The organism is Rhizobium sp. USDA 3886 (assembly GCF_056279785.1).
The window spans coordinates 451,731-677,031 of record NZ_JBWCDC010000003.1; the positions used below are offsets into that span (position 1 = coordinate 451,731).

The window sequence follows — 225,301 nt, forward strand, 5'->3', positions numbered from 1 at the left end:
TAGGGCTTGCCATCAGCCAACGCCTGTGCCGCGCGATGGATGGCCAGATCACTGTGGACAGCACTCCCGGCGCCGGTACTAAGTTCACGGTGTGGTTGCCCTCGGCAATCGACGTAGGCTTCACGCTGGAAGAGCAGCCGGCCCCTGGCACCGGCGTCGCCGCTGATGATCACCTTCGCCTCGTCTCGAACGTGGTCCTCGTCGTTGATGACGATAAGGCGGTGCGGGACCAGATGCGCCGGTTTCTTGCCCGCGAGGGTTGCGATGTAGTGACGGCCAGGGACGGTGCCGAAGGCCTTAATCTGGCCCGGCAGGTGAAGCCAGCGCTCATCACCCTTGATGTGCTCATGCCGGGTTGCGACGGCTGGAGCGTCCTGCAGGAACTGAAGGCGGATCCTGAGCTCGCGAATATCCCCGTGGTGATGCTCACGATGGCCGATAAGAGGAATCGGGGGTACGCGCTCGGTGCCGCCGATTACTTGATGAAGCCGATCGACCGCGACGCGCTCCGGAAACTGATCGCCAAATTCTGGTCGGGCGCGCCCAGTCCAGCGCTTCGCGTTCTGATCGTCGAAGATGATGAGAACACGCGCCAGCAATGGCGCCGCATATTGAGTACCGAGGGTTGCGATGTGGACGAGGCCGAGAATGGCCGGGTCGCGCTGGAACGGCTCATCCGCGCGCCTCCGGACCTGATCATTCTCGACCTCATCATGCCGGAAATGGACGGCTTCGAGTTCCTCATCGAACTGCGAAAGCAGCCTGCCTTCAAGGCGTTGCCGGTCGTGGTTGTGACGGCGGCGACCCTTGGCAAGGAAGACCACCGGCGTCTGAACGGTGGCGTCGAGCGCGTGCTCGCCAAAACCGCCTTCAGCCGCAACGAGCTTCTGGAGGAATTGCGCAAGATGGTTGCTCGGCACATTGTCAAACGAAGCTCACCTGACAAGGATCGCCGTGATGGTTAGGATCCTCTATGTCGAGGACAATGAGGACAACGTCTATATGCTGTCCGCGCGGCTAAGACGCAAAGGCTACGAGGTAGTCGTCGCCACCGATGGCGATCAGGGCGTGGCGCGTGCACGATCGGACGCCCCGGCGCTAATCCTGATGGACTTAAGCCTTCCCGTCCTCGACGGCTGGGAGGCGACAAGACGTCTCAAGGCATTCGTTGAGACGCGAAGTATTCCCGTGATCGCACTTTCGTCGCACGCGATGGCTGGCGATCGCGAAGCAGCACTGGCGGCCGGGTGCGATGACTTCGATACCAAGCCCGTCGACTTCGCGCGCCTGCTTGGAAAGATCAAGGCCCTGCTCCCAAAGGAGTCGATGCCATGAGTGAGGTTGGACCTGCCCTGCTTGTCGTCGATGATAACGAGGACAATCGCTTTACGCTGACCGAACGCTTGAAGCGAGAAGGCTACCGGAACGTGGGATGCGCCAGCAATGGACGGGAGGCGCTCGAAATGCTGGCAACGAGACTGTTCGACCTTGTGCTGCTCGACATTACGATGCCGGAAATGGACGGCTACCAGGTGCTCGAGCACCTGAAGGCCGACACAACGCTGCGCAACATTCCGGTTGTCATGATATCGGCGGTCGATGAGATCGACAATGTGGCGCGCTGCATCAGCCTCGGCGCCGAGGACTATCTGGCCAAACCGTTCAACGCGGTTCTGCTGCGTGCCCGCGTGGCCGCGTGCCTGGAAAAGAAGAGGCTGCGCGACCAAGAGGCGGTATATACGCAGCAAATCGAAAACGAAAAGCGCCGAGCCGACGACCTTCTGTACGCCATCCTACCGGCCGGCGCGGTGCGCGAGCTCAAAGCGACCAATGAGGTCCGGCCCCGCCGATACAATGAAGTCGCGGTGCTATTCTGTGATATCGTTGGCTTCACAGCCTATTGCGATGAGAATCCGCCAGAGAAAGTGGTGGAGGATCTTCAGGCGCTGATCGGCGAATTCGAACAAATCGTCCGTCAGCATGGGATGGAGAAAATCAAGACTATCGGCGACGCCTTTATGGCTACGGCCGGCCTGTTTGATCGCATGCCAGATCCGGTTTTTGCCAGCTTGCAATGTGGACTCGACATGGTGACGGCATCACGCCTCATCGAGCCCAAATGGGAAGTGCGAGTCGGAGTTCAATTCGGTCCAGTTGTGGCGGGAATCATCGGGCAGCGGCAATACGTGTTCGACCTGTGGGGCGACACGGTAAATATGGCCTCCCGGATCGCAGCCCATGCTAGCCCTGGGACCGTCGCGACCAGCGGGGCCACGTGGCATCGCATTCGCGAGCGGGGTCGCGGGCGCTCACTGGGCTTCGTAGAAATCAAGGGCAAGGGTCGGATTGAACTGATCGAATGCCAGGAACTTCGTTGAGGGGACCGGAACAACCCTAGCCACCCTTCGCCATGCAGTTCGTCTTGCCAGTCTGAGACGTTCCTGAGCAACGGATCGCGGCAGATGTGGCCGGCATGTGCCGGTGACATCGTGTCCGTGCATTTACCGGATCGGCACATCCCTCTGCCTTGCAGCGGCCAGAAGCCGCTCATGAACACCATTGATTGCAGGAGCGATCATGTAGCCGTTCTCCAGATCGCCAATCATAACCGACTGCTCGCGCGGTGCTGCCAGCCAATGCAATCCAATGAGAGCGCATATCATAGCATCGATCTTGTCCTGGTCAGCTTTCCTCGGCGCCGCGTTTGCTGAGATGACTGAACACCATGACTCTAGTTGCGCCAGGGCTCGGAGCTCTCCGAATTTCCGGACCGTTTCCGACACAGACCGCCAGTGCGCGAACTTAAACGTCTTCCGGTTGGCTGGATTGTATTTTGGAGCGCCGAGGCGGCGGCAATAGCTATCCTCGATTGCGAGTAATGCCAGGGCGGGAAAAACTTCGAGAAGAAATAATCCTTCACGCGCTGTTCGTGCAAGTTCGGGATCCTCGATTGCACCAAGTGCGCCCTTGAACCGCCAGATTGGCGCAGCAGCATCGAACATGCCAAGCTTCGATCGGTTCGCCGGTTGAACGCCGCCACCTACCCAGGAAATGAGCGATCCGGCAACCTTGTCGACGGGTCGCGAACCGCTCATATTTGGCACAATTGTCGGCTGATCAAGAGCGACTAGGCATTTGCCGACTTGCCCTCGCTCGCTATGGATGATCTCTACCGCCTCGTTGAAGGAGGCGAGCCGGGGCATGAAGTGCAATCGCGACCCCGCTTCGTCTTCGCGTAAGACGCAGATCCCTCCTGGCGCCCTGGGATTGTCTGTCCACGCAGAGTCGAACCCAATCACAGATGTGGTCGAGGTGCTCATTCCATCCTCTTCAGGCAGACTCACTCCCGCAGAACGTAGCTGGTGCTGCGTCCTCCAGCCGCTTCCCTTCTGAGGATACCGCGCCGCAGAAGGTCGTTTATATCCCTCAGCGCAGTGTCGGGCGAGCACTTTTCAATTGTGGCATATTTCGAGGACGTGAGCTTTCCATCGAATCCGTCGAGGAGGCGATTGGTCATGTCACGTTGGCGGTCATTGAATGTTTCGCCCTCGTGTTGCTTCCAGAATTCGGCCTTGAAAAGCACATCTGAGAGGGTTTCCTCCGCACCTCCTATGGCGCGGTCAAGGCATTGCAGGAACCAATCCAGCCACGGCGTGACGTCAAGGTCCGGGGCTTTCTGCGTCCTCTCCAGAATATCGTAGTAAGCTTTTCGGTCGAGACGAATTTGCGCCGACATGCTGTAAAAGCGCTGCGGGCTATCTTCGGACCGGGCCAGCATCATATCCGCTATTGCACGAGCAATGCGGCCATTGCCGTCATCGAAGGGATGGATGGTCACAAACCAGAGGTGCGCTAGGCCCGCCTTTAGGACAAGATCAATGTCCTCGCCGCCATTGAACCAGTCGAGAAATGCGGTCATTTCGGGGTCGAGCCGTTCTGCAGCTGGCGCCTTATAGTGGACGCGTTCCTTGCCGAGCGGACCCGAGACGACCTGCATCGGCCCCGACTTGTCGTCGCGCCAAGCTCCGACAACAATCCTCGTCATGCCGCTGCGACCAGTGGGAAAAAGCGCCGCATGCCAGCCGAATAGGCGTTCGTCGGTCAAGGATTCGTCGAATTTCTGCGTGGCATCAAGCATCATCTCGACGACGCGCTCAACATTGCGGTCGGCGGGCAGCACCGCGCCAGCCTCGATGCCAAGGCGACGGGCAATCGATGACCTGACCTGCTGGCGGTCGAGGATTTCGCCTTCGATCTCGCTGGATTTGATAACGTCTTCGGTCAGCGTCTTGAGAATGGCTTCCTGGCGTAATGGGAAGCCTAGCGCCTGCATATGGCCAAAGAGTCTGCCCTGCCGATGCCGGACTGTGGCGAGCTGCCGGGACAAATTTTCCAGATTCCATTCGAACTGGGGCCATTCCGGCAACTGATGAATGTACTTTGGCATAATCCCCGTATCTCCTGCGGAGATTATGCGTCTCATTCACCGCAAAATCAATCGTAATCGCCGCGAAGAACTCGGAGATTAGGAGCTGTTTTCGCCGCATGCCTGTCTTGCCCATGCAGGTTGCTCGTATTTTTCGCGAGCGCGTCCTGCCCACGCCCGGCGAAACAATCACTGTCGAGCCTGAGATAAGAGCAATTCATCTCTTCGCAGCTGACGACGGCGTGAGACTGAATTAGAACCTAGGGATACCGGAACGATCCCGAATTCTTCGAGGGCAACAGCCGGCTCGGCCGTTAAGGCTGGCTTCATAATCTTGCCCGTTCGGCTGAAGAGCAAAACCGACCGGAGGCCAGTAGTGATGCCGAGCGGACGATAGAGAAGCCGTCTTACGACAAGGGTCACTTAAGGATCGAGGCCTGATGCACCAGCCTTTTGATGCGCTTGCGCTCACATTCCGGCACCGTACTGTTATGACCTAGGTATTCACATTTTACAGGATGCAACATGACGGCCAACCGCCCGATGCCCGAAGAGACAGGTATCCTTGAATTTCTTTCCGTCTGTAGCAGCGTCTATCCGGACGATGCGGTATCGCAATCTACCGAAGCCCAGCGGGCCCGATATGACGCGCTGTGTGCCCGTTTCAGTCCGCCGATTCCTGCTGGCCTGACTTTCGCTGATGCTCCGATCCGGACTGTGCCGACAAGGCGCTACAGGCCACGGCATGTGACGAGCGAGACCTTGCTGCTCTATCTGCATGGCGGCGGTTTCGTCGTCGGCTCGCTTGAGAGCCACCACGCGATCTGTGCGGAAATCGCCGACTTTGCGGGTGCCGAACTGGTCGCCGTCGACTATCGGCTGGCACCAGAACATCGCTGGCCGGCGCAGACCGACGATGGCTTCGCTGTGCTTTCCGAGCTTGTCTCAAGCGGCAGCAGGATCGTCCTCATCGGCGATAGCGCCGGAGGCAATCTCGCAGCGGGGCTTGCCATGCGGGCAAAGCAGGCGGGGCTTTCCAGCATCGCCGGACAGGTTCTGATTTACCCGGCGCTGGGCGGTGATCTAACGGCCGGATCCTACGTCGAGATGAGCGAAGCGCCAGGACTAACGACGGCCGATGTGGCCTATTACCGGGAAATCCTGCAGGCACCGCAAGACGATCCGGTAGCAGCACCGCTCCAGTCTGCCTTTGTTGGTGGACTACCACCAGCCTTTATCACCGGCGCGGCCTTCGACCCCCTGCGGGACGACTCTCGACAGTATGCCGCGCGGCTGGCGCAGACCGGTGTCGAAGTTTGGTTCCGCGAGGAGCCCGCAGATGGTGCATGCCTGGTTGCGGGCCCGCCATATGAGCGACGGCGCGCGTGCTGGTTTCCTGGCTGTCTGCGAGGCGGTGCGCCGTTTTGCAGCGGCGTGACACTCACATTAGGTCGCGGGGGACGCGTTTCTCTGCGAAAACCTTCTCGAAAATCTGAACGTCGGCTTCATAGGCCGTTACCATGGCATTGATGATCCAGTCGGTCTTCGTGCATGCGATTTTCGCCGTCGCAACAGTTCGCACGAACCAGCCGGAGCGGCGCATGTCGCAGGTCCAGGTGGAGTTGCCTGTCATCGATAGCGGATCGGCGGGTGAAATCGACCAGACCTCCTCGCGGAGTTGCCGCGTCGAAAGGGCGGTTTCAGGATGCTCGTAGAGGCCGGTGTCCTCGTGGATGCGATATTCCGTGCGATTGGCCGAAAGATCACGCACGACCTGCCGCTTCGTCGCCGCCGGTGCGTGTTCGATGTATTTGGGCAAGGGATCGGGATTAGCCGGTTCGGGAATATCGACCCGGCGATGCTCTCCGAGCATCGGCAGCGCCAGGCCAAGCGAGGCGATATCGATCTCCACACCTTGATCGTCCGGCGGCGGCAGGATCATCGGCCAGTATGCGGTGGATAGCGACAGGCGGATGCGATGTCCCTTGCGGAAGCGGTAGCCACAGACATCAAGCACGAGCCGGATCGAGACTTTCTCGCCGGGTGGGAGCGGAGCGGGGTCTGCGTTGCCGTCGCGATGGGTGAGATTGATGACGCCGAAGGTGACGCGTGTCGCCGTACCGTCCGGATGGATATCGACGAGCCGGGCGCAGAGATTGCCGGTGAGGGCTTCGGAGCGCAGCGAGAGGCTGAGCACCGGGCGGCCGAGATAATCATGGTCTGCGGCAAGCGGCGTGGTATCGAAGGTGAGCGAACCGGCGTCGTCGGAGCGTTGGTCGATCGCCATCTCCGCATCGGGCTTCAGCGTAAAATATTCGCCGGATGCGGTGCCAGTATCTAGCGGCGAACGCAGATAAGCTATGTGTTCTGGCGCCTGCGGGATCGGCAGGCCCTCAGTCAGCTTGCCGAATTGCTCTACATAGAAGCACTGCATTTCCGGCGGCTTCCAATCATCCTTGGCAACCCAGAAGCCCGTATCGAACTCGCGCCGCGGAGCCGGGCGGATGGCGTCGAGAATATATGCGCGGGTCTGGGGCAGCATGTCGATGCCGTTGTCCTCGCCGCGCAGCCACTTGTTCCACCAGGCGATCGCCTCGCCATGAAAGTCTGTCCGCGGCTTCGGCCAGGCGAAGTGCGGATATTTGTGAACCCACGGGCCGATCAGGGCCTTCGCTTTCTCACCCAGCCCTTCGGCGGCCGCCAAAGGCGTATTGCGATAGCCGTCCGCCCAGCCTGCGATGACTAGCGCGGAAATCTCGACATTCGAAAAATCCTGTGAGATCGAGCCGTGGCGCCAGAACGCGTCGCGGCGCTGATGGGTCAGCCACTCTTCCATGAAGAAGGGCTCCTGTTCCAGCCGCTCCAGCCACATCTCTTTCCAACGTTCGCCGACCAGAGCCGGATCGGGCGAACGGGATTGATAGCCAAGCATGGTTGCTGCCCACGAGAGTTGCGCAGAAAGATGGCAGCCGTTTTTATAGTGGATATCGTCATTGTAGCGGTCGACGGTGGATGCGATTGAGATGACGGCCTTCAGCGCTGGAGGCCGGAGCGCTGCAACCTGCAGGCTGTTGAAGCCACCCCAGGAGATCCCCATCATGCCGACCGAACCGTTTGACCAGGGCTGAGCGGCAATCCACGCGATCAGTTCGCAGGCGTCGGCAAGTTCAAGTTCTGTGTACTCGCCATCGATCACGCCGTCGGATTCGCCGGAGCCGCGGATATCGACGCGGACGCCGGCAATGCCTGCGACTGCGAAGACCGGATAGGTCGATTCGTCGCGAAGGCTCGTTCCGTCCCGCTTTCGGTAAGGCAGAAATTCAAAGACGACGGGCACCGGATCGTTCTCCGCACCATCCGGCATCCAGATACGGGCCGCAAGCCGCGTGCCGTCCTTCAGCGTGATCCATTGATTTTCGATGGTGGTGAAACCGCGCGAGGTCATGTTATGTTCCATGATATAATTGTCGTGAAGCGAGGCTCCAGTAGCCGCCTCGCGGGATTCAGTTACCGGCGCTTTCCATCCGCCGTGTCGCGAAAACGCGTTCCAGCCAGCCGATTTCCATCTCTGGCACAGATTTGAGCAGCAGGTCGGTGTAGTCGTCGAAAGGCGCTGACAGCGCCTTTGACTTCGGCCCAAACCGTACGAGCCTGCCGCGATGCATGACGGCGACGCTATCGGCGATCGCTCTGACGGTTGCGATGTCGTGGGTGATGAAGATGTAGGAGAGCTGCTCTTTTTCCTGCAGCCGCAGGAGAAGTTTGAGAATACCCTCGGCGACCAGAGGGTCAAGCGCCGACGTCGGCTCGTCGCAAAGGATCAGTTCCGGCTCGGCGGCAAGGGCGCGGGCGATGGCGACCCGCTGTTTCTGGCCGCCGGACAGCTCGGCCGGATAGCGGCCGACGAAGCCGTTGCTCATCTCAATCTGTTCGAGCAGCTCCTTGACACGCGCAGTCTTTGCCGCGCCGCGCAGGCCGAAATAGAAAGTGAGGGGACGGCCGATGATATCGCGCACGGTCTGGCGCGGGTTCATTGCGGTATCCGCCATCTGGTAGATGAGCTGAATGCGCCGCAGCTCGTCGCGCGATCGCTCCTTCAGGGCTGGCGTCAGCTTCTTGCCGTTGAAAGAAATTCCGCCTTCGCTGGGCGGTAGGAGCCCGGTGATGACGCGGGCGAGCGTCGACTTGCCGGAGCCGGATTCGCCGACGATCGCCAGCGTCTGGCCCTTCGGCACATGCAGCGAGACATCGTGGAGAACCTTGTACCCGTTTGAATATTGCGCGCTGACACGTTCGACCTTCAGGAGCGCGCCGGACTGATCGGCGGCTTCCACGCGGGCGATCTGGCGAACGTTGACGAGGGCACGGGTATAATCCTCCCGTGGGGCCTCGATGATCTGCTGCACGGATCCATATTCGACTTGCCTGCCGTGACGAAGAACCATGATGTCGTCCGAGACCTGCGCAACGACGGCAAGGTCATGCGTGATGTAGAGTGCGGCAGTATGCGTTTCCTCAATGGCTTGCTTGATCGCCGCCAGGACGTCGATCTGCGTCGTCACATCGAGCGCGGTCGTCGGCTCATCGAAAACGATCAGCTTCGGATTGGAACAAAGCGCCATCGCCGTCATGGCACGCTGCAACTGGCCGCCCGAGACCTGGTGGGGGAAACGGTTACCGAACGTCTCGGGGTTTGGAAGGCCGAGAACGCGAAAGAGATAGAGCGCACGCTTGCCGGCCTCGTCCTTGGTCATCAAACCGTGCTTGACCGACGCTTCGATCACCTGCTCGCCCAGCCTGTGGGCCGGATTGAAGGCGGCAGCAGCCGATTGCGCGACATAGCAGACGCGGGCGCCGCGAATCCGGCGGATGCCCGATTTCCCCAGTGGCAGGATATCCACTCCGTCGAGCATGACCGCGCCGCCGGTGATTTCGGCGCCGCCGCGACCGTAGGCGAGCGCTGAAAGACCGATCGTGGATTTTCCGGCGCCGGATTCGCCGATCAGGCCCAGCACCTTGCCCTTCTGCAGGTTGAAGGAGACGCCGTCGACGATTGTGACGCGCTTCGGCGGCTCGCCCGGCGGGTAGCTGGTTGCTTCGATCTTAAGGTCGCGAACGGAAAGAAGCTCAGGCATCGCCACGCCCTCCCTTGAGGCTGGAGGTGCGCTTCAGGAGCCAGTCCACCACCAGATTGACACAGACTGCGAGCGCCGCAATCGCGGAGCCCGGAACGAGAGCGGCAGATATGCCGAAGATGATGCCGTCTTTGTTGTCCTTGACCATGCCGCCCCAATCCGCCGACGGCGGCTGGATGCCGAGTCCGAGGAAAGACAACGTCGACAGAAAAAGGATCGAGAAGGCGAAGCGCAGGCCGAATTCGGCGAGCAGAGGCGAGAGCGTGTTCGGAAGGATTTCACAGAAGATGATCCAGATCTTGCCTTCGCCGCGCAGCCTGGCCGCCTCCACGAATTCCATGACCGCCACATCCAGCGCGACGGCGCGGCCGAGACGATAGACGCGGGTGGAATCGAGGATCGCCATCACCAGGATGAGCACAATCAGGTTCTGCGGCAGCACCGCCAGCACGACAAGGGCGAAGATCAGGGTAGGGATCGACATCATCAAGTCGTTGAAGCGCGAGAAGATCGTGTCGATCAATCCGCGCGAAACGGCGGCGGTGAAGCTGAGGATGATCCCCAGCGAAAACGAGATGATCGTTGCTGCCAGCGCCACGAACAGTGTCGTTCGGGCGCCGTAGATCAGCCGCGAAAGAATATCGCGGCCGAGATTGTCGAGGCCGAAGAAATACTGCGCGTCACCCACTTGCCAGACATTGCCGACAACTTCGGTCTCGCCATATGGCGCGATCCATGGTGCGAAGATCGCACAGCTGAAGACCAGCAGAATGCCTATGATGCCGATCCAGGCGGTAATGGGGATGCCTCTCAATCTCATCGTGGATGCCTCAGACGCGGGTTGGCGACGATCGCCAGGGTATCGGCAACCATGTTGAGAAGGATGTAGACCGCGGCGAAGATCAGGCCGCAGGCTTGGACGACCGGCATATCGCGGACGGTAACGGCGTCGACCATGTACTGGCCTATGCCGGGATAGACGAAGACGACCTCGACCACGACGACGCCAACGACGAGATAGGCAAGGTTCAGCGCTACGACGTTGATGATCGGCGCCAAAGCATTGGGTGCGGCATGTTTGACGATAGAGCGGAAGGCGCTGAGGCCTTTCAGTTCTGCGGTTTCCATATAAGCCGACGACATCACAGACAGGATTGCGGCCCGCGTCATGCGCATCATATGAGCAAGGACAACGAGTACCAACGTTGCGGTCGGCAGGGCGATGGCCTTCAGCCGATCGACGAAAGCCATGCCGTCGTAGACGGTCGCAGGAAATGTCGCGACCCCGAATTTCACGCCGAAGAACAGGATGAGCAGATAACCGATGAAGAATTCCGGTAGTGAAATCGCCGCCAGAGAGATCACATTGATGATCTTGTCAGGCAAACGGTTTCGGAAATGCACCGCCAGCATGCCGAGCCCGACGGCAAGCGGCACCGAAATCAACGCCGCAAAGGCTGCAAGGAAGAGCGAATTGCCGAGCCGCTTGGCGATCTGCTCGCTCACCGAATTCTTGCTTGCCCAGGAGGTGCCGAAATCACCCTGCACGGCATTGCCGACCCACTCGAAATAACGCGTGGTCACAGGCCGGTCGAGACCGAGTTCGGTGCGGATATTGGCGACGGCCTGCGGCGTCGCCGACTGGCCGAGATAGGTTGTCGCGAAATCGCCCGGCAGCGCTTCAAGGCCGGCGAAGATCAGGATCGAGACAGCAAGAAGCAGCAAAAGACTGAGCACGAAGCGCTCGGCAATGAGGGACAGCAGCGGGAAACGCTGCTTGAACCTTAGTCCCGGTGAGACGGTGCTGGGTGGCGGATTGGACATGGCTGATGCCTCGCGCTGAAACCTCAGGAAGACCGCGGAGGTTTTCCGCGGTCCCGGTTCCGTTAGAGATGAGGGCGTCTCCGCCCTGCTTCGAGCATCAGGCGTCCAGCCAGACGCGGGTCGCGACGTAGCCGTTCGACATGTCGTTGCCGATATCGTGAACGTAGCCCTTCACCTGCTTGGTGGAGGCGTTCACGAAGTCGTTGAACATCGGCAGGATGACGCCGCCTTCATCGCGGACCATCATCGCCATGCTGCGATACATCTCCTTGCGCTTGGCTTCGTCGAGTTCCGAACGGGCTTCGAGCAGGATCTTGTCGAAGTCCGGGCGCAGGAAACGGGTGTCGTTCCAGTCGGCCGTCGAGATATAGGCCGTGGAGTACATCTGGTCCTGCGTCGGACGGCCGCCCCAATAGGACGTCGAGAAGGGCTGCACGTTCCAGACGTTTGTCCAGTAACCGTCGCCTGGCTCGCGCTTGACCTCGATATTGATCCCAGCCTTCTTGCAGCTTTCCTGATAGAGGACGGCGGCATCGACGGCACCCGGGAAGGCAACCTCGGAGGTACGCAGCAGGACTGAGCCGCTGTGACCTGATTTCTTGTAGTGGAAGGCCGCCTTGTCCGGATCATAGGCGCGCTGTTCGATGCCCTCGGGGAAAAGCGCATATGTGCTGTTGATCGGGAAGTCATTGCCAACCTTGCCGTAACCGCCAAGAATCTTCTTGACCATCGTCTCGCGGTCCATGGCGTATTTCAGCGCCATGAGCAGATCGTTGTTGTCGAAGGGCGCAGTGTTACAATGCATGATGAAGACGTAATGGCCGCGGCCGGACGTCGACAGGATTTCGACATTCGGCGCACGCTTCAACAGGTCCACGGTCTTCGGATCGACGCGGTTGATGTAGTGCACCTGACCCGACGAAAGCGCTGCAATACGTGCCGTCGCATCGTTCATGCCGATGATTTCGATCGAGTCGACATAACCACGATCGCTGCGCCAGTCGTCCTTGTTCTTTTCGAAGGTCGCACGTACGCCGGCTTCAAAACTCGCAAGCTTGTAGGGACCGGTGCCGATAGAGGCGAGCGGGTCGTCATTGCCGCCGTTCGGCTGAATGACGAGGTGGTAGTCGGTCAGGAGCAACGGCATGTCGGCGTTGCCTTCGGTCAGCGTCAGGACGAGGTCGCTGCCGTCGGCCTTGATCTCCTTGATCGACTTGACGACACCAAGAGCGCCTGACTCCGATTTGCTGTCGGTATGGCGCTTCAGCGTCGCAACGACATCGTCGATCGTCAGGTCCTTACCGTTGTGGAACTTGACACCCTTGCGGATTTTAAAGGTCCACGTGACGGCATCGTTAGACGCTTCCCAGGATTCGGCTAGCGCCGGAACGGCAGCGCCGGTCAGCGGGTCGGATTCGACCAGCATGTCGCCCCAGCAACGGCCGACGCAGAACATGAATTGTGACAGGAACTTTGCCGGGTCCTTGGAATCGGTGGCAGCGCCGCCCTCGAGACCGAGTTTCAGGTGACCGCCGCGCTTTGGTTCGGCTGCCGTTGCGCTTTCGGTGAAGAGCTGGTCTGCAAGCGCCAGCGTAATGCCGGCCGCCATTGCGCGTCCCATGAACTCGCGGCGGCTGAGACCGCCCGCACTCACGCGGCTTGCCAGATATTTCGTGTAGTCGTTCATTCCCCTGTTCCTTCTTCTTGATGTTGATAGAACTCCCGGGCAACGCTTCGGGATGCGGTTTCCTCTTCCGCCCCGAAACCTCACTGCCCGCAATCATGCGGAAAATGATGCGGTCGCTGCCGCCTCTTCACCTTCCTTTCCAGATTGGGCTTCGCTTCTCCCCGAAAGCCCGTGCGCCTTCCAACTGGTCTTCGCTCGAATAAAGGGCATCGACCGTTGCAAACTGCCTTTTGGTGATCTTGTTCATGGCAGTCTGAAATGTCATTCCTTCGGCTTCGCGCACGATCTCCTTGATGGCTGCATAGACGAGCGGCGGGCCGCTATCGAGAAGGCGGGCCAGTTCCCATGCCCGCTCCATCAGCCTGTCCGCAGCGACAATTTCATTGACGAAACCCCAGCGATGCGCCTCCGTAACGTCAAGCCATCGGCCAGTCAGAAGCATGTCCATCGCGATATGGTAGGGGATGCGCTTCGGCAGCTTGATCGAAGCAGCGTCTGCGATCGTTCCCGAGCGAATTTCCGGAAGCGCAAAGGTTGCGTGCTTGGCGGCGATGATCAGGTCGGCCGAAAGGGCAATCTCCAGACCACCACCGCAACAGATGCCGTTGACAGCGCAGATGACGGGCTTGTTGAGGTCACGCAGTTCCTGCAAGCCGCCGAACCCGCCGACGCCATAATCGCCATCGACCGCATCGCCGGCTGCCGCAGCCTTCAGATCCCATCCGGCCGAGAAGAATTTCTCGCCAGCACCCGACACGATGGCGACACGCAACTTAGGGTCGTCGCGGAAATTGCGGAAAATCAGGCCCATGTTGCGGCTGGTCGCAAGGTCGATGGCGTTCGCCTTCGGCCGGTCAATGATGACCTCGAGGATACCGCTGTCGCGTCTGGTGCGAATGGGGTCTTGCAACTTCTGCTACCTCCTTCGCCGGATGAGAGCGTCTGCGGCAACGACACCATGGTTTTCAGGGAGAACCATCAATGGATTAATGTCCAGTTCTTCCAGCCACGCGGCATTTTTTACGACATATTCTGCTGCTGATGCGACGGCTTTGACCACTATGTCGAGGTCGCTCTTCGCCGCGCCGCGATAGCCTTCGATGAGTTTCCTGATCCTCAGGCGCGAAATGGCTTCCAAGATCTCCGCTTCTGTTACCGGAAGCGTTAAAATGACGGAATCTTCAAGCAATTCCACCAAAATTCCGCCCGCACCGACGGTCAAAGTCAATCCAAGGACCGGATCGCGTACCGCGCCGATGATCAGCTCGGCCACGGGGCGCTCGATCATCCGTTCAACCAGGTATCCGGCGGCGACATGGGCCATTTCCTGCGCTGCGTATCGCACGGCCTCAGCATCCTTAAGGTTGAGCGCGACAGCACCGGCCTCGGTCTTGTGCTCGACGCAAAGCGCTTTCAGAGCGATGGGAAAACCGAGACGCTGCGCCTGTTCTGCTGCCTCGTCCGAACTCGGTGCGGTTGCACCAAGCGGAACGGAGAGACCGGCGGCAGACAGTTCCGCTTTGGCTTCCGCCTCGCTCAACGTCTCGATCTCGCCTACGGTCAACGGTACATTGAGCAGTGGCAATGGCTGTGGGTTTTGCCAGGCTTTGCCGATGTTAGCGGCAATTTCCGCGGCGGCGACGGTTTCGCTGATGCCGCAGAAAGGCACGATGCCATCCTCCATCAACAGCAAGGCAATCTCTTCCGGCATGTTCTCCGGCAATGTCGCCACGATACCGGCGCGCGCTTCGGTTCGTTTCGCGGCCGCCGCGACGGCACTGACCGTCGTCATCCAGTCCGCTGTGTTGCAACGATCGCTCCGCGGAAAATCAAGGACAACCAGATTGAGGGCATAAGCGCCCTCGAACATGGCTGTAAAGGCCTCCGACTGGCGGGTCAGATCGCCCCAAACGAAAGTGTGGTAGTCGAGAGGATTGGAAAGGGCGACCATTTCACCCAGGCTGCACCTGAGAGACGGAAGCTGCCGGGGTTTCAGAGAGCGGAATTCCACGCCCCGGCTGACAGCGGCGTCGGCCATTAGCGAGGCTTCGCCGCCGGAACAACTCATGGAAGAGATCGCATTGCTTTCAAGCGGGCCTGCTACGTGGAGAAGTTTCAGCGTTTCGATCATTTCCGGGAGGGTTGCCACGCGGCCAATGCCGAGGCGAGCGAGAATGGCATCGGCAACTGCATCGCTTCCGGCAAGGGATGCGGTATGCGAAATGGCGGCGCGCTGCGCCTGTTCGGATTTGCCGACTTTCAGCGCAACGATGGGCTTTTTCAATTCCCGGGAACGTAAGGCAAGCTTCTCAAGCGCCTGAATGTTGCCGAATCCCTCGACATGCAGGCCGATGGCCGTGACGCGCGGGTCCTCGATCACGGCGAGGGCTAAATCCGACAATCCGGTCTGTGCCTGGTTGCCGGCCGTCATCAAATAACTGATCGGCAGGCCGCGCTTTTGCATGGTGAGATTGATGGCGATGTTGGAGGATTGCGTGAGAATGGCAACACCTCTTTCGACGCGCACCATTCCGTGCTGGTCAGGCCAGAGCAGGGCGCCATCGAGGCCGTTGATCATGCCATAACAATTCGGTCCGAGGATCGGCATATTTCCGGCCGCTTCGACGAGATGATTTTGCAGTATCGCGCCATCGGCGAGTTCCGCGACCGCCTCGCTGAAGCCGGAAGCATAACAAACGGCGCCGCCGGCGCCTATGACGGCAAGCGAGCGTACGATATCGACGGTCAACAGCCGGTTGACGCCGACGAAGGCCGCGTCGGGTGCCGCGGGCAGCTCGCCCACTGATCGATAACAACGGCGCCCCACCACCTTCTCGAGCACCGGATGGACGGGCCAGATTTCGCCGACAAATCCCATGCGGTCGCACTGCTCGATGACCCGGCGCGCTTCGCGGCCGCCGAAGACGGCGATCGTTTGCGGTCTGATCAGTCGATCGAGCGGGCGTTGCGTCATCGGGTCACGCTCCGAACGGCCGCAGCAGATCGCGGCTGATGATGTGCCGCTGGATCTCCGAGGTTCCGTCCCAGATGCGTTCGACCCGCGCGTCACGCCAGAAGCGGGCAAGCGGCAGGTCGTCCATCAGCCCCATGCCGCCAAAGATCTGGATCGCTTCGTCGGTGACGCGGGCAAGCATTTCGGAGGCGTAGAGTTTCGCCGAGGCGATCTCTCGGTTGGCACCAAGGCTAGCATCAAGCCGCCAAGCGGCGGATAGCGTCAGCAGGTCGGCGGCATCGATCTCCGTGATCATGTCGGCAAGCTTGAACGACACACCTTGATTGGCGCCGATCGGCCGGCCGAACTGCTTGCGCTCCGCCGCATAGGGCAGCGCCATATCAAAAACGCGGCGTGCACGCCCGACGCAGGTTGCCGCGACCGTCAGACGTGTGCCGTAAAGCCATTCATTGGCGATGTCGAAGCCGCGATGGACTTCGCCGAGCACCTGGGATTTGGGCAGGTGGCAGTCGGTGAAGTTCAGGATGACGTTGTGGTAGCCGCGGTGGGATATCGATTGATAGCCCTTGAGGATATCGAAGCCCGGCGTGTCGCGATCGACAAGAAAAGCCGTGATCTTCTTCTTGATGCCCTTGGGCGTCTCCTCTTCTCCGGTTGCCGCAAAGACGATAACGAAATCGGCGACATCGGCATGGGAGATAAAATGCTTGGTACCATTGAGCACGAAATCGCCACCGTCCTGCCGCGCCATGCATTTCATTCCGCGCATGTCGGAGCCGGCATCGGGTTCGGTAATCGCCAGCGCGTCAACCTTTTCGCCCCGCACCGCCGGCAGAAGATATTTCTCACGCTGCTCGCCTTCGCAGGCCATCAAAATTCCGGAAGGGCGACCGAAGAACACTGTCAGTGCCATCGAACCGCGGCCAAGTTCGCGCTCGACAAGAGCAAAGGTAACGTGGTCGAGACCGGCGCCGCCGATCTCCTCAGGAAAATTGCAAGCATAGAAACCGAGATCGATGCATTTGCGCCTGATTTCCTCGCCGAGTTCTAATGGAACAATACCAGTGCGATCGACCTCGTTCTCATGCGGATAGATTTCCGTCTCGACGAAGTCGCGGACCGTCTGGACGATCATCTCCTGTTCTTCGTTGAGCCCGAAATTCATGACTGCTTCCTCCTAGCGTTTTTGCCCGACATGGCGTCCGACGCCATCCGGTATGGGCAGTTTTGCGTGGACCTCGCTGATCGGCTTTATCTTGCTCAGCACCTCCCCCGGTGCGAGAGCGGCTTTTCCGGCCTTGGCATCGACATGCAGCAGCATCTGTTCGGCGGTCGCAATCGCCTGGCCCGTCGCTGTGTCATGAATCGTGTTGAACAGATGCAGCCGCTTCTCGTCTGCTGACAGAAGCTGGCAGGTTGAATGAATCGCCTGACCGAGCTTGGCTTCGCCGAGGTGGCGGATATGGGTCTCGACGGTGTAATAGCTGTGACCTCGCTCGACATAGGCGAAATCGACGCCGATAAGGCGCAGCAGTGCATCCGATGTATCCCCAAACACCTGCAGATAGCGATGCTCGGTCATGTGCCCGTTGTAATCGACCCATGCGGGGCTGACATTGGCTTCGACAAGCCTCAATGGCCGCGCGACGTCCTCGGGATGCTTGCGGCTGCCGCCGGCCGTCCAGAGCGTATGCTCGAAATCCTTGAGCAGCTTGCCGGCACCCCAGCCCTTACCGCCATGGCCGCCCTTCAGCCCCTGCAGGATGCCGACGAGATTTTCGTCGCGGATGCGCTCGAGCTCGCGGATTGACAATCCGTCCGCTTGTTCATCCGACTGCTGGCCGATCTTCTCGACAAGCGCGTCGTCGAGGTCGACGACGTCCATTAGCTTGGTCCAGTTCCATTGCAGAGCCGGACCGAACTGGGCTAGGAAATGCCGCATGCCTGCCTCGCCACCGGCGATGCGGTAGGTCTGGAAGAGACCCATCTGCGCCCAGCGAAGACCGAAGGAATAACGGATGACGTCATCGAGCGTCTCAACTGTGCAGATATCGTCATGGATCAGCCACAGCGCCTCGCGCCAAAGAGCCTCCAGCAGACGGTCGCCGACAAAGGCCTCGATCTCCTTGGCGATGTGAACGCCCTTCATGCCGATCGGTGGCAGCTTCTCCATCGCCACCTTGATGGTGCCATGGCTGGTTTTTTCACCGCCGACGATCTCGACGAGCGGCAGGAGATAGACGGGGTTGTAGGGGTGCGCCACGAAGAGGCGTTCCGGAAACCGCATGTCGCGCTGCAGGTCGGTTGGCAGCAGGCCTGATGTGGAGGACCCGATCAGCGCATCGGGGCGGCAAGCCGCATCGATCTCCGTCAACACCTTACGTTTGAGGTCCAGTCTTTCCGGCACGCTTTCCTGGATCCAGTCGGCATCAACGACGGCTTCTTCAAGGGTCTCGCAATAAGTGAGCTTGCCGCGCGGCGGCTGAGGCGCCACGGTCAGCATGGCGTAAGCGCGCTCGGCATTGGCGATGACTTCGCCGACAATGCGGCTGGCCTCCGGATGCGGGTCGAAGACGTCGACATCAATGCCTGCAAGCAGAAAACGGGCGATCCATCCGCCACCGATGACGCCGCCGCCGACACATGCTGCTTTGTTGATCTTGCTCATGGGCGCCTCAGCGGTTCCTCAATTTCAGTTTCTTCCGGACGTCCTCAGGCCCGATGATGCGGGCGCCCATTCCTTCGACGACCTGCACCGCCTTCTCGACAAGCTGGGCATTCGTCGCGAGCACGCCCTTTCCAGCATAGAGGTTGTCTTCAAGCCCAACGCGGACGTTGCCACCGGCAAGCACCGCGGCAGCCGGATAGGCCATGGCGTTGCGGCCGATCGAGAAGGCGGAGAAGGTCCAGCTATTGGGAACGTTGTTCACCATCGCCATGAAAGTGTTGAGATCATCGGGCGCGCCCCATGGAATGCCCATGCAAAGCTGGATCAGCACCGGATCCTCGATCAGGCCCTCCTCGGCAAGTTGCTTGGCAAACCAGAGATGACCGGTATCGAAGGCCTCGATTTCCGGGCGTACGCCGAGATTTGTCATCTTCTTCGCCATCGCACGAAGCATCGCCGGCGTGTTCGTCATGACGTAGTCGCCGAGGCTGAAGTTCATCGTACCGCAGTCCAGCGTGCAGATTTCCGGCAGGCACTCGGCGATGTGGGAGACGCGCTCCGTTGCACCTGCGATGTCGGTGCCTTGCGGATTGAGAGGTAGAGGGCATTCGACATCACCGAAGATCAAATCACCGCCCATACCGGCCGTCAGGTTGAGCACGACGTCGATATCGGCCGAGCGAATGCGCTCAGTAACTTCCTTGTAGAGGTCGTTGCGGCGGCTCGCGGCACCCGTTTTCGGATCGCGGACGTGACAGTGGACAACTGCCGCCCCAGCCTTGGCGGCGTCGATCGCGGAATCCGCGATCTGCTTGGGAGTGATGGGAACGTGGCTGGATTTCGAAACCGTATCGCCGGCACCGGTTACGGCACAGGTGATGAAAACATCGCGGTTCATCGCAAGAGGCATTTTCTTCTCCCTCGTGTTGGGCCTATTACGGGGGAAGATGGCGCGTCATGCTTTGCATTAACGGAAGCATTTGATACATTTTCGGAAATGATGGAGGCCTAATGCTGACGCGATCCAACGATCGGCTGGATGTTGATCTTCTTGTCATGCCGGAGACGAACCTCATTCTGCTCGCTTCGGTGATCGAGCCCATGCGTGGTGCCAACCGGATTTCCGGCAGTGAGCTTTATCGATGGCGGCTTCTAGCGCCTGATGGTTCGCCTGTGCTGACGACGAGCGGCATTCCTGTACCCGCCGCCGATGGCTTTGGGACGGGGCGGGATGAGACACCGCTCTTCGTGCTTGCAAGCTACAATTGGCGCCGCAGCTCGACACCGGCATTGAAGATGCAGCTCTCTCAGGCGGCCCGTTACCGAAGCATGATCGCAGGCATCGAATCCGGAACATGGCTGCTTGCCGAAGCCAGCCTTCTCGATCGGCTGCCGGCGACCATACACTGGGAAGATTTCGATGACTTCTCGCTTGCCTATCCGCATGTGCGGGCGGTGAAGGAGCGTTTCGTCATCACAGGCAAGCGCATTACCACGGCAGGTTCGCTCCCGACCGTCGACCTGATGCTGGAGATCATACGGCAAAGGCAAGGATACTCGCTGGCGCTCGAGGTCAGCCGGCTCTTCAGCTACGAGCAGGACTCCGTCCACAGCGAGACCCAGCTTTCACCTTCGGGGACAGGTCTGCACATGCGCGATCCTCGGGTCGCCCAAGCTGTACGGCTGATGGAGGAGAATATCGAGCAGCCTATCGTGCTTGCGCGACTGGCTCGCAGAGTGGGCATCGGTGCGCGCCACCTGCAGGGGCTCTTTCAGCAGAGCACCGGCGCGCCCCCGCACGTCCATTATCTGGCACTGCGCCTGAACGCAGCGCGGCGGAAGGTGATCGAAACCAAGGCGCCTTTTGCCGATATCGCGGCCGCGACCGGCTTCAATTCGGCTTCAGCATTTACGAGAAGCTATCGCGCGAGCTTCTCGGAAAGCCCCTCGGACACGAGGCGTCGTCTCCGGCGGCCGGTTACAGCATCGGAGGAACAGCCATAGGCTGAAATGCGTCCCGTACCATATCGGCGAGCCCGCGTACGGCCTCGCTGGAATGATAGGGGTTTCGGCGCAGGACCACTCTGGAGGCATCGACCGGTGGGAACCCTTCCTCCGCAGTCAGCTCGCGGCAGCCCGGTGGTATGTTGCTGCGGGAGAGCGTGGTGACGGCAAGGCCCGCGGACGCGGCGTTCTTAAGCCCGGAGCTAGTATCGGCAACGAAGGCCACACGGTACTTTCGACCCTGCAATTCCAGCGATCTGAAAGCGAAATCCCGCGCCCAGGTGGAATTGCGGTAGATGGCGATCGGCAGCGGCTCGAGGTCGTGGAGCCGGTGGACCTGGGACGTGACCCACACGGTCGGATCGACACAGAGGATTTCGCCCGCCGCCTGATTGCTCCAGTCGAAGACGACGGCGAGATCCAGCTCGTCGCGCTCCAGGGCCGCGAGATTGCGCGCCGTATAATCGCAGGAAACTGTGACCTCCACGGCTGGATGGCGGACGGCGAAAGCGGCAAGTGCGGCAGGCAGCACAGTCTGGCTATATTCTTCGGGTATCCCAATACGCACCGGGCCATCGAGCGGTTTGGTCCGAATGGTCGCTGCCGCTTCGTCTAAAAGATCAATCACACGGCGTGCATAGGGCAGCAGTTGCAGGCCAAGGCGCGTTGGGATGACACCGCGCGCGCCCCGGTCGAAAAGGGTTTCCCCGATAGTTTCCTCGAGTTTCTTAATCTGCGCGCTCACGGCTGATTGCGTCCGACCGACGGCCTGAGCAGCGGCAGAGAAATTCGAGGTCTTGACGACCACGAGAAATGTGCGCAGCAGATCGCTTTCGATGGGTTGATGCATTTTAGCCATAAGAAAATCCGATGGCTGTCATCTCAACTATTCGTTTGCCTGATGTCAAGAACAAGCGCAATCAGAGGCATCAGACCTCTGGTTCGGGAAAACCGATGTCATCCCAAACAGGCGCCCGTCCGTTCGGCCTCAGCGAGCATGATAAGGGCGTGATTCTTGTCTTCGCCGCGACGCTCGCTTGGAGCGCAAGCGGCGTCTACTCGCGACTGCTGACGACCGATGCCTTGACAGCGATCGCGTGGCGGTCATTGTTCGGGGGACTGTTCCTTCTCATTCCGAGCTTCTTCCTCGAAGGAGGCATGTCCAAGCGGCAGTGGCGCTCGGTCTTGCGCCCGTCAGGTCTCGCGATGATCGCCTGCCAGACCTTCAGCCAGGCATGTTTCATCGGCGCACTTTATACGACGAGCGTGGCGAATGTCGCCGTCATCTACGCGACAGCCCCGTTCATCGCGGCCCTGCTAGGCTGGCTTTTGCTGAGGGAGCGCGTGGCGAGGCGCACGATGCCCGCAGGCGCCGTCTGTCTGCTCGGCGTAATGGTCATCGTCGGTTCATCAGTCGGGGGCGGCACGGGTGTCGGCGATTTGCTGGCATTGGGTATGACTGCCTCTTTTGCGATGATCATCGTCATTCCCCGGATCAACCCGGGCGTGCCGAGTCTGCCCTCCACCATCGTCAGCGCCTTTCTCACGCTGGCGCTCTTTGCGCCCTTCGGCTCGGTCGGCTCCCTCGATCTCCACAACTGGATCGTCCTCGCTGCCTTTGGCGCAACCAATTTCTCCATCGCTCTCGTACTCTTCCTCGCCGGCGCAAGACATATGCCTCCCGCTAAAGCTGCGCTTATCGGAACGTTGGAGATCGTCCTCACTCCGATGTGGGTATGGCTCTTCTTCGCGGAACGTCCGTCTGCCGCGACTTTCGCCGGTGGCGCACTGATCTTGGCCGCTGTGGTTTGGCATATCCTAGTGGAAGCCAGGCGTGGTGGGCGTTAGCAGCGAGCGCTGGTCACTGGATGATAATCGCTCTGTCGCCGAGTTCTGCGCGGTCGGCTTCGAGACTTGCCGCGCGGCTCCCGGTCAGGGCGACACGGGCGCCTTCGGCGAACTGGCGGACCGCGACCAACGCCTTGTGATAATCGTCCGAACGGACGTCGCCGGCCATCGCGATGGCGTCGCCCTTGATCCGGCAACGGGGCCGCTGGTTCTAGCCTTCGACAGGGCCGACATCGTCTTCGCCAGGCAAATCCAGGATACCTTCACGCAGGAAGCGATCAGGAGCAGCATCCGCCTCTATCAGACCAAGGGCGATGTGTTCTCCAATGCCAAGGTCGATGGCTCGACGCCCCTGCACACCGGTCTGCGGGACTTCGAAGGACAATCGCATTTCCGGGCCGGATCGACCGATGTCGGCGACGTCAGCTGGGTGACGCCGACCGCGCAATGCTGGGCGCCGGCTTGGGCGATAGGCACCAATCCCCATACCTGGCAGGTCGTTGCGCAGGGAAAAAGCCCGGCCGCGCACAAAGCCATGGCGCATGCGACCAAGGCGCTTGCCACGACAGGCCTCGCATTGATGGCGTCATCGGACCTCCCGGCAGCCGCGAAGGCCGAGTGGCGGGAAAAGCATGCCTGTTGTGAATCGGCGAGGCCCCAGTGCCGGTCCCCAGATTAAATAGTTGTTTTTGCTGACGCGACGGAGATCATTGCACGATGCCTGTTCACAATCTATTGCACCAAAGTGTCGCCCGGTACCATCGGATCGGTTTTCCCCTGTTTACGCGAGTGTCAAATCCTACGATGAGTGTTTTTTTGAGATTGAAGTTCGCGGAGCAGAGGAATGGACCGCATCGACGCAATGAAGGTGTTCGTCACGGCCGTCGAAGAGGGCAGCCTTGCAGGCGCCGCGCGCCGGCTTAAGCGGTCCCCGACCGCGATCAGCCGGGCCTTAGGCCTGCTGGAGCAGCACGTCGGCGTCGAGCTGCTCCACCGCACGACCAGAAGTCTGAAGCTGAGCGAAGCCGGCCAGCGATATGTAGAAGCATGCCGCAGGGTGCTTGTGGATCTCGAGGAAGCCGACATCATCGCCAGTGCACAACGCTCCTCTCCTAGGGGCGTCCTCACCATCTCCGCCCCGCCTATTCTCGGTGAGGAAGTTCTGCGGCCAATCCTCGACGGCTTTCTTCAGGAGCATCCGAGCGTCTCGGTTCGGCTTCTGATGCTGGATCGGTTCGTCAACCTGGTCGACGAAGGTGTCGATGTGGCCTTGCGAATCGGCAACCTGACCGACTCGACGCACATCTCGACACGTATCGGCGGAGACGTCAGACGCGTCGTGGTCGCCTCTCCACGGTATCTTGCGAGCAATCCGGGGATCAAAGAACCTTCCGACCTCCAGAGGCATCAGATCATCGCGTTTTCCAACTTTGGCCTCGAATCCTGGAGCTTCACCGCCGCGAACGGATCTTCGATTCCAAGGACGGTGCATTTCAGCCCTCGCTATGTCGTCAATAGCGTGAGGGCGGCCGCGGCGTCTGCCGCAGAGGGGATGGGCGTGACGAGGCTTTATTCCTACCACGTGGCGGATTTTGTTCGAGACGGTCGATTGCAGATAGTCCTTGCCGCCGATGAGCCTGCTGCGCTTCCCGTTCACCTCCTTGCACCGCAGGGACGGACCGCTGTTCCGAAGGTGCGCGCCTTCATCGACTTTGCGGTTCCACGCCTAAGGGCAGAACTCGGGCGTGTCGCGATGGAAGCCGGGTCTTTACCTTGATTATCCCGAATATCGGTTGAGTGTCGTGCCAAGCGCGACAATTCTCCCGATCATCGAAAGCATCTAAATCAAGACCACCGACGAAAAACGCGTCGGCACGGCCCGATAGCTGGCCGGTGCGCTTGAAAGGATGCAATATCATGAGCAGTCAAAAGAAGGTTGCCATCATAACAGGTGCCTCGCAGGGCATTGGAGAAGGACTCGTAAAGGCGTTCCGGGACCGCGATTACAATGTCGTCGCGACGTCGAGGTCGATCAAGGAAAGCTTCGACGACGGAGTGCATGCCGTGGCCGGTGACATCGCAAGGCCCGAAACCGCCGAGCGCGTTGTTCGAGAGGCGCTGGAGCGCTTTGGTCGTATCGACACCCTGGTGAACAATGCCGGTGTGTTCACTGCAAAGCCGTTCGTTGATATCACACAGGAAGATTTTGATCACAATTTCGGGGTCAACATCTCCGGATTTTTCCACATCACCCAGCGCGCTGCAAAAGCGATGCTGGCACAAGGTTCCGGCCACATCGTCAACATCACGACGAGCCTCGTAGACCAGCCGATCGCCGGAGTGCCTGCAGCCCTCGCATCGCTCACGAAGGGCGGCCTCAATTCCGTCACGAAGCAACTTGCGATCGAATTCGCAACGGCTGGCATTCGGGTGAACGCCGTCTCTCCGGGCATCATCAAGACCCCGATGCATTCGCCGGAGACGCACGAGGCCATGTCCACGCTCCATCCCGTCGGTCGCATGGGAGAGATCCGCGACATAGTCGACACCGTAATTTACCTTGAAGGCGCAAGCTTCGTCACGGGCGAGATCCTTCATGTCGACGGCGGTCAGAACGCCGGCCGTTGGTAGCCGGAAGAAAGCGCCGGCCCAAATCGGACCGGCGCTTACGCGCCAAGTTCCGGCGCGGGAGGCCGCCAGCGGCGCTAGCCTCAGCCCGCTCCATAACGAAACTGGAAGCCTTGAAAGGAAAGAGCATGCCAATCGTCACCGTACAGGTAACCCGCGAAGGGACGACGCCCGACCGCTCATCGGTAACGGCCGAGGAGAAGGCCGCCATCATAGCAGGGGTCAGCCAGGTCATGCTGGACGTCCTGAACAAGCCCCTGGAGTCCACCTATGTCGTGATCGAGGAAGTCGACCTCGACAACTGGGGATGGGGCGGACTTCCGACCGCGGAGTACCGCAAGGTATTGTCAGAAGCTTCGAGCGACCGAGGACGCGCTGGAAAGTGACCCGGTCAGGTCGGCAGCGCAGCCCCGGACTGCTAGGCAATCATATATGCCGCCTACCAGTCCGGCCACGCTTCATCGTGGTTGCCGCCGGTCCGCTTCTCATGTTCTCCGTGAGCGGCCGCGGCACGCCTAAGGGCGCTGGCGAGATTGCCTGCAGACGTGGACGCCGCACCTTTCGCATCGATCCGGCCAGGCAGCCTCGTCGTCACTTCCTGGAAGATCCAGCCGTTTCCATCTGGATCGCTGAAGGATGCGAAGGAGCCGTAGCTGGCACGCGAAGGATGAGGGCCTGGCAGCCTTCCTTCGGCATCCCGACAATCATCGCCGCGAACTCAACAGCATCCTCACGTGCAGGAAGGATCCCCCACCATCCGCGCCTTGTTCTCGTCCGACTGGAGGGCTCAGCTGGCGCCGCGATCGCACGGTTCAGCCGTCAATATCTCGAACGTCCGACCGGGCTTCATACTCTCGCTCATAGAAATCTCCGCGTGATTCATGCTAAAATGAGCGATCAACGGCCATAAACTACGTGGGATGACCTACGCGTTAACGTCTTAAGGACAGCCAGGCCGGCACGGCTGGGGTTGCAAGCACAGCTATGCCAGTCATCCGAGCGGTGGCGGATCGAGATAAATTGGTTTTTCGCCGGAGAGGCTTCGCTTAACCTCCCTGGTGAAATCATCAATAAGCACCTCTTCCTCGTCAGCCTCAAGGCCGATCAAGGCAGCTTCCGCAACCTGCTGTGGGCTGGTTTTCTTCATATCGAATCCATGGGTCATGTCTCGGGCGCAGCAGGCGGAAACGCATGCGACAGCTCCCCGTTTGTGCTGTCGTTCCCTGCCAGCGGCGCACCAAGGTGTGATGGCCCGCTTCGACAGCTGCGCGTCGGCATCAAGCGTTGCGCGATTCGATTTTTACTTTTCCTTTGCGGCGTTTCCGGGCAATGAATACGGCAAACCACGCCGCCCTGCGGAGAGCCCTCTCTTGAACCTGAAGCATCCGTTGCCGCCGCTCAACGCTCTTCGTGCCTTCGATGCACTCGCCCGCTGCGGCAGCCTGCGCGCCGCAGCTCAGGATCTTGGGGTGGTGCCGGGAGCGGTGAGGCAGCAGCTTCAAAGCCTTGAGGAGTATTTCGGAGCGGCTCTCTTTGTCCGCAAGGGTGGCAGGGTGACGCTCAATGCCGCCGGACTGCGTTTTGCCGATGCAGTTGGAATTGCATTCGCGATCGTCTCCCGTGCGGCAGAAGAGATTCAGCAACGAGATCGCAAGACGCGCCTTCGTCTCGGCGTACCCATGCCGATGGCCCTTTCCTGGCTAATGCCACGACTGCCGCGCATTCATGCGGATCTTCCCGACCTGGAAATCGATGTCGTTCCAGTTGCCATTACCCGCACGCTCGCAGACGCGCCCGACCTCGACGCCATGATCGCCGGCGGCGAATATCGCCCTTTGCCCGACATCGCAGCGACCGCCTTCATGGTCGATGCGTTCGGCCCGGTTTACAGCGCGGCCGGACCTGCTCCATCCGGCACCAATCTTGATGACTGGCTCGCAAATGCCACGGCACTGGTGGCCCGCGATGTTCCCTATCTCTGGGACGATTGGTTTCGTGAAAGCGGAACACGCCCGTCTCGTTTTCTGAAACGGGTTGAAATCGAGGACCTGACGCTGGCGATCGGTGCGGCGAAGGCCGGTCTGGGTGTTACGATAGCACCGCGGGCTTCCATCGAGATGGAGCTCGCCAGCGGTGTGCTGACAGCGCATTTTGGTTTCGCAATCCGACCGATCGGATTCAGGCTGTGCTGTCGCGCCGCAGATCGCAAGAGCCGGACGATCGGTCTCCTGGCGGATTGGCTGCGCCGGGAAGGTCAGGGGGCCGATCCGGCCTGAACAGGAAATCTGCCCATTGGCGCAGTATTATGTCCCTGTTGACCACCGGCTTCGCACGTTAGGGAACATCCGCAGAAAAACCGGCAGCGCGCCGACGATCAGCGGAGAGAAGACGATGGCACGACAACACCAACTTTCGCGGATCGAATGGGTGGCGGACAGTTGCCGGTTGCTAAAGGCTATCGCCGAAGAATTCTCCCGCACAAAGCCTTTCCAGGGTCTGACGATCGGCACCGCCATTCACCTGGAACCCAAGACTGTCGCTCTTCTCATGACATTGCGAAAGGGCGGCGCCAATCTCGTGGCAACAGGCAATCTCAACAGCACCCAGCCTGCGACGGTGGAATACCTCAAACGGCATGGAATCGCTGTCATCGGCGAGCAGAGCGCAGACGCGAGGGTGCATCGCGGCTTCATCGACACTCTGCTCGACCGCCAGCCAGATTTATTGCTCGACAACGGAGGCGATCTTTTCGCCCGCGTCCCCGAGCGACCCTACAAGAACTTGCTGGGCGGTACTGAGGAAACGACGTCCGGACGACGGCGTCTCGCGCCGATGCGCGAGGCGATCGCGCTGCCGATTCTCGTCATCAATGACAGTCCGATCAAGCAGTTTGCCGAAAACCGCCACGCGGTCGGCCAGTCGCTGTTCGAGAGCTATATGCGCTTCACCAACCGTTCGACCAATGGCAAGCGCGTGAGCGTTTTCGGTTATGGTGCCTGCGGCAAGGGTACCGCCGGATGTTTCCGCAGTGCTTTTAGCAATGTCAGCGTGGTCGATGTCGATCCCGTCACTGCTCTTGAAGCCCATCTCGACGGCTTTTCAACGCCGCCCAGAAGCGATGCCATCGCGTCCGCCGATGTGATCGTCACCGTCACAGGCTTTGCCAATATCATCACAGCCGCGGACCTGCCGATGTTCAAGGACGGTGTCATCCTGATCAATGGCGGACATTTTCCGACCGAAATCGATGTCGATGGCATCAAATCGGCAGCAGGGCCGAAAGCGGTCGACACCTATGCGGGTGACGGTATCGAAACCTTGCTTCTGGACGATGGCCGGAAGATCCATATTCTCGGCAGCGGGCATATGGCCAATCTCGCAGGCCCACGGCCGCTCGGAAATTCGATCGAATCGATGGATCTGGGTTTTGCCCTGCAGGCGCGCTGCCTTGAGCGGGTGGCGGGCGGAAAGCTCGATCATACCTCTTGTGTGGTTCCGGTACCAGCTGACATCGATGCGCAGGTCGCCTCCGGCTACCTCGATCTCAATCGCTAGGAATGCCAAATGTTACATTGGGGAATATTCGGAACCCCAGTTGCTATGGTCGCGAGGCATTCTAGTTAGTCACGATCCACACATTTGAGACGCAGGACATCTGACCGTCCTGCGCCTGGGTCGAAGCGTTATCGGTAGGAAGAGAATTTCTCCGCATGCTCTGGAGTGTCGGCGAAACGCCGCCGATGGTTCAGCTCCACCCCTCGATCATGACGACGCGGTGGAGGATTGTCCGGAAACAGCAAAGAGGCTCCGCTTTGAGTTTTCGTCCGCCCCGTTTTTTCGAACACCAAACCGACGCAGCCTTCAATGCGCTTGAATATGAACTGGCCTTGGAGCGTATGGTTTCTCTTTGTCGCCATGGGCGGAAGGCCGAGGCAGCTCTTGCCGACCTTGCGGCATGGGAAGCCGATAGCTCGCTCGGCATCGACCGGGAGACGCTGGTGAACAATGCTGCCGACGCCGTCTGGTCTCTCTTTGTCCAGCGGGAAATCTGCGGCCTGCATAGTAACCGGGACGTGGTCTTGCGATATGGGATACCAAACGAGGTGCTCGCGCGGCTCGGCGTCGTCCGCAGATGATGCGAGCTTCCAGCCTCGTCGCTTCAATATGCCGGTTTGACGGGAAACCAATCCGCGCGCTGCTTATCGAGGTATGCGCCGGCAATGCCGGAAACGCGATATCTCTCGAGGGATCCCTCATCAATGACAACACCGAGCCCTGCCTCCTCGGGCACCTCGAAGCGGCCGCCAGCCAGTACCGGCGGATTGGCACTGATATCGCCACCGAGATAGGCCCGTTCGGTGTCGATCGCGATGGACAGGTTGGGGATCGAGGCGGCAAGATGGATATAGGCGGACTGCGAGAGCGCCAGTTCCGCGCCGGAGTGTAATGTCACAGGAATGCCGACGGCCTCGCAGATCGCCGCCGCCTTGATCGTCTGCCAGAGGCCGCCTGCCTCGTGCGGGTCTAGCAGGACGACGTCGGCCGCCTGCGCGCGGACGATGTTGCCGACATCGGAAAGCGTGTAGGCGCTTTCGTCGAGCGCGATCGGCACGGGACTTCCCGCGACAAGTGCGGTATGGCCTGCGAGATCATCGAGTTCCAGCGGCTGCTCCACATAGGCGGGATCGAAGGATTTCAGCTTTTGAAGCTGACGCTTGGCGGTCGCAACGTTCCAGGCGCCGTTGACGTCCAGGCGCAGCGGCCGGCCGCCGATGACATTGCGCGCTGTCTCGGCGAGCAGGATGTCGCTTCGCTCGTCGAAGCCGATCTTCACCTTGAACGTCTCGTAGCCGGAATCGAGGAAACGCTGCAGCCTTGGTTTCAGTGCCTGCGGATCGTTGGTGAAGAGATAGGCTGCCGCTTCGACATCCGTGCGCCAGCGGCCTCCCCACAATGCGTAGAGCGGCAACTCCGCCTGTTTGCCGAGCGCATCCCACATCGCCATTTCCAAAGCAGCGATTGCCATCACCGCGGCACGCTTGTGGTGATAGAAGCCGGCGCCGAGCACGTGGCGGTGCAGCCGCTCGACGTCGGTGACCGGATAGCCGATGGCAAGCGGCGCGACGACATCCGCAAAGACGGCCGGCACGTTGGCGATCAGGGAGATGGTCTCGCCCCAGCCGGTGATTCCCGCGTCCGTCTCGATCCTGCAGACGAGCCGCGTTGTGCCGATCCGGCGTCCGGAGCCCCAGAGGATATCCTCCGTAAAGGGCACGCGTATCAACCAGTGGGACACTTTCGTGATGCGCATTCTCTCTCCTCCCCGACAGAGCGAACCGGCGCATCCGTCACATTTGGTGTTGACATGGAACTTAGTTCCAAGATATTCGATCGGTCAAGGGCGGAGATGATTTCGCCGCGGGAGACGTCATGAGCAAGGTGCAACTGAGCATCGACACGGCCGAGCGCGATACGGTTGGCGGGGAGGGACATGGCGTTCCCGGCGTTCAGGCGCTGACGCGCGGCATCCAGATCGTCGAGGCCGTCTCCGCCGAGCCGCGCGGCCTGCGTTTCACCCAACTGCTGGACGAGACACAGTTGCCGAAGGGCACGCTGCACCGCCTGCTGCAGGCTCTCGTCGACGAACGGCTGCTCGCCTTCGACAGCCGCGACCAGGTCTATCGCCTGGCGCCGCGTCTCTTCCAATGGGCGCACAAGGTCTGGGACAATTTCGACCTGCGCGGTGCCGCCGAGCCGGAGCTCGAGCGCCTGCGCGACATGACCGGCGAGGCGATCCGGCTCGGCGTGCTCGACGGCTCGATGGTGCTCTACATCGATCAGCGCGAGGTGCCGCAGCCGCTCCGCCTCAACAACGGCGTCGGCGGGCGTGCCGCGCCGCATGCGAGCGGCATCGGCAAGGCGATCCTGGCTCATCTTTCGCTCGAAAAGCGCCGGGCACTGCTTGCCGACATCGAGCTCGAGCGGCTGACGCCGAACACCATCATCGATGTCGAGGAGCTGCAGCGTCAGCTCGACCTCACCAAGGCGCGCGGCTATGCGGTCTCGGTCGACGAGCAGAATACCGGCATCTCCTCAGTGGCTGCGCCGGTCCTCAACCATCGCGGCGAGCCGATCGGCGCGATCGGCATCATCGGCCCGTCCTTCCGGCTTCCCGTCGATCGCCTGCACGCGTTCGGACGCGACGTGATCGAGGCCGCACGCCGGACATCCGGCAATTTCGGAGAATTCGCAATGTCGCTCGCCGTCAAGCCGCGCCCGCTCGGGCCGGATCGCTCCGATGTCCGCTGCGTGATCCCGGCGAGCACGTTTCTGGGCGAGGGGCCGCACTGGTCGGCGAAGGAAAACAAGCTCTATTTCGTCGATATTCTCGCACCTGCCGTCTATACGGGCGATACCGTCAAGGGCACCTATACGACGATGCAGGTGCCGGAGCTGATCGGCTTCGTCATTCCGCGTAAGCGCGGCGGCTTCGTCGCCGCCATGCATGGCGAGATCCGCGGCCTCGATCTTACCTCGGGCGAGATCACGACACTTTCGCGGCCCGAAGCGGACCGACCCGGCAATCGCTTCAACGACGGCAAGTGCGATCGGGCGGGCCGCCTTTGGGCGGGCACGCTGGCGATCGACACCTCTCCCGACCAGGGCCGCCTCTGGCGTCTCGATCCGGATGGCCGCACCCATGAGATGGATCGCGGCTTTCACGTCTCGAACGGCCTCGGCTGGAGCCCCGACGACAAGACCTTCTACTTCACCGACACGGCCAAGCAGACGATCTATGCCTATGATTTCGATCTCGAAACCGGCGCGATCGCCAACCGGCGCATCTTCGTTGCGGTGCCGGAGGCGGAGGGCAAGCCGGACGGGTTGACGGTCGATGCGCAAGGCTTCGTGTGGAGCGCCCACTGGGACGGCTGGTGCGTCACGCGCTACGACCCGGACGGCAAGGTGGAGCGGGTGATCAACCTGCCGGTGCCGCGTCCGACGAGCTGCGTCTTCGGCGGCCCGGATATGCAGACGCTTTTCGTTACTTCAGCGCGGATACGGCTCTCGGCAGCACAGCTTGCCGACGCGCCGCTTTCCGGCAGCGTCTTTGCCATCGATACCGGCATCAGGGGTCTGCCGGACCCGATGTTCGGCGGCTGACGTTGGTTGATATTGGGGAGGAGGAATGAATGGCCAAACTGGAACTCAGCGGGATCAGGAAGTCCTTTGGTGCCGTGGACGTGCTGAAGGGGATCGATCTCACTGTCGAAGATGGTGAATTCGTCGCCTTCGTTGGCCCTTCCGGCTGCGGAAAGTCGACGCTGCTGCGGCTCATCTGCGGACTCGACGAGATCACCGCCGGCCAGATGGCGATTGACGGGGAGATCGTCAACGACGTTCCGCCGGCCAAGCGCGGCATCGCCATGGTTTTCCAGTCCTATGCGCTCTATCCACATATGACGGTGGCCGGCAACATGGGCTATGCGTTGAGGCTCGCCGGAGTGCCGAAGGAGGAAATCCGCAGCCGCGTGGCAGCCGCCGCCAAGGTGCTGCGCATCGAGACCTATCTCGACCGCAAGCCACGGCAGCTTTCCGGCGGCCAACGCCAGCGCGTCGCAATCGGCCGCGCCATCGTGCGCGAGCCGCGCATCTTCCTCTTCGACGAACCGCTGTCGAACCTCGATGCGGCGCTGCGCGTGGAAATGCGCATCGAGATCGCCCGCATGAAGGAAGAGCTTGGCACGACCATGGTCTACGTCACGCACGACCAGATCGAGGCGATGACGCTTGCCGACAAGATCGTGGTGCTGAACGGCGGCACGGTCGAGCAGGTCGGCTCGCCGCTCGATCTTTACAACAAGCCGGTCAACCGCTTCGTGGCCGGCTTCATCGGCAGTCCGCGCATGAACTTCCTGACGCTCGGCGCCCGCAAGGCCGACAACGTTCATGCCGTATCCGGCGGCGAGATCCGCCTGGCGGCGAAGCTATCCGAAGCGCCGGCCGAGATCGGCATCCGACCCGAACACATCTCGCTGACGGCCCGCGGCGCGCCGGATTCGCTTGCCGGCAAGATAACGATGACCGAGCATCTCGGTTCCGACACTTACGCCTATGTCGCTCTCGACGGCTCGCAGGACATGCTCGTCGTGCGCCTTTCCGGCGAAAAGGCGATCAAGCGCAACGAGCCGATCGGCGTCCATGCCGATCCCGGCATGGCGCATGTCTTTTCCGCGGCCGGTCTGTCGCTTGCCTCCGCTCGTCCCGTCTCGCTGGAGGCTGCATGACCATCCATCCCGAACTCGTTGCGAAGGTTCAAGTCGAGGCCGCTCGCTATCCGAGCCTCACCGGCAAGGGCGTCATCATCACCGGCGGCGGCTCCGGCATCGGCGCTTCGCTGGTGGAGCATTTCGCCGCCCAGGGCTGCAAGGTCGGCTTCATCGAGCTCAATGGCGAACTGGCGGCAGAAAACGCCAAGGCCGTCGGCGACCGGACGGGCAACAAGCCGGCATTCCGTGTCGCTGACCTTCGCAACATCGAGGCGCTTCGTCGCGCTGTGGGAGAGCTTTCCGCCGAGATCGGCCCGGTCCGCATCCTTGTCAACAATGCCGGCAACGACGATCGTCTGCCGCTCGAAGAGGTAACGCCGGAATACTGGGACGACCGCTTCGCGACCAATCTGCGCCATCAGTTTTTCGCGGCGCAGGCTTTGATCGACGGCATGGCGCAAGCCGGCGGCGGGGCGATCATCAACATGGGGTCGATCTCCTGGATGCGTGGCGCGTCAGGGCTGATCTTCTACACGACCGCCAAGGCCGCCGTCATGGGCATGACCAAGTCGCTTGCCCGCGAGGTCGGCATCCGCAACATCCGGGTCAATTCCATCGCCCCCGGCTGGGTGCTGACCGAGCGCCAGGTGGAGCGGGCCAAGCGCATCTACCAGGGCAAGTTTTCCGAGTATCTCGAGGCGCAATGCCTCAAGGAGCATGTTCTGCCGCCCGATATCGCTCGCATGACGTTGTTCCTTGCGGCCGACGACTCGCGGCTCGTTACCGGCCAGACCTTCATCGTCGATGGCGGCGTCGTCTGAAACATTTGTCCGAATGAAAGTTGAAACACAGTTCCACAATGGGAGGAGGAACAATGAAAATGAGGAAACTGGTCACGGCGACGCTCGCCGTCAGCATGTTCGCGATGGGGGCCGCTCGCGCCGCCGATTTGAGCTGGATGGGCTACAGCTATGCCGAGGAATCGGCAAAGCCATCGGTTGAGAAGATCATCGCGGGCTTCACGGCCAAGACGGGTAAGACGGTGGAGCCGATCCCGTCCGCCTTCGGCGACTTGCAGAAGAACGTGCTCTTGCGGGCCCGCTCCAAGACGCTCCCGAGCGTCGTGCAGATTTCCGAGCGCTGGTTGCCCTCGCTCAGCAAGCTGCCCGGCCTCGTCGATTACAACACGGTCTTCGGCAAGGAAAATCTCGAAAAGATCTATGCGCCCGAGGCGCTCGCCATGGGTCAGATCGACGGCAAGCAGCTTGCCGTGCCGCTGATGTCCGGTTCGATCGGCATGGTCGCCAACCAGGCGGCACTGACCAAGGCCGGCATCACTGACCTGCCGACCACAGTCGAGGAATTCAGGGCCGACCTGGTCGCGATCCGCGACAAGGTGCCGAATTCGGTGCCCTATGCCATGGCGACCAAGAACAACAGCGACATTCTCGTCGATTTCCTGACCTGGGAATATGTCTTCGGTGCACATGTCATCGATCCTGAGGGCAAGGTGGTGGTCGACAGCGACGCCAGCCGCAAGGCGCTCGCCTTCCTCGTCGATCTCATGAAGGAGCGGCTCGTTGCGCCCGAGATCGGCCGGCCGGATGCCCGCCGTCTCGTGGGCCAAAGCGCTGCCGCCTTCTATCTCGATGCACCGCAGTCGCGCACCTTCCTGCGCAGCTTCTCCGGCCAGGGGCCGGCCTTCGACGCCAACATCAAGCCAATGCAGGTGCCGGTCGTAAGGGCGGGTGATACGCCGGTCTCGATCCAGTGGGCGCATCTGATCATCTCCTTCGCCCAGAACAGCCCGCCGACGAAGGAGGATGCGAACATGCAGTTCATTGCTTATCTCGGCGACGATGCGGTGGAGACGCAATTTCCGGTCGAGCAGAGCGCGCTGCCCGGCACCAAATCCGCCCGCGCCAACCCGGTCGTTGCAAGCGATGCCTATCTCAGCGCCTGGGCGAAAAACAACACCCATCCGCGGCGCAACGAAGTCGGCATCTGGAGCAATGGCGGCGAGTTGACCGACATCCTGGCCCAGGAGGTGCAGGCGGCCCTTCTCGGCCAGAAGAGCCCGGATGAGGCGATCAGCTCGATGAGCACGCGCATGAAGGCCTCGATGACCAAGGCCGGCCACGCGCAATAGGGCCCGACGCCATGGCGGCCGCGAGCCGACTTGCGGCTGCCCTTTCATGACAGGAGGAGAAGATGACCGACGTGATGCAGGCGCCTGGCCGCCTCGACTATCCCGTGTCGCCGCACGCCCGCAAAGGCGGGCTGCAGGCGGCGCAGCGCCGCATCGGCATGCTGATGCTGGCGCCGGCGGCGATCGCCTTTTCAATCATCATCCTCTATCCGTTCGTCCAGGCGCTCGGCCTGTCGTTCTTCGAAGATACGCTGCAGACGATCGAGCCGACCTTCATCGGACTTGCGAATTTTAAGGCCATCCTCACCGATCCGGAGACCTGGCAGTCCTTCGGCATCACCGTCATCTATGTCGGAGGTGCGACGATCGGCACGGTGGTGCTCGGCCTCGGCTGGGCGCTGATCCTCAACCAGCCGTTCAGGGGCCGCAGGGTAATCCGCGCACTGACGATCATGCCCTGGGTGGTGCCGAGCACAGTCAGCGCCTTCGTCTGGGCCTGGATCTTCAACAGCCGTTTCGGCGTCATCAACGGCGTACTCCTGGAGCTTGGGCTTATCGACGTGCCGCAGGCCTGGCTCTCGACGCCGGAGGGCGCGCTTGCCGCTGTCATCCTCACCCGCATCTGGCGATCGATCCCGCTGTTCATGGCCTTCTTCCTCGCCGGCCTGCAGAATGTCGACCAGGAGCAGATCGACGCAGCACGCGTCGACGGCGCCGGCAATTTCGCCATCCTGCGCGATCACCTGCTGCCGCATCTGAGGCCGGTGCTGATCGTCGTCGTGGTGCTCGGCGTCATCGGCGGCCTGCAGGATTTTGACACGATCTTCGCACTGACGGGCGGCGGACCGGTGCGGGCGACCTCGGTGCTCTCCATCTCCGTCTATCGCAAGGCATTCGAGCAATGGGACATCGGCATGGCCTCGGCCATGGGCGTGCTCTGGGTCGCGACGCTGCTGCCGCCCGCCTATTTCTATCTCCGCATGCTAGTGAAGGGGCGCTGAGATGTTCGATCTTTCCAGCCGCACGGCCAAGCTCGTCTTCGGCGGCACGATTCTGCTGATCGGCTTCTATCTGTTCTTTCCGATCTACTGGATGATCATCTCCTCGCTGAAGGCCAATGAGGAGCTCTACCAGGTCCTGCCGACCTTCTTTCCGAGGAACGTGACGCTTTCCCACTACTGGTCGCTGATGACCGAGAGCCAGCTCGGGCTCTATCTCTTGAACAGCCTGATCACCTCGGGCGCGAGCGCGACGATCAACACCATCCTGGCGATCTACGCTGGATACAGCTTCGCCAAGTACCGCTATGCCGGACGCCAGCCGATCATGCTCTTCATGCTCTCGGCGCAGATGTTCCCCTTCGGCCTGCTGCTCATCAGCATTTATCCGGTCATGACCGATTTTGGCCTGCTCGACACGCGGCCGGGGCTGATCCTGAGCTACATCGTCTTTGCCCTGCCGGTCGCCGTCTACATGCTCTACAGCTATTTCAGCCAGGTGCCGGACGAGCTGATCGATGCGGCGCGCGCCGATGGGGCCGGCGACTTCCGCATCTTCCACACGATCGTCATCCCGATCTCGATCCCGCCGATCGTCACCGTCTTCCTTTATTCCTTCATGTGGAGCTGGAACGATCTGCTCTATTCGATGACGCTGATCGTCTCGGAGGACAAGCGCACCATCGGTCCCGGTCTGCTGCTTACGTATCTCAACGAAACCAATGCCGACTGGGGCGGCGCCATGGCGGCATCCCTCGTCGTCTCGGCCCCGATCGTCGCGGCCTTCATGTTCCTCCAACGCTATTTCATTCAGGGCGTCACTGCCGGAGCTGTCAAATGACCACGAAACTTGCCGGGTCCTTCCCGGTGCTTCCCACCCCCTTTTGCAACGACGGCACGATCGACGAGCCGGATTTCTTTGCTGTCATCGATTTCGCCATCGAGAGCGGTTCCGACGGCGTCGTCTATCCGGGCGTGGCGAGCGAGGTGGATACGCTGACGCCGGAGGAGCGTCGGCGTCAGGTAGTCCTGCTCGGCGAGCGCATCGCCGGCCGGATCCCGATCGTCATCGGCGCGAGCGACCCTGACCCGAAAGCCGCCGCCCGCCATATCGCCCAGGCGGCCGCAATCGGTGCTGCGGCTGCGATGGTCATGGCGCCGCTCCATCTCGCTAACGACATTGCCGCCCAGATCGCCTATTTCAAGGAAGTCTCCGCCGGAGCCGGCGTGCCGATCATGCTGCAGAACCAGCCGAAGCCGATCGGCGCGGGACTGACGCCGGAGGAGGTGGCCGGGATCGCGAGCGCGGTGCGGGAAATCCGCTACATCAAGGAGGAGACACCTCCCTGCGGCCAGCATCTGACCCGCATCAAGGCGGCCGCCAACGGTTCGCTCGAGGCGATCTTCGGCGGTGCCGGCGGGCGCTATATCACCGACGAGCTCGCCAGGGGCGCGGCAGGCACGATGCCGGCCAGCGAGCTTGCCGACATCCATGCCGCCCTCGTGCATGCCTGGCAGCAGGGCGATGTGAAGACGGCGAGAAAGCTCTATTCTGCCTCGCTGCCGCTTTTGAATTTCCAGGCGATCTTCCGCATGCACATGACGAAGGAGGTGTTGCGCCGGCGCGGCGTCATCAGGAATGTCTTCGTGCGCGGCAAGGGCCCGAAATTCGACGACGGCGACCGCGCCGAGCTTGCGGCGCTGATCGCGGATGCCGATCTGCCCTATAAGCATCACATACCGAGCTGAGGTCGAAGACATGGGCAAGAACATCGTCGATGCGATCGTTTCAGTCGAAACCTTCATCATCTCCATTCCGCGCGAGGTGCCCTATCTCGGGCCGCTGAAGGAAGGCGAGGCGATCAACGGGCGCGGCTATCTCATCCGCAAGGGCAACCGCACTATCTATCCTTCCGCCGACATGACGCTGCTGGTGAAGGTGACCGGAGAGAGCGGTAGGGTCGGTTGGGGCGAGTGCTACGGCATCGTGGCACCGGAGGCGACCAAGGCGATCATTGACGACGTGCTCGGCCCCGTCATCATCGGCCGCGACCCGGCGGGCGCCGTCGTCATCCATGAGGACCTTTACGATCTGATGCGGGTGAGGGGGTTTTTTGGCGGCTACTATCTCGATGCGCTGGCGGGCGTCGACATCGCGCTCTGGGATCTTGCCGGCAAGGGCCTCGGCGTTCCCGTTTCGACGCTGCTTGGCGGGCGTCGCCACGATGCGATCCCCGCTTATGTCTCGGGCCTGCCGCGCGCGACGATCAAGGAGCGCTGCGACCTTGCCGTCGAGTGGACCGGCAGGGGCTACAAGGGCATCAAGTTTGCCGCGGCGGTGTCAGATGAAGGCATCGTCAAGGAGATGGCGGCGCTGCGGGAGGCGGTCGGTCCGGACGTCGACGTCATGGTCGACCTGCACTGGAAATTCGAGGCGGCGGAGGCGATCCGGCTCATCCGCAGGCTGGAGCCCTACAATCTTTACTTTGCCGAGGCGCCCTGCCAGCCCGAAAATCTTGAAGGACAGGCGCGCGTCGCGCAGGGCATCGGCGTGCCGCTGGCGCTCGGCGAGGAGCTGCGCACGGCTTACGAATACCGTCCGCGCTTCGAGGCGCGGGCGATGAGCATCGTCCAGCCGGAGGTCGGCCATTCCGGCATCTCGGAATTCATCCAGATCGGCCGCATGGCGCAGGCGTTCCACATGAATGTCATTCCCCATGCCTCGATCAGCATCGGCATCTTCATGGCTGCCAGCCTTCAGGCAGCGTCAGCACTTCAGAATGTTCCCTATCATGAATACCAGCACTCCGTTTTTGACCGAAACCTCGATTTCGTTACCGGAGACATGGCATGCCAGGAGGGCTATTACACGATACCGACAGGCAGCGGACTTGGCGTCGAGCCGCATGACCGTCTTTTCGAATATATCAAGTAGAAGCACCTCACGGGACAATATGGATGGGGCCGCACGCTGTGCGGAGACGAACGCCGGCATCGATCGGTTGCCCGGCGCCTTGCGTCATGGACGAATAGCGTCTGCGGAGAGCTCCGTCTTGTCGGCATAGTTCATTATTCGATGAAAGCTCATCGAGATATGGGCGCGGCGTATGTATCCGATTGCTTCCCAGTCGCCTATCTCGGCTGCAGAGAGAACCGCCTGCATTTCACTGCGAAAGGCGGCAAACTCTTCGGCCAAACCGAGCTTCGGCATCATCTTCAGTACGACCCGCACGACCTGATAATAAAGCCGCTCGCTGATTTCCCTGAGCGGCAGATTCCCCGTGAAGGCCCGGATCTCGGCGAAGAATGCCATGTTCAGCAGCAAAAAAGCCTTCTGTGTCGGGTTCTGCATCGCGGCATCGCATCGTGCGATGAGCGACCTGATCCGTTCCAGATCCTTCGCATCACGCGGCACGGGAGAAAGCTTGCCGATAAGAAGGGCGAGTTCCATCCGAAGATGGTAGATTTGCACCAGTTCGTTGATGTCGGGATCGGTAACGATCGTGCCCACCCCATGGACCGATTCCACGAGCCCTTCGGATTCCAGCCTCGCCAGAACACGCCTCACGGGCGTGCGGCTCGTGGAGAATTCTTTTGCCAGCTCTTCTTCGGACAAGCGGCTGCTCGGCGCGTATTCGAGCAGGCAGATACGGTCCCTAAGGGTGTAGTATATGCGATCGAACCTCTCGCGGGCCGACCCGGACGGAAGAGGTTCGATGCTGGCCGTGTCGCTGGGTGTTTCAGTTTGCAATGCTATCCCGCTTGCAAGACAGCGTTGAGAAACTGCCTCGTCCTTTCGTTCTTAGGGTTCCCGAAGATTTCCGCCGGAGGCCCCTGCTCGCAAATCTTACCCTGATAGAAGAAACACACCCTGTCGGAGAATTCCTTGGCGAACCCCATCTGATGGGTGACCATCAACATGGTCAGGTCATGTTCGGTGCCGACCTTCCTTATCACCTGAAGAACTTCCCCGACAAGTTCAGGGTCCAGCGCGGAGGTGACTTCGTCGAACAGCATGATCTTTGGCCGCATCGCGAGCGCGCGCGCGATTGCGACGCGCTGCTGCTGGCCCCCGGAAAGTTGCGCAGGGTAATGGTCCTTCTTTGTCGAAAGCCCCACCATGTCGAGCAGCTCGGCGGCTCGCTCTTCGGCCTCCCGGCGCTTCATTCCAAGCACCGTGATCGGAGCTTCGATGCAGTTGCCCATCGCGGTCATGTGCGGGAACAGATTGAAGGACTGGAACACCATGCCGATCTTTGCCCGGATCCGGCGTATGTGCTTGGCGGTTGCCGGCACGAGCCGTCCATCCTTTTTCATATGGGTCATTGGTTCCCCGTCGACCCAGAGCACGCCGTCGTTGATGGATTCCAGGGTCATCAGCATGCGAAGCACGGTGGTCTTGCCCGAACCGGAAGGACCGATGATCGATACTTTTTCGCCGTAGCCGATATCGAGATTGAGATTGTCGAGAACGCTGAACGTGCCGTACCGTTTTGAGACGTTTTCGAAACGAACCATTGGCATGTCGGTCATTATTAGTATCTCCACTTGAGCCATGATTCGAGCAGTCGCACCATGCTCGCCGAAACCAGGCTCATACCCAAAAAGAAGACGCCAACGAGTGTGACGGGCTCTGTGTAGCGGAAGGTCTCCGATCCGATGATCTTTGCGGTCTGCATGAGTTCAAGAACCGCGATCGCCGAGAGCAGGGGTGTTTCCTTGAAAAGCGCGATCAGGTAGTTGCCCAGTGCTGGAACCACGGGAGGCAGAGCCTGCGGCAGAATGATATCCCGAAACGTGCGCCAGGAAGAGAGGTTGAGGGCGATCGAGGCTTCCCACTGCCCTCTGGGCACATTCTCGAAGCCGGCCCGGTACACTTCCGAGCAATAGGCTGCATAGTGGATGCCGATCGCCAATACGCCCGCCGTAAACGCGTCGAGCACGATGCCGGCCTTCGGCAGCACGAAGAAGAGAAAGAAGATCTGGATGAGCAGCGGAGTCGATCGGATAAGTTCGATAAGGACAGTGACGGCCACGCCGGCGAGCGGGAAAGCGAGCCTTATCGAGGCGAGCAGAAGGCCGAGCGTTGCGGCAATGACAAAGCCGAGCATGGTCGCTTCGACGGTCACGATGGCGGCCGAGCCGAGCACCGGGAGAATCTCGAACGTAAATGTCCAGTCCCACATCAGGCGGCCTTTCCGCGTGTCAATCCTCGTGCAGCGCGTTGCTCGAGAATGCGCATGCCGATCGTGACGGTCAAAGAAATGGCGAGGTAGATCAACAGGACGAGCGTGAACACCTGCACGGTCTTCAGCGTCGTCTGGTTCATTTGCCGAGCCTTGAACGTGAGGTCCGTCAACGTGATCAACGAAACAAGCGAAGTCGACTTGACGAGTTCAATCAACAGGTTGCCCCAAGGCGGGATCATCGCCGCGAAGGCCTGCGGCAATATGATCCGGCGAAGCATCTGTCCCCTCGACATGTTCAGTGCGACGGAGGCTTCCCACTGTCCGCGAGCCACCGAAATAATGGCACCTCTGACGACCTCAGCGCCATAAGCGCCGATATTGAGGCCGAGCGCGAGAACGGCCACGACGAAGGCGTCGAGAAAGACCCCGAACTGTGGAAGCACGAAATAGAGCCAGAAGAGCTGCACAAGTGCCGACGTTCCGCGGAATATCTCGATGTATGCCGACGACAGCCATCGTATTGGGAGAGGAGCATAGAGTTTTGCGAGTGCCGCGACGAAGGCCATAAAAATCGCCACGATGGCTGCCAGCAACGTGATCTCGACAGTCAGGACTGCACCTTGGAGCAGACCTGGCAAGAAAAGCCAGTATTCATCGTTCAATGAAAGCAGCAAAATTAGAAGCAGCGTTGCAGCAAGCATTGTGGCGAGCATACGAATCCACATCTGCGTCCCTCGTCATAGGGGATTTGGAAAGGCGGCGCTGCCGCGCCGCCGGCCATACGGCATCATTCGCCTGCGCAGAGTTCCTTCGTCGTCTTGTTCGGAAGGTATCCTTTCCCGAAGCCGAGCGGCTCAACAAGTGCGATATGCTCAGGCGTCCCTAAAAAGGCGGTAAGTTCCTTGTTGAAGGCGTCCACGAGATCGGCGTCTTCCTTTCGGAATCCGAAGCCGCCATGTCCCTTTACCGATTTACCCGCAACTTCGCCGAAGGGTTCGGTCGGCTCCACACCGTCTGCCTTCTTGGCCATGTCGGCGATCGACAGCGCGGTCAAGGCGGCGGCGTCCGCTCGTCCGGCCTGGACGGCGGCGACAAGACTGGACTGATCGGGTAGGGAGACGACCTGTGCCGCTGCGAGCCCCGCGTCCTTGGCGTAGCCGCCTTCCACCGCGCCGGCCATGACGGCGAGTTTCAGATCCTTGTTCGATGCGAAGGTGGAATAGTCCTTGATTGCCTTGGGGTTGCCCTTGGCAACCAGCATGGCCTGCCCGATGCCATAGGAAGGCTCGGAAAACGCGATCTCGGCGCAGCGTTTGGGATTGATAAACATTCCTGCGGCGATGATGTCGAAACGGCCCGCCTTGAGGCCGGGGATAAGGGATCCGAATTCGGTGAGAACACCGTCAACTTCGGCGATGCCCATTTTCTTGAGTACGGCCTTGGCGACCTCCGGGGCCTCTCCGGAGAGCTTTCCGTCGGGCGTTGCGAAACCGAACGGTGACTCGTTGGCAAATCCGATGCGGATATAACCCGCAGCCTTCGCTTTTTCGAGTGTGGATTCCGCATGGGCATGGATGCCGAAAGATACGGTGGCGATCGTCAGCGCGGCGGCCCTGAGAGCGTTCCTGCGGGAGATGAGCGTTTTAAACATGGGTTCCCCTTTTCGTTTGTCGCCTGGATGGCAGATGCCCTTCAGGTAAAAGAAGTATACATCTGTCTTGTAATTTGGCAAGGAAAACCCAGAAAGTCGCCAATGCATCCGTATAAAGGTGAGTAATGTTGCATGTTGCAGAAAATGATGTACACATCTATGCAGGTGCCACGGTGAAAGGGAGATGTCGTGAACAGACGGTCTGTTTTTACCAAAGCGGAGTTTTCCCGACGGATTCGCGAAGTGAAGCAGCGGATGGAGCGGGCGAGCTTCGATCTCCTGGTCTGCCAGGATCCGGCCAACATGAGCTGGCTCACCGGTTACGACGGCTGGTCCTTTTACGTTCCGCAATGCGTGCTTGTGCACCTCGACGAGGAGCTGCCGATCTGGTTCGGCCGGGCGCAGGACGAGAAGAGCGCACGTCTGACCACTGGACTGCCTGCGCGCAACATTGTGCCCTTTTCCGAATATCTCGTGCAGAACCCGGATGGGCATCCTTTCGATGAACTCGCAGAACTCGTCCGTCTGAGAGGATGGGGCAGGGCGCGCATCGGAGTAGAAATGGATGCACATTATTATACGGCGCGCTGCCATGCCCATCTCGTCAAAGGCCTGCCGGGGGCGAGATTTTCCAACAACGGAGACCTCGTCAACTGGGCACGCCTGATCAAATCCGAACCGGAGCTGGCGTTGATGCGAGAGGCGGGGGCGATCTGCTCGCATGCGATGGACCGGGCGATCGGCAAGATGCATCCCGGCGTCCCGCAGAATGAGGTTATCGCCGAACTCTATCATGCCCAGATCATGGGCGTGGATGGTCTTGGCGGAGACTATGCGGCGATCTGTCCGCTGATGCCGGTCGGCGACGGGACGGCGACGCCGCATCTGACCTGGACCGAAGCTCCGTTGCCTCAATCGGGACTTGCGATCCTCGAGATCGCCGGCGTGAGGCGGCGCTACCATGCAGCCCTCACGCGCACGGTGCATTTCGGCAAACCGCCGCAGGTCTATCTCGACATCGCAAATGCGATCGTGGACGGCGTGGACGCCGGTCTCGAGAAGGCCCGCTCCGGCAGAACCGCCGAGGAGGTGGAGGCCGCGTGGCAGTCGGTCCTGCGCAGCCGGGGACTGAAAAAGGAAAGCCGGGTCGGCTATCCGATCGGTCTTGCCTACCCGCCGGATTGGGGCGAGCGGACGGTAAGCCTGCGGCCGGGCGACAGGACGGAACTGCAGCCTGGCATGTGCTTCCACATGATGGCGGGCGTTTGGCTTGATGATTTCGGCCTGGCGATTTCGGAATCCTTCGTCGTGACCGACAAGGGCGGCGAGAAGCTGTGTGCGTCGCCGCGTGAGCTGATCGTCGTCGAATAGACATTCCCGCAATCGGCCGGATTCGGCCGATTGCGGATAAAGAAAAGAGAGACTGATATGGACGGCAATCCCTTTACCGGTGGCGAAATTGCGCGCCGCCTCGACGCGGTACGCACGGGGCTCGCCGAGCAAGAACTTGACGCTGCGGTTTTTGCATCGCCGGAGAACGTTTTCTATCTCACGGGCCTCGACCACTGGGGCTATTTCGCGCCCCATCTTCTCGTCGTGCCGCTTGAAGGGGAGCCGACGCTCATCACCCGCGCAATGGAGCGGATCACGATCGAAAGCCATGTCCGTGCCGCCGGCTTCCGCGGTCACAGCGACAGCGAAACCGCCGCCGACCTTGCTTCGCGGGTCCTTGGTGAGAAAGGCTTCGCCGGCAAGCGGATCGGTCTTGAGTACTGGACGGCGGGATTGAGCCATGGCCTTGCTTTGCGGCTGAAATCTCTGGTGAGTGCCGACTGGCGCGATGTCTCCGGGCTGGTTGATCGCCTGCGGCTTGTAAAGAGCACCGAGGAGCAGGTCCTCATGCGGCGGGCTGCGGCAATTACCGATCTGGCAGCGGCTGCCGCCATCGAGATGATCACCGATGGTGCCGACGAGCGCGACGTTGCCGCCGCATGCATCGCTGCGATGACCCGGGCGGGCGGTCATGCGCCCGGCTTCGGCCCGTTCATCCGTCCGGCATCGAGGCTCGGCGAGGAGCATACGACCTGGGGAGGAGGGCAATACCGCAAGGGCGAGCCGGTCTTTGTCGAGCTTTCCGGGTGTATCTCCCGTTATCACGCGCCCCTCGGGCGCTTGATCCGGCTTGGCGGGATCAGCGATGCCGACGCGCGCATGGCGGACGTGACGGCAAGGGCGTTCAACGCCGTTCTCGGAGCGCTCAAGCCGGGCGCGCTTGCCCGCGATGTCTACGCGGCTTGGCAGGGTGCGGCCGACGACGCAGGGCTTTCCCACTACCGGCGGCATCACTGCGGTTACTGCGTCGGCGTCGGCCAGCCGCCGTCGTGGACGGGCGGAAACTCGGTGACGGGTCTCAGGCACGATTCCGATCTCGAGATCCGTACCGGCATGAGCTTCCACATTCTGTCCTGGCTGATGGGCACGGGCCAGGGCGACGACTTCGTTTCCAACACCGTGCTTTTGACGGAAGACGGTCCCGAGGTGCTCACCCGCACGCCGCTGGGTCCGATTGTTCGATAGGACTACCCCATGGGCCGCTATTCGATTTTCTCGCTGCTGCGCCATGCAGCCACAGGCAACAGAAGCTGGCAACGCGCCTGGCGTGCTGCCAGCCCGAAGCCGTCGTATGACGTCATCATCGTTGGAGGTGGCGGGCACGGCCTCGCCACCGCCTTCTATCTTGCGGAAAACCACGGTGTCCGCAACGTTGCCGTCCTGGAAAAGGGATATATCGGCGGCGGCAACGTCGGGCGCAACACCACGGTTATTCGATCGAACTACCTGCTCGACGGCAATACCCAGTTTTACGAATATTCCATGAAACTTTGGGAAGGCCTGTCGGCCACCCTGAACTTCAACGTCATGTTTTCACAGCGCGGCCAGTTGGTCACGGCGCATTCGGCCGACCAACACGACGCATTCGCTCATCGTGCCAACATCATGCGCTCGAACGGCATCGACGCCGACATTCTCGACCGGCAGCAGGTCCGCAAGCTCGTTCCTTACCTTGATTTTTCCGAAGCAGCACGGTTTCCGATCCATGGCGCGATCTTTCAAGGCCGTGCCGGAACGGCCCGTCACGACGCCGTCGCGTGGGGCTATGCGCGGGCAGCGAGCTGCCACGGCGTGGACATCATAGAGGGATGCGAAGTAACGGGCTTTCTTCGCGATGGTGAACGGATCGTCGGTGTCGAGACGACACGCGGCTGTATCGGGGCCGGGCGGGTCGGTCTCGCAGTGGCCGGCCACACGTCCGTCCTCGGTCAGAAGGCCGGTCTCGAGCTTCCGATCGAAAGCCACCTCCTCCAGGCATTCGTGACGGAGCCGGTCAAGCCTTTGGTCAACCATGTCATCGCCTATGGCGCTGACCATTTCTATCTCAGTCAGTCGGACAAGGGCGGCCTGGTCTTCGGCGGCAATCTTGATGGATACAATTCCTACTCACAGCGCGGCAACACGGGAGTGCTGCGCGAAGTCTGCGAGGCAGCGATCGCGCTGATGCCGAACATATCCCGGCTTCGTCTGCTTCGCCACTGGGGCGGGATCATGGATATGACGCCGGACGCAAGCCCTATCATCTCGCCCACGCCCGTCGAGGGTCTCTATCTGAACGGCGGCTGGTGCTACGGCGGATTCAAGGCGACCCCTGCGTCGGGCTGGTGCTTTGCGCACATGCTGGCAACCGGGAAGACACATCCCCTCATCGAAGGCTACGGGCTCGACCGCTTCCGTACCGGATATTTGCTTGACGAAGCGGGTGCAGGCCCCTTCGCCTGGCTTCAGTAGGAGAGCGAAATGCTTCGTATCGAATGCCCTTGTTGCGGCATCCGCGACCATGGCGAATTCCGCTACGGCGGTGACGCCGCTGTCGAGCGGCCAGCCCATGACAATTCCGACCCCGATGCCTGGTATCGATATGTGTATGTGAGGTCAAATCCGAAAGGTCTGCACCAGGAATTTTGGCAGCATGTTCTGGGGTGCCGTCAATGGCTCGTCGTGGAGCGGGACACGGTCACGCATTCCATCCGTTCGGTCAGTTTTTCCAGGAGGCAACGGGCATGACATTGATCGACAAGCGTCTTCCTTCGGGCGGATATCTGGACCGCTCGCAGACATTGAAGTTCACGTTCGACGGCCGCCAGCTCTTCGGTCTCAAGGGAGACACGCTGGCTTCCGCCATGCTTGCCAACGGCGCGACGCTGGTCGGCAGAAGCTTCAAGTATCATCGTCCACGCGGCATCCTGTCTGCAGGCGCGGAAGAACCGAATGCCCTGGTCACAGTCGGCACCGGGGGACGCCGGGAGCCGAACCTTCCGGCCACGACGATCGAGCTCATGGCGGGGCTGGATGCGGCCAGCCAGAACAATTGGCCGTCCCTGCGTTTCGATTTGCAAAGCGTAAACGGCCTGTTCGGCCCGCTTCTCGCGTCGGGATTCTACTACAAGACCTTCATGGGACCGACCCGCAGCGCGTGGAGGTTCTACGAACATTTCATCCGCAAGGCTGCGGGCCTCGGCAAGGCTTCGATGGAGCCCGATCCTGATTTTTATGACGCCCGCGACGATTTCACCGACGTGGCGGTGGTCGGCAGCGGTTCGGCTGGCCTTTGCGCCGCAAGGGCTGCCGCCGAGGCAGGAGCACGCGTGCTGCTGATAGAGCAGGATTTCGAAATCGGCGGCCGGCTGCTTTCCGATCCGGCAGCGGCGGCATGGCTGAACACGATACGGGCGGAACTGGCGACAATGTCGAACGTCCGCGTAATGACCCGTACCGCAGCTTTCGGCCAGTATGACGGGAATACGCTTGCCCTCATCGAGGATGCCAACCCCATTGTGGAGGGTGCGGCACGCGCGGCGCGGAAGACATTCACGTTGCTGCACGCCAAAAGCATCGTATTTGCCACTGGTGCTATCGAGAGGCCGCTGGTTTTCTCCAACAACGACAGGCCGGGCGTGATGCTGAGTTCGGCAATCCGGACCTATGTCAATCGCTACGCCGTTCTTCCGGGCAAGGAGGTCGTCATAGCGGCCGTAGATGACGACGCCTATCTGACCGCCTTCGACCTGGTTTCCAATGGCGCGCGCGTCACGATCGCCGACGCACGGCAATCGGCCACGCCGCAACTCGTCGCCAAGGCGCGGCGCTTGGGTGCCGACGTGCATGTTGAAACGGGCATCGCAGCGGCAAAAGGCAAGCTGGGCGTTCGGGCAGCTGTGCTCGAAGGAAAAAAGGGGCGCGTGGAGGTGGCCTGCGATCTCGTCGGCATGTCGGCCGGCTGGTCGCCGGTCCTGCATCTGACATCGCATCAGGGGGTAAAGCCTGTCTATAGGCCGGACATCGACGCCTTTGTCCCGGGGCAATTGTCCGAAAGCCAGTTTGTCGCCGGTGCGGTCGCCGGAAGCGCCACCATCCGTGCCGCCATTGCAGAGGGCTGCCGCGTCGGCCGCGCCGCCGCTGCCATCGCCGGATGGCATGGAAAGGTCTGCGACGCGCCCGCGCTGGAACTGGAGGAAATAGACGGCCCGGTCGCCGCTTACACGCCGGCCTTCGGCCTGCGCAAGGCATTTGTCGATTTCCAGATGGATGTGACCCTCGACGACATTCAACTGGCCCGGCGGGAGGGTTATCAATCGGTCGAACATCTCAAACGCTACACCACGCTCGGAATGGGGACAGACCAGGGAAAAACCAGCAATGTCAATGCACTGAAGGCAATGGCGAAGCTGCGCAGCTTGCCGGTCCAGGCAACGGGAACGACAACATTCCGTCCGCCTTATACGCCGGTTTCGATCGGTGCCGTCGCCGGAGGGGCGATCGGCCATCACTTCCGCCCCTTCCGTCTGACCCCCATGCATGACTGGCACGTCGCGAATGGCGCTGAAATGCTGGAGGTTGGGCTCTGGATGCGTCCGTGGTTCTTCAAGGCTTCCGGAACGGAGGTCAACGCGGCCTATGTGAACGAGATGCGGCACGTGCGATCGGCAGCCGGGCTGATGGACATTTCCACGCTTGGCAAGATCGAGATTCAGGGGCCTGACGGTGCCGTTTTCCTCGACAGGGTGTACGCGAATGGCTTTGCGAGTCTCAAAGTCGGCCGTGCACGTTACGGCGTTATGCTGCGCGACGACGGCATTGTCTTCGACGACGGAACAACCACGCGCCTCGACCAGGACCGTTTCTTCATGACGACCTCCACTGGCAAGGCGGCGGACGTGCTCTCCTGGCTCGAATTCCTGCTGGACACCGCATGGCCGGACTTGCGGGTTTCGGTTTCGTCAGTCACCGATGAATGGGCAGGCATGTCCGTCGCAGGTCCCGAAAGCGGCAAGATACTGGTAGCCGCGTTTCCCGATATCGATGTCTCGAACGAGGCTCTGCCCCACATGGGCCTTGCCGAGGGAGAGTTTTGCGGCAGCAGGTTGAGAATCATGCGCCTGAGCTATTCGGGTGAGTGCGCCTACGAGATTTATGTCGGAGCATCGAACGGGGAAGCCGCATGGCTGCATGTCCTGGAGGTCGGGGCGCGGTATCGGCTCAAACCGTATGGAGTCGAGGCTCTTGGTGCCTTGCGGATCGAAAAGGGTCATGTGGCAGGCCCCGAAATCGACGGCAGAACGACACTGGCCGATCTTGGCATGGCAAGGATGGTCGCGAAGCGGGCAACCTACGTCGGCGAGGTCCTGAGCCGCCGCGATGCGTTTCGGGCCGCCGACCGGCAACGATTGGTGGGCCTGAAATGCAGCGAATCCGAAAAAACGGCTTCGCGGTGGAGCCATTCTGTTTGCGCCCGGCGATTTGCTGGAAGGGCACGGCCGCGGCCGCGTGACATCCGTGACCTACAGTCCGGAACTCGATTGCTACATAGGTCTCGCCCTGCTTGCTGCGGATGTCATGGCCGACGAGGTCATCGCAGTCTATCCGATGAAAAGCGAAACAGTGCGAGCGAAGGTGGTTTCCCCCGTCTTCCTGGATCCTGCCGGAGAACGCATGCATGGTTGAGATTCATTCTTCGGAACCCATGGTCCTCAAGCAATCGCCCTGCCCGCTGATACAGTACGAGGCATGGGATCTCGAGCTTCGTTCTTTCGAGGCGGCATTGGCGCAGAAAATAGACGGCCCTGTGCCGGGGAGGGTGGGAGAGATCGCCGTCCGCGATGACCTGAAGGTCGTCCGTGCGGCGCCGCGCCGGTTCTGGCTCTTCCCTGCTGCGCGGGGCGCGGGCGCGTTCAGCATTCCGCCGGAACTGGGCTGCGGACTCGATCTCAGCGAAGGGCGCGTACGCATCCAGGTCATCACGCCGCATTTGCGGGACCTTCTTTCCACGTGCCTGCCGATCGATTGGGACACGACCGAGGGGGTGGCGACGTTCTCGTCATTTCACCACATCCCGGTCATGTTCACCCGATCCTCCAACTTCGAGGGCGAGTTCGTCGTGCCGCGAAGCTTTGCGAGAAGCATCTCGCATTGGCTATGCTCCAGGCCTGTCGGAACGGCCTAGTGGCGCGTTGCCGGTCGACGACACAGACCGGAGGCCGACCGGTTTAAGCAGGCAGCCCGGAAACGAAAAAGCCTGCCGCGGGAGGAGGTGCAGCAGGCTTTTCGAAAAGAACCGAACAGCGACGGAGGAGGGTGCCGCTGTTCCTACAGACGCCCCTGGGAGGAGGAGTGGGCCGTCTGAGACACGAAGCTTTGCGGGAGGAGGTGCATTGCTTCGTCAAGAAAGATCATAGACGATCGCGTGGTGTTGGATAGGCGTTATGTTGCACTGCAGCTATGCAAGAAACACAGGCCACCAGGCGCGCGACAAGGCACAATCCAATAGAGTGCGCAACCAAGACGGCCGACGCAAAAACGCCCGCGTGATGAGCGGGCGTCGAGCAGTCGTCAGCGAGTTGGGTTCCAGCGCTATTTAGCGAGTGATCCCCGGGCAATGCTGCGGATGTCGGCGCGGTCGATACCGAGGTCCTGCAGTTCACGGCTGGACATGCGGCCAAGTTCGTTAACGGTCTGACGGAACTTGCGCCAGTTATTGAAAGAGCGTGCGACGTTCATGATAATCCCCTTTCCTGAGGGCTGTCTGACGTCAGCAACCTTGCTTGGCTCCGGCGTCGTTTCGATGATTGGAATATAGGCGTTTCAATCGGTTTAAAACAGTGACAATCCCTCACTCCACCTATGCGCAACACGCATAGGCAGCTCCGTGCCAAGGCGCAAACCCTTCCGCATCCCGCCAACAGCGGATGCGCCGGGCAAGATCGCTGTTCGGCGGCAATTGCCCGGGCTACTTGGCCACGGTGGAGGAAACCTCCAAGCGACTTTGCCGTCAGGGCCTGCTAAGGCCGGTACATGGTTCTGAGAGTATTGTTGCCATAGTTGGCGGCGGAAGCAGAGGTGTGGATGAGACACCGCCAGATCGAGGTAGACGGAAACAACGTATTCTATCACCAGGACGGGCCCTGCCGACGCGCCGGTGCTGCTGCCGCACGGCTATCCCCGTTTCTCATAACAGTTTCGAAGACTGATGCCCGCGCTCGCCGATCGCTGGCAGACGATAGCGCCGGACGGCGCGATGTACCGAACCGCAGACGGTCTTTACCGTATGTTACAGGCGTTCAGCGCCGCATTTTCGTGCGGCGGTCCCGAGCAAGAAGGAAGGATTGCCGATATGTTTCGAATATCACGACGCTCCTTCACGATGATGGACAATCACTTCGGGAAGAGGAATGTCAGCGCGACGCGGAACCCAAGCCCATTCGGGCCATTCTCCGGCGCGTCGGCCCAATACCGGACGCCGGCCGTCAGGCTGATCGGCTGCTTGTCGATGGTAATCAGCTTGGCGACCGTGAAGTTGATCGGGACCGACCAGTCGTTCGTTTCCCAGTTATAGGTGGACTCCGTATTCAGCGAGAACGTCCACGCGTCCTTGGTCGTGTAGGAAATGAACGGCTGGAGGAACGTCGAACTCACATCCTCCCGGTCGCTTTGACCAGCGAACGACCAGATGTGGTTACCGAGCATCCCGAACGTCCACGGGCCTTGCTGCTTGAGGACAACCGCTGTCGGACCCGCACCCCACTTGCCGCTTCCGAGTAGTTCGTCCGTCGCCGTTGGAAGCAAGAACACGGGACCGACGCCCCAGACGGTGCCGCTCTCGGTCGGCTTCGAAGGCGAGAAGAAGAAGCTTTGCGTGGTGTCGCCGAGACCGAACTGCGTTCCCGATGGCCCGGCAATGTCGTTCTGCCATGTGACTGGCAGGATGGTGCGCGAGATGATGTTCCAGTCCTCGTTTAACTCGAAGGGAATGACAGGCTGGATGTTCAGAGTCGCCTTGTCGCCGTCGTTCGGACCATAGCCGTGGTCGTAGTTGAACTGGAACGGCACGCTGATAAGCGAGGCGATCGGATTTGAGAGCTTCTTCGCCAGGTCTTCATTCGACTGGGCGTATGCCAGCCCCGTACCGAGCCCAAGTGCCGTCAGGGTCATCACCGTCCGATAAGCCATGCTATTCATTGATGCCATTCCCATTGAAACACGATCGAATTTTCACGAGCCGCCGCCTAGAAGTGAAACGCGACGCCGATGATCGGACCCTGCTCGACGACATCGAATACAAAGCCATCGTTGTTATAGTTCACGCCCAACGCCCGGTAGCCGGCGACTGCAGAGATCGTGTCGGTGAACTTGTAGCCGAGCGCAAGGGAGACATCCCAGTCGATATTCGCGCCGCCGCCGCCGACAAGACCCCAGCCGGTGACGTAGATTTCAGGCGTGAAGAAGAAGTTCCCCCTGACACCAGCGAGGGCGTCGACCCAGGTCGCGCCATCGTCCGGTTTGCGGCCACCCAGGATGCCGCCGTTGAATCCGATCGTCGTATCGACCGACCAGACGCGGACGCCGCCGACGATGTCAAGATGACCCGACTGGTTCTCCAGCACGGAATATCCGGCCCCGAGCAGTCCGGCGAAGGTCTTCGAGGTCACGTCGACGCTGTCTGCGAGGATGCCGTTTCTCGTGTTCGCGCCCGCTCCGAGCTTGGTGTACATGATGTCGCCGAAGATACTGAAGCGGTCGTACCGGGCTTCGCCTGCCGCCATGAAGGCGAAGTCGAGGTTCTCCAATATGTCACCGAAGCTGGAGTCGATATGGACTTCGGGCAGGCCGAATTGCGCCATGTCTCCCGATAGCCCCGCGGCCCAGAAGTAGGGGGCCACGGTGTATGACCAGCCGCTTTCGCTTTCGACCACCTTGGCTTCCGGAATGCCCGGCGCGATGTCCGCGGTCCGTCCAGACGAAACGGCCGCAAGGCTCGCACAAAGAACCGCAGCGTGTACCTGAATTACCCTCATGAAAGTCCCCTCGTATTGCAGTCACGTTGGTATTGGCGAATCACAGTATGTCACTGACCGGTATCCGAGGCTGGAACCTCGAATACTAGCGTTTGCAGCTCGGCGTCGGTCGTCCTTCCTCACAGTGCTTGACCGTTGCTGCGGCCGGCTGCGCCCCACTCGTGCCCGCCACACTGCTGACGTGGCTGGCATAGTTGTCACGTGTGTGCTGATCGATCACGGCAACGGGCGCGGCTAGAACTAGACCCGCGACGTTGCCCGCCGCGGTCGCCGCCCCGGTGGTCGCCACCAAAATCTGGTCCCCAAGTCCGACGTGACTGTCGGTCAGCGTCTGCCCCTCCGAAATGCGCTGGCCTATGAGCTGGACGATCTGGGGAGATTCAGCAAATTTGCCGTGGTTCATGCTGTCGCCGGATTTGATCCTGGTGAGATCGACCACCATGATCTTATTGTCTTCCAGCTCCTTCTTGTACGGAGCCTGCTCCGGATCGATGGCGCCGAGCCGAGAAACGTCCCCCCAGACGCGGCGCGAAAACGCCAGCGCCTTGTCGTCACGGGACACGAACAGCGTGAACTGCGGATGCTGCTTGCCCATATCGGCGATCTGCTGGCTGAACACATCGACGTCGACATCGGGGGCGGCGAGCATGACATTCTTGAACTTCTTCGGCAGGCGGCCATTGCGGATGGCCATTTGGCGCAGCGATTCCAACGCAAGCCAGTTACCCATCGAATGCGCCAGGATCGAGACTTCCTTCACCTCGGGATCCTTTGCCAGATACTGGAAGAGCGTCTCCAGGGCATTGCGGGTATAGTTGGTGCTTTCACGGTCGTAGCCATAGGCCAGCAGGCTGCCGCGCGACGGCCATGTCACCAGCACGGGCGCACTACGGACGCCGGAGTCATGGACGATCTGCGCGAAGCGGTAGACCGCATCCTCGAATCGGTTGTTGAAACCATGAATGAAGACGAGGACGCTGCCGTCGGGGGTCTTCCTGACAGTAGCGCTCAGCCATCTCTTCGCTTCGTCGACGTCGAGGTCGTCGGCCTTCACGGTGGCGAAGTCCGTCGCAGGATTGGACGGCAGCCTCTTCGGCCAGGCGACCTGGCCTTCCTTGCGGACCTTGCTCGGAGGAATGGATATCGTCATGTCGGCGAAGGCGGGGGCCAGCGCGCGTTCTCCGTTGAACATTTCTCCCGGCACGGTCGACCGGGTGCGGGTCGTCGCGATCAGCATGTCGACTTTCGGCGAGCCTGGAGACGTATCGGCCACGGGGGTCAGCACATCCTTCGGATGGCCGCCACATCCGGGAAGCACTGCAAGCACGGCACACACAACAACCCAGCGAAGCCAGCACTTCTGAGCCGACGCCAACCCAACGCACCAATGACTGCTCACCGATCGCCCCTCATCCAACAAATGCTCACTGACACAGCGCCTCGACTGCCTCGTCCTAACAGTAGTAGACGCCCACCGCGCAGCGCCGGACGGTGCGCCGTGCCACTCCGGCGACGCTGACCGGCGTCAGCGGCCTGCCGATCCTGGCTTCGGCCGGGGTCACGATCCCGATCCCGTCTGTCATGGGGATCGAAAGCTGCTCAGCGACCTCAAGCCCGGAAATTCCGACGGCCGCGGCAATCAGGAGAACTCGCACGCGTTTGAACAGGGTCATTGCTTCGCTCCTTTTGCGAGGTGATCGGGAAGCTCGTCGGTGTCCTTGAGCTTCGACAGATCGACCTTTTTGGCGTCCGTGGTGTTTTTGAACGTGTAGTCTGCTGCCAGGACGTCGGTGCCCGCCTTCCAGTCGCTGATCTGGATGCTGTATTGCGGCCCCTGATCGACCTGCGTCGCGGTGATCACGTAGCGGCAGGGGTAAGGGTGGTCGCCCTGGGCGATCCAGATCTGCCAGTCCACCTCCTTGGTGCGAAAGGCCAGGTGGTCGCATTCGACACCGCCGATGACCCCGCTGCCGAGATCTTTCATGTCGGTCACGTCCTGCATCAAAGTGCCGTAGACATCCGGCATTAGGAGGTCGGCGCCGGGAACAGGCCGATGCAGCTTGTCCCGCATTTCGTCCACAAGGTGATCGATCGTGCCGGGCACCTCGGCTTGCGCATAGAGATTGGCGTCCTTGCCGAACAGGGTCGCCGTCTTGCCATCGAATGTCATCTCGACATTGGCAAACCCGCCATGCCGGGTGACGCGGAGCTTGTCGGGCCGGCCCATCTCCATCTTACCGGAGCTTGCAAGCAGGATCTTCTGATGGTCGGGGGTTACGACCTCAAGATTGGTGTCGTATTCAAATGAGATCGCTTTCTGCGAGGCGAGATAGTCCGACATCGCCTTCACCAGCTTCTTGGCGTCGGCTTCGTCGGCACGGGTTACCGACAAGGACCCGGAAACGATCAGGGCGAGGGACCCCGCCGCGAGCGCAGCCGAGAAACGATGCCGAAATTTTCGTGATTGTCTGGCCATCGATGCATGCCCTTCTGTATGGATCGTTGCAATCCGTCGAACTCTACAGTCGGACGACGGCAAAGGCCCGTAACATCTGGTAGCATCTGTGCCGAAACGGCTCGGTGCACTGCCCTCCCGCGGCGCTACCGTGGCACAAGTACAGCCGATCCTTGAGGCCGCCACAGCATCGACGCCTGCAACTCGTCGGACGCGGGAAGGCCAGCCTTTCTGATGTCAGCGATCAGTCTTGCCCTGTCGGCGGGTCGGAAGTTTCTCGCCTTGAGTTCGGCCACCACGTTGGGAATGAAATCCGGCTGCATCTCGTTGAAACTGAAAGCCTCGCGGCGGGCGTCGTCCATCATCCCCGCGTTCACGTAGATGACCGCGGCGACGGCATGGAAGAGCGGAAACTTCTGGAGATCCGCCTGCTTGATCTCGATGACCGCAGTCTTGTTGTCATGCAGCATGTAGGCGGCGAGCGCGCGGGTGCCATGGTAGTAGCCGGCGCCGCCTGGGTTGAGGGCAAAAGCGCGGTCGAGCAGTTCAGCACCACGTTGCCATTCTCCACTCATCGCGACACGCGTACCAAACTCCCCGAGCAGTTTTGTATCGTTTGGGTTGGTCGCCAATGCCTGTTCACCAACGTGGAGGGCTTCGGAAACCTCCTGATGGAAGAACAACGCCGTCATCAGCGCCTGATGAGCGCGCGTGTTGTCCGGATCCAGTTGCACGGCGCGACGGGCCGCCTGCAAGCTGCGATTAATCGGAGGCGACCCGTTAGTGTTCCGATTGAACCGGAACCGGTCCTCGTCGAGATAGATGATGGAGAGCATTGCCCATGCGGTTGCAAAGGATGGATAACGGGCGACGGCTCTTTCGAGGCACTCCCGCACGTCTAAGTGCCGCGTGGCACTCAATTCCGCACGGTATCCATAGAAGCTCAGCGTGCAGCCATAGGCGCCGAGATCGTCAGGGGGCCGATTGGAGACGTCGGCCTGAGCCATGATGCCGTAGGGCTGGGCCACTGCGGTCGCCACCTTGTTAGCGACGTCAGACTGAATGCTGAACAGATCACCACTCTTAATGTCGTCGTCGTAGGTCTGCGACCACAGGATTTCGTCATTGTCGGTATCAAGCAGGCGCGCCGTCACGCGAATGCGGTTACCCGAAACACGAACGCCGCCCGCAAGGAGGAAGCGAGCGCCCAGCTCGCCACCCATCTGGGACGCCTCGACCCCGGAGGGCAAGGATTTCGATGTCTCGCGACCGAAAACCCTGATTTCCTTGAAGCGAGGAAGGGCGGTCAAAAGCTCCTCGGTCAGGCCCGCGGTGTAAAGGGCTGCCTGCGGCCCGTCTCCGAGATTGGCGAACGGGGCGACGACGAGCGTCGGACCTTCCTTGATGGATCCCTGCGATGTAGAGCCCAACCTTGTGGGTAGCAAGTAGGCAGAAACGGCGAGCGCCACCATGACCACGCCGAGCATGATGCCAGCTCCAAGACCGAATGGCATCAATTTCTGTAATCGTTGACGCAGTGTGGCGGGTCGGTCGTCAGAAGACGCCGGAACCTCTTCGTTCCAGGCGAAAGATGGCGCGTAACCGCCTTTGGGGATGTCGATTCTGATCGGATCATTTTGTCCGGCGACCAAGTAGTAGCGCTCCAGCGTGCGCCGCAGCCGACCAGCCTCTATACGGACTACGGGATCGTCCTGCTTGAACCCTTCGCGCCGCTTGAACACTTCGATGGCAATCGAATAGCCCTTGATGCGCTCGGCGCGGCCCGCAAGCGCCTCCTCCGTGACATAGGTGAGAAGGGTGGCGCTTCGGCCCACCTTCGGAAATTCGCAACTGGAAAAGATGCGCTCGAGCTGAGCGCGAATATCGGCCTGGTTCGGTGGAGCGCGTGATAAACACGTCGCAACATCTTGCGCCGCTGGCAATTGGTTCTGCACGGCTTACTCCTCACCCGCTCTTGAGGGTCGCGTATGCAAGAAAAAGATTTTATTACCCCTGTGGAATGTAACCTACACTAGAAATCGATCGCCGTCCATGACGACAAGATTGCGTCGGCGCAGTTCGTGCACGGCGAATTCAGGCGGGTGCTCTATCTGGAGTACTGCCCCGATTAGCCGCACCATATGTCCGAAACGCGCGGCGCGATACTCGTATGTTACGGTTACATACTTGCGCTTTTACAGTGCCCGGTCACGATCGCGGTCGAAGGCAACCCCCGTGTCTCCTGATCTGGATAGGGCGGGAAGTGCTGCCGAAGGGGATTTCGATAACTCATCGAATAATAGAGGAGTACGGCAAATGTTGACGAAGCGAGATCTACTTCGCTCCGCCGCGGCGATCGCCGCCGGCGCCACGATTGCGAGCCCAAGCCTGCTGATGGCGCAAAGCTACCCCGGCATCATCGAGGCCAAGGACATTGCCGAGGAAGGCTTCATCTACGGCCTGCCGCTCGTGATGATTTATGCGGTCATGCAGGAATTCGCCGTCGACAAGAACTCGGGGCAGTTCAAGGCGCCGTTCAACGAAATCAACAACCAGCATCATGTCTCCACCCCGGAGGATACGGCAGTCATTACGCCGAACAGCGACACCCCTTACTCGATCCTCTGGCTGGATCTGCGCGCTGAGCCGATGGTTATCTCGGTACCGGCGATTGAAAAGGACCGCTACTACTCGGTCCAGCTCATCGACAACAACACTTACAATTATGGCTATATCGGCTCGCGGACCACGGGGACCGAGCCGGGCGACTATCTAGTGGTCGGCCCCGACTGGAAAAGTGAAACGCCCGCCGGGATCAAGAAGGTCTTCCAATCGACGACGCCGTTCACGCTCGCGCTTATCCGCACTCAGCTCTTCAACGCTGACGACATGCCGAACGTCGAGAAAATTCAGGCCGGCTACAAGCTGCGTCCGCAGTCCGCCTTCCTCAACCAGCCCGCTCCGCCCGCCGCGCCCGCGATCGAGTTCCTTCCTGCCACCACCGCCGGGATCAAGGATAACTTCTTCCAGTATCTCGACGCGGCCCTGCAATTCGTCCCCGAGACGCCAACGGACAAGGCCATTCGTGCGAAACTTGCGAAGATTGGCATCGGTCCCGGCAAGACGTTCGATTTCAAGGAACTGTCGCTCGAACATAAAGCCGAAATGCTGGTTGGTATGAAGCAGGGCGACGGCAAGGTCGACAAATGGCTGACCGGCGGAAACAAAAACATCAACGGCTGGAACGTCGGCTCGTTCTTTGGCGACGAGGCCTTCTACAACGGCGATTGGGTGATGCGAGCAGGCGCTGCCAAGGGCGGTCTTTTGGGCAACGATGCCGTAGAAGCCATGTACCCCTATACCCGGACGGACGCGACCGGTGCGCCGCTCGACGGCAGCAAGCACAATTACACCATCACCTTCGCACCCGGCCAGTTGCCGCAAGTGAATGCGTTTTGGTCGGTTACGATGTACGACGGCAAAAGCCAGCTCTTGGTCAAGAATCCAATCAATCGCTACCTCATCAACTCGCCCATGTTGCCGGGAATGAAGAAGAACCAGGATGGTTCGCTCACCCTCTATATCCAGAAAGACAGCCCTGGCGCGGACAAGGAGGCAAACTGGCTGCCTGCGCCCAATGACACGATCTATCTCGTGATGCGGCTCTACTGGCCGAAGACCGAAGCACCTTCCATCCTGCCGGCCGGCGAAGGCACTTGGCAGCCGCCCGGTATCAATGTGGCGCAATATTAAATCCAGACCATGAATTATCTCGACCAGGCTGACGCATGGCGTCGGATGCCGATGAGGAGAAAACAATGATACGCACGACGAGACTGCTTTGCGCCAGCGTTTCGGTAGTGCTAATGGGCCTAACTCCGGCTTCCGCCGATACGGCGCCGAAGATGAAGATGAGGACGCCGATACCGAATTCGATCGTCACGCCGGAGAGTGTGGACACCAGGCTTGGCAAGCTGAACTTTTTCGATGGCTTCCCGGATGACGCCACTTCGGAGAAGATCTACGACAATCTCGACTTCATGCGTGGTGTCGATGCTTTTCTCAACGCCATGCCCGGTGCATCCGTCGAAGCTATGCGTGTTGGCCTTGCCAGTCAGGGCGCCGACAACAATCAGACGATTCTGATTTTCGAAAACCTCATGGACTCGCATTCGCTGTTCCTCACAGGCAACACCGAAAGCATCTACAATCTCATGTGGCTGGATACCAAGGCCGGTCCGCTGGTCATCGAGACACCACCCAACATCCTGGGCATGATCGACAACCACTGGTTCGAATATGTCGGCGACGTCGGCAATGCCGGTCCGGACAAGGGCAAGGGTGGAAAATACCTGCTCTTGCCCCCAGGCTACGAGGGCGAGGTCCCCGAAGGTTATTTCGTGTTGCGGACGTCGACCTACGGAAACCTGTTCTTCTGGCGCGGCTTCCTCGAAAACGGTAGCACCGCAACCGCGATCGAAAACACCAGGAAGTTCGCCAAAGTCTATCCTCTTTCGGAAGCCGGCAACCCGCCGCCGATGAAGATCATCAATACCTCTGGCAAGGAGTACAACACCATCCATGCCAATGACTTTCATTTCTACGAGGAAGTGAACGACATCGTCCAATACGAGCCGAACGAGGCATACCACCCAGAAGTGCTCGGACAGCTCGCCGCCATCGGCATCGAAAAGGGTAAACCCTTCGCGCCCGACGAGCGGATGAAGAAGATCCTTATCGAAGCCGTGGCCGTCGGTAATTCGACAGCGCGCACCATCACCTTCAAGACCCGTATGAAGGACGCCTATTATTATCCGGGCAGCGCCTGGTTCACCGGCTTTGTCGGCGGCAGCTACGAGTTTCTTCTACAGCCCGGCGTTCGCTATCTCGATGCCCGTGTCCTGTTCCATTACTACGCGACGGGCATCACGCCGGCCATGGCGATAAAGCGGGTCGGCATCGGTTCGCAATACGCCGGTGCCACGACCGATAAGGACGGCAAGCCGTTCGATGGCAGCAAAACCTATAAGGTGCACCTGCCGCCAAACATTCCGGCAAAGGAATTCTGGTCTTTCGTCGTGTATGACAATCAGACGCGTTCGATGCTGCAGACGGACCAGCAATTCCCCAGCATTGGCAGCGACAAGAAAGACATTGTTATAAACGCGGACTCCTCAGTCGATGTCTGGTTCGGCCCGACAGCGCCGGAAGGCCATGAGGCCAACTGGGTCCAGACGGTTCCTGGCAAGGGCTGGAACGTTCTTCTTCGCCTCTACGGCCCGCTGGAATCGTGGTTCGACAAGACCTGGAAGCCGGGCGAGATAGAACTGGTGGAGTGATCACGACCTCGCCCGCTTGAGTAGTAGGAAGGTTGATTTTGTTCAGCACGCGATGAGACGGCAATTGAAGCAATCAGGGGCTAGCTCGTTGAATGTGACAGTGATCCTGACGTCCATCAGCTGCTCGTGAAGGAGTGGCGTCCGACCGCTTGGCTTTGGTCGTCATGCCGTCATGACGGCGACCTACGCGATCGGGGCGATGGCGACGTTCTGGTTCGTTGAGCGGGTGGCGACGTTCTAAGCAGGTGCGTCGGCCACGGGACCGTTGGTTACCGTAACATACGCTCCGAAAGGAGAGATTTGCATCATCATGTCCCAAGATCGCCTGCTGCCAGGCGACACATGCGAATGGATGAAACCGGATGGGGAACGGTGTTGGATTCGTAAAGAGCTGCTTCAAGCAGCGCGCCAAAGTCATCGAGGAACTCGCCGCACGCAACGAGGAGTTTCGCGACCTCTGCGACGACTTCGAAATTGCGAACAACGAGGAAGTGCAATGGGGACAGTCGACCGCTCCTGAGCGTGACGAGCGCGTCGCCGAGTATCAGGAACTCGTCGACAGCCTCCGGACCGAGATCGAGCAGTCTCTCGACAGAGCCGCGGTCGTCCCGTTCAAACCGCCACGATGATAACTGCCACCAAGCATTCGACGTAAATTGACCACTTCAGAACAATCGCTCCAGGAGGGACAATGATGATAGACAGAGTTGGCATCTTCGCAGGAACGGCGCTCGCCGCCTTCCTCGCCCTAACCGCAGTCGGTCGGGCCGACACGATCAGCTACGCCGATGCGGTAACGACGCTGGCCAAGGAGTGCGGCGCCGACATCAAGAAGTTCTGCAACGGAGAGAACCTCGGAAACGGTCGCATCCAGGCCTGCCTCGAGAAGAACGCGTCAAAGGTATCCCCGACCTGCACATCGACGCTTGGAAGCGTCATGGCATCGGTCGCCCAGCGCCAGGAAGCGCAGGCGTCGGTGTTCAAGGTCTGCCAGCATGACATCTCCCAATACTGCAACAGCGTGAAGGGCGACGGCAACATCCTCTCCTGCCTCGTTGAGACAAAGCGCGTGGACAACAAGGCTTGCAACCAGGCAATCACCGACGCTGGATGGCGGTAAGCCATGACCGGAAACAGAGGGAACAAGATGATCACTCATGGCCTTCGCATTTCACTGGCACTCGGCCTGCTACTGGCTCCGTGCATCGCTTCAGCCCAGCAGCTCGACAACACTCAGATCATGACCACTCTCGGACAGGTCAAGGCGGCAGCACCCGCCGTCGACGTCGCTCTGCTCGTGGAGGAAGCCAACGCCAATGTCGGAAAGGGTGTCGCCGCGCTCCCCAACTGGAGTAAGTTGTCAGAGCTCTCGCAGTTGATCGTCGAGATCGATTTCGAAAACAACTCGACTGCCATCGCGCCGAAATCCTACCGCACCGTCGGGCTCATCGCGGACGCGCTGCACCATCCGGACCTGTTCCGGTACAAGTTCCTGATCGTCGGACACTCGAGCGCGACGGGAACGGCCAAGCACAATCTCGAACTCAGCCAGAAACGCGCCGACGCGATCAACGAAGCGTTGTCGACCACCTTTGCGGTTTCGGCTGATCGCCTTTTTTCAGTCGGAGCCGGCGAGGAGTGGCCGATCGATCCAGGTCACCCGGAGTCGGCAGACAACCGACGTGTTCAGCTGATCAATCTGGGACTGTTGAAATAACACCACTCAGTGGAAAACCGGGAGAAAGCAGATGCTTAGAATCTCCGATATGTGCATGATCGCAATCGCAGCAGGCCTTCTATCTTCAACGCCGGTTCTCGCGCAGGACGCCATCTCGGCACCCGCGCAGAAGACCATCGGCGCAACTAAGTCAAATATGGTGCCGTCGCTGGCCGTCCTCAATTCCGGAGGCGCAAAGCTTGAGAACGGCAAGCTGACAATGAGCGGCATCTCGGCGGTTTCTATCGTGTTTGCCGACCGCCCAGTGCGCTCTGCAGGTCATGTGCTGACCTCCGAGTTCATCAAGCAGTGGGGCGAGGGGGCAGATAGCTTCGCCAAGGATCCTCCCAATGCGACGATATCGGTCTTGAGCGGCAAGGGAGATTCCGTCGCCGATGCGGTGGTCGTCTTGAAAACACCGAAGCTCGAGGGCGCAGACCTCACCTTCGACGTGGCTGTGCTCGAAGGTGATCTCGTCGGAGCGGATGGGCCGGCATCACTGTTCATTGACTGGTTTGCGGCACGTGGTCCTTACGGGGGCGTCGCCGTCGGGGGCGCTGGCTTTCGCGCCCCCGTCTGGCGTGGCGGATGGTATGCCCATCCTGGCGCATATTACGGAGCGGGCGTCGTTGCGGGGGCGGCAATCGGTGCCGCAGTCGCCGAGGATCGTCGCTATTATCCGCCTCCGGCTTGCGGATATTACCCGTATCCACCCTGCTACCAGCACTAGGGTATAGCAACATGCCCGTGCTGGTTTCGGCCCGCTGGAAGGCTTGTTACAGGCCTTCCAGCGGTGGTTGCAAGACCGAGGACGTAGCAATTGGACCATCTATCGAATCCTGATCCACTTCTGGAAATACTCGTCGGCACTGTGTTTCTGATTGTGGTCATCTTCGTGCACGGCGCTGGTATCCGGAGCATCAGCCTTCGGTTCAGCAAGTCATGGGCAGGCGTCACGAATGCCACGCCGCATTGGCGGTTGAACCTGATGCTAGCGGTGACGATCGCTGCGCTGGCGATCCTGCATTTCACAGAGACGCTGATCTGGGCGGTACCTCTCTATGTCAGGGCCATCATCCCGTCGATGCGCGACAGCTACTACTACGTCCTGGAAAGCTATACGACGCTAGGGGAGGGCAACGTCACTCTCCCGGACCACTGGCGTCTGCTCGGGCCAATCATTGGGATGTCGGGGTTGTTCACCTTCGGTTGGACGGGGAGCGTCCTGGTCAGCATCATGACCGAGTTCGGCAAGTTCGACAGACTGCAGGCGAAACGGGAGCAAAGGGAGGAGGAGAAGGCGGAGTCATGAGGATGGCCGCCTTCTCGAAGACGACGCCTGGAGATTCGATTGGCTGCAGCCGCCTCGTGAGACAGGGCCGATGAAGACGGCACCGTCGACAAGTGGCTGACCGATTTTAACAACATGTTCAAGGAGTTCGGCACGGTGAAGGACCCGCTGCCACCCGCCAGCTACTACGAATCGAAGCTTTTCGCTTCGGCTTGAAGCGTCCGTTCTGCATGTGGTCAAGGATCTGCCGCCAGTGAAAAACGCCAACCAAATGGGGCCTGCCGGCCTCCTTGCCGCCTTCATTGTCGAAGAGAGCGATGAAAACTGGCATGACACACGTAGCATTTTTAAAGTTTTTATGTGAAAACATCGAGTTAGCTTATATGCATTCGAAGGCGCGACTGGAATTCGTGACGGAAAAGTGGAACGCAAAGTCAATCTCAAAGATGTCGCGCGCGATGCGGATGTGTCCCTGAGCACGGCCTCGCACGCCCTGAACGGAACCGCGCCTCTGACGATCGAAGTGCGCGAGAGGGTTCTGAACTCGGCGAAGCGGCTAGGCTATCTTGAGCGCAGGAGGGAAAAGGCGACGATTGCGGCGTTGCGTGTTTTGCTTCTGGCGATTCCTGACGACGCCGCTCCGCAAAGCGACCTCAACCTGGTGAGCTGGACGATCCTCAACGGTCTTCGAAGAGAATGCGAGCGGCGCGGAATCAGGATCGTGCCCTTCGTCAGCACCGGCCGGAGAATTGATGGAACGCAGGTAAGACAGATTGCGCTTTCGGAGCGTGCCGACGGTATTGTGATCTTGAACGACGATCACGCGGAACTCATCCGAAGCGTCGCCTCTGCCGGCATGCCTGTCGTCGTTATAAACGGCGAGGATCCGGCCATGCTTGTCGATACGGTCACGCCCGAAAACCGCTTCGGCGCGCGGTTGGGCATCGAACATCTGCTCGCGCTCGGACATCGCCGCATCCTGCACCTCACCTGGAAAGGCCGAACGACGATCCAGCGCCGATATGACGGCTTTTCCGACGCGTTTCTTGCCGCGCAGCTTCCTGTTCTGGATGACATGATCGTGGAAGCTGAAGGATACGAGCCCAGGCATGGCGAGGCTGCCATCAATGCACTGGTTGATCGGGATCCTTTAATGCGAGGGGCGACCGCCATTTTCTGCGCCGCCGACAACCTGGCGCTTGGGTGCCTGAAGGCGTTGGCCGATCGCGACATTCGCGTGCCGGAGGCGATTTCGGTGCTGGGATTCGATGACATCGTGCGCGGCGAGTTCAGCCGTCCGCCGCTGTCGACGGTCAGCGTTCCGGCCGACAGACTCGGCGCTGCTGCCTTGTCCCTCATCGAACAGAGGCTGATTGCCAACGATCCGCAGCGGCCGGCACATCGCCTGGAACTCGGATGCCATCTCGTTTTGCGCGGCAGCGTTGCGCCGCCGCGCTGACCCAGATCACTTCATCCCTGTTCCGGCGATGCCTGTGGTGATGTATCTCTGCAGAAACACGAACACGATCGTGACAGGCAGCAGGCTGAGAAACGTCATCGCCAGGATGTAGTGCCACTGCACCGAGAACTCCCCCTGGAATGCATTCAGGCCGACCTGCAGTGTGAAGTTCTCGCGGCTGTTGAGGACGATAAGCGGCCAGAGGAAATCATTCCAGCGCCAAAGGACGGAGAAGATCGCCAGCACCGCCAAAGCAGGCGCCGTCAGCGGCAGAATGATGCGCCAGAAGATGCAAAATTCGCTTGCCGCATCAACGCGCGCAGCCTCGATGAGCTCATCCGGTATCGTCAGCATATATTGCCGCAACAGGAACACGGCTGTCGGGGAGGCGATCGTCGGCAGGATGACCCCCCAGAGGTTATCGGCAAGGCCAACTCCCACGATGACAAGATATGCCGGGACCATGACGACGGCGAGCGGGATCATCAGGGTTGAAATGATGATCACGAAAACCGTCGTGTCGCCGCGAAACCGGTATTTCGACAGCGCAAAAGCTGCCAGGGCATTTACCAGCAGCGTCAGAACCGTTGCAACGAACGTGACAAACACCGAGTTCTTGAGGAAGGTCAGGAAGTTGAAACGCGTCAACGGATCGGCGTAATTTTGCGTGGCCACGGTCAACCGCTGCACGGGCGTTATGCTCTTCACGTCGACGCCGACGGGCTTTCCCGGATTTGCAGGGTCAACCATCTGGGCTTTGAGGCCGATACGGCGAACCATGGCCATTTCGCGCTTCTCGCCGTCAATGGTGACTTGCCAGAGGCTGAGCGGCTTGTCGAAACCGGACACCGTCTGCTCGACGGCAGCGCGGGGTAGCAGCGTCGGCGGAAACCGGGTGATTTCGGCGGCCGGCTTTAGCGAGGAAAGGCCCGCCCAGACAACAGGAACGAGCACCGCAAGGGTGCCCGCAAACAACCAGACCCATGACAATATGTCGGTTATATCGACGCGTTCGGTCCGTCGCGTGCGCGTCAGAAATCGGATCGGATTCATAAGGCTGTTCATTTTATGACTCCATCCGCCGGCCAAGGCGCAGCTGTATTAGGGTCAGCACCAGGAGCACCGCTCCCATCAGAACGGAAGCTGCGGATGCAAGGCCGAAGAGGCGAAGATCGCTGCCGAAGGCCATCTGGTAGATGTATTGGACGATAAAGCTGTTGGCCGTGCCCGGGCCGCCGCCGTTCGTCAGAACCCAGGCTTCGTCGAAAATCTGGACGGACCTGATCATCAGAAGGATCAGAACGACCAGCAGGTTCGGCCCGAGGAGCGGCAGCGTGATCCTGAAAAGCGTGCGCCGAGGCGAGGCCGCGTCGATTGAGGCTGCTTCATAAAGCTCCTTCGGGATAGCCTGAAGGCCGGCCAGGAGGATGAGCGTATAAAAGCCCATGTGAAACCAGACGGAGACGACCACGACGAAGAAGCGCGACCAGCCGACATCCAGAAGAAAGATTTCCGGCGGAACGCCGAGCATCTGCAGGAAGGCGTTTAGCAGGCCGTTTCGATCGAGGAACCATTTCCAGATCAGGCCGATGACGACCGGAGACAGCAATACGGGATAGAAGAAGATTGCCCTGAAGAAGCCTCGCGCGGCAATCGCTCGATTGAGTATCAGTGCGGTGATGAGTGCCACGAGCAATGTGGCAACGACGTTGAATGCCACGAACCAAAGGGTATTCCACACAGCCGTCCAGAACAGCGATTCCCGGCACGTTCCGGGCCTCAGATAATCGTCGCAGGCAAGCAGGGTGCGGAAATTGTCGAATCCGACGAACGGCCGGTCCGATACGAAAAGATTCGTCCCGCCGGTAAAGGCGTAACCGACTGCAATCGCGATGGGAAGGAATGTGAATATGCCGAACAGAACCAGGTTCGGCGTCAGAAACAGCCATGGCATGCGTTTGCGGCCAAGCACGCGCTCCATCGCATTCACGGGGGCCTCGACCACCCTCATGAGTGTTTCGCCCGCCTGGTAAAGCAATGCGCCTCCCTTGAGCGTCGCCATGTCAGAGCCCCCCTTTTCCCTGCCGCCGGCCAAAAGCCAGACCGCTTTCGGGATCGAACAGATGAACGCGCTCAGGAGTGGAGTTGATCAGGATACGATCACCTGGGGATGGCGCGAAATGGCCTGCCTCATGAATGATGATCTGCGCGTCCTCACCCTCCAAGTGGCCATAGACGTAGGTTTCGGTTCCAAGACCCTCGTGATACTGGACGATGAACGGCAGGCCAGCCTGGCTGGAGCGTGCGAAGTGCGCGGGCCTGACGCCGGCCAGCACGGCCTGCCCGACGTTGAAGCCAGCAGGCTCCACGTCACTGGCGAGCTTGCCGCCGTTGCCGACGTCGATGGAGACGCCGTCTTCGCCGACATTGGCCACCTTGCCTTTCATGATGTTCATGCGCGGAGAGCCGAGAAAGCCGGCCACGAAGAGATTTCGCGGCCGATCGAACAGTTCCAGCGGGGCGCCGACCTGCTCCACCTGCCCGCTGCGCAAGACGACAATCTTGTCGGCCATCGTCATCGCCTCGACCTGGTCGTGCGTGACGTAAACCATCGTGGTTTTGATCTCGCGATGAAGCTTGGTGATTTCGGCTCGCGTCTGAACGCGCAGTGCGGCATCGAGGTTCGAAAGCGGCTCGTCGAAGAGAAAGATATCGGGTTCGCGCACGATCGCCCGGCCGATCGCCACCCGCTGGCGCTGCCCGCCTGAAAGTTGCTTCGGACGCCGGTCCAGATAGGGCTCGATTGCCAGCATTCTGGCCGCTTCGGCAATGCGCGCTTCGATCTCGCTACGCTTGAACTTGAGGTTCTCCAAGCCGAAAGCGAGGTTCTTGCGAACGCTCATATGCGGATAAAGCGCGTAGGACTGGAAGACCATTGCGATCTTGCGCTCGGCCGGCGAGAGCTGGCTTACATCCCGCCCGCCGATCGAGATTGCACCGGATGTTATGTCTTCGAGTCCCGCAATGATGCGCAGCAACGTCGACTTCCCGCATCCCGAGGGACCTACGAAAACGACGAACTCGCCATCCGTGATATCAAGGTCGACATCATGGAGGACTTTGACGGCGCCATACGATTTGTTGATAGTCGAAAGCTTCAGTTCTGCCATGCCCTGCTCCCATCAGGTGTCGCCGTTTCGAAGGCGACGTCTATCTTGTTCCAGCCCTGCGGCAACGGCGCCGGCCTCTTGATCAGCACCTCTTCCATAAAGATCCCGGTAATCCCGGCCAGGTATGCGGCTGGCATTCCTCCTGGATAGCGCTGCAGCCCGATCACCTGTCCGTCCGAACCGCGGGTCCAGGCATTGGCGCGGCCCCCTCCATCGGCCTTCGGCGCCAAATCCGCATTCGTCGGGCGCAGGTCGTAGGATTGCCCGGTGCCCAGCTGCCCCGGCTGCTGATCCAGCTTGATGCGCGCCAACCGGATATTTCGAATGCCGGCGGAAGACGTCGAAATCAACGTGATCGCTCCCTCCATTTCGCCGGTTATGTCCTCGACGATCACATTCTCGATGGCACCGGCAGTCCGCTCCGCGACACGGTCGACGGCATTGATCGTAAGCGCCTCTCCAGAGCCCCAGAAGCCGTCGAGCGTCTCGCGGCACTCTACTGCAATTCTCGAAAACCTTACGTTCGATATTCGTCCGCCGTCGCGCGAGAAGACGCCCAACGCACGGTTGGAGGCCGAGACGTTGCAATCCTCGAACGCGACATTGGTCACGTCGCCATGCGTTTCCGTGCCGATCTTGAGCGCGCAGCTCAGGCTTTGGACCGAGCAGCGGCGGACGAGGATGTTTTGGCACTGCCCTATGGCGGCACCTGCCGGACCAATACTCGTCTTCAGGCATATACCGTCGTCGGCGGTCGATATCAGGCAATCTTCGATGACGGCGCCGCGGCACGCATCGAGGACGATGCCATCCGTATTGGGGAGACGGCGGTCGTTCTCGATCGTCACACCCCTGACCGCAACATCCGTGCAGTCGATGAAATGCAGCGTCCACATCGGCGAGCGGGAGATATGGATGGAACTGATCTCAACCCCGTCACATGCCTCGAAGACGACAACGCGTGGCCGAAATTCGGCTGGGATGAAGGTCCCCACCGTTTTGTCGTCTCCCACGATGAAGCTGTCGCAACCGGCTTCGATGCGGCCCGAGCCCGTCAGGCTGATCCACCGCGCATTCTTGGCAACGATCATGCCGCGATTCGACTTCTCGGCAATGACCGAAACGGTCGTATGCGCATATGCGTCATAGTCCGGAACAGGACGCAGGATCGCGCCGGCGGCCAGGTGAAGATCGACGCCGGACTTGAGCTGGAGCCCCCGGCAGACATGGATACCGGCCTCGAGAACCACGCGTCCGCCGCCTGAAGTCGATACCTCGTTGATCGCCGCTTGCAATCGAGCTGTATCGTCGCTGCCGATCGCATCGATCGAGATAGGAGAGGTCGGGCTCATTGCTGGTGACCGCGCTCCAGGAGGACTTCCGTCAGGAGCAACATGGTGAGAGCCTGGCCGTAGGGCGTCGGCACATTCGGTATGCGCCTGTAGAAATCAAGATCATGACCCATCGGCGTACCATCCGAGACGCCGTGTACGACACCTTCCTCATCGATGCGCGTGAGCACCGCCGCAAGCGCACGCTCTGCGTAGGCCCTGTCGCTGCTGTCGAGAATGCCGGCATCCACGGCGCGGAGGATGCCGTAGGCAATTCCGGCGGTGGCCGAGGTCTCCAACGGAGACGACGGGTCGTCCAGCAGGGTCGTGAACATGCCGTCGGGCCTCTGGCACGCCTTCAGCGAGCGCACCTGACTGGCAAGAACGTTTGAAAGAAAACGCCGGTCTTTCTCCCCAAGGGTAGGAACGAGATCGAAGAGTTCCGGGATGGCCACCGTGATCCAGGCATTGCCGCGAGCCCAGAAGGCATTGGCGAAATTGTGCCGCCCATTGAACGTCCAGCCGTGATACCAGAGCCCGCTCACCGGATCGGACAGGTAGCGCGTGTGGATCACGAACTGATAGACAGCTTCATCGATCCATTCGCTGCGTTCGCAAAGCACGCCCGCCCGGGCCAGAAAGAGGCAGGCCATGAACAGCGTGTCGTCCCAAAGTTCGCCATCGTTGAGGCGCTCTTTGACAACGTGTTGAAAACCACCGTCTTCCGTTTTGGGCAGCTCCTTGACGAGCCATTCGGCCCAGTCCTCGACAAGCGCGCGAAAATCGGGACGATCGACATGCTGAACGAGGATCGCAAGCGGCAGCATCGGAGCCGTGCTGTTGATCTGGCGTGGCGGGAGGCCGCGCTCGGTCTGGCCGCTGTACCAGGCCACAAGCTCCTGAAGCGCTTTTTGATCGTTGGTGGAGACTGCGCGTCTCAAGAAGCCATACAGACCGACGCCGACCTCCCAATCCCATTCGTCGAACTGGATCCCTAAGGTAGGCCCGGCCGTCACCAGACCTTCCTTGATGCCCTTGAGACGGCTGAAAGCCGCCGCGACGCGATCGATCGTCGTCAGAAGGACGGCGTTGTCGGCAGATGTTGGGTTCATGCTGGCACCTATTTTCAAGAGTAGAACGGTCTGTCAGCGCCAGCGTCAGATGCGGCACTGTCGTAGGTGAGGATCGGGTGCGGTTGATCGTGAGTGAACGGCCGGGCCTGCCCATCGATTGAAAGTCCATCGGCGTACGACAGACTGAAGGCCGGACCACCCCTTGGCGTCAGCACAAGACGCCGAACCTTCCGATCAAACGAGACCGTTGTCTGGCGGATGCGCTCGACGAATGTCATGAACGCGTCGCCATCACCGCATCCGACAATTGCTGCCCAGCCGCAGATCGACCCGTAGGAGCGCACTTCCCGGCCGGCCGTCGGGCCATCCGTGACCAGTTCCAGGCCGTTTGATGCGTAGATCGCAGAAAATCCGTTGCCCGAGCGCGCAATGAGCCAATTGTCATCGATGATGACATCGTCCAGACCGTCGCGGCCGATATAGGCGTGCGTCCATGTATGCCGTGCGTCGCGGGTATCCTCAATCAGAAGCGCGACGTCACGATGCTGGGCGACGCGTGGCAGGACACCGTTACCCGCCCAGTAGGACGGTCTTTGATTACCCCACGGATCGTCCTCGCCGGGATGGTTGATCCAGAGCCTTGCCATGGGATGGCCGGCCAGACGCACATCGATGACATGCTGCTGGTGCCCCTTCTGCCCGGTCTTGTGATCGACGACGGTCGAAAGCTGCGCCGCTTCGTTCTTGAAGAGCACGAGCTTGCCGCTCTCCAGGCCCTGACTGTACCGGGCCTCCACGCTCCTGCCCGGTGCCAAGTTTGCAATCTCAGTGAGATCGGCAGGCGGTTGATAGCTGCCGGCACAGAACAGCGGTAACGATGCCACCCCACTGTTCAGCCAACCGGTCCCGAAAGCGACTTGGGCAAAGGGTGCGAGCTCGGTCAGGGGCCCGGCGCGCAGTTCCTTGTCATAGGCGCGGCCCTGCGATCCGGCCGGAACACCCGAAAGCGTATGCAGAGCGATCATCCGGAAAATGAGATCGAGCAGCGCACGGGCGCGCCTTGCAATAGACGCCTCGGCCCAGCGTTCCAGCGCCAACAGGCCGATGAAATCGACCGGATAATATGCCGCCGAATTCCACTCCGCGAGGCCATGCGCCCCCACGCTGTCGAACCAGCGTCCCAGGCGCTCGGCGGCAAGCTCTGCCTGCTGTTTTCCTGTCCTGCCCGAAGCTGAAAAGGTCTCCTCTGGCAAGAGAAGTCCTGCCAGCAACTGGCTCGTGTGGAAGCAGAGCACATGGTTCTCGCTCCAGAACCACATGGCATCGTTGCCCGGTTCATCGACCCAATAACGGTAAGAAAGAATGGAATACCGGATTCGCTCGACCACGCCGGCCGGCATCCGATCGGCATAGGCGCCGAGCAGCCACAATAGCGGCACCATGATAAAATCCGAGCAATCCTCACGCGAATCGATGGAGGTGAGTGTCGCCTCGATGATGCGGTCAAAGCTCTCTTGGTCATGATCGCCGGTTTCCATCATCGCAATGATGCGGGCCACGCGATCGGCGCCGAAGCGGGCACTGTATTCGAGTGCCTGCCGCTTCCGATCCACGAGTGTCACCTCGGATGGCGGTGGAGAAATGCTGCTCAGAAAGCCGGCATCGATGACACGTTTGACCGAGCCCGGCCCGCTGCCGATCGTCAGATGCACGCCGTGATAACCATCTGCGATGCCGAGCACATCCCCGGCCGTCAGGCGGCTTTGATGGGCACGCAGCGTCAAATGGGATTGCGCAAGAACAGGCCTCTCGTGGCCATGACCGACGACCTTAAGCTCGATCGGCAAGTCGCGCTCAGGCGCCGTATCGAATATCAGCTCCAATGGCTGGTTGACGAACACATCTCGTGAAGGGCGCATGCCGCGCGAAAGGCTCTCCAGTTCCCGTACTTCGTCCTGATCCAGTGCCACAGGCAGCAGCACGCGGAGCGGCTCTTTATCCAGCACTTCAAGTTCGAAGAACCAGGTAGTGTCGCGTTCGGCAAGGTCCTCGGTATGAACGAGAATCTGGTTGTCGCCGGCCTCCAGCGGCAGCGTGATGTCCGTTGAACTCTCGACGTTGCGCTTGAACGGCTCGAAGCGCACCGTCTCCTCTCCGTTGACCCATATGCGAACCCCGCCGCAGGTCTTGAGCCTGAGATGCAGCACGCGGGGCAACTCTGTCCGGAAAGTACCCTTCAGCCATCGCCGCAGATGGGTGGGCACGTGCCAAAAACCGGTGAATTCGACGCGGCGGTTAGAGCCCGGGAGGTAAAGGCTCGCGGTCGACCACGAAACGTCGGGCACGAGCTCTCGCCCGACCATTGTTGACCAAAAGGCCTTTCGGCAGGGAAGATCCCCGACATCTACAAAACCATTGATAAAGCGATAGTTGACGCGATCTTCCGCGGGCGCAGCGATACCGGGAAAATGGCTAGCGATGAGGTCGGAAACCGCCCATGCCGTCACGGTTTGGCCCTGCCCGACACTATATGCAGGCGCCTCAAGGCCCGGCCGTTCGTTCACAGATCGCCTCCTCCGCAGTGGAATGAAAACTTTTTCATTCCACAGTTTTATACGACTTCTCTCTGAGAATTGCTCAAAAACCTCGCAATTGCCGCAGAAAATAGCTTGACGGGAGGAATGTCAAGTATATGAAATTTGTCTATCGACGATTTATATCGCGATTGATGAAAAAATTTTCATGGGAGGATGGAAATGAAAAACGCTCTTTCGGTTGTATTCGCGCTCACACTGACAGCCGGTTCCTTCGCGTGGTCGAGCACGGCCAGGGCGGAGACCAAGACGATTACCTTCCTGTTCACCGACGACGACCAGGCTTACGTCGAGAGAATGGAAGCGCTCAGCAAGGAATTCGAGGCGGCGCATCCAGACGTCAAGGTCAACTTCGTGTCGTCCGGCTACGATGCCGTTGCCAAGCAGCTACCGGTGCAGCTGGCGGTCGGCGAGGGGCCTGATGTCGCCAAGATCGCCGATTGGCAGCTCGCGCCATATTACCTCGACATGCGACCCTACATGAAAGATCCCGAAGGCTTCGCCAAGCTGCACGGCGACAGCCTCAACGTTCTTCGTTTCCCTGGCGTCAACGATGCGCAGTCGATCAACGGCTACCTCGCGTCCCAGACGTTCAATCTGCCGTTTGTCAACAAGACACTTTTCGAACAGGCTGGCGAACCACTTCCTAAGCCTGGTGCCACATTGAAGGAAATCGTCGAAGCGTCCGCGCGCGTTGCGAAGGCCACAGGGGCCCAGGTTCCCTTCACTATGGATCGATCGGGCCATCGTTTTTCGGGCGCGGCATTCTCGTATGGTGCCACCTACGTGAAGGACGGCAAGTTCTCGTTTCCGGACGACGCCGCCAAGCGCTACATTTCGGATCTTTACAGCTGGACACAGGACGGGTCTTTTCCGAAGGAAATGTGGGGCGCGGCCGGCGGATCCCAGTACAAGAACATGGGCGACGAATTCGTCAACGGTAACGTCGTGACGTATCTTGCCGGCAACTGGATGGTGAACCCGTTCCAGCAGAAGATCGGCGATGCATTCGACTGGACTGCAATCAGCGCGCCATGCGGCGATGCCGGCTGCTACGCCATGCCGGGCGGTACAGCGATCGTCGGCTTCAAGCGCACCAAATACCCTGAGACCGTTGCCTCGTTCATCGAGTTTCTCGGCTCCGAGAAGGTCCAGCGCGAGGTCGCCGAGAACTACGTCATTCTGACGGGCGCCGACATAAAGGACCCACAGTACAAACTCGGCAGCCAGAATGCCAAGGACGCGATGGCCGTCTTCCTGGCGAGCCGTAAGAGCGTGCCGCAGGCAGCTCGCGACATGGAACGTCAGAAAGGATCCTCAGCCATCTACCAGCTGATTGTCCAGCGCATGAGCCAGTTGATCGTCGGCGAACTCTCGCTTGACGAAACCTTTGCGGCAATGCGCGCCGATGTCGACAAGACCAACCAGGCAATCGCTGCCAAATAGCCGGATCACGCTGATTTTCTGCAGTATGCGAATTCATCCACGGCCTCGACCGAAGGCCGTGGATAATAACACAAGCCGCTCGGTGAAGGGCTGCGCGAATAGCTAACGCGACTTCTGGTTAAACGAGACTTTCAAAAACCTGTATTGAATTCATGATCTTAAATTCTGGAGGATCAGCTTCGTGCTTTTAGACAAGACTCGACATTTCAGTCGGTTTGTGACGCGATGGCCGGGTTTCTAAAAGTTCGACCGCCTGAGTACGAAGCGATGGCCAGAGTCCTCGCTGGCGAAACGCGCTTTTCAAGGTGTCCTAAGCAAGTTGATATTGGAAGGTTCCGCTAGCCGACGGGTGTCAACTATCCGTCGAGCAATCAAAGCAGACTGGACTTCAGGGGAATGAGTTTCGCATGGCGCGCATTCACGTAAGCAGCGAGTACATCAGAACGCCGACAGAACCCCAGAAGACAACCATCACAAGTGCCATCGCAAAAACGAAGATCTTCGCCATAGCAAAAACTCCATAAGCTTTGCGCAGACAAAAACTACTGCAGCTGCCGGCAGATGGTATCGGCACAAAGTCTGGAAACGGGTCGGACTTTGGTCCGATACTCATTTCTTAACACCTGCCCAACTGGGCCTGGCGGTGTTTTGGCGTGGCATTTGACCGCACCACCATGCGACAGCCACAACACGAAAGGAAAGGGCCAGGCGACACCCGCACCGGCCCTTCCTGATCAAACGACGGCGGCTGCCAGTCCATCCGTGGTCAGCCGCCAGTGCGTTGATGAATTCATGATAGCGTCTTTGATGTGAATCGCTATTACCCGACAGTAATACCTTTGGCGGGCCTACCGGCAGAGCTCTGGAGTAGTCTACATCCAGGTTGAGGCTGCCATCTAATCCGCCGCGTCGGTGAAATTTCGGCGCGATCCGCTCCCCAGACCGTCGCGCGCCGGTACACATCAGTTAAATACTCATAGTATAATTTGCGTCCGCGCACCGGATCCGGACGTTGCTCGAGGCTTGAAAGCCTGAGGTCAGACAATTCGCAACAGTTCAGCCAGCCGCTGACGTCTTGCGGCGCGATGCCAGGATTTCTGCCAATTCGACCGGCCGCAGGCCATGGGCATCGACACCGACATCATATTGGTACGGAAGCGGTTTGAGCTTGCCATGCGAATGGCCATGAAGGTTGATTGATTTCCTGCCCATCTTGTTCCAGGTCCTGAAGGGATAATGGCAGAGGATCAACAACTGATCGCCGATCGTAAGTTCGACATAATGCTGCGTGCTTGCCCAGCCGGACGCTTTGATCACTTCCGCTGGATCGCTGTTGCCGATAATCAAATGTTTTTTTCCGTTGAGCACTGACAGCAACTGATCGGCATTCCCTGCGCGTGACGACATGAAATCGCCAAGGTGCCATACCTCGTCGTCTGGCCCGACCGTCGCGTTCCAGTAGCGGATCAAGGTGACGTCGTGGTCGGCCAGGTCAGGGAAAGGCCGCCTGTCGATGCGAAGGATACGCGGATCACCAAAGTGGGTATCGCTGGTAAAGTAGATCATAAGCTGCACCGAAAGATGTGCGGGGAATTCATCGGTTTGCGTATAAATTGCCGAGGATGAAGCCGGCTATGGCCGCAGCCATGACCGAGGATGTGTTTTCTTTCTGCGACATCGCAGGAATCTCCAGCAGCCTGGTCGCGTGCCTGTTGCCTTCGTGCGTTGCTTGTCATCGAACCTCCGCGGGTGATTTCGGCTATGGCATCCTCCAGGCCTAATTGATGCCACGGCGTAAAAGTTCCAGGTCCTGACCGCGGAAGAACCCAAGTTGGCAGGCTTTGTCTTACAGTTTGGCGAGCCTGCCATATATTCCGAAGGATGAATATCCGGTGGATGATACCTTGGTACTTAAGGGTTCGGCGGCGAATGCCGCCAATCATCACCTTACTGTTGATCCTGATTTCCGCTTCGGGCTTCGGTGGCCCTGCACTTGCAGCAGAGCGTGTGGCCATAGTACTGAAGTTAAACGGGGCCGTCGGGCCCGCGACAGCCGACTATGTGAAAAGTGGCCTTCAGCATGCCAGTGAACGGAATGCGAGCCTGATCGTCCTGCAGATGGACACGCCGGGCGGTCTCGACACCTCGATGCGGGACATCATACGCGCGATCATAGCCTCGCCCGTGCCCGTGGCTGGTTTCGTGGCGCCGAGCGGCGCACGCGCGGCCAGTGCCGGTACCTATATTCTTTACGCCAGCCACATTGCAGCGATGGCGCCAGGCACCAATCTCGGAGCAGCGACACCGATCGCACTTGGAGGTGGCACTTTCGATGAAGACAGGGAACCCGACAAGGACAATCCGGATGAACCGGGCGGAACGCAACGGCAGTCGCCCCGCAATGCCAGCGAGGCAAAAGCCGTCAATGATGCGGTGGCCTACATCCGCGGCCTTGCGGAATTGCGCAATCGCAATGCGGATTGGGCCGAAAAAGCCGTGCGCGAGGCCGCCAGTCTTTCATCGGCCGCCGCTGCACGCGAGCACGTCATCGATTTCACGGCAGTCACCATCGAGGATCTCCTGAGGCAGGTCCAAGGGCGTACGGTGCGGGTCGGCCAAACCGATGTCCGGCTCGATAGCTCCGGTCTTGTCGTTCAGGAATTCGAACCGGATTGGCGGACGCGTCTGCTTTCGGTGATTACCGATCCGAACATTGCACTCATTCTCCTGATGGTCGGCATATACGGGCTGATCTTCGAATTTCTCGCCCCAGGCACATTGGTTCCCGGCACGATCGGGGGTATCTGCCTGCTGCTCGGACTCTATGCCCTGGCATTGCTGCCCGTGAGTTATGCAGGCGTCGGACTGATCGCCCTTGGCGCGGGGCTGACAGTAGCCGAGGCGCATGCACCTTCTTTCGGCGCCCTCGGCATCAGCGGAGGGATCGCGCTGGTGCTTGGTGCAGCTCTTCTGTTCGATACTGACATCCCGGACCTTGAGGTTTCCTCGTCCATGCTGGCCGCCATCGCCATCGCCTGTCTCGCGCTCAGTCTCATCATTGCCCGGCTCGCTATCGTTTCGCACCGGCGTAAAGTCAGCACTGGCACCGAGCAGATGGTCGGCATTTCGGGCAAAGTCGAAAGTTGGACGGGCACTTCAGGCTATGTCATCGCACATGGCGAACGCTGGAAGGCAGTTTCGACCGAGCCGCTCGTCGTCGGTGATGGCGTTAAGGTAACCGGCCGAAACGGGTTGACGTTGGAAGTCGCCCGCTATGCGCAGGAGACTTAGCGGGTTTTCAGAAAGCAGGAGGAAACGTCATGGGCATGTTTGCAGAGTTCGCCTTCTATCTTGTGATCATCCTTATTTTGCTGCTCGTGATCGCATCCGCGATCAAAATCCTACGGGAATACGAGCGGGGTGTCGTTTTCACGCTTGGCCGCTTCACCGGCGTCAAGGGTCCTGGATTGATCCTGCTCATCCCCTATGTCCAGCAAATGGTACGCGTCGATCTGCGCACGCGGGTGCTCGATGTGCCGGGTCAGGACGTCATTTCGCATGACAACGTCTCTGTCCGCGTCAGCGCCGTCATCTATTTCAGGGTCATCGACCCAGAGAGATCGACGATACAGGTCGAGGACTTCATGATGGCGACGAGCCAGCTCGCTCAGACGACACTGCGCTCGGTTCTCGGCAAGCACGATCTTGACGAGATGCTGGCGGAACGCGACAAGCTCAACAGCGACATTCAGGAAATCCTGGACGCCCAGACCGATGCATGGGGCATCAAGGTTGCCAATGTCGAGATCAAGCATGTCGACATCAACGAATCCATGATCCGCGCGATCGCCCGGCAGGCGGAAGCCGAGCGCGAGCGGCGCGCCAAGGTAATCAATGCGGAAGGCGAGCAGCAGGCCGCAGCAAAGCTGCTTGAAGCAGCTGAAATACTCGCCAGGCAGCCGGAGGCGATGCAGCTTCGTTATTTGAGCACGTTGAACGTGATCGCCAACGAGAAGACATCGACAATCATATTTCCTTTTCCGATGGAAATCGGCAATCTGATGCCGTCCAAATCGGACCAATCTTCGCAACGCGGAAGGGGATGAGCAATGGGTTGGTCCTTCAAAATCGGGACGATCGCCGGTACGGCTCTACGCGTTCACGTTACCTTCGCGCTCTTGCTCGTCTGGATTTGGCTGATGCATTACCGGGTCGGCGGCACATCGGCGGCGTGGGAGGGCATTGCCTTCATCATGGCCGTGTTTGCCTGCGTCGTGCTGCACGAATTCGGCCATATTGCCGTTGCGCGCTATTTCGGGATCAAGACACCCGATATCACGTTACTGCCGATCGGTGGCGTCGCCCGTCTTGAACGCATGCCAGACGAGCCTCATCAGGAACTACTGATTGCCATTGCCGGTCCGCTGGTCAACGTGGCGATCGCGGTGCTGATCGTTCTCCTGCTCGGCACGTCGATGGGAATCGAGCAAATGGCCGAGGTCGAGGATCCCGAGGCCGGTTTTCTGGCGAGGCTTGCCGGCGTCAACATCTTCCTCGTGCTCTTCAACATGATCCCCGCCTTTCCGATGGACGGAGGCCGGGTGCTGCGTGCCGCTCTGGCCTCCCGCTTCACCTGGTCGCGTGCTACGCAGATCGCAGCGACGATCGGCCAGGGGCTTGCCTTCGTCTTCGGCTTCGTCGGCCTTTTTTACAATCCGCTGCTGATTTTCATCGCCATCTTCGTCTATCTCGCCGCAGCGGCGGAAGCGCAGAACGCGCAGATCCGCGAGGTCTCCGGCAGCGTTCTGATCAGCGACGTGATGATCACAAAATTCGCAAAGCTCGATCGCTCTGCGAGTATCGACGAGGCGATCGAAATGCTGCTTGCGACAACGCAACGCGAGTTCCCGGTGACCGATTCCGCCGGCCGTTTTGAGGGTCTGCTGACGCGCGACGACATGATCCGCGCCTTGAAGGACAAAGGTCCGGACACGCCGGTCGCAAGCGCGATGCGTACCGACATTCCAAGGATCCATCATCGGAAAAGCCTGGAAAACAGCCTACGATTGATGCAGCAGGGAAATGTGCCGGCCATCGCCGTCGTGGACGGTGCTGATCATCTTGTCGGTCTTTTGACGCATGAAACGATCGGGGAAATGATGATGGTTCGGGCAGCGGCGGCAGATAGCTTTCGCTTTGGCCGCCTTCGCAGATATCGATCCCCGCAAGTTTGAGTTCGTGCAAAGAAGATGAACCTCCTAACTGCTGTGCCGATTTCGGGTGCATCTGCCGGGACCTTGCCGGACTTCAATCCGCCAGTGCGATACGTTCGATAGCATACGGCCCTATTTTCAGAAAACTGCCGCTTAAGCCCTTCTGCAGCTGGAACGGGCTGAGATCGATCTGCTGTTCTTCCGCCGTTATGTTGACGAGATGGAGTATCTTTGCAGACGCCGGTTCGGCGATGAAAGCCAGCACCTCCGATGGCGCCGAAGAGGCGCACGCCTGCCATTTGCTTCCGGCAAGTGCCGCCAGTGACTTGACCGTATTGAAGACGGGGCGTTTGCCGCCGTCGGCGACCGGCTCGTCTCTACCGGCGATGAGGCCGAAGGACCCGGTGAGGGCCGACAACGTCAGGCATTCCAAATGAGCACCGAGCAGATGGATTGCGTAAGCCATGGCAAACGCTTCGCCGAACAACCCATTATGCCGCGGGTCCGTGTTGGCCATCGGAATGCGGCTGCCGGCCGGATTATCCATCGTGCGGCTGCCGTATGGATTCTGCCGCATCGGAATGGTGGATGGGCCGATACGGTAGGGCATGTCGCCGTAGATCGACCGAACGGAGCGGGTGATGAAGGGTAGCGCTTCCAGCGTTTGCATGACGCTCAGGTCGTCGGCCGCGTGGACGATGGGATTGGTGCAGTGGGTGATGAAACCCAGCGCAACTGCCGGAACACGCTTGCGGTTGAGTTCGGTGAAATAGCTCAGCATGCCGCCACCGAGCCGGATGCCGGGGAAGGCCGCGCAGGCGGCGGCATAAATATCCTCGAGCGGCGGGCATTCCGGCCATTTGCTGCCGGGCGGCGTCGATTGCCGGTCAACGGAAGGCGAGATTGCAATCGCATCCGGCCGGAACCCGGCCATCTTAATCTGCTGCGCTATGTCGGCCGCTTCGCTCGCGGGCGATTGCTTGCAGGGCAGGGCTATCTCGAGGGTCGACTTGCCGGCATGCAGCTTCGTGACAGCGGCAAAGCCCTGCAGCGCTTCAATGCCATGCCCGGCAATCGGGTCGAAATGAAAGAGCAGTTCTTGCGGTTTGATCTCCGCAAGGACTTCCCGTGCAGCAAGCGTCGAGGCGGTTTCTTCCGGCGTGACGATCAGACCGATCGAAGGCATGACACCCCGGTTCTGCCCTCTCTCGATCTTTATCGAGCGCCGGTCGTTTCGCGCCCATGAAGTCTCGCCGCCGCGCCTGTCGTCGATCGTCAGCACGATCCGTTGTCTGACTGGTTCACCGGCTGCAATCTCATAGGGCCAGGGAAGGGCAAGTGGGCGGACATAGGTCTTGTAGGAGGCATCCGACCAATTGCGCTGGTCTTCCATCTCGAATGTATCGCCTTCCATCCGGCATTCCGCCATGACCCTCGGCAGGACGGTATGGGTGATGGCCCGCATGTCCTTGAAGGGCTGCCACGGATCGATGAGATCGGGAAAGCGCGTCTCCTCGCGCTGTCCGTCGACATGTTCGACTGTGACCGGCGTTCCGGCCACGCCGACGATCGGATGAAGGATACAGAAACCGCATCGATTGGTCTCAAACCCTGTCTTTGAGATCGCCTCCGCCTCGAAGACGAGATCATGGCGCGACGCGTAAATGCGGACATCAACGGCGAGTTCCGTCGCCTCTGGCCCGTTGCAGCGGGCCCGATACGCAACAGCGAAGCTGCCGTCCTGCTGCTCGATCTTCAAGTCTTCGATCGTCGGATGGTAGGTGCCCCAGTCGCGGTCGCGCACCAGATAGGAAACAGCCCGAAGCACCTCCACGCCGTCATAGGCGACCGTGCGAAGATTGCCATGTGCAAGGTGGGCCGACAGCTTGCCCGCCGAAAGGTGAACCGGTGGCTCCTCCGCCTCGCGCGTGCCGTAGAGCAGGAAGGGCTCCGGTTTCATCGAAGCATCGCTCCGATATCGATGGTTTTGCCCGTCGCGGCACTGTCATAGGCGGCTTCCACCAGAGCGAAGGTCTTCAGATTATCGGCGCCCGAGGTCGAGGGCGCCTCGCCGGCAGCCAGCCGATCCGTCCAGTGCTGCTGAATGGCGAAGACACTTTCCTGGATGTTGTGCCAGGGGCGCGACGCCCAGGACAGCAGCCTGGGCGAGACATCGGTGACTTTCGTGCCCTGGGCGTCAGTCACCTCCAGCCGGTAGCCCTGCGAGAGGCGGATCGTTCCGTGCGACCCGTCCAGCTCGATCAATGTCTCGGGGAAAGGCTCGGTCGCAAGCCTGGTCGCGTAGCTGACGTCGACAACCGACGTTGCCCCGCTTTGGTGATCAAGGAGGATAGTTGCAACATCCTCGCCCCTGATGTTCGGATTGACGCGCCTGGTACGCGCGGTCAAAGCCGCGACGTCACCGAGAATGAAGCGAGCAATATCGAGCGTGTGGATTCCGAGGTCTTCGATAATGAAGCGCTCGCCGGCGGCAAGATAGGGCTGGCCGGAAAAGACGTCATAGGCCGAACGGAAGGAGAAGCGGCCCCAGAAGGGTTCGCCGATTGCGCCCGCATCGAGAGCCCTCCTGACGGCCTGGATCGGTGTCTGCCAGCGGAAATTCTCGTGCACCATGAGCGGCACGCCGGCATCCCGGCATGCCTTCACCATGGCCTTGGCATCCGCCAGCGTCGTGGCGAACGGCTTCTGGCAAATGACGGGAACCTTGTGGCGGGCCGCCATCTCGACCAGCGGGTGATGGCTCTGCACGGTCGTCGCGATGTCGACGAAATCGAAGCCGCCGTCGGCAAAGAGTTGCGAGGCATCGCAGTAGCGGCGCGTGATGCCGAACTGTTCGCCGACGATCTTCAGCCGTTCGGAATCCCGGTCGCAGATTGCTGCGATCCTCGCACCCTTTACATCGTTCCACGCATGCATCTGATTGACCGCGAAAAAGCCGCAGCCGATCAGGGCGCCCTTCAATTCCGTCATTCTCAACCTGCCTTTGCCATCTGCATGAGGCTCACGCGCTGCTGCAGGCGGCGCTGCGCCTGATCGACGACGACCGCGATGATGATAACGAGTCCCTTGATGACCATCTGCCAGAAGGAGCTTACGCCCATCATGACAAGGCCGTCGGAGAGAATGCCGATCACGAAGGCGCCGATGATCGTGCCGCCGATCGTGCCGCGGCCGCCTGACATCGAGGTGCCGCCGAGCACGGCTGCGGCAATCGCGTTGAGCTCGAGGTTCGTGCCGGTCGCCGGATGAGAGGCCATTAGCTCCGAGGAGATGACGAGGCCGACCAGTGCTGCGCAGAAGCCGGAGAACATATAGACGAACATCTTCACGCGGTTGACGCGGATGCCCGACATGCGGGCGGCGCGCTCATTTCCGCCGACGGCGAAGATATGCCGGCCGAGCGGCACGTAGCGGGCGAAATAGGCCGCCGCCAGCGCCACGACGATGAGCATCCAGACCGAAACCGGCAGGCCCAGAATGCTGCCTGAACCGAGATAGCTGAAGCCCTGATTGCCAAGTTCCTCCTTGCCGGCGAGATTCGGCAGCGTCTGGCCATCTGAATAAAGAAGCGCCATGCCGCGCGCCACATAGAGTGTGCCGAGGGTGGCAATAAACGGCGCAACGTTCAGCCGGGTAATCAGCAGACCGTTGATGGCGCCGATGACGATGCCGACAGTCATGACGATGATCATCACTTCGAGGATGTTGAAATAGACCGTGTAGCCGATCGGCAGTTCGATCCCGTAAAGGATCAGGCCGCCCGCCACCATGCCGCACAGGCCGACGATCGAGCCGACCGAAAGGTCGATGCCGCCGGTGATGATAACGAAAGTCATGCCGATCGCCAGAAACGCGTTCTGCGTCGCATGCTTCGACATCAGGATCATGTTCGCGGTCGACAGGAAGTTCGGCGCGAAGATCGAAAAGAAGATGATGACCGCAAAAAGCGCGATGAAGGTGCGCAGCTTCATCAATGTAAGCAGGAAGGATCCGCTGTTGGGGTCTTCGGCGGCGGCAATTTGGGTTGCTGTCGTCATCACGCATGGTTCCTTCTGATTTTATGCCCCTCGGCGGAAGCGGCGACAATGGCCTCCTCGGTCGCCTCCTTGCGGTCGAGGATGGTGACGAGACGTCCGTTGCTCATCACTGCGATGCGGTCTGAGAGCGCCATGACTTCTTCGAGATCGGAGGTCGAAAACAGGATTGCGAGCCCTTCGCCGGCGAGTCGCCGCATGGTGCGGAAGACATCGGCTTTGGCACCGACGTCAATGCCGCGCGACGGTTCGTCCATCAACAGGACTTTCGGGCCTGTCATCAGCGCCTTGCCGATGACGACCTTCTGCTGGTTGCCGCCGGACATGGAGGTGACTTCGAAATCGGGATTCCTGGCCTTGATCGAAAGATTGCGGATCGCATCTGCGATCGCTTTCTTCTCGCGGCCGACATCGATGTGGAAGCCGGCTTTGACGAACTGGCCGAGGCTCGCCATGGTCAGGTTGTCGGCGATCGACATGGACTGCACCAGGCCCTCGCGTTGCCGGTCCTCGGGGATCAGGGCCAGTCCAAGCTGGATGCGGCGGGTCGTATCCCGCGCCTTCAGCTCCTTGCCGTCGAGAAAGATCCTGCCGGTGTAGTGTTCGTGGCGGCCCATGATGCATTCGAAGAACTCGCTGCGGCCGGCCCCCATCAGGCCGTAGATGCCGAGGATCTCGCCTTTCCTAATTGAAAGCGATACGTGATCGACGGCAAAGCCGCCGTGCAGGCGCGGCAGGCAGATCTCCTCGGTGCGGAGCACTTCTTCGCCTACGGTGTGGCCGATCTGCTTGGCGAAATCCTTGGCATCCGAGCCGATCATCGAGTGTACGATCCAGCGCGTATCGATATCCTTCACCATGGCGTGCCCGGTGATCTGACCGTCCTTTAGCACCGTGATGTAGTCGCCGATGGTCATCAGCTCCTCAAGCCGGTGCGAAATGTAGACGATCGCTACGCCTTGCGCCTTGAGCTCCCGGATCACCCGGAACAGGATGTCGACTTCGGCGGCGCTCAAGGCCGAGGTCGGCTCGTCCATGATCAGGATACGGGTATTGAGCGAGACGGCGCGGGCGATCTCGACGAGTTGCTGCTGGCCGATCGGCAAGTCTTCCGCAAGCGTGCCGGCGGAGATGCCGGCTTCGACCCGGTTCAGGAATTCATTGGCTTTTGCGACCTGCGCCCGATGGTCGATACCGCGGATGCCGCGCGTCACTTCGCGGGTCGCAAAGATGTTCTCGGCGACTGACAGGTTGCCGAACAGGTTGAGCTCCTGGAAGACGATGCCGATGCCGTGGCGTACGGCATCTGCCGGGCCGTCGAGATGGATGCGCTCCCCGTCCATCCAAATTTCGCCGAGGGTTGGACGCTCGACACCGGCGATGATGCGCATCAGGGTCGATTTGCCGGCGCCGTTCTCGCCGACCAGCACGTTCACTGCACCGCGACGAAGCTTCAAATTCGCCTTCTTGACGGCGACAATGCCGGAATAGGCTTTGGTGATGTCGCGAAGCTCAAGAATGACATCGCCATCGTCGATTTCGGACATTGCTCAGCTCCCGATGGTGATTGTAGCAGGCACGAACTGCGGCAGTTGACCGCCGGTGGGCAGCGGATAGGCGCCGACGGCGGCGAGTTTTTTGCCCCTCAGGCCCTGGCGCGGCAGTTTATCGAGCAAGGTACTGTTGACATGCGTGTTGAATGATTTTCCGTATTGCGCCCATTCGATCTGGTTCTTGAACTCGTTGAAATTTACGAAATTCAGGCTGTCACGCAGCGCAGTGCCGCGGATCGCCGGACCGATCGACACCCGCACATCAGCCTTAGAATCGCCGTCGACATCGACGTCGACATAGGCAGCCCGCGATTTTGTCTCCTCGGCGACGATCATGCCGTCCACCTTGGCGGCAAAGGTCCAGGGGGCATTGCCCTGCTTTTCCTTATGGCCATATTTCGCTGCTGCCGCGTCGAGGTCACTCGCTGAAAGGGCCGTGACATCCTCGAAGCTGCCGGCGCGCTCGTTGAGATAGGGGATGACCTTTGAATCCCAGATTGCGGCCACCATGCTGTCCGGATCGAAGGCTTGCTTGGCGGCTTGCTGCTGCTCGTCAGCGGTTTTCACGAATTTGCAGCCGGACATCGCCAGCGCACAGGCAAGCAAAATTGTGGCGGCTCGCATCTGCAGCATTAAACGCACTCCATCAATGAATAGTGCTGCAGGGCAGGGATGGTGTCCCTGCCCTGCGCATTGAGCCCGGGAGAATTATTGGGTCAGGGCGAAGGTCTCGAGCTTGGGGGCGTTGTCGGACGTGATCAGCACGCAGTCCATCAATTGCTTTTCCTCAGCCGGCTTTTTGCCGGTCTTGATGTAGGCGTCGGCCTGGACGACGGCCATCTGGGCCTGGGCATAGGCCGGCTGCATGACAGTCGCCTTGATGCCGCCTGTCTTGATCGAGTCGCGCACGTCGTTCGAACCGTCGAAGCCGACCACGATCACATCCTTTCGACCGGCAGCCTGCAGAGCGGCGATCGCACCCATGGCCATCGTGTCGTTGCCGGCGATCACGCCCTGGATGTCAGGATTGGCCTGCAGGATGGTTTCCATCTTGGAGTAGCCCTCCGTCTGGCTCCAATTTGCGGACTGCTGGGCAAGCATCTTCATGTCGGGATATTCGTCGATGACGTCGTGATAGCCCTTCGAGCGGATACCGGCATTGAGGTCGGCTTCGCGCCCGAGAAGCTCGACGTAGTTACCCTTTTCGCCCATCAGGCGGACGAACTCTTCGGCGCCGAGCTGCGCGCCCTGATAATTGTTGGAGACGATCTGTGAGACGGCGATGCCGGTGGCGTTGATTTCGCGGTCGATCAGGAAAGAAGGAACGCCTGCATCCTTGGCTTTCTGGACCGCAGCGATCGATGCCTCCGAGCCGGCATTGTCGAGGATGATCGCCTTGGCCCCGCGGCCGATTGCGGTATCGACCAGCTGCGACTGCTTGTTGGCGTCGTCGTCATGGACGAGAACCAGCGCGTCGTAGCCGAGTTCCTTGGCCTTGGCTTCTGCGCCGACGGCTTCCGCTTTGAAAAACGGATTGTCGTGGGACGGGGTAATGATGGCGATCAAATCAGCGGAATAGGCCGGAATCGCCGCTCCCAAAGCAAGAACGCCGGCAAAGGCTGCAAGTGTCAGTCTGCGAGTAAATTTCATTTTATCCTCCCGATTATCGATGAAGCCCTATTTCCCATTAGGGCGGTGAGGGGACGGCTCGCCGTCCCGGGGTCGATCAAGTGATGCGTCGAATGCTCTCGGCGATCTCCTGAGGTTCGAAGACGTTCTTCCAGTCGTCGCGCATGAGCGCGGGGATGCCGAACTCGATGGCCTTGTTGCAGGCGTCCGAAAACACGCCATCGACTTCCTTGAAAATGACGGCGCCCAGCACGTTCATGTGGCCTAGCAGGAAGTCGCGTGCGGCTTCTGCCGGAACGCCACGGGCGATGCACTCGTCCATCGCCTGGCGCATGACGACGAGCAGAGAGGCGCAGACGGTTTCCGAAAGACCGGGCTCCAGCATTGCCATCTGCTCGACGGTCACGCGATGCGAGCGCATGACCGGCGCCCAGATGATCTTGGCTATCTCCTCGCCGAGCGCATAGGCGCTTTCCGGACCTTGCATGAGGGCGGAGACAATATGCTGCTTGGCGAAAAGACCGCCGAAATGGTCTTTCTTCGCCTTCATGTCGGTCTCGTCGTTGAAGATCGGCGGATGGCAGGGATGGGTGACGAAAAAGGTAAGGTCGTCCCGCTTCGGCAGGTGCCCAGCGAAAGGTGCGGCCGCATCGAGCGCAACGACCATCGTTCCCGGCTTCAGCTTGCCCGCGATACCGGCTGCGACCTTTCCGATCGCCGTATCCGGAACTGCAAGAATGACAACCTCTGCAACAGCGAGAGCTTCATCGGCTGAGACGCAATCGACACCGAGGTCGTTCTTCAGGCGTGCCTTGCCCGCGTCGCTAACCTCGACATGACGGACGCCAAAACGCGAATCTTTGAGATTCTTGGCGAGCCGGTATCCCATTTTTCCGCCGGCGCCAAAAAGGGCAATTACAGTCATGTTTTCTCACCTCATGCGATTTTCAGCATTGATATCGCAACTGGTATGATGAGTCAATCACCATGCCACTACAGCTGCGGCGAGGTGCCCGGCAAAGCTCAGGGCCTCGCTGAGCGTCTTGGTCATCTTGAAGCTGGTCCCGACCCAATAGGTCATCTCAGGCCCTCCTTCCGTCGCGGATCTGCGGGAAGTAGCCGTCACTTCCGACCTGGCCGCCCTTCAGCGCGATCTGCAGTCCATTGGTCGGCGAATAGCCGCCATGCGCGACGCAGAGCGGCGACCCGGGTGTCTGGGGAAGGGGCAGAAGGGTCGTCAGTGCTTCCACACGCAGCTCCTTGAGCGCGTGGCTGGACGTATCGCCGCCGGCGATGACGGCGCGGGTTAGCCCTTCACTTTCGATGAGGCGGCGCAGGATCGTACCCAGCGCCTGCCCGAGCCGGTGACGGGCACCGGGGACGCGATCTATATCAGTTCCGCGATCTGCGGACGGACCAAGCGCGGTGTGGAGAAGGACGCTCCGGCCCGCCTTCAATTTTTCGATGCCGGCTGCCACCGCCACTTCGATCGCGCGCTCGGCGCTTTCTCCGGCAAGGGAAAGGGGATCAAGGTCGATGCCCTCGAAGCCGTCGGAAAGGGCAGTCCGGATTTGCCGTTCGGTCGTGGGAGAGACGCTGCCGGAAACGACTGCGAGACGATCGACCTTGCCCGGCGATGCGAATTCCGTGTTTTCGCCGACCAGGCCTGTTGCCCGCCAGGCGCTCAGCAATGCGTATTCGACGCCGGATGAGCCGGCGACGAAAAAGCCGCCTTTGTTCTTGAGACGCCAGAGCTGCTCGCCGGCCGCCGCCTGGGATTCTGCGGAGTCGACATCGAGCAGCAGGATGCCGGCGTTTCCGCTCACCAGATCGTCGATCCGCGCGCTCGCATCCGGCGCGGTGATCATCGCAAGGTCCGCAAGCGCGACGGGCAGGCTGGTCTGCCTGCCGAGATGAAGGGCAAGATCGGACTCGCCCATCGGCGTGACGGGGTGCAGGCTCATCACGGGATGCCGGTCGATGCGGAAGACACGGCCCTGATAGGCTGCGAACAGATGGCCGAAGGCGGTATAACGTTTGAGCTGCGGTGCCCCGACAATGAGGGGCGCGAAAGGCTGGGCAAACACCGCCTTACCGATCTCGATCGCCTTGCCAATGCTGCCGGTGCGCGGACTGGAATCGAAAGTGGAGCAGACCTTATAATGGCAGATTGCCGCGTTGAGCCCCTTCAACCATTCGAAGGCCGGAGCAAGATGCTGCTGCATCCATTCCGGGCTTTCGCTGCGGCTCGTTCCGGCGATGCCGATCGCCAGGCAATCCGAAAAACGCTCGAGCATCTCCGGCCGCGGGATGCCGAGGAACAGCACCGTGGGAATGCCATTCGAGGCAAGGGCTTCCATCACGTCGGTGGAGCCCGTGAAATCATCGCCGTAGTAGCTGACGAGAAGGTCATTCATCGCCGTCACGCCGCCTTGCCGTTGCTGAACTTGGCGATCGAAGCGGCGAGCTCCGGATGATCCTTGGCATATTCGTCCAGAGGAATGCCGGCGACCGCGGCCTGCCAGGCCTGCTGGACGGCGCGCACGCCCGCCGCTGGCCCGCCCGGATGGCTGACGATGCCGCCGCCGCAGAGGTAGAGAAGGTCGGTCGTCTGTCCGGTCCGCCGATAGGTTTCCGGCGCCTGTCCGCCCCATTGACCTGACCCGGCGACGGGAAGCGGACGGTCGGATGGATCGAAAAGCGGCGCGCTGACTGCCTTGAAGGATTCGACGAAACTGTCATCCGGTTCCCAGTATTTCACCCGGATGCCGTTGATCTGGAACTGGTCAACGCCGAGCAGCCGCCAGAACTGCTGGTAGACCTTGAAATCCATTCCCGCGCCTGGATGGCGGGTGAGCATGTCCCAGCCGTTGCGATGGGCATGCAGCACGAGCCCCGACCGCTTGCGCAGGAAACTCATGCCGCCGAAACCGATCGAATTGATATTGACGACGGCGCAGTTTCCGCCGGCCCTCAGGACAAGATCGTGGTTGCGCATCATCTCGTCGGGATCGGCATGCGAGATGCCGAAGGCATACATCACCTTCTTGCCGGTCTTCTGTTCGCGATCGAGGATCAGCGGCATGATCGCCGCTATGCGGTCGTTGAGCGGCGAGTAGGCCGGGCTCATCAGCTTCTCGTCGTCCTTGATGAAATCGACGCCGGACCGGATAAGTTCACCGGCCAGCTCCGCCGTTTCGTGCGGCCGCAGGCCGAGGGCCGGCTTCACGATCGTGCCGATGATCGGGCGCCCCTCGACGCCAGTCAGGCGCCGGCTGCCGGCAATCCCGAATTGCGGGCCGGGATGCGCATCCTTGAACGCCTCCGGCAACTTCATGCCGACGACGCGGATGCCAGTCATGCCCTTGATCGAATAGACGCCGCCGATGGCAATCGTCATCAGCGCGGAAAGATCGGTGCCGATCGCATCGAGCGGGAAGGCAATATCGACATCGGCGCGCTTTAGCCGCGCTACGCCGGTTGCGACTTCCGGCCAAGTCGGGCGCTCAGCATCCTCCAGCGGCTGTATCGCCAGAACGCGTGCCGCGACGCGCGCCTTGAGTTCCTCCGTCTCACCCGCGGGACCGGAACGAATGTCCCGGTGGACTGGTCGCTGGCGATCTTGTTCGCCATTGCCTCAATGCTGCCCGGCGTCTCGATGCGGTAGGTGAGGGTGATCATGAATGCAGTCGCTCCTTTCCGCCAGCGAGATTATCATGGCGTCATCTCATTTGCTGGTATAATGAGTACTCCGCATTCTGCAACGGAAATCTTCCCGAGATGATTTTCACCGGCGTGCTTTGTTGTCGGAGTGTAAAGATGTTAAGGGAGGGGAGATTTGAGTCAGCGAGACGCCATGACCCCAGCAATCGAGCAAATTGTCCGTCGGAAACTCTCTGACGAGGTGTTTGATCGATTGGAGCGGATGATCACGTCGGGCGAGTTGAAGCCGGGCGACGAAATGCCGTCCGAACGCGTGCTCATGGAGCGCTTCGGCGTCGGGCGCCCTGCAATACGCGAAGCGATGCAATCACTTGCCAACAAGGGGCTCGTGAATATCTCCCACGGCGAACGAGCCAAGGTGCTGCAACTGACGGCGCAGTCGATCTTCCGTCAGGTCGATCTGACGGCGAAGATCATGCTGTCCCAGTCAGCCGATTCTCTGGAATACCTGAAGAGCGCCCGAATTTTCTTCGAGCGGGGCATGGCGCGGGAGGCCGCCCAGCGCGCAAGGCAAAATGACATCGACGATCTTCGCGCGATCATCGCCCGCCAGCGCCACTCGCTAGGACATGCAGAAGACTTCATCGCTGCGGATATGCAATTTCATACGCGCATTGCGCAGATTTCCGGCAATCCGATATTCGCCGCAGTCAGCGAGGCAATGCTCGCATGGCTGAAGGAATATCACACGGAAATGCTCATCTGGACCGGCAAGGAGAAGTTTACGCTGGTAGAGCACGAGGAGATCGTCGAACGGCTCGCAGCCAACGACGCCGATGGCGCTGAGGCGGCAGTCCTGAAGCATCTCGAACGCTCCAGGGCGCTTTACACGAAGTAAAGCACCACGCGCGGGAAGGGCTGATTGTGCTGACAAAATGATCTTTCGGCTTTCGCGAAACTTGTTCAATAGCAGGCTATCAATATTCTCGGGTTTCTGCGGTGGTCCAGGCGGGCTTATCCTCAAAGCCCGTATCAAAAGCCGGTTGCCACCTGTCTCATGCCGAATCGCAGGCTATCCGAAGAGGCGCTCGGCGTTCATGAGCCGTTAATCGTAAACGTGGCATTTGGGTATTCCGCAGGGGTTGGGCTCTAATCTCGACGGAGACAGAATGAAAAAGCTAGTCATGTCCACGCTCATCGTCGCTATGGCGGCAACCAGCGTCCTTGCGGTGACAGGCGCTGCGTCAGCACAAGAATGGCGCCGGCGGCCGCACTACGACTATCCGCCACCGCCACCGCCGCGCAGGCGCCACCATCATGACAATGGCGCAGCTATTGCGGGCGGTTTGGCTGCCGGAGTGATCGGCGGCCTCATTGGCGGAGCGATCGTCAACAACAGCGGGCCGCGTTACATCGATCCACCGGCGCCACCTCCCCCACGCTGCTGGTTCGAGGATCATCGAGTGCGCAACGCCTACGATGGCGGTTGGCACATGGAGAGCATCCGCGTCTGCCGATAGACAGCCTGCAAGTCACGGAAAAAGGCCGGACGAAACTCGCACCGACCTTCTCCGATTGTCTCCCGGAAGGCATCGTGACGGTGAGCCCGATGCCGTTTACCGAGACCAAGTATCGACACTGGACGCATAACGAAAGCTTCGGCAGGGTCATGTGTGCCTTGACGGGTGTCGTCAACGAGCTCCGGTTTAGTCATCGGCAACGACACTTCACGAACAGCCCCGGCCTCTCGCGCGCCTCGCCGCACAGGCCTCCCTCGGCCGCATGGTGGAGAACGTGGAGCGTGATCAGTCCGTAACGCCACTCCTGATGTTCCATTTCGCGCCTTAGAACCCGCTCTCGAAAATCGCTGTCGGGAACCGAGGGTAGAGATATCGAGTTAGACAGACCTGGAACGCGCTAACGCGATGCGATGGGTGTGAAATTCAACCACGGGAGAATTCCAATGATCAGTCAAACCGATCGTGACCCGCGCCACCACACGCAGAAGATGCGGCAACGCTTGCAGGAAATCATGGATCACCTGCGCGAGGACATCGAGAAGGTTGACGAGCCGCAGCTGAAAGCCATGTTCGAAACCGCCGCAGAGGTGCTTGGTGGCCTGAAGAAGGCATTCAGCGACTACGAACAGAAGAACGAGAAGGCGTGGCGCTGAAGACAGCACGAGCACGCCTTGCCGCCCGGCGTTCCAGCCGGCATGAACTTCTTAACGGCCCAAGTGTGACCGGCATCCAGATCTCTTTCCCCCTCATCGCGAGCCCTCGAGCAAAGCCCTGGCAAAACCCGATTGGGCGACCTCGATCGTTCCTTCCGGCAGCTTGAGCACGCGGTCGACGGCAATGCCGTAGAGCCTGAAGCGGTCATCGAGCATCCGGACAGCCTCCTCGACGTTGCCCTGTCTGCTCAAAAGCAGGGCATTGTGCATCACGTCGCCGAGCGAAAGGCGAAACTGCAGAAGCATTTCTGCAAAGGCTCTCGGATCCGGCGCGTCGAAGACGCCTTCCTCGGTTCCCTGCCGCAGGATATCGGCCAAAAGCGGCGCGACGATGCGGGTGACGGCCTGATCGATCCGGTGGAACAAGACGATATTTTCCGGACGGAAAATGACGTCGAAGATTGCGCGCAGTTGCGGTGCCAGTTCGACCTTTAGACGCCGCGACCCGGCAAAGAGCGTGTTCAGCCGGCCCGCGGCATCGAGCGCAGGATCGTCGAGGATCGGTTGAAGTTCCTCCAGACTTTCGCGTGCGAGCCGGGCGGCGAAGGCCTCAAGCAGCGCCTCCTTCGAGGAATAATAATGATAGAAGGCACCCTTCGACACGCCCGCTTCACGGATGATGTCGTTGACAGTCGTATTGTCGTAGCCATGTGCAAAGAAAAGCCGCTGAGCACAATCCAGCAGTTCGCCGGAGCGGATTTCTGGTTGTTTTTTGACCCGCATCACTGCATTCATTCTTTCCTTGGGACGATTGTGATTGGCAGAAGATCGATGCGACGCGCACCGACCGCGCTTTTATTATTCCTTTATAGACCGACGGTCGGTCTAATGCTATATCGGACTTCGAAATGAGATCGATGTCGAGGCAGAAAAGCGTGAAACGGCTGCGTATGGTTCCCGTTGTTGCGGTTCTGGCTGCGGTCGCAGGTCTTGCTGCTTGGTATGTCTGGCGGCCCGTTCCGGTATCCGTGGTCACTCCCTCACGCGGGAATGCGGCCGAAATCGTCTACGCAAGCGGGGTCGTTGAACCTGTCACCTGGGCAAAGGTTACGCCGCTGGTGCGTGAGCGGATCGTCGAGCAGTGCAATTGCGAGGGTTCTTCCGTTAAGAAGGGCGACATTCTCGCCCGCCTCGACGACAGCGAGGCGAGAGCGGCGCTTGCCGAGCTCGAGGCGCGGCTTTCCCTGGCGGAGCAGGAGTTGCGGCGCTACAATCTGATGTTGGAGAAGAACACCGCCGCGCAGCAGTCGGTCGACCGGGCGAACAGCGAGGTCGACCAGTTGAAAGCTCTGGCGGTTGGCCAAAGGGCGCGGCTCGACAGCTATATCATTCGCGCGCCCATCGATGGTTTCGTGCTTCGTCAGGACGGTGAGGTCGGAGAAGTCGCCGATCTCGGAACAGCCCTCTTCTGGGTGGGGGAGCAAAAGCCCCTGCTCGTTGTTGCGGACGTCAATGAGGAAGACATCCCAAGGCTCCGGTTGGGGCAGAAGGCCCTGCTCAAATCCGACGCCTTCAGGGACAGGACTCTCGATGCGACCGTCAGCAACATCACGCCGAAGGGCGATCCGGTGACGAAGACCTATCGCGTGAAGCTGCGGCTGCCGGACGATACGCCGCTCATGATCGGCATGTCGACGGATGTGAACGTCATCGTCCGCGTGTCGGAAAATACGCTGCTGCTCCCCTCCGTTGCCGCCGAGGCAAACAAGGTCTTTACGATCGAGGAGGACAGGGCGCGGCTTCGAGAGATCAGAACCGGTATCCGCGGCCCGAACGGCATCGAGATACTGTCCGGGCTCGATGAAAAGGCACATGTGGTCTCGCCTTTTCCGCAGGATATCAAGGATGGTGCCCGCGTTGCGATAACCGGTGCTGCGAAGTGAGGTCAGGATGCGGCTGATCCTCGAAATCGCTTTTACCCATATTGCCGGGCGTGGCCGGCAGACACTCGTCGCGGTATTCGGCGTCGCCGTCGGCGTCGGCTTTTCCATTGCCATGGCCGCACTCATGCAGGGTGGCCAAGATGATTTCGTGGAACAGCTCATCAACACCATGCCACACATTGAGATCACCGACGAGCAGCGAACGGCTCGTCAGCAACCAGCCGAATCCGCGTTCGACACAGCGGAGATCTTCGGGCTCAGGCCGCGCGAAGACCGTCGCGGTATCATCAATCCGACAGCGGCACTTTCCTGGCTGGAGGCATGGGTTCCTGGCCGGCTGGCGCCGGACCTGAAGCTGCAGGGCGTCATTCGTTACTCCAGCCGCGAAGTCGGGGCATCGGTGATCGGCATCGAGCCGGCTGCCGAACGCGGCGTTTCGCCGATCATCGGCGATTTCGTCGAGGGAAGCTTCGCGGCTCTTTCGGCAGGCGGCAACAATATCGTCATCGGCGATACGATGGCCAACCGTCTGGGTGCCGGACTGAGCGATACGATTACAGCCGTTTCCTCCGAAGGGCTCACCCGCAATTTCAAGATTGTCGGCCTCTTCCATACCGGCACGACAGCCCGTGATGAGGGCGAGGCCTACGTGTTGCTCAAGAATGCGCAGATCCTGAGCGCCCGCGCAAATGCGATCAACGAGATCCGCATCAAGCTCGCCAATCCCGACGTTGCGCCTGCAGCCGCACGACGGATCGAGGCGGAGCTCGGCTACAAGGCAGAGGCCTGGCAGGAGGCCAATGAATCGCTCCTCGAAGCACTCGTGATCCGCAATGTCATCATGTACACCGTGGTTGCGGCGATCATGCTGGTCGCGGGCTTCGGCATCTTCAACATCATCTCGACGATCACCCACGAAAAGGCGCGCGATATTGCCATCATGAAGTCTTTGGGCTTCGGAGAGGTCGATATGCGGCGCCTGTTCCTGCTCGAAGGTGTCGCGATCGGGGCTGCGGGGTCGGCGCTCGGTTGGCTGCTTGGCTTTACGCTTGTCTACGCCCTGTCGCTGGTACGCTTCGAGCTTGCCGCGACCGGGCAGGAAATGACGCATCTGCCGATTGCGTGGAGTATCCTACATTATCTGATAGCCTCGGGCTTCGCGCTAGGTTCGGCGGCATTTGCCGGCTATCTTCCCGCCCGGCGCGCGGCGCGTCTCAACCCCGTCGATATCATACGGGGTGCCACATGAGTGTGCTGATCGAGGCGACGAACCTGACGCGCATCCTCAGGGAGACCGTTCCCGTTACGCTGGTCCGGGATATTTCCCTGAGCGTCGGCGAGCAGGAATTCGTCGCGATCACCGGGCCGTCCGGTTCCGGCAAATCGTCATTGCTCTATTTGCTGGGGCTGCTCGACGAGCCCACGAGCGGCACGCTTTCGATCGGCGGCAGGGACACGGCGCCGATGGACGAGCAGGAGCGTGCCGAGACCCGCCTCTCCATGCTGGGTTTCGTCTTCCAGTTCCATTTCCTGCTGCCGGAATTCACGGCTCGCGAGAACGTCGAAATCCCGATGCGCAAGCTCGGACGGCTGAACCGGTCCGCCATGCGCAGGCGAGGCGAGGAACTCCTGACGTCGCTCGGCCTGGCCGATCATATGGACAAGAGACCGGATCAGCTCTCGGGCGGGCAGCGTCAGCGGGTTGCCGTCGCCCGCTCGCTTGCAAACGACCCGCCGATCGTGCTCGCCGACGAACCGACCGGAAGCCTCGACAGCCAGAATTCCGAGCAGGTCTTCTCGATCCTTGAGGCGCTCGTGCGCGAACGCGGCAAGACCGTCGTCGCCGTCACCCATGATCTCGACATGGCTGCTCGTATGGATCGGCGCGTCCATCTCATGGACGGCAAGATTGAGGATGGCGCACCGGCAAGCGCCGAATAGTTTGTCGAGCTATTTTCAGCGGATGCTTAACTGTTCTTTCCTGCAATCTTTGCTTGGGGCTGATTGAGGAGTATTATCTAAAGTTAAGATAAGACTGCGAGCGGGATGCGGGCGGAAAACTGCATCCCTTTCCTCATCCCGCTCCATTAAGGGCGAGAAAGCCCACGCTTTCGGGAGGAAGAGATGAAACGCGGAATCCGGGTGAGGGAACAAACGTCGCGTCGCAAATTCCTAAGCAGCGCTGCCATGGCCGGTGCGGCGATGATCGCGGCACCAAACGTCGTCAAGGCGCAGGGGCCGGTCAACATGCGCTGGCAGAGCACTTGGCCCTCCAAGGATATTTTTCACGAATTCGCTCTCGATTTCGCCAAGAAGGTCAACGACATGACCGGTGGGGACCTCAAGATCGAGGTGCTGCCCGCGGGCGCCGTGGTGCCGGCATTCGGTCTGCTCGATGCGGTCTCTCAAGGAACGCTCGACGGCGGTCACGGCGTGCTCGTCTACCATTATGGAAAGCAAACCGCGCTGGCGCTGTGGGGCTCCGGCCCCGGGTTCGCGATGGATGCCAACATGCTGCTCGCATGGCACAAATATGGTGGCGGCAAGGAACTGCTTGCCAAGCTTTACGAGTCGATCGGCGCAAATGTCGTTTCGTTTCCTTATGGGCCGATGCCGACGCAACCGCTCGGCTGGTTCAAGAAGCCGGTCGCCAAGGCCGAGGATATCCAGGGCCTGAAGTTCCGCACCGTCGGCATTTCCATCGACGTGTTCACCGGTCTCGGTGCAGCGGTCAATGCGCTGCCGGGTGGCGAGATCGTTGCGGCATTGGATCGTGGCCTGCTTGATGCTGCCGAGTTCAACAATGCCTCGTCCGATCGGGTGCTCGGCTTCCCGGACGTCTCGAAGATCTGCATGCTGCAGAGCTATCACCAGAATGCCGAGCAGTTCGAGATCCTGTTCAACAAGGCCAAGTATGATGGTCTGCCGGACCAGATGAAGGCGATCATCACCAATGCGGTCGAGGCGGCGTCCCAGGACATGGCCTGGAAGGCGATCGACCGCTATTCGAAAGACTACGTCGAGATGCAGACAACCGATCAGGTGAAGTTCTACAAGACGCCCGAGGCGATCCTCAAAAGGCAGCTTGAGGTTTACGACGAAGTCGTGAAGAAGAAGGCCGGTGAAAACCCGCTGTTCAAGGAAATCCTTGAATCCCAGCTCGCCTTTGCGGAGCGGGCAACGAGATGGGAGCAGGACACTGTCGTCGGCCGGCGCCTGGTCTTTGACCACTACTTCGGAAAGGATGGCGTAGCGAAGGAACTCTGACGCGTGAATTCGGGCATCGGCGGGCAGAAGACCCGGTGATGCTTGCGGCGAAGATAGGCGCTTCCGGAGGCACGCGTGAACGTTCAACATTTTCTGCTCAGGGTGGATGCAATCAGCGTGTGGGTTGGAAAGGCTTCGGCCTGGCTCATCATCGGCCTGATGACGCTCGTTTGCGTCGAGGTCTTCAAGCGCTACATCATGAACATGCCGACGGCGTGGATATTCGACGCCAGCAACATGTTCTACGGCACGCTCTTCATGCTCGCTGGAGCCTATGCGCTGGCGCAGAATGCCCATGTGCGCGGCGATTTTCTCTACAGCTCGCTAAAGCCGCGGACCCAGGCCGCGCTCGATCTCGTCCTTTACATCCTCTTCTTCCTGCCCGGCGTCGCCGCTCTCGTTTATGCGGGTTACGACTACGCCGCACTTTCCTGGCGGATCGGCGAGCATTCGACCGTGACGGCGGAAGGGCCGCCGATCTATTACTTCAAGACCGTCATTCCGGTGGCGGGTGCGCTCGTCATGCTGCAAGGTCTTGCCGAGATCGCGCGCTGCATCGTCTGCCTGAGGAGCGGAGAATGGCCGGCCCGGCTCAAGGATGTGGAGGAAATCGATGTTGTTGCCGAGCAGCTTGCGCAGAGTGAACACGTAGACGCGGAGACGCGCCAGGCTGCGATCGAGCGCGCCCAGGGCATTGACCGGGCGGCGCGGCAACGGGGGCTCGGGGGAGATATCGAGACATGAGCGATCCGTTCCTCGGGCTGATGATGCTGATGCTCATCGTGATCGTCATCATGATGGGGTTCCCGACGGCTTTCACGCTGATGGGCCTCGGAATGCTCTTCGGCTTCTATGCCTTCTATAATCCGGCCGAGCATTGGATCGACAATCGCGTCTTCGACCTGATGGTCCAGCGCACCTACGGCGCAATGACCAATGACGTGCTGATCTCCATCCCACTCTTCGTGCTCATGGGCTATGTGATGGAGCGCGGCGCGCTGGTCGACAAGATGTTCTACAGTATCCAGCTTTCGTTCCGGCGGGTGCCTGCGTCGCTTGCGGTGGCGACACTCATCGTCTGCACCTTCTGGGGGATTGCGAGCGGCCTCGTCGGCGCCGTTGTCGTGCTGATGGGGGTGATCGCCATGAACCCGATGCTGCGGGCCGGTTACGACGTGAAACTCGCGTCCGGCGTCATTACCGCCGGCGGCACACTGGGCATTCTGATCCCGCCCTCGGTGATGATCATCGTCTATGCGGCGGTCGCGGGGCAATCCGTGGTCAAGCTCTATGCAGCCGCGATGTTTCCCGGCTTCTTCCTCTCGTTCCTCTATCTGGCCTATATTCTGGGCTGGGCGACGATCAATCCGAAGATCGCGCCGTCCCTGCCCGAGGAGCAGACGCGGGTTCCGGTTGCAGGCTGGATGCGCAGTCTTCAGGCGGCCTACTCGCAAAACATGCTTGTTGGACTTCTGCGCGCATTGGCGTCGCCGTCGACGGCGATGACGATGGAGACGGACGAGGGACGGCTTACCTACTGGAAGCTCCTCAAGAACTTCGGCGCAGCGCTCGTGCCCTTTTCCTTGACGGCGTTCATGTTGCTGCTGGTGTGGTGGTACGTCGTCATCTATCCGCGGGCGTCCTCTGAGGCGGAAGCCCCGGAAGGGCTGGAGCAACTCGGCGCGCCTACTGCGGATGCGGGGCAGGCGGTGGCCAATGGCCCGACGACGAGCTTTTACGTGTCGTTCGCGCTCGTCGCCGCAATCGCTGCAGCGGTCCTTGTCCGCTACTATCGCAACATGGGTGCTGAGCGGCTTCAGGTCGTGAAACTTCTGGTTTCCTCCGTCATGCCGCTTGCGATTCTCACCGTCGTCGTGCTCGCCGTCATTCTGTTCGGGATCACGACTGCGACGGAGTCGGCCGCAGTCGGCGCGGCTGGCGCCTTCCTGCTGGCGTTCCAGGCGCGAACGCTCAACTGGAAGCGCACCAAGGAAGCGGTGTTCCTGACGGCGAAGACGACGGCGATGGTGTGCTGGCTCTTTGTCGGCTCGGCGCTCTTCTCCGCCGTTTTCGCCATTCTCGGCGGCCAGGCGCTGATCGAAGAATGGGTGCTGGCGCTTAGTCTGACGCCGGTGCAGTTCATGATCCTGTCTCAGGCAATCATCTTCATTCTCGGCTGGCCGCTTGAATGGACGGAGATCATCATCATCTTCGTGCCGATCTTTCTGCCGATGCTGCGGCATTTCGATATCGACCCGATCCTTTGGGGCGTCCTCGTCTTCGTCAATCTGCAGGCAGCGTTCCTGTCGCCACCGGTGGCGATGTCGGCTTATTATCTCAAGGGCGTCTCACCGCCGCACGTCACCCTCAACCAGATCTTTGCGGGCATGATGCCCTACATGCTGATCGTTATCCTCTGCATGGTCATCATGTATATTTGGCCGGGCATGATCCTCTGGCTTCCGAACTATCTGTACGGCTAAAAGAAATTGGCCCGCCGCTCGGCAGCAGCGGGCTTTTGCGATATCAGGCTCCGCGTCTGCGCTTAAGCGTGAGCTTGGGGATGGTGAACATCCCAGACTGCCCATAGCGATACGGCGGCGATGAGCACTCCCATAACGACGGCCGTCCACATCGCGCTCGCATTGGCCGCAAAACCGAGCAGCCAGGGAGACACGACCATCCAGAGGCCGAGCACCAGATTTGCCCATTCCTCCCATTCGGCGAATACCGAAAGCGCTGCGACCGCCAGCGCGCCGAGGATAACGGCGGCGATCCACGCGTTCCAGCTCGGCATGGTTTCAGCTGAAAAGCCGATGACCCACGGCGAGATGAACAAGCATACCGCCAGGACCAGATTGGCCCAATCCTGACTCTTCTTTCCTTCCATCCAAGTGATTGCCATGACAACCTCCACTATGAGGCTCCACCAGCCCCATCTCGCGTGAACCTCACGCTTAAGTATATAAGTAATTTCTCAAATACTTAGTTCAAGAGGTCGCGCGGAACGCTCCAGCCATGAGTCAGAATTACGGCCACATAAACAGATCGTTTCAAACGAACGGGATTTGCGTCGCCGGCAGGTTCTGCAGCGCAGGCGAGCTTGCATTTTCTTTCACGCATTTCAGATTCAAAAAGAGGCATTGACGGAGGTGGTCATGACGGATGATCGCAAGGCAACACTGGTGCACATATCGGGAAGGGTGCAGGGCGTCAGCTTCCGCATCTGGACGAAGGCCCAGGCACAGGGGCTCGGCTTGACCGGTTGGGTGCGCAACGAGTACGACGGCACTGTGACCGCTTTGATCTCCGGGCCGGATGCGGCGATCGGAGAGATGTTAAGGCAGTTTTGGAACGGCCCGATCGGCGCGTCGGTTTCCAGCGTCATGACAGAGCCGGCTTCTCCGGACGAGGCGCCATCGGACTTCCGGATTACACACTGACGCTGGGCTGGCTCCGGACGGGCACGTTGCCATCGCCGGATGTTGATGCCGGTTCACCCAGACTGCCGTTATCGCGTGGCGCACCTCCTGCGCCACGCCGATGGATAGCATACTGAGCCAGATGCCGGTGGGGAACCGGCTAGTGCGTTGCCGAATGCTGCTTGGCAATCGTGAGAATATAGTCATCAGCGATATCGGCGATCGCCATGGCGATCTCCGCTGGTGAAAACTCAACCAGCCTCTCGCTGAAAATGATCTGGTGAACGGCTTCTTCGATCTTCTGCCGGCAGGCAAAAAGACGATCGGCATGATTGACCTGTATAAAAGGTAACTCCATGGCACTCATAGCTCCGATCTTTTGGCGGCAGTCATTGCACGCCTTGTAGCTGGACATTAACGATACAGTGCTTGCTATGTGTCGACGCATCGGTTGGCGATGACGAAACCGTCAAAATAACTTCATCCAATTGCCTCGACTGAGCAGCAGGATAAGCTGATGCAACGGCTGGTCGCGCGTCGGCCCTTGGCCGCAACGCTCCAAAGATTGACGCTGGAAACATAGTTGCAAAAGCCGAGTTCGTGCGTGAAATCGGCGTGACACAATCTTAAATAGCATGCAGTGTTGTTGCGCGTAGAAATAAAGCCATCTTGAGACCTGCCGCGCGATTATCTCGGCAGCCCGATATCGGGACTGAAACAGGTAACACTTGCAGCAAAAAACATAACAAAGATCTGTGAAGGAAAAGCAAGAACATCGTTCAAAATAAATTCGCCTTTAGTTGCATTTTCCCCGAAATGCACCATGATGCACTTCACATGCGCCATGAGGGGCACCATGAAGGCCAAATCACCAAATGCCATTGATGTATATGTGGGTGGCCGCGTCCGGCTCCGGCGCAAGGTTCTTGGCTTGAGCCAAGGTAGTCTAGCGAAAGCCTTGGGTATTACGTTTCAGCAGATACAAAAATACGAGAAAGGCGCGAACCGTATAGGCGCCAGCAGACTCCAGCGGATAGCGGAGATTCTTCGAGTCCCCGTCGGTTTCTTTTTCGAGAACGATGCGGCCGCGTCGGCCGATGTCGACGCAAGGCGGGAGACGAATGAGGTCGCGCTGTTCATAACGTCGAAGGAAGGTCTGGCGCTCAGCAAGGCATTCCTTGCGATCGAGGACGCTAACATCCGTCAAAAATTGCTTGCCCTTACCAGAAGCCTTGGCGCTGCAAACGTGGTCGAGAACGATGGCGACGGTTCCAATCAGGTAGAAACCACGTGAGGATAGTCTGTGCTGTATCTGCAGACATTTGGTGATCTGCGACTGACTGACGCGGATGGCAATTCTATTCGATACCCGGCCAAGGGCCTGGTGATGGTCGCCTATTTGTTCAGTCGCAAGACCCGTGAGCTAAGCCGTCACGAGGTGGCGGAGTTTCTGTGGACCGAAGCAGAGACCGAGCTGTCGGGGCTTAACCTGCGTAAGCTGATTTCACGCATTCGCCAGATAGACGAGAGCACGAACGAGCCGCTACTTCATATCGCGGCCAGTTCGATCCGGCTCCGCACGGAGGCCGTTGCCGTCGATCTCCAGGCTCTCGATAGCGCCAAGCCTCCGTTGGAACAATTGAGGGCGATCAGCGGGCTGCTTCAGCGGGATTTTATGGGAAGCGTAAAGCCTGCAACCAGATCGATCGACAGCTGGATTACGGGAGAGCGCCGGAACCATCGATTGAAGCTACGGGAAGCGCTCTTCGGCGCCTTGCCGCATGCTCAAAGCAACGACGACTTCCGGGCGATATCCGGCGCCGGCCTTTATCTCCTTGAGAACGACCCGGACGATGAAGAAATCAGGGAAATGCTTCGCCGGCTACCTGGAGCCAGTTTGGCTGACGGGGACAGGAGTGAAAGGTTAAGCGGGCCAAAGATCCACGCTCTGCCATTGAGCGAGCAAGACAGGCTTGTTCGCTTGGAGCCTGGCAAATCTTCGCCTTCGGTCCTTCCTCGAGTTGTGCTGCTTCCGCCAATCCCGCAGGGGCATGTCGCCGGGCTCGCCATTGCCAACGCCTTGATCGAAGACGTCACCATCGAGCTTTGCGCGCTTCGCAACATTTCCATCGTCGCACCGCACACGGCCGAGCAGATTCGCCGCGATTCCGACAAAGCCCAGGTCGTTGCCCGGCATTCGATCTCCTATCTCCTTGAAACGCGGCTTTCGGTTGAAGGCCTTTATGCCCAGCTTATCTATTTTCCCACCGACGAGGTCATCTGGGCAACGCGCTTTACGATGACATCGGATGCCTTGCCGACGCAAAGGCGGCTCATCGCGCAGCGGCTGACCTTTTCGCTGGTGCAAGAGCTGGCGAAGAACGAGCAGGCCAGATTGAACATTGAGGCCGATCCGCAGGCATACCATTCCTATCTCGTCGGCGCGAGCTTGGTGGGCAAGCTGACGTTGCCTCATATCCGCAGGGCACGCACGGCGTTCAAGGAGGCCCTTCGGCACAATCCCAACTTCTCGCCCGCATTTGCTGCTCTTGCCCGCACTTATACGAGTGAGTGGCTCGTGACCGCGCAGGGGAACGAGGAACTGCTGCGTCTGGCGGAAACGAATGCGGTCAAGGCCATAGAGGGGGATTCGGAATTCGCCGGCGGACATCGAGAATTGGGCGTCGCCAAGCTTTATCTCGGTGACGTTGACCACAGCGTTTCCGCCCTCAGCTTGGCGGAGGAATTGAGCCCCCATTTTGCCGACGTCATATACAGCCACGCTGACACGCTCGTGCACGCGTCGCGCCCTGGTGAGGCATTGTCGAAAATAACGAGAGCGATCTCGCTCAATCCTATATCGCCCGATGCCTACTTTTGGTGCGCAGCGGGAGCGAGTTACTTCCTCGAGCAATATGAAGACGCAATCGGTTATGTGGAGCTGATGAAAGACAAAGCGCCGGCTCACCGGATTGCTGCGGCAAGCTGTGCGATGATGGGTGACCGAAAGCGAGCGCAGTTTTACCGACAGCGTGCAGCAATGCTGAATCCTGTGTTTGACGTGGAGAAATGGCTCTCTGTCGTTCCTTTCAAGGAACAGTGGCAGAAGGACCTTTATCGTGAAGGCCTTTTGAAAGCTGGATTTTAGAAATAAACCTAAGGAGAAAAATTCATGGAAATGACTGAAAAAGCTGTCGTTTTTGCTGTTACGGGAGAAGCGGATCTCTGGATTGCCGATCTCGACAACGGCACGGTAAAGCGGCTCGGCGCGCCGACCGGCGAATTGGCGCAAGTTGCCGATCTGCGGAAGAATGGCGGAACCTTCGTCAAAAAGGTGGATTTTGCCATCGCCGTTTCGTCGGCGGCGGCAGTCTTTTCCGGTCACGTCGACGGTTGAGATGCTACCCTGACAGCTTTTCAAGCCGTTTCATATTCCGATCGGGCCATCTCGCCGTCGGAGACGCTCACTCGCGTCGAGCCGTTTCTGGCTGATTTCGGCATTACCCGTGTCGCACGTCACACGGGTCTCGATCGCATCGGAATACCGGTCTGGTGTGCCTATACGCCCAATGCGCGCTCGATCGTCGTCGCTCAAGGCAAGGGCCTGAGCGACGACGATGCGAAGGTGTCGGCCGTCATGGAGGCCTTCGAACGGGCCGTTGCCGGCAATCCTTCCGTCGATACTGTCCAAACAAGCGCGCGTCGCCTTCGTGAATCCGGCTACAGATTCGAGAAGCTGAACTGCCTCATCGGTCTCCACCAGAACGATATCGGCGACGACGAAGAGATCGAGTGGGCGCTTGGCAGGGATCTCCTGTCAGGTAGGGGGACCTATGTCCCGTTCGAGGCCGCGGTCCTCGACCGGACACGCGATTGCCGCTTCTGGATGTCTTCCGATGGCTTGGCGTCCGGAAACACGCTCAAGGAGGCAATGCTACATGGCATTCTCGAGCGCATCGAACGGGACGCCTATGTCCTCTGGCAGATCGGCAATGACAAAGACCGCTATTTGCGCTGCATCGATCCACGCGGTTTCCAGGATCCTGCGCTGGATCAATTGATCGAAAAGATCGAAACGGCCGGGCTGGTACTTCGGCTTTTTGACATGACGAGCGATATCGCCATTCCATGCTTCACCGCAATTTTGGGGCCCCATGGTGTCCGTGACGACGCAAATGTGCGGTTTGTCGAAGTGACCGCCGGAAGCGGGGCTCACCCATCGCCCGTTCGGGCAGCCATACGGGCTCTAACAGAAGCGGCTCAATCCCGATTGACCTATATCAGCGGTGCACGGGACGACATATCGCCCGAGACGTTTCTTAAACCTCTCCCATTGCAGACGCGCCGTGCCTTCCAGGCCGTTCCGGCGACGCCGGCAACGATCGCGCCGACGCAGCCGCAATCTCTGTCTCAACATCTCGACCACACGCTGAATGCCTTGCGGGAAAGGCAGATAAATGAAGTCATTGTCCTGGCGCTCAGCGACCCTGCGCTTCCCTTCAGCGTCGCGAAAATCTTCATCCCCGCCCTTGAAAATCCGGACGGTGGCGGCCGCGCACGCCGCTTTGGAAACCGGGCAGTTTCAAAGGCAATCATGTCATGAAGATCGTCTTCGTCGGTCCGAGCCTTCCAGACGCCGCATCCTTCGCTGGAGATGGGGTCCTCATCTGCCCCCCGGCAGTTCAGGGCGATGTTCTTGCGGCCGTGCGTCGTGGTGCCGGCGTCATTGGAATAATTGATGGCGGCTTCGAGTATACGGCGCCGGTATGGCATAAGGAGATACTTTCTGCGCTTTCACAGAACGTGGCCGTGCTGGGTGCGGCCAGTATGGGAGCACTGCGCGCTGCGGAATGCCAAGTCTTTGGAATGATTGGCAGCGGCCGTATCTTCCATGAATACGAAAGCGGCGCGACTGTCGATGATGCCGATGTCGCTCTGCTGCACGGCCCCATGGAATACGGATACAAGCCTTTGACCGTGCCGCTCGTCAATGTCAGGGCAAGCCTCGATAAACTTGAAAACCAGAAGCAGCTTGCGCATGATCTGCGGGTGAGGCTCGAGGACAGCGCAGCTCGAATCTTCTTCAAGGAACGGACATGGCAATCGCTGGTCGCCCATTGTGATGCAGTCAGCCCGCAGGAGCGGCGGGATCTCATTTCACTGCTTGTCTCAAATGCTGTCGATCAAAAACGAATGGACGCTCTGGCTCTTCTCGAAGCCGTTCGCGCGACGAGCAACGCCGATATGCATCGAGAGAATTCCTGGCAGATGAACGAGACATTTGTTTCGCTAGTTTAAGAGGACACAGCATCAAATCAATTCAGGCACTAGTTGTGTCACGCGCTTTTCACGGGCTCTTTGCAGCTGTCCCCAATATGTTCGCCTTGGAATGGAGACCGAGATGAGCACCACCTCTGCAAGCAAACCTGCCGGCTTTAGCCACAGCGCAAGATCCGTTGATGAATTGGATGAGCTTATCGGGCTCGCCCGAATGATCACGTACGCAAAATCCGCGGCACAAGATATCGAGCTCGTCAGTGCGACGCATTGGCTCGAGCTTGCACTGAAGGCAATCGCTCACGAGATCGGGGATGCTGCGGACACAGGATTGCTCGATCTGACACTGTCCACGGACGCAATAAATCTGCGAAAGCACTAAAGCTGACCTCCTTACAGATCGGCAAGAATTCGCTTGCTGGATGACAAAGTCTTTCCGATCGGAAATGATTTCACGTGCTGGGCCGGCGGCCTGGCCGCTGCGACAATTTTCATCATCCGGCGTAACCGCCTGGGCGAGATAGGCTTCTCCTCTGCCGCTTCGTGCGGCGAAGATGGGGTTGCGATGGAAGAAGCGTCCGAAACGGGCGATGATGTCATGAAGCCGGCGGGAGTTCGCCGGACTTGGCGGGTCGAGCGAGGCATTGAAATGCCACCGACCGCATCTGGTCCTGAAGGTCCTCAGATACCACACTACATCTTTGGGAGTAGTTGTCTCAATTCAAACGATCCCCATATGCTCCTTCGACCTTATACGTTGGGGCATATGACCAGAAAACGGTAGGGTTAGGGCTCTCACCTTGTTGGCAGCCGGGGAGAGCTCTCACTTGCCTCAATTGCAACCAGGCGCCTAGGGCATGAGGCAGTCCCACCGGCCTTGACTAAGTGCTTCTTGGCCGTCTTATCGGCGGCCCCTGTTTTCTCTAGAGTCGATGCCTGAGTGCAGACGGTTCGGTCTGTCGCCGATCTTGTATTGTTCGAATGGCTTAGTGACTTCGACCCTTACCCTACTCATAGGTGTTCCTTTCCATAGCCTCGGTATTCGATAATACTCGCGCCGAGCAGATCGCCGGGGTAATGAATGGACGAGTTCGGGCCTGTTACCGTCAAAAACATCCCCTATTCGGATTTGGAGACGCTATCCAGGTCCGTGAAGAAGTACGGTGGCATTTTCATACTCAAGGCGCCAAGCGGCGGCCCGGGAACGCCTGCGGTGGATGCTCACTGCTGGTTCCCGTCACTGGAAGACAGCATCCAATTCAAGCTTCAATGGACAAATCCCGATGATGACTAATAATGCGCGGGGCTTGCATTGAGCAAATGCCGCCGAAGCGCCCTTCGGAACATGGTTATTCCGCACGACAAGCGCAATTTGCCATTGAGCTTTCGCAACCTGCAGCTCGAGCGCCAGCCTTCCTCGGTTTCAGACGGCCGATCTTCAGGTACTTCCTTGAACACCTCCGGGCTCGAACACCTAGCTGCCCCAGAGCACTTGCCCTGCTACCTGCCGGTTGCATCATCATTGCAGTTAGCCAGGCCGTTTGAGATAAACGCCAAGCCTCCTCGACGGCTCATATCCATTGCCCGTGTAGTAGTTCGCGATGCGGCCGCTCTGCTGGGACACGAGCCAGATCTGCAGATAACCCATATTCCTGGCTTCGATTTCGAGGCGGCTCAGCAGGCTCGACCCAATTCCTTTTCTCTGATGGTTGGGCAATACGGCTATCTCAGCAAGATGCAGGCCGCGGCCGATCACTGATGTGTGGGGAAGGGCAAAGGCAAAGCCGATAGGCTCCTCGGCCTCGAATGCTGCCAAGCCAAGGCAGCCGGGCGTTGTTGCGAGTTCATTCAGACGCGAGGCCGCGTTCTCGAGCGACCATTCTTCATGCCAAGGAGGCTCGGCGTAAGCCTGCACGATAATCACCGCACTGCGGGCTGCCTCGACAGGGGTTACTCTTCTGAATTCGATCGGCATTCACACCTGCTACTAAAATCTCTGCTTTGTTCGACCGGACGCTGCTCCAAACAACGTGGGCTCCAGCACAAGCTTACTTCCGCGGCGTCGCCCAAACCGGGACACCCGCATCGGCGGCCCTATTTTCGTAGGACTCGCTCCACGGCACCACGGAAGCAACTAAGCACGGGCTTGAGCAAAGATGTCGTGACTTTATCGTGACACCCGTTTTGCGTGAATCGGCGGCGTCCAGAAGCGTAAGGACATGCGAGAAGATCGGAACGCGGCTGTAGCATGGCGGCTGGATCAGACGAGGTGACCCTCAAGGAGTCGTTGAAGCAAAATCACAACCGGGAAATCCGCGGCGTCCATTGTGCGAGGCAATCGGCAAGCCGGTCCCTGCCAGGGGCGCCGATGCGCCCGCCGAATACCTGGCATTTAAGAGCCGCCGCCGCCGAAGAGATGCATATGGCATCCTCGACCTGCAATTGCTGTGCAACTGCAAGTGCAAACGCGCCATGGAAGACATCACCGGCTGCGAGCGTGTCGACTGTTTTGGTAGGCATTGCCGTCATATGCATGACGCAGCCACCGTGATCGTCGTGCCAATAGGCCCCGTTCTCGCCGGCCGTGACGCTGACAAACGCCGTTGGGAAGCGCTGCTTGAGCACCGCAACGGCAACAGCGCAATCTTCCGTCTTTGCCAGCCGGCTTGCTGCGGGCTCGGAAAAAATGATGTGGCTTGCTGCCGGTGCCAGGAACTCGATAATCCCGTCGGCAGCGACGTCGCCATCCAGGATCGCCGGCCTGCCGAGGCTTCGCGCCATCTCCAGCACCTTGAGAGCGAGTTCCGGCCACCGAACGTCGACGAGAACAGCGTCAAAGGCGGCGATGTCGGCTGACGAAACGTGTTTGACGGATCGATGCAGTTCGAGATCGTAAAAGGGGACAATAAGACGCTCACCATTGTCGTCGACAAGAATGGTCGAAACGGCAGATCTTGCGCCTTGCACTGTATGCATTCCGCTTGTGTCGATGCCGGCGGCAGAGAGATCGCCGATGATGCGCCTGCCCGTTTCGTCATCACCGACGGCACCCCAGAGGCTTGCTTTCCCACCAAGCCTGCTCACAGCGTAAGCCGCACTCGAGGCCATCCCTTCGGCGACCTGCAGCATCTCATATGGCAGGACCTTGCCTTGTCCCGTCGGCATTTCGCGAATGCGGAACAAAGTATCCAGCACGGCCGCCCCAACGCACAGCACGTGACGCTGTCGGTCGGTTGCCTTTAAAAATCTATCCGTCGTCAGAACCGCGTTGCCCACCACTCAGCTGCCCTTGACGGCGCCGGCCGTCAGGCCTGCAACGATCTGCTTTTGGGCAAACATCGTCAGCACGAGCACCGGCAGCGTAACGATCAATGCTGCTGCAGCAAGCGGTCCCCAACTGACCTGCTCGAAGGAGAGCATGTTGTAGACTGCCACCGGCAGTGTGCGGGTTTCACGGCTGGCAAGCACGATGCCGAATACGAAATTGTTCCACGAGAAGATGACGGACAGAATGAAGGCGACAACGATGCCGGGCCTGGCGATCGGCAGAGCGACCAGCCGGAACACCTGCCATGGCGTTGCTCCGTCGATGCTTGCCGCCTCTTCGAGCTCCATCGGCGTCGTTTCGAAATAGCCAATCATGATCCAGACGACGACTGGCACGGTCACCACTAGATGAATGATGATCTGCGGCCAGAGTGTGCCGAGCAGATTGAGCCATTGGAACAGCAAGAAGAGAGGGATCAGAAAGGAAAGCCCCGGTGTCATCCGCGCGATCATAATGACCATTGCTGAACGCTCTGCCTTGAGCCGGGCGATACCATAACCCGCCGGCACGCCAATCAAAAGCGCCAGCAATGTTGCCGCCCCGGTCACGAGGATGGAATTCCAGAAATACAGGAAGAAATTGTTTTCCTCGAAGACCTTGATGTAGTTCGACCAGGCAAAGCGCTCGGGAATGAAGATCGGTGGGTAAGCGCCATTGTCGATCTCGTATTTCAGGGATAGCGAGATCATCCATAGGAAAAAGAGGATGACGGGCGAAACCATCACCAGGGCGGCAAAGAGAAGACCGATGCGGTCGAGCGTCTTGCGCTTCATCAGCGTGCCTCCGTATCCGACCAGTTCGCTCGCGCGCGCACCATCATCAGAACGAAGGAGAGCGCGACGATGACGACAAAGAAGACGACGGCCATCGCCGATCCGTAGCCGATGTCGTAGTAGGAAAAGGCGGTATTGTAGAGATAGATATTGATGGTCTCCGACGCCGTTCCCGGTCCGCCCTGCGTCATCGCATAGATGATGTCGAAGCTTTTCACCGCATCGATGCTGCGGATGATGACGCCGATCATAAGGAAGGGCGCAATCATGGGCAAAGTGAGATAACGGAACTTCTGCCAGGCATTGGCTCCGTCGATTTCCGCACTTTCATAAGGCTCGCGCGGCAAGGCGGCGAGGCCGCCAAGCACGATCAGCATGATCAGCGGCGTCCACTGCCAGGTCTCCACCAGGACGAGCGACGGAATGACGCTTTTCTGGTTGTAGATCCATTCCTGAGGCCCAATTCCGATCAATGAGAGAAGATAGTTGAGGACGCCGAGCTGCGGATGAAACATCATCGTCCAGACGAGCGCGATGGCGACCGGGGTCGCCATCATCGGCATGACGAATATGCCACGCAGCAGCCCGCGCAGCGGGAAATGCGCGTCGAAGATAAGGGCGGCGAGCGTTCCCAGAAACAGGGGTCCGATCACCGCAAGTGCCGTATAGAGAACGGTATGCCAGAGAGATTCCCAGAAGCGCATGTCGACCGCCAGACGCAGATAGTTGTCCCAGCCTGAAAAGACCTGAGCCTGGCCGAGCGTCCAGCTGTTCACGCTCATCCACAGGGTGAAGACCCATGGGAAGACGATGACTGCCGCGATCACGATCAAGGCGGGAACGACGAAGGGCCAGTAGTTCGGAGCAAGCCGGCTAGGCTTGCTCCGTGCACTGGTTGGCTTCGCTTTCGCGGCTTCAATGCTTACCGAAGACATCATCCCTCGCTTCGAGCGAGTACGGGCTCGAACTGGGCCGTCGCCGACTTGAGTTCTGTGGCCGGATCTGCGCCGCCGATCATATTCGTCAGGCCGACACCATAGATGTCCCGGAACTCGGTGACCGGGATGATGACCGGCAGGGCGAGCTGCGAAATCTTGCCGGAGCCGACGACTGCGTCGACCCATGTGCTCGGCATGGTGACGCCTTCGCGGACCTTGGCATCTTCAAGGATGGACTGACGGAACGGAACGCCAGCACCGGCCTGAAGGAGCCGGGCGCCCATGCCATGGGAAATCACCCATTGGCAGAAGAGGTAGGCGGCCTCCTTGTTCTTGCTCGCAGCCGTTACGCCGATGCCGTCGCCAAACGTGGCGGCTGCCTGTGCCTTCGGGCCCTTCGGCATGATCCCGTAGCCGACCTTGCCGACGACGCGGGATTTATCCGGATTCTCGATTGGCGGTGCAAAGCCGACGCCATCGAGCCACATGCCGATCTTGCCCTGCAGGAATGCCGATTGCGCTTCGGCCCAGTTAAACCCGGAAACACCGACGGGGGCTGCTTTCGTCATCAGGCGCTGGTAGAGCGCTGCGGCCTCGACGGCTTCATCGGATGTGGTGCGCAGTTTGCCGTCCGGACCGAGGGGCGTCATGCCGTAACCGAGCATGAGGGCCGTCCAGACCGGGACGTTTGCGTTTTTCAGGCCGCGGGCAACGAAACCATAAGTGCTGCTCGACGCATCGGTCAGCGCCTCGGCGGCGTTTGCCATCTCGTCAAATGTCGTCGGGTAGGAAAGCCCTTTCTTCTCGAAGAGCTCTTTGTTCCAGTAGACAATCCAGTAGTCGACGGAGAAGGGCAGGGAGCGCAGGACCCCGTCGGAACCCTTGGCGAACTGCAGCCCGGCTTCGGCGAAATCGCCCTCGGCCAGAGACGGATCGGTCAGCGACGGATCCTTGAGAAAGCCGCTTATATCGGCAAGCCAACCGCCCTTTTCGAACTGCCGCTTCTGAACATGGTAGCTTAAATGAACGACGTCGAAACTCGGTTTACCTGAACTGAGTTCGATCGTTGTCTTCTGGCGCTGCTGCTGTTCCGGCGTCGCCTCAGCATTGACCTTTATACCGGTCAGTTCCTCGAACTCGGCGAGATATTTGATGATGATCTCGCTGCGCGGGCTCTTGACGAGATTGACTTCCAGCGTCGTGCCGGAAAAGCGCTTCCAATCGACCGCCGCCGATGCCGGCCGCATGCCGACAAGACCTGCGGCGCCGATGGCAGCAGAACCTGCCAGAAAGCGCCGGCGGGTTGGATTCCAAAATGCAGATGACATGCCACTCCTCCTTTTTTGCCGGAGATCTCCTCATCGCCGGCTTGCTTGCTTTACCTATAATCTGAGAGCGCGGTCCCTCGCGTGGTTGATGTGCGCGACGAGCGCGCTGACCGCGTCTTCCGGGGAACGCCGCTCGATGGCTTCGAGAACTTTCAGGTGCTCACCCATGACCGGTCCGACACGGCCATCGATGCGAAAACGCTCCTGGCTGATGAGGCGCATCTTGATCGAATTCACCCGGTAGACATTCGAAATGATAGTGTTGCCGAGCGCATCGATAAAGGCGTCGTGCATTCCCCAGTCCACGGCCTGGGCGTGGAGCTCCAGTTCATGCGAATTATTGCCGCTGTTGATCGCTTCGGCGATATCCCGATGCCGCTTGAGAAGGCTGGCGATCGTCTCGTCCGAGGCCGAGCGCGTGAAGAGTGCGACCGCTTCCTTTTCCAGGAAAACGCGAAGCTGAAAGGCTTCCCGGATCAGGTTGAGGTCGATATGGGCAATCTGCAGGCCACGCTGCGGCACGGTCTTGATCAGGCCCTCGGCTTCGAGCCTTGGAATGAGTTCACGGATTGCCCCGAGCGTCAGCCCCGTCAATTCAACGAGACGGCGCTGAGAGACAAACTGTCCGGGCCGGACGTCGCGGGCCAGAAGGTGCCGGGTAAAGCTCTCGTAGGCCTTTTCCCGCAACGTCGGCTGTTCGTCCAGTCCATCCATGCGTCCCCCCTCGTACATGGTCGCTAAGCTGCCTTTGTGCGAAACAGGGCGTCAAAGGCAAGCGCAAGCTGATTGCGTCCTTCGCCGGATATTGAAACGAGTGGTGGACGAACCGCAAGCCACATTTCATCGTCAGTCAGGCGCGCGACCATTGCCTTCACGGCGGGGGTTACGGGATATTTCAGGAGCTCGACCACAAAATCTTCCACGCGGGGATCATCTTGTCCCTCCTCGGCCATCCGCCTGATTTCAGGCGCAACAAAATTCGCCATGCCGGAGATCGCACCCTGGCCGCCCAGGCGCGTGCCTTTTGCCAGATGGCGCTCGTCACCGATCAGAATGATAAGATCACGATGTGCCGCGAGCAGCTTTTCGGTATAGGGCCAATCGCCGGACGAATCCTTGACGCCTGTCACAATACCGGGAAAGGCCTGACGCAGGCGGCTGATCAGCGCGACGCTAAGCGGCACCATCGTGACGGAGGGGATATTATAGACGATGATGTCGCGGGCCTGGTCTCCGAGAATGCTGAATACGGCCGAAAACCAACGGAAAATGCCTTCGTCGCTGACATTCTTGAAATAGCAGGGCGGAGCCAGGAGAATGTTGCGCGCGCCTTTGGACAAGGCATGAGAAGCTTGGGCCGCTGCGTCCTCGGCGGCAGCAACCAGGACGCCAACGACGATTTGAGAGGGCTGGATGCCTGCCTCAATCAAGGCCGCGAGCACGCTTTGGCGCTCGTCGCTGCCGATCGACGATCCTTCGCCCGTCGTCCCGAACAGCGTGACGCTGGAGCAGCCCGCAGCGAGGCTACGCTTCGCCTGCGCGATCATCGCATCCACTGCAATATTAGCCGCACCATCGAAAGGTGTCGCCAGGGCGACCGACAATCCAAAACGCCCCACGAAGCTCATCCTTAACCTGACCATTCAGTGACGTTTAACTAACATGTCAGTTGTGGCGCGGCAAGCGAATTCCTCAACACGGAACAGTTTTACCAAGCCTACTGTTACTTCGCGGTCAGCATAACGCATCACACGCACGCGCGGCGCTATTCCCAGAACCAGGATTTCGACGCTTCTGCCCGCGCCTCCTCCGGCGAGACGCCGATGTCGTTCAATTGCTCGGCTGTTAGATCCAGAAGGTCGCGCCGCGTTCTGCGTTTCTCGAAATAGCGGATTATGGTCGTCTGCCATGCGTAAAGGCAACGATGCGCGACCATCTTGGTCGCTGTGGGCGGGCTCCTACCGTCTGCCTGATTCCCCAGGCTGTTCTCGGCTCTCATGTGGTTGCTCCTGACAATGGCCGAGCTTTGCGCTGGAATTGCCGCTAAAGGAAGCTTATGGTCCTGATGCAATGCATAAGGAATTCTTTGTATGCCGCTCAATCTGGAGCATCTCGCATCCTTCATTGACGTTGTCGATCTCGGAAGTTTCACGGCTGCTGCAGAGAAGGCAGGTCTTACGCAGCCGGCGGTGAGCCTTCAGATCAAGCTCCTCGAGCAACGGTTGGGCGTGAAGCTGATCGAGCGCGTCGGACGGCGCGCACGGCCGACGGCGGCTGGAAGCGGTTTGATTGCCTATGCTCGCCGGATGATGGATGAGTCGCGGGCGGCTGAAGAAGCAATGATGCCGTACCGTGACGGCACCTCAGGCCGGATACGTATCGGGAGCGGAGGCACGGCATCCATCCATCTGCTGCCGAAGGCGATCACAGCTGTAAAGAAGCGGATGCCGGGTCTCGATATCACCGTTCGCATTGGCAACACCGACGACATTCTGCGCGACCTCGAAGCGAACCTGCTCGATCTTGCGGTTGTAACGCTTCCCGCTTCCGGTCGTGCTTTCGAGGTCGAGCCGTTTTATCGGGATGAACTGCTCGCCGTTGCTCCAAAGGGGAGCGAATTGCCTGATGGCGGTCCAGATGCCGCGTTCCTGCAGGAGAAGACGCTGCTTCTTTACGAAGGCGGCAACACGCGCCGCGCGACGGACGGCTGGATGGCAGCAGCAGGGCACAAGGCACGGCCGGCCATGGAATTCGGAAGCGTGGAAGCGATCAAGGAACTGGTCGCCGCCGGCCTTGGATGGTCGATCCTTCCAGGGCTCGCCTTGAAACGCGATCGCACGGATCGGATCATCACGTCACCTCTAAACCCCAGGCTCGAACGCGAGCTCGGAATGGTTCTGCGTCGGGACAAGCACCTGACGCGCGGCCTCCGGGAGATGATGAAGTGCCTCCTGGACTCCAAGGCATAGTTGAGCAAGCTATCGTAGCTGATACCATCGAGGCTGCGGACTGGGGCGCATCGTTCCGCGCGATATCTCGCGATCGGGCCGAAAGCTACAGGGCTGGTCATGCTCCATTCGAGGATGCGGCTTCCCGCGATTGAGTAAGCTTCAAATCATTTCATTGTCCAGGAGTTTCATGGTGCGGATTGGAGGGTATAGTCAAAATCCTCATGAGAGTTCAGAGCAAGTGAAACGCTCAAGCCGCTCGCCGGCCGCAGCAGATCCCATAAGATCTGACAACGCAGCAAATGAGTTTCGACGAAATGTAAGGTGGATTGGCCAGACAAATGTCCATTGTTCCTCATGAATACGGCCCGCTTATTGGTGCAGGCAAAGAGGCGGAAGTCTATGGGGCCGGAGACTTGGTTCTCAAATTGTACAGGCAGTCTGCTTCTAAAGCGTCTGCATTCCGTGAAGCAGCGGCATTGTCCATAATCGAGGGGTTGGACCTGCCAGCCCCAAAGGTCCAAGGGGTTTGTCAGTTTCACGGCCGTTGGGGTCTCCTGATGACCCGGGCAGAGGGCCAGACATTTGGTGAGACCATAATGTTGCGGCCAGAAGAGTTGGCCAATCGCCTTCACATGTTGGCAAAATTGCAGGCGCAAATCCATGTGCACAGCGGCAAGGGGCTCGCAGGCCTGAAAGCCCGTCTGCGATCAGACATCGAAGGCGGCATGAAACTACCAGGCACGGCAAAAAGATCTCTCTTGAACCGGCTTGAAAGGTTGCCGGATGGTGACCGGCTTTGCCATGGAGATTTCCATCCCTGGAACGTACTTGGATCAGTTGACGGAACCATGGTCATTGACTGGTTGGATGCCAGCCGCGGAGAACCCGCAGCCGACGTCTGCAGGACCTATGTCCTTTTGCATCACAAATTTCCCATGATCGCGGAGGCCTATCTGGAGGTGTACACCGAAGTCAGCGCGTTGGAGAAGCAGGCCGTTTTGGCATGGTTGCCCCTCGTTGCCGCCGCGCGCCTCGCCGAAGGTGTCCCGGACGAAGTGGAAAGCCTCCTGGAATTGGTTGAAGCCGCCGAAACAAACTAACTTTTTTCAGAACCAAGGAGCTTAATCATCGAAATGCGCCATCGCGCATCAGTGGACGCTGCTATCCACCATTGTTGGTCCGGAGTGCGCTTCGTGGCGTAATACCAAACCGTCTTTTGAACGCCGTCGAGAGGTTTGCCGGACTGTTGTAGCCGGCAAGCGCACTGGTTTCGGTGACGGCCGCAGCGGAGGCGCGTGCGTCGGATCTATCCATTGGCTATTGTTAGCTCCTCTGCTTGTCCGGCGGAAGTCCAAGGAAGGAGAGCCGGTCTCCGGGGATGCCGGCGATTGTCTAAGCTTCTCGAGACGCCACGCTGTCGCCTGGCCGGGCAGCCTTCTTCAACGGGTATCGCCGATCATGCGTCGGATTCCCTTGGAGGAGAGCCGAGGATTATCCCGGCGTGTCGATCCTCGACCTTGGATTTCAACCGCCATCAGGATAGCGTCGGCCCGAAACAGACAGCGAGGACTGATGGCAGCCAGGACGACCCTCAATGCGAAAAACCTGGAGGCACTTGGCGCACAGCGCCTTGCTGAGCTGCTCCTTGAGATCAGCACTGGCAGTGCAGCCCATAAGCGACGGCTCCGTATGGAACTGGCCGGCAATCACAGTAGCGCAGAGGTCGGACGCGAGGTGCGCAAACGGCTCGCCAGCATTGCCCGTGCCCGCACCTCTATCGACTGGCGCAAGGTCAAGGCGCTGAAGACGGATTTGGAGACGCAGAAGAAGACGATAGTCGACATCGTCGCCGCTGACGATCCAAATGAGGCCTTCGAACTCATCTGGCAATTCCTTTCCCTTGCCGATTCAATCTTTGAGAGATCCAACGACGGCAGCGGCTCGCTCATTCAGATTTTTCATCAGGCTTGCGCTGACGCCGGCATCATCGCCAAGTCGGCGGGTATGGACACAGGAGTCCTTGCCAGCAAGATCTGCGCAGCGGTGCAGGATAATGGCTACGGCCAGTATGACCGGCTGATCACGGCGATGGCGCCGGCGCTGGGCAGAGATGGGTTGGAACGACTGAAGACCTTGTTGATGCAGTGGTCGAGGGAGCCGCAGGAAAAGCCAGTCCAGCGCGATCGCCAGGTCATCGGCTGGAGCAGCAAAGGGCCGATCTACGAGGACGAGATCTTCGGCAATCACCGGCAACTGACGGTGCGCATCGCCCTCCAGGAAATCGCGGATGCCGTTGGTGACGTTGACGCCTATATCGCCCAGCAGCCGGAAAAGAGCCGTAAAGCGCCAATGGTCGCAGCCGACATTGCCAACCGTCTGCTTTCGGCAGGACGAGCCGAAGAGGCTCTCCAAGCGCTGGACAAGGTCGACACACTGGGCGGGTCCGACGTTCCGTTCGAGTGGCAGCTCGCCTACGTCGAAACGCTGGAGGCCCTGGAACGCGGCGACGAGGCACAAGCTTATCGATTGCAGAGCTTCGAAGCGTCGCTGAACGACGAGCACCTTCGCGCTTATCTGCGCCGTCTTCCGGACTTCGATGACATGGAGGCAGAAGAAAAGGCGTTCGCCTATGTCCATGCCTTTCCGGACGCTCACGAGGCTCTCGCGTTTTTCCTTCGCTGGCCGGCGCCCTCCGAGGCGGCAAAGCTGGTCATAAAGCGAAGGATGGAACTCGACGGCGACCTGTACGGGTTGATGACGTCGGCAGCAGGGGTCCTAGCGGAGAAGCATCCGCTCGCGGCCACCGTCGCGCTGCGCTCCATGATCGACTTCACCCTCGATAGCGCACGATCCAGTCGCTACAAGCACGCCGCGCGCCATCTTGCGGAATGTGCATCCCTGGCGCGTTATATTGATGATTTCGGCAGCGCCGGATCCCACGACGCCTATCTTGCAGACTTGAAACATCGACATGGAAAAAAGCATGGCTTCTGGAGCCCGTCGGCCTAAGTCCGTCCGACCTGCGAGAGATTGAGCAGGAACAGCATGACAGGACACCTTCCAGCACGCCGTTCCGCTTACCTGGGGAACAGGACCGTGCATCTTCGAGGTCTTTCTCGATCCGACCTGCCCATTCTCGGTGAGGGCCTTCAACATATCGTCTTCATGGCGCGCGTCTGCGGGGCCGACCGGATATAGCGCTTTCTTCAAGGGGGTGGTTATCTTCGTCCACGGATGTTTCTGGCATCGCCACTCAGGTTGCCACTGGTGCAGCACTCCGCATCAAATCCGGAGTTCTGGACTGTGAAGTTCGAGCGGAATGTGGCTCGGGCTAGCGTCGAACTATCCGGCAGTTAGAATGGCATGCCAAGCGTGTATTCTGGCATCGAGGCCTGCAATCTCGAAGGAGGGTTTCGTCAGCTGAATCGAGCACGCCCGGCCTTACTTGTGGAAAACGGAACAAAACGCGAATATGTTCTGGCAGGAACCCTAGCATTGCCGTATCAATCGGGCGCAATGGATGAGGTTCGGATTTGGCCTATCGCTTCCTGCATACTGCGGACATTCACCTCGACTCGCCGTTGAGGACGCTTGCTTTGCGGAATCCCGAACTGTCCGAGTTTATTGGGTTGGCAACCAGACGCGCCTTCGTCCGAGTAATAGATCTCTGCCTTGAAGAGCAGGTTGACGCTCTCGTACTTGCCGGCGACCTCTACGACCGGGATCAGACCTCGATGAAGACCGCCCGCTTCCTGGCCGAACAGCTCCAACGCCTGCATACGGCCGGAATCCGCACTTTCATCATTCGTGGCAATCACGACGCCCTGTCTAAAATAACAGCGGAGCTGATAATGCCGGACAGCGTCAAGGTTTTCGGCGCTGCCTCGGAAGTCGTTTCAATCGACCGCGCTCCAGGCGGCTTCCCGGTCGCAATCCATGGCCTCAGTTTCGCCAAGCCACACGCTCCCGAAAGTTTGCTGAAACACTATTCTCTTCCCGTTCCCGACGCGTTCAACATTGGCGTGATGCATACAAGCCTGGGTGGTTCTGAAAAGCATGACCGTTATGCGCCGTGCAGCGTCGCCGACCTTCAGCAGAGCGGTTTCAGCTATTGGGCGCTCGGCCACATTCACAAGCGGTCGATAATCGAGCACCCATCGTCCACCATAGTCATGCCTGGCATGCCCCAGGGACGTGACATCAACGAGGACGGCCGGAAATCCGTATCCCTTGTCACGGTTAGGGACGACCGCTCGATCGTGATCGAGGAACGGCAAACGAGCGTGGCTCAATTCGATAGGCTGGTCGTCGACGTCTCTAGGGCAGACGACTGGAAGGATCTGATCGGCGACATCGCCTTGAAACTCGAAGAGCTCCGGTCAAATACGGCTTCCGATCATCTTGTTGCCCGCATCCAGATAACCGGCAGGAGCAAACTGGCTTGGCGAATCCGTCGTGACCTGGACCTTCTTCGCACCGAAATGGAAACGCGTGGTTCGATCATCGGGAAGACGTGGATCGACAAGGTGCAGAGCACGTGCTCTGCACCAGAGCAAGCCGGCGTCCAATCTGGAGCACTGGAAGAGCTCGCGACCATCATGGACGGCGAGGTCAGTGGCTCGCCAGCCTATCGCAATGAGCTTCGCGACGTCGCCGACGAGCTGCGCGGCCAGCTTCCCGCCGAACTGCGGGACATTTTCGGTTCCGATGAGGAGGCGTTCGAGAGCATTCTGTCGAGCTTCACTCGGGAGGGATCCGCGAACGTGCTTGCGCGCCTCAGGTGCGGCGAGGGAGAATAGATGCGCCTGAACCGTCTCGACCTCAGCCGGTACGGCAAGTTCACCGACAGCGTGATCGACTTTGGCGGCATGCCCGCGACATCGCCGGATCTGCACATCATCTACGGCCCCAACGAGGCGGGGAAGTCGACGACCCTGGACGCGATCCTGGACCTGATATTCGGGATCGGCAACTCCAGCAGATATGGCTTCCTTCACCCCTATGCGACGATGAGGATAGGCGCCAACATCGAGGTCGCCGGTCAGGACCGTGAATTCGTCCGTATCAAGCGACAGCAGAACAGCCTCCTCGACGGTGAGGATCGGCCGTTGGCCGAGGGCTTGATCAAGGCCGATCTCGGCGGCATCGACCGGGACGCCTTCACGACGATGTTCTCGCTCGACGATGAGACGCTCGAAAACGGAGGCGAGGGCATCCTCGCGAGCAAAGGCGACCTTGGAGAGCTGCTGTTTTCGGCCAGCGCGGGACTTTCCGAGCTGAGCCGGCAACTGCTATCGATTAGAGCCGAAGCAGACGGGTTCTATAAGTATCGTGCGCGCAGCGGCCTTCTGGCCGACCTCAAGTCAAAGCTCGCTGCGCTCAAGGCGGAACGCGAGGCGCTCGACGTCCAGGCGAGCGACCATGAACGTCTGATTGGTGAGCGAGATCGCTTAAGCAGTCTCTACGACGAAGTAATCGCCGAACGGGCGGGAACGCAGCGGCGCATTGATGAGATCAGGCACATCCTTCATGCCATGCCTACGATGGCCAGACTTCTGAGTTCAAGGGAGCGGCTTGCAGCCTTGTTAGAAGTCCCGGAGCCGCCGGAAAACTGGAGGCAGGAGCTTCCGGGCCTCAGAAAGGCGGAGATCGAGCACCTCGTCAAGCGGAGGGACATCTCAAGATCGAAATCTTTGATCGAGGACGAGGCGACCGGCATAGCGCCGGATCCCGTAGCATTACGTTTGGCCTCGCGCATGGACGAGCTTGCGGAACTCAAGGCTCGCTACACGACGGCGCAGAAAGACATTCCGAAAATTACCGCAAGGGCCGCTGAGCTTTCTATCGAGAGTATTCTTCTGCGGCTCGGGAAATCGGGAGAGGCATCGCCGACCAGGTTGGTGCTGGACGCAGCGACGGTCGGGAAATTACGAGGGCTCATAGGGGCCAAATCGGGCGTCGATGCGCGGGCGACGGCCGCGGCCGATGAACTCGCCAAGATCGAACGGCTGCTCGCCGAGGAGCATTCAAGCGCGCCGCAGATCGAGACTGTAACCCCGGACAAGGTGAAAGCCTTCGAATACCTCGCGGCGACGATGAAATCTGTACCGCGGTCGGACGACGTCGTTGCGCTCCGATCGATCGCACGAAGGCGCGACGGGTCCTCCAGCGCTCTTTCCGAAGCGCTGGCGCGACTGCTCCCATGGCGGGACACTGCCGACCGACTTGCTGCGATGACATGTCCTTCCGCAGTCAAACTGGAAAACTGGAAGGTCCTGTTTAAGCGCGGCGAAGAGCTAGTATGGACCACCCGTGGTGAGCTGGAACGGCTCGAGGCCGAGTCCAAACGACTGGACGCCGAGATAGAAGTCATGCGCGGGCAGGTGGGAGAGATCGATGAAGCGAATGCCGTGACAGTCCGCGCCGACCGGGAGAGGGCTTGGGCGGCGCACCGGGAAAGAATGGACGCCGGCACCGCCGATTCCTTTGAAGCGGCGATGAGAGCGGACGATCATCTCGCTTCCCAGCGGCTCGCGCACTTCTCCGAGATTGGCAAGCTCAACCAGCTCCTTCAACGGCAAGCTTCGGTCCGCTCGGAGATCGAAACGGGCCGGGACCGTGAGCGGCGGGCGCTCGCGGACATAGAGGAAGTAAAGTCGGCGATATCGGAGCAGGCCCAGAAATTTGCGCCACGCGTCTCCTTCAGCCTTGATCCATTCGACCTTGCAGATTGGTTGCGCAGGCGCGAGGAGGCGCTCAAGTCGAGAGACGAATTGTTAAGTGTCGAACAAGAGCTCGGCGATGCGGAAGATCGGGTGAGCCGAGCAAAACGAACGCTGATGGAGGCGATGAGCCGGGTCGGGGTGCAATTTCATCAGGATGCAGAAATCTCCAGCCTCGTCGCAAAGGCTGAAGAGGCGCTCGATGCTTTCCATGCTGCGGTGAGCAGCGCCCAGCGAATACACCGGCTGCAAAAGGAATACGTCGAGCGTCAAGACGCCGCGGAGAGAGCTGGTCGCGCTTCGAGGAGCTGGAAAACCGAGTGGGAAGAGGTTTGCGGCGGATGCTGGCTTGGCGAGCTCGGGGCCATTCCCAACACCGGTTCCGTCACGGAAATCCTGTCGACGCTCGAGAATCTCGCCTCGGCGATCGACGCGAGAGAAGGCCTGATCGACCGGATCCAGAAGATGGAAAAGGACAAGGCCCATTTCGAAAAGGAAGTGCTCGAAATCTGCGGGTTGCTTTCGATTATTCCGGATCGCTCCGCGAACGAACTTGCGCAGGAAATAGCCGAACGGGTCAGGGACGCCGGCTTGAATGAAGAGCGTCGCGAAAAGCTTTACGGCGACCTGGATTCGCTTCGCGTGGATGAGCGGCAACTGCAGTTGTCTGAAGAGATGTTCGATGCACGGCTGAGGGTGATGCTCGACTATTTCGGCGTGACCACGCTTGCCGAGGTCGAATCCCATATGGAGCTTGCAAAGCAGCGACGTGAGCTGTCGAATACGATCCTCGACCTGGAGCATGAACTTCTTCAGACGACTGGTGCGCCTGCTATTTCCCTGGTCGAGGAGGTGGTGGCCGCGGCCGACAGGCAGGAACTGGAGAACGAGCTCGCACGACTGACGCCGGTTCTTGAGGATCAAGATGCCAGGTGCCGGGATGTGTTTCATGCTCGATCCAACGCCGAGGATGCGTTAGATGAGATCGGCGGTGATTCAAAGGTCGCCGAAATCGAGGAGCAACGTCGGACTCTGCTGCTCGAGATAGGAGAGAGCGCGAAGCGCTACATGGAGCTTCGGGCAGGCGTCGCCGCCGCGGAGCATGGCTTGAAGCTCTACAGGGACCGGCATCGCAGCGGTATGATGGCCCGGGCGTCGGCAGCCTTCAAGACGATAAGCCGCGGCGCCTATCAAGGGGTGGCCGCGCAGCCGGGCAAGGATGGCGAAGTGCTGATTGCGGTCTCGGCGGCCGGCGGCTCCAAGGCCGCCAACGAGCTGTCGAAAGGCGCTCGCTTCCAGTTGTACCTAGCGCTGCGCGTGGCCGGTTATCACGAGTTTGTCGGCAACCGAGGGCCTGTTCCCTTCATAGCCGATGACATCATGGAGACGTTCGACGATTTCCGGGCCGAGGAGGCTTTCAAATTGTTCGCGGAGATGGCGCAGCACGGCCAGGTGATCTACCTGACGCACCACCGGCACCTCACGGATATCGCACGTAAGGTCTGCCCCGCTGTTCGGTTGCACGATTTGGATGTGATCGGAGCTCAAAGACAGTTCGACGTTGTCGCTGCAGAATAGCTGGTCAGGGAAACATACGCTACTGAATATCGTGACCCAAGACCAAAGGCGCAAATAGGCGCAGCGCCTGGAGGTCTCAGCGATCTGAAGGGAGACGGCAGGTCGTCAGTCCTTCTGTGCGTTGGCAGTGAACGGGATCAAGACTTCCCAGCCGCGCGCTCGCTCCAGCCAACTTCGCCGCGCTTCTTGTCAGCCAGCACTCCGATGTCGGAAATCGGCCGCGCTCAGGGGAGCAATTCCGGTCCTTGTTTACGCGGCAACCCCGATAGCTGCCGCCCTTTGCACCTTCCAATTCCAAGGAGGGGTGATTTCATCGATCCTGCTGGACGTCTTCCTGATCGACGATGTCAGGGGTCAAGGCTCATGACCACATTCCCGCCCTCCCTATTAAATTCAAAGGGCCATGAGATATGTTCATGTGTGATCGACCATCCGTCACTCGACCGTTGGCAGCAAACGGTCGAACGTATCCACGCTTCTTTAAGCCCGGCCTTCGAAAAGTGAATGTTTCCTTTGTCCAAGTGAAGCATGTATGCAAACGCGACATCCTCGCTCATGGCAATATTCAGGTCGCGGGTTTCCAAGCCGATTGGCCCCTCGTATTCATCAAACCACCGCAGAAAATTTCGTCGGACTGCATCGGATCCGATGAAGCCTTGGAGAGGGGGTACACAATCGAAATAAACAATGTTGGGGGAATAGAGCGCCATAAGTCGATCAATGTCCTTTGCCCGGCATGCCTCCTCTCGCCTGTCTAAAAGTGCTCTAACCTCGGACTGTGTTGAAGCCATTGCCTCCTCCATTCAAGCAACCAGCGAGATGTCACCCGTCAGCGTGGTGGCCGCTCCCGAGCGGTATGAATCTCGCAGAGCAACACCATTGTCGCGATTTTGTTCCTTGCACTGTGGATGCTCTTGCGACCGTCCGTGCGTACGTTGCCTCCTTCGTTTCGCGTTGCAGAATCAGCCAAGCGGCCGCCTGACAAGACAAGCGATGTACTCGGCTCACGCTCTGGGTATTCGGCCATTGCGCGGTCGTCCACAGTCACCGTTGTCATGGCGTCCGTTCCAATGGTCACGCGCTATGCGGCCGACACCGCTGCGCGGCATGTTCGGAGCAAAGCGGAGTTTCACCCAAGGGACGCGCCGTTGAGCCAGGCGTTGGCGTAGCGCTCGTTATTAACTACTGATCTGTCTTCTGTGCGGATGGCGCGCTGGCCGCGGCGCTGCGGAAATAATGCTCTGCATGCTGGTAGTAGTTTTCGGCTTCGATCCGATCGCCAGACAGGGCTTTCTCGCGGGCAAGAGCGAGATAATGCTCATAACGCTGCTTTGCGTTTCGGACAGTATGGGAAGATCCTTGAGAGTCGATGTTTGCAGGTCTTCTTTTCAGACGGATGTTGGGGGATTGCGGTTTGTTCATGCGGTGTTTCAAGCCATCGATGTGGCTTGCTCCTTAGTTGTGGATATAGAGCGAGACAATGGGAAACCTGAGAGCGCCGCCGGTCGATTTGGCCGGCGACAATCCCGAACTTTTCGCGGCAAAGCCGACGATGACCGGTTCCCATGAGCCGTTGCCGGAGAGCCTTTATCCCGGCCTCGCGAGCCGAAGGGGCTTTGGTGCGACTGATGGTTTCAGCTCAAGGATGTACCCATGTAGCTCGTAAGCGACAGGCGGCACCTTGCTGCATTGGTTCCCGGATTTTGAAATGACGAGCGGCCCGGAGGATGGTGGTGAATAAAGGCCACACATCAAATAAGTGCCCCTTTGAAGCACCGAAGCCAAACTCTAACATTCAGATTAACAAATATATAAAACTGCACTGTGGCCATTTCAAGCCGCTGGCCGTCCTTGAAGGACGAAACGCGCGCTACGCGCTGGGGTAAGATGGCAAGCCCGGAAAACCGAAGGCCCAAAACGGCATCATGTTTTGAACTCGGCCAAGCGGCGATATACTTTCAACCGAAAGAATGCCGTCGGCAGCGTCATGCGGCACGGTCGACCGCCGCGATAAGTCGGGATTGCCGTTGGTCTGCTCGAGGGTGCTTGCGGCAGAAAGCGATTGCGACAGGAAGGACGCCGCCCCGGTTGAGAGATCCTTGCACCGATCTGCTTTGATCAAAACCGATGCGCCCATTCTCGCACGCGGTAGATATAATCTTCCATGGCTGGTCTTCGAGCTTGTTTCGGAGCTCGCACCCATGATCGACGATGGCGTCGTGGGATGTGAAGATACGGTTTGACAGCCAGTTGTCGCGCCAGCCGGGCCCGATCGACGATCAGAACTCCCGACGCAGTAGCTGACCGCCGAGTGGTCGAACGGCCGCCCAGCTGTTGGCGATTGGGCCGATGGCCCACGTTCATTCGTGGTTGACCCAATCACCTGACGCTGGCAGTCAACTCCATATGAGCTAAAAGGATGCTGCAAACGATGGACCGAACTCTCTTCAACAGCCTGTGCAAGGCCGGTAAATTCAAGGAGGCGCTTAGCCTCGCCGTCCATGGCCGTGAGCACGAAAAATATGCGCCAAGCCGGTTTTCGATGGACAAGAGGACCGGTCTGCCAATCTTCTACCGTGGCAACAAGCGTGTGGAGGCCGATGCGACAGGTGAGTGGCAATTGGCAAAAAATTCGAAACCATAGGGGTAGCTGGTAACGGTGGAGACACCGAGGATCCAGCAAAGGCGTCCATGATTGGTGACGACGACAGACGTCACAAGAGGTGCCTCAGTGTCTCGTATGCGCGAGACATAGAACTTCTCGGTACTCGCATAGATCATTGAGCAGCGTCTTTTCGACGGCAAGGATCTTAGCCTTCTCCGCCTCGCCGACGAGCTGGATGATGTAGCTCTGTTGATCAATGCCCTGCCTATCGATGAACGGGTTCAAGAGGCTTGCGGGATTGCCAAGGTCGGGCAGGGCGCCGATGTCTTCATTCGTGACGTTGGGGGCATAGAACATAAAATGCGGCATGGTCATGGTATGCACGTCCATGTCCGGCGGCCCAACTGTGCGCATGATCGGAGACACCATATAGGAGAGGCCTGGTCCCTCGGGAATGCCGTAGGTTTTGTCGGCATATCGCTTTTCGATTTCGGATTTCAGGGCCGTCGGAGACATCCCTTGAGCGCGGAGTTCGGCCACATCCAAGATGACCTTAAAGTGAGCATTTGTGCCGGCCGCATCGTAGCAAAGCGGAATATAGATATCGTTTCGAAAGTCAGCGAGTTCCCACGCCGTCCTCTCGACAAGACAGGCCAATCCGCTGCTTCCTTGTTTGGCCAGCGCGTATCCCTTGGCGGGATTGAGAACATAGACTGCAGCCTTGCCTCGTAAGGCCGGTGGAAGCGCGCTTAAAGCGTACCGGATTTCGAGGTCGGGTGTCATCTTGTCGAGGGTTGTGTCGTATGCTTGGCTCCTGCCGGGCAGAGCGATGCCGATGCCGAGCGCGATGGGAACGGCAAGCAGCGGCTTTGTGGCTCGCCTGACGATGCCGGCTGCCCGTTGAAGGGCCGCAGCAATTGCCCTGGGGGCATTCCTAGGTGTATTTGCTTGCCTGATTGAAGACATAGTTTTCCTCCTGCCGGGTTCTACGATGTTCGAGCATCGCTGGATCGGCCAAACCAAACGATAGTGAGACCGTTGAGCGGACGGAGCCGCGAGCCCGCCGGGGCAACCCGGCGGGCCTGGCCATTTTTCACAAGGCCGTCAGGCGATGGCTTCTTCGAAATTGTTCAGGATCGCGTTCCATCCGCCGATGTGGCCGAGACGCGCCTCCTCGCTTCGGAACTTGACCTGCCTCAAGGTGATCTCGGTCGTGTTCGCGTCAATGGCGGCGAGGTCTATCGTCACGACGCTGTCGTCAACGGAATAAGGAGATTCCCACGTAAAGGACAGGCGCGAATAGGGATCAATTTCCAGATAGGTGCCCGCGTGCGGTATCTCGCGATCGTTTGCCAGCATGACAATCGAGAACCGACCGCCCTTGACGGCATCCGCACTCACCCTCGACGGTTCATTGCCGCCTGTCGGCGTGCGCATAAATTTGGCAAGCGTTTCCGCCGAAAGCCATGCGGCGAAGACCTTCTCGCGCGGCGCGGCGATCTTGCGGTTGATAGTCAATTCAAGTTCACTCATGTCCTTCATCCTTTGCATTTAGCATGTCCTCGAGCGCTTGCAGGCGCAGTTCCCAGACGGACTTCAGTTCCGTGAACCAGGCCTCAGTCAACCGCAGGGGTTCAAGTTCCGCAGCGATGAGGTGCTCGCGGCCCAAAGTCCGGCGGGTGACCAGTCCCGCCTCCTCAAGAACTTTGATGTGCTTGGAAACGGAGTTCAGGGACATGTCAAAATGAGCAGCAAGCGTCGTCACCCTCAATGCGCCCTCCTGAACGAGGAGCGTGAGAATCTTGCGCCGCGTGGTGTCCCCTGCGGCCTTGAGAATATGTGACAGAGCGTCTTCGTTCATTTATTCACCCGTATGGTTGAATATAACCATCGGCGAACATTAGTCAACCATTTGGGTGAATGTTTTTTCAAATTCGTTTGGGCGCAGGAGATCTCAATTCTTTTTCGGTGAGGCTCTCAGGTCGTCGCATTCCGAACGATTCACAGTCGTTTACGTCGTGCCATTGCGGGCTGGGTGCCTGGCACTGCTGCCTGGGCGCCTCCTTTGTCGTCCACCGGCCTCTTCCGCACTCTCCGCCGAGGTTGCGAGACGTTGTGCGTTTTTCACCCGCACCCGACATTGAAGCAGCCCCACGCAAGAGCGGCCGCCATTTTCGCGAGGGATGAAGGCGGCCCTGCTACGTACGGAGAAGGCACGTCCAACGGGCTCCCACAGAAAATCTAAGCGAGATCGCCGCCGTCAATCCCGATAACGTGTCCGCTTATATAGGAACTGGCATCACTGGCGAGGAAAACGACCAGGGACGCAACCTCCTCCGGCGTGCCGACGCGCCGCATAGGGTAGGGGCTAACGAGCTGTTCGGTCGTCACTTTCCAGTCGCGCCGCACCCGTTCGAGCATCGGCGTCTCGATCGCTCCGGGCGCGATGGCGTTAATGCGTACGTGCCGCCCGTACTCCTGTGCGGCGGCGCGAGTCATGTGGATGACGGCGGCCTTTGAAGCTCCGTAGGCGACGATGTTCGGAAAGGAGTGCCGGCCGCCGATCGAGGCCATGTTGATCATCACACCTTCGGAACGGACAAGATGCGGCAGCTCGTATTTCATTGCAACGAAGACGCCGCGCAGGTTCGTCGCAATCTGATCATCGAAGCCGGCAATGTCGGTGTCGGCGATTGGCGCTGGCGGCAGGTCGATGCCAGCATTGTTGAAGGCAATGTCGAGGCGGCCAAAACGCTCCACTGCCTCAGCCACGAAACGCTCGACCTGATGGGCGTCGCGCACGTCCGATTTGATATAGACGACCTCGCCGCCAGTGGCCCGAAGCCGTCCTTCCACTTCGCGCCCGAGTGCCTCCCGCCGGCCGTTGAACGCAACCCTGGCTCCGGCCTTTGCAAGGACGCCGGCGGTTACCGCGCCGATGCCAGACGTTCCGCCGGTAACGATTGCGACCTTGCCCTCAAGGACACCAGGGGCTTGCGCCGATGCCGGTTTCGCGGCGAGCCCCGCGCCAACCGTTGCGCCAGCAACAAGCATGCCAGTGAGAATGTCCCGGCGCGGCAGTATCATTGTGTCGGATGTAATTGCCTCAGTCATGTTTTGTCTCCTCCACCATCTCGTCTATGGGCAGAGGTTACCCGAGGGAATTCCCTGGAAAAATCCCAATCTTCTTTCAGCATTTAAAAGCCTGGGTTAATAATCGGCGCATGAGCTTGCGACCGGATCCATTCTACGGCCTCTCAGCCTTCCTTGCGGCGGCGCAGGCGGGCAGCTTCACCGCTGCGGCTGCGCGACTGGGTGTGTCGCCAGCTGCCGTGAGCCAGGCGGTGAAGTCCCTCGAAGAAAAGCTCGGGACGCCTTTGTTCATCCGCACGACACGGCGCGTCGGCCTGACTGAGGCCGGCGCGGCTCTGCTGGCGCGCACCGCTCCTGCGGCCGCCGAGATCATCGCCGCTGTCGAGGACGTTGCGTCAGCGCACGAACCGTCGGGATTGTTGCGCCTCACAGTGCCACGCATGGCGGTGCCGCTGGTTATGGAGCCCATCATTCCCGCGCTGAGGCGCGCGTATCCGAGAGTCGCGGTCGAGGTGGCGGTCGAGGATGCGACAGTCGATCTGTCCATACGCAGTTTTGATGCCGGCATCCGCATCGGCGAGTATGTCGAGCGCGATATGATCGCGGTGCGTCTTACCCGCGACATTACCTGGGCGGTCGTGGCAAGTCCCGCTTATCTCGCCGCTCGCGGCCGACCGGATGCACCACAGGACTTGGCGCGCCATGAGGCAATTCGGTATCGCTTTCCGAATTCGGGCGCGCTCTACAGATGGGAATTCGAACGCGACGGCCGGAGCTTTTCCGTCGATCCGCCGGGTGACCTGATCGTAAATGACGGTGCGCTGCTCGTCACATGGGCGCGGGCCGGCCTTGGCCTCGCCTATGTCGCCGATATCGCCGTAGAAGCTGAGTTGCACGCTGGCCTACTTATCCGCGTGCTTGAGCAGTTCCTGCCGACGACGCCTGGTCTTTTCCTTTACTTTCCGCGGCGCGCTCAAGCCCAGCCGAAGCTGCGCGCCTTCATCGACCTGGCAAGGCAGGTTTTGCGGACAGCCCGTTGAACGCGCTTGCCACAGTTGGCCCAGAGACGTCATGCTGGCGTCGATATTAGCCACGCTCGATGTTGAGAAAAGACTGCCCGTATGGCATGCCCTGTCGAACTTTGGTTAGCGGGTGGAACCGGAACGCTTCTGCCGCCCTATGCTGTCAGAACGGCGGCCCTGGGTGACTGGCGCGATACTTCCCGACGGTTCCAATTTCCACCCACATGTCGGTCCTGGGCGGGTAGTCGGCTTCGGACTCCCATAATTCCAACAGGTTGACATTGGAGGAACCTTCGAGCCGACAGAGGCCCTTCCATACCCGGCGTCCAGGGCAGGGCAGGGGCTGCCGTGGCGCTGGAGTGAAAAGTGTAACGACGACTTTTCGTAGTTCCTGCCGGCCGTTGCGCCGGCGAGGTTCGTGCGGAACCCGGGTCTAGAGAAAGCGAAACGCCAAGGGGGCGAGCGACGGTCTGCTGTGGGGCATCCATCCGGAACAGCCTCACGATCCCGTCGCGCGTGCCATCGTGGGCCGGATCACGCCAGTTTTGCAAGCAGACCTGTGGCCAGGTAGCGGAAGGCCTCGACGGCTTTCGGGAAGACATCTTTAGGATCTTCGCTGGCCGCAATCCAGAGCGCAGCATTGAGCGCGGCGCCATTCAGAAGCCGGGCGGCCGCCTCTGCGTCCACTGGCTTCAAAATTCCCAGCGCGATCAACCGCTCCACCGTCTGCTTTGTCGCCTGCAGGCAACTGTTCTGACTAGGCCATTGCGATGGATCCCCAAGGACCGCTGGTCCGTCGAGCAGAACGACACGCTGCACTTCGGGATCGAGCGCCATTTCGATATAAGCCGTGCCCTCCGCCAGCAGCCCTTCCCAGTCGTCTTCAGCTCGGGCGCCGATCTCCTGCGCTCGCGACGCCATTTCAGCGTCGATCTGGTTGACCACGGCAGCCATAAGGCCGCGCTTGTCGCCGAAGTTGTGGTAAAGCGCCCCCCGCGTCAGGCCGACCTCCGCGGTCAACTCGTCCATTGAGGCGGCAGCGTAGCCCTTTTCGGCAAAGGCCTTTCGCGCGGCCGCAACCAGCTTTGCGCGGGTCTCCTCCATCATCTCGACGCGTCGCTTTGCCATCATCGTGACCCCTGCTTTCAGATACGCGGCGTATCTGTGTTGACATACGCAACGTATGTCTGATACTTGACATACGTAGCGTATATCAACGATGCGACGGCGTGTGAAGCTCCTCGAGCAGCGTTTCGCTCGTCGAGTGCCACCCAGCAACGATAAAGAGAGATCAAAAGATGACACAGCGCGATGCTATTTTTCCCGCCAATAGACATGCACTCTACGAAGCGCACGGCTATTCAGCCGCGATTCGCTCCGGCGACCTCCTCTTCGTCTCCGGGCAGGTGGGCAGCCGCTCCGATGGGACTCCAGAACCTGATTTCGGGCGTCAGGTCCAACTGGCCTTCGATAACCTTAGGGCAACACTGAAAGCGGCGGGCTGCACCTTCGACGATATTGTCGATGTGACCACGTTCCATACAGATCCCGAAAACCAGTTCGAGACCATCATGGCCGTCAAGAACCAGATCTTCAGCAGTCCGCCCTATCCCAACTGGACCGCAATCGGTGTGAACTGGCTTGCCGGTTTCGATTTCGAGATCAAGGTCATCGCGCGCGTTCCTGAAGCGGTGTGAGCATCTTCGTACCGGAGCGGTTGGCCCCGCTTCACAGGACGCGCGCCATGCCGGCCGGCGCTTTCGCTGGCGGCGGTATTCGGCCGTGTAGCCGAGCAGAAGCCGCCGGGGTCCCATCCAGCTGCACATGATGGAATCAGCCGCCATGTCGCCAACGGTGCGGATGTCTTCCCCTCGAGACACGCCTGCGACAACAGTTCGAGGCGGCGGCGGACCAAGCGAGTGTTCGCGCCGCCAGCCGGCGACCATCGGCGCAAAGGCTCGGCTGGGTGAGTGCCCGATGCCCAATGAGGGGCGCCAAGGAGTTCCCTCGCACACCGCGTCATATGCTACAACCGACGGTATTGGGCTGGAGGTTTGACGCCTTGGGGTACGGTGGGCGTCGGCTGAATGACGTTGGGCGACCGGTTCTGTGGCGTTGTCTTTTGTTGGGTTCTATTGAATCGGTCAGTGGCGGCGTATGCCTCGTCCTCAACAGATTTCCAGCTTCTCAAATACCGTATGGAAAAATTACGCGTTCCCCAGTCCCGAAACTGCTGAACATGCTTAAGCTCATGAACCCATAGCCCAGGATCATTTGCTGCAGCTTCGTCTCTAAAAATAACGGTGTCGATCAATGTAACCGCATCTGCGTCGCCATACCGAAAGGCCAGGTTTGCGAGATTCAGTGACTCGCCATCACCAATTTTGAAGGCCACCATGTCATAGATCTGTTGGTCATAAAAGTTTCCGAGCATTTGACGAAGAGCCGCCGGCATGGGCATCACCCCGCCCGAACGGGCGGAATTTCGCGATACGATAAGCCATTGCTCCAATGCCACTGCACCGATCAAGGCTTGGGCTTCCATCCGAATGCGGCCAAACTCCCTTCCAATATGCGCCATTTCCCAGCCGATGCGGCCAGAAGTGTGGGGCACATCGATAATTGCATTGTCCGCCCGTGGCTGGGCATTGCGCATAAATCGCTCGGGATGGCCGACGTCGCCGATCCGAGCCCACGCGACAGCAAACGACACAGTGAGTAGCAAAACCGTCATTGTCATCATGACGCGAGTTCCCGTGACTTTGTCCCCTCACAGCGGCCCGGCACAATATCACAATCATCTAATGTTATAACTTACGCACTAAAATCTCGTCGCTATGTCAATTTTCACTCAATCACTCGGCCGGTCGCGCCGATCCCGCTGGAGCTTCGTATCCAGATGGTCAGGGCTGCAGGGGCTATCGTTTCTCGCGATCGCTTTCTGCAGTAGGTTTTGGCGGCGCATCCTGTCGCCCGAACATTGACAGCATGGGCCGATGCCGTTGCCATGCACCTGTATTGGTCGAATTCTTTGAACAAGCAAGCGATGGGTGACCGATGCGAAGGCGAGTGTCCCAGCCGCCCCCCGTTAGCCGGAAAGGCGGCTGTCTTCTTGTCAGGCTAGGAAAATTCTTTGCAAATGTGTTTTAGCGGCAACGGGCCTCGTAGCGGCGACCATAGCGATCACGATAGATGCAATAGCCGCGGTGCTCCGTCGAGCGTCCGATCAACGCGCCGACCAGCCCGCCTGCCACAGCACCAACAGCGGCGCCGCCCCAACTATTAGTGACGACACCACCAATTATAGCGCCCGACCCGGCCCCGATCGCAGTTCCTTGTTCCGTCGCCGTGCAGGATGCCAAGGTGGCTACCAATGCACTGGCAAGAACGATTTTTTTCATCATATGGTTGTTTCCTAATTTCAATTTTTGCAACAAAGGGCAGATCGCCCAGCATCTATGCCCCAGCATCTAGGGAAGTCCAGAATTCGATTTAAGGCGAGCCAGGAGATGGCCAGCGTCCTCACGAATAGGGGCTTTCCCGGCGGCGGACCGGGAAAGCCCCTAACCTTTCGCGCGGCTTACCGAACCGTGCGCGTCAGGCCGGCCACAACATGGATCATGCTTACGGCAAAAAACATTGGACCGAAGCCTGAAGGTGGCTGGACTTTGGTCTTAGCCAATCGTTCAATTCCATCAAAAGTGAGCGTAGTTCGCGTTCCGCGCCCATGAGAATTGTCTCTCAGCCTTTTTTTGGGAAGGGTTGGCCGTGAGCGAAATCGGCTCTCCCTCATCGCCCTTTTGACCGGCATTATGATCTGTCTACAGATCATTACTATGACAAATGATATGTAAACAGATCATTCATGGTTGATCTTGCTCCCTACTCTGTCCCCTGTGAGCATTAATAATCCACGCGCGCGAGTCAAAGAGTACGCCCTCCATGGTCATATGCGCCTCCAGTAAATCGTGCAGCCGCTGCAATGCCTTGTCGGGTGCCTCATCGGTTTGCGCGAGGGCGTCCTTCACAAGATAGAGGTCGATGAGCGCGTCAAACGCCCTATCGACGTCTGGCCCATAGAAAACCGGTTCTCGCACGTCGGTAAAATCGATCGAAACAAAGCCGGCCGTGCTCAGAAGTTCTGTAGCGATGGTAGGATCGCCAAGTGAAAACGGTGTGAGAACATCTGCGGAAACCGCGGTTCTCGGGGCCAAGGTTCGCCGAATGGCACCAGACCACTCGTTACGCTCCTGGCTCTGCCACACCATCCATACAAGGCGCGCGCCCGGACGCATCGCGCGGGCGACATTGGCAAAGGCCGCCGCCGGATCAGCAAAGAACATGACGCCAAACTGGCTGATGCAGAGGTCGAAGCTGGCAGTGGGAAAGGCGTGGTGCTGGGCATCGCCCTGCTCAAACGCAACATTTCGCAACCCTTCTTCGTCGGAACGTCGCCGCGCAACCTCGAGCATCTCCAAGGACGTATCCACGCCGATCGCGTCGCCTTCCACTGCGACACGGGCGGCCTCACGAGTCGATTGTCCTGCCCCGCAACCGATATCGAGCACGCGGTCACTTACTCCAACGCTCGCGGCGGCGCGCAAATGCCCATTGTGCCGCTTTAATTCTGCGTCATAGAGTTAGCACGATCCAACATCTCCACCCTCGCTTGGTTTTGTCTCGGTCACGTGACGGAAGTTCACTTTTCGTCTCTTTCGCGACAGCGTCATAGGCTTGCGTCAGTTTTTGCAGCACTGAAAATTCGCTCTTGGGTGAAGCCCCAGGTGCAGGACGCGCAACTCGTCCATGAATTCTTCCCATAACTCGGGTCCGCCCTCTTCGAGCAATTGTGCCCGAATCCTGAGCTCCCCGGTCGCGGGCAGATGCCGGCGCCCCGATGCGCCTATCGTAGCCATGACATCCCCTTCTCATCGTCCACGGTACGGCAGACCCAATCTTCCCGGTCGAGCACCGCGAATTACTGGCAGAAACCGTCAAAGGCGCAGAACTTCTCCGTCTTGAGGGCGGCGGCCATGAAGTTCATCCCGAGGATTGGGATGAAATCATTTCGGCCATCGACCCTCACATCGGTGCATCGCATCCCTCGAAGCTGCCTTAGGCCAGGGGCGCGGATCTCTTCCGTTCCTATTTGTCGGATGAGGGAATAGCACTGCGAGAATTGCACAGCAGAAAAAAACTCGAAATGGCACGTTACCATCCCAGCACACGCCGGCAACGTCAAAGGCGAAGCTTCCGCCCTGACGTTTCCAACCATAGGTGCAGGAGCACTCCGGCATAAGCTACGGCACCATGCGCCAGAGAGGCCAGCGAATGCCATCTACCGCCGATCAGCGATTGCCAGCCGCCGCAATCTGAACGGCGGACCTAGCCTCCTCGGCGGAAAGTCGGCCTTCGTGAGCCGCATTGCAGGTGCGCCACGCGTGACGCCACTTTTCGCTGTTCTGATTGGGCTCGTGAATAAGCCAATTCATAGCCTCCTCAGCCGAACCGACAACTATCCGGATACGGCCGTCGCCCAAGATGAGGGGCTTCTTCCAACGTTGTACCAGCATGATTGAACTCCAAACTTAGGTCCATCGGTCGAGGATCGTTCCCTACGATCACAGATAGGTGCCGCCGCCGCTAGATGCCAGTCCGGACTGCGTCGCGCGGGGCAGCGAATGGACGTTCCATGGCGAGGCGGCGCTCTCGGCCAGGAACAGCCGCAAACCTACCTTACATCTCAAGGTGAAGGACACGCCGCACTGACACTTTCCTCCAGCAAAGGTGATTTCATTCTTGATAATCTCGCAGATGAGATCAAACCATGCCGCGCGGCACCGTACAAGTTTCTGAAACGCCAAAGCCACCAAAACCCGATCGATGCGTAAGTATCCACGACGAACGTTTGGAGGCGCCTGCACGGTGAATGTGCCGGTGAAAGCCGACAGGAGCCATTTCAATGGGCGGAATAACGCAGGTCTCGAAGATGCTTGCCGCGCTTCTTGAAGGCGGCAGACGTGCCTGACAGCGCATCGGCGAACTCCTCATGGATGATCGCAACGACGCGGGCAAGCTCGCGCTGCTTTTCTTCCGGCAGATGTTCCAGGGACGATCGCATGGGTCCATCGATAGGCCAAAGACGATTCGGCGTCTACTACTCGAAACTGTAGGAACCATGGCGGCTTGCAATCCGGCGCAACTTCCCAGGGCACCATGAGGCGGGGATTATCCGTGGCTTTTTCAGGGGCAAGCTGAAGCCAGGCGGCTAACCCGACGCTAGCGTGAGGCCACCCAGTCGTGCCAATCGTTTTCATCACCATGGAAGACGTTGAGGTCGATCCGGCCATCGACGCCATGCGAGAGGCCGGAGCCCGAATACTGCCAGAAAACCCACTTGCGCTTCGGGTAGACCTTGGAGGGATGAGCGGCCACCGAGCGCAGCCAGAAGGGATAGTCGGGAAACGCGCCCTTCAGGTTGTCGCGATAGAAGTCCGGAGCCGTGTAGATGATCGGCCGCTGGCCATAGTGCCGCTCCAGCTTGTCCATGAAGACCTGCATTTTTTCCAGCACCCGCTCGCGCGAAGGCCGCCGCTTGCAGCTCGATTCACCATTCCATTCGACGTCGATAACCGGCGGAAGAGCGCCCGCTTCCTTCGGAACGTTGCGGATGAACCAGTCGGCCTGTTCGCCGGCCGTCCGGCACCAGTAGAAGAAGTGATAGGCGCCGCGCTTCAAGCCGGCTTCCTTGGCCCTGCGCCAGTTCTTCCTGAACATCGGATCGAGATGGTCGCCGCCGTCCGTCGCCTTGATATAGGCGAAGTTTGCACCCTGCGTCCTGAGTCTTTCCCAGTCGATCTCGCCCTGCCAGCGTGAGATGTCGACGCCATGCACGGCAAGTTTTCTGGGCGAGATGGACCCGAAGTTAATCGGTTTGGCGTCGCGGAAGCCATAGCTGTAAATCTGCGAGCGCGTTTGCGGAGCCGCCCTCATCTCGGGCTTGGCCGGCGCCAGCATGGCAATCGGCCGTTCCGACGGAATGGGAGCGCCGACCGTTCTGGCGGCAGGTGCGAATGCTTGCGGCTGAGGGACCTGGCCTACCCAGGCCAATTCTTCCTGCGGCGCGCTGGCTACCGCTGCCGCTTCGCCGACATTTCCAGACGGTACGACATTGGATGGTGGGACGACCGAGCTTGTCGTTTCCTGCGACGGTTGTCCGGCCCGGACGTTTTCCGGGGGAGGGCCAGATGCACAGCCCGACACAGTCAGGCAGGCAAGAAAGATTGCTGTCACATCCGATAGACGCATAAGAACCCGTACGCAAAACAACTGCCGCCGACGGCAATCCATGCCGTGGGGACCCACTGGCATGAATGGCTAACGGAAAATTACCAAAAAAGACTGAATCCAATCTTTACCGGCAAGGTTAACGGCGCGACGAATTTCTACAGGGTACGACCGACCGATCTACGCCAGATACTTTTCTGTCAGCCGGGCCCACATGGCGGCCCCAACCGTCAGATTCTCGTCCGCAAAGTCGAATTTCGAGCTGTGCAGGATTTCCGAATTCAGCCCGTTGCCAAGACGCAGGAAGCAGCCCGGCTTGTGCTCGAGAAAATGGGAAAAATCCTCGCTCCCGGGGATCAATGGGCAGGTCAAAATCTTGTCCGGATCGACAAGCTCCTCCGCAACGGTGCGGGCAAACTCCGTCTCCTTCTCCGAATTGATGACGACGGGGTGGCCGCGCACATAATCGATTTCGAAGCCGGCGCCATAACCCTCGGCCACAGTCGCGGTGAGCTTGCGAATTCTCCCTTCCAGAATGTCTCTTATCGCCGGTTCGAAGGACCGGACGCTGAGCGAAAGCGTTGCGATGTCCGGAATGACGTTCGAGGCTTCGCCGGCATGGATGGAGCCGACGGTGACCACTGCCGTTTGCGTGGGATCAATGCTGCGCGAAACGACCGACTGCAGTGAAACGACGAGATTGCAGGCAATGACGACCGGGTCGACTGTCAGATGCGGCCTGGAGGCATGGCCGCCCTTTCCCTTGATGGTGATTTTTACCGTATCGGCAGCAGCCATCAATGGACCGGAACGCAGGAGCCAGGTGCCCTCCGGCGCGCCGGGGTGATTGTGCAGCCCGAAAATCGCGTCACACGGGAAGCGTTCGAACAATCCGTCGGCGATCATCGCCTGCGCCCCGCTTGCCGTACCGGCTTCCTCGGCGGGCTGGAAAATCAGGTTGACTGTTCCGTCAAAACGGCGCGTGCGCGCCAGATATTGCGCGGCCCCAAGCAGCATCGTCGTGTGGCCGTCGTGACCGCATGCATGCATCTTGCCGGCTGCCCTGCTCGCATAAGGCAGGCCTGTTTCCTCCTGGATGGGAAGGGCATCCATATCGGCGCGGATCGCAATACTGCGCGCGCTGTTGCCCACCTTGAGACGCGCGACGACCCCATGGCCGCCGACATTGCGCAACACGTCGTAGCCCCAGGACTCCAGTTTCTCGGCGACGAAGCGTGCGATTTCCGCCTCTTCGAACGACAGTTCCGGATTGGCGTGAAGATGTCGGCGCGTCGCTTCAAGCTCTGCCTTGAGCGGCTCGAAGTCGGAGATACGGGCAAAAGCATTGTCGCGTGTCATCAGTCGGTTCCAATAGATAGAATGAACGGAATTGTCGCGCCGTGTTTTAGTGGCGCGGGCAGGATCCTGAGCGCTCAGATTGCCGGCTAGATGAAGCGCGCCAGAAAGCTTCTCGTGCGTTGATGCTGCGGATTGCCGAGGACATCTTCGGGCTTGCCGTGTTCGACGACTTTGCCGCCATCCATGAAGATGACCCGATCGGCCGCCTCGCGTGCAAACCCGATCTCGTGTGTCACGACGATCATGGTCAACCCCTGGCTTGCCAGGTCGCGCATCGTAGAAAGGACCTCGCCGACGAGTTCGGGATCGAGTGCGGAGGTCGGCTCGTCGAACAGCATCAGCTTCGGCTTGATCGCCAGAGCCCGTGCGATCGCCACACGCTGCTGCTGGCCGCCGGAAAGCTGGCGCGGGTAACTGCCGGCTTTTTCCGAAAGCCCGACGCGCTCCAGAAGCATCAACGCATTTTCCGTCGCAGCCTTGCGGCTTTCGCCGTGGATGCCGACCGGCGCTTCGATGATGTTTTCGAGCGCGGTCATATGCGGATAGAGGTTGAACTGCTGGAAGACCATGCCGATCTTGCGCCGCTGTGCAGCGATCGCATTGTTGGAGAGTTTTTCAAGGCGGCCGTTTCGCAACCGGTAGCCGATCTGTTCTCCGTCGACCATGATCGAGCCTTGATTGATGGATTCCAGATGGTTGATGCAGCGCAGGAAGGTCGATTTGCCCGAGCCGGAAGGCCCGAGGATGACCACGACCTCGCCAGGGGAGACATCGAGATCGATCCCTTTCAGGACCTCTAGATTGTCGAAGGACTTGTGAACATTGCGCGCGTGGACGAGCGGTTCGACAGTTGCAACGGCATTCAACGGCTTGCCTCCTGTACGATGACGGGTGAGGGGGCGTCCGGTACGACCGACGTGCCCGCATGTCCGGCAGGCTTCGCTATGCTGCCGGAACGTCTGTCGCCTCTGCTATAGTAGCGCTCGATATAGCCCTGGCCGATGTTGAGGATCGAGGTGATCAGCAAGTACCAGACCACGGCAACGAGCAGCATCGGAATGATCTCGAACGTGCGGTTGTAGATCGATTGGACCGAATAGAGCAGGTCCGCCATGGCGATGACGCTGACGAGCGAGGTCGCTTTGATCATGCTGATGAGCTGGTTGCCCGTGGGCGGAACGATGGAGCGCATCGCCTGCGGGATTATGATCCTTCGCAGTGCGCGCGCACGCGTCATGCCGAAGGCTTCCGCGGTTTCCGCCTGGCCCCTGTCGACGGAAAGAAGGCCGCCGCGGATGATCTCGGCCATGTAAGCCGCCTCGTTGAGCGCCAGGCCGACGATTGCCGCCGTCATGGGCGTGATGACGGAATTGGTGTCCCAGCTGGCCAATGTCGGCCCGAAAGGCACGGTGATCGAAATCGAAGGAAAGAGAGTCGACAGGTTGTACCAGAATATCAGCTGCACCAGGAGCGGTGTGCCGCGGAAGAACCAGATGAAGAGACCGGCAAGGGAATGGGCGAGCCGGTCCGCCGACAACCGCGCAATGGCAAGCAATAGACCGAGCGCTATGCCGATCAACATGGCAACGACCGTCAACCCGAGCGAGACGTAAAGGCCGCTAATGACCGTCGTGTCAAAGAAATATTGCGCGACGACGGGCCAGCCGAAATTCTCGTTGTTTGCGACGATCCAGCCAAAATCGGCCGCAATCGCCAGGGTTAGCGTCCAAAGGATAAGGCGATCGATGCGAAACGGCTTATGCGCGTTGACGACGTCGCGGGGATCCGCATCGCCCGGAGGCGATGCGCTTTTGTGGTTGCTGGCACTCATTTTGGCAACGTCCCGCCGAGATTGATGCCCGGCTCGTTGATCATGTTGTTCTCAAGGCCCCATTTCTTCATGATTGCCGCATAGGTGCCGTTGCCCATGAGAATCTTCATGCCGTCGCGCAGCACGGGGCCAAGCGGCGATCCTTTCGGCACGACCGCGCCCTGGTAAAGATTGTCAAAACCGTTCTTCTGGCCGACGCCCGTAAGTTCGAGCTGGCCATTGGCCTGCGACACGAAATAGGTGAGGGGGGCTTGGGAGGAAAAGAATGCATCCGAGCGCTTGGACCTGACGGCAAGGATCGAGCTTGGCTGATCGGTGAAGGACTGAACCTCGACCGCGTCCTTGCCATCGGCCTTGCACTTTTCGGCCTGGACCTTGATGACCTTTTCGGCGGATCCGCCAGCCATCACGGCAATGCGCTGTCCGCAGGCGGTCTCCAGCGAGGTGATGCCGTTGGGGTTGCCCTTGTGCACGGCAAAGACGACGAATTCCTGCACCCAGTCGACGAAATCGTTAGCCTCCTCGCGGCTCTTGAAATCGCCGACAGGGCCGAAGGCGAACTGATAGCGGCCGGAATTGACGCCGGCGAGAAGTGCTGGAAGGCCACCGACGGTGGCGTGCTCGATTGTGACGCCGAGCACCTGGCCGAGCGCGTCCGTGAGGTCGGCGCTGGCGCCCTCCATCTTCGTTCCGGTCACGATCTCGTAGGGAGGAAAGGAGCCGTTGTTGACTGAGATCATCTTGCCGGCGGTCTTGATGTCCTCGGGAAGCTTTGCCCGCAGTTCCTCGTTGACGGTGAGCTTCGGAAGCGTTGCATCCTCGGCCAAGGCCATTCCAGAGAGCAGGGCGCTCGCAAGAGCGAAGGCGGTGATGGATTTCAAAGGCATTTTCTTATTCCCCTTTTTGGTTTGTATGGAAACGGATTTACGATCCGGCTGCGGCAAGCTGCGGGCGATCTGAGGACGCCTGCAGCGGAAAAAGCTCTGCCGGCGTGAGCGCTCGCGGCAGGATGCCCTGTTCGTGCAGTTCCCGTGCAAAATCGGAAATCATCGCGCGGTTCGCATCAAGGCCACTCTCGTCCCAGTCCGGTGGAAGATCTGCCGAAACCTTCAAAAGCTCATCGAAGATCCACGGCGTGGTGTCGGCATATTTGCGACGCCTGACCGTCCAGACGCGCTTGGATTCATCGATCAACGCGCTGAGTTCTTCGAGGAGCCACGGATATTGCGCCGCCACCGTCGCCTTGATGCCGATGAGATGCATGCCCGGCACGTAGCCGACGTCCTTGAAATACTGGCGTTCGGCACGGCGGAAATCTGCAAGCACTTGGCGGAAGGGCGAATCTCTATCGAAAAAGCCCTCAGGCATGAAGGGCGTGAAAACGGCATCCAGTGCCCCCTCCTTCAGAAGGTCGACCATCGGGCGCTCGCCTGGTGCTGCTTCGATGCGTCCCGTGCGGCCAAAGCCGTCGAGACGATCGGTGATGGGATGAGCTTCCGTCAATCGGCCGGCAAACCACATCGCTTCCTCGACGCTGACACCTTCACGGCGCAAGGCAGCGCGTGTCCAGGTGTTTCCGGAATCGCGCCATCCGGTAACGCCGATCCGCTTTCCGGCAAGCTGGCTCAGCTCCGTAATCGGGCTGTCCTTCGTCGTGATGATGCAGCGATGGCGAAAGCCGCGCATGATGAAGTTCGGAATGCCGATCACCGTATCGTCGCCGTCGGCGCGAAGCTGGGCGTACCGGCTGAAGGACATTTCCGCCGCGTCATGTGCCTCGTCCTTTCCGACATGGGAGATGAGCGTGGCAACCCTATCGACCTTCACGTCGAGGCGGGGAGAGGAAACGTCTCCCAACACCAGCGGGGTCATGTAGTCCCAGTCGCGCAGGGCCAGCCGTATCGTTACAGTCATGCATTTCGCTCGCAAAAGATGGTTGCTCTTGCTCGTAAATAAATGTTCAATTTGACTCGATCAAATGTTATTACGTTATTGAACATTTAATCTGGTGCAAAAATGAGCGAAACACGAAATGCCGATTGGTTTGCCGAAAAATTGAGCGACAAGACGATCCGCGGCATTGCATTGGAAACCAGCGCCTTGATCCGCGCAGGTGCGCTTCCGGTCGGAACGAAGCTGCCGGCGATCCGCGACCTTGCCTTCGCGCTTGGCGTCAGTCCTGCTACGATCTCCGAGGCCTGGAGCGAGTTGCGCCGCCAGAAGATCATCAGCGGGCGCGGACGCAACGGCACCTGGGTCAGCGGCGACCGGTTCGTTGCCAAGCCCGAGAGGCTTGCAAGTTCCGGCAACTACGGAGAAGGCGTACTCAACCTCACGGCGGCGGTCCCGGATGTAAGGCTGCTTCCGCCCCTGGCCGAGGCCCTGGCATACGGCGCGTCTGCGGAAAACCTCAACAGTTACGAACGCAGCCGCATCCTGCCAGAGCTCGAAGCGGCTGTGCGGCGCGACTGGCCTTACGAGCCGGAGGCCTTTCTCGCCACGAATGGTGGATACAACGCAGTCTATACGCTGCTGCATGCTTTGGTTATGCCGGGCGCTTCGGTCGCAATCGAGAATCCGACGGCCATGCGCCTTCTCGATATTCTTGAGGATCTGGGCGTGCGCATCCTGCCCGTTCAGTGCGACAAGGACGGTCCCCTGCCGTCGTCACTTGAGGCGGCCACGAAATATCGCCCCGTCGCATTTCTGTTTCAGCCGCGGCTTCATTCTGTGACAGGCCAAAGCGTCAGCAGGGCGCGTTTGGAAGCTCTGGGAAACATTCTGGCGGGGAGCGATACGCTGATCATCGAAGACGATGGCGTGGCCGACATCTCCGGCGCACCCAAGCATTCCTTGGGCGGACGTTTTCCCGACCGCGTCATACACATCCTGTCCTACTCAAAGACGCTGGGTCCGGACCTGCGTCTTGCCGTATTGTCGAGCTCCAGGGCGATCGTGGAGCAAATTCAATCCTACCGAAGCTTCAGCGCCGGATGGACCAGCCGGATTCTACAGGCCGCAGTCGCGTGGCTGCTCCGCGATCAAATGACGGATGAAATCCTTGCCCGCGCACGCAATATCTATCAGCAGCGGCGCGATGAGCTGACGAATGCGCTGCGCGAGCGCGGCGTAGAGGTGGATGATGGCGCCGGCCTTTGCGCCTGGGTTCCAGTCTCATCGGAGCCATTTGCGATGGTCACGTTGGCGGCGAGGGGGATCGCCGTTCACCCTGGCGCAAAGTTCTCGATCCTGCCCAGCAATCATATCAGGGTCGCAACGGGCAATCTTTCGGACCATAGCAGAGAGGTCGCAGACGGCATCGCGCTGGCCTGCACGACCGGCTGATCCTAGATTGCGCCTCCGACAATCTTCTCACCTATAAGCGCTGCCATGGAAGCCTCCGGTTTCAAGGTCGTGAGCTGAAAAGTTGATCGCAAACTCCGACCTTGCACCAAGCTGTTGCAACGAGGTTCTCATTCACTGGAACGGCGGGCGTCTCCATTGCAGCGGCAGCAGGTGGCTATGGCGGCGAAACACTCGCAATTTGATCCAAATTGGCGATCAACCGAGTAAGCAGGGTGACGAGCTGTTCCGTTTCCGCGCTTGTGAAGCCGTCCAATGCCTCACGATTGCCTTGAAACAACGCCGCCGTTGCCTCGGGCATGCGTGCTTGCGCGTACTCTGTCAGCACTACGTGGCTGCTTCGACCATCAACCGGATCAGGTGTTCGTTGGATCAAGCCATCCCGCTCCATGCGAGCGAGCATTTGCGCCATCGGTGGCTGCTCCACCTTGGCGAAGCGCGCAAGGTCGCGTTGCGTGCTCGCATTGCCATTTTTCAGCGCGACCAGTACCGGTAAATGTCCGACGCCGAAGCCAAGCGGTTTGAGGCGTGACTCGCTCAGGCGGGCGAACCCTCGCGCCGCGAGGCTGATTAGATGCCCCGGCGTGGAAAGCACATCCTCGTCCATTCTATTCGCTCCTTACCTGGCGTTGACTATGGAATATATATGTACGTATATATCTATGCTGGCAATGTTGGTTACGCGCCGTTCAACGGTCGTTCCAAACCAGATTGAGGAAACGCCATGTCGGAAATCGATACTCAAGTTATCAAGCTCATCTATGATCGCTTCAATGCGCGCGACATCGACGGGATACTTGCCGTGCTTACTGATGATGTTGCTTGGGCCAACGGCATGGAAGGTGGCCATGTTCACGGGCGTGAGGCAGTTCGTGACTATTGGACACGTCAATGGGCTATCGTGAGTCCACATGTAGAGCCGGTGGCATTTCAGCGCATGAAAGATGGTGCATTAGCCGTCGAGGTGGTCCAGAACGTATACGATCTCAATGGCCAGCCGCTGGAGGATCAAACCCACGGTCTCAAAGCCAAAACACTGCTTCACGTCTTCCATATGAAGGCTGACAGGATCGCACGCTTTGATATCCGGGATGCCAGTTAGGCCGGGGTCCGGCGTCGGCTTCTGTGAAGATGGGGGTGGACGCCATGCTCGGAGGTCTTCGTCCGCCCGTCACCTCTGATCGATCAAAGCTTCACCGATGCCATCAACGAGGCACACGTCTCAAAGCCTGCGCTTTCCCTCCCGCGGGAGCGGGTTCCTTCTCTGGCGCAAAGGCAGGTAGTCGTAGCTTTTGGATCTTGCGCTACATTAATTTGCATCGGCCAACTGCGAATTCGAACTTCCACCGAGTGGGTCCGAAAGACGGAAGGTGACCCCGGTTGCGGACGCAGTCTCGAAGCCTATCTCATCAGGGGCTGTATGGCCGTCCGAATCTCTGCGCATATGAGGTCCCGCAATGACGCACGACCCTGGAAAAAGACCATTATTCCGCAAGCTCGACAATCATCTCCTCCACGTGAGTGATCTCGATGCAGCTATAGCTTTTTATGGGGGTCGGCTCGGTCAAGCCCTGCTTTGGCGGGACGATGAAGCCGCCGGCTTTGCGCTCCCGGAAACCGACGCGGAACTGGTTGTCCATCTTCATATCGGTCCCGAGACCGACATCCTGGTCGATGACGTGGACGAGGCGTTTGAGGAGTTCTTGGCCGCCGGCGGAGAGGCTGTGCAACCGCCATTCGAAATCGCGGTCGGACGATGCGCCAGAATCCGCGATCCCTTCGGCAACACAGTTGTGATCTTGGACCAATCGAAAGGGACGTTGGTCACGGACGCGAAGCGGCGTGTCACCGGTGTCAAGCGGGCCAGTAACCACGCGTGAACGTCCACTCGCCGACGTAGTGCTACATCGGCCCCTGAGACGTCTGGTAACCTTTTTGTCAGACCCGGTGCTCCTTCCCCCGCGCAATGAACGTTCGCTCTGCTTTGCGATTGTTAATGCCGCTTTTCGAACGGAAGTGCGCATCAGCTAACCGGCAGCGAACGGCAATCACACCGCAGCCAAAGGAGCAGCATAGCGGATCGAGTCTCGTTCGATAGCATCCACAGAGTTCATCAAGTCGACAAAGTCACAGGCCTCGGCCCAAGACATGCCACTCACCTGCACGTCACCAAGCGTGGCGGGTTCCATCGTCAGCCCGTCCACAACAAGCCACTTGTCATCGATTTCATGTCGAAGATTGAAACGTCGCATCGCAAGGTCTCCAAGCAGTGACCGCGGTACCATATTTTAGAATGGATGAATATGAAAAAGTTAACAGTCGCTAACTATAACGGTTAGCTTGCGTGATTGCCGATCCTATATGATCAAACACGCGATCCACGGAGCTTCCTGGCACCCCATGTGGTGTTGCCGCTGCGGTTGATGAAGCCGCGGGTAGAAATTATTGAGAGAGAAATGTTCTGGTCAAGATGAAAAAATCGCAGCGATGCGCTCTAGATCGGTTCGGCTGATTTCCTCAGACACCGGTTCGCTTTTATTGGCGCGAAACCACTCAGCTGCCTCCCGAACGCGTTCGCCGGTCGGGCCATCGTACGCGCCAAGTCTGCCGATCCATTCTCTCACGGTCTCACGTTCCATTCGGCCCGCGCTGTAACGGGCGTGAACGGTTTTAGCAGAGGCCACTAGATCGGGAATACTATTCAAGGACGTGCTCCGCTGACTTCAGCCGCCAATGTACTATTTCTGAGGTGCCGGTGGCGCCGCCAGCGTTGAAAAACGTGTAGGTCGTCTCAATCCATCGGGCTAACCGTGCCGATGACGGGTATCATACCGCCGCAGTAAATAGTAGCGCGGCAAGTATTTGCCGTCATCTTTCGACCTTCCGAAATTGTCTCGCGCCCCAGAGGAAGGATGGGCTTCGTAGCCTGCCACGCCACCTATCGATGCGAATACATATCGTTCTTCGGGCACGGCCTGTGAATTCTTAAATAACATCAACAACTTAGATTGAAAAACTGGCCCCGCGCGCCGTGATTCGGACCTTAAAAGAGGCGCCTCCAGTTGGATATCGAAAAGTCGACTGCGTTCCGGACAGCGTGCTCTCCTCGCCGCCGCTTGCCGTGGGTTTAGCGCTCCACCGGCTGATCAGAGTTCGTGGTTCACTGGTTTATAGCGCGATCCGGAAAACTAAGCTGTCCTCCGCTTTCTAAACCAAAGCGGACATCTACCGTTTGACCGATTATTTGCTCAGCGCGTACGCTGTCCAGATAGCACGCGGGACAATCAGAGCGAGTTGGACGTATGGTTGATGAGCCAGAGATTCCCCTCGAAGGCGGTGCGGACTCGAGAGTCGTTCGAGTCGGTCAGACAGTTCGGCGCGACGCTCGCGCTTGGTCGCCCGCCGTCCTTGATCTGTTGCAACACGTTGAGCGTGAAGGATTTGCCGGGGCGCCACGTGTGCATGGCCTTGACGACCAAGGGCGAGAGGTTCTGACCTACATCGAGGGAGAGGTCGGCCAAGGTGCCGGGTTTATTCCCGGCGAAGGCGGCCGCTTCGATGTCCGTCTCCCGGACTATGTCTGGCGCGATGACGTGCTCGTTCATCTTGGCGCGCTCGTACGGGCCTATCACGATGCCGCGGCCAGCTTTCCGTGGGCTGGCCGCGAGTGGCGCTTAAAGGCTCGTCTGCCTGTCGAGACGGTTTGTCACAACGATCTCACGCCATGGAATACTGTCTTTCGAGTGGGCCTGCCGGTGGCTTTCATCGATTGGGACGCCGCGGCGCCAGGGCCTCGTGCGTGGGACCTCGGATTCATCGCCTGGCGTTGGGTGCCGTTCTGGCGCGACGCGAAGTGTCGAGCACATGGACTCCCGACCGGTGTCGCCGAAAAGGCCCGCCGCTTTCGCTTGCTGGTTCACGCGTACGGGCTCGAGCCTGAGATTGGCGTCGTGCACGCGGGAATCGAGCGGGTGCGGCACTTGCAGGAACACATGTGGAAGCTCGTCGCTGACGGTTCTAAGTGGGAGGTGGAACTCGCTCGTCGCGGTGTGCTCGACGAGGCGGCGCTTGAGATTGCCTGGATTGAGGAGCACGCTGCAGCGCTTGCGAGGTCGTGACCTACCGCGATGAAGGTCTTTCCGGCACATCCAAGACAGCCGCGGACGGCTGTCTTTCGAGCCGAAACGGACGTCACTCGGTCGCAGGTATGATTTGCGCAGGCAGTTTATCGCTACGACGCAATCGTATCCAGTTCCCGCGTCATGTCGACCATCGTCGGACGAAAGCCGATGGAAGCAAACAAGCACTGAGCGGCTTTGTTTTGGTAAGCCGTGGAGCGCACCACGCGTTCGGAGCCGCGGGTTTTTATCTCTGCCAAGACAGCATCAAGTAGCATTCGACCGACACCTTCGCGTCGACGGGCCGGATCAACGAACAGGTCGTGAATGACGCCCGCAGGGCCTCGTAAGGACGTGTAGCCGTATCCTTCAAGTGCCGCATACACATACCCTAAAATGGAGCCGTCTTCCTCGGCGACGAGCAGGATCGCGTCGGCCCGATGAAGCTCGTCTTCGAGGAAACGAGCGTATCCCGGCGGGGTGCTCGTCGTGGCTCCAATGAAGCGTCTAGGGTCGAATTCGTGGTAGCCTGGTCGATGACGAGGCGGATTCTTTCCGGCCGGCTGTCAAGGCCGACGGCCGGGCGCCCGTCCTTGAAGCCGAACTTCGTGGCGATCACGACCTGATCCCGGATCGGCGCCAACGCCTCGCCGACGATCTCCTCATTGGTGAACGGCCCATAGGCCTCGGCCGTATCGAAAAAACGTCACGCCGCGTTCGAAGGCCGCACGAAGAAGCGCGATCGCATCCCTCCTCTGCATGGCGGGGCCGCGATGATAATTGGGGCCTATGCAGCCGAGGCCGACAGCCGAAACATCGGAACCACGGTGTCCAAGTCGGCGTGTTTGCATTCTCTCCTCCTGTCGATGGTTTGTGCCGTCACAGCCCGAGCGGCCATTCACTTCGCGAACTAGCCGCTCAGCCAGCCTGTCACCTGTTCCAGGGTCCGCCGTTCCTGGTCCGCCTCCATCGAGAAGGCGGGCCGGACGTCGGCGCCGGGAGCAATCGACCTGACGATGTCGATGCTATCTCCGAGGCCGTATCCTCCGTGCGTTATGAAAGGGTGGATGATCTTTCCGGAAAGGTCATGTCCCCGTAGGAAGGAGCGGACGACAGGTGGGGCCGTCATTCCCCAGATCGGGAAGCCAAGATAGATGGTGTCGTATCGGCGGACGTCCGCCACGATGGTTTTCAGGCGCGGAAGGTATCCGGCCCCCGTCTCTTGGCTGGCCTGGGCGACCGTCTCGACATAGTCCTCGGGGTAGGGGTTGCCGGGATTGATTTCGAACAGCGTCGCACCCCTTGCCCCGCGGATCTGACGCGCAATGAGCTTCGTGTTTCCGGTCCGCGAGAAATAGGCGACCAAGGTTCCGCTGGAGCCGAACCGCGCCTGCGATGCGTTGTTCTCGGCAGGCGCCGCAAGGTCGGCCGCGGCAAGGGATAGAGCTTTCAGGAACTTGCGCCGTGGAATTTGGATCTGCATATGATTGCTCCTTGCGCACCACAGGCTCCGTCAGTCGATCTGGCGTCCCTTGCCGTAGTCTTCGTCGGATACCTTCTCCATCCAGGTGACGGCACTGCCGTTCAAGGATTCGGCGACGGCGAAATGGGTCATCGCCTCGTCTGCCGAGGCGCCGTGCCAGTGTTTGGCCAGAGGCGGAATCCAGACGACGTCGCCGCGGCCGACCTTCTCGATTGGTCCGCCCTCCTCCTGTACCCAGCCCTGGCCGGATATGATGAAGAGGGTCTGTCCCAGCGGATGCGTGTGCCAGGCCGTGCGCGCACCCGCCGAAAAGGAAACGGTCGCCCCACCGACCCGGGCCGGTGCGTCGCCCTGGTAGAAGCCCGAGGTCTCGACTTCTCCAGTAAAGTGCTGCTCCGAAGCCTTCGCGCTGCCTTGGTTGGCCCGCGTGATCTTCAGGTCGCCCGATGTCGCGGATTGCGCGGCGGACGTTTGCAGACCATTGCCGCGGCTGTCGAATACTCGCTGAAGGACGGGCACGGCCGACATCGCCCTTGGCCAACCGGCATAGAATGCGACATGCGTTACGACCTCGGATGCTTCGGCGCGGGTCAGGCCGTTGTCCATGGCGCGGTTGGTATGGAAAGGGAGCTGCTCGGGCTGACCGATCGCGATCAGGGCCGCCATCGTCACAAGGCTGCGGTCGCGGGCGCTGAGATCCGGCCGCCGCCACAGATCGCCGAACAGGACACGATTGGTGAGGTCCGCGAGCGTCGGAGCCGTAGGTGCCACGTTCGCGTTGACGGCAGCCGCACGTGCCGTCTCGGCAGCGGCTTCCAGTTCGATACGGGCAGCAGCGCTGTTTCCCACCGGAGCGATGTCGCGCTCATCGAACACCTTCTTCGTCTCGGTCACGGCCGATATCGCGTTCGGCCAGCCAGCGTAGAAGGCGAGCTGCGTGATCAGTTCGCCGATCTCGTCCGGCGCGACGTCGTTGTCGAGCGCCCGGCGGACGTGGCTGCCGATCTGCGCTGCCTTGCCGGTCGAGATCAGGGTGGCGACGGTGACAAGACTGCGGTCGCGCGGCGGAAGCTCGCCCCGTTCCCAAACCTCCCCGAAGAGAACGTCGTCGGTGAAATGGCCGAGGCCGGGAGCAACGTCGTACACGACCGGCGGAGCGACGCGTGCACGGGGTTCCTGTGCTTCGACGCCCGTCGCGGCGAGAGCGGAGATGGCGACGATCTTGTTCATAGGACACCTCATGTTGTCGTCCAAATTGGGCGGCTGGAGCCGTTCGGATCGAGGATTGCAGACAACGCGGGCCCGGCTTTCGGCCGGACCTTGTCTGTCAGACGCGAAGAAGCGTCTTGATTGCGCGGCGATCGTCCATCGCGTGGTATCCTTCCGTGACGTCGGCGAGCAGCCGTGCCGCAAGGCCCCTTCCACGATGAGACCGCCGATGCTCCCAGTCGCGCCAATGACGAGAACTGTAGGGGGTGGATGCTCTTATGAACCATTCCTGCCTGCGCCAACGATCCTCGGTCTGCGAAGGCAAAACTACCATCCGAGCATTGATTGGATTAGAGGGCGTGTTTGGCATGCGGTCATGAATCCAATTCATGACCGCATGCCGATTGGACGGCCTAATCTGTCCCCCCGACTTCGCCTATCTTTCGGGCATTCAAAAGAAAGGTGTAATCATGGAAAAGCGCATTCTCGGCCAGGGCCTTGAGGTGTCAGCCCTGGGTTTTGGCTGTATGGGCCTGAATTTCAGCTACGGCCATGCCCTCAGCAACGCCGACAGCGTCAAGCTCATCCGCGACGCCGTCGATCATGGCGTAACCTTCTTTGACACGGCCGAGGTCTACGGCCCTTTCACCAACGAAGAGATCGTCGGCGAGGCGCTGCGTCCGGTTCGCGACCAAGTCGTCATCGCCACGAAGTTCGGCTTCACGATCGAAGACGGCAAGCAGACGGGCCTGGACAGCCGCCCTGAACACATCAAGGAAGTCGCCGAGGCGTCCTTGAAGCGTCTTGGCATCGATGCCATCGACCTTCTCTATCAGCATCGCGTCGATCCCAAGGTTCCGATCGAGGATGTCGCAGGTGCCGTAAGAGACTTGATCGCTGAGGGCAAGGTCAAGTATTTCGGCCTTTCGGAACCCGGCGCGCAAACAGCCCGGCGCGCGCATGCCGTGCAGCCGGTAACGGCGCTGCAGAATGAATACTCACTTTGGACGCGCGGCCCCGAGACGAATGGCATCCTGGAGGCCTGCGAGGAGCTCGGGATCGGTCTCGTTGCCTACAGCCCTCTCGGGAAAGGATTCCTGACGGGGGCGATGGGCAAGGACAGCAAGATCGCCGAGAACGACTTCCGCAAGCTTCTGCCGCGCTTCACGCCCGAAGCCATGGAGAAGAATCAGGCGCTGATCGATCTTATCAAGCGCGTCGGCGACGCCAGGAACGTGACGCCGGCCCAGATCGCGCTTGCGTGGCTCCTCGCGCAGAAGCCGTGGATCGTGCCGATCCCCGGCACCACGAAGCTGCATCGCCTCGAGGAAAATCTCGCCGCCGCCGCCGTCAAGCTGTCGACTGCGGAACTTGCCGAACTCGATGACGCGGCCGCCAAGATACAGGTCGAGGGTGACCGCTATCCCGAGCGGCTGATGAAGATGACTGGTCTCTAAAGGCCGTATGCCGGAGGAGGTTTGACGGCGCCTCGGCCCAATCTCTTTTCAGAAAGACGACAACCATGTCACACGAACTCGCGAGCTCTGCCGATTGCATCGCGGCGCCCGTCGATACATCCTCCGTCAGCCCGCTTCCGCCCCGCAGGCGCGTCCTTGCCGTGCTCAGCGCCCTTATGGGATTCGCGTCGATCTCGACAGACCTCTACCTTCCGGCCATGCCGGCCATGGGCAGGGATTTCGGAGCGGATCCGGGTTCGATCGAGCTGACCGTGTCCGGATTCCTGATCGGCTTCAGTCTCGGCCAACTCTTCTGGGGGCCTGTCGGCGACAGGTATGGCCGCCGGCTTCCCGTGGGGGTCGGCCTTCTCCTATTCGTCATCGGGTCGGCCGGCTGCGCGATGTCGGGATCGGCCGCTGAGATGATCTTATGGCGCGTCGTGCAGGCGATCGGCGCCTGCTCCGGCGTCGTGCTCGCACGTGCGATGGTCCGCGACCTCTACGAGGGAAGCCGGGCCGCGCAGATGCTTTCGATCCTCATCACCATCATGGCCGTGGCTCCGCTTCTGGGGCCGATCGTCGGGGGCCAGATCCTCGCGATAGCCGGATGGCGCTCGATCTTCTGGGTTCTGGTCGCGGTGGGGCTGGCGACCCTGGCCGCTCTCTTTACGGTTCCGGAGACCCTGCCGGCAGAACGGCGGAACAAGAATTCGATCACGGACGCCGTGCTTGGCTACGGCAAGCTGCTCGCTAACCGGCGCCTTCTCGGATTTGCTGCGGCAGGCGGCTTCTTTTATGCCGGCATCTATGCCTACATCGCCGGAACGCCCTTCGCCTACATCGACTACTACCATGTCCCGGCCGGACTATATGGCGTCCTTTTCGCCTTGGGGATTGTCGGGATCATGGTGACGAACATGGTCAACTCGAGGCTTGTGACCAGGCTTGGCAGCACGACCCTTCTGCGGTTCGGCACCTTCGGCGCGATGGCGTCCGGCTTTGCGATCCTGGTCGCGGGCGCGACCGGTTGGGGAGGCCTGTGGGCGCTCACAACACTGCTCTTCGTCTTCGTGTCTTGGTCCGGCCTCATCGTGGCCAATTCCATTGGCGGCGCCCTCCAGGGCTTCCCCGAACAGGCCGGGGCGGTCTCCGCGCTCGTCGGAGCGATCCACTACGGCTCCGGCATCGCCGGCTCCGCGGCGGTGAGCGCCCTTGCCGACGGCACGCCCTGGGCATTGACGCTCGTAATAGGTGTCGCAGGCATCGGCAGCTTCGGGAGCCTTGTTGTTGTCGCTCCGCGACAGGCGCCTTGACCTTGCGTCATTATGAGATGAAGTTGCGGTAATAAAGCCGCAGCCATTAGGGAGGTTCATGAATGAAGCGCGGGGAGCTTGCCGATCTCAGCGCCTTCCTGACCGTCGCCGAGGAACAGAACTTCACGCGCGCGGCGGCGCGCCTGGGGGCGTCACAGTCTGCATTGAGCCATACAATCAGACGGCTCGAAGCCCGTCTCGGAGTCCGTCTTCTAACCCGGACGACGCGCAGCGTCGCACCGACCGAGGCCGGTGAAAGGCTGCTTGCGACATTGCGGCCGGCGTTGGACAGTATCGGCGCAGAGCTGGCGTCCTTGAGCGAACTTCGCGACAAGCCGGCGGGAACGATACGGATCACGACGTCCGAACACGCCGCGACCACGGTGCTGTGGCCGGCCATTCAAAGGCTCCTTCCTGAGTACCCCGATATCCACGTCGAACTCAGCATCGATTCCAGCTTCACCGATATCGTGGCCGAACGGTTCGACGCCGGTGTCCGCCTGGGCGAAGCCTTGGCAAAGGACATGATCGCGGCCCGCATAGGTCCCAACCTCCGGATGGCCATCGTCGGATCGCCGGAGTACCTCACCGACCATTCGAAACCGACGACGCCGCAGGATCTCGCGTCGCATCGCTGCATCAACCTACGCATGCTGAGCGGGGGCGGCCTATATGCCTGGGAGCTCGAAAAGGACGGGCGCGAGCTTCGCGTGCGTGTCGATGGCCAGCTCGCGTTCAACAACGTGAGCATGATCGTCCGAGCGGCCGAGGCTGGATTCGGGCTCGGCTTCGTCATGGAGGATCATGTCATTGACCAGCTCTCCGACGGCCGCCTTGTGAGGGTGCTGGAGGACTGGTGTCCTGCTTTCGCGGGCTATCACCTTTACTATCCTAGCAGACGGCAGCCGTCGGCGGCTTTTTCGGTCTTGGTCGATGCTCTTCGGTATCGTGGCTGACCAGTTCATCGGAACCGCGCGCGAAAACCCCGTCCTTCAGGGCGGGGAGGAAGCGCGCGACCTTTGGGTCTCGACATACTGCCGGATAATGTCCAACGGCGCGCCGGCGCATGACGCGGCGAAATATGACGGCGACCACAACACGCCGTCGAAGTAGCGCCCCGCCACTTCCGGCCTCGCTTGCCGCAGCAGTCGGCTCGACACGCCCTTGAGACTGTTGACGAGCTTCGACAGCTGGACGGTCGGAGGATAGTTCACCAGCAGATGGACGTGATCGTCTTCGCCGTCGCACGACACGAGTTCTGCATCGAAGTCGGAACATAGCTTCGCGAAGATGCGCGACAGCTCCGCCACGGCGCGTTCCGACAGCACATCCCGCCTGTACTTGGTGACGAAGACCAAATGAACGTGCAACGCAAAAACACGGTGTCTTCCAGTGCGATAATCCATATTGCGATGCCTCCGGCCAATTGATACAACCATAGCATGACGAACCGCGCGTACAAGTACAGGATTGACGCTGACCAGCAGACGGCGGAATTCTTCGCCCGCTGCTGCGGCGTCGTGCGCCTCGTCTACAACATCGCCCTTGAGCCGCGATCCTCCTTCTGGCGGCAGTTCAAGAAGGCCGAGGGAAGGACCATCTCCTACCCGTCCCAGGCGCGCGAGCTGACGGCGATCCGCTCCGAGGTGCCGTGGGTGGCGCAATGCCCGATCGACGCGCAGCAACAGGCACTGCGTGACCTCAACCAGGCGTTCCAGAATTTCTTTGCCGGACGGGCGGGGTACCCGAAGCCGAGGCGCAAGTTCGTCAACGACGCGTTCCGCTTCCCGTCGAGCCGCGTCGGCGAAATCGAGGTGCTGAACGCGAAGTGGGCGCGGCTGCGGCTCCCGAAAATCGGCGACGTAAAGTTCCGCTACACCCGCCCGATCAGGGGCGAGGTCGGCAACGTCACGGTCGTGCGCGAGGCCAACGGATGGCACATGGCCTTTTCCTGCGCGTTCGAACACGAGACGCCGGAAAACGACAATCCGGCCGTCGGCATCGACCGCGGCATCGTCAACACCGTCGCGCTCTCCACGGGCGAGAGGCACGCGATGCCGCCGACCAACCTCGACGACCGCCACAAGCAGTGGCAGCGTACAGCCTCACGGCGGAAGCGGCGTTCGAAGCGCCAGGCCAAGGCCAGACGCCACGCCGCGCGGATCGCAGCGAAGGCGGCGCGCAAACGGCTGCACTGGCAACACGTGACGACGACGCGCATCGCGCGGCGCTTCGCAACGGCCGTCCTCGAGGACCTGAAGATCAGGAACATGAGCGCCTCGCCGAAAGGGACCGTCGAAGAGCCGGGGAAGACCGTCGCCCAGAAGGCTGGCCTCAATCGCTCGATCCTCGCTTCGGCGTGGTACCGCTTCGAGCTGTTGCTGACTTACAAGCTTGCCTTCCTCGGCGGAAACGTCGTGAAGGTCGATCCGAGATACACGTCCGTGACCTGCTCAAAGTGTGGGTCGAGGGACAAGGGAAACCGCGAAAACCAAGCGAAGTTCCTCTGCCTCTCCTGCGGACACGCAGACCACGCCGACGTCAACGCGGCGGTCAACATACGACTGGCTGGAACACTGCCATCGGCGGCGGCGGAGACTTCCGGCGGGAGCCGAGGACTCGAAAGGGCGGGCCTAAAGCCGCCCCTGAAAATCCCCGTCCGGAGGCGGGGAAGATGTTAAGTGATGTCCGCTACTGAAAGGAAGCGGCCGATCTTCCGATGTCGGCCCAGAACCTCCGCGCGTGAGCTTGGAGGACGCGCTGAAATCGGCGGGCGAGGAAGCGGTCTACTACCGCACCCCTCTGACCGGCGCCTCCAACAGCCGTGCGAAGGCGCAAAGCGGTTTCGCGCCACCGCCGCTTCTGTGGAAGGGTGCTTGATGCGTTGCCTCCCATGGGGGTCGACCAATTCCGGGCCGCGCTTTGTTCCGTACGCTCAAGCGCGAGCCAAACCATGGCCACGCAACGGCTCTCCTGATCCATGGAAGGGCAGCTGTGACCGCACTGCCCCCGCGGTTGAATTTCACCTGCACCGGGTACCTTATCGGTGGCGGGCGCTCTCCAACAGTGGCACAAACTGATCTGTATTCACTCATTGGCAGGCTAGCAACCAGCACATCTCGCTTCCACTTTGATGGCAATCCCTGTCAGAACCTACGCAACAAGTGATCCATGGACATCAATCACGTTAGGTACTTCCTCAATTTGGCCGAAACCTTGAACTTCACCGAAGCCGCGCGCCGAAGTGGCGTCTCGCAGCCAAGTCTCACGCGAGCAATCCAGCGCCTCGAGGAAGAATTGGGCAGTCCGCTGATCTATCGCGATGGCAAGGACAGCCGACTTACGGCACTCGGCCGCGACGTCCAGGCCGAGTTCATGCGGATTGAACTCGCACTTAGAAACGTGCGCGAGCATTCCGAGAGCACGGTGCTCGGCCGGCGGCGTATTCTCGACATCGCGGTTGCCCCGACCATCGGCCCCGCCGCCTTTGCTGCATTCTTCGATGACGCGCTTGGAGAGCTTCCTTCCATAAAGGTCCACATGCATCAGCTATTGGCCGGAGAAGGTGCGGACGAAGTGCTTTCGGGCAAATACCACGCTTGCATCTTGCCGCGGGCGCCGCGTCCCAACCCCAAGCTCAACGTCGTGCCACTGTTTCGTGAGCGATTCCTCCTCGCCTGTGCGGAGAACCATCCGCTGGCGGGCAAAGACGTCGTCAGCACCGAGGCGATTGCAGCCTATCCCTATGTCGACCGGCTGGCCTGCGAGTTCCACACCGAGATCACCGAGCACCTGATGGACCATGACGCGGTCATGCAACCGCGCTTCAGTGCGGAGCGCGAGGACTGGGTCCAGCAAATGGTAGCCGAAGGCCGAGCGATCTGCATCATGCCCGAGCGGTCCGTCGTCGTGCAAGGCATAGCGACCCGCCCGGTCGAGGGGATATCATTGGAGCGCGAACTGGTATTTGTAACGGTCTCCGGTTCCGGCACACCGCTCGAGATCCGCAAGATCGCGCAGATGGCCGCTCGGCACGACTGGGCGTGAGCGGGGCAGAACGGTACTTGCCGTACGGCTATCGAATCTATGCACATCCGATATTGGTAATCCCCGGGGGCCTTCGCCATATTCAGGCAACAAATCCAAGAACGGAGATAGGGCAATGACCTATGCAAAGACCGACGAAGCGGTCAGCAAGCTCACACCCGAACAGTATCGGGTGACCCAGCAGAACGGCACCGAACGCCCCTTCACTGGGGAGTATCATGACAACAAGAGACCGGGGATCTATATCGACATCGTTTCCGGCGAACCGCTGTTTGCCTCGGCCGACAAGTTCGATTCCGGCTGCGGCTGGCCGAGCTTCACCAAGCCGATCGTGCCGGCAAACGTCAAGGAGCTGCGGGATGACTCTCATGGTATGACCCGCACGGAGGTGCGCTCCGCGCATGGCGGCAGCCACCTCGGCCACGTGTTTCCCGACGGTCCTCAAGACCAGGGCGGCCTGCGTTACTGCATCAATTCCGCCGCACTGCGCTTCATTCCGCGTGGGGAAATGGAGGCCGAGGGCTATAGTGCGTATCTCAACCAGGTGGAGGATATCTAAATGACCGAGAAAGCTGTTCTGGCTGGTGGTTGCTTCTGGGGAATGCAGGACTTGATCCGCAGGCTCCCCGGGGTCATTGGGACCCGCGTGGGCTATACCGGCGGCGATGTGGCGAACGCGACCTACCGCAATCACGGCACCCACGCCGAAGGCATCGAGATCATCTTCGATCCCCAGACGATCAGCTACCGGCGGATTCTGGAGTTCTTCTTCCAGATCCACGATCCGACGACAAGAAACCGACAGGGCAACGACGTCGGCGCCTCCTACCGCTCGGCGATCTACTACGTCGACGAGGAGCAGAAGCGAATAGCCGAAGACACCATCGCAGACGTCGACGCTTCGGGCCTATGGCCGGGCAAGGTGGTGACCGAGGTCGAGCCGGCGGGAGACTTCTGGAAGGCGGAACCGGAGCACCAAGATTACCTCGAGCGCTACCCTAACGGCTACACTTGCCACTTCCCGCGTCCCGACTGGGTGCTGCCTCGGCGGTCGGCGGCCGAATAGCCGGCCGCCTGTCTCTGGCCGGACAGGTTGTCGGCGCATTCGAACCAACGGCCGCGCAGCGGTCCTGGCAATCGCCAAGGACATTCCTGAATGTGCGCGCCGTCGCCACGGATCGGTGCGCCGGCCGATGTCGGCCACGTGTTGAAGAATTTCGGGACGAGCCTCAAGGAAATCGAGAAGAGCGGTGTGGCCGAAGTCAATCTCGCCGGGTGGCGAAGATAAAGACCGTCGTGAAATAGGAAGGTCAGCAAGCGCCTCCCGGGCGCGCTGATCAATTTTCGAGAAGCCGGAGCTGGCCGTCGGCGAGATCCGCGCGTTATTGCATTCAGCTTCCTACTGCCGGCCGACAAGCTGCCGGCGTCGACCACGGCAAGCAATACTCGCATTGCATCTAGTCGATCCATCGGACACTGCGACCAAGGTTCGCATCTAGTTAGAGCAATTTGCCTTCGGTGCCTAGACGCTAGGAGGGTACAGTGGTGTTATAGCGCTGAAAATCGCGTGGTTGCGTTGCGATCAGCAAGTCTCCCGCTACTGCCGCGAGAGCGGTCATCGGGACCGCGATCGTGCGAAGCGCCCTCGCCGACGTCCAATCTGAGGCGGAAATTATTCACAACCTATGAAGCCGGGAGCGTCCGGATTGAGCAAAAGCCTTTGCGCAACGTCCGCAGGCCTTATTATTGTATCTTCGTCTGGAGCCTGCCTATCGACTGCGACCAATGAAATGACACCATGAAGAGTTGTTGCCTCCCACCCGAAATATCGAAGAGATCAGACGCCGGTTCGCCGGCGCCAGTGCATCGAGCTCTTTCACCGTTATCTGTCGATGAGGCACAAATTCCAGGCGGGCTCGTGCTGGTCGGGACAGACAGGCCGTACCTGCCGGCGGACGGGGAGGGCCCGGTCCGCAAGTTGCGGCTCAAGCCGTTCCTGCTCGCCAGGGCAGCCGTCAGCAATTCGCAGTTCGCTGATTTCATTGCGGCCACGGACTACATCACTGAGGCTGAGCAGCTGGGCTGGTCCTATGTGTTTTACCAGCATGTCGATCCCAAGGTTGCGACGTCAGGCGTCGTCGGCGCTGAATGGTGGCGGCGTGTCGAGGGCGCCTGCTGGCATGCGCCGTTCGGACCTGGTTCCGATGTCGAGGCATTCAAAGATCATCCTGTCGTTCACATCTCATGGCAGGACGCGGTTCAATTTGCCGCTTGGGTGGGCGGACGGCTTCCAAGCGAACCCGAATGGGAACATGCAGCCAAGGGCGGACTCAGCGGCGCGATCTATCCCTGGGGCGACCGCCACCCGGATGATGACTTCACCCCCTGCAATATCTGGCAGGGGCGGTTTCCGGAGTTCGACAGTGGATTTGATGGTTACAAGGGGCTTGCACCCTCCGCCTCGTTCGAGCCGAACGGATTTGGACTGTACAATATGGCAGGAAACTGCTGGGAGTGGACTGCGGACGTGTTTCGCGTGAGGTCCTTGCGCAAAACCTCGCAATCCCTCAACGCCATGGCACGGCAGGAAAGCCGCCGCGTCCTCAAAGGCGGTTCATTCCTCTGCCATGCGTCCTACTGCCACCGGTACCGCATCGCTGCCCGCATGGGCAGCACCGGTGACTCGACCACCGGGCATATTGGCTTCCGCGTCGCTTTCGACATTTGATCTGGACTTCGATTGACTTGAAAGGCTGTATAAGTTAATCCATTAACTTGCCGGTTTCATCGGACCTTGAGGAGGGTTCCGGTGGGAGAATACGCCGGCTTGTCGGATGTCTCTGGGAGAAGACACATGAAACTTGCCAATCGATTGAGCCGTTGCATTGCAGTTGCGCTATGCCTGTATGGTGTTGGCGGCGCTGCGCGGGCCGAAACCCTTAAAGTCTATTGGAACGCCGGCCATGCGTATCAAGCATATGCCGACGTCATCAAGAAATTCGAGGCGGACCACCCCGGCTGGACGGTCGAATGGGGACGCTTCCAATGGCCGGATCTGCGCACCAAGCTGGTGGCCGATCTTTCGGTCGGAAATGCGCCGGACCTCGTCGCCGAGCCTGGCGGCTGGGTGCCGGAATTCGGCTTGCAGGGCATGATTACGCCGCTCAACGACTTTGTCGCAAAAGACGGCAAAGAGATGGGCTATCCACAGGACTGGCAGGATTTCTCCGTCGAGCGCAACACGATCGACGGCAAGTACTACGGCATCCAGTTGCACCTGACCTGTGCGGCATTGGTCTATAACGTGGACATGTTGAAGGAAGCCGGCTTCGACAAGCCGCCGGCCAATTGGCAAGAATTCCGCGAGGTCGCGATCGCGACCAGCAAGCGCGGCAGGTTCGGCTTTGCTCCCAACCAAGTGGCGACATACTACACGCCATGGATCTACCAGAATGGCGGCGCCTTATACGATGCCGCGGCCAAAAAGGTCGCTTTCGACAGCCCGCAGTCCGCACAGGCAATCCAGTTCGTGGCCGACCTTATTCATAAGGATAAAGCGGCACCCTTGCCGGTGGCCGGTGCCGACTACGAAGGCCCGCAGAAGCTGTTTACAGCCGGCCGGGCGGCGATGATCCTGACCGGCCCATGGGATGTTAGCCCAATCAAGACGGGCAATCCCAAGCTGAATTGGGACGTCGCACCGTCGCTGACGGAGAAGCAGCAGGCGACGATGGCAGGTGGTGTGAGTCTTTTCATTCCCAAGACGGCCAAGCATCCGGCCGAAGCGTGGGACCTGCTCAAGAGGTTCGTTGCGCTTGACACCGAACTTGCAGCCTCGTTGCCCAACGGTATGACCATGCCGCGCAAAACCTGGGCTGCCGATCCAAAGGTGAAGGCAGATCCCGTGCTCGGCAAATTCAGCCAATGCCTGCCTTACGCCGTCGATTCAGCCGCCAAACTTTCGCTCACGGGCAAGAATGCTGTCGTACAGGATCTCTTCAAGACGGCCGTCCAGGACATCCTCTACAACGACAGGCCTGCGCAGGAGGTTCTCTCCGATTATGCGGCACGAGCCAACGCGGCACTCGCCAACAAGTAACGAAGCAGCAGCGGCCGTGCGTTTGGCACCGTCGCTGCCGCCCCCAGATCAATGTTCTGACGGAGGTCGTCGGCATGAGGCTGCCTAACAGTCGCAAGGCCCGGGAGGCCGGATTCGCCTATATCGTCCTGCTGCCTGCCATCGCATATTTTCTGGTCTATTTCTTCTATCCGATCGTGGTGGAACTCTGGGCCAGTTTCTTTCGAGGTCAGCCGCTCATTGGCCAATCCGAATTTGCAGGCTTTGACAATTATCGTCAGGCCCTGATGGACCCCCGTGTGCGCGCCGCCTTCGGCCGCACCGTGGTGTTCGCGACACTCGGAACGGCTTTCACCCTGGTGCCAGCCCTTTTTCTGGCGGCCATTCTCAGCGGCCCGATCAAGGCCGCCACGACCATTCGCGCCATCATCTTCTTTCCCTATATTATCTCCTTCGTGATCGTTGCCCTGATGTGGAAGAGCCTGCTCGATCCCTATACCGGCATGCTAAACGCGCTGCTCTCCTATCTGGACCTTCCCACGCAGAATTGGCTGAGCACACCATCGACGGCCCTTCCGACAATCGTCGCGATCACCGTATGGAAGGACATCGGCTACGCGATGCTGATCTACATTGCCGCCATCCAGGGTATTCCCAAGGATCTCTACGAAGCCGCCGAGGTCGATGGCGCCTCCCCCGCGCAACGGTTCAGGCGAATAACAATTCCCTTGCTGATGCCGACGACACTCTTTCTTGCGGTCATCAGCACGATCGCTCACCTTCAAGATCTATCCGCGCCCTATCTGCTGACGGGCGGCGGTCCGGCCGAGGCGACCCGTCTTTACGCATTGCACGTCTACGAGGCGGCGTTCCTGGAGCTCAACATCGGCTACGCGTCGGCGCTCTCGTTCCTGATGTTCGTTGCGATCCTGGTGATAACGTTCCTTCAATTCCGTTTCCTGAACCGGGAGGTGGTCTATTGATGACGGCCCGCTCCTCCCACCGCACGCCCCTTGTCACCTTTGCCGCCTATGGCACGCTCAGCTTCTTCGTCATCCTTGCGCTCTTTCCATTCTTTTACATGATCTCGCTGTCTCTGCAGAGCGACGCCGACCTCTCCAGCGGCGTGCCTGTGCTGGTTCCCTCGGTGCTGCAGTTCTCCAACTACGTGGCGATCTGGGAAAAGGCACCGTTTGCCCGGTTCATTCTCAACAGTTTCATCATCGCCGGCGGCATAACTGCGCTCCACCTCTTCTTCGACCCGCTCGTCGGCTATGTATTTGCAAAGCTGGAGTTTTTGGGAAAGCGGGCTATGTTTGCCGCGCTGCTCTCCACGCTGATGCTGCCATTCTTCATCCGAATGATCCCGCTTTACATCCTGACCGCCAAAATGGGCTGGCTGAATACCTACCAGGGCCTCATCATGCCGTTCGCCATGAGCGCTTACGGAATTTTCCTGATGCGGCAGTTTATCCGGCCGATTCCGGATGACCTGCTTGATGCCGCGCGTCTCGACGGGGCGTCGGAATGGCGCATCTATCGATCCGTCGTCTTGCCGCAGCTTGGCCCGCCGATGGCAACGCTTGGCCTGCTGACCTTCGTGTTCCAGTTCAACGAATTCCTGTGGCCCCTCGTGGTCGTAAGCTCCGTCGAGATGCGGCCGATTACGACAGGGCTGACTTTGTTCAATTCGGAGTTCTTCACACAATGGAATTTGACGGCAACGGGCGGGGTGATCCTGTTTCTCCCGAGCTTGCTGCTGTTTGTCTTCATGCAACGCTATTTCGTGCAGTCGGTGATGACGTCCGGAATGAAATGAGCCATGGAAAGGTAGAGAATGAGTTCTTCTCCCAATGTCATCGTCTTTTTTACCGACCAGCAACGCTGGGATACGGTCGGGCTTCACGGTCACCCATTGAAGCTGACGCCGAATTTCGACCGCCTTGCCGAAGCCGGGATGTTCGTGCCGAATTCCTTCACCTGCCAGCCGGTGTGCGGACCCGCGCGCTCGGCGCTGCAGACCGGCCTTTATCCCACGACGACAGGATGCTACCGCAACAGTATCCCCTTGCCGAGCGGCCAAAAGACGCTCGCGCACTGGTTCCGGGAAGGAGGCTACGAGACCGGCTATATCGGCAAATGGCATCTTTCAGGCAGTGAGCCGGTTCCTGCATCTGAACGCGGCGGCTACGAGTATTGGCTGGCGTCCAACATTTTGGAATTCACGTCATATGCCTACGATACAGCGGTGTTCGATGGCGAGGGCGAGCGCGTCAAGCTTCCCGGCTACCGTGTCGACGCCCTGACCGACGCGGCGATCCGGTTTGTGGCGGCAGACCATGAAAAACCATACTTTCTTTTCCTGTCCTTCATCGAGCCGCACCACCAGAACGAATTCGACAACTATCCTGCGCCTGTCGGCTACGAGGATCGGATTCGAAAACAAATGGAATTGCCGCCTGATCTTGCGGCCCTTGGCGGATCCTCGGATGAGCACTACCCGGGCTATCTCGGAATGATCCAGCGTCTGGACGAGGCGCTTGGACGACTGACCGATGCACTGACAAGCCTCGGCCAGCTCGACAACACGATCATTCTCTTCACCTCGGACCACGGCTGCCATTTCAAGACGCGCAACAACGAATACAAGCGTTCTTGCCACGAGGCGTCGATACGCGTGCCGACCTTCTTTCACGGTCCTGGATTCATGGGACGTGGAAACCATCAGGGCCTGGTCAGCCTGATCGATCTACCGCCGACGCTTCTTGCTGCGGCCGGATTGAAGGTGCCTGCTGCGATGCAGGGAAGGTCGATCCTCGATCAACGGGCCGGTGGCGAAGAAGACGTGCTTGTGCAGGTCAGCGAACATCATGTGGGTAGGGCACTGCGGACGCGAAGATGGAAATATGAGGTCACCGCACCAGATCTCAGCGGTTGGGACGACATGGACAGCGCCAACTATGTCGAGACACATCTCTATGACCTTGAAAACGACCCTTACGAGTTGGAGAATCTCTGTGGCCGGGATGGCTATGAGGATATAAGAAGGCGGCTGCGCGAGCGGCTGTTGGAGCGGATAGTCGCCGCCGGCGAGAAATGCCCGAGGATTACGGCGACCTGAATGAGCAGCGAAGATATACATGACGGAGAGAGGCCGGCGACCAAAAGCGAGCGATCCGTAACCGTTGCCGACGTTGCTCGGCTTGCCGACGTGTCCACCGCCGCTGTCTCCTTCTATTTCAGCAACCGCCAGGAACATCTGAAGCGCGTTGGGACGGAAGCACGCGAGCGCATCCGTGCCGCAGTCGAGGAACTGGGCTACGTCCAGAACAAAACCGCTCGCCACTTGCGTCGCCAACAGAGCGAACGCATTTGCATCGTCCTGCCGAAGCTTGGCATACCCTATGCCGACAAGATGGTTCACGATCTCGGATCGGTGGCTGTGCAGAAGGGGTTGCTGCCGATTGTCTTAACTGGCTCCACGATCGGTGCAGTCCAGAAAATCCTGGGCGAGGTTGAAGCAGGTCTGGCCGATGGCGTGATCGCTGAAGTCGGTTTTCTCACCGAGGAGCAGGTCGGGCAGGTATTTGCGCCTTTCAACCGACCCTGTCTTGTCATCCATCCCACAGCACAACCTCGATCCTATTCTGTCCTTAACAACGGTCTGATCGACGCGCTTGAGTGTGCGTTTGATGATCTTCTGCACAAGGGACATCGCGATTTCGTCTACATTCAAAATGCCGAAATGCCGCATAATCCGCGAATTTCTGCGCTGAAGGCGCGTGCGGTGACTGCTGGTCTGTCTGTGCTGATCACCACAATGGTGGGAGCGGATGCTCGTGAGGCTACTGCTGGGTGCGCGCGACAGATCGCTGAAATAGCAAAGCGGCCGACAGCGATCCTGCTTGACTCCGACTATACGGCCGTGACGCTGATCGAGGAGTTTTCCCGCCTCGGCATTCGAGTGCCAAGCGACATTGCCGTCCTAGGCTGCGGCAACGCCGAGGAAGGCTTTTACTGCAATCCCCGCTTGACGACGATCGGTCCGGAATGGCTTTCGCTACTTGAAGCTGGCCAGCATCTCATCGAGAGTCTCGCCGCCCAGAAGCCCGTTGGGGCGAAGGCATTCTATACCCCCTGGAGGTTCATTCCGCGCGAGAGCGCGTGACGGCGGTGTTTTGGGGGATGCCGCGCCGCGAACTACGGATCGCCACTGCTTGATCCTACCGAATAATCGCCGCCCTCACGGAGAGCGGCGATAAGTATCCTCTTGGGCGTTAGGCCGGAAGCTGGAAGATCCAGTTTGCAATCAGCACAATCGCCAGACCGCCTGCAAGGGCGACATAGGGCAGAATGCCGGCCTTTTTCGTGCCAAGATCCTGGCCTGTCAGGCCCAGATCGTCCATCGCTCCTGCAGGGAATTTGCCGCCGTCCCGCACATAATGGCGATAGGCAAAGACCGGGAGGATGATGGCGGCAAAGGCGAAGCCGACCCAAAGTGCGTTGGCATAGCCCCAGACCTTGGCGCCGGCGCCCAGGAAGAGGGCGTTGACGAAGGCGAGAACCGTGTTGAGGCCGATCAGCCAGCTCGGCGCCTTCCAGGGGCGTTCGACATGGCCGGAATCCATGCGATGGATCCAACCGGAGTTCAGGTTGAGGAAGTTGAAGATGATGTAGCCGACATTCGAGACGGCGAGCACGAAGAAGTAGCCGCCGGCATCCGATGCGATCGACAGTAGGAAGAGGTTGAAGGCGAAGTCCGTCCACATGGCACGGGTCGGCGCGCCGTTCTCGTTCACATGGTCGAGGTATTTCGGCAGCCAGCCGTCTTTGGCGCCCTGATAGAGCGTACGTGAGGATCCCGCCATCGCTGTCATGATCGCCAGGAAGAGTGCCATGATCATTAGGACGACGAGAAGCTGGGTGATGATGCGGCCTGCGCCGATCAACCCGCCTAGGGCTTCCGCTACACCGGTACCGTCGACGATTCCAGGTGCCAGCATGCCGGCATGGCCGAGCACACCTTGGAAGGCGAAGGGTACGAGGAAGAAGAACAAGCAGCATACAAGCCCGGAATAGAAGATCGCCTTGAAAGTATCGGTCTTCGGATTCTTTAATTCCCGGGTATAGCAGACGGCGGTTTCGAAGCCGTAGGTAGACCAAGCGGCGATATAGAGGCCGCCAAGGAAGAGCGTCCAGCCGCCGTTGCTCCATGTACCGTCCGCGTCTGAATATGCAGCGGTCGGCGGAAGGAGGCCCGTGACGTTCGCAGCAACGATCTGGCCGCTGAGGATAGGGTAGATGCCGATCAAAAGCAGCGGCACGAGCACGATGATCGCCAGCCACTTCTGCACGCTTGCGGTTTCCGAGATGCCGCGATGCTGGATAGCGAAGATCATCAGCATCAGGATGCCGCCGATGAAGAAAGTGGCGTTGATGTTGGCGGTGGCGAGGAACGGAATGCTGAAGCTTGCGAGTGACCAACTGCGGATCGCTGGCGTCAGCGCCGCTACTGCATCCGTGCCCAGTAAGGCTTTGACGGCATCGTCCGGCGTCGTGCCGGCATGGGCGATTATGTATTCTGCGACGCGCGGGCTATCGGCCGTTATCGAAGCGGCATGCGCGGCAATCCAGTCGAGGGCTGCTTGCGAGTCAGCCGCCGGAATTGGAAAAAATGAATTGAGAATATAACCGGCGGCGATGGCGCAACCGAGCGAAAGCACCGGGGACCAGGCAAACCAGTTGCACCAGACCGAAAGCGGCGCAATGAACTTCGAATATCGCAACCAGGCGGTCGCGCCATAGACCGAGGCGCCGCCGGATTTGTTGCCGAACATGCCGGCAATCTCTGCGTAGGTAAAGGATTGCAGGAAGCCCATGATCATGGAAATGATCCAGACGACGAAGGCGAGCTTGCCTGTCGTGCCTGCAATGCCGCCGATGGAAAAAAGGACGAGCGGTGGCACGCCTGCAGCCACCCAGAATGCACCCTTCCAGTCGAGGGCACGTATAAGCTTACCTTCGGTGCCGGCCGAAATCCCGGCGTCCACTACGTCTGTCATTGCTGAAGTTCCCCATTCGATTGTTCCGGACGTCTCTTCGTGCGTCTCCTTGAACGTGCCTCTCCCGGGGCCCGCCCGGTTATTTGGCGATCCGCCTTGCCGCGCGGATTCTCGAGCTTTGACCCTTGATGCATAGTGAAGATATTTTCTTTTTAGTCAATATGGGTTTACTTTCGGGCGGCATTTTGTAACGTTGTCTGGTGGGCGAAAGCGTGCTTCCAATCCCATGAGGATCAAATGCGAGATCTCCATCCGGCGATGCTCGGGATACGGCCGGCTTCCCCGAGCATCGTCCGCTATCCTGGCATTCCCGCGCTACCGCAGGGCACGGAACGCTACCGCGTCAAGGGCGGCGGCTCGTTGGTCGTGCGCGTCGAGATCGGCGACCACGTAACCGTCACCGACATGGAAGGCGGTCAGCCTTGCGAGCTTTCCTTTGTCGATGAGGCTGGGCGTTTCCTATCGGCTGGTCTCGGCGCGACGTTCACCAATGCCGCCAAGGGGCTGAAAGCCATCCTTTCGACGGAGGATGGCGGTGCTGTCCGTGCCCGCGCAGCGCTTGCCCGTCGCGGCGCTGATCTTGCGGCGGCCGGCGCGGTCGGCCTCTTCGGATCGACAGCGACGCCGGGAAGCTCGGCGGAATTCACCATCGTCCTGAAAGGTCTCTTGATTATCGCTGCTCCCGCAGGCGCGATGTCGCCGGAGGCGCAGGATACGGCGACGCCGATCGAGATCAGGATCAGGCGGAGCCAGCTCATTCACGATTATTCCTCGGCCTTGCCCGAGCCGACAGCCGATCCGATCGAGGATATCCGCATCAAGGCGGCGACAGCCTCAGCCTATTTTGTCCGCGCCGGCGAATTCATTCAGATCATCGACGTCTATGGGCGGCAATGCACGGATTTTCAGGCTTTCGCCGCACGCAAGGTGGATAAAGGCCTCGATCTGGCCCTGGATTCGACGGTCACCCGCACCCTGCTCGGCCGCAGCTACCCGATGCCTGGCCTGCCGTCAAAGGCGTTCGATCGCGATTTCGAACCTCTCGTGGAGATTGTCCAGGACACGGTCGGTCGTCACGATGCCTTCGCGACCGCCTGCAATTCTCGCTATTATGACGATATGGGCTATCCCGGCCACGTCAATTGCACGGACAACTTCAACGCCGCGTTGGCGCCTTACGGGATTGCGCCTCGCAAGGGCTGGGAAGCGCTCAACTATTTCTACAATACAAACATCGATCACAATAACCAGCTGTACCTCGACGAGCCTTGGTCGCGCCCGGGCGATTATGTGATGATGCGGGCGCTGACCGATCTGGTCTGCGTCTCCTCCTCATGTCCAGACGATATCGATGCCGCGAACGGCTGGGATCCGACGGATATCCATGTCCGAACGTTTTCCGGAAAAGAGAAATTCTCACGAGCGGTAGCCTATCGCATGACACCTGACTCCGATGCTGAACTGACGCGCGAAACCGCCTTCCACCCACGCCTCTCGCCACTCACGAGGGACTACACGGAGTATCGCGGTTACTGGTTGCCGAACCGCTTTTCCTCCGCAGGCCCGATCGAAGAATATTGGGCCTGCCGGGAAAGGGCAGTCGTCATCGACCTCTCGCCGCTGCGAAAATTCGAAGTGACCGGTCCCGATGCCGAGGAACTGCTGCAATATTGCCTGACGCGCGACGTGCGTAAGCTGTCGTCCGGACAGGTCGTCTATTCGGCCATGTGCTACGAAAATGGTGGCATGATCGATGACGGTACGCTCTTCCGGCTTGGCGACAAAAACTTCCGCTGGATCGGTGGTGATGATGCAAGCGGCATCTGGCTGCGCGAGCAAGCGGAAAAGAAAGGCTTTAAGGCCTGGGTCCGCTCCTCAACCGACCAGATGCACAATATCGCTGTGCAGGGACCGAAGAGCCGCAGCATCCTGAAGGAAATTATCTGGACAGCACCGCGCCAGCCGGCGATCGGCGAGCTCGAGTGGTTCCGCTTCACGGTTGGGCGCATCGGGAGCTTCGAAGGTGCCCCTGTCGTCGTCTCGCGCACCGGCTATACGGGCGAGCTCGGTTACGAGATCTTCTGTCATCCGAAGGACGCGCTAACAGTGTTCGACGCGCTTTGGAAGGCTGGTGAGCCGCACGGCTTGAAGCCTATGGGTCTCGAAGCGTTGGACATGGTGCGCATCGAGGCGGGGCTGATCTTTGCCCATCACGAGTTTACCGACCAAACCGATCCATTCGAGGCCGGCATTGGCTTCACCGTGCCGCTGAAATCCAAGGCGGATGATTTCATCGGCCGCGAAGCGCTGATCCGGCGCAAGGAACATCCGCGTCATCTGCTGGTTGGGCTCGACGTGCAGGCCAATGAGGCGGTCGGCCATGGAGATTGTGTTCACATCGGCCGCGCGCAGGTGGGCGTGATCACCAGCGCTACCCGCTCGCCAATCCTTGGCAAGACCATTGCTCTCGCCCGTATTGACGTCACGCATGCGTCTGTTGGAATGGCGGTGGAAATCGGCAAGCTGGATGGCCACCAGAAACGCTTGCCGGCGGTCATAGTGCCGCTCTCGCATTACGATCCTCAGAAGACGCGGCCGCGCGCTTAAGCTTCAGCCCGAGTTGCGCTGGGCGTTCGAGATCGCGCGGGCAGCCTCCTCAGAGGCGTTGGCAAGCGCGCGCATTTCGGCTGCAAGCACGGCAAAGCCCGACCCTGCCGTACCCGCACGTGCCGCCTCGATTCCGGCATTGACGGCGAGCAGTTTCAAGTAGCGCAGTGATTGCAGGATCTCATTGGTTTTTGACGCCGTGACGCGCATACCCGCCGTTTGCTCGTCGATACGCTGGTAAAGGGACTTGATGTTAATGATGCTGCCTTCGAGGTAGAGCAATTCGCCATTCTCGTCCCAGACACCGCCGCCGGTTTCCGTCACCCAGATGAAATTCCCGTCCCGGTGGCGGATCCGGTACTCCATCGTCCAGTCGGTGCGCTGTTCGAGCGCCAGGCCGACGACCTGATCCATGATCGGCACGTCCTCCTCACACATGATGGAGGTGAAGGTCCGAGTCCGGTTGCCGATGATCTCGTCAGCGCGATAGCCGAAGATGCGCTCGATGCCGTTCGTCATCTCCAGCATAGTGTAGTTTTCGTCCGCACGGCAGCGGTAGAGAAATCCGCTCATGCGGCTCAGAATGCTCTTTTGAAAATCCATAAAGGCCACGTTCGAAGTGAGTTGCAGATGAAATTGCTTCGTCTCATTTCAAAAACACCACGAAAAGGTCGCGATGAACGACCTTTTCGCGGTTAAGCGAGGACGTTGAAGGCTTCAGTTGCGCAGATACTCTTCCATCGAATCGTCGAGAGCTTCGACCCAGGGCGTATGGTGCTTCGGCGACATATTGCCGGTCATCAGCGATCGATAGGCGTGATCACGAAAGCCCATGATATTTTCCGCCTTGTGGTGTTCCCATTCCATGAAGGCGTTATTCGTGCCTTCGATGTCGAAGCTCGGGTAGTCGGTCTCGGCGAGCAGCTCCTTCACGTAGTCTCCCTGATACCAGATCATCTGCTCGGCATCTTCGAGCGTCTCTTCGCGAGCACGCCACATGACGAAATTCGCCTTCAGTTCTTCTGCTGGCGGCAGCTTGATGCGGCCCATCATGACATCGCGCGCCCACCAGGCCTGTACGTCGAACATGTTGAAGGTGTAGAACTGGTCCTGCATGCCGATGTAGAAGAGCTGTGGGTTCTTGTCGAAAATAACGCCCTTGTAGAGGCCATCAGCCCAGAGCCGGTTGGCAGTCTTCAGTCGTAATTCGTCCGGCAGAAACGGAAAGTGGTGCTGGTAGCCGGTGCAGAGGATCAGCGCATCGACTTCCTTCATTGAGCCGTCGAGAAAATGCGCCGTCTTGTTTTCGAGCCGGGTCAAGAGCGGTCGCTCCTCGAAATTCTCCGGCCATTTGAAGCCCATAGGTTTTGACCGGTAGCTCGTCGTCACCGACCTGGCGCCGTATTTCCAGCATTGCGAACCAATATCCTCGGCCGAATAGCTACGGCCGACGATAAGGATGTCCTTGCCCTTGAATTCCAGAGCGTCACGGAAGTCGTGCGCATGCAGCACCCGGCCGTTAAAGGTCTTAACGCCCTCAAAATAGGGAACGTTCGGCGTTGAGAAATGACCGGTCGCAACAACGACATAATCGAATTCCTCGTCATACATGCGGTCCTCGATGCGGTTATGGGCCGTCACCGTGAATTTCTTCGTCTCCTCGTCGAAGCGGACCATGCGCACGGGCGTGCTGAAGCGAACCCAATCGCGAACATTCGCCTTTTCGACACGGCCCTTGATGTAATCCCAAAGGACCGCGCGCGGAGGATAGGAGGCGATTGGCTTGCCGAAATGCTCCTCGAAGGAATAATCGGCGAATTCCAGGCATTCCTTTGGACCGTTTGACCAGAGGTAACGATACATGCTGCCGTGGACCGGCTCGCCATATTCGTCAAGCCCGGTGCGCCAAGTGTAATTCCAAAGTCCACCCCAATCTGCCTGCTTTTCATAGCAGACGACCTCCGGGATTTCGGCGCCCTTCTGGGCGGCCGATTGGAAGGCGCGCAACTGTGCCAGCCCGGAGGGACCGGCGCCGATAACGGCAACTTTTGTCATGAAGCATTCCCCTCTTGATATACTGCATTGCTTCGGCGCATGGGCGCGTCAATCCGGGAAGACGCCGGGGCTGGTGGGCGCCCCGTCATCATATTTCGAAAGCCAGTCGATCGTGTCCTCGCGGTAGCGTGTGAGCCCCTTATAGTCGACGAGTTCCGGCGGCAGGGTTCTCAGCACGCGTGGCATGCGTCGCGCCCATTTCGGCACGGTCACCAGCTCGTCCATGTTCATTAGGTAGCAACGGATAACAAAGAGGATGGCGTTCGAACGCGGCAGGCGCCACAGGCTCTGCAGCTCGACGCGCAGATGTACCTTCTCGCCCACATTCTTTGGTGTCACGGTCGTGCGATCCGGCCCCCATTTGTGGTAGTTTTCTGGGCTGGTATCAAGCCGTGGATTGATCGTCATCGTCCAGTTGAAGCGGCGCGTCGGCTTGCCCTGCTGCAGGTTCAGGAGGAATTTTAATGCGCGGTCGAAGACGCCGATCTGGTGGGCGAGTGGCACGGGTCCGTGCCACTCCATGAAATTCATGCCGATGTCGAAATCGAGCGACCAGTCAGCCTGGGTCGTCACCATTCCGGCATCCATCCAAAGATTGCCGTCGCGCTGGTCCACTATGCAGAAATCACCCTGCGCCTGCCGCGTGATATATTCGAAGGGCTCGTAGGGCAGCGTCGAGACATCGCCAAAAGTGAAGGTGTCGTCGATGCCGAGCGGCCGGTTGATCCAGCGCCACTGGTCGCCATTCCTCGTGAGGGTGAAGTGTTCGGGATAGCCAGCTGCCTGCTCTTTCATCAGCAGCTCGAGCGTATCCCACTGCGCGCTCATCATATGGGGGAGGGCCTGATAGCGGAGCGGATCCTCCTTCAGCACCAGCGTCCGGTCATGCATCTCGGCGACATAGTGTTCATCGACGTCGATCAGATTTTCGAAGGCGGTACCCGGTCTGCCGCGCACGTGGGGCTCCATGTTGACGGAATACATGTACTCGTCGCGATCGAAGGGGAACGGGAACCGGCTGATGTTCTCCGGGCTGTTCCGGTAGCTGAAATCGTCGCGGAAGCTTTCCTGCTTGAAGGCGATTGCCATGTCCGTTCTCCTTGTTCCGCTTTCAGGGTCGCTAGAGGTCGAGATGCAGCGTTTTCCCCTCGAAGCGGGAGACGCAGATCATAACCTTGCGGCCGGCCAATTTTTCCTCATCGGTCAGATAGACGTCGTGATGCAGCAGCTTGCCATCGCAGGTGACGACCCCCGTCTCGCACTGACCGCAGGCACCACCTCGACAGAGGAAAGACGCATCGACGCCCGCCGCTTCGATGGCCTCCAGAATGCTTTCGTGATGGCCGACCCTCACGGTCTTGCCGGAGCGCACGAGCTCGACGGTGAAGGGCTTGCCCGGCAACGAGGAAAGGAAGCGTTCCGAATGCAGGTTCTGCTCCGGCCAGCCGGCCTCTATCCCGGCCCTTAAAACGCCGTCGATCATCCCGGATGGGCCGCAGACATAAAGATGCGTGCCGAGCGGCTGGCTGTCGAGCAGGCGGCCGAGCGGCATCGTCATGCCTTCGGCGTCGCAGTAGATCTTGATCCGTTGCGAGCCGTAGCGCTCGACCAGTTCTTTCCAATAGGCACCGCGATCGCGCGTGCGCACAGCATAATGCAGCTCGAAACTGGCCCCTTCGCGGGTAAACTGCTCCATCATGGCGATGAAGGGGGTTATGCCGATACCGCCGGCGATCAGCAGATGCTTGCGGCCGCGCCAATCCGGCTGGAAAAGGTTGACCGGATAGCTGACCTTCAGCTCGTCGCCTTCCTTGACCCTCTCATGCATGAAGGTGGAGCCGCCGCGCGAATCCTCGACATGCAGCACACTGATCTCATAAGCCGCGCAGTCGTGCGGTGGCGACATCAGCGAATAGGCGTTGCGGCGCACATGGCCGTCATCATTCATTGAGACAATGATATGCGCACCACCGGAGAAATATGGCATCGGCTTGCCGTCCAGCCGCTCGAAGCGGAAGCGCTTGATGCGCTCGGCCGCCGGCGTAACCTTCGTCACGCGGACGGGAACTTCAGTACCACCACTCAAAGGAACAACTCCTCTGGATCGGGCGCGCTGCCCGGATCTTCCGCATCGATGTTGACGCCCTGAAAGGCACCAAGCCGTCGCGAATAATGATCACGCACCAGAAGCGTCAGTGCGCAATGGCTGCAGGTGAAGGGGCTCGCCGTCACGTCGTCAGTGATCCCCTTGCAATGCACGCACTGGACGCGCCGCGCCAGCGAGCCGCGATGTTCGGTGATGATCGAGGCGTGATCCATGCCGTGTTCGAGGCCCACCATCATTGCCTGCCCGATGAAACCTTCCGTTCCCGCGATATAGAGGCGCACGCCCATGTGGGCGGTTGCCAGCAATCCCTTCAGCCGGAAAAGGAGCGTCGCAATCGTCGGCGCGGTCCAGAAGACATCTGTACCAAGGCTAAGTAGCGCCGTGTCATGGCCTTGGCCCTTCGACCCGCGCGCGACATAGAGGACTTCGCTCCGTGACCGGATCGTTTCGTCGAGGGCCGGTTTCTGGTCGACGAGCGCGGTCGCGCCTTCACCCTCGAGCGCGAAGATATGCCGCTTGGCATGCGGCTCGATGTTCAGACCTTTGTAGACCGGACGGCTCTTGATGCCTGCAACGAGCATGGCGCGCTCCCTAACCTAAGGCGGTCCGCTTCTTCTTTTCCGGATCGTCAAAGGGAAGCGTATGCGCGCTGGCCGTGGCCTTCACGCTCTTGCCGCGCACTTCGAGTTTCGTGCCGTCCACAGCCCTGTCGACGTCGAGTCGAGCGATCGCCATCGATTTCTTCGTCAGCGACGAATAGCTCGGGCAGGTGATGACGCCGACCTTTTGGCCGTCGGCCCAGACCTCATCGCCGAGATCGGCCGGGCCATTGGCATCGATCAGCATGCCGAAGATCTTGAAGCGCTCCTTGCCTTTGAGGCGCGCGTGCTCCTCGGCACCGCGGAAGCCGGTCTTGCCGGGACTAACGGTGAAATCGAGGCCAAGTTCCCAGAGGCTGTCGCCGGGCGGCTGATCGGCAAAGGGATACATCTGCGAATTGTCATAGGGGTAAAAGAGCAAATAGCTTTCGACCCGCAGCATGTCGAGCACGCTGAAGCAGCAGGGAATGATGCCCATATCCTTGCCCTCTTCGACGACCCGGTCCCAGACCATGACAGCATCCTGGCCGCGCACGAAGATCTCGTAGCCGCGCTCACCGGTATAGCCGGTGCGCGAGATCATCACCGGGGCGCCGAAGAGCGTCGTTTGCATATGGTGGAAATATTTGAGGTCGCGGATGCCGGGCACATATTTGGCGAGGTAGTCCACCGCCAAAGGTCCCTGGAGCGAGAGATCATGCAGATCGTCGTCGAAGAGCACCGCACAATTGCGGCCAGCCGCCTGCTTGACGACCTCCTCGTGACCGGATCCGGAGCCATGCACCAACATCCAGGAATTCGGGCCTGTGCGGTAGACGATGCAATCGTCGGTGAAATGACCGCTGTCATTTAGCATTGTGGCATAGACCGAGCGGCCGGGATAGATCTTCGTCATGTCGCGGGTGGTGACGTAGTCAAGTACAGCAATGGCATGGGGGCCAACCAGGTGCACCTTTTTTAGGCCGGAGACATCCATGATGCCGGCCTTGGTGCGGACGGCGACGTGCTCTTCCGACATGTCCTTCTCATAGGACCAGGCGGTTCCCATTCCGCTCCAGTCCTCAAGCTTCGATCCGAGAGCGCGATGCCGATCCGCCAAGGCGGAGAAACGCCAAGATAAAGCCATTCTCGTTCCCTCTTATTTCTTCTACGGAATATTTGTTTCCTGACTATATTCGTCTTTTGCGTCGTGGCAAGCCCGCTCCTACGGCATTCGGTTCAAAACTTTTTGGGGAACATGCGCCCGCGGGGCAACGGTGTGAGCGCCGTTGCCGCGTAGTAGTTAATGCCGGCAACACATTCACGCGCCGCGTTTCTTTGGGCGGAAGTCGAAGAGAGGGATGCCGAGCTTTCTCGCCTTATCGCATCTCGCTGACAATGCCACGGCAATGGGTTCGAGCGGCTGCGCCCGGCCAAGAAAGAGGATCCCTGCGCTCAACTGCGCGTGAATTCCAGCAGCGGACCGCCATCATGATTGTCCGCTGCGCGTAGCGCTGCAACGCAACGCGCGCGCAGTTTTCGCCGAGCGATCAGTCTATAGGCTGATAATATACAGCTTGAAGTGACTTCTCCCCACCCTGAAGGACGGGGCTTCCGGTCTTGATCACGCCGCATTCGCGCGGGGACTGCTACCGTCTTCTTCCTGCTTCCGACCCGCAACCGGGTTCGATTCACAGGCCATCTCCGGATGTCCTCCGGTTCGGGCCTTGCGGCCCAGGTAAAGGATGTTCAGCGCCGCATTGTGGTCGGCGCAGGCGGCGTGGCCGCAGGAGAGGCACTTGAAAGTGTCCCTGTCGGGACGGTTGGCCGCCTCGATGTGTCCGCACGCGTGACACCTCTGCGAGGTGTAGGCGGGGTTGACGTAGTAGACGCCGCCGCCGGACCGGCGCATCTTGTATTCGATCTGCCTGACGGTCTCGCCCGGCGAGACGTCAAGCATGGAGCGGTTCGATCCCGCCTTCCGGGCGACGTTGGTCCCCGGCTCCTCGACGGTACCCTTGGCCGAGGCTGTCAGGTTCTTCACCTTGAGGTCCTCGAGATAGATGACGTCGCAGCGGCAGACGACGGCGGTCGTCACCTTGTGCTTGGCGTCGCGGCGACGTCTTGCGATCCTCGCCCTGAAGTTCCGGAGGTCCCGCTGCGCCTTGGCGCGGTTCTTCGACCCTTTCTTGCGCCTCGAGACGACGCGCGCGAGGGTCTCCTCCCGGCGCTTTTCCTCGTCGGTCATGCGCGGCAGGTCGTAGACCGCGCCGTCCGACAGCGCCAGCGCGTTGACGACTCCGAGGTCGCCGCCGAGGTCGATCCCGTCGCGGACGGTCGGCTCGGCCACCTCCCGCTCCACCTGGATCGAGGCGTACCAGTGGTCGCCGCTGAGCGAGACTGTGACGTTCTTCACCGTCCCAACGACCTCGCGGTGAGCGACCATCCTCACCCATCGAGCCTTCGGAAGAAGGATTTCTCCCTCGCGAAAGGCGATTTGTTTGGCGTCCGGATATCGGAAGCTCTCGTTTTCGTACTTGCGCCGTGGCTTGGGATAGGCCGCGCGGCCCTCGAAGAAGTTGGCATAGGCGCGGTGCAGGTCGATGACCGCCTGCTGCAGGCAGTGGTGCGGAACCTCGCGGAGCCATGGCAGCTCCGCCTTGAGGTCTGCGAGCTGCTTGCTCTGGTCGATGGCGCTCAGCCGCCTCGGATCGGAACGGTGTCTTTCCAGGCGTTTCTGTTCGAGGCAGGTGTTGTAGACGAGGCGGCAGCACCCGATGGTGCGGCGGAACAGGCGGGCCTGCCCCCCGTCGGGGTAGATGCGGAATTTGTACGCCATGCGCTCTTTCATCGCAGACGACGCTACCGCGTTCACTTTATGTTCGCAAGCCGCCGACAGCGGAATGATTAACGGTTCCCGGATGTTGCCAGGAAGATGCCTTCCCGACCGCGCCTTACCCTCACCCGAAGGAAAGGTTTGCGGCGCGAGTGTGATCAGCCCACAGCCTGATGAATGCGCCTGTGACGGGGCCGGTGCAGGCGGGCCCAAGTAACACTCGTCTAATGCCTCTTAGACATTTAACGCCGGTTGGCGCGAAGCCGAGCTTGGACGCCTATCTGCGCTGCCTCATACTTCATATCGATGTCCTTTTCCAAAACGTTTTGGCTTGATCTCCAAAACGTTTTGGTTCATATTGGCGCGGTATCTGGGAGGATGCGCAGTGTCTAATCTGAAACAGCTGGCCCAGTCGCTCGGCCTGTCGATCACCACGGTATCGCGCGCACTCGACGGCTATCCGGACGTATCGCCGGCAACCCGCGAACGCGTGCGGGAAGCGGCAGCGCTTACCGGTTATCGTCCCAATGCCTCTGCACGACGCCTACGCAAACAGCGCGCTGAACTTGTCGCCGTCACACTCCCGAGTGATCCGGGCCACATCGGCCCGCCGCACTTTCTCGATATGCTCTCCGGCTGCGCCGAACATCTGGCCACAGCCGGCCTCAATCTTGTGATTGCCCCCGTGCCGCGCGGCGAGAGCGAGCTCGACATGTGCCGCCGTTTCGTCGACGGGCAAAGGGTTGACGCCATGCTGCTCGTGCGCACGAAGCGCAGGGACGAGCGCGTGGAATTCCTGCAGGCGCGGGGCATTCCGTTCGTCACCAACGGCCGGACCGAGTCTGTCGTGCCGCATCCCTATCTCGACGGCGACGGTTTTGCCGGATTTCAAGCGGCAAGCCTTCGTTTTCATGCCGAGGGTCATCGCCGGATCGCTCATATCGCCGGCCCGCAGGACTATTACTTTGCCCATGTCCGCCGCATGGGCTGGCAGGCAGCCATGGAAGAAAGCGGCCTTTCAACGGAACTTTGCGCCGAAGGCGCCCCGACCGAGCAGGGCGGATACCTGGCGGCGCTGGAATTGCTGCGCCATCCCCGCCGGCCAACCGCGATCGTCTGCGCGACAGATGAAATGGCGATCGGTGCTTTGCGGGCGCTTCGCGAAATTAAGGGCGGGGAGACGATCAGCATCGTCGGCCACGACGATCTGCCAACGGGCGCTTTTGCCAGCCCGCCGCTCTCCACTATGCGCATGGCAGGCGAGAACCTGGGCCGCAGCTTTGCCTCGCTGCTGCTTCGCGCCATTGCCGGCGAGCCTTCGGAAGAACTTCAGGAACTGCACCCGATCGAATTCGTCGACCGCGAGAGCCATCGGCGTGCGCCGCCAAATGCATAGAGAAGAACCAAAGAGGAGGAGAAAATGAAACATCTAGCGTCACTTGGAATTCTGGCATCGACCGTTCTTTTGGCCGCAACGCCGGTGCTTGCCGACACTGTATTCCTGTCCACGCAGCTTCGCCCGATCGCAGAAGCGACCGTGGTTCGCGAAGAATTGCTCAAGGGCGTTCAGAACCCGGTCGACTACGTGGTCGAGGAGCCGCCGCAATTTGCCGTCCGCATGGAGGCCGAGCGCCAGGCCGGAGCGCACACGATCAGCCTGGTCGGCGCTTTGCACGGCGAACTGTCGCCGCTTGCCGACAAGGACGGACTTGAGCCGCTCGACGATGTCGCCAAGGCGCTCGCCTCGAAAGGCATGCCGCAGCCTCTGCTCGATCTCGGCAAGCTCGGCAAGTCCAGCCAGCAATATATCCCCTGGATGCAGGCGACCTATGTCATGGCCGCCAGGAAGGATGCCCTGCAATACCTTCCCCAGGGCGCTGATGTGAACAAGCTCACCTATGATCAGCTGATCGAATGGGGCAAGAAGATGCAGGAAGCAACCGGCCAGCCGCAGATCGGCTTTCCAGCCGGGCCAAAGGGACTGATGTCCCGCTTCTTCCAGGGCTACTTCTATCCGTCGTTCACGGGCGGCGTGGTGCGGTCGTTCCAAAATGCTGATGCCGCAGCCGGCTGGGAAAAGCTGAAGGAGCTCTGGGCCGTCGTCACTCCGAACTCCACCAATTACGACTTCATGCAGGAGCCGCTGCTTGCCGGCGAAGTCATGGTCGCCTGGGATCACGTTGCCCGCCTCAAGGAGGCGATTTCCTCCGAGCCTGACCAGTATGTCGTCTTCCCGGCACCAGCTGGACCGAAAGGCCGTGGCTACATGCCCGTTGTCGCCGGTCTCGCCGTTCCGAAGGGCGCGCCCGACAAGGCTGGCGCGATCGCCGTCATCGAACACCTGACGACGCTCGACACCCAATTGCTCACCGCGCAGAAGGTCGGCTTCTTCCCGACGCTCGATGCCAAGCTGCCCTCCGACATCGATCCTGGCGTCGGCCTGCTGGCGGCTGCCGTCAACGCGACCCAGAGCTCGCCGGACGCGCTGATCTCGCTGCTTCCGGTCGGTCTTGGCGACAAGGGCGGCGAGTTCAACAAGGTCTATATGGACAGCTTTCAGCGCATCATCCTGCAGAACGAAGCCGTCGGCGACGTCCTGAAGGCGCAAGGAGCAACGCTTGCGAAGCTGATGAGCGACACGAAAGCCCCGTGCTGGGCGCCGGACGCCAAGAGCGACGGAGCCTGCCCTGTCGAATGAGCCTCTGGCCCGGACGCTTTGCGTCCGGGCCTCATCCTTGAAAGTCGCGAGGCGAAAGCCAATGCCGAACAACCGCCCCTGGATCCCCTATCTGCTGATCTTGCCCTCGGTGGCGTTCCTGGCGCTGCTCTTCGTCGTGCCGCTCGTGCAGACGATCTGGCTTGCCGTCTCCGACAATGGCATGCCGTCGCTTGCCAATGTCCAGCGTATGACGGGCGACCTCAATTTTACGCGCTCGGTTCAAAACACGTTTCTTCTGACCCTTGCCGTCGTGCCGGTGCAGATCGTCATTGCGCTCGCCATGGGGACGATGGTCGCGAAAGTGGCGGCCGGTCGGGAAACGATCCTATGGATCTGGACCATTCCGCTTGGCATTTCCGATCTTGCCGCCGGTCTCGTCTGGCTGTCGATCCTGCAAAACAGCGGCTATCTCAATTCCTTCCTCTACGGCCTCGGCATCATCGAACGGCAGGCGAGCTGGCTTTCCTACCAGACGCCATTCGCACTTTTTCTCGGCATAGCCGCCGCAGAGATATGGCGGGGAACGGCGATCGTGATGGTCATCATCGTTGCCGGCCTCAATCAGGTGCCGAAGGAATACCGGGAAGCGGCAGAGATCTTCGGCGCGGGTCCCTGGACGCGCTTTTACCGCATCACCCTGCCGCTCATTCGGCCCGCGCTGCAGTCAGCGCTCATCCTGCGCACCGTATTGGCCTTCGAGGTTTTCGCCGTCGTCTATGCCCTTGGCGGCCGCAATTTTCCGGTGCTGGTTGGCGAGGCCTACAACTGGCAGAACCAGAACCAGAACTATGGCGTTGCCGCAGCTTACGCGGTTCTCATCATGCTGATCTCGCTTGCGGCCACCATGTTCTATCTGAAGGCGATCAGGGTCGATCCGGAGCGTCTTCCATGAGTACGACCGGCACCGCAAGCTTCGTCTCGTCCCGCCGCATTCTGCTGTGGAGCGGGATCGCCGTCCTCTGTGCCTGGGTTCTGGTGCCGATCTATCTGATTGCGCTCGGCGCCTTCGGCGGACGCAGCGCCGTCTACCTCTGGCCGAAGACCGGCCTGCCGACAGGCCTTTCCTTCGAGCCCTTCCTGCTTTTCCTGAGGACGGAAGGAGTTCTCGGCTCCTTCCTGAACTCACTTGGAGCCGCGGCGATCACGGTTGCCCTTTCCCTGCTTCTCGGAGCGCCCGCAGGCTATGCGCTGGCACGCTATAATTTTCACGGCAAGGATTCCTTCCGGCTCATGGTTCTTTTGACCCGCGCCTTTCCTTTGGCAATCCTTGCGCTTCCGCTGACCGTTTCCTTCATCCGTCTCGGCCTCTACGACACGGTAACTGGCGTCGGTCTCGTCCATACCGTCCTTGCCCTGCCTTTCGCGGTTCTGGTGACACAAGGCATCTTTCTCGGCGTTCCGAGAGAACTCGAGGAAGCGGCATGGGTCTTCGGCTGCTCGCGTATCCAGGCATTCTTCAAGATCGTCGCTCCCCTTGCCCTTCCGGGTATCGCAGCGACCGCCGTCTTTGCCTTCGTCATTTCCTGGAACGAGGTCTTTGCCGCTTCCGTGCTCACCGTCCGGAACCGGACGCTGACGGCTTATCTGCTGACCGTGCTGGCCGAAAGCCCGATGCATTACCGCTTTGCAGGCGGCCTCATGCTCATCCTGCCATCCGTTGTCTTCATCTTCGCGGTCAGGCGCTACCTCTTCGCAATCTGGGGCATTTCATCCAAGTAACGGGAACACTTTCATGGCCAACATCGTAATCGACGGCATCCGGAAGAATTTCGGCGCCTTCCAGGCGCTGAAGGAGGTCTCGCTGACGGTCAACGACGGCGAGTTCGTTTCACTTCTCGGCCCCTCCGGCTGCGGAAAGACGACGCTCCTGCGCATCATTGCCGGTCTTGAATCCGAAAGTGCCGGCGACATTCGGATCGGCGACCGCTCGGTGGTCGGGCTTCAGCCGAGGGACCGCGGCCTTGCCATGGTTTTCCAGAACTATGCCGTCTTCCCGCATATGACCGTCTTTGAGAATGTCGCCTTCGGCCTCAGGATGCAGAAGGCCGAAGAGGGGCGTGTCAGGCAGCAGGTCGAAAAAGCGGCAGCTCTCCTCCATATCGAGCCATATCTCGACCGCTATCCAAACAAGCTGTCGGGCGGCCAGCGCCAGCGCGTGGCCGTTGCACGGGCGCTGGCCGTCGAGCCGAAGGTTCTGTTGATGGATGAGCCGCTTTCCAATCTCGATGCGCTGCTGCGCCTGGAAATGCGCACGGAACTGAAGACCGTTCTGCAATCTTCCGGCACCACGACGATCTATGTGACGCACGACCAGACCGAGGCGATGGGCCTTTCGGACCGGATCGCCGTCATGCACGACGGCGAGATCGAGCAAGTTGGCCATCCCGTCGACATCTACAATCATCCCACCACGCGGTTCGTCGGGGGCTTCATCGGCAATCCGCCGATGAATTTCATCCGCATGCCGGTGACGGACGGGCACGTGATCGCGGGCAGCGAGCGCTTCTCGGTGCCACCGGAATCCGGGCGCGAGATCGTCCTCGGGCTGCGCGGCGAAGCCGTCGTGCTTGCGCCGCCGTCAGAAGGATTTCAAATGCGCGTACGCGTCGCCGAGCCGATGGGTTCGCATCTACTTTTGACAGGATTGATCGAGAACCAGCCCGTTCGCGTCATCCTGCCGGCTGCCGAAAAGGTCGCGAGCGGCGACGTCATCGGCCTGAAACTCGATCCCGCGCGCATCTCTTGGCTCGCCCCCGATAGCGGCAAGGCCTATCTGGCGACCGCTGCCTGACGAATATCTGGAGTAAATGGCATGACGAAATACATCGATGAAGCCAAGGCGATTTTGGCGGCGAACGATCGTGGTGGCTACACCGTTCCGACCGACCGGCTTTATCCCTTTCAGTGGAACTGGGATTCGGCCTTCGTCGCCATGGGGTTTGCCACCTACGACATCGATCGCGCTTATCGTGAGCTCGAACGCCTGGCCGAGGGACAATGGGCCGACGGAATGATCCCGCACATCGTATTTCATCAGCCGAGCGACAGCTATTTCCCAGGGCCTGACGTCTGGCGCACGGACCATGTCATCCCAACCTCCGGTATCACGCAGCCGCCGGTCTTCGCGATGGCTCTTCGCCAGATTTACGAAACGGCGCTCACAACGGGCTCCGTCGCAGAGGAGAGAACCCTGGCGCTCTACGAAACTGCCCTGAAGTGGCACCGGTGGTGGTACCGTGCGCGTGATCCGGAAGGCACCGGTCTTGTCGCCCTATTGCATCCCTGGGAAAGCGGCAGCGACAACTCACCTGCCTGGGATATCGCGCTTGCCCGCGTGCCGACCGCCACAGAAACCGTAGTCGTTCGAAAGGACACAGGCCATGTGGACCCAGCGATGCGCCCCCGCGACGAGGACTATAACCGATTCATCCACCTTCTGGACACCTATGCGGACTGCGGATGGGATCCGGCTAGGCAATGGCAAAGAGCCGAGTTCAAGATCGCGGATGTCCAGACGGGCGCGATCCTCCTCAAGGCCGGCGAAGACCTGCAATATCTTGCGGGCGTGCTCGGGCGCGGAGACGAAGGCGACGAGATCGCAGCGCTGAACGAGCGCACGCGGCAGGCCCTAAAGGCGCAGTGGCGTCCTCATTTTTCGCGTTTCGTCTCGCGGGATCTACTTGCCAGCCAGGATGTCGCCGCAGCCACGCAGGCCGGCTTCATTCCTCTTCTTGCGCTCGACCTTGATGAGGCGACAGCCGAAGCTGCAGTGGCCGAAATGCGAAAATGGTGCAAGGGTATGCAAGTCGCCTTCCCGACGACCGAGCCTGGTTCCGCAAGTTTTGAGGCCAAGCGCTATTGGCGCGGCCCCGCCTGGGCGATCATCAACTGGCTCCTGATCAAGGGATTACATCGTAACGGCCAGGCAGGATTTGCAGAAGAATTGCGCCGCTCGACGATCAGCGCGATCGAGAAGGAAGGCTTTGCCGAGTATTTCGACCCGAAAACCGGCGAAGGATGCGGTGGGCTCGGATTCTCCTGGACGGCAGCGGCTTACATCGCGCTTGAAAGGGCGGACAGTTCCGCAATTGTATAGGAGCGGCCGGGAGTCTGCGACGCCTATTCGATGATGTGCTGTGGTACCGATGTCGCAGTTGGTTGTTCTTGCCAATTTTTGCCATTGCTGCTATGGTCCTCCGTATGAGCACGATGAACATTTCTCTGCCCGACCAATTGAAGAGCTTTGTCGATGAGCAGGTTGCGGGGCGGGGCTATGGGACGAGCAGCGAGTATATCCGTGAACTGATCCGTCGAGATCAGGATCGCCTTGTTTTGCGCAGGCTTTTGCTTGACGGAGCATCGTCCGTACAGACCGAACCGGTCGACGAGCATTATTTCAGCAGTCTGCGCGATCGAGCGCGTGGACGGCACAGCAAGTGAATAGCAAGGCGATTGTCCCGCGAGACCTGGCTCGCAGTGATGTCGAGGCAGCCGTCGATTACTATGCACGCGAAGCTGGAACCGACGTCGCTCTCGGCTTTGTCGACGCTCTTCAAGCTGCTTATGATCTGATCGCAAGCCATCCGGAGGCCGGAGCATTGCGGTATGCATACGAGTTGGGACTACCTGACCTGCGGAGCGTTTCGATGAAGCAATATCCCTATCTCATCCTTTATCATGACCGGCCAGATCATGTCGACGTGTGGCGTGTGCTTCATGCTAAACGAGACATTCCGCAGTGGATGCAGGAACCGGACAATCATTGAATTCGAACGTTTCAGCAGCTATGGGACCTTCAAAAAATTGGTGGAAGATCGGCCGTCGCCGTCTTTGTTTGATCATCGTTGGCTTAGGACCTGCCTTCTTCATCCCGACGGTAGTCGTGCCATCAAACAGCTCGAAGTCTGGTGTTGCAGTACATCAAAAGCCCAATACCGCTTATTCCAAAGAGCGCTCCGATAATTGAAGTCCCCGAATACGTCGTGATGAAACTGCCGATGGCGAAGACGAGCGCGCTCACGCCCGCGCTGAGAAAGATGTTGACGGATATCAAGGCGCTACCAAGGCCTGGTCGATCTGCAATGAGATCCTGGAGGTAGGTGATGGGGATGCTGATCAGCGCTGCCGCGCCAATGCCGCTGATGACCGTCAGGGCGTAAGCGTGCCAGCGCTCTGAAGCAAGGCCGAGCAGCAACAGGTAGGCGGCGTATATGATCGTGCCGGTTACCAGTGCTGTAACCTGACCCGTCTGCTTGAGAATCCGCGCCCATGCGATGATGAAGACGATCTCAAGGACAGCGACAACGCCGACGATAATGCCGACATCGGCCAATGTGCCGCGAGCGGCGTCGGTGACGATCAAGGGTAGGATCGCGTCGTTGATGTGGAGCGTGCTCGTGATGAGGGCCACGGCAATCACGCGCGCAAGGATTCTGGGCGAAATCACCTCGCCAAGCGCTGCGAGATGAGAAAGGTGATGTGTCGCCGCCTTGTCCGTACCCTTTTGGCGCGGCGGGAACCGACTGATCAGGCCGAAGCAGCAAATGCACGAGAGGCAGGCGAAAAGATAAGCCGGCAGCATGCTAGCAGATTCGGAAAGCAAGACGCCTGTGACGCCTGGCACGAGCACCCAGGAAAGGGAAATCATTGACCGGATGCCGGAGTTGACTGTCGCGATGTCCGTGCCGGACATGCCCCCTGGTCGCCGCCCGTGCGTTGGCAAACAAAAGCGAGTTCAAAGAACCGTAGACCGGCAGGAGCAGGAGGACGCTGAGAACGAAAATGCCCTGAGATGGAAAGATATAGATTGCCCCATATCCCGCAATTCCGAATGCGGCCGCGAGGAACATCATGGAACGATATTCGCCAAGCCGGTCGGCGAGATTGCCGAGCAGGATGCTGACGATGACGTTGACCGCAGCAGCGGCAAAAATGAGTGCCGAGTACAGGCCGTTGGAAAGGCCGAGCTCGCGGATAGCGACGACCGACCGGTAAGGTCCCGTTGCGGCGCTTGCAAACCCGAAAGTGAAGATCGAAATCATGCTGATGCGGATAGCGGGACTGCGGAAGACATCGGGAAAGAGACGGTGCATGGTGGTCCGGATAAAAAAAGAGAGGCAGGCGGCGGATGTTAGCCTTTGTCCGGGGCCTGAAATGAAAGACAATCAGTCCTGCCAACACGCCGAAAGACGCGCCTGCGGTTGGTAGTCGAATTTGCGGTCGAACGGGAAGACCGGCCGCGTTCGGCGATGGCTGGCAAGACGTTCGATGTCCTGGTTCACGACGCCCTCGGTCAGCGCCATGAGGTTCGGATTGGCAATCGGCGCAAGCTCGGGCGAAAGATAGCCCGATTTCACGACGAGCAGTCGAACCGATCGGGGATCGAGCCCCAGCAGCGTGAAATCCGCGATGTTGTGATACGGACGCCTGCGGGCGGCAAGAACCACCGTCACACCGCCGACCCTCACCACTGCCTGGCGTTCGGCCTCGGGGCCGGGATCGTCGAGCCGGATCACCTCGGCTTCGATGCGAACGGGAAAGCTCGCTGGATCGAGACTGCCGCCGATTGAGAGCGGCACGGTCGCTCCCTTGCCGGCGGCAAAGCAGGCCTCGACGGCCGGCCGGTCGGTGATGCCGGCAAAAAGCGTGTTTTCGAACTTGCGGGAAAGGACGGTGCTTAGGACATCGGCCCGGTCGCCCACGCCGCCGCCGGTCGGATTGTCAGCAGAATCGGCGAGAATGACCGGTGCGGTCTTCATATTTGCTGCGATGTCGAGCATGTCGTCGAGTGGACCGGTGACCGGTCCGAAGCGGAAGTCCTCGCGGGCATTCCAATAGGAAACGGCGATCTCCTCTGCGGCTTTTGCGGCAGCAGCTTTGTCCGATGCCGTCACCACGGCGCAGGCCGTCGCCCTGGGCTCGTCGGCCCAGACATAGCCGATCATAAGATTGGCATCGAGAACGCCGTCGCGGCCGTCGAACTCAGCAAGCGCCTGATAGAGGTCCTTTGCCGGCTCATCTTCTGTCGAAGTCCGCTCGCCTGGCCACAGTACGGGCACCGGCGCCCAGGCCACGCCCGGCCGGTTCCCGCTCTTCAGCGCGACGACGAGCATCGACCAGGCGCGTGCCATGGTCTCGCGCACATCGATATGCGGCGCCGTGCGGTAGGCTGCGAAAATATCGAGCTGGTCGACGATCTTCTGGCTGACATTCCCATGCAGATCGTAGCTCGCAGCGACGACGCAGTCCGGACCGACGACGGCGCGGGCCGCCGAAATCCAGTCGCCTTCGGCATCATCCAGTCCCTCGACATTCATCGCCCCGTGCATGGCGAGATAGAGACCGTCAAGCGGCATGGACGCTTGCAGCCGGTCGAGGAATTCCGTCTTGAACGCCTCGTAGGCGGCGCGCGACACCGGCCCGCCGGGAATGGCACGCGCATGGAGCAGCGGGAGGGGGTCGATCCCTTCCGCCTTCAGGAAGCTGAAATAGTCGGATACGAGAAGGTCTGCCCCGCGCAGGACGCGAAAATCCTCGATCGCCATCAGCACCGGCGAGTATGTGCTGCATTCCGTATGAATTCCGCCGACTGCAATCCGCATCGCTACCGTCCTGGAGTTTCGGGCCTAGAGTTTCGGGCTCAGCGGGACGATGGCCGCAAAGCGGTCCCAGTCCTTCCTGGCCTTTGGGGTCCATGCCGCCTCGGCGATCGCCGGAAGGCGCGGAAACACCAGCCGGTTGAAGTAGCCGCGCGACAGGAAGTGTTCGGACCAGATGCAGGCCTGCACGCCTTTCATCTTGTCCGTGAGCTCCTCGGGAAATGCGCCTTCTGCTTCATAGGCATAGGTGTGTGCCGGCGGTACCGTGCCTGCCCAGCTCGCCCCCGGCTCCTGAAAGGCTTCCGCCTGCACCATGTCCAGATAATAGGCCTGGCCGGGCGTCATGACGACGTCGTAGCCCTCTCTGGCGAGATCGATACCCACCTGCGGATTTTCCCAGGCCATCAGAAGCGTGTCTTTCGCTGCAACCCCGCCGCCGTGGGCCACCTCGTTCCAGCCGGCGAGCTTGCGCCCGCGCGCCGCCAACATGTCCTTGACGCGTTTCAGGAAATAGGACTGCAGGCCGAATGTGCCGGAAATGCCTTCCTCGGCCATCAGCTTCTTTGCCAACGGAGAGGCAAGCCATGACCCGTTTGCCACTTCGTCGCCGCCCACATGGATGTAGGAGGAAGGGAAGAGCTCGACCATCTCGTCGAAGACCCTTTCCAGGAATTCATAGGTGAGCGGCACGGCCGGGTTCAAGGCATTGTTCGGATAGCCCTGAACGGAATGATAGCTGTCCGGCGCCTCCTGGCCATCGGTCAGTTCGGGAAGAGCGGCCAGCGTTGCGGCATTGTGGCCGGGAATATCGATCTCCGGCACGACCTCGACGTTCAAGGTCTGAGCATGGGCAACGATGTCACGGATATCATCCTGCGAGTAGAAGCCGCCGACCGGCTCGGCGCCGTTGCCGAGCTGCGGCAACAACGGCTCGTCCGGGCCGCGCAGGACCCCGGTTGTGGTCAGCTGCGGATAAGCCTTGATCTCCAGCCGCCAGGCCTCGTCGTCGGTCAGGTGCCAATGAAAGATATTGAGCTTGAACCAGGCAAGGATATCGATCAGCCGTTTGACGTCGGCGACGGGATAGAACTGGCGCGATACGTCGAGATGGCAGCCGCGCCAGCCATAGCGCGGCTTGTCGGAGATGCTGCCGGAGATCGGGAAGCGGAACTTGCCCTTGGTCGTGCGCGCGCCGTTGAGCAATTGCGCAAGCGAGGTCAGGCCGTACTGGCGCCCGGCTGCATCGGAATAGGAAAGCGTGACCTTGTCGGAGGCAAAGGTCAGCCGGTAACTCTCCGCACCGAGCAAAGCCTGGCGATCGAGAACCAGCGCCCGGCCCTGCGGCGATGGCGTCAGGCTGAAGACGGAATGGTCGCTCTCAAAGAGGCGGCGCGAAAGGGAAATTACCGTCGAGATCGAAAGCAGCTCGTCGGAGCTTGCCCCTTCCGGATAAAGCACGACCGGAAAGCTGTCGCCCGGCTTGGCATCGATTTCTGCCGGCCAGGGCTGAAGCGCGAAGGGAACATCAACGCGGCCTTCCGGCAGCAGCACCGGCGGCGGCTCGCTCACGCGGCCTTCAAGAATCAGATCGGACACGGCGACGGCGGCATGCGTGCCGTCGGCCAAGGTCAGATAAGCGGACTTTGCCCCGTCCGTGCAATGCTGCGCCTTGCGGTGAAGGCCGGAGACCGTGAAGGTCCAGCTTTGCCCGGGTGCGATGCTGAGCCCCGCAGGCGGCGAAAATTCGTGGAAGTTCGCGTTCCGGCGCAGGAACCGGGCGTTTTCGCAGGCTTCGGGGTCGCTCACGCGCGTCAAGGACGTATAGACGAGCCTGAAGCCGGAAAGCGGGCTTTCGCAGAAGTTGAAGAGCGTAAAGGTGAAGCGGCCGTTCGGTGCGCCGTCCGGGGTCCAGCTGTTTTCTAAGCGATAGTAAACCGGCTTCATGTCCTGTTCCTCTCTTTGATTATGGCTTCAGTAATGGTCGGATTGCGAGAAGGTGCGGGCAAGCTCCGCCTGGCCCGCCGTCAGGCCGCAATCAACGGGCAGGCAAACCCCGCTGATGGCCGCCGCCTGCGGTCCGGCCAGAAAGGCGACGGCATTGGCCACATCCGTCGGGTCAACGACCCGCTGAAGCGGATACCATCGCCGTGCCTCCTCGAAAACGTTGGGATTGGCAGCCGCGCGCGCTTCCCAGGCCCGGGTTCTGACCGTGCCGGGGGCGACCGCATTGGAGCGGATGCCAAACTTGCCGTATTCGACGGCAACCAGCCGCGTGAAGTGGATAAGACCCGCTTTTGCCGCGCTATAGGCCGGATGCCCGAAGACGTTCATGCCGTTGACGGAGGCGATGTTGATGACCGAGCCTTTTGAGGCCTTCAGCATGTCTTCGACGGCGCGAAAGCATAAGAATGCGGCTTCGAGGTTGAGCGCATTGTCCATGCGCCAGATGGCAGGCGTGGTATCGTGAAGGCTGACGGCACGTGCCGCGCCGGCATTGTTGACGAGCGTTCGCAATTGTCCGAGCTCCGCACAGCGCCTTGCAAGATCAGAAACGCTCGTCTCGCTCGTGACGTCGCATCCGGCTGCAACGAAGCGGCTCTGCGCACCAAGCGTGGCCGCAACGGCCGCGGCCGCGTCAAGATCGATGTCGGCGAGGAGGACAATGTCATGGTCATCGGCGAGCCTAGCGGCGATCGCAGCGCCGATGTCTCCAGCAGCTCCCGTCACGATAGCGACCGATTGCGTCATGCTTCATGCTCCTTTTGTACGCCCTCAGTCTCCGAGGAGCTGACGGTCGTCGCCGTCGCGATGGGTAACGAGTTGCTGTTTGATGCGTCGCAGCGTCACCGCCGCCTTCGGCTGGATCGCATAGGCGACAAGGCTCGCGATGATGTCGACGGTTGCGATGTAGGCGATGCGGGTGGAGGTGGGGCGGAAGATGTTGTTTCCTTCCGGCAGATCGATCGGCACGACGATCTCGGCCGCCATTGCCACCGGGCTGCCGGTCTGCGTCAGTGCAATCGTCGTGACCTTTGCTTCGCGTGCCAGCCCGAAGGCGCGAACGAGTTCGGCATTGCGCCCCGAAAAGGACGAGCCGATCAGCACGTCGCCCGCTCGTGCTGCCGCCGCCATCATCAGTTGCATGCTGTGGTCCGAACTGGCTGTGATACGCAGCCCCAGACGGAAGAGGCGGTTCTGGAATTCGTCTGCGATCATCGAGGAGTTGCCGCCCGATCCGAAGGCGTAGATCATGTCCGCCTTGGCGATCTGCTCGGCGGCGTGCCCGATTGCGGCAATGTCGAGAGAGCGGTGCAGCAGGAACAGCGCGTTTTGCGCTTTGGTGATGATGTCCTGCGCAACGTCAGCGGGATCACTGCTTTTAGACTCAGGCTTCAGATAGCGGACGCCGATATGCGCCGTGCGGGCGAGCTGGACTTTGAAGTCGGAGAAGCTCTCGCAACCGAGACGGCGGCAGAAGCGCGTCACGGTCGGCGGCGAAACCTTGGCCTTTTCGGCAAGTTCGATGATGGAGGCGTTCACAGCAAATTCGAAATCGTTGACGATGATTTCGGCAATCCGGTTCTCCGATGGAGAAAGGCGGCCTTTGTCTTCCTGCAATGTGGAAAAGATATCCAACCGATCCTCCCGGTGATGGCGCCCTTACTGGTCTTTCTTCTTATAAGCGACGCAGTCGATTTCCACCTTGCAATCCATCATCATCGAAGACTGCACGCAGGCGCGCGCCGGAGGATGCTCGCCGAAATATTCCTGATAGATCTTGTTGAACGACCAGAAATCGCGGGGGTCGTCGAGCCAGACGCCGACGCGCACGATATCCTCGACGCGGTAGCCCGCCTCTTTGAGGATCGTAAGCACATTGGCGATGGTTTTATGGGTCTGGGCGATAATGTTGCCGTCGATGATCTCGCCGTTTTCCATTGCAACCTGACCGGAAACATAAAGCCAGCCATCGGCTTCGACGGCGCGCGCAAACGGCAGAGGTTTGCCGCCGGCGCCGGTTTGAACAGTGCCATAGCGCTTGATGGACATTCCGGATCCTTGCAAATTATTTTCTTGATAAGTTGACAAGTGACCACAGAAAGCGGAGTTTTGCCAGCGGAAAACACTCTTTATGAAAAGAATTTAAATCCGGGGCGGATATGCGCGATCCTTTCAAGAATCCCTTCCCATCGTCCGACGTAGCCAGGCATTCCATCTGGGAGATGCTCGTTCCACGTGATATCGACGCGTTTCTGGCTGCCGATTGGTCCATGGTCGAAAACGACTTCCTGGAAGACGGTTTCATCGGCATCGACAGCCGCAGGCAGGTGAGCCCGGACAAATGGCGCCTTGCCTTTCCGGCGCTTGCCGCCTATCGCGACGAATGGCTGCGGCAGGCCAAGGAGTTTGCGAACGAGAACTTCGCCGAAGATGCGCGCACAGCGATTTTCACAACAACGACGCTCGAGGACATCGAAATCGAAGGCGACATGGCGCTCGTGCACAAGAAGTTCGATGGCGGCATCGGCAAGGCCGACGGCAGCCGCGATGTCTTGCAGTGGCAGACGCTCTATTACTGCCGGCTTCACGAGGGGCGCTGGAAGATCTGCGGGTTCACCGGCTATCTGCCGAATCCGATGGGTTGATGCCTGCCGACAACATAAAGGCCAATCTCTTGCGCATTTTTACGGCGGCTCTGGCAACCGAGACCAACACCTTCTCACCGATTTGCGTCGACCGGCGGGCTTTCGAGGCCTCGCTTTACGCGCCGCCGGGACAGCATCCCGAAACGCCGACGCTTTGCACCGCGCCGATCACCGTTGGCAGGCGGGTCGCTGCCGCAAAGGGCTGGGAGCTGATTGAAGGAACGGCAACCTGGGCGGATCCGGCCGGGCTCGTAAACCGTTCTACCTATGAAGATTTGCGCGACGAGATACTCGCGCAGCTGCGCGCGGCAATGCCGGTTGATGCTGTAGTCCTCGGGCTTCACGGAGCCATGGTGGCGGCGGGCTACGAAGATACCGAAGGCGACATCCTTTCGCGCATCCGCGAGATCGTGGGACCCGACATTCTCGTCTGCGCCGAACTCGACCCGCACAGCCATCTAACCGCCAAGCGCGTGGCGGCCCTCGACTTTGCCGTCTACTTCAAGGAGTTCCCGCATACGGATTTCGTTGATCGCGCCGAAGATCTGTGGCGCATCGCCGTCGATACGCTTGAAGGCCGGGTCAAGCCCGCCGTTTCCGTCTTCGATTGCCGCATGATCGACGTCTTCCCCACGTCGCGCGAACCTATGCGCTCCTTCGTCGACAAGATCATTGAGATCGAAAAGAACGATCCGGACGTGTTGTCGATCTCGGTGATCCACGGTTTCATGGTCGGCGACGTTCCCGAAATGGGAACAAAGATGCTCGTGGTGACGGATGACAAGCCGAAAAAGGGGGCAGCGCTTGCCCGTGAACTGGGGCTTGAGCTGTTTGCCAAGCGCGGAACCTTCATGGCGCCACAGATCGATGAGAAGGAAGCGGTCGTGCGCGCTCTGGCCGCTATCGCCTGGCCCGTCGTCATCGCCGATGTCTGGGACAATCCGGGCGGCGGTACCGCAGGCGATGCAACAGTCATCCTCGAAGAATTGATGGCCCATGGGGCGCGGGACACGGCAATCGGCACGATCTGGGACCCGATGGCGGTGCAGATCTGTTTTGCGGCAGGCGAGGGAGCTGAGATTCCGCTCCGCTTCGGCGCAAAATCGGCGCCCGGCACCGGAAATCCGGTCGATGGTACCGTGAGGATCGTCAAGCTCGTGAAGAACGCCGAGATGCAGTTCGGTGAGAGCCTGGCACCCTTCGGCGATGCCGCCCACGTGATTCTCAACGGCATCGACATCATCTTGAACTCGACGCGCGCCCAGAGCTTCGATACCAGCCTTTTCACGGTCATGGGCATTGATCCGGCCAGGAAGAAGATCCTCGTCATCAAGTCCACGAACCACTTTTTTGCGTCCTTTTCGAAGATCGCCGCCGAGATCCTATATTGTTCCGCAGGGACACCTTATCCGAACAATCCGGCCAAGACGGCCTATCGCCGGGCGCCAAAGAACATCTGGCCGATGGTGGCCGATCCTCACGGACGAGAGCGTGGAGCCGCGTAGATGCAGGGAAACCGGTTCGCCTTTGTCGTCGAGGCAGGCGACAAGATCGCGGATCTTTCGACGCCGCGACCGATCATCGACGAAGACCGGCTGGCGGCAAGCATCAGCGCACGGCCTGCGTTTCCGTCCGCACATCAAGACGCACAAGATCCCGGCTCTTGCCGCAGCGCAGGTCGCCGCCGGTGCAAACGGCATCAATTGCCAGAAGATCTCCGAAGCCGAGGTTTTTGCGGGAGCGGGTTTCGAAGACATCCTCATCACCTTCAATATTCTCGGTCCGCAAAAGCTCGAACGGCTCTCGGCACTCAACGAGAATATCGCCGAGCTTGAAGGTCGTTGCCGACAGCGCGGTGACGGTTGACGGCCTGTCTACGCATTTTGCCGGCCGCAAGCGGTTGACGGTTCTCGTCGAGTGCGACACCGGTGGCGGACGCTGCGGGGTGCAGACACCAGAGGAAGCCTTTTTTCTTGCGAAGCGCATCATTGCGGCCGACGGTCTCGTTTTCGGGGGCTCGTCACCTATCCCAAGCCGCAGTCGGCTTCGGCCGTCGAAGGCTTTATCGTCCGGACACTGGCGCTTCTTCAGTCAGACGGAATTGCGTGCCCGATCGTCAGCAACGGCGGCACGATAGGTTGACTGAAGGTGCGAACGTCAGCCGCTCGACGATCGCCAACCTTGAGAAGGGCACGGGCGGCGCGCACCTGTGCCGCAAAGCCGGCAACACCGCAGGCCATTAGCGCCAGCACGTACCGACACGAAAAAGCCGCCGCCCTTTCGAGCGACGGCCGTGTTGAGGGGGAACCGTTCGGGATCGTCGATAGCGGCGCGATCGTTGCGACTTTCTGGCTATCCTGCGCGCACTACCGGCTAGAAATCAAAATAGATGCTCACTCCCGACCGTCGGTGGTAACGGTAATAGTCAGGATACTCGCCGTAGTACCCGGGACGGCCGTAGTAGCTATATCGGCGAGGGTAGCAGCTGCCGTAGTAACGGCAGGAAGCATACCGCCTGTCCCAGCGGCGACCCGCATTCCAATGACGATGGTGCCGGTTTTTGACCTGTACGACCGAGCCGGTTTCCACCTGCTCGGGGATCGGCACGAAGATCGGCGCGGCGTTTAGCGGTAAGGCGAAAGACGCAGCCAGAACTACGGCCGTAAGGGCGGATACGAGCTTGTTCATCGTGAACTCCTCCTCCTCGCTGGATATCACGATGAACCATCGGGCCTGAACCGCCGATGAACGCTGCGTGTGCCGCGACTGCTACGGCTGCGGTTGTGGTGGCAATATGCTGAATTGTAGCCGGCCGTTCTTAGCGTTTCGTTTTTCTACTTCGTCCGGCGCCCCACACCCGCCGCCGGCAAGTGTCGACCGTCTTGTCCAGGCTTATCGGCTGCGTGGGAAGCTTTGCTCCTGACGCAGCCCGTCCATATCCTGGCTCTGGCGAAGTTCGCGGTCGGCAGGATCCTGTCCCTCGGCGACCGTTCGCTGATGACCGGTCGGGAGGATATCGTCGCGCAGATGCTCGTCCAGTGGGACTTCCCCAGCGAGTTCATAGGCCGGACGCGCGAAGGCGACCCGCCGCTTCTCACGTAGCGACCCGTGCCCACAGCAGACCTGGCAGCGGCGTCGGCTTCGAAAACGTCGTCGCGAGAGCCGGAGGCCTGCTGGTCGCGGTCCGCGTTTCCGAGACGGTTTCGATCATATCTCGCCTCGATATATGGATCGTTCGGCGTCAGGACGTTCCATCCCTTTGGCAGGACAGGCTCCAGCGACCGGAACCTGGCAGCCATCTCCTGCTGCTGATCGCCATGCATGGATTCTCCCCGTTACGGATGTTCATTTCGAGAAAATGAGAAGAAGGTGTGGAAGTTCCGCGTTCATGGAGACCGCGCACGGTTCATGATGGAGCGGCTTCGCATCCATGCACCTGATCGCGCAGCAGCTCTTCGATCTGGCGGGAAACCTTTAGATACTGGCCGGCCGCGCATGGGCTTCGATCCGCCCAACGACGGCGACCATTCGAGGTCGATTGAAGCGACTGCCCCGAAGCGAACTATGAGGACGCGACGTTCCAATCGCCGCAATGAAAACTTTGGGTCAGCGATGATCGACCATCCGGCCGTTGAGGCTGCCGCTTGCGCCCCGGAGCGCTTTGCAGGTTATAATCGTGCGTTTGTGGCCGGCGGGTAGCGATCATCATAAGGCAGATCGAGGCGTGCAGGCAGCCTCAGACACCGTCCTTGACGCGCTCCCATGCGTTCTTCAGGTGCCGTCCGAGTGCCTCTGACAACGCAGGCTTATTGCGCTGTTCCAGCGCGACGATCATCTCTTCATGCTCGGCAACTGCGGCCGCCCATTTCTCCGGGCCTTCGTGACCGACGAAACGAATGCGCTTCAGCCTCGTCTGCAACGTCCCATGCATGTTCGAGAGCGTTGCGTTGTGCGCCATCTGAACGATTGCCGTATGGATCGCCTGGTTGAGCTTGTAGTAGTTCAGCCGGTCACCCGACCTGTATTTCTCCAGCATTTCGTCGTGAAGAGCGCGAACATGGGCGATTTCCTCGACTGAGCCGAGCTCGCAGGCGAGCCGTCCGGCCAGCTCCTCCATCGACTGCAACACCGTCAGCATGTCTTCGACATCCTTCGGGCTGAAGCGCTTCACGACCGCTCCGCGGCTGGGGACGAGCTCGACGAGCCCTTCGCTCGCCAGATATTTAATCGCCTCGCGCAACGGCGTCCTCGAAACGCCAAGCTGCTCGCCGAGCTGGCCTTCGTGGATACGGCTTCCCGGCGCGAGATTGCCCTCGATGATCATGTCGCGCAGGTGGTTCACAAGAGTGTCGTGCAAGGCTGTTCGCTGCAGCGGCGCAACGCCGCTGACATCACCCGCGCCCATGTTGATTGAGTTCGTCCGGACCACGCTGATTCTCCATTGAGGGCGCTCGCTGAGGTCACGTAATGAGACTCCGAAGCGATCAAGTCAACGGAATATTCTGCATACAGAATACAGTGCTCTTGATATTGAATGCCAAACTGTTGTATCTGCTGTTTCGAGGAGAAACATGTGGAGAGGCCCATGACCAAAGACGGCACAGCCGAAACGCGTCCAGTGATCGCCCTTGCAATGGGCGATCCGGCAGGCATCAGTCCCGAACTTACCGCCCGCATCATCGCCCTTCCGGAAGTTCGCGAAGCCGCGCACCTTGTCGTAATAGGCGACCGTCGTATTCTTCAGGGCGGAGCCAAGGAGGCGGGCGTCGAACTGAACCTTGCAAGCGCGTTGCTCGACAATTTTGAGGAGGCGGGTAAAGATCACCATGTCTTCATCGATCTCGGCCATCTCGATCCTGCCGACGTGGTACGGGGCGAGGCGACGCTTGCAGGCGGCACTTTTGCCACGGCAAACTTCCGCACTGCGCTGGAGCTTGCCCACGCCGGCCGAGCCCACGCCGTCTGCTTTACCCCCTTCAACAAGAAGGCGATGCGTTACGCTTATCCCGGCTACGACGACGAAATCCGCTTTGTTGCCGACGTCATCGGGTTCACCGGCAAGGCGCGCGAATTCAATGTTCTCGAGCGCGTCTGGAACGCACGCGTGACTTCGCACATACCTCTGGCAGACGTTGCATCCGCTCTATCGGTGGAAGGTATTCTCGCCGAACTGGAACTGACACAGGCGTGCCTGAAGAGCGCCGGTCGCGAAAATCCGAGGATCATCGTCGCAGGGCTTAATCCGCATGCCGGCGATGGCGGCAATTTCGGAACGGAGGAGATCGATATCATCGAACCGGCCGTAGCAGCCGCCCAAAAGGCCGGCTTCGACGTCGCAGGACCGTTCCCTGCCGATACCGTCTTTCTGCGGGCACTCAAGGAAGAGTTTCATGCCGTTCTGACCATGTATCACGATCAGGGCCAGATCGCGATGAAGCTGATCGGTTTCGACAAGGGCGTGACCATGATCGGTGGCCTGCCGTTCCCGCTCTGCACGCCGGCTCACGGCACGGCCTATGACATCGCTGGAAAGGGTATCGCCGATGTAGGCGCTACCCGCGAGGCGTTGCTTCTGGCGGCACGCATGGCCAGAAGGGCTACAGCGCTGTCTGCGGCGGCTTGACTTCAGAAATCTGCAGCATCGACCGGCATGGAGGAGGGTTCGTGCCGGATGAGTTCAAAGGAGGAGTAAAGATGAAGAAGCCTTTTTCTGTTGTATACACGATCCTGGCGGCGTTAACCGCGGCTAGCCAGGCATTCGCATTCGAACCGAACCGCCCGGTCGAGTTCGTCGTTGCCTCGGGCGCCGGCGGTGGTACCGACAACTTCGCCCGCACCATCCAGTCCATCATTACGAAGTACAAGCTGATGGATCAGTCGATGGTCGTCCTCAACAAGGGTGGCGGCAGCGGCGCGGAGGCGTTTCTCTACGCAAGGCAGAACAAGGGTGACGCGAACAAGCTCTATTTCGGAACAAACAACGCCTATTTGCTGCCCCATGTGGCCAAGATGGCCTATTCGACCAAGGATCTGACGCCCGTTGCCGCTCTCGCGTTTGACGAATTCCTGATCTGGGTAAAGTCCGACTCTTCCTATGCGAAGCCGACGGACCTCGTTGATGCCGCCAAGGCAAAGCCTGGAACGGTCGCCTTTGCCGGCAGCCAGTCCAAGGACACGGACGAGACACTCGTTGCCCTGATCGAACAGCAGACCGGTGCGAGCTTCAAGTACGTGCCGTTCAACGGTGGCGGTGAAGTCGGCGTGCAGCTGGCGGGGGGTCACGTGACTGCAAACGTCAACAACCCGAACGAGAACATCGGACAGTGGCAAGCTGGAGCCGTCAAACCTCTCTGTGTCTTCTCGTCCAAGAAAATGGCAAAAAGCGAGCCGATCCATGACGGCAAGGGCTGGCAAGACATTCCGACCTGCATCGAGGCCGGTATTCCGATTGAGTCCTACAAGATGCCGCGCACCGTCTGGACTGCGGCTGATATTCCGGACGATGCCCTTGCCTACTACACCGAGGTTCTTCGCAAGGTGAGCGAAACCCCGGAATGGAAAGAGTATGTGGGCAAGACTTCGCAGACCGGGGATTTCCTGACCGGTAAGGCGCTCGGCGAGTTCATCGCAACCAGCGAGACGAATGCCGTCAAGGTCTTCAAGGCCGAAGGCTGGCTCGTGCAGTGAGATGACCGGTCCGGCGAACGCCGCCGGACCGGCCCTTTCTCATAAGGGAGGATAGCAAATGCACATAAGACGCATCCACATGGAGCTGCTCGTCGCGACAGTGACCGCAGGCATCGGACTTCTTGCTGCGAGCGGATCGCTCGATCTTGGAGTGGGTTGGGAAAGCTCCGGCCCGCAACCTGGCTACTTTCCCTTTTATGTCGGACTGATCGTGCTCTTGGCGAGTGCCGCTTCCGCCGCGCAGACGCTTTTCGCACTCCGACAGGACGGAGAAAAGCGCCGGGAGATCTTCCTGGAGCGCGAACAGGTCAGGCGTCTGGCTTCTTTTTTCGTGCCGATGGCGGTTTTCGTGGTCGTTGCCATCCAGCTCGGTCTTTATGCCGGCAGCGCACTCTATCTCTTCTACGTTTCGTGGAGACAGGGAAGATATCATTTCCTTGCAGCCGTTTCCCTCGGTCTCGGATTTGCCTTGGCTCTTTATCTGATTTTCGAGATCGTCTTCCAGATCCCGCTGCACAAGGGTCCGCTCGAAAACATGTTCGGCGTTTACTGAAGGCCAGGGAGGCTTCGATGGGAGATTTTGGGCTGCTGCTGGACGGGTTCCAGATCGCTTTGACGCCCTACCACATCATGCTCATGGTGGTGGGCGTGATGCTTGGCTTGATCGTCGGCGTGCTGCCGGGCCTTGGCGCGCCGAATGGTGTGTCCTTGCTCATTCCGCTGACGTTTTCGATGGATCCGGTTTCGGCCATCATCCTGCTCGCGTCGATGTATTGGGGTGCCCTGTTCGGGGGATCGACCACCTCCATTCTGTTCAACATTCCAGGCGAGCCGAGTTCGGTCGCTACTACGTTTGACGGCTATCCGATGGCCCGCGCAGGCCAGCCCACGCGCGCGCTGACACTTGCCTTCATGTCGGCGGGCATCGGTGCTCTTACCGGGGTCATTGTCATTACGCTTTTGTCTTCGTGGGCAGCAGGCTTCGCCTTGCGCTTCGGCGCGCCGGAATATTTCGCCGTCTATTTCCTTGCCTTCTGCGCTTTTGTCGGGATGGGCAGCGCTGCCCCGTTGAAAACGGTGGTTTCGTTGGGACTTGGGCTTCTCTTCTCGACAGTTGGCATGGATACCGTCACCGGATCGCTCCGTTTGACATTCGGGCTTGACGTGCTCCTGGGCGGCATCAGCTTTCTTGTGGTCGTCATCGGACTTTTCGGGATCGGAGAGATCCTCGCGACGGTCCAGGACGGGCACAAATTTCGCGGTCTCTCGTCAAGGATCGATCTCCGCGACGTACTGCGCACCATCGCTGAACTGCCCAGATACTACACGACAGTCATCCGTTCTTGCGCGATCGGTATCTGGATGGGCATCACTCCGGGCGGACCGACTGCGGCGTCATTCATGAGCTACGGTATCGCACGGCAATGCTCCAAGCCAGGTCAGGCCTTTGGCAGTGGGCGCGCGGAAGGCATCGTTGCGCCGGAAACAGCCGATCATTCGGCCGGGACCTGCGCGATGCTTCCCATGCTGGCGCTCGGCTTGCCGAGTTCGGCGACTGCTGCGGTGATGATGGGAGGGCTGATGATCTGGGGCCTCACCCCCGGACCGATGCTCTTCACAACGAAGCCCGATTTCGTCTGGGGCCTGATTGCCAGCATGTATGTGTCGAACATCGTCGGCGTGATTCTGGTCCTTACCACGGTTCCGATGTTTGCAGCACTCCTGCGCGTTCCATTTTCGATCATCGGGCCAATCATCGTCGCGATCTGCTTCGTCGGCGCCTATACGGTCTCCAGCGAAACGTTCGACCTCTGGCTGGTGCTCATCTTCGGCGTCGTAGGGTTCGTCTTCAACAAGCTTGAATTCCCGATTGCGCCGCTGGTGCTTGCGATGGTGCTTGGCCACAAGGCCGAAAATGCCTTCCATCAATCGATGATCATCGCGGATGGCTCTCTTGGCGTCTTCTTCTCCAATCCGCTCGTCGGGACCATCACCACGCTGGCGCTCGCGCTCGTTGTCGTTCCCAAGGCCATCAAGCTGCTCTCCCGGTTGCGGCGCCGCGATGCGGCAAGCTCGGCCCGCTAAGGCCGTCTGCCGCTTTTTCTTATGAGGTCGGAGTCATCATGAACTACCACAGCTACTTCCCCAAAAGCTCCGCCCCCGTGGAATGCTGCATCGTCGGCACCGGCGCGTTCGGGCGCAGCTTCCTCGACCAGAGCCGCAGAACGCCGCTTATCAGCGCGCGTGTCGCGGTCGATCTTTCGGCGGAAACTGCAGTGGCGGCACTCCGTTCGATCGGAGTGCCCGCCGGTGAAATCGTCCTTTGCCGGACGGAAGAGGAGGCGGCGGCGGCCTGGGCCGAACACCGGTTTGTCGCAACGGACAACCTCGAGATTGTGCTCGCTCTTTCGTTCACCGTGGTCGTCGAGGCGACCGGCCATCCCGAAGCCGGCGCGCGGCATGCGCGCCTCGCCATCGATGCCGGAAAGCATGTGGCGCTCGTGTCAAAGGAGGTCGACAGCGTGGTAGGCCCTGGTCTTGCTGCGCGGGCTCGCCGCAACAATGTGCTTGTAACCCCGGTCGATGGCGATCAGCCAAGCCTTCTCATGGGGCTGATCAGCTGGGCCCAGGTTCTCGGTCTGGATATCATCGCTGCTGGCAAATCCAGCGAATACGACTTCGTCTTTGATCCGGCGAAAAACATACTGACCTCCAACGGCACGTCGATCTACGCTCCGGAGTTTGCCGCTTGGCTCGAGCTGGGTGCCCTGGCTGCCCCCGATGTCGCAGCAGGCAGGGCGCAGGCAGCAGCAGCGCTGCCCCAGAGGACAGTGCCTGATCTTTGCGAACTGACCCTTGTTGCCAATGCGACCGGCTTCACTGTGGATCGGCTGGATCTGCACGCCCCCATAGCGCGGATCGGCGAAGTGCCAGACTTTTTCGCTCCGGTGGAGGAGGGTGGCCTGCTTGCTCACAAAGCAATTCTTGACGTATTTCATTGCCTCCGGCTCCCTAGCGAAGTCAGCTTCGCTGGTGGGGTCTTCGTCACAGTCGAATGCAACGATGCGGCGACATGGGCCATGCTTGCCGAAAAGGGCCACGTGGTCAGCCGGTCGGGCCGGACTGCGATGCTTTATCTGCCGCGCCACCTTCTGGGTGTCGAGGCGGCGAGCAGCGTCCTGGAAGTCGGGCTCAAAGGTGTGTCAAGCGGTGCCGAGGAGCCAAAGCCGGTCATCGACCTCATCGCCCATGCTGATGCCGACCTGCCGGCGGGAACGCTGCTTGCGGCAAGCGGCCACCATCATTCGATCACCAACGTTTCCGGCAGGATGGTGCCGGCGCAGGCGATTTCGGGCGAAAGTCCGGTGCCTTTTTATCTTGCCGCCAACCGCAGGCTGGTTCGACCGGTATCGGCGGGAAGTCCAATCTTATGTGCTGACGTCGAAATCGACGGCAGTTCCGAGCTGTTGAGTTTGCGACAGGAGCAAGACCGGATATTTTCGACGACGTCGCGGTAGGTTGATTTCGCTTGTGGCAATGTCGCGCAAGAGCGCCCGTCCACGCGCCAACTGGACCGGTTGCATTATGTCGATGTCGACGAAGCGGCCGATCGCTGGGCGTCGAACGCTGTTTGTACCGGCGCCTTTGACGACATCTACGTCGATAACGCACCCTGATTGACCTCCTTCACGAAGTTGGCGAAGTATGCGTCTGCTGGTCTAAGGACGATGTCCTGGCTGGCGCCTTGCGGAATGACCTCGCCGTCTCGGGCGATATGGTCGCCTACGCGGAGGGCTTCATCCAGATCGTGAGTGAGCGCAGCCGGATGTGGCAAGCCGCCGGAGGGACGCCTGTTTTCGGGTAAGGCGGCTTGCGGCCATGCGCACGACGGCACGGCCATCGACCTGCGGTTCCGATCACCCCCGATGCATCTTTTTGGGGTCTGAAGCGTTTCCAAGGCACAGCATGGAGACGCACTATGGCCAGGCGGGCATCCACCGACACCGGCATGAACGGGCGGTATGTCCCAAGCGACGAAAGACGGCCGCTCCAAGGACGGCGTCGACCGCTGCTTGTGCGCCGACGGCCGCCGCAAGGCCAAGCGCGGCGCCAGGCCGAGGAGGGTGATGAGTGCGAAAAAGCACCGAGGTAAGTCGATGACGAATATCCGTTTCAAGGGTTTTGACAGTCCCTCCCAGCTTCGAGAACATCTTGCGGACGTGGAGGAAGACGCCTCCGCCGCCAATCTGGCCGAAGACATACCCGTCGACGACGATCTGCAATCGGCCCAACGCGAGGTCGCCTGGCTTCGAAAGGACGTTGCCGACCTGCGTGAGCAGCTGGCCCTGTTCCGCCGTCGGCCCAAAATCGTGGCGGTGAGCCGGATCGGCGCCTATTCGTGGCTGCGCATGGCAGCAGCGGTTCTTGCTGTGGTCGCGCTCGCAACACGGGTGCGTCATCTCCGCCATGGTAGGCTAGGCATCCGCGCGGCTCAGATGATCCCGGCTCGCGCCGATCGCAATCGTTGGTAGGTCCGCTGCCGTGGATTTCATCCGACCACGCCTCAGCACGATATTTTATCGGCAAGCACTATTCGGCGACTTGGCAAAGCTACTGGTTCCCCGCAATCGACGTTGAGGAGGCCGCCGACGCCCAGGTGGGCGGATATCTCGAACGCGGGCGACGCGACCGTTGTGTTGGCAACTTTCATCGCCGTCGACGGTAACGTCGCCACAGGTTCGGTCTCGTGTCAGATCCACCAGATGCCTTAGCGGGTTATCTCGGTGAGGCGGCGGGCGCGGCCAGTGGCCGAGCGAGTTCTATTGGCCGGCCGCGATGTCGCAAGGACTGCGTTCGACGACCGGTACCTTGCCTGCGCCAGCCTGTCGTTCCGACCGCCTTGGCTCTGCCCCACGGTTCTGTGGCGCTGAAGCTTGAGCGGATGGGCCGTCCGGGCAATCGGTGACGCCCGAGGGTGACCGTCAAGGCATAATTGGAGGAACGCCTTGTCGAACCGTGAGGCGTAAAGCAGTCTACCCGTTCACAAGGGCAAGTTCCTGCTCGCGGTAGCGGCTGCCGGTGACCTTTGCCGGAGCGAGCGCCTCGCCGATCTGTTTAAGCTCGTCGTCTAACAAGGTGATACCTGCTGCCGCAGCATTCTCTTCCAAATGCTTAAGCTTGCGCGCGCCGGGTATCGGCACGATGAAGTCCCCCTGATGCAGCACCCAGGCCAGTGCAAGTTGCGCCGCCGTCACGCCTTTTGCCTGCGCCAAGGCCTTCAATGTTGCGATAAGGGCGGCGTTCGCAGCCATGGCGTCAGCTTGAAAGCGTGGCAGGTTCTTGCGCCAATCATCGGAAGCAAGCTCATCGGGCTTATTGATTGCGCCGGTCAAGAGACCGCGACCGAGAGGACTGTAGGGGACGAAGCCGATGCCAAGTTCGCGGCAGACAGCCAAGACCTCCTCCTCGGGATCGCGGCTCCACAGCGAGTATTCGCTCTGCACCGCCGAAATCGGGTGCACATTATGCGCCCGCCTTATCGTGGCAGCGCTTGCTTCCGAAAGGCCGAGCGCTTTCACCTTGCCTTGCCTGACGAGGTCCGCCATGGCTCCAACAGTTTCCTCAATAGGCACGTTGGGATCGACGCGGTGTTGGTAGAAAAGGTCGATCTGCTCAATTCCGAGCCGCCGGAGAGATCCTTCCGCTACAGCCTTCACGTGTTCCGGACGACTGTCGACCCCGACCATCCGCGACATGCCTTCGCCCTTATCGGCGATCTTGAAGCCGAACTTGGTTGCGATCACGACGCGATCCCGGTGCGCCTTCAAGGCCTTTCCGACCAGAAGCTCATTATCGAAAGGACCGTAAACCTCTGCGGTATCGAAGAAAGTTATGCCGATCTCGACCGCGCGGTGCAGCGTGCGAATAGCGTCTGCCTCATCCTGACCGCCATAAGCGAAAGTCATGCCCATACATCCAAGGCCTACCGCCGAGACGTCCAGTGCGCTTCCGAGCTTCCGTTTTTTCATCACCTGATCTCCTTTTGTGATGAAGGGAGGATAGGACAAGGGAGGTCGTTCGTTAATTCGCCTGGAAATTCACACGCTGTTCTATAGAATAGAACAATGGACAGAAGTCGCCTACCTCAACTTGCAATCTTCGCGACCGTGGCTGCCTGCGGCGGATTTCGCGGCGCGGCCAAGGAGTTGGAGATAGCGCCTTCTGCTGTAAGCCACGCCATATCGAGCCTGGAGATTACTCTGGGAGTAAGGCTCTTTTCTCGAACGACCCGTAGCATCGCGCTAACGGAAGAGGGCGCACTGCTTCTCAAGCGGCTAAAGCCGGCGCTGGGCGAGATTGACCGGGCGCTCGATGCGGTAAAGGAAATGAGTAATCGTGTAGCCGGCAATCTTCGCCTCAGCGTGCCGCCTTTTGCGGCGCATTGGCTTCTGGCGCCACGTCTTGCGGATTTCAGCAGGGCTTACCCGGGCGTCATACTGGAAGTCCGGGTCGAGGAGCCATTCAACGACATTGTCGCTGCAGGCCTCGATGGCGGCATGCGGCTCGGCGAGAGCCTGGAGCCGGACATGATCGCCGTGAGAATGAGCGCTCCCATACGGGCAAGCATCGTTGCTTCACCCTCCTATTTTGCGCAAAGGACCGTGCCGGTCCATCCGCGTCAGCTAGTGGATCACGCGTGCATCCGACGGCGATTTGCCAGCGGACAGGTTTATAGATGGGAATTTGAAAAGGATGGCGAAGAGCTGGTCCTTGATGTCGACGGCCCGCTTATTCTAGGCGACGATCGGCTGGTGCTAGAGGCCGCGCTCGACGGCGCTGGTGTCGCGTTCCTGCTAGAAAACATGGCGAGGGCCGCCATTGAAGAAGGGCGGCTGTACCAGATCCTTGCCGATTGGTGCGCGCCGTTTCCCGGTGTCTACCTTTATTACCCAAGCCGGCGCCAGATGCGGCCCGCACTGCGTGCCTTCATCGAGTTCTTCAAGTATTCGGGCTGACAGGTCATGCATGTTGCAATCGTGCTTCGAGGGTCGTTCTGACTGCAAAAATGGAGGAGCCTTCAGCCCGGCGGGATATTATCAATTCTCGACAAGGACTGCTTCTGTCGATTGCAACTGAGACAACGGCATGAGTGAGTTTGCTTCGCGTTTTGAACTCAGCATATCCCCGACGATCCAGAAGCAAACCATGGGTAAGGGCTCGCGTGACTGTCTGCCCTGACCGGGATTGGCTTGGCGTTTCCATCAACGGCGCGTGCGAACAAAAAAGGCCCTGCGGGGCGGGGGGTGCGGACGGTTGCAGGGCCAGGTTGCCAGAATATATACTGGCTGAACGCGCCTCTTTGACCGATATGTTTTTTGAGACAGTATGCGCGAGCCAGAAGAGTAGCATATTTGCCGCGAAAAGAAGCTTGTCCCAAAGGCTTAAGTGGACTGGGGTAAGCGCTGATGGAAGCGACCGTCCGCTAGGAAACCTGATTGGCGCGCCAAACGGTCATTTGGGTGCATGATGTCTGAACGGGATTGTCGTTCGGTAGCGGCGGGATGCGGTGCGGAGCCATTCCGGCTGCACAGCACCGCATCACGTCGCGGATTGATGGTTCGAGCGAATTCGGCGGGTGTCATCCCGCCGTGCCCATTTGGCCTAATGGTGCCGGACGGGCATTCTGATTAACGGGTCGCAAGCAACTCCCGAAGCTGGTGGGGTTTATCGACGCCGAACTCGAACCACATCACCAATTCCCGCGCGGCCTCTTGGGCCTCTAAGTTTAAAATGTCGTAGTGGCGGCTTTCGCACCATTCCTTGAGCAAACCATCTAGCATACTCAGGTCATTTGAAGACAAAGCGCGTTTCTTCAAGGCCACTTTGTGTGACATTCTATTTCCTCCCAAAAATAGTACTTTTTCTAGCTGCTGACCCAGCGAGTATGACTTTAGTCGAATGTTTCTTTCTCGAAAATACTCTTGCGCAAACTTTAACGCATTGAGGATGTAACTGCCTGATTGGTCGCAGGAATTTTTATCGAGTCAGCACGACGGCTCGAGGGAACTGATGCCGCCAAGCCCGTCCGCGAAGGCGCCGCTCCGGCTTTACATTCCTTTACATTTACCCGGAACGCGCGACACGTTGCTCTGTTAGCTTTCCTAAATTGCAGCAGGCGCTGCGGAGTGAAAGGAGACTAACTATGGAAAACGAGGACAAGAACTTGGCGAGCCCGACGTCCGGCGAACCAGCCTCGAAAGGATGGGGGCGCCGCGCCGCGATCGGCAGCCTGGCAGCCGTCGCTATTGTCGGCGCGGCCGGGTTTGCGGCCGCGCGAAGCGACGGTTTCGGTTTCGGCATGGGCGGTTTCGGCATGGGCGGCCACATGATGCACGCACATATGGGAGGTAGCGGCTTTATGGAACACCGGATCGGCTCCGTGCTTGACGAAATCGATGCGACGTCCGAGCAGGAAGACAAGCTTTGGGAGATCATCGACAAGGCGCGCGATGAGATCGGGCCGACTTTCCGGGACGTCCGCGAGACGCGTGAGCAGGTTATTGAGCTCCTCGGCGCCCCGACCGTCGACCGCGCCGCTGCCGAAAAGCTCCGCAGTGAGCGCATCGCGGCCATCGACGAGGCCTCGCGCAAGATGACCACTGCGCTCCTCGACGCCGCCGCAGTTTTGACGCCGGAGCAGCGGGCCAAGCTCGTTGAGCATTTGAAGGAGCGCAGGGGCCACGGCCGATGGTAGGGCGAGGCGGCTCCTGCATGTACATGCAGCGTTCCAAAGTGCTACAGCGACCTCTGCGCGTCTGACGCGCGGCGCTGTAGGCGACTGAACGGAGCGCAGGAGATGGCGGAACGGGTCTTGATTGTTGACGACGATATGCGCCTGTCCGCCATGCTCGCCGACTATCTCTCAGGAAACGGCTACACCGTCTACACCGCGGCGACGGCCACCGCAGCCCTCACCGACCTTGGCCGCCGCGCCCCGGACGCCGTGATCCTCGACGTGATGCTGCCGGACCTCGACGGCTTCGAGACCTGCCGGCGCATGCGCGCGGTATCGGACGTGCCGATCCTCATGCTTACGGCCAAAGGCGAAGAGACAGATCGCATCGTCGGGCTGGAACTCGGAGCCGACGACTATCTGCCCAAGCCTTTCAATCCGCGCGAATTGCTGGCGCGGCTGAAGGCGGTCCTGCGCCGCCGCAACGGTAGCGCAGCGGTTTCGCGCGTCCTGCGCTTCGGGCGGCTGGAGATCGATCCGGGATCCCGCTTGGTCAGGATCGACGGCCGTGAATGTGCCTTGACCAGCTACCAGTTCGACCTGCTTGTGGCGCTTGCCGAAAACGCCGGCCGCACGCTGTCGCGCGAACGGTTGATGGACACGGTCAAGGGCGAGGAGTTGGATGCGTTCGACCGCTCCATCGACGTCCATATCTCGCGCATCAGGGCGGCCATCGAAGACGATCCCAAGCATCCGAGGCGCATCATCACCGTGCGCGGCGCCGGCTATGTCTTCGCCCGTTTCCAGGACGATGAGAGATAGAGCGATGCGCAGTCGGCTGTTCCTGAAAATCTACCTGACGCTGCTCGCGAGCCTTGCAGCGGTCGCCGTCGCCAGTGCGGCCTTCGTGTGGCTGGGACAGGGAGAGGAGGAGGCCGGTTGGCAGAGCCAACGTGCTCGGTTCGTCGCCGCGCTGATTCCGCCCGACATGGACAGGCGGTCGGTGGAGGCGGCGCTGGAGCGGTTTTCACGGGCCTTGGACGCCGACATAGCCGTCTACGATCCGCGCGGCAGCCTGATCGCGAGCGCCGGCCGGCCGCTCCCGCGCGACATTCTCGAAAGGCCCTGGCGCCACGGCGGAGGTAACTTTCACACCATGGTGACGAAGTTGCCCGACGGCCGCGCCGTGGCCGCTCGCATGGGGCGGTCCATCGGACCGTCGGGCCGCAATCCGCTCGCCTATCTGGCGTTGATTGCCGGCGTCATCGGGCTCGCCGCCTATCCGGTGGTGCGCCACCTGACCCGCCGGCTGGAGCGGTTACGCAGGGGCGTGGATGCGTGGGGAAGGGGCGATTTCGTGGCGCGTGTACCGGCCGACGGCAGCGATGAGGTCGCGGCGGTAGCGAAGAGCTTCAACAAGGCTGCCGATCACGTTGAGCGATTGATCAAGTCACACCGCGCTCTGCTCGCCAATGCCAGCCACGAATTGCGCTCGCCGCTTGCGCGCCTGCGCATGGCGATCGATCTCTATGAGCAGGCGCCGGACGAGAACCGCAAGGAGGAGATCGTACGCAACCTTGCCGAACTGGATATGCTCGTCGAGGAGATCCTGCTGGCGAGCAGGCTCGACCATATCGAGAAGCTCGATGCGCTCGAGTCCGTCGACCTCCTGGCCCTGGTCTCGGAAGAAGGCGCGCGCACCGGCGTCGAGGTCACCGGCACGCCTGCGACTGTCATAGGCGATGCGCGCCTGATCGGCAGGCTGGTTCGCAATCTCATGCAGAACGCGCTGCGCCACGGCGGCCCGCCTGTCGCAGCCACTCTTGCGCAGGCAGGCAATACAGCAGAACTGAGGGTCCGCGACCACGGCCCGGGCATACCGGACAGCGAGAAGGTCCGCGTTTTCGAGCCGTTCTACCGGCCCTCGGGACGAAGCGAGGCCACGGGCGGCTGGGGCCTGGGGCTGGCGCTGGTGCGCCAGATCGCCGAGCGTCACGGCGGCTCGGTCCGTTACGAATCCCCACCGGGCGGTGGCGCCTGCTTCATCGTAACGCTTCCTGTCCACCGGGTCGCTCGAAAGATCAACTGAAGTGTCAATGCCGCCCTTCATGGGACTGACGGTTTCGGATGCTGTCGGCATCACGTTGACCCGAACTGCAAATGAAGGCGTCCTGCCATTGGAGCTCGTCCGCAACAGCGACGTCTACACGCCTAACAAACCCGCGGTCAGCCGAATTCTGCGCTCATGCGAGCGAGATCGTCCCACAGGCTCTCGGCAAATCCTCGCAGCACGATGATCTCGAATGTCTCGGCGTCGATACAGGTGATGTGGGCCACGATATGGCCGATGAGCGTCGTTGCGGATTGTCCGACGGGGAAGAAGCCCGAAGCAAGATCGACGGCCGTGCCCTTGGAAAGGACCCGCGCCGCCATCTTGCCGCTGATCCGGATGCGGACGCGTCCGTGACTCTGGTCGACGCCGGTCGCGCGCGGTTCGAGCGCGTCGAACAGGGCCTTCATGTCCTGAAATGTCATCGGCTCTTCACCGATGATGAACCACTGACCGGGCGAAACAGGGCGTACGGTGAGGGCGGCCCCCCTGGCGAGGCCGTCGAGGACGGATGCTACATCCTGTTCGTTGGGCCGGGCGAGCACATGGATGACAGCGCCTTCGGGAAGCGATGAGAGCCTGACGGCAGCAGAAGAGATTGCCAGCTTGGCGCCAAGCACAGGGCGAAGGGTCGGGCGGAAATCAGACATGGAGCCTCTCGTTCTGCGGATCGAAGAACACCGGATTGCACAGGCGCGCCGCAGTAAATTCATTGCGCAGGCCGTTCCAAATCATCACCTCTTCACCGTGCCGCTCGGATCCGTGCTTGACAAGGGCAAGGCCGATGGTCGAGCCGACATGGGGCGAAAACGCACTTGAGGTGACATAGCCTTGGTCGTTTTCGAGCGTTGCGACCGCATCCTTGGAGAGGATGTGGGAACCCGTGCGGAAGGACTGCTTCGAATCGAGCGGCACGACGCCGACTAAGCGCGGTCGGTCTTCCGCCACAAGCCCCTCGCGCCCCACCATTGCCTTGCCGATGAAGTCGGCCTTCACCGCCGAGACCATTTTCGCAAAACCGAGATCGGCCGGAACGACGGTGCCGTTGATCTCGTTGTGGGTGACATGTCCCTTCTCGATGCGCATGACGCCGAGCGCCTCGACGCCATAGGGCATGATGCCATCGTCTTTTCCGGCGTCCATCAGGGCATCGGCGACGCTTTCGCCAAAGCCGGCCGGCACGGCAAGCTCGTAGGCGAGTTCGCCGGAGAAGGAAATCCGGAAGAGGCGGCCGTGAAGCTTGCCGTTGAAAAGCGAGACCTCTTTTGCGGCAAGGAACGGGAAGGCAACATTGGAGATGTCGTCGTCGACGATTTTCTGGAGGATGGAGCGGGCTTTCGGCCCGGCGATCGCCATTTGTGCCCACTGGTTGGTGACCGATGCGAGGCGCACGTCCAGATCCGGCCACAGCGCCTGCGCGCAGAACTCCAGATGGTTCATGACGCCTGCGGCATAGGCCGTCGTCGTCGTCATGAAGAAGCGATTTTCCTCAAGCCGGCTCGTCGTGCCGTCATCGTAGATCGTGCCGTCCTCGCGCAGCATCAGGCCGTAGCGGGCCTTGCCGACGGACAGTTTCAGGAAGGCATTGGAATAGACCCGGTTCAGGAATTCCGCCGCATCCTTGCCACAGATCTCGATCTTGCCGAGCATTGAGACGTCGCACAGCCCGGCATTCTCCCGCACGTTCAGCACTTCCCGGTCGACGCTTTCGCGCCATGTCTGTTCGCCCTTTCGCGGGAACCAGGAGGAGCGATACCAAAGGCCTGTCTCGACGAAGACGGCGCCGTTCTTTTCCGCCCAGCCGTGCAGCGGCGATCTGCGCACCGGCTGGAAATGATGTCCGTGATAGGCGCCTGCCAGCGCGCCGAAGGAGACCGACGTATAAAAGGGCCGGAAAGTCGTCGTGCCGACGTCTGCCGGCGAGACGCCGCGTGCTTCGGCCAGAAGACCGATGGCATTGACGTTGGAAAGCTTGCCCTGGTCCGTCGCCATGCCATTGGTGGTGTAGCGCTTGGCAAGCTCCACATGGCCATAGCCTTCGCGGACGGCAAGACCGAGGTCCTTGCGATGCACGTCGTTCTGGTAATCGACGAAGGCCTTGCCCTTGACGCCGGCTATGGACCACACAGCCTTTTCAGGTGGGGCGACGATATCGTTTTCTACCGCGCCGAATGCGGCGGGTGCTGCCTTGAAGCCGAGTGCCTCTGCCATGGCAATGCCCTGCCGCGCACCGTCCGCAAGGCAGGCCGCAAGGCCGTTGACTGCGGAAACGGAGCCGGCGAGCGCGAGCCCGTTCAGGTTGCCCGGTGCGAGGAAGGCTGCATTGTCATCCGACCAGACCGGCTTGCCGCCGCGGTGGCAGGCGAGGTGGATGATCGGGCTGAAGCCGCCGGCCATAGCCAGGGCATCAACGTTCAGCCTTTCCGTGCGGCCATTTAAGCGGATATCGATTGCGCTGAGGGCCTTGCCGCCCTTGGCATCCGATACCACGGCATCACGGATGATGCGCGCCGGTCCAAAGTAGCCGCTGCCGCCGTTTTCGCGGCTGTCGACGATCGCGGCGAGGTGGACGCCCTGCGCCTCGAGATCGCGGGCCAGCGCATAGCCGCTGTCGTTGGTGGTAAAGATCGCCGCCGTCTTGCCGGGCGCGACAGCATAGCGGTTGAGGTAGTGGCGCATGGCGCTCGCCATCATCACGCCTGGAATGTCGTTGCCGCCGAACATCAGCGGGCGCTCCTCGGCTCCCGTCGCCAGCACGGCGCGCTTAGCGGCAATGCGCCAGAGGCGTTCTACAGGTACGTTGGATTGCGGTTCGGACACGTGCTTTTGCACCCGCTCGACGGCGCCGAAGACATTGCCGTCATACCAGCCGAATGCGGTGGTGCGGGTCAGAAGGGTCACATTCGGCAAGGCTCCGAGTTCGCAGATGCAGTCAGCCGCGAAATCGACTGCCGCCTTGCCGCCGATCGATGCGGTCTCGCCCAGAAGCTGGCCGCCGGCAACTGAGTGTTCGTCGATGAGAATAATGCGGGCGCCGGCACGGCCAGCACTGATCGCCGCTGCCAGACCCGCCGGCCCCGCGCCGATGACGAGGAGGTCGCAATGCGCCCAGCACTTGTCATAGGCGTCTGGATCGGCCGCATATGTCGCCTTGCCCAGTCCGGCCGCCTTGCGGATGAAGGGCTCGTAGATCTTTTCCCAGAACGCGGCAGGCCACATGAAGGTCTTGTAGTAGAAACCGGCGCTGAGGAAGGGCGACAGAAGGCTGTTCAGCGCGCCGATATCGAGGTCGAGGGACGGCCAGCGGTTCTGGCTTTTCGCTTCGAGGCCGGCATAGAGTTCCTGCATGGTGGCGCGCGTGTTCGGCTCGGTGCGGCCGGCGCTGCCGATCGTCATCAGCGCGTTCGGCTCGGCGGCACCCGCCGTCAGGATGCCGCGTGGCCGATGATATTTGAAACTCCGGCCGACGAGCTGGCGGCCGTTGGCAAGCAGTGCAGAGGCGAGGCTGTCGCCCCCAAGGCCCCGCATCGCCTTGCCGTCGAAGGTGAAAGGCAGCGGCTTGGAGCGGTCGATCAGCCCGCCTTTCGGCAAACGGTAGGATGTCATGCGCGTCTGCCTTCTTTCTCGCCGGACGCAGCGTCGCGGCACGCGGCGATCTCATGGGTCACGGTATCGCGGGTGACGACCAGCCATCGGCGGCAACCGGAGGTGTGGTGCCAGTATTCCTCGTAGGCGCCGCGGGGATTGTCGCGCAGATAGACGTAGTCGAACCACTCGCCGGCACCGGCATCGGCCGCCGGCCGCGTAAGGGCAGCGCCCTTGATGGTGAATTCCTCTTTGGGTCGTCGCCCGCAATGCGGGCAGGGCACGAGACTTGCCATTTCGAATGTCCTTGGTCCGCGAATCAGTGAAGGTTGGGCTGGGCGCCCTGGCCCTTTTCGTCGATGAGGTAGCCACGCTGGAAGCGGTCGAGCCGGAAGGCCGTCGCCGTTTTGTGCGGTGCGTCGCGGGCGAGAAGATGGGCAAAGCAGAATCCCGACGCCGGGGTCGCTTTGAAGCCGCCATAGCACCAGCCGGCATTGAGATAGAGATTGTCGATGTGGGTACGGTCGATGATCGGCGAACCGTCCATCGACATGTCCATGATGCCGCCCCAGGAGCGCAGCACCCGAACGCGCGACAGCGCCGGGATCATCGCCTTTCCGGCTTCCGCGACATGTTCGACCGTCGCCAGGTTTCCGCGCTGGGCATAGGAATTATAGCCATCTATGTCGCCGCCGAAGACAAGGCCGCCTTTGTCGGATTGCGAGACGTAGAAGTGTCCGGCACCGAAGGTGACCACTCCGTCGATAAAGGGCTTCAGGCCCTCCGAGACGAAGGCCTGAAGCACATGGCTTTCGAGCGGAAGCTTCAGGCCGGCCATCTGGGCGACCTGTGAAGAATTGCCTGCGGCTGCGAGCGCCAGCTTACCGCAACCGATGAAGCCGCGGCTGGTTTCAACGCCGGTTACCTGTCCATTGTCGCGGCGGATGCCCGTCACCTCGCAGCCTTGGATGATATCGACGCCGCACTGATCGGCGCCGCGCGCATAGCCCCAGGCGACCGCGTCATGGCGAACGGTTCCGCCGCGTTTCTGCAGCAGGCCGCCCTGGACCGGGAAGCGGGCATTGTCGTAGTCGAGAAATGGCAGCATCTTCCGGACCGAGGCGCGGTCGAGAAGGTCGGCGTCGACGCCGTGCAGCCGCATGGCGTTGCCGCGGCGGGTATAGGAGTCGCGCTGCGCATCGGAGTGAAAGAGATTGAGCACGCCGCGCTGCGATACCATGGCGTTGAAGTTGAAATCCTGCTCGAGCCCCTCCCATAGCTTCATGGAAAGCTCGTAGAAGGGATTGTTGCCCGCCAGCAGGTAGTTGGAGCGGATGATCGTCGTGTTGCGGCCAACATTACCGGAACCGACATAATTCTTCTCCAGCACTGCGACATTGGTGATGCCGAATTGCTTGGCGAGATAGTAGGCCGTAGCGAGGCCGTGTCCGCCACCGCCGACGATGATCACGTCGTAATGGGGCTTGGGCTCGGGCTGCCGCCAGGCGGGCGTCCATTTCCTGTTCCCGAAAAGCCCGTTTAAGACGATGGACAGTGCCGAATAGCGCATCGATGCTTCTTTCCAAGAAGGACCAGTTGCCGGTGTAATAGCATGGGGAACTGCTCCGGCATTGCATCTATGGGACCATATGCCGTAATTTCGGGACATGAGTGCTGGCGACCAGAAGAACCTGCAGCGGATCGGCTTCCTTCTCGTGCCGAATTTTGCGCTGATGTCCTATGCTTCCGCGACCGAGCCGTTGCGGGCGGCGAACCTGATTGCCGGAAACGCTCTTTACGAAGCGATCCCTCTGTCGGCAGATGGTCTTCCGGTTCGTAGTTCGTCCGGCCTGACGATCGCTTGCAACAGCCTTTCCGAGGCTGGGGGCACGTGCCATACGATCTATGTCTGTGCCGGCGGCGACCCGCAAGACTGGCGCGCAAGCGCCTCGCTCCATGCGCCGCTGAGGAGGTTCGCGCGCAACGGTGTGCGGATCGGCGGCATATCGAGCGGCTCTTATGTGCTGGCATCGGCCGGCCTGCTCGACAACAGCGATTTTACGATCCATTGGGAACATGCGTCTCTCCTGAAAGAGGCATTTCCGCATCTGGCCCCGCGCCAGGCCCGGTTCGTCATCGATGGTGCACGCGTGACCTGTGGCGGAGGGGTAGCGCCGCTGGACATGATGCACGCCGTCATTTCCGAGCGGATGGGCGCCGATTTTGCCCGGCGGGTGAGCGACTGGTACCTGCATACCGCCGTCGCCGAGCCCACTGATCCCCAGCGGGCATCGGCCGCCAAGCGCTTCGGGACCAATCACCCAGCGCTGCTCACCGTGCTGGAGAAGATGGAGACCGCGATCGAAAATCCGCTCAGCCGTGCGGAGATGGCGAGGCTCGCCGGCATCAGCGCGCGCCATCTCGACCGGCTCTTTCTCAAGCACCGCGGCATGACCTTCCTCGACACCTACCGACAGATCCGCCTGCAGCACAGCCTCCGGCTGCTAGAGCAAAGCCCCCTGTCGATTTCGGAGATCGCTTTTGCCACCGGCTTTTCGAGCCCTGGCCATTTCTCCAGATCGTTCAAGGCCATGTTCGACAAAAACCCGAGAAATGCGCGGCGGTAAGGCAGCCGGGACTGATTCGTCGCTGACAGATGACGGTGAGTCCGGCTCCGAAATGGGCACGCGGTCAACTGCGTTTCCATCTGAATGCACTTAGACATACGCTTCTGCACGCGTATTCAGGATGGGGTGTGGCTTTTCCTTTGAATCTTGAAATATTTCCTGAGAAGATAACCTTTGCTTTCTGCCGGAGACATCATGACGTCCAAGACACAGATCGAAAATGCCGTGGCGCTGGATCAGAATCCGCACGCGGTTCGCGAACCGCGCGTCAACAATCTCGAATTGGCGATTGGACACGAGGTCCGAAATTTTCGCAAAAAGCTCGGCATCACCGTCACGGATCTGTCTGCGGCGACGGGCATTTCGCTTGGTATGCTGTCGAAGATCGAGAACGGTAATATTTCGCCGTCGCTGACGACACTGCAGACGCTCTCCAGGGCGCTCGGCGTTCCGATTACCGCCTTTTTTCGCCGCTTCGAAGAGCCACGGAACGCAACCTTCGTCAAGGCAGGTGAGGGGGTGAATATTGAGCGTCGCGGCACGCGCGCCGGGCATCAATACAGCCTGCTTGGCCATATCGACAACAATACCAGCGGTGTCACGGTCGAGCCCTATCTGATCACCTTGACTGCCGAATCCGACGTCTTTCCCACCTTCCAGCACGACGGAATGGAGTTTCTCTACCTTTTGGAGGGGGAGGTGGTCTACCGCCATTCCGACTCCCTTTACAGGATGCAACCGGGCGACAGCCTGTTCTTCGATGCGGATGCGCCACATGGGCCCGAGGAGCTCGTGAAGCTCCCCTGCCGCTATCTCTCGATCATTTCCTATCCACAGCAGAAGACGGTGAGTGGTTAGATTATTGCCTAAAAAGAAAAATTTATTCCTCATAGTTGATTGTTGCCGCACGGTCTGATAGCTCTCGTTCAGAGACGAACGGAGGATGCTGGGCCATGTGCGGAATTGTTGGACTATTTCTCAAAGACCGGAGGCTTGAGCCTGAGCTCGGTCGGCTCCTGTCGGAAATGCTGATCACCATGACGGACCGCGGTCCGGACTCGGCCGGCATTGCAATCTACGGCTCGATTGCCGAGGCAAAAGCGAAGGTGACGATCCAGTCGGCCAAGCCGCAGGCGGATTTCGCCGGTCTCGAAAGAGATTTGGCGGAAGCCGGCGTCCCGGCCAGCGTCAGCGTCAAGAGCACACATGCCGTCATCGAGATCGCTGCGGACATGCTTGCGGGGATCCGGCCGGTTCTGGCCGCGCTTCGCCCCGACGTGCGCGTCATGGGCTCTGGCGAGAGCGTCGAGATTTATAAGGAAACCGGGCTGCCGAAGGATGTCGTCGCCCGTTTCGGCGTCCGCTCCATGAGCGGCTCGCACGGCATTGGCCATACCCGCATGGCAACGGAATCGGCTGTCACGACGCTCGGTGCGCATCCCTTCTCGACCGGCTCCGATCAATGCCTGGTGCACAACGGTTCGCTGTCGAACCACAACAATTTGCGCCGCGAGCTGGTGCGGGAGGGCATGACCTTCGAAACCCAGAACGACTCGGAAGTCGCAGCCGCCTACCTCACCTCTGAAATGGCCAAGGGCAAGGACCTCGGGCAGGCCCTGACCGGCGCGCTCGACGACCTCGACGGCTTCTTCACCTTTGTCGTCGGCACCAGGTCCGGCTTCGGCGTTGTGCGCGATCCGATTGCCTGCAAGCCCGCTGTCATGGCCGAAACGGACCGATACGTCGCCTTCGGTTCCGAATACCGGGCGCTCGTCAACCTGCCTGGCATAGAAACCGCGCGCGTCTGGGAGCCGGAGCCTGCAACCGTCTATTTCTGGGATCACCAGAAAGCCGCCTGACCAGGGCGCCTGCCGCGCATTCTCCAAGGGTTATTGAAACATGCCTGTCATTGATCTTGCCACCACTCCCCTGCGTGAGCTCAACAGCGCTCTGCACCGCCTCCAGCAGGGTTCGAACGACCTTTCCTTCGAGGTTGTCAATCCGCGCGGCAGCCATTCCGTTGCCGTCGGCATCGACACGCCCGTCGCGGTCGATGTGAAGGGGTCTGTCGGCTATTACTGCGCCGGGATGAACGACGGCGGCACCGTCACCGTTTATGGCTCGGCAGGTCCGGGCGTCGCGGAAAACATGATGTCAGGCACCGTCGTCGTCGAAGGTGACGCCTCCCAATATGCGGGCGCCACTGGCCGCGGCGGGCTGCTGGTCATCAAGGGCAATGCGGCGTCGCGCTGCGGCATCTCGATGAAGGGCATCGACATTGTCGTTCACGGCAACATCGGCCACATGTCCGCCTTCATGGGCCAATCCGGCCACCTGGTCGTGCTCGGCGACGCCGGCGATGCGTTGGGAGATTCGCTCTATGAGGCAAAGCTTTTCGTGCGCGGCTCGGTCAAGAGCCTGGGTGCCGACTGCATCGAAAAGGAGCTGCGCCCGGAGCATCTGACGAAACTGGCCGAACTCCTCGAAAAGGCGGGCGTGACCGGCGTGCGGCCCGAGGAATTCAAGCGCTACGGCTCGGCCCGCAAGCTTTACAATTTCAATATCGACAACGCCGACGCGTATTAAGGCGAGGGACCATCATGAGCTATCACAACCCCTACACCCCGCCGCGCAAGTCCGCGACCTTCGACGATTACACGCTGGCGGAAATCCGCCGCGCTGCGGCAACCGGCATCTACGATATTCGTGGCGCTGGCACCAAACGCAAGGTTCCGCATTTCGATGACCTGTTGTTTCTCGGCGCGTCGATCTCGCGCTATCCGCTCGAAGGTTACCGCGAGAAGTGCGACACGTCGGTCGTCCTCGGCACGCGTTTCGCCAAGAAGCCCATTTTCCTGAAGACGCCGATCACCATTGCTGGCATGAGCTTCGGCGCCCTGTCCGGCAATGCCAAGGAAGCGCTCGGACGCGGCGCGACGATTGCCGGAACCTCCACCACCACCGGCGATGGCGGGATGACCGATGAAGAGCGCGGCCATTCGCAGACGTTGGTCTACCAGTATCTGCCGTCGCGGTACGGCATGAATCCGAAGGACCTGCGTCGCGCCGATGCCATCGAAGTGGTTGTCGGCCAAGGCGCAAAGCCCGGCGGCGGCGGCATGCTGCTCGGTCAGAAGATTTCCGATCGCGTGGCCGAGATGCGCAACCTGCCCAAGGGCATCGACCAGCGCTCGGCCTGCCGCCATCCTGACTGGACCGGCCCGGACGATCTCGAGATCAAGATCATGGAACTGCGCGAGATCACCGACTGGGAAAAGCCGATCTATGTGAAGGTCGGCGGCGCGCGTCCATACTACGATACGGCTTTAGCGGTGAAGGCTGGCGCGGATGTCGTCGTTCTCGACGGCATGCAGGGTGGCACCGCAGCCACGCAGGACGTTTTCATCGAGCATGTCGGCATGCCGATCCTCGCCTGTATCCGCCCGGCGGTTCAGGCGCTGCAGGATCTCGGAATGCATCGCAAGGTGCAACTGATCGTATCGGGCGGTATCCGCTCCGGTGCGGACGTCGCGAAGGCTCTGGCGCTGGGTGCCGATGCCGTTGCTATTGGAACGGCGGCGCTGGTTGCACTGGGCGACAACGACCCGAGGTGGGAAGACGAGTACCGGAAGCTCGGTACCACGGCTGGCGCGTACGACGACTGGCACGAAGGCAAGGACCCGGCCGGGATTACGACGCAGGATCCGGAACTGGCGGCTCGCCTAGATCCGATCGCCGCTGGCCGCCGCCTTGCCAACTATCTGAAGGTCATGACGCTCGAAGCCCAAACCATCGCTCGTGCCTGCGGCAAAAACCACCTGCACAATCTGGAGCCGGAAGATCTTTGTGCGCTAACCATGGAAGCGGCTGCCATGGCGCAGATCCCGCTCGCCGGGACCAGCTGGTACCCAGGCAAGGGCGGTTTCTGAAGCCGCATCGAAAATAGCGAGCCGCATTTGGGAGGATGCGGCTCGTTTCCGTTAAGTGTCTGAATACAAAAAGGGGAACGACGTGACACTGGATCTCTCGACATATGCCGCGGACAACGGCATCAAATATTTCATGATTAGCTTTACCGACCTGTTCGGCGGCCAGCGCGCCAAGCTGGTGCCGGCCGAAGCGATTGCTGACATGCAGAAAGACGGCGCGGGCTTTGCAGGCTTTGCCACCTGGCTCGATCTGACGCCTGCCCATCCCGACCTTTTCGCCATTCCGGATGCATCCTCGATCATCCAGCTTCCGTGGAAGAAAGATGTGGCCTGGGTCGCGGCCGACTGCGTCATGGAGGATCAGCCGGTCGAGCAGGCCCCCCGGGTCCTCCTCAAGAAGTTGATTGCCGAGGCTGCGAATTTGGGCCTGCGCGTCAAGACCGGTGTCGAGCCGGAATTTTTCCTGATCTCGCCGGATGGTTCGAAGATTTCCGACGCGTTCGATAATGCCGAAAAGCCCTGCTATGATCAGCAGGCTGTCATGCGCCGCTACGACGTCATCACCGAGATCTGCGACTGCATGCTGAAACTCGGCTGGAAGCCCTATCAGAACGATCATGAGGATGCCAACGGCCAGTTCGAGATGAATTGGGAATATGACGATGCGCTGCAGACCGCGGACAAGCATTCCTTCTTCAAATTCATGGTGAAGTCGATCGCCGAGAAACATGGTCTTCGCGCCACCTTCATGCCGAAGCCCTTCAAGGGCCTGACCGGCAACGGCTGCCACGCTCATATCTCCGTCTGGGACCTTGAGGGTAGGAATAATGCGTTTGCCGACAGGACGATGCCGTTTGGTCTTTCCGCCAAAGGCAAGACCTTCCTCGGCGGCATCATGAAACATGCCCCGGCGCTGGCTGCGGTGACCAATCCGACCGTCAATTCCTACAAGCGCATCAATGCGCCGCGGACGATCTCCGGTGCGACCTGGGCGCCGAATACGGTGACCTGGACCGGCAACAACCGCACCCATATGGTGCGCGTGCCAGGCCCCGGCCGCTTTGAGTTGCGGCTGCCCGACGGTGCGGTCAATCCCTATCTGCTGCAGGCGATCATCATCGCGGCGGGGCTTTCTGGCCTTCGCTGCAATGCCGATCCGGGGCCGCATCACGATATCGACATGTACCGCGACGGACATACCGTAACTGATGCGCCCAAACTTCCGCTCAACCTGTTGGATGCGCTTCGCGAGTATGAGAAAGACATCGAGCTGCAAGCCGCGCTCGGCACCGAGTTCTCCGCCGCCTATCTGAAGTTAAAACAGGGCGAGTGGAACACCTATTGCTCGCAGTTTACTGCCTGGGAACACGAAACGACCCTCGACGTCTGATATCTCTCCGCCGCCCATCGCGGCCTTTCCCCGGCTGCGCACGGGGTCTTTTTGACATCGCTGAAAAGAGCCTGCCATGACGCAATTCATCCTGACGGTCACCTGCAAGTCAACGCGCGGCATCGTGGCCGCCTTGTCCGGTTATCTCGCGGACGCTGGTTGCAACATCATCGACTCCTCGCAGTTTGACGATCTCGATACCGGCCTTTTTTTCATGCGTGTCAGCTTCCTGTCGGAAGAGGGCATCGGCCTTGCGGAGCTTACCGAAGGTCTAAAGCCGGTCGCCGGAAAGTTCGGGATGGAAGCCGAGATCCACGATGGCTCGCGCCGCATGAAGGTCATGCTGATGGTCTCGCGCTTCGGCCATTGTCTCAACGATCTTCTCTACCGCTGGAAGATTGGCGCGCTGCCAATCGATGTTGTCGGCGTCGTCTCCAACCATTTCGACTACCAGAAAGTGGTGGTCAATCATGATATTCCCTTCCACCACATTCCCGTGACCAAGCAGAACAAGCTGCAGGCCGAAGCCAGGATCATGGACCTGGTGGAAAGCACCGGCACCGAACTCATCGTTCTTGCACGCTACATGCAGATCCTGTCTGACCGCATGTGCACCGAGATGTCCGGCAAGATCATCAATATCCACCACTCCTTCCTGCCGAGCTTCAAGGGCGCCAATCCGTACAAACAGGCCTACGGTCGGGGTATAAAGCTGATCGGCGCGACGGCTCATTATGTCACCGCCGACCTGGATGAAGGCCCTATCATCGAACAGGACACGGTGCGCGTCACCCACGCACAGAGCCCTGAAGACTATGTCTCGCTCGGCCGCGACGTCGAAGCGCAGGTTCTGGCGCGGGCCATCCACGCCCATATCCATCGCCGCACCTTCATCAATGGCAACCGCACCATCGTGTTTCCGCCAAGCCCGGGCAGCTACGCATCCGAGCGTATGGGGTAAAATGCAGCGTGGCGAATAACTGCGCCACCAGTTGCAATCGTCCGACCCTGTCGATAAGTATCTGGTACGCCATAATATGGTGTGGCCGTGTTGCATCCTTGCGACACCGCGAGCATGGCATATCAAGACAGGGGCGGAGAATGACCGTAGGTTTGAAAGATTCGACGATCAAAGTGGAGCGGCCCGCGAAAACCTTGCGCGAACTGGCGCTGGACAAGGTTCGCGAGGCCATCGATAGCGGTCATTTCAAACCAGGTGATCGT

207 protein-coding genes and 18 pseudogenes (2 of these 225 only partly in view) are annotated in these 225,301 nt (G+C 60.0%); 119 read left to right on the forward strand and 106 right to left on the reverse strand.

The window, feature by feature from the left end:
* The 3 genes and pseudogenes from ACZ9BX_RS24945 to ACZ9BX_RS24955 form a co-directional block, all read left to right on the forward strand.
* A pseudogene (locus tag ACZ9BX_RS24945) lies at positions 1-965 on the forward strand (response regulator) (its annotated part extends 223 nt beyond the left edge of the window); the annotation flags it as partial.
* Complete coding sequence (locus ACZ9BX_RS24950; protein ID WP_476220752.1) at positions 958-1,335, forward strand: response regulator; 378 nt, start codon at positions 958-960, stop codon at positions 1,333-1,335. The pseudogene ACZ9BX_RS24945 and the gene ACZ9BX_RS24950, both read left to right, overlap by 8 nt.
* Positions 1,332-2,378 carry an adenylate/guanylate cyclase domain-containing protein gene (locus ACZ9BX_RS24955; protein WP_476220753.1) on the forward strand — a complete coding sequence of 349 codons (1,047 nt, stop codon included), beginning with the start codon at positions 1,332-1,334 and terminating at the stop codon, positions 2,376-2,378. The genes ACZ9BX_RS24950 and ACZ9BX_RS24955 overlap by 4 nt, the downstream gene beginning before the upstream one ends.
* Before the next feature lie 123 nt (positions 2,379-2,501).
* Here the strand turns inward: ACZ9BX_RS24955 and ACZ9BX_RS24960 are convergent, their stop codons facing one another.
* Both ACZ9BX_RS24960 and ACZ9BX_RS24965 read right to left on the reverse strand, forming a co-directional pair.
* Positions 2,502-3,320 carry a DUF429 domain-containing protein gene (locus ACZ9BX_RS24960; RefSeq protein ID WP_476220755.1) on the reverse strand — a complete coding sequence of 273 codons (819 nt, stop codon included), beginning with the start codon at positions 3,318-3,320 and terminating at the stop codon, positions 2,502-2,504.
* Between the two features lie 20 nt (positions 3,321-3,340).
* Positions 3,341-4,447, reverse strand: a complete 1,107-nt coding sequence (locus ACZ9BX_RS24965) for a Fic family protein (RefSeq protein WP_476220757.1) — start codon at positions 4,445-4,447, stop codon at positions 3,341-3,343.
* Positions 4,448-4,951: 504 nt separating this feature from the next.
* On the opposite strand from ACZ9BX_RS24965, the pseudogene ACZ9BX_RS24970 reads away from it, so the two are divergent.
* Positions 4,952-5,864, forward strand: a pseudogene (locus tag ACZ9BX_RS24970) (alpha/beta hydrolase).
* A 3-nt stretch (positions 5,865-5,867) separates the two neighbouring features.
* Here the strand turns inward: ACZ9BX_RS24970 and ACZ9BX_RS24975 are convergent.
* From ACZ9BX_RS24975 to bcoG, 10 genes are all read right to left on the reverse strand, one after another.
* Positions 5,868-7,871, reverse strand: a complete 2,004-nt coding sequence (locus ACZ9BX_RS24975; protein WP_476220758.1) for a CocE/NonD family hydrolase — start codon at positions 7,869-7,871, stop codon at positions 5,868-5,870.
* A gap of 58 nt (positions 7,872-7,929) precedes the next feature.
* Entirely contained in the window at positions 7,930-9,561 is a 1,632-nt protein-coding gene (locus ACZ9BX_RS24980) for an ABC transporter ATP-binding protein (protein ID WP_476220760.1), read from the reverse strand.
* Positions 9,554-10,381 carry an ABC transporter permease gene (locus ACZ9BX_RS24985; protein ID WP_476220761.1) on the reverse strand — a complete coding sequence of 276 codons (828 nt, stop codon included), beginning with the start codon at positions 10,379-10,381 and terminating at the stop codon, positions 9,554-9,556. The genes ACZ9BX_RS24980 and ACZ9BX_RS24985 overlap by 8 nt, the downstream gene beginning before the upstream one ends.
* Complete coding sequence (locus ACZ9BX_RS24990; RefSeq protein WP_476220763.1) at positions 10,378-11,385, reverse strand: ABC transporter permease; 1,008 nt, start codon at positions 11,383-11,385, stop codon at positions 10,378-10,380. The genes ACZ9BX_RS24985 and ACZ9BX_RS24990 overlap by 4 nt, the downstream gene beginning before the upstream one ends.
* 97 nt (positions 11,386-11,482) lie before the next feature.
* Positions 11,483-13,072, reverse strand: a complete 1,590-nt coding sequence (locus ACZ9BX_RS24995; protein ID WP_476220764.1) for an ABC transporter substrate-binding protein — start codon at positions 13,070-13,072, stop codon at positions 11,483-11,485.
* Between the two features lie 127 nt (positions 13,073-13,199).
* Complete coding sequence (locus ACZ9BX_RS25000; RefSeq protein ID WP_476220765.1) at positions 13,200-13,982, reverse strand: carnitinyl-CoA dehydratase; 783 nt, start codon at positions 13,980-13,982, stop codon at positions 13,200-13,202.
* Between the two features lie 6 nt (positions 13,983-13,988).
* Entirely contained in the window at positions 13,989-16,046 is a 2,058-nt protein-coding gene (locus ACZ9BX_RS25005; RefSeq protein ID WP_476220766.1) for an acetate--CoA ligase family protein, read from the reverse strand.
* 4 nt (positions 16,047-16,050) lie between these two features.
* Positions 16,051-17,211 (reverse strand): acyl-CoA dehydrogenase family protein, encoded by a 1,161-nt coding sequence (locus ACZ9BX_RS25010; protein WP_476220767.1) that lies wholly within the window; start codon positions 17,209-17,211, stop codon positions 16,051-16,053.
* A gap of 12 nt (positions 17,212-17,223) precedes the next feature.
* Complete coding sequence (locus ACZ9BX_RS25015) at positions 17,224-18,714, reverse strand: carnitine 3-dehydrogenase (protein WP_476220768.1); 1,491 nt, start codon at positions 18,712-18,714, stop codon at positions 17,224-17,226.
* Positions 18,715-18,721: 7 nt separating this feature from the next.
* Positions 18,722-19,624: a 3-dehydrocarnitine:acetyl-CoA trimethylamine transferase BcoG gene (gene bcoG / locus ACZ9BX_RS25020; RefSeq protein WP_476220770.1), complete on the reverse strand. Its 903-nt coding sequence runs from the start codon at positions 19,622-19,624 to the stop codon at positions 18,722-18,724.
* 101 nt (positions 19,625-19,725) lie between these two features.
* On the opposite strand from bcoG, the gene ACZ9BX_RS25025 reads away from it, so the two are divergent.
* The gene (locus ACZ9BX_RS25025; protein ID WP_476220771.1) at positions 19,726-20,718 is read left to right on the forward strand and encodes a GlxA family transcriptional regulator; all 993 of its coding nucleotides are present in this window, start codon (positions 19,726-19,728) and stop codon (positions 20,716-20,718) included.
* Here the strand turns inward: ACZ9BX_RS25025 and ACZ9BX_RS25030 are convergent.
* Positions 20,693-21,568 (reverse strand): LysR substrate-binding domain-containing protein, encoded by an 876-nt coding sequence (locus tag ACZ9BX_RS25030; protein ID WP_476223033.1) that lies wholly within the window; start codon positions 21,566-21,568, stop codon positions 20,693-20,695. The two genes, ACZ9BX_RS25025 and ACZ9BX_RS25030, sit on opposite strands and share 26 nt — an antisense overlap.
* A 104-nt stretch (positions 21,569-21,672) precedes the next feature.
* Between ACZ9BX_RS25030 and ACZ9BX_RS25035 the strand changes: the two genes are divergently transcribed.
* From ACZ9BX_RS25035 to ACZ9BX_RS25055, 5 genes and pseudogenes are all read left to right on the forward strand, one after another.
* Complete coding sequence (locus tag ACZ9BX_RS25035) at positions 21,673-22,566, forward strand: DMT family transporter (protein ID WP_476220772.1); 894 nt, start codon at positions 21,673-21,675, stop codon at positions 22,564-22,566.
* Between the two features lie 166 nt (positions 22,567-22,732).
* Positions 22,733-23,245, forward strand: a pseudogene (locus ACZ9BX_RS25040) (amidohydrolase); the annotation flags it as partial.
* Positions 23,246-23,410: 165 nt separating this feature from the next.
* Positions 23,411-24,343 (forward strand): LysR family transcriptional regulator, encoded by a 933-nt coding sequence (locus ACZ9BX_RS25045; RefSeq protein ID WP_476220773.1) that lies wholly within the window; start codon positions 23,411-23,413, stop codon positions 24,341-24,343.
* Positions 24,344-24,483: 140 nt separating this feature from the next.
* The gene (locus ACZ9BX_RS25050) at positions 24,484-25,197 is read left to right on the forward strand and encodes an SDR family NAD(P)-dependent oxidoreductase (RefSeq protein ID WP_476220774.1); all 714 of its coding nucleotides are present in this window, start codon (positions 24,484-24,486) and stop codon (positions 25,195-25,197) included.
* Positions 25,198-25,322: 125 nt separating this feature from the next.
* Positions 25,323-25,580, forward strand: coding sequence for a tautomerase family protein (locus tag ACZ9BX_RS25055; protein ID WP_476220775.1), 258 nt, complete (start codon positions 25,323-25,325; stop codon positions 25,578-25,580).
* Between the two features lie 53 nt (positions 25,581-25,633).
* Here ACZ9BX_RS25055 and ACZ9BX_RS25060 read toward each other — a convergent pair.
* Positions 25,634-25,894 (reverse strand): annotated as a pseudogene (locus ACZ9BX_RS25060) (VOC family protein); the annotation flags it as partial.
* A gap of 291 nt (positions 25,895-26,185) precedes the next feature.
* Entirely contained in the window at positions 26,186-26,341 is a 156-nt protein-coding gene (locus tag ACZ9BX_RS25065) for a hypothetical protein (RefSeq protein ID WP_476220777.1), read from the reverse strand.
* A gap of 223 nt (positions 26,342-26,564) precedes the next feature.
* Between ACZ9BX_RS25065 and ACZ9BX_RS25070 the strand changes: the two genes are divergently transcribed.
* The 3 genes from ACZ9BX_RS25070 to ACZ9BX_RS25080 all read left to right on the forward strand — a co-directional run bounded on the left by ACZ9BX_RS25070 (position 26,565) and on the right by ACZ9BX_RS25080 (position 29,330).
* The gene (locus tag ACZ9BX_RS25070) at positions 26,565-27,470 is read left to right on the forward strand and encodes a LysR family transcriptional regulator (protein ID WP_476220778.1); all 906 of its coding nucleotides are present in this window, start codon (positions 26,565-26,567) and stop codon (positions 27,468-27,470) included.
* Between the two features lie 115 nt (positions 27,471-27,585).
* Positions 27,586-28,749, forward strand: a complete 1,164-nt coding sequence (locus ACZ9BX_RS25075; protein ID WP_476220780.1) for an adenosylhomocysteinase — start codon at positions 27,586-27,588, stop codon at positions 28,747-28,749.
* A 257-nt stretch (positions 28,750-29,006) separates the two neighbouring features.
* Positions 29,007-29,330: a DUF6665 family protein gene (locus ACZ9BX_RS25080; RefSeq protein ID WP_476220781.1), complete on the forward strand. Its 324-nt coding sequence runs from the start codon at positions 29,007-29,009 to the stop codon at positions 29,328-29,330.
* Between the two features lie 23 nt (positions 29,331-29,353).
* Here the strand turns inward: ACZ9BX_RS25080 and ACZ9BX_RS25085 are convergent, their stop codons facing one another.
* Positions 29,354-30,505, reverse strand: a complete 1,152-nt coding sequence (locus ACZ9BX_RS25085) for a mandelate racemase/muconate lactonizing enzyme family protein (protein WP_476220782.1) — start codon at positions 30,503-30,505, stop codon at positions 29,354-29,356.
* 119 nt (positions 30,506-30,624) lie between these two features.
* Between ACZ9BX_RS25085 and ACZ9BX_RS25090 the strand changes: the two genes are divergently transcribed.
* From ACZ9BX_RS25090 to ACZ9BX_RS25125, 8 genes are all read left to right on the forward strand, one after another.
* Positions 30,625-32,358, forward strand: a complete 1,734-nt coding sequence (locus tag ACZ9BX_RS25090) for an SMP-30/gluconolactonase/LRE family protein (protein ID WP_476220783.1) — start codon at positions 30,625-30,627, stop codon at positions 32,356-32,358.
* 29 nt (positions 32,359-32,387) lie between these two features.
* Entirely contained in the window at positions 32,388-33,482 is a 1,095-nt protein-coding gene (locus ACZ9BX_RS25095) for an ABC transporter ATP-binding protein (protein WP_476220784.1), read from the forward strand.
* Complete coding sequence (locus ACZ9BX_RS25100; protein WP_476220786.1) at positions 33,479-34,285, forward strand: SDR family NAD(P)-dependent oxidoreductase; 807 nt, start codon at positions 33,479-33,481, stop codon at positions 34,283-34,285. Before ACZ9BX_RS25095 ends, ACZ9BX_RS25100 begins: the two co-directional genes overlap by 4 nt.
* Before the next feature lie 53 nt (positions 34,286-34,338).
* On the forward strand, positions 34,339-35,613 hold the full coding sequence (locus ACZ9BX_RS25105; protein WP_476220787.1) for an ABC transporter substrate-binding protein: 1,275 nt from the start codon (positions 34,339-34,341) through the stop codon (positions 35,611-35,613).
* 62 nt (positions 35,614-35,675) lie between these two features.
* Positions 35,676-36,614: a carbohydrate ABC transporter permease gene (locus ACZ9BX_RS25110; protein WP_132558354.1), complete on the forward strand. Its 939-nt coding sequence runs from the start codon at positions 35,676-35,678 to the stop codon at positions 36,612-36,614.
* A gap of 1 nt (position 36,615) precedes the next feature.
* Complete coding sequence (locus ACZ9BX_RS25115; protein WP_476220788.1) at positions 36,616-37,452, forward strand: carbohydrate ABC transporter permease; 837 nt, start codon at positions 36,616-36,618, stop codon at positions 37,450-37,452.
* Complete coding sequence (locus ACZ9BX_RS25120) at positions 37,449-38,360, forward strand: dihydrodipicolinate synthase family protein (protein WP_476220790.1); 912 nt, start codon at positions 37,449-37,451, stop codon at positions 38,358-38,360. The genes ACZ9BX_RS25115 and ACZ9BX_RS25120 overlap by 4 nt, the downstream gene beginning before the upstream one ends.
* 10 nt (positions 38,361-38,370) lie before the next feature.
* Positions 38,371-39,546, forward strand: coding sequence for a mandelate racemase/muconate lactonizing enzyme family protein (locus ACZ9BX_RS25125; protein ID WP_476220791.1), 1,176 nt, complete (start codon positions 38,371-38,373; stop codon positions 39,544-39,546).
* An 84-nt stretch (positions 39,547-39,630) separates the two neighbouring features.
* On the opposite strand, the gene ACZ9BX_RS25130 is transcribed toward ACZ9BX_RS25125, so the two are convergent.
* The 5 genes from ACZ9BX_RS25130 to ehuB form a co-directional block, all read right to left on the reverse strand.
* Entirely contained in the window at positions 39,631-40,362 is a 732-nt protein-coding gene (locus tag ACZ9BX_RS25130) for a GntR family transcriptional regulator (protein WP_476220792.1), read from the reverse strand.
* Positions 40,363-40,364: 2 nt separating this feature from the next.
* Positions 40,365-41,144: an ectoine/hydroxyectoine ABC transporter ATP-binding protein EhuA gene (gene ehuA / locus ACZ9BX_RS25135; protein WP_087000923.1), complete on the reverse strand. Its 780-nt coding sequence runs from the start codon at positions 41,142-41,144 to the stop codon at positions 40,365-40,367.
* Positions 41,145-41,146: 2 nt separating this feature from the next.
* Positions 41,147-41,800 (reverse strand): ectoine/hydroxyectoine ABC transporter permease subunit EhuD, encoded by a 654-nt coding sequence (ehuD, locus tag ACZ9BX_RS25140; protein ID WP_476223034.1) that lies wholly within the window; start codon positions 41,798-41,800, stop codon positions 41,147-41,149.
* The gene (gene ehuC / locus ACZ9BX_RS25145) at positions 41,797-42,525 is read right to left on the reverse strand and encodes an ectoine/hydroxyectoine ABC transporter permease subunit EhuC (RefSeq protein ID WP_476220794.1); all 729 of its coding nucleotides are present in this window, start codon (positions 42,523-42,525) and stop codon (positions 41,797-41,799) included. Before ehuC ends, ehuD begins: the two co-directional genes overlap by 4 nt.
* A gap of 62 nt (positions 42,526-42,587) precedes the next feature.
* A complete protein-coding gene (gene ehuB, locus ACZ9BX_RS25150; RefSeq protein ID WP_476220795.1) occupies positions 42,588-43,451 on the reverse strand; it encodes an ectoine/hydroxyectoine ABC transporter substrate-binding protein EhuB in 864 nt (287 codons plus the stop codon).
* Positions 43,452-43,640: 189 nt separating this feature from the next.
* On the opposite strand from ehuB, the gene ACZ9BX_RS25155 reads away from it, so the two are divergent.
* The 7 genes and pseudogenes from ACZ9BX_RS25155 to ACZ9BX_RS25185 all read left to right on the forward strand — a co-directional run bounded on the left by ACZ9BX_RS25155 (position 43,641) and on the right by ACZ9BX_RS25185 (position 51,006).
* Entirely contained in the window at positions 43,641-44,822 is a 1,182-nt protein-coding gene (locus ACZ9BX_RS25155; protein WP_476220796.1) for a M24 family metallopeptidase, read from the forward strand.
* Between the two features lie 57 nt (positions 44,823-44,879).
* Entirely contained in the window at positions 44,880-46,028 is a 1,149-nt protein-coding gene (locus tag ACZ9BX_RS25160; protein ID WP_476220797.1) for a M24 family metallopeptidase, read from the forward strand.
* 9 nt (positions 46,029-46,037) lie between these two features.
* Entirely contained in the window at positions 46,038-47,294 is a 1,257-nt protein-coding gene (locus ACZ9BX_RS25165) for a sarcosine oxidase subunit beta family protein (RefSeq protein ID WP_476220798.1), read from the forward strand.
* A gap of 9 nt (positions 47,295-47,303) precedes the next feature.
* Positions 47,304-47,570 carry a sarcosine oxidase subunit delta gene (locus ACZ9BX_RS25170; protein ID WP_132558334.1) on the forward strand — a complete coding sequence of 89 codons (267 nt, stop codon included), beginning with the start codon at positions 47,304-47,306 and terminating at the stop codon, positions 47,568-47,570.
* Positions 47,567-50,104: pseudogene (locus tag ACZ9BX_RS25175) on the forward strand (2Fe-2S iron-sulfur cluster-binding protein); the annotation flags it as partial. The gene ACZ9BX_RS25170 and the pseudogene ACZ9BX_RS25175, both read left to right, overlap by 4 nt.
* A 199-nt stretch (positions 50,105-50,303) precedes the next feature.
* Entirely contained in the window at positions 50,304-50,507 is a 204-nt protein-coding gene (locus ACZ9BX_RS25180) for a glycine cleavage T C-terminal barrel domain-containing protein (RefSeq protein ID WP_476223035.1), read from the forward strand.
* Entirely contained in the window at positions 50,500-51,006 is a 507-nt protein-coding gene (locus ACZ9BX_RS25185) for a sarcosine oxidase subunit gamma (protein WP_476220799.1), read from the forward strand. Before ACZ9BX_RS25180 ends, ACZ9BX_RS25185 begins: the two co-directional genes overlap by 8 nt.
* Positions 51,007-51,413: 407 nt before the next feature.
* Here ACZ9BX_RS25185 and ACZ9BX_RS25190 read toward each other — a convergent pair whose 3' ends face one another.
* The 7 genes from ACZ9BX_RS25190 to ACZ9BX_RS25220 all read right to left on the reverse strand — a co-directional run bounded on the left by ACZ9BX_RS25190 (position 51,414) and on the right by ACZ9BX_RS25220 (position 58,264).
* Positions 51,414-51,560, reverse strand: coding sequence for a DUF1127 domain-containing protein (locus ACZ9BX_RS25190; RefSeq protein ID WP_476220801.1), 147 nt, complete (start codon positions 51,558-51,560; stop codon positions 51,414-51,416).
* Between the two features lie 654 nt (positions 51,561-52,214).
* Complete coding sequence (locus tag ACZ9BX_RS25195) at positions 52,215-53,018, reverse strand: transporter (protein ID WP_476220803.1); 804 nt, start codon at positions 53,016-53,018, stop codon at positions 52,215-52,217.
* 47 nt (positions 53,019-53,065) lie between these two features.
* Positions 53,066-53,854, reverse strand: a complete 789-nt coding sequence (locus ACZ9BX_RS25200; protein ID WP_476220804.1) for a hypothetical protein — start codon at positions 53,852-53,854, stop codon at positions 53,066-53,068.
* An 85-nt stretch (positions 53,855-53,939) separates the two neighbouring features.
* A complete protein-coding gene (locus tag ACZ9BX_RS25205) occupies positions 53,940-55,181 on the reverse strand; it encodes an alpha/beta hydrolase (protein ID WP_476220805.1) in 1,242 nt (413 codons plus the stop codon).
* Between the two features lie 127 nt (positions 55,182-55,308).
* On the reverse strand, positions 55,309-55,527 hold the full coding sequence (locus ACZ9BX_RS25210) for a hypothetical protein (protein ID WP_476220806.1): 219 nt from the start codon (positions 55,525-55,527) through the stop codon (positions 55,309-55,311).
* A complete protein-coding gene (locus ACZ9BX_RS25215) occupies positions 55,524-56,330 on the reverse strand; it encodes a DUF2092 domain-containing protein (protein ID WP_476220807.1) in 807 nt (268 codons plus the stop codon). The genes ACZ9BX_RS25210 and ACZ9BX_RS25215 overlap by 4 nt, the downstream gene beginning before the upstream one ends.
* Before the next feature lie 125 nt (positions 56,331-56,455).
* The gene (locus ACZ9BX_RS25220) at positions 56,456-58,264 is read right to left on the reverse strand and encodes an adenylate cyclase (protein ID WP_476220808.1); all 1,809 of its coding nucleotides are present in this window, start codon (positions 58,262-58,264) and stop codon (positions 56,456-56,458) included.
* Between the two features lie 361 nt (positions 58,265-58,625).
* Between ACZ9BX_RS25220 and ACZ9BX_RS25225 the strand changes: the two genes are divergently transcribed.
* The 8 genes and pseudogenes from ACZ9BX_RS25225 (at position 58,626) to ACZ9BX_RS25260 (ending at position 66,115) form a co-directional block, all read left to right on the forward strand.
* Positions 58,626-60,062, forward strand: coding sequence for a DUF1254 domain-containing protein (locus ACZ9BX_RS25225; RefSeq protein ID WP_476220809.1), 1,437 nt, complete (start codon positions 58,626-58,628; stop codon positions 60,060-60,062).
* A gap of 65 nt (positions 60,063-60,127) precedes the next feature.
* Entirely contained in the window at positions 60,128-61,648 is a 1,521-nt protein-coding gene (locus ACZ9BX_RS25230) for a DUF1254 domain-containing protein (protein ID WP_476220811.1), read from the forward strand.
* 362 nt (positions 61,649-62,010) lie between these two features.
* Positions 62,011-62,277 carry a hypothetical protein gene (locus ACZ9BX_RS25235; protein ID WP_476220813.1) on the forward strand — a complete coding sequence of 89 codons (267 nt, stop codon included), beginning with the start codon at positions 62,011-62,013 and terminating at the stop codon, positions 62,275-62,277.
* A gap of 62 nt (positions 62,278-62,339) precedes the next feature.
* Positions 62,340-62,768, forward strand: coding sequence for a cysteine rich repeat-containing protein (locus tag ACZ9BX_RS25240; RefSeq protein WP_476220814.1), 429 nt, complete (start codon positions 62,340-62,342; stop codon positions 62,766-62,768).
* 27 nt (positions 62,769-62,795) lie between these two features.
* Positions 62,796-63,365, forward strand: coding sequence for an OmpA family protein (locus ACZ9BX_RS25245; protein ID WP_476223036.1), 570 nt, complete (start codon positions 62,796-62,798; stop codon positions 63,363-63,365).
* 31 nt (positions 63,366-63,396) lie between these two features.
* Complete coding sequence (locus tag ACZ9BX_RS25250; protein WP_476220815.1) at positions 63,397-64,095, forward strand: hypothetical protein; 699 nt, start codon at positions 63,397-63,399, stop codon at positions 64,093-64,095.
* A 90-nt stretch (positions 64,096-64,185) separates the two neighbouring features.
* Positions 64,186-64,777 (forward strand): annotated as a pseudogene (locus ACZ9BX_RS25255) (ion channel).
* A 300-nt stretch (positions 64,778-65,077) separates the two neighbouring features.
* Entirely contained in the window at positions 65,078-66,115 is a 1,038-nt protein-coding gene (locus tag ACZ9BX_RS25260; RefSeq protein WP_476220816.1) for a LacI family DNA-binding transcriptional regulator, read from the forward strand.
* 6 nt (positions 66,116-66,121) lie between these two features.
* Here ACZ9BX_RS25260 and ACZ9BX_RS25265 read toward each other — a convergent pair whose 3' ends face one another.
* The 6 genes from ACZ9BX_RS25265 to ACZ9BX_RS25290 are packed head-to-tail and all read right to left on the reverse strand — an operon-like array spanning position 66,122 to position 74,253.
* On the reverse strand, positions 66,122-67,168 hold the full coding sequence (locus ACZ9BX_RS25265; protein WP_425376369.1) for a carbohydrate ABC transporter permease: 1,047 nt from the start codon (positions 67,166-67,168) through the stop codon (positions 66,122-66,124).
* A gap of 13 nt (positions 67,169-67,181) precedes the next feature.
* Entirely contained in the window at positions 67,182-68,177 is a 996-nt protein-coding gene (locus ACZ9BX_RS25270; protein WP_476220817.1) for a carbohydrate ABC transporter permease, read from the reverse strand.
* Between the two features lies 1 nt (position 68,178).
* Positions 68,179-69,285, reverse strand: coding sequence for an ABC transporter ATP-binding protein (locus tag ACZ9BX_RS25275; RefSeq protein ID WP_476220819.1), 1,107 nt, complete (start codon positions 69,283-69,285; stop codon positions 68,179-68,181).
* A complete protein-coding gene (gene pglB, locus ACZ9BX_RS25280) occupies positions 69,273-70,637 on the reverse strand; it encodes a polygalacturonase PglB (protein WP_476220820.1) in 1,365 nt (454 codons plus the stop codon). The genes ACZ9BX_RS25275 and pglB overlap by 13 nt, the downstream gene beginning before the upstream one ends.
* A complete protein-coding gene (bglB, locus tag ACZ9BX_RS25285; RefSeq protein ID WP_476220822.1) occupies positions 70,634-71,728 on the reverse strand; it encodes a beta-galactosidase BglB in 1,095 nt (364 codons plus the stop codon). Before bglB ends, pglB begins: the two co-directional genes overlap by 4 nt.
* Positions 71,729-71,742: 14 nt before the next feature.
* On the reverse strand, positions 71,743-74,253 hold the full coding sequence (locus ACZ9BX_RS25290; protein ID WP_476220823.1) for a hypothetical protein: 2,511 nt from the start codon (positions 74,251-74,253) through the stop codon (positions 71,743-71,745).
* A gap of 186 nt (positions 74,254-74,439) precedes the next feature.
* Here ACZ9BX_RS25290 and ACZ9BX_RS25295 point away from each other — a divergent pair, with 186 nt between their 5' ends.
* Positions 74,440-75,729, forward strand: coding sequence for an ABC transporter substrate-binding protein (locus ACZ9BX_RS25295; RefSeq protein WP_476220824.1), 1,290 nt, complete (start codon positions 74,440-74,442; stop codon positions 75,727-75,729).
* Positions 75,730-76,785: 1,056 nt separating this feature from the next.
* On the opposite strand, the gene ACZ9BX_RS25300 is transcribed toward ACZ9BX_RS25295, so the two are convergent.
* Positions 76,786-77,295, reverse strand: coding sequence for a hydrolase (locus ACZ9BX_RS25300; RefSeq protein ID WP_476220825.1), 510 nt, complete (start codon positions 77,293-77,295; stop codon positions 76,786-76,788).
* Positions 77,296-77,658: 363 nt separating this feature from the next.
* Here ACZ9BX_RS25300 and ACZ9BX_RS25305 point away from each other — a divergent pair, with 363 nt between their 5' ends.
* The 3 genes from ACZ9BX_RS25305 to ACZ9BX_RS25315 are packed head-to-tail and all read left to right on the forward strand — an operon-like array spanning position 77,659 to position 80,963.
* Complete coding sequence (locus tag ACZ9BX_RS25305) at positions 77,659-79,020, forward strand: NfeD family protein (RefSeq protein WP_476220827.1); 1,362 nt, start codon at positions 77,659-77,661, stop codon at positions 79,018-79,020.
* Positions 79,021-79,049: 29 nt separating this feature from the next.
* Positions 79,050-79,835, forward strand: a complete 786-nt coding sequence (locus tag ACZ9BX_RS25310) for a slipin family protein (protein ID WP_476220828.1) — start codon at positions 79,050-79,052, stop codon at positions 79,833-79,835.
* Positions 79,836-79,838: 3 nt separating this feature from the next.
* Positions 79,839-80,963, forward strand: coding sequence for a site-2 protease family protein (locus ACZ9BX_RS25315; protein ID WP_476220829.1), 1,125 nt, complete (start codon positions 79,839-79,841; stop codon positions 80,961-80,963).
* 73 nt (positions 80,964-81,036) lie between these two features.
* On the opposite strand, the gene apnL is transcribed toward ACZ9BX_RS25315, so the two are convergent.
* The 9 genes and pseudogenes from apnL to oiaX all read right to left on the reverse strand — a co-directional run bounded on the left by apnL (position 81,037) and on the right by oiaX (position 91,860).
* Positions 81,037-82,902 carry a D-apionate lactonase gene (gene apnL / locus ACZ9BX_RS25320; RefSeq protein WP_476220831.1) on the reverse strand — a complete coding sequence of 622 codons (1,866 nt, stop codon included), beginning with the start codon at positions 82,900-82,902 and terminating at the stop codon, positions 81,037-81,039.
* A complete protein-coding gene (locus ACZ9BX_RS25325; RefSeq protein ID WP_086998586.1) occupies positions 82,899-83,933 on the reverse strand; it encodes a Gfo/Idh/MocA family protein in 1,035 nt (344 codons plus the stop codon). Before ACZ9BX_RS25325 ends, apnL begins: the two co-directional genes overlap by 4 nt.
* Positions 83,934-83,935: 2 nt before the next feature.
* Entirely contained in the window at positions 83,936-85,000 is a 1,065-nt protein-coding gene (locus ACZ9BX_RS25330) for an ABC transporter permease (RefSeq protein ID WP_086998590.1), read from the reverse strand.
* The gene (locus tag ACZ9BX_RS25335; protein ID WP_476220833.1) at positions 85,000-86,544 is read right to left on the reverse strand and encodes a sugar ABC transporter ATP-binding protein; all 1,545 of its coding nucleotides are present in this window, start codon (positions 86,542-86,544) and stop codon (positions 85,000-85,002) included. Before ACZ9BX_RS25335 ends, ACZ9BX_RS25330 begins: the two co-directional genes overlap by 1 nt.
* Before the next feature lie 3 nt (positions 86,545-86,547).
* Positions 86,548-87,183, reverse strand: a complete 636-nt coding sequence (locus tag ACZ9BX_RS25340; RefSeq protein WP_476220835.1) for a DUF2291 family protein — start codon at positions 87,181-87,183, stop codon at positions 86,548-86,550.
* Positions 87,184-87,258: 75 nt separating this feature from the next.
* Entirely contained in the window at positions 87,259-88,200 is a 942-nt protein-coding gene (locus ACZ9BX_RS25345) for a substrate-binding domain-containing protein (protein ID WP_476220837.1), read from the reverse strand.
* Positions 88,201-88,276: 76 nt separating this feature from the next.
* Positions 88,277-89,104, reverse strand: a complete 828-nt coding sequence (locus tag ACZ9BX_RS25350; protein ID WP_476220838.1) for a phosphogluconate dehydrogenase C-terminal domain-containing protein — start codon at positions 89,102-89,104, stop codon at positions 88,277-88,279.
* 157 nt (positions 89,105-89,261) lie between these two features.
* The gene (locus ACZ9BX_RS25355; RefSeq protein WP_476220840.1) at positions 89,262-90,596 is read right to left on the reverse strand and encodes a four-carbon acid sugar kinase family protein; all 1,335 of its coding nucleotides are present in this window, start codon (positions 90,594-90,596) and stop codon (positions 89,262-89,264) included.
* 5 nt (positions 90,597-90,601) lie between these two features.
* Positions 90,602-91,860: pseudogene (gene oiaX, locus ACZ9BX_RS25360) on the reverse strand (3-oxo-isoapionate-4-phosphate decarboxylase OiaX).
* A gap of 175 nt (positions 91,861-92,035) precedes the next feature.
* On the opposite strand from oiaX, the gene ACZ9BX_RS25365 reads away from it, so the two are divergent.
* The 3 genes from ACZ9BX_RS25365 (at position 92,036) to ACZ9BX_RS25375 (ending at position 94,015) form a co-directional block, all read left to right on the forward strand.
* A complete protein-coding gene (locus ACZ9BX_RS25365; RefSeq protein WP_476220842.1) occupies positions 92,036-92,740 on the forward strand; it encodes a transcriptional regulator NanR in 705 nt (234 codons plus the stop codon).
* Positions 92,741-93,011: 271 nt separating this feature from the next.
* On the forward strand, positions 93,012-93,362 hold the full coding sequence (locus tag ACZ9BX_RS25370) for a hypothetical protein (RefSeq protein ID WP_476220843.1): 351 nt from the start codon (positions 93,012-93,014) through the stop codon (positions 93,360-93,362).
* Between the two features lie 443 nt (positions 93,363-93,805).
* Positions 93,806-94,015: a hypothetical protein gene (locus ACZ9BX_RS25375; protein ID WP_476220845.1), complete on the forward strand. Its 210-nt coding sequence runs from the start codon at positions 93,806-93,808 to the stop codon at positions 94,013-94,015.
* 93 nt (positions 94,016-94,108) lie between these two features.
* Here ACZ9BX_RS25375 and ACZ9BX_RS25380 read toward each other — a convergent pair whose 3' ends face one another.
* Positions 94,109-94,810, reverse strand: a complete 702-nt coding sequence (locus ACZ9BX_RS25380; protein ID WP_476220847.1) for a TetR/AcrR family transcriptional regulator — start codon at positions 94,808-94,810, stop codon at positions 94,109-94,111.
* Positions 94,811-94,923: 113 nt separating this feature from the next.
* Here ACZ9BX_RS25380 and ACZ9BX_RS25385 point away from each other — a divergent pair, with 113 nt between their 5' ends.
* The 6 genes from ACZ9BX_RS25385 (at position 94,924) to ACZ9BX_RS25410 (ending at position 101,708) form a co-directional block, all read left to right on the forward strand.
* Entirely contained in the window at positions 94,924-95,958 is a 1,035-nt protein-coding gene (locus ACZ9BX_RS25385) for an efflux RND transporter periplasmic adaptor subunit (protein WP_476220848.1), read from the forward strand.
* A gap of 7 nt (positions 95,959-95,965) precedes the next feature.
* Positions 95,966-97,207 carry an ABC transporter permease gene (locus ACZ9BX_RS25390; protein WP_476220850.1) on the forward strand — a complete coding sequence of 414 codons (1,242 nt, stop codon included), beginning with the start codon at positions 95,966-95,968 and terminating at the stop codon, positions 97,205-97,207.
* Positions 97,204-97,899, forward strand: a complete 696-nt coding sequence (locus tag ACZ9BX_RS25395; RefSeq protein ID WP_476220851.1) for an ABC transporter ATP-binding protein — start codon at positions 97,204-97,206, stop codon at positions 97,897-97,899. Before ACZ9BX_RS25390 ends, ACZ9BX_RS25395 begins: the two co-directional genes overlap by 4 nt.
* Positions 97,900-98,082: 183 nt before the next feature.
* On the forward strand, positions 98,083-99,225 hold the full coding sequence (locus ACZ9BX_RS25400) for a TRAP transporter substrate-binding protein (protein ID WP_476220853.1): 1,143 nt from the start codon (positions 98,083-98,085) through the stop codon (positions 99,223-99,225).
* A 75-nt stretch (positions 99,226-99,300) separates the two neighbouring features.
* Positions 99,301-99,969: a TRAP transporter small permease subunit gene (locus tag ACZ9BX_RS25405; protein ID WP_476220854.1), complete on the forward strand. Its 669-nt coding sequence runs from the start codon at positions 99,301-99,303 to the stop codon at positions 99,967-99,969.
* Positions 99,966-101,708, forward strand: coding sequence for a TRAP transporter large permease (locus ACZ9BX_RS25410; protein WP_476220856.1), 1,743 nt, complete (start codon positions 99,966-99,968; stop codon positions 101,706-101,708). The genes ACZ9BX_RS25405 and ACZ9BX_RS25410 overlap by 4 nt, the downstream gene beginning before the upstream one ends.
* A gap of 62 nt (positions 101,709-101,770) precedes the next feature.
* Here ACZ9BX_RS25410 and ACZ9BX_RS25415 read toward each other — a convergent pair whose 3' ends face one another.
* Positions 101,771-102,130 (reverse strand): SPW repeat protein, encoded by a 360-nt coding sequence (locus tag ACZ9BX_RS25415; protein ID WP_476220857.1) that lies wholly within the window; start codon positions 102,128-102,130, stop codon positions 101,771-101,773.
* Between the two features lie 253 nt (positions 102,131-102,383).
* Between ACZ9BX_RS25415 and ACZ9BX_RS25420 the strand changes: the two genes are divergently transcribed.
* Positions 102,384-102,668: an acylphosphatase gene (locus tag ACZ9BX_RS25420; protein ID WP_027511393.1), complete on the forward strand. Its 285-nt coding sequence runs from the start codon at positions 102,384-102,386 to the stop codon at positions 102,666-102,668.
* Between the two features lie 139 nt (positions 102,669-102,807).
* Here ACZ9BX_RS25420 and ACZ9BX_RS25425 read toward each other — a convergent pair whose 3' ends face one another.
* Positions 102,808-103,062 carry a hypothetical protein gene (locus tag ACZ9BX_RS25425; RefSeq protein ID WP_476220859.1) on the reverse strand — a complete coding sequence of 85 codons (255 nt, stop codon included), beginning with the start codon at positions 103,060-103,062 and terminating at the stop codon, positions 102,808-102,810.
* A gap of 441 nt (positions 103,063-103,503) precedes the next feature.
* Here ACZ9BX_RS25425 and ACZ9BX_RS25430 point away from each other — a divergent pair, with 441 nt between their 5' ends.
* From ACZ9BX_RS25430 to ACZ9BX_RS25460, 7 genes are all read left to right on the forward strand, one after another.
* The gene (locus tag ACZ9BX_RS25430) at positions 103,504-103,941 is read left to right on the forward strand and encodes a helix-turn-helix domain-containing protein (RefSeq protein WP_476220861.1); all 438 of its coding nucleotides are present in this window, start codon (positions 103,504-103,506) and stop codon (positions 103,939-103,941) included.
* 9 nt (positions 103,942-103,950) lie between these two features.
* Positions 103,951-105,795 carry a peptide antibiotic resistance protein gene (locus ACZ9BX_RS25435; protein ID WP_476220862.1) on the forward strand — a complete coding sequence of 615 codons (1,845 nt, stop codon included), beginning with the start codon at positions 103,951-103,953 and terminating at the stop codon, positions 105,793-105,795.
* 24 nt (positions 105,796-105,819) lie between these two features.
* Positions 105,820-106,044, forward strand: coding sequence for a hypothetical protein (locus ACZ9BX_RS25440; RefSeq protein ID WP_425299007.1), 225 nt, complete (start codon positions 105,820-105,822; stop codon positions 106,042-106,044).
* 48 nt (positions 106,045-106,092) lie between these two features.
* Entirely contained in the window at positions 106,093-107,250 is a 1,158-nt protein-coding gene (locus ACZ9BX_RS25445) for a YcaO-like family protein (RefSeq protein WP_476223037.1), read from the forward strand.
* Entirely contained in the window at positions 107,247-107,945 is a 699-nt protein-coding gene (locus ACZ9BX_RS25450; protein WP_476220864.1) for a TfuA-like protein, read from the forward strand. The genes ACZ9BX_RS25445 and ACZ9BX_RS25450 overlap by 4 nt, the downstream gene beginning before the upstream one ends.
* 103 nt (positions 107,946-108,048) lie before the next feature.
* A complete protein-coding gene (locus tag ACZ9BX_RS25455; RefSeq protein WP_207917121.1) occupies positions 108,049-108,306 on the forward strand; it encodes a hypothetical protein in 258 nt (85 codons plus the stop codon).
* Between the two features lie 699 nt (positions 108,307-109,005).
* Positions 109,006-109,218, forward strand: a complete 213-nt coding sequence (locus ACZ9BX_RS25460; protein ID WP_132558247.1) for a hypothetical protein — start codon at positions 109,006-109,008, stop codon at positions 109,216-109,218.
* Positions 109,219-109,452: 234 nt separating this feature from the next.
* Here the strand turns inward: ACZ9BX_RS25460 and ACZ9BX_RS25465 are convergent, their stop codons facing one another.
* The 8 genes from ACZ9BX_RS25465 to ACZ9BX_RS25500 all read right to left on the reverse strand — a co-directional run bounded on the left by ACZ9BX_RS25465 (position 109,453) and on the right by ACZ9BX_RS25500 (position 116,290).
* Positions 109,453-109,899: a GNAT family N-acetyltransferase gene (locus ACZ9BX_RS25465; protein ID WP_476220866.1), complete on the reverse strand. Its 447-nt coding sequence runs from the start codon at positions 109,897-109,899 to the stop codon at positions 109,453-109,455.
* 323 nt (positions 109,900-110,222) lie between these two features.
* The gene (locus ACZ9BX_RS25470; RefSeq protein ID WP_476223038.1) at positions 110,223-111,185 is read right to left on the reverse strand and encodes a sugar kinase; all 963 of its coding nucleotides are present in this window, start codon (positions 111,183-111,185) and stop codon (positions 110,223-110,225) included.
* Between the two features lie 18 nt (positions 111,186-111,203).
* Positions 111,204-112,025, reverse strand: coding sequence for a carbohydrate ABC transporter permease (locus ACZ9BX_RS25475; protein ID WP_027511382.1), 822 nt, complete (start codon positions 112,023-112,025; stop codon positions 111,204-111,206).
* Positions 112,025-112,960 carry a carbohydrate ABC transporter permease gene (locus ACZ9BX_RS25480; protein ID WP_132558241.1) on the reverse strand — a complete coding sequence of 312 codons (936 nt, stop codon included), beginning with the start codon at positions 112,958-112,960 and terminating at the stop codon, positions 112,025-112,027. Before ACZ9BX_RS25480 ends, ACZ9BX_RS25475 begins: the two co-directional genes overlap by 1 nt.
* The gene (locus tag ACZ9BX_RS25485; protein WP_476220868.1) at positions 112,960-114,291 is read right to left on the reverse strand and encodes an ABC transporter substrate-binding protein; all 1,332 of its coding nucleotides are present in this window, start codon (positions 114,289-114,291) and stop codon (positions 112,960-112,962) included. Before ACZ9BX_RS25485 ends, ACZ9BX_RS25480 begins: the two co-directional genes overlap by 1 nt.
* A gap of 54 nt (positions 114,292-114,345) precedes the next feature.
* Complete coding sequence (locus tag ACZ9BX_RS25490) at positions 114,346-115,005, reverse strand: GntR family transcriptional regulator (protein WP_476220869.1); 660 nt, start codon at positions 115,003-115,005, stop codon at positions 114,346-114,348.
* A 23-nt stretch (positions 115,006-115,028) separates the two neighbouring features.
* Complete coding sequence (locus tag ACZ9BX_RS25495; RefSeq protein ID WP_476220870.1) at positions 115,029-115,919, reverse strand: dihydrodipicolinate synthase family protein; 891 nt, start codon at positions 115,917-115,919, stop codon at positions 115,029-115,031.
* Positions 115,920-116,056: 137 nt separating this feature from the next.
* Positions 116,057-116,290 (reverse strand): DUF1127 domain-containing protein, encoded by a 234-nt coding sequence (locus ACZ9BX_RS25500; RefSeq protein WP_476220872.1) that lies wholly within the window; start codon positions 116,288-116,290, stop codon positions 116,057-116,059.
* Between the two features lie 91 nt (positions 116,291-116,381).
* Between ACZ9BX_RS25500 and ACZ9BX_RS25505 the strand changes: the two genes are divergently transcribed.
* Positions 116,382-117,260, forward strand: coding sequence for a LysR family transcriptional regulator (locus tag ACZ9BX_RS25505; protein ID WP_476220873.1), 879 nt, complete (start codon positions 116,382-116,384; stop codon positions 117,258-117,260).
* A gap of 320 nt (positions 117,261-117,580) precedes the next feature.
* On the forward strand, positions 117,581-118,342 hold the full coding sequence (locus ACZ9BX_RS25510) for a phosphotransferase family protein (RefSeq protein WP_476220875.1): 762 nt from the start codon (positions 117,581-117,583) through the stop codon (positions 118,340-118,342).
* 61 nt (positions 118,343-118,403) lie between these two features.
* On the opposite strand, the gene ACZ9BX_RS25515 is transcribed toward ACZ9BX_RS25510, so the two are convergent.
* Complete coding sequence (locus ACZ9BX_RS25515; RefSeq protein WP_476220876.1) at positions 118,404-118,556, reverse strand: helix-turn-helix domain-containing protein; 153 nt, start codon at positions 118,554-118,556, stop codon at positions 118,404-118,406.
* 258 nt (positions 118,557-118,814) lie between these two features.
* On the opposite strand from ACZ9BX_RS25515, the gene ACZ9BX_RS25520 reads away from it, so the two are divergent.
* From ACZ9BX_RS25520 to ACZ9BX_RS25535, 4 genes and pseudogenes are all read left to right on the forward strand, one after another.
* A complete protein-coding gene (locus ACZ9BX_RS25520; RefSeq protein ID WP_476220877.1) occupies positions 118,815-120,251 on the forward strand; it encodes a DUF6880 family protein in 1,437 nt (478 codons plus the stop codon).
* A gap of 46 nt (positions 120,252-120,297) precedes the next feature.
* Positions 120,298-120,400 (forward strand): annotated as a pseudogene (locus tag ACZ9BX_RS25525) (thioredoxin); the annotation flags it as partial.
* 375 nt (positions 120,401-120,775) lie between these two features.
* Positions 120,776-122,041 carry a metallophosphoesterase family protein gene (locus ACZ9BX_RS25530; protein WP_476220879.1) on the forward strand — a complete coding sequence of 422 codons (1,266 nt, stop codon included), beginning with the start codon at positions 120,776-120,778 and terminating at the stop codon, positions 122,039-122,041.
* The gene (locus ACZ9BX_RS25535) at positions 122,042-125,542 is read left to right on the forward strand and encodes an AAA family ATPase (RefSeq protein ID WP_476220881.1); all 3,501 of its coding nucleotides are present in this window, start codon (positions 122,042-122,044) and stop codon (positions 125,540-125,542) included.
* Between the two features lie 347 nt (positions 125,543-125,889).
* Here the strand turns inward: ACZ9BX_RS25535 and ACZ9BX_RS25540 are convergent, their stop codons facing one another.
* Positions 125,890-126,333: a YybH family protein gene (locus tag ACZ9BX_RS25540; protein WP_476220883.1), complete on the reverse strand. Its 444-nt coding sequence runs from the start codon at positions 126,331-126,333 to the stop codon at positions 125,890-125,892.
* Positions 126,334-126,724: 391 nt separating this feature from the next.
* Positions 126,725-126,964 (reverse strand): DUF4167 domain-containing protein, encoded by a 240-nt coding sequence (locus ACZ9BX_RS25545; protein WP_476220884.1) that lies wholly within the window; start codon positions 126,962-126,964, stop codon positions 126,725-126,727.
* A 1,009-nt stretch (positions 126,965-127,973) separates the two neighbouring features.
* Between ACZ9BX_RS25545 and ACZ9BX_RS25550 the strand changes: the two genes are divergently transcribed.
* Entirely contained in the window at positions 127,974-128,186 is a 213-nt protein-coding gene (locus tag ACZ9BX_RS25550; RefSeq protein ID WP_132558215.1) for a hypothetical protein, read from the forward strand.
* 84 nt (positions 128,187-128,270) lie between these two features.
* Here ACZ9BX_RS25550 and ACZ9BX_RS25555 read toward each other — a convergent pair whose 3' ends face one another.
* From ACZ9BX_RS25555 to ACZ9BX_RS25570, 4 genes are all read right to left on the reverse strand, one after another.
* A complete protein-coding gene (locus tag ACZ9BX_RS25555; RefSeq protein ID WP_476220885.1) occupies positions 128,271-129,113 on the reverse strand; it encodes a hypothetical protein in 843 nt (280 codons plus the stop codon).
* Positions 129,114-129,251: 138 nt separating this feature from the next.
* On the reverse strand, positions 129,252-129,680 hold the full coding sequence (locus ACZ9BX_RS25560; protein WP_027511367.1) for an SRPBCC family protein: 429 nt from the start codon (positions 129,678-129,680) through the stop codon (positions 129,252-129,254).
* Positions 129,673-130,008: an ArsR/SmtB family transcription factor gene (locus ACZ9BX_RS25565; RefSeq protein WP_027511366.1), complete on the reverse strand. Its 336-nt coding sequence runs from the start codon at positions 130,006-130,008 to the stop codon at positions 129,673-129,675. The genes ACZ9BX_RS25560 and ACZ9BX_RS25565 overlap by 8 nt, the downstream gene beginning before the upstream one ends.
* A gap of 380 nt (positions 130,009-130,388) precedes the next feature.
* Positions 130,389-131,261 (reverse strand): SDR family NAD(P)-dependent oxidoreductase, encoded by an 873-nt coding sequence (locus tag ACZ9BX_RS25570; RefSeq protein ID WP_476220887.1) that lies wholly within the window; start codon positions 131,259-131,261, stop codon positions 130,389-130,391.
* A 110-nt stretch (positions 131,262-131,371) separates the two neighbouring features.
* Between ACZ9BX_RS25570 and ACZ9BX_RS25575 the strand changes: the two genes are divergently transcribed.
* On the forward strand, positions 131,372-132,280 hold the full coding sequence (locus ACZ9BX_RS25575; RefSeq protein WP_476220888.1) for a LysR family transcriptional regulator: 909 nt from the start codon (positions 131,372-131,374) through the stop codon (positions 132,278-132,280).
* A 516-nt stretch (positions 132,281-132,796) separates the two neighbouring features.
* Here ACZ9BX_RS25575 and ACZ9BX_RS25580 read toward each other — a convergent pair.
* Positions 132,797-133,390: a TetR/AcrR family transcriptional regulator gene (locus ACZ9BX_RS25580; RefSeq protein WP_476223039.1), complete on the reverse strand. Its 594-nt coding sequence runs from the start codon at positions 133,388-133,390 to the stop codon at positions 132,797-132,799.
* A gap of 170 nt (positions 133,391-133,560) precedes the next feature.
* On the opposite strand from ACZ9BX_RS25580, the gene ACZ9BX_RS25585 reads away from it, so the two are divergent.
* Positions 133,561-133,959: a RidA family protein gene (locus ACZ9BX_RS25585; protein WP_476220890.1), complete on the forward strand. Its 399-nt coding sequence runs from the start codon at positions 133,561-133,563 to the stop codon at positions 133,957-133,959.
* A 329-nt stretch (positions 133,960-134,288) separates the two neighbouring features.
* On the opposite strand, the gene ACZ9BX_RS25590 is transcribed toward ACZ9BX_RS25585, so the two are convergent.
* The 4 genes and pseudogenes from ACZ9BX_RS25590 to ACZ9BX_RS25605 all read right to left on the reverse strand — a co-directional run.
* On the reverse strand, positions 134,289-135,005 hold the full coding sequence (locus tag ACZ9BX_RS25590) for an eCIS core domain-containing protein (RefSeq protein ID WP_476220892.1): 717 nt from the start codon (positions 135,003-135,005) through the stop codon (positions 134,289-134,291).
* A gap of 403 nt (positions 135,006-135,408) precedes the next feature.
* Positions 135,409-135,666 (reverse strand): YMGG-like glycine zipper-containing protein, encoded by a 258-nt coding sequence (locus ACZ9BX_RS25595; RefSeq protein WP_132558989.1) that lies wholly within the window; start codon positions 135,664-135,666, stop codon positions 135,409-135,411.
* A 459-nt stretch (positions 135,667-136,125) separates the two neighbouring features.
* Positions 136,126-136,866 carry a class I SAM-dependent methyltransferase gene (locus ACZ9BX_RS25600; protein WP_476220894.1) on the reverse strand — a complete coding sequence of 247 codons (741 nt, stop codon included), beginning with the start codon at positions 136,864-136,866 and terminating at the stop codon, positions 136,126-136,128.
* A gap of 28 nt (positions 136,867-136,894) precedes the next feature.
* Positions 136,895-137,181, reverse strand: a pseudogene (locus ACZ9BX_RS25605) (hypothetical protein); the annotation flags it as partial.
* Positions 137,182-137,183: 2 nt separating this feature from the next.
* Between ACZ9BX_RS25605 and ACZ9BX_RS25610 the strand changes: the two are divergent.
* Positions 137,184-137,381 (forward strand): annotated as a pseudogene (locus tag ACZ9BX_RS25610) (alpha/beta fold hydrolase); the annotation flags it as partial.
* 229 nt (positions 137,382-137,610) lie between these two features.
* On the opposite strand, the gene ACZ9BX_RS25615 reads toward ACZ9BX_RS25610, so the two are convergent.
* Positions 137,611-137,835, reverse strand: coding sequence for a DUF982 domain-containing protein (locus ACZ9BX_RS25615; protein WP_476220895.1), 225 nt, complete (start codon positions 137,833-137,835; stop codon positions 137,611-137,613).
* Between the two features lie 108 nt (positions 137,836-137,943).
* Here ACZ9BX_RS25615 and ACZ9BX_RS25620 point away from each other — a divergent pair, with 108 nt between their 5' ends.
* On the forward strand, positions 137,944-138,153 hold the full coding sequence (locus ACZ9BX_RS25620; RefSeq protein WP_476220896.1) for a transglutaminase-like cysteine peptidase: 210 nt from the start codon (positions 137,944-137,946) through the stop codon (positions 138,151-138,153).
* 71 nt (positions 138,154-138,224) lie between these two features.
* Here ACZ9BX_RS25620 and ACZ9BX_RS25625 read toward each other — a convergent pair.
* The 7 genes and pseudogenes from ACZ9BX_RS25625 to ACZ9BX_RS25655 form a co-directional block, all read right to left on the reverse strand.
* Positions 138,225-138,383 (reverse strand): annotated as a pseudogene (locus tag ACZ9BX_RS25625) (nucleotidyltransferase); the annotation flags it as partial.
* 158 nt (positions 138,384-138,541) lie between these two features.
* Positions 138,542-139,570 carry a glycoside hydrolase family 25 protein gene (locus ACZ9BX_RS25630; RefSeq protein WP_476220897.1) on the reverse strand — a complete coding sequence of 343 codons (1,029 nt, stop codon included), beginning with the start codon at positions 139,568-139,570 and terminating at the stop codon, positions 138,542-138,544.
* A 159-nt stretch (positions 139,571-139,729) separates the two neighbouring features.
* Positions 139,730-140,911, reverse strand: coding sequence for a M20 aminoacylase family protein (locus ACZ9BX_RS25635; RefSeq protein WP_476223040.1), 1,182 nt, complete (start codon positions 140,909-140,911; stop codon positions 139,730-139,732).
* An 83-nt stretch (positions 140,912-140,994) separates the two neighbouring features.
* Complete coding sequence (locus ACZ9BX_RS25640) at positions 140,995-141,774, reverse strand: amino acid ABC transporter ATP-binding protein (protein WP_476220898.1); 780 nt, start codon at positions 141,772-141,774, stop codon at positions 140,995-140,997.
* Positions 141,771-142,739, reverse strand: coding sequence for an amino acid ABC transporter permease (locus ACZ9BX_RS25645; protein ID WP_476220900.1), 969 nt, complete (start codon positions 142,737-142,739; stop codon positions 141,771-141,773). The genes ACZ9BX_RS25640 and ACZ9BX_RS25645 overlap by 4 nt, the downstream gene beginning before the upstream one ends.
* Positions 142,736-143,626 (reverse strand): ABC transporter substrate-binding protein, encoded by an 891-nt coding sequence (locus ACZ9BX_RS25650; protein ID WP_476220901.1) that lies wholly within the window; start codon positions 143,624-143,626, stop codon positions 142,736-142,738. The genes ACZ9BX_RS25645 and ACZ9BX_RS25650 overlap by 4 nt, the downstream gene beginning before the upstream one ends.
* A 37-nt stretch (positions 143,627-143,663) precedes the next feature.
* Positions 143,664-144,653, reverse strand: a complete 990-nt coding sequence (locus ACZ9BX_RS25655; RefSeq protein WP_476220902.1) for a substrate-binding domain-containing protein — start codon at positions 144,651-144,653, stop codon at positions 143,664-143,666.
* 102 nt (positions 144,654-144,755) lie between these two features.
* Here ACZ9BX_RS25655 and ACZ9BX_RS25660 point away from each other — a divergent pair, with 102 nt between their 5' ends.
* Entirely contained in the window at positions 144,756-146,084 is a 1,329-nt protein-coding gene (locus ACZ9BX_RS25660; RefSeq protein ID WP_476220903.1) for an aminotransferase-like domain-containing protein, read from the forward strand.
* Positions 146,085-146,259: 175 nt separating this feature from the next.
* Here the strand turns inward: ACZ9BX_RS25660 and ACZ9BX_RS25665 are convergent, their stop codons facing one another.
* A complete protein-coding gene (locus ACZ9BX_RS25665) occupies positions 146,260-146,709 on the reverse strand; it encodes a MarR family winged helix-turn-helix transcriptional regulator (protein WP_476220905.1) in 450 nt (149 codons plus the stop codon).
* Positions 146,710-146,826: 117 nt separating this feature from the next.
* Here ACZ9BX_RS25665 and ACZ9BX_RS25670 point away from each other — a divergent pair, with 117 nt between their 5' ends.
* Together ACZ9BX_RS25670 and ACZ9BX_RS25675 are read left to right on the forward strand one after the other, a co-directional pair.
* Complete coding sequence (locus ACZ9BX_RS25670; protein ID WP_476220907.1) at positions 146,827-147,204, forward strand: nuclear transport factor 2 family protein; 378 nt, start codon at positions 146,827-146,829, stop codon at positions 147,202-147,204.
* Positions 147,205-147,559: 355 nt separating this feature from the next.
* Positions 147,560-147,982, forward strand: a complete 423-nt coding sequence (locus ACZ9BX_RS25675) for a VOC family protein (protein ID WP_476220908.1) — start codon at positions 147,560-147,562, stop codon at positions 147,980-147,982.
* Positions 147,983-148,150: 168 nt separating this feature from the next.
* On the opposite strand, the gene ACZ9BX_RS25680 is transcribed toward ACZ9BX_RS25675, so the two are convergent.
* Positions 148,151-148,354: a hypothetical protein gene (locus ACZ9BX_RS25680; protein WP_476220909.1), complete on the reverse strand. Its 204-nt coding sequence runs from the start codon at positions 148,352-148,354 to the stop codon at positions 148,151-148,153.
* Between the two features lie 213 nt (positions 148,355-148,567).
* Positions 148,568-148,807 (reverse strand): hypothetical protein, encoded by a 240-nt coding sequence (locus ACZ9BX_RS25685; RefSeq protein WP_132558169.1) that lies wholly within the window; start codon positions 148,805-148,807, stop codon positions 148,568-148,570.
* Between the two features lie 597 nt (positions 148,808-149,404).
* Between ACZ9BX_RS25685 and ACZ9BX_RS25690 the strand changes: the two genes are divergently transcribed.
* Complete coding sequence (locus tag ACZ9BX_RS25690) at positions 149,405-150,220, forward strand: aminoglycoside phosphotransferase family protein (protein WP_476220911.1); 816 nt, start codon at positions 149,405-149,407, stop codon at positions 150,218-150,220.
* Between the two features lie 113 nt (positions 150,221-150,333).
* Here the strand turns inward: ACZ9BX_RS25690 and ACZ9BX_RS25695 are convergent, their stop codons facing one another.
* From ACZ9BX_RS25695 to ACZ9BX_RS25710, 4 genes and pseudogenes are all read right to left on the reverse strand, one after another.
* Positions 150,334-150,720, reverse strand: coding sequence for an N-acetyltransferase family protein (locus ACZ9BX_RS25695; protein WP_476223041.1), 387 nt, complete (start codon positions 150,718-150,720; stop codon positions 150,334-150,336).
* A gap of 26 nt (positions 150,721-150,746) precedes the next feature.
* Positions 150,747-151,071: pseudogene (locus ACZ9BX_RS25700) on the reverse strand (aldo/keto reductase); the annotation flags it as partial.
* A 59-nt stretch (positions 151,072-151,130) separates the two neighbouring features.
* Positions 151,131-151,703, reverse strand: a complete 573-nt coding sequence (locus ACZ9BX_RS25705; protein WP_476220913.1) for a flavodoxin — start codon at positions 151,701-151,703, stop codon at positions 151,131-151,133.
* A gap of 30 nt (positions 151,704-151,733) precedes the next feature.
* Positions 151,734-152,933 (reverse strand): (R)-mandelonitrile lyase, encoded by a 1,200-nt coding sequence (locus ACZ9BX_RS25710; RefSeq protein WP_476220915.1) that lies wholly within the window; start codon positions 152,931-152,933, stop codon positions 151,734-151,736.
* Between the two features lie 449 nt (positions 152,934-153,382).
* Here ACZ9BX_RS25710 and ACZ9BX_RS25715 point away from each other — a divergent pair, with 449 nt between their 5' ends.
* The 3 genes from ACZ9BX_RS25715 (at position 153,383) to ACZ9BX_RS25725 (ending at position 156,638) form a co-directional block, all read left to right on the forward strand.
* Positions 153,383-154,369, forward strand: coding sequence for an aldo/keto reductase (locus ACZ9BX_RS25715; protein WP_476220917.1), 987 nt, complete (start codon positions 153,383-153,385; stop codon positions 154,367-154,369).
* Positions 154,370-154,434: 65 nt separating this feature from the next.
* Positions 154,435-155,682 carry a multidrug effflux MFS transporter gene (locus tag ACZ9BX_RS25720; protein WP_476220918.1) on the forward strand — a complete coding sequence of 416 codons (1,248 nt, stop codon included), beginning with the start codon at positions 154,435-154,437 and terminating at the stop codon, positions 155,680-155,682.
* Between the two features lie 62 nt (positions 155,683-155,744).
* Positions 155,745-156,638, forward strand: a complete 894-nt coding sequence (locus tag ACZ9BX_RS25725) for a LysR family transcriptional regulator (protein ID WP_476220919.1) — start codon at positions 155,745-155,747, stop codon at positions 156,636-156,638.
* Positions 156,639-156,674: 36 nt separating this feature from the next.
* On the opposite strand, the gene tnpA is transcribed toward ACZ9BX_RS25725, so the two are convergent.
* Positions 156,675-157,088, reverse strand: a complete 414-nt coding sequence (gene tnpA, locus ACZ9BX_RS25730; RefSeq protein ID WP_476220920.1) for an IS200/IS605 family transposase — start codon at positions 157,086-157,088, stop codon at positions 156,675-156,677.
* A gap of 36 nt (positions 157,089-157,124) precedes the next feature.
* On the opposite strand from tnpA, the gene ACZ9BX_RS25735 reads away from it, so the two are divergent.
* From ACZ9BX_RS25735 to ACZ9BX_RS25790, 12 genes and pseudogenes are all read left to right on the forward strand, one after another.
* Entirely contained in the window at positions 157,125-158,363 is a 1,239-nt protein-coding gene (locus tag ACZ9BX_RS25735) for an RNA-guided endonuclease InsQ/TnpB family protein (protein ID WP_476220921.1), read from the forward strand.
* A 46-nt stretch (positions 158,364-158,409) separates the two neighbouring features.
* Positions 158,410-158,562, forward strand: a pseudogene (locus tag ACZ9BX_RS25740) (NAD-dependent epimerase/dehydratase family protein); the annotation flags it as partial.
* A gap of 291 nt (positions 158,563-158,853) precedes the next feature.
* Positions 158,854-159,729 (forward strand): LysR family transcriptional regulator, encoded by an 876-nt coding sequence (locus ACZ9BX_RS25745; RefSeq protein ID WP_476220922.1) that lies wholly within the window; start codon positions 158,854-158,856, stop codon positions 159,727-159,729.
* Between the two features lie 115 nt (positions 159,730-159,844).
* Positions 159,845-160,288, forward strand: coding sequence for a peptide-methionine (R)-S-oxide reductase MsrB (gene msrB, locus ACZ9BX_RS25750; RefSeq protein ID WP_476220923.1), 444 nt, complete (start codon positions 159,845-159,847; stop codon positions 160,286-160,288).
* Positions 160,289-160,795 carry a peptide-methionine (S)-S-oxide reductase MsrA gene (msrA, locus tag ACZ9BX_RS25755; RefSeq protein WP_132558154.1) on the forward strand — a complete coding sequence of 169 codons (507 nt, stop codon included), beginning with the start codon at positions 160,289-160,291 and terminating at the stop codon, positions 160,793-160,795.
* A 49-nt stretch (positions 160,796-160,844) separates the two neighbouring features.
* A pseudogene (locus ACZ9BX_RS25760) lies at positions 160,845-161,005 on the forward strand (osmotically inducible protein C); the annotation flags it as partial.
* 522 nt (positions 161,006-161,527) lie between these two features.
* Positions 161,528-162,457 (forward strand): formylglycine-generating enzyme family protein, encoded by a 930-nt coding sequence (locus ACZ9BX_RS25765; RefSeq protein ID WP_476220924.1) that lies wholly within the window; start codon positions 161,528-161,530, stop codon positions 162,455-162,457.
* 126 nt (positions 162,458-162,583) lie between these two features.
* On the forward strand, positions 162,584-163,828 hold the full coding sequence (locus ACZ9BX_RS25770; protein ID WP_476220926.1) for an ABC transporter substrate-binding protein: 1,245 nt from the start codon (positions 162,584-162,586) through the stop codon (positions 163,826-163,828).
* 74 nt (positions 163,829-163,902) lie between these two features.
* Positions 163,903-164,790: a carbohydrate ABC transporter permease gene (locus tag ACZ9BX_RS25775; protein WP_476220927.1), complete on the forward strand. Its 888-nt coding sequence runs from the start codon at positions 163,903-163,905 to the stop codon at positions 164,788-164,790.
* Positions 164,790-165,626: a carbohydrate ABC transporter permease gene (locus ACZ9BX_RS25780; protein ID WP_476220929.1), complete on the forward strand. Its 837-nt coding sequence runs from the start codon at positions 164,790-164,792 to the stop codon at positions 165,624-165,626. The genes ACZ9BX_RS25775 and ACZ9BX_RS25780 overlap by 1 nt, the downstream gene beginning before the upstream one ends.
* 18 nt (positions 165,627-165,644) lie before the next feature.
* Positions 165,645-166,928, forward strand: a complete 1,284-nt coding sequence (locus tag ACZ9BX_RS25785) for a sulfatase family protein (protein ID WP_476220930.1) — start codon at positions 165,645-165,647, stop codon at positions 166,926-166,928.
* Positions 166,929-167,975 carry a LacI family DNA-binding transcriptional regulator gene (locus ACZ9BX_RS25790; protein WP_476220931.1) on the forward strand — a complete coding sequence of 349 codons (1,047 nt, stop codon included), beginning with the start codon at positions 166,929-166,931 and terminating at the stop codon, positions 167,973-167,975.
* Between the two features lie 109 nt (positions 167,976-168,084).
* Here ACZ9BX_RS25790 and ACZ9BX_RS25795 read toward each other — a convergent pair whose 3' ends face one another.
* Positions 168,085-169,869 (reverse strand): APC family permease, encoded by a 1,785-nt coding sequence (locus ACZ9BX_RS25795; protein WP_476220932.1) that lies wholly within the window; start codon positions 169,867-169,869, stop codon positions 168,085-168,087.
* A 237-nt stretch (positions 169,870-170,106) separates the two neighbouring features.
* On the opposite strand from ACZ9BX_RS25795, the gene ACZ9BX_RS25800 reads away from it, so the two are divergent.
* Positions 170,107-172,476 (forward strand): DUF1989 domain-containing protein, encoded by a 2,370-nt coding sequence (locus ACZ9BX_RS25800; protein ID WP_476220933.1) that lies wholly within the window; start codon positions 170,107-170,109, stop codon positions 172,474-172,476.
* A gap of 3 nt (positions 172,477-172,479) precedes the next feature.
* Here the strand turns inward: ACZ9BX_RS25800 and ACZ9BX_RS25805 are convergent, their stop codons facing one another.
* The 7 genes from ACZ9BX_RS25805 to ACZ9BX_RS25835 all read right to left on the reverse strand — a co-directional run bounded on the left by ACZ9BX_RS25805 (position 172,480) and on the right by ACZ9BX_RS25835 (position 180,055).
* Positions 172,480-173,079: a PAS domain-containing protein gene (locus ACZ9BX_RS25805; protein WP_476220934.1), complete on the reverse strand. Its 600-nt coding sequence runs from the start codon at positions 173,077-173,079 to the stop codon at positions 172,480-172,482.
* A gap of 114 nt (positions 173,080-173,193) precedes the next feature.
* Entirely contained in the window at positions 173,194-174,531 is a 1,338-nt protein-coding gene (locus tag ACZ9BX_RS25810; protein ID WP_476220936.1) for an NAD(P)-binding domain-containing protein, read from the reverse strand.
* Positions 174,532-174,579: 48 nt separating this feature from the next.
* Positions 174,580-175,620, reverse strand: a complete 1,041-nt coding sequence (locus ACZ9BX_RS25815; RefSeq protein ID WP_476220938.1) for a heme-dependent oxidative N-demethylase family protein — start codon at positions 175,618-175,620, stop codon at positions 174,580-174,582.
* A gap of 31 nt (positions 175,621-175,651) precedes the next feature.
* Positions 175,652-176,617, reverse strand: a complete 966-nt coding sequence (locus ACZ9BX_RS25820) for a PDR/VanB family oxidoreductase (protein WP_476220940.1) — start codon at positions 176,615-176,617, stop codon at positions 175,652-175,654.
* Positions 176,614-177,219, reverse strand: coding sequence for a dimethylamine monooxygenase subunit DmmA family protein (locus tag ACZ9BX_RS25825; protein WP_476220942.1), 606 nt, complete (start codon positions 177,217-177,219; stop codon positions 176,614-176,616). The genes ACZ9BX_RS25820 and ACZ9BX_RS25825 overlap by 4 nt, the downstream gene beginning before the upstream one ends.
* A gap of 10 nt (positions 177,220-177,229) precedes the next feature.
* Positions 177,230-178,363 carry an aminomethyl transferase family protein gene (locus ACZ9BX_RS25830; RefSeq protein ID WP_476220944.1) on the reverse strand — a complete coding sequence of 378 codons (1,134 nt, stop codon included), beginning with the start codon at positions 178,361-178,363 and terminating at the stop codon, positions 177,230-177,232.
* Positions 178,364-178,840: 477 nt separating this feature from the next.
* A complete protein-coding gene (locus ACZ9BX_RS25835; protein ID WP_476220946.1) occupies positions 178,841-180,055 on the reverse strand; it encodes an RNA-guided endonuclease InsQ/TnpB family protein in 1,215 nt (404 codons plus the stop codon).
* 382 nt (positions 180,056-180,437) lie between these two features.
* On the opposite strand from ACZ9BX_RS25835, the gene ACZ9BX_RS25840 reads away from it, so the two are divergent.
* The 8 genes from ACZ9BX_RS25840 to ACZ9BX_RS25875 all read left to right on the forward strand — a co-directional run bounded on the left by ACZ9BX_RS25840 (position 180,438) and on the right by ACZ9BX_RS25875 (position 187,537).
* Positions 180,438-181,448 carry a LacI family DNA-binding transcriptional regulator gene (locus ACZ9BX_RS25840; protein ID WP_087002414.1) on the forward strand — a complete coding sequence of 337 codons (1,011 nt, stop codon included), beginning with the start codon at positions 180,438-180,440 and terminating at the stop codon, positions 181,446-181,448.
* A gap of 24 nt (positions 181,449-181,472) precedes the next feature.
* Positions 181,473-182,750: an ABC transporter substrate-binding protein gene (locus ACZ9BX_RS25845; RefSeq protein WP_476220949.1), complete on the forward strand. Its 1,278-nt coding sequence runs from the start codon at positions 181,473-181,475 to the stop codon at positions 182,748-182,750.
* A gap of 61 nt (positions 182,751-182,811) precedes the next feature.
* Complete coding sequence (locus tag ACZ9BX_RS25850) at positions 182,812-183,663, forward strand: carbohydrate ABC transporter permease (RefSeq protein WP_476220951.1); 852 nt, start codon at positions 182,812-182,814, stop codon at positions 183,661-183,663.
* Positions 183,660-184,490, forward strand: a complete 831-nt coding sequence (locus ACZ9BX_RS25855) for a carbohydrate ABC transporter permease (RefSeq protein ID WP_476220952.1) — start codon at positions 183,660-183,662, stop codon at positions 184,488-184,490. Before ACZ9BX_RS25850 ends, ACZ9BX_RS25855 begins: the two co-directional genes overlap by 4 nt.
* Positions 184,491-184,503: 13 nt before the next feature.
* Positions 184,504-185,562, forward strand: coding sequence for an ABC transporter ATP-binding protein (locus ACZ9BX_RS25860; RefSeq protein WP_476220954.1), 1,059 nt, complete (start codon positions 184,504-184,506; stop codon positions 185,560-185,562).
* A gap of 21 nt (positions 185,563-185,583) precedes the next feature.
* Positions 185,584-186,867 (forward strand): MGH1-like glycoside hydrolase domain-containing protein, encoded by a 1,284-nt coding sequence (locus ACZ9BX_RS25865; protein WP_476220956.1) that lies wholly within the window; start codon positions 185,584-185,586, stop codon positions 186,865-186,867.
* 68 nt (positions 186,868-186,935) lie between these two features.
* A complete protein-coding gene (locus tag ACZ9BX_RS25870) occupies positions 186,936-187,211 on the forward strand; it encodes a type II toxin-antitoxin system ParD family antitoxin (RefSeq protein WP_476220958.1) in 276 nt (91 codons plus the stop codon).
* Entirely contained in the window at positions 187,208-187,537 is a 330-nt protein-coding gene (locus ACZ9BX_RS25875; protein WP_476220960.1) for a type II toxin-antitoxin system RelE/ParE family toxin, read from the forward strand. Before ACZ9BX_RS25870 ends, ACZ9BX_RS25875 begins: the two co-directional genes overlap by 4 nt.
* 122 nt (positions 187,538-187,659) lie before the next feature.
* Here the strand turns inward: ACZ9BX_RS25875 and ACZ9BX_RS25880 are convergent.
* The 6 genes and pseudogenes from ACZ9BX_RS25880 to ACZ9BX_RS25905 all read right to left on the reverse strand — a co-directional run bounded on the left by ACZ9BX_RS25880 (position 187,660) and on the right by ACZ9BX_RS25905 (position 194,419).
* A pseudogene (locus tag ACZ9BX_RS25880) lies at positions 187,660-188,863 on the reverse strand (MFS transporter).
* 72 nt (positions 188,864-188,935) lie between these two features.
* Positions 188,936-190,372 (reverse strand): M81 family metallopeptidase, encoded by a 1,437-nt coding sequence (locus tag ACZ9BX_RS25885; protein ID WP_476220962.1) that lies wholly within the window; start codon positions 190,370-190,372, stop codon positions 188,936-188,938.
* Between the two features lie 24 nt (positions 190,373-190,396).
* Positions 190,397-192,313 (reverse strand): beta-N-acetylhexosaminidase, encoded by a 1,917-nt coding sequence (locus ACZ9BX_RS25890; RefSeq protein ID WP_476220963.1) that lies wholly within the window; start codon positions 192,311-192,313, stop codon positions 190,397-190,399.
* 27 nt (positions 192,314-192,340) lie between these two features.
* Positions 192,341-193,117, reverse strand: a complete 777-nt coding sequence (locus ACZ9BX_RS25895; protein ID WP_476220964.1) for an SDR family oxidoreductase — start codon at positions 193,115-193,117, stop codon at positions 192,341-192,343.
* A gap of 24 nt (positions 193,118-193,141) precedes the next feature.
* Positions 193,142-194,005, reverse strand: a complete 864-nt coding sequence (locus tag ACZ9BX_RS25900) for a MurR/RpiR family transcriptional regulator (protein ID WP_027512914.1) — start codon at positions 194,003-194,005, stop codon at positions 193,142-193,144.
* A gap of 24 nt (positions 194,006-194,029) precedes the next feature.
* Positions 194,030-194,419, reverse strand: a complete 390-nt coding sequence (locus ACZ9BX_RS25905) for a RidA family protein (RefSeq protein ID WP_132558101.1) — start codon at positions 194,417-194,419, stop codon at positions 194,030-194,032.
* Positions 194,420-194,529: 110 nt separating this feature from the next.
* Between ACZ9BX_RS25905 and ACZ9BX_RS25910 the strand changes: the two genes are divergently transcribed.
* The 3 genes and pseudogenes from ACZ9BX_RS25910 to ACZ9BX_RS25920 all read left to right on the forward strand — a co-directional run.
* Complete coding sequence (locus tag ACZ9BX_RS25910; protein WP_476220966.1) at positions 194,530-195,015, forward strand: hypothetical protein; 486 nt, start codon at positions 194,530-194,532, stop codon at positions 195,013-195,015.
* A gap of 29 nt (positions 195,016-195,044) precedes the next feature.
* Entirely contained in the window at positions 195,045-196,520 is a 1,476-nt protein-coding gene (locus ACZ9BX_RS25915) for a M81 family metallopeptidase (RefSeq protein ID WP_476223042.1), read from the forward strand.
* Positions 196,521-197,148, forward strand: a pseudogene (locus ACZ9BX_RS25920) (alanine racemase); the annotation flags it as partial.
* A gap of 240 nt (positions 197,149-197,388) precedes the next feature.
* Here ACZ9BX_RS25920 and ACZ9BX_RS25925 read toward each other — a convergent pair.
* Positions 197,389-197,703, reverse strand: coding sequence for a hypothetical protein (locus ACZ9BX_RS25925; protein ID WP_476220967.1), 315 nt, complete (start codon positions 197,701-197,703; stop codon positions 197,389-197,391).
* A gap of 225 nt (positions 197,704-197,928) precedes the next feature.
* Between ACZ9BX_RS25925 and ACZ9BX_RS25930 the strand changes: the two genes are divergently transcribed.
* Complete coding sequence (locus tag ACZ9BX_RS25930; RefSeq protein ID WP_476220969.1) at positions 197,929-198,117, forward strand: hypothetical protein; 189 nt, start codon at positions 197,929-197,931, stop codon at positions 198,115-198,117.
* A gap of 634 nt (positions 198,118-198,751) precedes the next feature.
* Here ACZ9BX_RS25930 and ACZ9BX_RS25935 read toward each other — a convergent pair.
* Positions 198,752-199,420, reverse strand: a complete 669-nt coding sequence (locus ACZ9BX_RS25935; RefSeq protein ID WP_027512908.1) for a GntR family transcriptional regulator — start codon at positions 199,418-199,420, stop codon at positions 198,752-198,754.
* A gap of 180 nt (positions 199,421-199,600) precedes the next feature.
* On the opposite strand from ACZ9BX_RS25935, the gene ACZ9BX_RS25940 reads away from it, so the two are divergent.
* The 5 genes from ACZ9BX_RS25940 to ACZ9BX_RS25960 all read left to right on the forward strand — a co-directional run bounded on the left by ACZ9BX_RS25940 (position 199,601) and on the right by ACZ9BX_RS25960 (position 205,220).
* Complete coding sequence (locus tag ACZ9BX_RS25940; RefSeq protein WP_476220971.1) at positions 199,601-200,638, forward strand: 4-hydroxythreonine-4-phosphate dehydrogenase PdxA; 1,038 nt, start codon at positions 199,601-199,603, stop codon at positions 200,636-200,638.
* A gap of 71 nt (positions 200,639-200,709) precedes the next feature.
* Positions 200,710-201,702, forward strand: coding sequence for a Bug family tripartite tricarboxylate transporter substrate binding protein (locus ACZ9BX_RS25945; protein WP_476220972.1), 993 nt, complete (start codon positions 200,710-200,712; stop codon positions 201,700-201,702).
* 58 nt (positions 201,703-201,760) lie between these two features.
* Positions 201,761-202,255: a tripartite tricarboxylate transporter TctB family protein gene (locus ACZ9BX_RS25950; RefSeq protein ID WP_476220974.1), complete on the forward strand. Its 495-nt coding sequence runs from the start codon at positions 201,761-201,763 to the stop codon at positions 202,253-202,255.
* 17 nt (positions 202,256-202,272) lie between these two features.
* The gene (locus ACZ9BX_RS25955) at positions 202,273-203,787 is read left to right on the forward strand and encodes a tripartite tricarboxylate transporter permease (protein WP_476220975.1); all 1,515 of its coding nucleotides are present in this window, start codon (positions 202,273-202,275) and stop codon (positions 203,785-203,787) included.
* 38 nt (positions 203,788-203,825) lie between these two features.
* Entirely contained in the window at positions 203,826-205,220 is a 1,395-nt protein-coding gene (locus ACZ9BX_RS25960) for an NAD(P)H-dependent oxidoreductase (RefSeq protein WP_476220976.1), read from the forward strand.
* Between the two features lie 152 nt (positions 205,221-205,372).
* Here the strand turns inward: ACZ9BX_RS25960 and ACZ9BX_RS25965 are convergent.
* Positions 205,373-205,519: pseudogene (locus ACZ9BX_RS25965) on the reverse strand (proline/glycine betaine ABC transporter ATP-binding protein); the annotation flags it as partial.
* 205 nt (positions 205,520-205,724) lie between these two features.
* Between ACZ9BX_RS25965 and ACZ9BX_RS25970 the strand changes: the two are divergent.
* On the forward strand, positions 205,725-206,234 hold the full coding sequence (locus ACZ9BX_RS25970) for a hypothetical protein (protein ID WP_476220978.1): 510 nt from the start codon (positions 205,725-205,727) through the stop codon (positions 206,232-206,234).
* A gap of 501 nt (positions 206,235-206,735) precedes the next feature.
* Here ACZ9BX_RS25970 and ACZ9BX_RS25975 read toward each other — a convergent pair.
* Positions 206,736-207,731 carry an aldo/keto reductase gene (locus ACZ9BX_RS25975; protein ID WP_476220980.1) on the reverse strand — a complete coding sequence of 332 codons (996 nt, stop codon included), beginning with the start codon at positions 207,729-207,731 and terminating at the stop codon, positions 206,736-206,738.
* A gap of 96 nt (positions 207,732-207,827) precedes the next feature.
* Here ACZ9BX_RS25975 and ACZ9BX_RS25980 point away from each other — a divergent pair, with 96 nt between their 5' ends.
* Entirely contained in the window at positions 207,828-208,718 is an 891-nt protein-coding gene (locus ACZ9BX_RS25980; RefSeq protein WP_476220982.1) for a LysR family transcriptional regulator, read from the forward strand.
* 672 nt (positions 208,719-209,390) lie between these two features.
* On the opposite strand, the gene ACZ9BX_RS25985 is transcribed toward ACZ9BX_RS25980, so the two are convergent.
* The gene (locus tag ACZ9BX_RS25985) at positions 209,391-209,597 is read right to left on the reverse strand and encodes a hypothetical protein (RefSeq protein ID WP_087005025.1); all 207 of its coding nucleotides are present in this window, start codon (positions 209,595-209,597) and stop codon (positions 209,391-209,393) included.
* A 308-nt stretch (positions 209,598-209,905) separates the two neighbouring features.
* Here ACZ9BX_RS25985 and ACZ9BX_RS25990 point away from each other — a divergent pair, with 308 nt between their 5' ends.
* The 4 genes and pseudogenes from ACZ9BX_RS25990 to ACZ9BX_RS26005 all read left to right on the forward strand — a co-directional run.
* Complete coding sequence (locus ACZ9BX_RS25990) at positions 209,906-210,457, forward strand: Spy/CpxP family protein refolding chaperone (protein WP_476220983.1); 552 nt, start codon at positions 209,906-209,908, stop codon at positions 210,455-210,457.
* A 102-nt stretch (positions 210,458-210,559) separates the two neighbouring features.
* Positions 210,560-211,258, forward strand: a complete 699-nt coding sequence (locus tag ACZ9BX_RS25995; RefSeq protein WP_087005022.1) for a response regulator — start codon at positions 210,560-210,562, stop codon at positions 211,256-211,258.
* Positions 211,259-211,262: 4 nt separating this feature from the next.
* Positions 211,263-212,525: a sensor histidine kinase gene (locus ACZ9BX_RS26000; protein ID WP_476220985.1), complete on the forward strand. Its 1,263-nt coding sequence runs from the start codon at positions 211,263-211,265 to the stop codon at positions 212,523-212,525.
* Positions 212,494-212,643, forward strand: a pseudogene (locus ACZ9BX_RS26005) (type II toxin-antitoxin system RelB/DinJ family antitoxin); the annotation flags it as partial. The gene ACZ9BX_RS26000 and the pseudogene ACZ9BX_RS26005, both read left to right, overlap by 32 nt.
* Positions 212,644-212,662: 19 nt before the next feature.
* Here the strand turns inward: ACZ9BX_RS26005 and soxG are convergent.
* Genes soxG through ACZ9BX_RS26025 form a run of 4 tightly spaced genes read right to left on the reverse strand, consistent with a single transcriptional unit; the run spans position 212,663 to position 217,701 of the window.
* Positions 212,663-213,196: a sarcosine oxidase subunit gamma family protein gene (gene soxG, locus ACZ9BX_RS26010; protein ID WP_476220986.1), complete on the reverse strand. Its 534-nt coding sequence runs from the start codon at positions 213,194-213,196 to the stop codon at positions 212,663-212,665.
* A complete protein-coding gene (locus ACZ9BX_RS26015) occupies positions 213,189-216,152 on the reverse strand; it encodes a sarcosine oxidase subunit alpha (RefSeq protein WP_476220987.1) in 2,964 nt (987 codons plus the stop codon). Before ACZ9BX_RS26015 ends, soxG begins: the two co-directional genes overlap by 8 nt.
* Positions 216,149-216,427: a sarcosine oxidase subunit delta family protein gene (locus tag ACZ9BX_RS26020; protein ID WP_476220988.1), complete on the reverse strand. Its 279-nt coding sequence runs from the start codon at positions 216,425-216,427 to the stop codon at positions 216,149-216,151. The genes ACZ9BX_RS26015 and ACZ9BX_RS26020 overlap by 4 nt, the downstream gene beginning before the upstream one ends.
* Positions 216,428-216,450: 23 nt before the next feature.
* Positions 216,451-217,701, reverse strand: a complete 1,251-nt coding sequence (locus ACZ9BX_RS26025; RefSeq protein ID WP_476220989.1) for a sarcosine oxidase subunit beta family protein — start codon at positions 217,699-217,701, stop codon at positions 216,451-216,453.
* Positions 217,702-217,798: 97 nt separating this feature from the next.
* On the opposite strand from ACZ9BX_RS26025, the gene ACZ9BX_RS26030 reads away from it, so the two are divergent.
* The 8 genes from ACZ9BX_RS26030 to ACZ9BX_RS26065 form a co-directional block, all read left to right on the forward strand.
* The gene (locus tag ACZ9BX_RS26030; protein ID WP_476220990.1) at positions 217,799-218,758 is read left to right on the forward strand and encodes a GlxA family transcriptional regulator; all 960 of its coding nucleotides are present in this window, start codon (positions 217,799-217,801) and stop codon (positions 218,756-218,758) included.
* Positions 218,759-218,953: 195 nt separating this feature from the next.
* Positions 218,954-219,616 (forward strand): helix-turn-helix domain-containing protein, encoded by a 663-nt coding sequence (locus ACZ9BX_RS26035; protein ID WP_476220991.1) that lies wholly within the window; start codon positions 218,954-218,956, stop codon positions 219,614-219,616.
* Between the two features lie 95 nt (positions 219,617-219,711).
* A complete protein-coding gene (locus ACZ9BX_RS26040) occupies positions 219,712-220,617 on the forward strand; it encodes a class II glutamine amidotransferase (RefSeq protein WP_476220992.1) in 906 nt (301 codons plus the stop codon).
* A 40-nt stretch (positions 220,618-220,657) separates the two neighbouring features.
* On the forward strand, positions 220,658-221,344 hold the full coding sequence (locus tag ACZ9BX_RS26045; protein WP_476220993.1) for a protein GlxC: 687 nt from the start codon (positions 220,658-220,660) through the stop codon (positions 221,342-221,344).
* A gap of 14 nt (positions 221,345-221,358) precedes the next feature.
* Positions 221,359-222,687 (forward strand): FMN-binding glutamate synthase family protein, encoded by a 1,329-nt coding sequence (locus ACZ9BX_RS26050; RefSeq protein WP_476220994.1) that lies wholly within the window; start codon positions 221,359-221,361, stop codon positions 222,685-222,687.
* 82 nt (positions 222,688-222,769) lie between these two features.
* Complete coding sequence (gene glnT, locus ACZ9BX_RS26055; protein ID WP_476220995.1) at positions 222,770-224,077, forward strand: type III glutamate--ammonia ligase; 1,308 nt, start codon at positions 222,770-222,772, stop codon at positions 224,075-224,077.
* Between the two features lie 76 nt (positions 224,078-224,153).
* Complete coding sequence (gene purU, locus ACZ9BX_RS26060) at positions 224,154-225,038, forward strand: formyltetrahydrofolate deformylase (protein ID WP_476220996.1); 885 nt, start codon at positions 224,154-224,156, stop codon at positions 225,036-225,038.
* 140 nt (positions 225,039-225,178) lie between these two features.
* A protein-coding gene (locus ACZ9BX_RS26065; protein WP_476223043.1) for a GntR family transcriptional regulator crosses the window boundary here: on the forward strand, positions 225,179-225,301 show its 5' portion. The gene runs 573 nt beyond the window's last position; 123 of the gene's 696 nt are visible here — the first part of the coding sequence; it begins with the start codon at positions 225,179-225,181; its stop codon lies off the right edge, out of view.

Excerpts from the sequence above, each read along its gene's own strand:
- ACZ9BX_RS24950 (WP_476220752.1), top strand. The coding sequence starts at position 958 with ATGGTTAGGATCCTCTATGTCGAGGACAATGAGGACAACGTCTATATG.
- ACZ9BX_RS24955 (WP_476220753.1), top strand. The coding sequence starts at position 1,332 with ATGAGTGAGGTTGGACCTGCCCTGCTTGTCGTCGATGATAACGAGGAC.
- ACZ9BX_RS24960 (WP_476220755.1), bottom strand. The coding sequence starts at position 3,320 with ATGAGCACCTCGACCACATCTGTGATTGGGTTCGACTCTGCGTGGACA.
- ACZ9BX_RS24965 (WP_476220757.1), bottom strand. The coding sequence starts at position 4,447 with ATGCCAAAGTACATTCATCAGTTGCCGGAATGGCCCCAGTTCGAATGG.
- ACZ9BX_RS24975 (WP_476220758.1), bottom strand. The coding sequence starts at position 7,871 with ATGACCTCGCGCGGTTTCACCACCATCGAAAATCAATGGATCACGCTG.
- ACZ9BX_RS24980 (WP_476220760.1), bottom strand. The coding sequence starts at position 9,561 with ATGCCTGAGCTTCTTTCCGTTCGCGACCTTAAGATCGAAGCAACCAGC.
- ACZ9BX_RS24985 (WP_476220761.1), bottom strand. The coding sequence starts at position 10,381 with ATGAGATTGAGAGGCATCCCCATTACCGCCTGGATCGGCATCATAGGC.
- ACZ9BX_RS24990 (WP_476220763.1), bottom strand. The coding sequence starts at position 11,385 with ATGTCCAATCCGCCACCCAGCACCGTCTCACCGGGACTAAGGTTCAAG.
- ACZ9BX_RS24995 (WP_476220764.1), bottom strand. The coding sequence starts at position 13,072 with ATGAACGACTACACGAAATATCTGGCAAGCCGCGTGAGTGCGGGCGGT.
- ACZ9BX_RS25005 (WP_476220766.1), bottom strand. The coding sequence starts at position 16,046 with ATGACGCAACGCCCGCTCGATCGACTGATCAGACCGCAAACGATCGCC.
- ACZ9BX_RS25010 (WP_476220767.1), bottom strand. The coding sequence starts at position 17,211 with ATGAATTTCGGGCTCAACGAAGAACAGGAGATGATCGTCCAGACGGTC.
- ACZ9BX_RS25015 (WP_476220768.1), bottom strand. The coding sequence starts at position 18,714 with ATGAGCAAGATCAACAAAGCAGCATGTGTCGGCGGCGGCGTCATCGGT.
- bcoG (WP_476220770.1), bottom strand. The coding sequence starts at position 19,624 with ATGCCTCTTGCGATGAACCGCGATGTTTTCATCACCTGTGCCGTAACC.
- ACZ9BX_RS25025 (WP_476220771.1), top strand. The coding sequence starts at position 19,726 with ATGCTGACGCGATCCAACGATCGGCTGGATGTTGATCTTCTTGTCATG.
- ACZ9BX_RS25030 (WP_476223033.1), bottom strand. The coding sequence starts at position 21,568 with ATGCATCAACCCATCGAAAGCGATCTGCTGCGCACATTTCTCGTGGTC.
- ACZ9BX_RS25035 (WP_476220772.1), top strand. The coding sequence starts at position 21,673 with ATGTCATCCCAAACAGGCGCCCGTCCGTTCGGCCTCAGCGAGCATGAT.
- ACZ9BX_RS25045 (WP_476220773.1), top strand. The coding sequence starts at position 23,411 with ATGGACCGCATCGACGCAATGAAGGTGTTCGTCACGGCCGTCGAAGAG.
- ACZ9BX_RS25050 (WP_476220774.1), top strand. The coding sequence starts at position 24,484 with ATGAGCAGTCAAAAGAAGGTTGCCATCATAACAGGTGCCTCGCAGGGC.
- ACZ9BX_RS25055 (WP_476220775.1), top strand. The coding sequence starts at position 25,323 with ATGCCAATCGTCACCGTACAGGTAACCCGCGAAGGGACGACGCCCGAC.
- ACZ9BX_RS25065 (WP_476220777.1), bottom strand. The coding sequence starts at position 26,341 with ATGAAGAAAACCAGCCCACAGCAGGTTGCGGAAGCTGCCTTGATCGGC.
- ACZ9BX_RS25075 (WP_476220780.1), top strand. The coding sequence starts at position 27,586 with ATGGCACGACAACACCAACTTTCGCGGATCGAATGGGTGGCGGACAGT.
- ACZ9BX_RS25085 (WP_476220782.1), bottom strand. The coding sequence starts at position 30,505 with ATGCGCATCACGAAAGTGTCCCACTGGTTGATACGCGTGCCCTTTACG.
- ACZ9BX_RS25090 (WP_476220783.1), top strand. The coding sequence starts at position 30,625 with ATGAGCAAGGTGCAACTGAGCATCGACACGGCCGAGCGCGATACGGTT.
- ACZ9BX_RS25095 (WP_476220784.1), top strand. The coding sequence starts at position 32,388 with ATGGCCAAACTGGAACTCAGCGGGATCAGGAAGTCCTTTGGTGCCGTG.
- ACZ9BX_RS25100 (WP_476220786.1), top strand. The coding sequence starts at position 33,479 with ATGACCATCCATCCCGAACTCGTTGCGAAGGTTCAAGTCGAGGCCGCT.
- ACZ9BX_RS25105 (WP_476220787.1), top strand. The coding sequence starts at position 34,339 with ATGAAAATGAGGAAACTGGTCACGGCGACGCTCGCCGTCAGCATGTTC.
- ACZ9BX_RS25110 (WP_132558354.1), top strand. The coding sequence starts at position 35,676 with ATGACCGACGTGATGCAGGCGCCTGGCCGCCTCGACTATCCCGTGTCG.
- ACZ9BX_RS25115 (WP_476220788.1), top strand. The coding sequence starts at position 36,616 with ATGTTCGATCTTTCCAGCCGCACGGCCAAGCTCGTCTTCGGCGGCACG.
- ACZ9BX_RS25120 (WP_476220790.1), top strand. The coding sequence starts at position 37,449 with ATGACCACGAAACTTGCCGGGTCCTTCCCGGTGCTTCCCACCCCCTTT.
- ACZ9BX_RS25125 (WP_476220791.1), top strand. The coding sequence starts at position 38,371 with ATGGGCAAGAACATCGTCGATGCGATCGTTTCAGTCGAAACCTTCATC.
- ehuA (WP_087000923.1), bottom strand. The coding sequence starts at position 41,144 with ATGACCGACATGCCAATGGTTCGTTTCGAAAACGTCTCAAAACGGTAC.
- ehuC (WP_476220794.1), bottom strand. The coding sequence starts at position 42,525 with ATGTGGATTCGTATGCTCGCCACAATGCTTGCTGCAACGCTGCTTCTA.
- ehuB (WP_476220795.1), bottom strand. The coding sequence starts at position 43,451 with ATGTTTAAAACGCTCATCTCCCGCAGGAACGCTCTCAGGGCCGCCGCG.
- ACZ9BX_RS25160 (WP_476220797.1), top strand. The coding sequence starts at position 44,880 with ATGGACGGCAATCCCTTTACCGGTGGCGAAATTGCGCGCCGCCTCGAC.
- ACZ9BX_RS25165 (WP_476220798.1), top strand. The coding sequence starts at position 46,038 with ATGGGCCGCTATTCGATTTTCTCGCTGCTGCGCCATGCAGCCACAGGC.
- ACZ9BX_RS25170 (WP_132558334.1), top strand. The coding sequence starts at position 47,304 with ATGCTTCGTATCGAATGCCCTTGTTGCGGCATCCGCGACCATGGCGAA.
- ACZ9BX_RS25185 (WP_476220799.1), top strand. The coding sequence starts at position 50,500 with ATGGTTGAGATTCATTCTTCGGAACCCATGGTCCTCAAGCAATCGCCC.
- ACZ9BX_RS25190 (WP_476220801.1), bottom strand. The coding sequence starts at position 51,560 with ATGAACGTCGCACGCTCTTTCAATAACTGGCGCAAGTTCCGTCAGACC.
- ACZ9BX_RS25195 (WP_476220803.1), bottom strand. The coding sequence starts at position 53,018 with ATGAATAGCATGGCTTATCGGACGGTGATGACCCTGACGGCACTTGGG.
- ACZ9BX_RS25200 (WP_476220804.1), bottom strand. The coding sequence starts at position 53,854 with ATGAGGGTAATTCAGGTACACGCTGCGGTTCTTTGTGCGAGCCTTGCG.
- ACZ9BX_RS25210 (WP_476220806.1), bottom strand. The coding sequence starts at position 55,527 with ATGACCCTGTTCAAACGCGTGCGAGTTCTCCTGATTGCCGCGGCCGTC.
- ACZ9BX_RS25215 (WP_476220807.1), bottom strand. The coding sequence starts at position 56,330 with ATGGCCAGACAATCACGAAAATTTCGGCATCGTTTCTCGGCTGCGCTC.
- ACZ9BX_RS25225 (WP_476220809.1), top strand. The coding sequence starts at position 58,626 with ATGTTGACGAAGCGAGATCTACTTCGCTCCGCCGCGGCGATCGCCGCC.
- ACZ9BX_RS25230 (WP_476220811.1), top strand. The coding sequence starts at position 60,128 with ATGATACGCACGACGAGACTGCTTTGCGCCAGCGTTTCGGTAGTGCTA.
- ACZ9BX_RS25235 (WP_476220813.1), top strand. The coding sequence starts at position 62,011 with ATGGGGAACGGTGTTGGATTCGTAAAGAGCTGCTTCAAGCAGCGCGCC.
- ACZ9BX_RS25240 (WP_476220814.1), top strand. The coding sequence starts at position 62,340 with ATGATGATAGACAGAGTTGGCATCTTCGCAGGAACGGCGCTCGCCGCC.
- ACZ9BX_RS25245 (WP_476223036.1), top strand. The coding sequence starts at position 62,796 with ATGATCACTCATGGCCTTCGCATTTCACTGGCACTCGGCCTGCTACTG.
- ACZ9BX_RS25250 (WP_476220815.1), top strand. The coding sequence starts at position 63,397 with ATGCTTAGAATCTCCGATATGTGCATGATCGCAATCGCAGCAGGCCTT.
- ACZ9BX_RS25265 (WP_425376369.1), bottom strand. The coding sequence starts at position 67,168 with ATGAATCCGATCCGATTTCTGACGCGCACGCGACGGACCGAACGCGTC.
- ACZ9BX_RS25270 (WP_476220817.1), bottom strand. The coding sequence starts at position 68,177 with ATGGCGACGCTCAAGGGAGGCGCATTGCTTTACCAGGCGGGCGAAACA.
- ACZ9BX_RS25275 (WP_476220819.1), bottom strand. The coding sequence starts at position 69,285 with ATGGCAGAACTGAAGCTTTCGACTATCAACAAATCGTATGGCGCCGTC.
- pglB (WP_476220820.1), bottom strand. The coding sequence starts at position 70,637 with ATGAGCCCGACCTCTCCTATCTCGATCGATGCGATCGGCAGCGACGAT.
- bglB (WP_476220822.1), bottom strand. The coding sequence starts at position 71,728 with ATGAACCCAACATCTGCCGACAACGCCGTCCTTCTGACGACGATCGAT.
- ACZ9BX_RS25295 (WP_476220824.1), top strand. The coding sequence starts at position 74,440 with ATGGAAATGAAAAACGCTCTTTCGGTTGTATTCGCGCTCACACTGACA.
- ACZ9BX_RS25300 (WP_476220825.1), bottom strand. The coding sequence starts at position 77,295 with ATGATCTACTTTACCAGCGATACCCACTTTGGTGATCCGCGTATCCTT.
- ACZ9BX_RS25305 (WP_476220827.1), top strand. The coding sequence starts at position 77,659 with ATGCCGCCAATCATCACCTTACTGTTGATCCTGATTTCCGCTTCGGGC.
- ACZ9BX_RS25310 (WP_476220828.1), top strand. The coding sequence starts at position 79,050 with ATGGGCATGTTTGCAGAGTTCGCCTTCTATCTTGTGATCATCCTTATT.
- ACZ9BX_RS25315 (WP_476220829.1), top strand. The coding sequence starts at position 79,839 with ATGGGTTGGTCCTTCAAAATCGGGACGATCGCCGGTACGGCTCTACGC.
- apnL (WP_476220831.1), bottom strand. The coding sequence starts at position 82,902 with ATGAAACCGGAGCCCTTCCTGCTCTACGGCACGCGCGAGGCGGAGGAG.
- ACZ9BX_RS25325 (WP_086998586.1), bottom strand. The coding sequence starts at position 83,933 with ATGACGGAATTGAAGGGCGCCCTGATCGGCTGCGGCTTTTTCGCGGTC.
- ACZ9BX_RS25330 (WP_086998590.1), bottom strand. The coding sequence starts at position 85,000 with ATGACGACAGCAACCCAAATTGCCGCCGCCGAAGACCCCAACAGCGGA.
- ACZ9BX_RS25335 (WP_476220833.1), bottom strand. The coding sequence starts at position 86,544 with ATGTCCGAAATCGACGATGGCGATGTCATTCTTGAGCTTCGCGACATC.
- ACZ9BX_RS25340 (WP_476220835.1), bottom strand. The coding sequence starts at position 87,183 with ATGCTGCAGATGCGAGCCGCCACAATTTTGCTTGCCTGTGCGCTGGCG.
- ACZ9BX_RS25345 (WP_476220837.1), bottom strand. The coding sequence starts at position 88,200 with ATGAAATTTACTCGCAGACTGACACTTGCAGCCTTTGCCGGCGTTCTT.
- ACZ9BX_RS25350 (WP_476220838.1), bottom strand. The coding sequence starts at position 89,104 with ATGACTGTAATTGCCCTTTTTGGCGCCGGCGGAAAAATGGGATACCGG.
- ACZ9BX_RS25355 (WP_476220840.1), bottom strand. The coding sequence starts at position 90,596 with ATGAATGACCTTCTCGTCAGCTACTACGGCGATGATTTCACGGGCTCC.
- ACZ9BX_RS25365 (WP_476220842.1), top strand. The coding sequence starts at position 92,036 with ATGACCCCAGCAATCGAGCAAATTGTCCGTCGGAAACTCTCTGACGAG.
- ACZ9BX_RS25370 (WP_476220843.1), top strand. The coding sequence starts at position 93,012 with ATGAAAAAGCTAGTCATGTCCACGCTCATCGTCGCTATGGCGGCAACC.
- ACZ9BX_RS25375 (WP_476220845.1), top strand. The coding sequence starts at position 93,806 with ATGATCAGTCAAACCGATCGTGACCCGCGCCACCACACGCAGAAGATG.
- ACZ9BX_RS25380 (WP_476220847.1), bottom strand. The coding sequence starts at position 94,810 with ATGAATGCAGTGATGCGGGTCAAAAAACAACCAGAAATCCGCTCCGGC.
- ACZ9BX_RS25385 (WP_476220848.1), top strand. The coding sequence starts at position 94,924 with ATGAGATCGATGTCGAGGCAGAAAAGCGTGAAACGGCTGCGTATGGTT.
- ACZ9BX_RS25390 (WP_476220850.1), top strand. The coding sequence starts at position 95,966 with ATGCGGCTGATCCTCGAAATCGCTTTTACCCATATTGCCGGGCGTGGC.
- ACZ9BX_RS25395 (WP_476220851.1), top strand. The coding sequence starts at position 97,204 with ATGAGTGTGCTGATCGAGGCGACGAACCTGACGCGCATCCTCAGGGAG.
- ACZ9BX_RS25400 (WP_476220853.1), top strand. The coding sequence starts at position 98,083 with ATGAAACGCGGAATCCGGGTGAGGGAACAAACGTCGCGTCGCAAATTC.
- ACZ9BX_RS25410 (WP_476220856.1), top strand. The coding sequence starts at position 99,966 with ATGAGCGATCCGTTCCTCGGGCTGATGATGCTGATGCTCATCGTGATC.
- ACZ9BX_RS25415 (WP_476220857.1), bottom strand. The coding sequence starts at position 102,130 with ATGGCAATCACTTGGATGGAAGGAAAGAAGAGTCAGGATTGGGCCAAT.
- ACZ9BX_RS25420 (WP_027511393.1), top strand. The coding sequence starts at position 102,384 with ATGACGGATGATCGCAAGGCAACACTGGTGCACATATCGGGAAGGGTG.
- ACZ9BX_RS25425 (WP_476220859.1), bottom strand. The coding sequence starts at position 103,062 with ATGTCCAGCTACAAGGCGTGCAATGACTGCCGCCAAAAGATCGGAGCT.
- ACZ9BX_RS25430 (WP_476220861.1), top strand. The coding sequence starts at position 103,504 with ATGAAGGCCAAATCACCAAATGCCATTGATGTATATGTGGGTGGCCGC.
- ACZ9BX_RS25440 (WP_425299007.1), top strand. The coding sequence starts at position 105,820 with ATGGAAATGACTGAAAAAGCTGTCGTTTTTGCTGTTACGGGAGAAGCG.
- ACZ9BX_RS25450 (WP_476220864.1), top strand. The coding sequence starts at position 107,247 with ATGAAGATCGTCTTCGTCGGTCCGAGCCTTCCAGACGCCGCATCCTTC.
- ACZ9BX_RS25455 (WP_207917121.1), top strand. The coding sequence starts at position 108,049 with ATGAGCACCACCTCTGCAAGCAAACCTGCCGGCTTTAGCCACAGCGCA.
- ACZ9BX_RS25460 (WP_132558247.1), top strand. The coding sequence starts at position 109,006 with ATGGACGAGTTCGGGCCTGTTACCGTCAAAAACATCCCCTATTCGGAT.
- ACZ9BX_RS25465 (WP_476220866.1), bottom strand. The coding sequence starts at position 109,899 with ATGCCGATCGAATTCAGAAGAGTAACCCCTGTCGAGGCAGCCCGCAGT.
- ACZ9BX_RS25475 (WP_027511382.1), bottom strand. The coding sequence starts at position 112,025 with ATGAAGCGCAAGACGCTCGACCGCATCGGTCTTCTCTTTGCCGCCCTG.
- ACZ9BX_RS25480 (WP_132558241.1), bottom strand. The coding sequence starts at position 112,960 with ATGTCTTCGGTAAGCATTGAAGCCGCGAAAGCGAAGCCAACCAGTGCA.
- ACZ9BX_RS25485 (WP_476220868.1), bottom strand. The coding sequence starts at position 114,291 with ATGTCATCTGCATTTTGGAATCCAACCCGCCGGCGCTTTCTGGCAGGT.
- ACZ9BX_RS25490 (WP_476220869.1), bottom strand. The coding sequence starts at position 115,005 with ATGGATGGACTGGACGAACAGCCGACGTTGCGGGAAAAGGCCTACGAG.
- ACZ9BX_RS25495 (WP_476220870.1), bottom strand. The coding sequence starts at position 115,919 with ATGAGCTTCGTGGGGCGTTTTGGATTGTCGGTCGCCCTGGCGACACCT.
- ACZ9BX_RS25500 (WP_476220872.1), bottom strand. The coding sequence starts at position 116,290 with ATGAGAGCCGAGAACAGCCTGGGGAATCAGGCAGACGGTAGGAGCCCG.
- ACZ9BX_RS25505 (WP_476220873.1), top strand. The coding sequence starts at position 116,382 with ATGCCGCTCAATCTGGAGCATCTCGCATCCTTCATTGACGTTGTCGAT.
- ACZ9BX_RS25510 (WP_476220875.1), top strand. The coding sequence starts at position 117,581 with ATGTCCATTGTTCCTCATGAATACGGCCCGCTTATTGGTGCAGGCAAA.
- ACZ9BX_RS25515 (WP_476220876.1), bottom strand. The coding sequence starts at position 118,556 with ATGGATAGATCCGACGCACGCGCCTCCGCTGCGGCCGTCACCGAAACC.
- ACZ9BX_RS25520 (WP_476220877.1), top strand. The coding sequence starts at position 118,815 with ATGGCAGCCAGGACGACCCTCAATGCGAAAAACCTGGAGGCACTTGGC.
- ACZ9BX_RS25535 (WP_476220881.1), top strand. The coding sequence starts at position 122,042 with ATGCGCCTGAACCGTCTCGACCTCAGCCGGTACGGCAAGTTCACCGAC.
- ACZ9BX_RS25540 (WP_476220883.1), bottom strand. The coding sequence starts at position 126,333 with ATGGCTTCAACACAGTCCGAGGTTAGAGCACTTTTAGACAGGCGAGAG.
- ACZ9BX_RS25545 (WP_476220884.1), bottom strand. The coding sequence starts at position 126,964 with ATGAACAAACCGCAATCCCCCAACATCCGTCTGAAAAGAAGACCTGCA.
- ACZ9BX_RS25550 (WP_132558215.1), top strand. The coding sequence starts at position 127,974 with ATGGACCGAACTCTCTTCAACAGCCTGTGCAAGGCCGGTAAATTCAAG.
- ACZ9BX_RS25555 (WP_476220885.1), bottom strand. The coding sequence starts at position 129,113 with ATGTCTTCAATCAGGCAAGCAAATACACCTAGGAATGCCCCCAGGGCA.
- ACZ9BX_RS25560 (WP_027511367.1), bottom strand. The coding sequence starts at position 129,680 with ATGAGTGAACTTGAATTGACTATCAACCGCAAGATCGCCGCGCCGCGC.
- ACZ9BX_RS25565 (WP_027511366.1), bottom strand. The coding sequence starts at position 130,008 with ATGAACGAAGACGCTCTGTCACATATTCTCAAGGCCGCAGGGGACACC.
- ACZ9BX_RS25570 (WP_476220887.1), bottom strand. The coding sequence starts at position 131,261 with ATGACTGAGGCAATTACATCCGACACAATGATACTGCCGCGCCGGGAC.
- ACZ9BX_RS25575 (WP_476220888.1), top strand. The coding sequence starts at position 131,372 with ATGAGCTTGCGACCGGATCCATTCTACGGCCTCTCAGCCTTCCTTGCG.
- ACZ9BX_RS25580 (WP_476223039.1), bottom strand. The coding sequence starts at position 133,390 with ATGGCAAAGCGACGCGTCGAGATGATGGAGGAGACCCGCGCAAAGCTG.
- ACZ9BX_RS25585 (WP_476220890.1), top strand. The coding sequence starts at position 133,561 with ATGACACAGCGCGATGCTATTTTTCCCGCCAATAGACATGCACTCTAC.
- ACZ9BX_RS25590 (WP_476220892.1), bottom strand. The coding sequence starts at position 135,005 with ATGATGACAATGACGGTTTTGCTACTCACTGTGTCGTTTGCTGTCGCG.
- ACZ9BX_RS25595 (WP_132558989.1), bottom strand. The coding sequence starts at position 135,666 with ATGATGAAAAAAATCGTTCTTGCCAGTGCATTGGTAGCCACCTTGGCA.
- ACZ9BX_RS25615 (WP_476220895.1), bottom strand. The coding sequence starts at position 137,835 with ATGCTGGTACAACGTTGGAAGAAGCCCCTCATCTTGGGCGACGGCCGT.
- ACZ9BX_RS25620 (WP_476220896.1), top strand. The coding sequence starts at position 137,944 with ATGGACGTTCCATGGCGAGGCGGCGCTCTCGGCCAGGAACAGCCGCAA.
- ACZ9BX_RS25630 (WP_476220897.1), bottom strand. The coding sequence starts at position 139,570 with ATGCGTCTATCGGATGTGACAGCAATCTTTCTTGCCTGCCTGACTGTG.
- ACZ9BX_RS25645 (WP_476220900.1), bottom strand. The coding sequence starts at position 142,739 with ATGAGTGCCAGCAACCACAAAAGCGCATCGCCTCCGGGCGATGCGGAT.
- ACZ9BX_RS25650 (WP_476220901.1), bottom strand. The coding sequence starts at position 143,626 with ATGCCTTTGAAATCCATCACCGCCTTCGCTCTTGCGAGCGCCCTGCTC.
- ACZ9BX_RS25655 (WP_476220902.1), bottom strand. The coding sequence starts at position 144,653 with ATGACTGTAACGATACGGCTGGCCCTGCGCGACTGGGACTACATGACC.
- ACZ9BX_RS25660 (WP_476220903.1), top strand. The coding sequence starts at position 144,756 with ATGAGCGAAACACGAAATGCCGATTGGTTTGCCGAAAAATTGAGCGAC.
- ACZ9BX_RS25665 (WP_476220905.1), bottom strand. The coding sequence starts at position 146,709 with ATGGACGAGGATGTGCTTTCCACGCCGGGGCATCTAATCAGCCTCGCG.
- ACZ9BX_RS25670 (WP_476220907.1), top strand. The coding sequence starts at position 146,827 with ATGTCGGAAATCGATACTCAAGTTATCAAGCTCATCTATGATCGCTTC.
- ACZ9BX_RS25675 (WP_476220908.1), top strand. The coding sequence starts at position 147,560 with ATGACGCACGACCCTGGAAAAAGACCATTATTCCGCAAGCTCGACAAT.
- ACZ9BX_RS25680 (WP_476220909.1), bottom strand. The coding sequence starts at position 148,354 with ATGCGACGTTTCAATCTTCGACATGAAATCGATGACAAGTGGCTTGTT.
- ACZ9BX_RS25690 (WP_476220911.1), top strand. The coding sequence starts at position 149,405 with ATGGTTGATGAGCCAGAGATTCCCCTCGAAGGCGGTGCGGACTCGAGA.
- ACZ9BX_RS25705 (WP_476220913.1), bottom strand. The coding sequence starts at position 151,703 with ATGCAGATCCAAATTCCACGGCGCAAGTTCCTGAAAGCTCTATCCCTT.
- ACZ9BX_RS25710 (WP_476220915.1), bottom strand. The coding sequence starts at position 152,933 with ATGAACAAGATCGTCGCCATCTCCGCTCTCGCCGCGACGGGCGTCGAA.
- ACZ9BX_RS25715 (WP_476220917.1), top strand. The coding sequence starts at position 153,383 with ATGGAAAAGCGCATTCTCGGCCAGGGCCTTGAGGTGTCAGCCCTGGGT.
- ACZ9BX_RS25720 (WP_476220918.1), top strand. The coding sequence starts at position 154,435 with ATGTCACACGAACTCGCGAGCTCTGCCGATTGCATCGCGGCGCCCGTC.
- ACZ9BX_RS25725 (WP_476220919.1), top strand. The coding sequence starts at position 155,745 with ATGAAGCGCGGGGAGCTTGCCGATCTCAGCGCCTTCCTGACCGTCGCC.
- tnpA (WP_476220920.1), bottom strand. The coding sequence starts at position 157,088 with ATGGATTATCGCACTGGAAGACACCGTGTTTTTGCGTTGCACGTTCAT.
- ACZ9BX_RS25735 (WP_476220921.1), top strand. The coding sequence starts at position 157,125 with ATGACGAACCGCGCGTACAAGTACAGGATTGACGCTGACCAGCAGACG.
- ACZ9BX_RS25745 (WP_476220922.1), top strand. The coding sequence starts at position 158,854 with ATGGACATCAATCACGTTAGGTACTTCCTCAATTTGGCCGAAACCTTG.
- msrB (WP_476220923.1), top strand. The coding sequence starts at position 159,845 with ATGACCTATGCAAAGACCGACGAAGCGGTCAGCAAGCTCACACCCGAA.
- msrA (WP_132558154.1), top strand. The coding sequence starts at position 160,289 with ATGACCGAGAAAGCTGTTCTGGCTGGTGGTTGCTTCTGGGGAATGCAG.
- ACZ9BX_RS25765 (WP_476220924.1), top strand. The coding sequence starts at position 161,528 with ATGAAGAGTTGTTGCCTCCCACCCGAAATATCGAAGAGATCAGACGCC.
- ACZ9BX_RS25770 (WP_476220926.1), top strand. The coding sequence starts at position 162,584 with ATGAAACTTGCCAATCGATTGAGCCGTTGCATTGCAGTTGCGCTATGC.
- ACZ9BX_RS25775 (WP_476220927.1), top strand. The coding sequence starts at position 163,903 with ATGAGGCTGCCTAACAGTCGCAAGGCCCGGGAGGCCGGATTCGCCTAT.
- ACZ9BX_RS25780 (WP_476220929.1), top strand. The coding sequence starts at position 164,790 with ATGACGGCCCGCTCCTCCCACCGCACGCCCCTTGTCACCTTTGCCGCC.
- ACZ9BX_RS25785 (WP_476220930.1), top strand. The coding sequence starts at position 165,645 with ATGAGTTCTTCTCCCAATGTCATCGTCTTTTTTACCGACCAGCAACGC.
- ACZ9BX_RS25790 (WP_476220931.1), top strand. The coding sequence starts at position 166,929 with ATGAGCAGCGAAGATATACATGACGGAGAGAGGCCGGCGACCAAAAGC.
- ACZ9BX_RS25795 (WP_476220932.1), bottom strand. The coding sequence starts at position 169,869 with ATGACAGACGTAGTGGACGCCGGGATTTCGGCCGGCACCGAAGGTAAG.
- ACZ9BX_RS25800 (WP_476220933.1), top strand. The coding sequence starts at position 170,107 with ATGCGAGATCTCCATCCGGCGATGCTCGGGATACGGCCGGCTTCCCCG.
- ACZ9BX_RS25805 (WP_476220934.1), bottom strand. The coding sequence starts at position 173,079 with ATGGATTTTCAAAAGAGCATTCTGAGCCGCATGAGCGGATTTCTCTAC.
- ACZ9BX_RS25810 (WP_476220936.1), bottom strand. The coding sequence starts at position 174,531 with ATGACAAAAGTTGCCGTTATCGGCGCCGGTCCCTCCGGGCTGGCACAG.
- ACZ9BX_RS25815 (WP_476220938.1), bottom strand. The coding sequence starts at position 175,620 with ATGGCAATCGCCTTCAAGCAGGAAAGCTTCCGCGACGATTTCAGCTAC.
- ACZ9BX_RS25825 (WP_476220942.1), bottom strand. The coding sequence starts at position 177,219 with ATGCTCGTTGCAGGCATCAAGAGCCGTCCGGTCTACAAAGGTCTGAAC.
- ACZ9BX_RS25830 (WP_476220944.1), bottom strand. The coding sequence starts at position 178,363 with ATGGCTTTATCTTGGCGTTTCTCCGCCTTGGCGGATCGGCATCGCGCT.
- ACZ9BX_RS25835 (WP_476220946.1), bottom strand. The coding sequence starts at position 180,055 with ATGGCGTACAAATTCCGCATCTACCCCGACGGGGGGCAGGCCCGCCTG.
- ACZ9BX_RS25845 (WP_476220949.1), top strand. The coding sequence starts at position 181,473 with ATGAAACATCTAGCGTCACTTGGAATTCTGGCATCGACCGTTCTTTTG.
- ACZ9BX_RS25850 (WP_476220951.1), top strand. The coding sequence starts at position 182,812 with ATGCCGAACAACCGCCCCTGGATCCCCTATCTGCTGATCTTGCCCTCG.
- ACZ9BX_RS25855 (WP_476220952.1), top strand. The coding sequence starts at position 183,660 with ATGAGTACGACCGGCACCGCAAGCTTCGTCTCGTCCCGCCGCATTCTG.
- ACZ9BX_RS25860 (WP_476220954.1), top strand. The coding sequence starts at position 184,504 with ATGGCCAACATCGTAATCGACGGCATCCGGAAGAATTTCGGCGCCTTC.
- ACZ9BX_RS25865 (WP_476220956.1), top strand. The coding sequence starts at position 185,584 with ATGACGAAATACATCGATGAAGCCAAGGCGATTTTGGCGGCGAACGAT.
- ACZ9BX_RS25885 (WP_476220962.1), bottom strand. The coding sequence starts at position 190,372 with ATGCGGATTGCAGTCGGCGGAATTCATACGGAATGCAGCACATACTCG.
- ACZ9BX_RS25890 (WP_476220963.1), bottom strand. The coding sequence starts at position 192,313 with ATGAAGCCGGTTTACTATCGCTTAGAAAACAGCTGGACCCCGGACGGC.
- ACZ9BX_RS25895 (WP_476220964.1), bottom strand. The coding sequence starts at position 193,117 with ATGACGCAATCGGTCGCTATCGTGACGGGAGCTGCTGGAGACATCGGC.
- ACZ9BX_RS25905 (WP_132558101.1), bottom strand. The coding sequence starts at position 194,419 with ATGTCCATCAAGCGCTATGGCACTGTTCAAACCGGCGCCGGCGGCAAA.
- ACZ9BX_RS25910 (WP_476220966.1), top strand. The coding sequence starts at position 194,530 with ATGCGCGATCCTTTCAAGAATCCCTTCCCATCGTCCGACGTAGCCAGG.
- ACZ9BX_RS25925 (WP_476220967.1), bottom strand. The coding sequence starts at position 197,703 with ATGAACAAGCTCGTATCCGCCCTTACGGCCGTAGTTCTGGCTGCGTCT.
- ACZ9BX_RS25935 (WP_027512908.1), bottom strand. The coding sequence starts at position 199,420 with ATGGGCGCGGGTGATGTCAGCGGCGTTGCGCCGCTGCAGCGAACAGCC.
- ACZ9BX_RS25940 (WP_476220971.1), top strand. The coding sequence starts at position 199,601 with ATGACCAAAGACGGCACAGCCGAAACGCGTCCAGTGATCGCCCTTGCA.
- ACZ9BX_RS25945 (WP_476220972.1), top strand. The coding sequence starts at position 200,710 with ATGAAGAAGCCTTTTTCTGTTGTATACACGATCCTGGCGGCGTTAACC.
- ACZ9BX_RS25950 (WP_476220974.1), top strand. The coding sequence starts at position 201,761 with ATGCACATAAGACGCATCCACATGGAGCTGCTCGTCGCGACAGTGACC.
- ACZ9BX_RS25955 (WP_476220975.1), top strand. The coding sequence starts at position 202,273 with ATGGGAGATTTTGGGCTGCTGCTGGACGGGTTCCAGATCGCTTTGACG.
- ACZ9BX_RS25960 (WP_476220976.1), top strand. The coding sequence starts at position 203,826 with ATGAACTACCACAGCTACTTCCCCAAAAGCTCCGCCCCCGTGGAATGC.
- ACZ9BX_RS25970 (WP_476220978.1), top strand. The coding sequence starts at position 205,725 with ATGTCCCAAGCGACGAAAGACGGCCGCTCCAAGGACGGCGTCGACCGC.
- ACZ9BX_RS25975 (WP_476220980.1), bottom strand. The coding sequence starts at position 207,731 with ATGAAAAAACGGAAGCTCGGAAGCGCACTGGACGTCTCGGCGGTAGGC.
- ACZ9BX_RS25980 (WP_476220982.1), top strand. The coding sequence starts at position 207,828 with ATGGACAGAAGTCGCCTACCTCAACTTGCAATCTTCGCGACCGTGGCT.
- ACZ9BX_RS25985 (WP_087005025.1), bottom strand. The coding sequence starts at position 209,597 with ATGTCACACAAAGTGGCCTTGAAGAAACGCGCTTTGTCTTCAAATGAC.
- ACZ9BX_RS25990 (WP_476220983.1), top strand. The coding sequence starts at position 209,906 with ATGGAAAACGAGGACAAGAACTTGGCGAGCCCGACGTCCGGCGAACCA.
- ACZ9BX_RS25995 (WP_087005022.1), top strand. The coding sequence starts at position 210,560 with ATGGCGGAACGGGTCTTGATTGTTGACGACGATATGCGCCTGTCCGCC.
- ACZ9BX_RS26000 (WP_476220985.1), top strand. The coding sequence starts at position 211,263 with ATGCGCAGTCGGCTGTTCCTGAAAATCTACCTGACGCTGCTCGCGAGC.
- soxG (WP_476220986.1), bottom strand. The coding sequence starts at position 213,196 with ATGTCTGATTTCCGCCCGACCCTTCGCCCTGTGCTTGGCGCCAAGCTG.
- ACZ9BX_RS26015 (WP_476220987.1), bottom strand. The coding sequence starts at position 216,152 with ATGACATCCTACCGTTTGCCGAAAGGCGGGCTGATCGACCGCTCCAAG.
- ACZ9BX_RS26020 (WP_476220988.1), bottom strand. The coding sequence starts at position 216,427 with ATGGCAAGTCTCGTGCCCTGCCCGCATTGCGGGCGACGACCCAAAGAG.
- ACZ9BX_RS26025 (WP_476220989.1), bottom strand. The coding sequence starts at position 217,701 with ATGCGCTATTCGGCACTGTCCATCGTCTTAAACGGGCTTTTCGGGAAC.
- ACZ9BX_RS26030 (WP_476220990.1), top strand. The coding sequence starts at position 217,799 with ATGAGTGCTGGCGACCAGAAGAACCTGCAGCGGATCGGCTTCCTTCTC.
- ACZ9BX_RS26035 (WP_476220991.1), top strand. The coding sequence starts at position 218,954 with ATGACGTCCAAGACACAGATCGAAAATGCCGTGGCGCTGGATCAGAAT.
- ACZ9BX_RS26040 (WP_476220992.1), top strand. The coding sequence starts at position 219,712 with ATGTGCGGAATTGTTGGACTATTTCTCAAAGACCGGAGGCTTGAGCCT.
- ACZ9BX_RS26045 (WP_476220993.1), top strand. The coding sequence starts at position 220,658 with ATGCCTGTCATTGATCTTGCCACCACTCCCCTGCGTGAGCTCAACAGC.
- ACZ9BX_RS26050 (WP_476220994.1), top strand. The coding sequence starts at position 221,359 with ATGAGCTATCACAACCCCTACACCCCGCCGCGCAAGTCCGCGACCTTC.
- purU (WP_476220996.1), top strand. The coding sequence starts at position 224,154 with ATGACGCAATTCATCCTGACGGTCACCTGCAAGTCAACGCGCGGCATC.